The following is a 230686-nucleotide window of genomic DNA, read 5'->3' as shown; positions in this document are numbered from 1 at the left end:
CTGGGCGGTGATGACTGGGACCAGAGGCTTGTCGACTGGATGGTCTCTGAGTTTAAGCGCAGCGAAGGCATAGATTTGAGCAAGGACAAGATGGCCCTGCAAAGGCTGCGGGAGGCTGCCGAAAAGGCAAAGATAGAGCTGTCGTCGATGTCTGAGACAACCATATCATTGCCCTTCATAACGGCCGACCAAAATGGACCCAAGCACCTGGAACTTGAGATAACCAGGGCAAAGTTCGAGGAGATGACGGCCGATTTGCTCGAAAGGGTGGTAGGGCCCGTGCAAAAGGCTCTGTCCGATTCGGGATTGACTCCGGCCCAGATCGACAAGATATTGTTGGTGGGCGGAGCCACGCGCATGCCCATGGTGCAGCGCAAGGTCAAGGAACTCCTTGGCAAAGAGCCTACCAAGGGAATAAACCCCGATGAGTGCGTGGCAATAGGCGCTGCGATTCAGGCGGCCATTTTGGCAGGCGAACATAAGGATATCGTCTTGGTCGACGTCACTCCCCTTTCCCTGGGAGTTGAGACCCTGGGCGGGGTGTTTACGAAGATCATAGAGAGGAACACGGCAATTCCCGTCTCCAAGAGCCAGATCTTCACTACGGCTGCCGATAATCAAACGCGCGTGGAGATACATGTTCTTCAGGGCGAAAGGCCTATGGCAGCCGATAACGTCTCCCTAGGGAGGTTTTTCCTCGACGGCATACCTCCGGCACCGCGCGGCGTGCCTCAGATCGAAGTTACGTTTAACATCGATGTCAACGGAATATTAAACGTCACCGCAAAAGATTTAGCTACAGGCAAGGCGCAGCACATAACGATTCAGTCGTCCAGGCTGTCGGAAGCGGAGATAGAGCGCATGCGCAGGGAAGCCGAGGCGAACGAGGAGGCCGACAGGAGAAGAAGGGAGTTGGCCGACGCGAGAAACGAGGCCGATAGCGCAGTATATAACGCCGAAAAGCTGCTTCGCGATCTTGGCGATAAGGTGACCCAGGAAGAAAGGACGAAGGTGCAGTCGAAGATAGATGCGGTAAAGGCAGCCTTGGGCAAGGAAGACGTCTTGGCCATAAAGTCCGCCTGCGAGGATCTGACCAAGGACCTAAATGAGTTGGCTGTAAGGCTTTATTCCCAGGCAACCCAGGGGCAAGCAGGCGCAGGCGTGGCCGGACAGAGCACGTCCCAGGATGGTTCAGGCGGTCCTACGGTGGATGCCCAATATAAAGATCAGGGACAGGCATAGAGGTGACATGAATGTCTGGTCCCGCTAATGTGAGGAAGGACTACTACGAAATACTCGGTGTAGGGCGGGACGCCTCTCAAGAAGAAATAAAGAAGGCCTACAGGAGGCTGGTGCGCCAATATCACCCCGACGCCAATCCTGGCAACAAAGAGGCGGAGGAGAAGTTCAAGCTGATAAACGAGGCCTATGAAGTATTGAGCGATCCCCAAAAAAAGGCTCAATACGACCAGTTTGGCTTCGTTGGCGATATGCCTCCTCAAGGCGGCGAAGGGGCATGGGATTTCGGCAATTTCGGAGACCTCTTTGGAGATTTGTTTGGCGATTTCTTCGGCGGCTTTGGCTCCAGGAGGTCGGCCAATATGCCCCAAAGGGGAATGGATTTGGAGATGCCCTTGACCGTTACCTTGAGGGAGGCCGCCTACGGTGCCACGAAGGTGGTGTACATCCCAAAATGGGAGAAATGTGCCACCTGCGGCGGCAGCGGTGCGGCACCGGGCAGTTCTCCCGAACGTTGTCCCGTTTGCGGCGGCAAGGGGCAGGTCGAAAGCAGATCGAGGAGTCCCTTTGGGGAATTCGTGACGGTGCGTACGTGTCAACGTTGCGGGGGGTCGGGTTATGTAATCAATAACCCTTGCAAGGATTGCGGCGGGCGCGGAAGGACCAGGGTAAGACATAAAGTTGAGGTAAAGGTGCCTCCGGGCGTGGACAGCGGTACTCGTCTCAGGATAAGGGGTGAGGGTGACGAGGGTCAAAACGGAGGGCCTCCAGGCGACTTATATCTGGTCATAGAGGTGGAAGAAGATCCCGTGTTTAAGAGGCGTGGCGACGACCTTCACGTTACCGTCGATGTGCCCTTCCCGGTTGCCGCTTTGGGCGGCAAGGTAACTGTGCCCACTTTAGATGGGCAAGAAGAGGTGGAAATAAGTCCCGGTACCCAATCGGGCACGGTAAAAAGGCTGAAGGGTTTAGGGATGCCACGACAAAGAGGAAGCGGACGCGGAGACCTTGTTGCTCACATAAATGTGGCTGTTCCCCGTAATCTGACGGATAAACAGAAGGCCTTGATAGAGGCGTTGGCCCTTGAGATGAACGTGCCTGTCAAGTCTTCAGGCTTGCTTGAAAAAATAAGAGGATTATTTGCTTGAAGGGCCGTCTCACAATCGAATATATTTAATCAAGGGGGGCAAAAGCTCCCCTTGATTGTTCTTATCTAGCTGAACAATGAACGGAGAGGATCTGCGTGAAGGATGAAAGTTATTGGTGGTATATTATTTTGCAAGCCAGGGCTGACCTTGAGGAGGTCTTTTACTATCTAGCCCAGGCTTCAGGCAGCATAGGATCTGAGATATCGATTGACCAAGATGACATTAGGGCAAAGTTGTATTATCGTTCTGACAAAGGCATTGATGAGTGGGTGGAAAGGGTCTTGCCTTTGATCGAGGGGTTTAAGGGTATCAGCGTTTGCGGTACGGGAAAAGAGGAATGGCAACCTTGGCTTAAATGGCATAAGGAGGCCTTCCCTCCTCTGGAGGTAGGGAAGCGCCTGGTGGTCTTGGCTCCCTGGCATAAAGACGAGGTGCCTTCTGGAAGGATTCCCATATATATAGAGCCCGGCAGTGCCTTCGGCACGGGTTATCATGCCAGCACGCAGATCGCGTTGGAGCTCCTTGAAAGGCATTTGAAGCCCGAAAGCAGGGTGTTAGACGTGGGCACCGGCTCCGGAATACTTGCGATAGCTGCATTGAAGCTTGGGGCCTCAAGTGTTGTGGCCAGGGATTTAGACCCAGCGGTAGCAGAAGAGGTAAGAAAAAATGTGATGTTAAATGACATAACGTCGGGACTCAAACTTGAGATCGCCGACGGCACAAAAGGATTCGACGATACAGTGGACTTGGTCATTGCAAATATATTGTATGAGCCTTTGGTGTCAATGCTCGATTCGTTTAAAAGGGTATTAGACGAGGATGGTTTGATAATACTGTCCGGCTTGTTGTTTAAGGAACGCGAACCCTTTGTCAGCGAAATGGGAAGATCCGGTTTTTATGTAGTGGAAGAACTGGTAAAGGAGGATTGGTGGGGTGTCGTTGCCTCGTGCAAGGCTAGATGACGCTCAAAGGCTTTCGGGCGGTATTTGGATCTTGAGCAAGGATGAATCGCATCACCTGGTCCATGTCAGGCGATGCCGCATTGGGGATGAATTTGAGGGTTTGCTTGAGGGTTGCAAGCTGATGCTTGTCATCAAGGGCTATGAGGATGGCAGGGTCATAGCAGAGGAGACGAAGAGCCTTCCTCCAAGCGAGATGAAGATGCGCACCGTCCTTTTGACGGCCTTGGTCAAATCCGGCACCTTTGAGGACATCTTGAACCATGCCACTGAGCTTGGCGTTACTGAAATCGTTCCAATCCTGGCGGAACGTTGCGTGGTCAGGGTTGATGACCGCCTTCCCGCCAAGATGGCGAGGTGGAAGAGGATAATCGAGGAGGCGACCAAGGTCAGCGGCATAGATAGGCCCCCGCTGCTTCATAGACCCTCGAGGCCTATGGATTTAAGGGAAGATATGTTGCCCTCCTTGCGCTTGATTGGTGCCCTAACCGACGACGCCAGGCCCTTGGGGGGCATGAGGATAGATGCAGAAGGAGGGGTTGCCTTCGCCGTAGGGCCCGAGGGCGATTGGACGAAGGAGGAAATCTCCCTGTTTTTGAGGCTGAACTTCATCCCCGTATCGCTTGGGCCAAATATTCTTAGAGCCAACACTGCTGCCGTAGCAGGTTTGTCTTACATAATCTTGAGCGCTGAAGGTGGTTTGTCTTGAAATCGCTAGATGGCTTAAAGGTCAAGGTCAAAAGCCTTGGATGCAGGACCAATATATATGAAACCGAGGCCATCGCCGATTCATTCAGGAAGAAGGGTGCCGTCATAGTCGACGATGGGGATTTTGATGTAGGCATATTGGTAAGCTGTGCAGTCACGGGGACCGCAGAAAAGAAGTGTAGACAGGCACTACGGCATATGAAGAAGGAGTCCCCCAAATCTATGGCAATCCTCTGCGGCTGTTATGTACAGGCCAAGCCAGATGCAGAGTTGTTGTCCTTGGGTGCTGACATTTGCGTCGGCAATCGCCTTAAGGCTGATTTGCCTCGACTCGTGGAGGGCGTGATCAAGGGCGAATTGAAAAGCCCGCTGGTGATGAAGCTTGACGTGTTGCGCCATGAAAAGTGGGACCCTTTGGAGCTGTCTAAAGTGAATTTTCACACCAGATCCTTTGTCAAAATACAGGATGGATGTGATCTTTTTTGTTCCTATTGCATCGTACCTTATTTAAGGGGACGTCCTGTCAGCAGGGATTTGCGGGACGTAATAGCCGAGGTCGAAGGATTGGTCGATCAAGGCTGCCAAGAAGTGGTTTTAACGGGGGTGCACCTGGGGCTTTACGGCAAGGGACATGACTTTGACCTGGCTGATCTGGTGGATGCGCTTTCTAAAGTTAAGGGCTTAAGGAGATTGCGATTTGGCTCCATAGAGCCCTTGGCCTTAAACGACAAGTTGCTTGTTGCCTTGGCCGAGAGCGAGATCTTTTGCCCCCATCTTCATGTGCCGCTTCAAAGCGGCGATGCAAGGATACTGAAGTTGATGAATAGAGGATATAGCCCTGTGGAATTTGCGAGCATTATCTCCAACGTGCGACGTTACCTTGGAGATGATGTCCATGTAAGCACCGATATAATAGTCGGTTTTCCGGGAGAAGACGAGGCAGCCTTCGCTAGTACGTTGAACTTTATACGCGACCTGGGCATAGGAAGGCTTCACGTCTTTCCCTTTTCCCCAAGGAAAGGCACAAGGGCTTACGATATGCCCGGAAGGCTCCAAAAATGCGAGATCGCAAATAGAGTGAATAGGGCTTTGGAGGAAGGTGGCAAGCTTTTGCAGCGGTACGCCAGCATTTGGATGAACAGAAAGGTCGATGTTTTGATTGAACGCTGCAAGGGATCAAAGTTGCTGGGCCTCTCAAGGCATTATCTGGAGACCGAGATAGATTGGGACGCAAAAGGAAAGTTGCCTGAAAGAAACTATAAAGGGCTAGAGTGCAAAGTTTGTGTCGCCGAGGCAAGGCATGGTATCCTATATGGTGCATTATCTGACATAAAAGACTTGTAATCCGAAAGGGGAGTTTAACGTGGATAAAGACGTTTTAGCAAGAGACGTGGCAAATGTCACGAAGATCCCTTGGAATGGCCGAAATGTCGAAAGGGTGCTGTCATCCTTGCTTATCACGGGCGATTTTTGGAACGTGGTCTCTCTAAGTTGCGAGCCCTTGCCTGCCGTGGCGGCCCTCTTGAAGCTTATGGCCGAGGAGGGAATGGTCGCCTTCAGCGAGTATGGCATAAAGCTTACTCAAAGGGGGCGCGATTTCATAGAAAAAGAAGGGGTATCGCCATGGCATCTGCATACCTGTCCACGATGTGAAGGCAGGACCGTTGTCATCGATGATGAGCTTAAAGATGCATTCGATAGGTTTTTGAAGATACAGATAGATAGGCCTGAAGCGATCAGGGATTACGATCAGGGCTACGTAACCCCGGAGACGACCTTTGCCCGCGTTGCGTTGGCGGACAGCAGGGGCGATTTGAGGGGTAAAAGTATCATTGTGTTGGGCGACGACGATCTTGTCGGCATAGCCTTAGGCCTGACGGGGCTAGCAAGACGAGTTGTGGTATTAGAACTGGACGAGCGATTGATAAATTTTGAGCGAGAAATATCGTCAAAGTACGGCCTTTCGATAGATGTGATGGCACACGACTTAAGAAAACCCTTGCCACAGGAGATGCTTGGCAATTTTGATGTCTTCTTTTGCGATCCTCCTGAGACCGTAGAGGCCTTCGATGCATTTGTCGGCAGAGGGATAATAGCCTTAAAGGGCGAGGGCGGCTCTGGCTATTTCGGGATCACTCATGCCGAAAGTTCCTTTCACAAATGGCGTGCCCTCGAGATGAAATTGCTTCAAAGGGGATTGGTGATCACCGATATCATCCATGACTTTAACGTATATATGAATTGGGAATACGTCCAGGAGATGCTTGCGTGGGACCTGGCGCCCGTTAAGCAGGCTCCTATTCAGAATTGGTACAAATCGGCCATGGTGAGAGTCGAAATGGTCGAAAGGCTTGAGATGCCCAACGAGGACTTGACGGATCGTGATATATATAATGACGCAGAAAGCTCAACCATCTAGGCATAAGGATAGATTTTTGCCCAAAAGGAGCTGAACTCCTGTGGGGAATGCTTTTGTGGGGATCGATCTTGGGACCCGATACTCAATCCTTGCCTGCGTCGATGATGATGGGCCAAAGGTCATCAAAAACCGATGGGGAAGGGAAAGGACGCCCTCCTTTGTGGCTTGCGATCGAGGAAGCCTTTGGGCGGGAGAGGATGCTTTGTCCATTGCCTGTGCTTTCCCGCAAAAATCCTGTTGTGATCTTAAGCGTCGTCTTGGCTCATCAGAGAAAATTTATTTGAAAGACATGTCCTTTAAGCCCGAGGAACTGCTTCGGGTGCTTTTGCTCTACCTTAGAGAGGATTGCGAGGCATATTTAAGGGAACTAGTCAAGGGATGTTGTGTTGCCGTGCCGTCCTCCTTCGATTTTAGACAGAGGGAGACCATAAAGACTGCTGCACAGATGGCAGGCTTTGAAGCCGTCAAGTTGGTAAATGAACCCACAGCGGTAGTCCTTTCCGCAAATGTCGAGGGAAGTATTTTAGTCTTTGACTTTGGGGCAGGTGCCATAGACATTTCGGCCGTGGAAAAAGAGGGAGATATATGCCATGTGCTCGAAAACGCTGGCATGGATCAATTTGGCGGGATGGACTTGGACCGCGAGGTAGCTTTTTATCTCTGGAGGCTGGTCAAGGCAGAAGGCGATCCAAAGGCGGACCCCAGGTGGCCCTTGCTTTTAATGGAGGCCGAGAATATTCGTGAGGCCTTGTCCTTTGCCGATTCGGTGGATTGGTGGCCCAGGGCAAGCGGGCTTGGTTTCGGGGAAAATGTATCGTTGACAATTCATCGAGATGAGATAGAGGAGATAATTTCTCCGCTCGTCAAGCCTGCCATCGATCTGGCCAAGGAGATTTGGGATAGGTACAATTGCCAAAAGCTTCTTTTGGCTGGAGGTTGCACGCGCATGCCCTTGATACGTCGATCCTTGGGAGATGCCGTGGCCGAGCCGCCAAAGGTTCGAGCCTGTACCGATGAAGCTGTAGCCGTCGGGGCTGCACTTCTGGGAGGAAAGAAGGGCAAACTCCTAGTCGATACGTTGTCATGCGATCTGGCAATGGAGACCGCTGACGGAGGCCTGTCCGTAATCGCTCCCAGGGGAACGCCGCTTCCCCTGAGGATGAAGAAGCGTTTCATGGTAGTGGGCACTGGAAGGATCGAAAGCGAGGTCTTGCAGATTAAGGATGGCCCAGATGGCCCGTCAAGGGAGACCTTATGTCCCGTGTTCATTGAGGGTGCCAAATCCGGCGATGTGGTTGTCGTTGCCCTTTCCGTAGATGCCGGAGGTCTTTTAACGGTCGAGATATCTGGCGATGAAGGCGAGTTGTTCGTAAGCCGCACCCTAAACGTCCTGGATCGCTCATCCGAAGGGCAAATTTTCAATGAGCGCAGCCGCAAGCTTGAAGAGCTTGAAAGGAAATTTGCTCGTTATTCATACCTCTTCGATGCGGATTTGGAATGCAGGGTAACCCAGCTCTTTGAGTACGTGAAATGTCTGCAGTGGTCCGATGATGAGCTTTGGAAAGATGCCTTCTCGGTCTTGGAGCTTGCGTCCGACAGGATCGCCAGGGCGGTGAAATATCGATGAAATCGCTGGAGGCCAGCTACGAAATTTTGGGCCTTCAACCTGGCGCAGGCTTTGAAGACGTCAAGAAGGCATTTCGAAGGAAAGCGCTTCTTTATCATCCCGACGTCGCAGGAGAGGGATGTTCTCTTCAATTTCAACAGATCAATGAAGCCTATGCGGTGCTTAAGCGCGCCTTAATTGACAGGTTTGTAGTTAATGCCCCTTCCTTAGATTCTGCTAGGGCTGCTGCGCAGGCAAGGGAACTTTTTATAAAAAGGGAGATCGAAAACATATTGCAGGAAGCGCAAAGGCAGTTGTCGGAGCTCATAAAGACCATGGGCAATGACGTTGAGGTAGGGCTATCCGATGTCTTATTACGCCTTCAAAGCAGACATCCCGTGGTGAGGTTCGTTGCTGCCTGCCATCTGGGGAAAATGAAGTGGGATGTAAGCTTTATGGATGAGTTGATGGGTAACATCTCAAAGATAGCCCTAGACGATGTGGTGCTGGAACCGCTGCTTGAATTTTTGGGAAAAGCTCCCGCTCACTTTCAAAGTAAGGTCATGGCCCAAATTGCAAAGGGCGCAAAGGACCTTGAAGAAGAAGCCTGCATTAAGCTGCTTTATTGGGGCAAAAGGCTTAGGTGGGAGACAAAAACTTTGTTGCCCTTTTTAACTCACGACTCTAACCGCGTAGTGGCTATCGCCCTGTCCATGTTGCCCTCCGCTGATGACGTCCCTCTAATGGTCCTCATGTCGTTGATCGAAAGAAATGACGAAGAGATACTGGTGCCCCTGTTGAAGAAAATGCGCACCAACAGAAATTTATGTTATTTGCGGGGAAGGATAAGGGAGCTGGCTAGAAGTCATCCTTCTTTAGGGGTTCGAGCTTGGGCAAAGTGGCTTGTAGGCGACGCAAATGTAGGGTAAAATGGGCTAAAAGCTTTTGGAGGAATAGCTGTTGGAGAGGGATTGTGTGTTTTGTAAGATCATAAACGGCGAAATAAAGGGCGATGTCGTATATGAGAACGAAGACATCATTGCAATTAGGGATATAGCGCCGCAGGCGCCGCATCACTATTTGATAATTCCTAAAGTGCATACTCCGACCTCTCAAGATGTGAAAGATCCTTCCCTTTGGGGAAACCTCATGAGCGCCGTTAATGTGGTTGCCGAGCGAATGGGGTTGGCAGACTTAGGTTACAGGGTAGTCATAAATTGCGGGAGCCAGGCGTGTCAGAGCATATTTCACCTTCATATTCACTTGCTTTCTGGACGCAGATTTGGATGGCCCCCCGGTTAAAGTTGCCATGAGAAGCGAAAGGGGGGAGAGAGATGACAACGGTTTACAGAAGGGAAAATGAGTCCATTGACGATACCTTGCGCCGCTTTAAAAGAGAGGTTAAGAAGGTTGGTGTGCTGCGGGATGCCAGAAAACATGAACATTACGAAAAGCCGAGCGAGATAAGAAAGAAGAAGAAGATGAGCCCCAAAAGGCATCGAGGATAGCTCTAAGTCCCCATAAAGTTTAAGTCGGTACTTGAACAACAGGGCTTAAGGGAAAGACGGCAAAGCGTCTTTCCCTTATTTTTTGCCTAAATATCATGGTCTCATGCCGTATCAATATGCCCGCATGCCCATTGAGCCCCAGGGACCAAAAATAGGGGCATATTTAAGCTGAAAGACCTCTATGTCCTCTTGGATGGCGGTTACACTATATATAGTAATGGTCACGACTATATACCACATAGGTAGGGTGAAAAGATGCGTTGCCCTAAGTGTAATTATGAGGACAGTAGGGTAATAGAGACCAGGGCAGTGGAGGATGGCAGCGTCATCCGAAGGAGAAGGGAATGCCCGAAGTGCGGACGGCGATTCACCACCTACGAACGAATGGAGAGGAACAAAGTCCTTTTGGTGGTCAAGAAAGATGGTCGAAGGGAAGCCTTTGACCGGCAAAAGGTCCTTAAGGGCATGATACGTGCCTGCGAAAAGCTTCCCGTATCCCTGGAGGCCCTGGAAAACGCAGTTTCTTCGATAGAGGAGGAGCTTTATTCGTTGGGCGTTGGCGAGGTATCCAGTGCCTCAATTGGCGAGATGGTGGCAAATCGCTTGAAGGACATTCATCATGTGGCTTACGTCAGGTTTGCATCTGTATATCGTGAGTTTACTGACCTAAAAAATTTTATCGATGAGATATCCAAGCTTTTGGAGAAAAAAGAAGGAGGTAAGGACCAGCGATGACTTCGCTTACTAAATCAGGTTCTTCTTATGAAACGGGGATAGGCGGACAACGATTTTTGTTCGATCGGCCGGAATCTACTGACTTGGCTTTAATGGTTGAGGCTCACTCCAAGGATGAATGTAGCCCTTGGGATGCGGGCAGGATTAGAGATGCCCTGATCAGGGAGGCGGGCGTAAATCCGGAAGTTGCCTTTTCTATAGCTGCCGAAATTGAGGAAGAGGTAATTCGCTGCGGCAAAGATAGGATTACCACTTCGATAATAAGGGAGATGGCAAACGCCAAGCTCTTTCAAAGAGGGCTTGACGTTTATCTGGTAGACCATTCCAAGGTGGGAATTCCTGTTTACGACCTTGAAATAATGATGTTTTCGCCCAATAGAGAAAACAGCAATACTTCCTACAACCCCGAGTCCATAAATTTGACCATAGCCGAAAGGATCATAAAGGATTACGCCTTGAGCAAGCTCTTTTCTCCTGATGTAGCGCGTGCTCACCTGGAAGGCGACATTCATCTTCATGACCTTGGAATGGTCATAAGGCCTTATTGCAGCGGACAAAGCCCTGCTTATGTCGCCAAATTTGGGTTGAACTTGCCTTCCATAACCAGCGTCTCCTCCCCGGCCAAGCATCCGGATGTTTTGCTAGCCCATATGCTTAAGATGACGTCGGTGTTACAGAACAACTTTGCAGGTGCCATAGGCTGGGATGCCGTGAACATGTTTTTTGCGCCCTATCTTGAGGGCTTAAGCGACGGGGAGATGCGCCAATTGGCCCAAATGCTGATATTTGAGTTCAATCAATTGGCAGGTGGAAGGGGAGGGCAAGTCGCTTTCACTGACATAAACCTCTACTTTGAGATTCCTAAGCATTTCCGAGACGTACCGGCCATAGGGCCCGGAGGCAAGTTTACGGGCAAGACTTACGGCGATTATGCAGCCATATCCAAGCGCTTTTTACGCGCCCTCTTTGAGGTTTACCTCGAGGGGGACAGCAGGTCGCAGCCCTTCTTTTTCCCCAAACCGCTGCTTCATATAACCGATGCCTTTTTCGAGGAAGAGGGGTGGGAGGAGATGCTTGAGCTGGCCTGCCTCGTGGCATCGAAGAAGGGCAACACCTATTTTGTCTTCGACAGGGGCGGCGTTACGAAGTTGAGCGAATGCTGTCGTCTTTCCTTCGAGCTCACGGAAGAAGACTTGCAGGAGGCCAAAACCCCCTGGAAGATGAGATATTCTGCCCTGCAGAACGTTACCATAAATTTGCCCCGAGTTGCCTACAGATCCCAAGGCGACCTGCAAACCTTCTTTGGATTGCTCGAGGAGCTCATGGAGCTGGCATTCAAGGCCCATGTCCAAAAAAGAAGCTTTATTCAGAGCTTACTCGACCTGAAGGAGAAAGGTCCACTGTCCGTGCTGACCGTCGCTTATGACGGCGAAAACTATCTCAGGATGGAAAAGACAAGCCATCTCATAGGGCTTTTGGGCTTAAACGAAACTGTGCGGGTACTGAAAGGAAAAGAACTTCATGAAGGAGCCGAAGCGGAGGAGCTGGGGCTTGCCATTGTTAAATTCATGGAACTTAAGTGTCAGGAATTGACCGAACGGGCAGGATTTAAGGTGGTGCTTGAGCAGACTCCCGCCGAAAGTACGGCTCACAGGTTTGCCAGGTTGGACTTAAACAAATTTCCCATGGCGGCGGATGTGGTCAAGGGCAACGTGAAAAGAAACGAGGTCTTTTATACCAACAGCACCCATATACCCTACGAAGCGGAAGTCGATCCCATAGACAGGGTGATTAAGGAGGGGCTTTATCATCCCTCCATAAAGGCCGGTGCCATTACCCATATATGGATGGGCGAACACGAACCGGATGCCGGGGCATTGGCCTCCTTCGTGCGAAAGGTGTTCCTGCATTCCCAAAACGCTCAAGTCGCATTTAGCCCTGAATTTACCATATGCAACGACTGCGGCAGGGTTGAAAGGGGATTGAGGCCTTCTTGCGGCAAATGCCATTCTTCTAACGTCGATGGCGTGACTAGGATAACGGGGTATTTTACCAAAATCTCCTCCTGGAATGCCGGCAAAAGGGCCGAGCTTGAAAGCAGAAAGAGATGGTCGCTTTGAGTTTAAGGGCTGGAGACATAGGAAGTTACATACCCTCGTCGTTCATAGATTGGGAAGGGCATGTATCGGCAGTGCTGTTCTTAACGGGATGTAACTTCAGCTGTCCCTTTTGCCATAACGGATACCTGGTCAAGGGAAGCCCGGCTGCTTTAAATGAGGATCTTGTCATAGAGCATATAATTTCGAGAGCGGTATTTTTGGACGGCGTCGTGATAAGTGGCGGTGAGCCGACGCTTAACCCGAACAAGTTAAAGGGGCTTTTGTTGCGTTTCAAGGAGATGGGATTACCGGTAAAGCTTGACACCAACGGGAGCAATCCCCTTGCATTGGAGGAGCTTTTGTCCGAGGGCTTGCTGAATGCCGTAGCAATGGATATAAAGGCTCCTTGGGATAAGTACGATATGCTTTGTGGCTGCGATGTAGATGTGTCCTTGATTAAGCGATCCCTTAATATGCTGTTAAATTGTCGTCTGGAGGTGGAATTTCGTACCACATTTGTTCCTGCGCTCCTGGATTACGACGATCTCCATGTCATTCGAGGATATCTCGGGGAAGGTGCCCGTTGGGCGATCCAACGCTTTAATCCGGAGAAAGCCATGGACGAGAATTTAAGGAGGACCAATGGACCTGAGAGTGAAATTTTGCGCGAAAAGTTTCCAGGTGTTATCATAAGATAAAGCATAACGATCTCAGGGAGGGATTTCAGGGATGTCGTCCAAGATGAAGTTCGTCGATGAAGAACTTAAACGCCTAAAGGATGAAGGTCTGTATGTGAACATAAGGGTCATAGAGAGTCCTCAGGGTCCGTGGGTACAGATCGAGGGAAGGCGTGTTTTAAACTTGTGCTCGAACAATTACTTAGGCCTTTGTAGCGATCCTCGTCTGTGCGCGAAGGCGAAGGAGTATATCGATAAATACGGCGTTGGCCCGGGCGCCGTCCGTACAATAGCCGGCACCATGTCGATACACATAGAGCTTGAGAAAAAATTAGCCGCTTTTAAGGGTGCCGAAGCTGCAATAGTGGTTCAGTCGGGATTTTGCGCTAACCTTTCGGCCATTCCGCCGCTGGTTGGAAAGGATGACCTCATATTCAGCGATGAGCTGAATCATGCTTCCATAATCGACGGCTGCAGGCTGAGCCGTGCCGAGATAGTGAGATATGCCCATTGCGACGTTAAAGATCTCGAGGCCAAGCTCAAGGAATATGCCGGAAGGAACTGTAGAAAGCTGATAGTCACTGACGGCGTCTTTTCCATGGATGGAGACATAGCTCCGTTGCCCGAGATAGTGGATCTGGCCGATAAATACGGTGCCATGGTCATGGTGGATGACGCTCACGGTGAAGGCGTGCTCGGGCGCGGCGGCAGAGGCATAGTGGACCACTTCGGCTTGGGCGATAGGGTTGACGTGGAGGTCGGGACTCTTTCTAAGGCCTTTGGCGTCGTTGGAGGGTTTGTCGCCGGAAGCGCCTCCCTTGTCGAATACCTGCGGCAAAAGGCACGTCCCAACCTCTTTAGCAGCGCTCTCACGGTACCCGACGTAGCGGCCAACATTGCTGCAGTCGATATACTTGAGGAAAGTGATGACCTGGTTAAGAAGCTATGGGAAAACGGCAATTATCTAAAGCAATGCTTAAAAGAAAGAGGCTTCGACATCGGGAGATCCCAGACGCCCATAACGCCCATCATGGTTGGCGATGCCAACAAGGCAAAGGAGTTCAGCTTGAAGCTTTTCGATGAGGGCATATTCATACAGTCCATTGCCTACCCGACGGTTCCCTTAGGCAAGGCGAGGCTGCGTGCCATGGTCTCAGCGGCGCACAGTAGAAAAGATTTGGACTTCGCCGTGGATAAATTTACCAAAGTTGGCAAAGTCCTTGGAATAATTTAAGAATATCACGGCATAAAGCGCTGATAAAAGGGGTCCTCTAGTGAGGATCCCTTTTATTTTTAGTGGTCCGCTTTCCTTGTAGATTGTGTTTGTATATAATAGTGACAAGTGGAAATGTTTCATGTATTACACTTCAAGATTGAGGGAGGGGTTTGGATGAAAGGGTTGATGCGTCTTATTATCATTGGGTTGGTTTTGGCGGTCTGCGGAACCATGGCCTATGCTGCTGAAGATGTGATCAAGATCGGGGTTTATGAGCCGCTTACCGGTCAGAATGCCTTCGGCGGACAGCTGACAGTCGAGGGCATTCAACTGGCCCATGAGCAGGCACCCACTGTGCTGGGCAAAAAGGTAGAATTGGTCATCGTGGACAACAAATCCGATAAGGTGGAGGCCGCAAACGCCGTCAAACGCCTCATTGAAAGGGATAAAGTTGTCGCTATCATCGGAAGCTATGGTTCATCCCTGTGCATGGCCGGGGGCGAGGTTGCCGAGCAATATGGCATTCCCTGCATCACTGATTCTGCGACTAACCCGTTGGTAACACAGGGCAAGAAGTACTATTTCCGCATGTGCTTCATCGATCCCTTCCAAGGAGCTGCCGCAGCCAGATATGCCTATAATACCTTGGGGGTCAGAAAGGCTGCCATATTGAAGGACGTAGCTCAGGACTACTGTGTCGGACTTGCTGCCTTCTTCAAGAAGGCCTTTTTGGATTTGGGCGGAGAGGTAGTAGCAGACCTCAACTATCAATCCGGTGACCAGGACTTCACCGCTCAGCTGACCGAAATTATAAGCAAGGGTCCGCAACTTCTTTACATACCTTCCTACTTTGCCGAAGGGGCCATAATCATGAAGCAAGCCAGGGAATTGGGCGGCAAGTTTCATATTATGGGCGGAGATGCCATGGACAACCCCGACATGATCAAGATAGGCGGAGAGGCGGTAGAAGGCTTCATCTACACGACTTTCCCCTACGCTCCAGAGATGCCCGACATGAACCCCATAGCCAAGGAATTTACCAAGGCCTTCAGGGAAAAATTTAAAAAGGAACCCAACGCAAATGCTGCCTTGGGGTATGACTGCTATATGTTGATCGTCGACTGCATAAAGAGGGCAGGGAAAGCTGACCCTGAAGCCATAAGGGAACAACTGGAAAAGACGAAGGATTGGGTGGGCGTCACCGGTTCCACCACGATTGACGAAAATCACAACGCAATTAAGGCCGTAGGAATCAAGATGGTGAAAAATGGCCAGCAGGTATACGTTGCTACAGTTCCGCCCGAAACCGGCAAGTGAGGTCTTTAAAGGGAGGAGCTAAAAATTAAAAAAGGGGGAGCCGTGCCTCCCCCTGCTTTTTAAGGTTTCCTGCGAAAGGGAGGAAAGATATGTCCTATCAAATGTTCATCCAGCACTTCCTAAATGCCCTCACCCTTGGGAGCTTGTATGCCTTGATCGCCATAGGTTATTCAATGGTCTACGGCATTTTAAGGCTTATAAACTTTGCACACGGCGAGATCTTCATGTTGGGGGCATACTTCGTGTTCTGGGGAACCACTCTTTTGCATCTGCCATGGCTTATAGCGGTCCCGGCAGCCATTGTCGTTACGGCCTTTTGCGGGGTCTTGGTGGACAGATGCGCTTACAGGCCTCTGAGGGACGCCCCTAGGATCTCGGCGCTCATAAGTGCTATCGGAGTCTCCTTCTTCTTGCAAAACTTCGCAATTGTAGTCTTTTCTGCCATACCCAGGCCCGTCTATCGGCCGGAATGGCTCGTAACGCCAATATTGATACGGGGAGTACATTTTTTACCCCTCACCCTGGTAGTTCCCTTCATATCCTTTGCTTTAATGTTGGTGGTGCTTTTCGTCGTCTACAAGACTAAGCCCGGCCTTGCCATGCGCGCCATATCCAAGGACATAGAGACCAGCCGTTTGATGGGCGTCTCCGTGGACCAGGTGATAGCCATCACCTTCATGATCGGATCGGCCTTGGCCGCAGCTTCTGGCATCATGTGGTCGCTTCGGTACCCTCAGGTACATCCGATGATGGGTATGATCCCGGGATTTAAGGCCTTTATTGCAGCAGTGGTAGGCGGCATTGGCTCAATACAAGGTGCAGTTATCGGAGGAATGTTGCTTGGTTTCGTGGAGATAATGATAGTGGCCTTTTTCCCTAATTTGTCGGGATTTAAGGATGCCTTTGCCTTTATCCTTTTGATATTCCTGTTGTTATTGAGGCCGACAGGCATAATGGGTGAACGATTGGAGGAGAAGGTGTGATGTCTTCATCGCGCAATGTCCCGTTGAACCTATTGGCCGTAGCCGTGTTGGGGTTGTTTTTATGGTGGGCTGAAAACAGCCTTACCGGCTATCAGGTTCAGATAATAAATTTAATTGCCATAAATACCATATTGGCCCTGGGGCTTAATCTTATCTACGGTTTTGGAGGTATGTTTTCCTTGGGTCATGCAGGATTTATGGCTATAGGAGCTTACACTTGTGCGCTTTTGATACTGCCACCCCTCCAAAAGCAGATGATATTCATATTGCAACCTCTCAGGTGGCCATTTTCCGTGATGCACGCGCCCTTTTTGGTGGCAGTCCTTTTGGGCGGGTTGGTGGCCGCGATCTTCAGTATCTTGGTGGGCATTCCGATTTTAAGGCTTGGCGGAGACTACCTTGGCATAGCTACGTTGGGGTTCGCCGAAATAGTAAGGGTAGTAGCAAACAACATACCAAGCGTGACCAATGGAGCACTTGGCTTAAAGGGCATTCCGCCCTATGCAAATATCTGGTGGAATTACGGTTTCTTAATTATAATATTGTATTCTATGATCAAGTTGATCAATAGCAATTACGGTAACGTCCTTAAAGCAATAAGGGATGACGAAATAGCGGCTAAGGCCATGGGTATCGATGTATTCAAGTATAAAATTCAAGCCTTTGCCATGGGCTCTTTTCTGGCGGGCCTTGGCGGAGCGCTGCAGGCGAGCTTCATAACGACCATAGACCCCAAGATGTACATGTTTACCTTAACCTTCAATGTCCTCATGATGGTGGTAGCTGGAGGGCTTGGGTCCATAACGGGCACGTGCATAGCAAGTGCTTTGATCACCGTATTGCTGGAATGGCTCAGGATAGTTGAAAATCCGCTGGATTTGGGCCCCATTCACATACCGGGAATACCCGGCATGAGGATGGTCATATTTTCCCTTGCCCTGATCTTCATAATATTGTTTAGGCGCGAAGGCATAATGGGCATGCGGGAGATCACCTGGGACGGCATCATTGGCTTTCTTGGGAGGGCAAAAAGGCATGCAGAATGACTCGATATTAAAATTAGAGGGCCTTACGATGACCTTTGGCGGTTTAACTGCCGTGAAAGACCTTTCCATAAACGTGCCCAAAGGTTCCATAGTTGGTTTAATAGGGCCGAACGGAGCCGGCAAAACGACCGTGTTTAATGTGATAACAGGGTTTTACGAGCCAACGGCAGGCAGGGTCCTTTTCAAGGGAATGGACATATCGGGCAAAAGCCCCCACGAAATATGTTCTTTGGGCATAGCCCGTACCTTTCAAAATATCAGGCTTTTCGGCAACGAGACGGTGCTTCAAAACGTGATGGTAGCCTGTAACGTCAGGGTGCCCGTTAGATGGTGGGAACCGCCGCTATCGCTCCCGTTAACCCGCAGCAAAGAAAGGACCATAAGGAGCAAGGCTATGGATCTGTTAAAAAAGGTCGGGCTAGAACACCTTGCCGACGAAATTGCCACATCTTTACCTTACGGCCAGCAGAGGCGCCTGGAGATAGCGCGTGCCCTGGCGACCGATCCAGAGCTGCTTTTGCTGGATGAGCCCGCTGCCGGGATGAATCCAAAGGAGACTCACGCCCTGATGGATTTTATAAGGGCCATAAGGGATTTGTTCGGCTTAACCATAATGCTCATAGAGCACGATATGCGCGTGGTCATGGGAATATGTGAGCACATTTGGGTATTGGATTATGGCCTGTTAATAGCTGAAGGCCCTCCTTCCTTCATTCAGTCGAACAAAAGGGTCATTGAAGCTTACCTTGGAGAGGAGTATGCTCGTTATGTTGACAATTAAGGATCTCCACGTTTATTACGGAGGCATTCACGCCATAAAGGGCATATCCATCGAGGTGCCGGATGGGGCCATAGTTACGCTGATCGGGGCAAATGGGGCGGGAAAGAGCAGCACTTTAAGGGCAATAGCCGGCCTTATAAAACAAAAAAGCGGGACCATCATCTTTAACGGCGAAGACATATCAAGGCTGTCTCCGGAGAAGATAGTGGAAAGGGGAATCGTTTTGGTTCCGGAGGGCAGAAGGATCTTCCCCAACCTGACCGTAATGGAAAACCTAATGTTAGGGGCATATTTAAGGAGCGACGATGAGGGGATAAAGAAAGACCTAGAATGGGTCTTCAATCTTTTTCCCCGACTTAAGGAGAGGGTATGGCAAAGGGGCGGGACCCTGTCTGGTGGAGAACAGCAGATGCTTGCCCTGGGGAGGGCATTGATGGGCAGCCCCCATCTGGTAATGATGGATGAGCCATCATTGGGACTTGCGCCGATCCTCGTCAAAGAAGTATTTGATATAATAAAAGAAATAAATGCTCAGGGGAAGACGATCTTGCTCGTCGAACAGAATGCTTTCGCTGCTTTGAACATTGCTCACTATGCTTACGTCCTGGAGGTAGGCGAGGTAGTGCTGGAAGGACCGGGCGGCGAGCTGATACGAAATCCCCAGGTAAGGGAGGCATATTTAGGTGTCTGAGGAGCCTGCTACCACTAAGATGGGCAGCATGAATCTGCCGAATGCGTTAAGCCTTTCAAGGGTGTTTCTGGTCCCTTTGATGTTGGTGTTCTTGAGCCTGGAGGTAAAATATGGCGACGTCTTGGCGGGAATAGTATTCATCGTAGCTGCCTTTACGGATATGGCCGACGGATATATCGCCAGAAAGCATGGGATGGTCACCAACCTTGGCAAGTTCATCGATCCTTTGGCCGACAAAATTTTAGTCATGGCAGCGTTGGTAGCCTTAGTAGAACTTCAGAGGTTGCCTGCATGGATAGTCGTTGTAATCGTATCAAGGGAATTCATCGTTACGGGCCTGCGGATGGTTGCAGCGGCCGAAGGCGTGGTCATTGCCGCATCCAAGGGAGGCAAGGCCAAGACCGTAAGCCAGATAATCGCCATCTTCATGATGCTTTTTGGCATTCCGGGCGGAATGGCCATGATGTGGATCGCCATGATCTTGACGATCTGGTCGGGGATGGATTACCTCATAAAGGGCAAAGAATTCTTGCTTAAGTAATAGAGCTTGAAGGGAGATTTTCTTGTTGAGTAAAGAAGTTGCGGGTGTTTTGGACTCCATGCGTGATGACATGGTGCAGTTGCTCTGTAATTTGATATCGATACCTGCCATTTCGCCAGATAGCGGAGGTAGGGGCGAGGCCGAGAAGGCGGCTTTTTTAAGCCAACAGATCAGAGCGCTCGGCCTCGGGTTTCCGGAACGCTTCGATGCCAGCGATCCAAGGGCTGAGGGGGGACTTAGGCCCAACATAGCGGTTCGTATGCCTGGCAGATCGGCTGAGCGCCTTTGGATAGTAACACATATGGACGTGGTGCCCGAGGGAGACAGATCTCTATGGGAAACTGACCCCTTTGTACCGGTTGTCAGGGATGGCAAAGTGTACGGTCGCGGGTCCAACGATAATGGACAGGAAATTGTTGCCTCTATATTTGCTGCCTATGCCATTAAAAGGCTAAACTTGACGCCTGCAAGGGAAATATGCCTTTGCTTTGTGGCAGACGAAGAGATGGGGAGCCGTTACGGCATCCAGTACCTTTTGAAGAATGGCCTCTTTGCGCCGCAGGACCTGGTTGTAGTTCCCGATGGCGGTACCGAAAAGGGAGACTTCATAGAGGTAGCGGAAAAATCGATACTTTGGTTTAACGTGAAGGTCTTTGGAAGGCAGGTCCATGCCAGTAAGCCTCACGAGGGATTAAACGCCTGTAGGGTAGCAAATGAGCTTTCTGTCGATCTGGACAGGGCTTTACACAAGGCCTTTCCGGATCAGGACAAACTTTTTGAGCCTTCCATTTCCACATTCGAGCCCACAAAGAGAGAGGCTAACGTTGCTAACGTCAATACAGTGCCCGGCAAGGAGGTCTTTGCCTTCGATTGTCGCATCCTTCCCGGAGTCCCCTTAGACGACGTGCTAAGGGTGATAGGTGAGACGTGCAGGCGTAAAGCCGAAGAAAGCGCTGCCCTGATAGAACTTGATATCCTGCAGAGAAACGATGCTGCACCCCCTACGAGCGCGGATGCTCCGGTGGTAAAATTATTGAACAAAGCCGTATCTGATGTGTTAAGCGTAAATCCCCTAATTGGGGGGATTGGAGGAGGTACATGTGCGGCCTTCTTCAGATCCCAAGGGATTCCGGCTGCCGTGTGGGCTCAGGAGGCAGACGTGGCGCACATGCCTAATGAATATGCCGTGATAGAGCACATCGTGAACGAAGCAAAGGTGTTTGCGTATATGATGCTTTCTGACCTGTGAGCTTTAGGTTCAAGCATAACAAACACTAAAGATAATATCAAATAGGGGATTTTGTTCCTTAGGTCAAAAGGCGGATCCCCTTATTTGTGTTTTTCGGATATCCTATGTCTTGAGGTGAAGGGTATGTTTGACGGTTTAAAGAAGATGCTGGGACTTGATGCGAACGACAGGGCGCTCAAGAGATATTCCCAAATAGTAAATGAAGTCAATGATTTGGAAGAAAGCATCGCCATTTTGAGCGATGAAGACCTGGTTCGAGAGATCAATTATATACGTAAAAACGTGTCAGAAAACGGTCAGCCCTTAGATGAAGTGATGTGCAGGGTGTTTGCCATAGTTAGGGAAGCAGCGCGTCGAAGCTTAGGCATGCGGCACTTCGACGTGCAAATCATGGGGGCTATAGCTTTGCACGAGGGAAAGATCGCCGAAATGAAGACCGGCGAGGGAAAGACCTTGGTGGCCACGATGCCCGTAGTTTTGAACGCACTGGAAGGCAAGGGCGTTCATGTCGTAACTGTGAACGATTATTTGGCCAAACGTGATGCAGAGTGGATGGGAAAGGTCTACCGCTTTTTGGGATTGTCCGTTGGGGTCATTAATCCCTTCATGAGCGCGGAAGAAAGACGAAAGGCCTATGAAGCTGACGTTACCTACGGCACCAACAGCGAGTTCGGATTTGATTATTTAAGGGATAATATGGCCATATCGCCACAGCAGTTGGTACAGAGGGGGCATCACTACGCCATAGTGGACGAGGTCGATTCCATCCTGATAGATGAAGCCAGAACGCCTCTTATAATATCGGGCCCCTCTGAGGATTCAATTGAGCCCTACAAAATTGCCGACAAAATTGCAAGGTCTTTGACTTTGAACGAGGACTTCGAGCTGGACGAGAAGGAAAAAAACGTAGCTCTTACTGAGGCCGGGATAAGGCATTGCGAGAAAATCCTGGGGATTGACGATATCTACGCCGAGGTAGAGACCTCCGAACTGCTTCACAAGATAGTTCAAGCTCTAAAGGCGCGATATCTCTTTAAAAAAGACGTGCATTATGTGGTAAAGGACGGAGAAGTAATAATAGTTGACGAGTTCACGGGAAGGCTGATGTACGGTCGACGTTACTCAGATGGCCTGCATCAGGCGATAGAGGCCAAGGAAGGAGTGCGCATAGGCAGGGAAAACCAGACGCTGGCCACTATCACTCTGCAAAATTACTTTAGAATGTACCATAAATTAGCAGGCATGACGGGTACCGCCGCCACCGAAGCTGAGGAGTTCAAGGAGATATACGGCCTGGAAGTTGTCGTCATCCCTACCCATAAACCCATGATTCGCCAGGATATGCCCGATGTAATTTACAAGACAAAGCGCGAAAAGTTTGCTGCAGTCGCTGATGAAATCAAGGAATGTTACGAAAGAAGGCAGCCTGTCTTGGTGGGCACGACGTCTATAGAGAATTCGGAAAAATTGAGCAAGCTGCTAGCGGCTCGTCGCATACCCCATCAGGTCTTGAACGCGAAATATCACGAAAAAGAGGCCAAGATCATCGCCCAGGCCGGACGCATAGGTGCCGTTACCGTTGCTACCAATATGGCAGGAAGGGGTACCGACATATTGCTGGGGGGCAATCCTGAGTTCCTTGCCTTGGAGGAAGCCCAAAAGAGAGGGATAGACGTCGAAAGCGACAAGGAAGCCTACGGCAATTTGCTTGAGGAATTTAAGAAGTTATGTGAAGAAGAACACGAAAAGGTCGTCGCATTGGGTGGCCTTCACGTGATAGGCACGGAAAGGCACGAATCCAGGAGGATAGATAACCAACTTCGTGGGCGCAGCGGCCGCCAGGGTGACCCGGGATCTTCCAGGTTTTACCTTTCCCTGGAAGACGACCTGCTTCGCCTCTTTGGGTCAGACAAAATACAGGGGATAATGGAAAAGCTGGGCATGAAGGAAGGGGAGGCCATAGACCATCCTCTCTTGAGCAGGGCTATCGAATCGGCTCAAAAGAAGGTGGAACAATATCATTTCGATATAAGAAAGCAGTTATTGCAATATGACAGCGTGATGAATCAACAGAGGATGGCCATATATGATGAAAGAAAGCGAATCCTTTTGTCCGATGATCTCATTGAACACACGTGGCAGATCATAACCGATGCCCTTGACGGAGTGTTGGAGGAGCATTTCCCCGATGAGGGTGAAGCTGACCCCAATGGCGCTATCATAAAAATTAAAACCTTGTTCAGCGGCAGGATTGCAGAGTGTTTATCTGGCGTGGATGACAGGGCTTTACTGCCTGAGGCGCGCGACAAGATGATAGCGCTGTTAAAGGAAGAGTTTGATGCCAAGGTCGAGGAACTTGGACTTGAGCTTGCAAACAACATTTTCAAGATGATATTGTTGCGCGTGCTTGATGCCCACTGGAAAGAACATCTCCTTGCCATGGATGAGCTTCGCAGGGGCATAGGTCTTAGGGCGCTGGGGCAAAAGGACCCCTTGCTCGAGTACCAGTTCGAGTCATATAACCTCTTCCAGCAGATGCTCGGTAGCATCCGAGAGGGGGTTGCAAGGTTGGCCTTAAAGGTTTCCGTGGCACATGAGGAAAAAAGGCCCATGCCTGTAACATTGAGCAGGGATTTGGTTATGGCAGGCGCTGCGAGGGCATCTCATTCGAACGACAGGGCAAACATCGATACGGCAAAGAAAGTTCAAAAAGTTGGACGCAACGACCCTTGTCCCTGCGGGAGCGGAAAGAAGTACAAATACTGCTGTGGAAGGAATGCGTAAATCATGCGGGTCATCCCTAGACATAAGAGGATATCGTCCAGGGCAATTTTTCTTTTTCTGCTGATGTTAAGCGCATCAATTTTTACCGCGGTCTCAGCTGAGGCCGAGGATGATTCTTTGGCGCTGATAAGACAATATGTGCAACAGGTACCCCCCCTCACGGCATACGGAAGGGATGTGGGGGCGATGGTATGGCACAGAAGCCAAGAGTATAAAATGCTTGCAGACGGTACATTGATAGAGACCGCGAGGTGGTTAATCTACTCGGAATCGCCCCTTTGCGATCAGTTAGGCAGCTGGAAAATTCCTTACGCAGGGAACGAGAAGCTTGAGATCACGGAAGCCGCGATTTACGATCCCGTGGAGTTCAAGTTAATTGCCACCCTTTCTCCTAGGAGAGTGAATAGCCAGGGCATATCTTGGTATGAGATCGATATTCCTCCTTTGGATGTACCCCATGTTCTTTCGCTCTGTTATAGGAAGGAATGTCCCGATAAATGGAACGTTGACGACGTCGTTCCAATAGATCTTGATCTGCCCCAGTGGAGGGTAGTCGTAACTGTAAGCGTGCCGCACAATTCCTCCCTTTCATGGGCTTTTGGGGGGAATGCCAAGGCTGAGCCAAAGCTGACAGGGGGCGTCGAGGACACCTATCTATGGGAGTTCATCAACCGTCCTGCATTAGATGGGTTTGACTTAATGAATGATGAGGCCAACTGCATTGCCTTCAGCATGCGAAGCGGCTGGATCAACGTCATCAAGCCGTTGGAGGATTGGGCTGCTAGCCTACGCTCCGTAGTTCCGGAGGCGGTAAACAGGGCCTTAAATAGAGGAGATAGGTCAAAAAGCGGCAGAGAAATACTGGAGTGGGCCAAGGGCAAAAATCTGCTCATCGATGGTCCCGAACTTTATAACTTAAGGCGAAACGCCGAGTCTATGCCCAAAGAGGGGCCCTGGACTGCATGGGAGAGGAACGTATTGCTCGCCAACTGGCTTTCTGCGGCCGGATGGGATGTGCGCATCAACTGGTTGCCGATGTTCATTCCGAAGGAAAACGTCCCTGGGACGCCGAATCTGATATCAAGGCCGGTGCTTGAAGTTAAGATGCCCGGAAGCAGTTCGTACAAGTTTTTGGATTTAGGCAGCTCCTTAACGGAGGGCAATTTGATCCCCGATTCCCTATGGGGCAGGACGTTATGTTACTATGACGGTACGGATATAAAGTTCAAACAGCTGAGCATCGGCAACGTGGCAGATCATAGGTTAAGATCCAAATGGAATTTGCAGTTGCATGATTCGGGCAAGGTCGATGGAACCCTGGAGCTGACATTTACCGGTGCCTGGCCCCATGTAATATTTGGCAAAGATGGCGAATTTTCCAAGGTGTCGTCCATTGTCCATTTATATCCGTCGCAATTAAGCGTCGAATGGGAGGACGTTAAAGTTTCCGTTAAATCAAATGAAATTACCATGACGTATCCGGTTAGCGGTTTGCTTGGTATTGCTGATAGCGATCGAATGCTCCTTAGGACGCCATCCATCACCTTTGATGGCTTAAGCGTATTGAACAACTTGGATGTGGGATCGAAGTTGCGCTTTCCCTTCCTGATCGAAGAGGTTTCGACCATACGATTGCCTCAAGGCCACCAAGTTCTTTCGATGCCGTTGCTGTCATCTAAACTGAATGGCAAAATCAAGTGGGAACAGTCTGTTGACGAAAAAAGTCGTGGTAGAATTGTGGAAGCTAAATGGAGATTTTTAGTAGACGAAACTTCCATGGATGAGGAAGCCTTCTCTTCATTGCGCGCTGGCCTTAAGGCGTTACAACAATGGAACAATATGGCTATTCCCATTCGCAAAAGATGACGGAGGGTGGATCGATGACTGACGTTGAGTCCTTTATAAGAAATCTTATATCTCAAGCAATACGCTCGACAGCTGAGGACGAGGGCCTTGCCGTTCCTGAGGGGATGGAAGTGATAATAGAAAGACCCCGTCGGGAGAATCAGGGCGATTATGCCACAAATGTGGCTATGCTCCTTTCCCGTCATTGGGGCATAAAGCCCAGGGATGTGGCCGCCAAGATAGTCTCGCATATAGACAAAGGCGATTATGTCGATAAAGTTGAGATAGCCGGCCCGGGTTTTATAAACTTTTTCCTTTCAGATGCATGGATGGCGAACCTCATAAAGGAGATACTTCGCAAGGGCAACGACTATGGCAAGGCCGATGTGGGGAAGGGCAAGAAGGCCCAGGTCGAATTCGTCAGCGCCAACCCTACGGGGCCATTGCACATAGGCCACGGTAGAGGCGCTGTCGTGGGAGATGTAACGGCAAGCGTCTTGTCCTTTGCCGGGTGGTATGTGGAAAGGGAATATTACATCAACGATGCCGGCCTTCAAATGAAGATGCTTGGCAAATCTGTCCAATCTAGATATTTCGAGATCCTTGGCAGGCCTGAAGAAGCGCCTTTTCCGGAGGATGGCTATAAAGGTGACTACATTTACGAGATAGCCCAAGAGATCATAGACAGGGAAGGAGATAAGTTCCTGCATGTCCCGCTGGATGAGTCCTTGGGATACTTCAAGGACTTTGCCGTCAAGGTAATACTGGATGGAATAAAGAGGGATTTGGAAGATTTTCGCGTTAGATTTGACGTTTGGTTTTCGGAAAAATCCCTGTATGAGCGGGGCCTCATCGAAGAGATGGTGAATTTTCTTAAAGAAAGAGGGCTTGCCTATGAAAAGGATGGGGCCATATGGTATAGGTCGACGCAATTTGGCGATGAAAAGGACAGGGTATTGATCAGGTCCACGGGAGAGCCTACATATTTTGCCTCAGATGTGGCCTATCATAAGGACAAGTTTGATAGAGGCTTCGACCTTGTCATAGACGTTTGGGGTGCCGACCATCACGGATATGTCCCTCGCATGAAGGCTGCCGTTCAGGCCCTTGGCAAATCTCCCGATGCACTGCAGATCCTTTTGATCCAGTTTGTGAGCCTGATTAAGGATGGGAAAATGGTTCCCATGTCCACCAGGTCAGGCCAGTTTGTGACCCTGCGGGAAATCATGGACGAGGTTGGCGTAGATGCAATGCGCTACTTTTTCTTGATGCGAAAGTGCGACTCTCACCTAGACTTCGACATAGACCTGGCAAAGAGCGCATCTACCGATAACCCCGTTTATTACGTTCAATATGCCAGCGCAAGGATACACAGCATATTTAAGGAGGCAGCTTCAAGGGGCATTGATATGGCTGACCCGGAAAAGGTCGACTTCTCCGTGCTTGTCACCGAGGAAGAGAAGGCGCTTGTCAAATGTCTTGCCCGCTTCCCCGAAGAAATACTAAAGGCTGCCAATGAACTGGCCCCGCACATAATCGTCTACTATGTTTACGATTTGGCCAAGGCGTTTCATTCCTTCTATAATGCCCATAGGGTTTTGGGAGAAGAAAGACCTTTGACGGATGCCAGGTTGCTTTTGGTGCGTGCGGTCCAGATCGTATTGCTTAACGTCTTGCAGCTCCTGAAGATCAATGCCCCAGAAGCGATGTAGATGTTTAGGCTTAGGTGGATTGCGGTAACGCTTTTTTCGTTGATGATTTTTTTGATACTGCTTAACGGCTATACCCGTGAGCTTAAAAAGCTCAATGAGCTGTCCCGTTGTATTGACGAGCGGGTTCAGACTTTGGTCCGCTTGAGGTTGGACATATATGATAAGAACGAAAAGATTGCCTACTATAGCACGCCCGAGGGTATAGCCAGGCTGGCACGTCAGGAATTCAACCTTGTCCTTCCGGGTGAGAGGATATACATTTTAAAATATTTCGAACCAGAGGAAGACGGAAAGGACAATCCGCTCAATTGAGCCTAAGATTAACCGAATATATATTGTTAAATTTGGCATTTCCGCTTATAATGCTTTATCGCTGGTATCCCTATCCCCTTTTTGGTAAGGGGATCTTTAAAGGCCAAAGGGAGGAGGTGTTAATGATATGCGACCTTACGAATTGATGGTGCTAATCCATCCCGATACGGAGGAAGTCAAAGCTCAAGTCGATGAGATATCGGAAGTGATCAAGGGCTTAGGGGGGGAATTTTTAAAGGCGGACATATGGGGCAAGAGGAGATTGGCTTACCCCGTAAACAAGCAGATCGAAGGCTATTATGCCTTGCTCGACTTTAACCTTGAGCCCTCCAAGATAAGTGAGATCGATCGACTGTTGAAGCTGCGCGATCGGGTTTTGAGGCATCTGATAGTGCGCCTCGATGAGGAATAGGAGAAGATGATAAATGGCACGCGGTTATAACAGGATAATTTTGATGGGCAACCTCGCTCGTGATCCTGAGATTAGATATACTGCCTCCAAACAGGCTGTGGCAAGGCTCACGGTGGCTGTTGGCCGCAGCTGGAAGGATCACGAGGGCAACCAGCAGGATCATACGGATTTTATCCCTGTGGTGGTATGGGGCAACCAGGCCGAAAATTGCGAGAAATATCTGCGTAAGGGCCGTCCCGTGCTGGTTGAGGGACGTCTTCAGGTCAGAAATTACCAAACCCAGAGCGGAGAGAAGCGCTGGGTGACCGAGGTGGTAGCCCAAAGCGTAGTGTTCTTGGGCAGCGGTTCCCGCGAATCACAGGATTTGGATTACGGTGGATTTAAGGAACCTGCTTCTAGCATAGGGAGCCTGAGGGATGAGTTTCCGGAAGAATTTCCGACCGATATATCCGATGTAAATGACGAAGGAGAAGAGGCCGACATCCCATTTTAGCGTTTCCAAAAAGGAGGTTAAATGCATATGGCGGAATTTAAGCGTCGTAAACGTCGCCCAAAGGTGTGTACCTTTTGTGCGAATAAAGTAGAGCATGTTGATTACAAAAACGTCGAGCAGCTTAAGAAGTTTTTGACCGAAAGGGGAAAGATACTGCCTCATAGGGTGACGGGAAATTGTGCCAAACACCAAAGGCAGCTTGCCAGGGCCATCAAGCGGGCTAGGTTTATGGCCCTGCTTCCTTTCACGGTAGAATAGCATAGTTTCTTAAACGATCATATTGGCGAGATCTTAGGGGAGAAGGCTTTCTCCCCCTTTTTTTACCAGGAGGTATTCAGATGAGAGACACCAAAGCATTGGTAGAATCGTCCCTATTGGTTGCCCTATCTGTCGTCTTATTCCTGGCAAGCCATTTTTTGCCAGTCGTTGGGGTTTTGTTATCGCTTTTTTGCCCTGTGCCATTGGTGATCTTGGGCCTTAAAGTCCCGCTTAAGAACGCTTTTATGGGCACTTTCGTGGCATTTGTCCTTGTCACGCTTTTCATGGGCGTGCTAGGCGGGGTATTGTTTGTCTTCGGGTTTGCCTTGATGGGTGTAATGTTGGGCTTTTTCGGACATCGATTCGATAAGGTCTCGGAGATATTGTTTTACGGTTTCTTAGTTTCCTTGTTCAGCAAGTTGATCTTAATGGCATTGGTAAAGCTCATTACTGGCGTTAACCCCTTTGCGATTGACCCTAAAGCCATAATGGAAGCATTCAATGAAGCAGAAGCCCTGTTTTCCGGCAGCAGTAAGGCTTTCTTTGAAACGATGCGAATGCAGGTTGAGGCCATGAGCAAGGTGATGGTTTACATCCTTCCGGCCATCCTGATAGCAGCTTCGTTTTTAGATTGCGTGATAAGTTATTTGATAAGTCAAAAGGTAGCCGGGAGGTTTAAGATTACCTCATTGCCGAAGGTGCCGCCCTTCGGTGAATGGCGTTTCCCCAAGAGCACCCTCTTTGCCTTTTTCATCGCCTTCGTTCTTTCCTTTTTCGACCACAGCGGTAATAATATTGGTGTGCTATATATGCTTGCCTTGAACTTGAAGGTCATTTCGATAATGATCTTTATGGTTCAGGGAATGGCAACGGTTTGGTACATATTATCAAAGATGTCTAAGCAGAAGATAAAACCATGGGTTGGAGTTGTTGTTGTTGCGGCTGTGATGTTTATCCCGGTTTTGTCGGTAGCGGTGATAATGTTAGGTTTCGCGGATATACTAATAGATCTGCGTGCAAAAATTGGGAGGTGAGCTGATTGCAGGTTATCTTAAAGCAGGATGTCGAAAAGTTAGGAAAAAGGGGAGATATCGTTAAAGTCTCGGACGGCTACGCAAGGAATTACCTGATACCCAGGGGTTTGGCGGAAGAGGCTACGCCGGACAAGATCAAGGCACTGGAGGAGATCAAAAGGACAGAAGAGAAACGAGCGAAGAAGATGGAGCTGGAAGCTCGCGAAAAGGCCAAACTGCTGCAGGGTAAGCAAGTGGTAGTGCATGTCAGTGCCGGGGAGAAGGGAAAGCTCTTTGGAAGTGTGACCAACGCACATGTTAGCGAAGCTATATCAAAACAGCTGGGCGTTGAGATAGATAAAAAGCTGATAAAACTTGAAGAGCCCATTAAGGAATTAGGGGTTTATCCCTTAAAGATAAAGCTGCACCCAAGTGTTGAGGTGGGAATGACCTTAAAAGTGGAGGCATGAAGGTATTGGAGCAGGGAATTGACAGGATAATGCCGCATAATCTAGATGCCGAGAGGGCAGTCTTGGGGTCCTGTTTGCTTGACAAGGACGCTGCCATTTACGTGATCGAGACATTGCGGAAAGACGATTTTTATGATGCCATACATCAGTTGGCGTATGATATCATCTCTGAGATGGTTCAAAAAGACAAAGCGGTCGATCCTCTTACCTTTATTGAGGAGGCAAAAAAACGAGGCCTTTTCGATAAGCTGGGGGGACAGTCCTTTGTAGCTTCGTTGATAGATGCGGTCCCAACCACTGCTAATGTGGAGTATCATGCGCGAATAGTTAGGGACAAGTCTGTACATAGGAAGATGATTCAGGTCGGGACCTACATCACGAAGTTGGGGTATGCCGAAGAAGCGGAAATAGAAGAGGTGCTTGACGAAGCCGAAAGGGCAGTCTTTGATGTTGCAACTCGCGGGAATTTAGTGGTTTTTAAGGCATTGGGAGAAGTATTGAAATCTTCCTTTAAAGAATTGGAAGATAGGTTTTTTGGGGGCAGCGTCGTAACCGGCCTTCCTACGGGCTATATAGATCTCGATCGCATCACTGGCGGCTTGCAGGGCGGATCCCTGATTATTTTGGCGGCTCGCCCTTCAATGGGAAAGACGGCACTGGCTTTGAACATAGCTCAATATGTCGCAATAAAGCAAGAAACACCCGTGCTGATATTTAGCCTTGAAATGAGCGCAGAGCAGCTGTCGCATAGGCTTTTGGCTTCGGAGGCCAAGGTTAACATCCACGATATGCGAACAGGCGCTTTGCCAAGGGGGACATGGGATATCCTGGCAAATGCCGCCGGCATGCTGTCTGAAGCTCCCATCTATATCGACGACAGCTCCTTTTTGTCCACGCTGGACCTTCGTGCTAGGGCCAGGAGGTTTAAGGCACAACACCCAAAGCTGGGTTTGATAATAGTCGACTACCTCCAATTGATGAACTTGTCTAGAAGGGTAGAGAACAAGCAGCAGGAAGTGGCCGAGATATCGAGGGCTCTAAAGGGAGTGGCAAGGGAATTGAACGTGCCCGTTATCGCCCTTTCGCAGCTGTCTCGTGCCGTAGAGCAGAGACAGGACAAAAAACCTCAACTTGCAGACTTGAGGGACAGCGGCGCCATTGAGCAAGACGCAGATTTGGTTATCTTTCTTTACAGAAAGGGTTATTACGAACCCGATAAGGAAGACGGCCAAGACGTGGCCGACCTAATAATAGCAAAGCACAGAAACGGTCCCACAGGTACCGTTCAGTTGCTCTTTGTCAAGGAATATACGCGATTTGAGAATTTTGCCTCCTGGACCTTATCTAAATAGCCTGGAGGTTGAACTTTATCATGGATGTAGATTTTCGCATAGGAACATGTTCCTGGGCTGACAAGTCCCTTTTAGCAAGCAACTGGTATCCTCAAGGATGTCGCGGCGGTAGGGACAGATTGCGATACTACTCCACCTTTTTTGACACTGTTGAGGCGGACAGCTTATTTTATGCCCTGCCGAGCCCATCGGTAATTTATTCCTGGGTAGCATCCACGCCTCCTAACTTTCTGTTCAATGCTAAGGCGTTCGCTCTTTTTACCAATCACGCCGTTTCGGCAGAAAGTCTGCCGTCATGGTGCAAGAGTAATTTAAGCGGAATGACGTCTCAAGGGGCAAGGAGACGTGTCACGTTGAAAGACCTGGACAGGAAGTCACGAGGACGGCTGTTTGAGGAATACAAATTTTTGATCTCCATATTGAAGTCGACCCAAAGGCTTGGCTACGTCCTGTTTCAATTTTCTCCGAGCACAAGGTTCGACGAAAGGTGGCTGACCTACATGAAAAGGTTGCGCCAGCTGCTCCCGTCCTATCCAATTGCGATAGAGGTGAGGCATATCTCTTGGTTCGATGACGACGCAAAAGGCAAATTTCTAGGGTTGCTTGAGGACGAAAATATGGCCTATGTGGCCGTCGATGAACCTCGCCTCCGTTGGACCGTGCCAATGAATTGGCATTTGACTGCATCATGGGGGACCGTGGTCAGGTTTCATGGCAGAAATGCCGAGGGCTGGAGGAAGGGGTCTTCGATTCATGAGAAGTACAGGTATAAGTATAACGTGGATGAACTGAATTGGTGGAAAGATCGCGCGTTGAGCATGCAATTGCCGAAAAAGGTATTCATGATGTTCAATAACTGCTACAAAGATTATGCCGTTCAAAATGCGATGATGATGAAAAAACTGCTTGGATTAAATAAGGATGACGTCCCCTTGCAGATGAGCTTGATTGATGGCCTTAAAAAGCCCGAAGAGGGCAAAGGGGAGGAGAAGGGGGAATTTAATTGATTTTGAAGCGCGAGTTTAGCTTTGATGCTGCTCACTATTTGCCGGATTATCACGGCAAATGCGAGAGATTACATGGGCATACATACAGGGCTGCTATCTTTGTAGAGGGCGTTCCCGATGAAGAAGGCATGGTGATGGATTTCGTGGAATTAAAGGAGCTAATCCGAGATAAGCTTTTATCTAAGCTGGATCACTCCTGCCTTAACGACATAATAAAACGTCCTTCGGCGGAATATATAGCCCTCTGGATATGGAATGAGATGATGTCGGTTATAGACGATGGCAGGCGTTCTTTGAAATACGTTCAGGTGTGGGAAAGTCCGGATAGCTCGATCCTCATAGACAGAGGTGATTTTGAGAAGTTTTCCGATCGTTTGGAGGTTGCACGGGGATGAGGGTGTTGTTTTCCAACAGGAATTTCGAGCGATTGAGGGAGATAATAGAGCCGCTGTTTATGGGCCACGAGATCAAATATGCAAATATATCGGAAGACGTTTCGTTGCTTGAGTGGGCTGATGTATTGGTTAGGGGAACAGAACCCTTCACTGCCGAGATGCTAAGTTTTGCTCCCAATTTGAAGATGGTCTGTCAATGGGGAGTGGGCGTGGAGGGCATAGATATAGAAGCTTGTTCAGCAAAGGGCGTTTTTGTCTGCAACGTCCCCTCTAGCAATACGGGAAATGCCGAGGGAGTCGCCGAGGTGGCCATTTTGCACATGCTGCTTTTAGCTAAAGGTTACAATAAGTCGCAGGAGAATCTAAAAAAGGGCAAGGTGTTCTCTCCTAGGGGTTTAACTTTATGGCGAAAGCGCGTCTGCATAGTTGGGTTGGGCAATGTCGGAGTTACGCTTGCAAGCAGGCTAAAGCCCTTTGGCGTAACGTTGGTTGGGGTCAACAGGTCGTGGAAGGACAAGTTTGATGCGCTAAAGTTAGACCAATTTTTTACATTGGACGATGTAAACGCCGCCGTTAAGGGATGCAGGTTCGTAGTGCTCACTTTGGCTCTTACTCCTCAAACCGAGGGATTGATCGGACACGAGTTCTTCAAAAACATGGACAAAGATGCCTTTTTGGTGAACGTGGCCCGGGCTAACATAGTACAAAGGGAGGCCTTGGAAAGCGCTTTGAGGGAAGGCCATATTGCCGGATGTGGGCTGGATGTCCTCTGGAAAGAGCCTCCCGATCCCGATGACCCCATTCTTAACATGCCAAATGTTTACATTACCCCTCACATTGGCGGCACTAACGACGAAGCGTTGAGGGGAATACCTGCCTTCATAGCGGACAACGTGAACAGGATCTCAGAGGGCAAATTGCCCCTGTCTTGTATTAATGTAACTTCAATCGGGAAGGCTGAATGACTTTTAGCCTAGGCGGAGGTGTGTCTTAGATATGGAAATTGATGCGATTTTATTCGACTTTGACATGACATTGGTCGATACGAGCCATGCAATAGCTTATGCCATGAACCGGTTTGCCGAGATGATGGGGTTGCGGAAGGTCAGCTACGAAGAAGTGCTGGCCACGATAGGCATTCCCATGGACAAATCTCTTTCCCTGCTATGGAAGGATGCAAAGCCGGAGTGGCTGGAAATATATTCGCAAAAATGCAGACCTCTGGAATATGAACGAATGAAGCTCTTTCCGGGGGTATCCGAGACGTTGAAGGCCTTGAGGGATAGGGGGCTTAAATTGGGTATAACCTCAAACAGGAGAAGCGCAAAAAAGGCCGTAACCCATCTGGGGTTGGATGGGTATTTCGACGTTATCCTGGGCCTTGAGGACGTAAACACCCCTAAGCCCGATCCGAAGATCATTTTAAAGGCGATTAGAATTTTGGGGGTCGACAAAGATCGGGTCGTTTACGTTGGAGATACCGTCATCGATATGCAGACGGCAAAAAATGCCGAAGTGTGCGGCATAGGAGTTACCACGGGGCTTTACGACGAAAAAAGCTTGATCGAAGCCGGAGCTTCTCTGGTGTTGCCAGGGGTAAGCAGGATTCTTGACTTATGCATCCCGGGAAAGGTGATGGAGAAATGCCTGAAAAAGTGAAGCCCTCCTTTTCTGAAAACGCGACAAGGGTGTTAGAGCGCAGATATTTGTTGAAAGACGAAAAGGGAAGCCCCACAGAGACGCCGGAGGAGATGCTGTGGCGCGTTGCTCGAGCTGTTGCCAAGGCGGAAGAGCGCTTTGATGACGAGCAATCGCCTGAATATTGGGCGGAGAGGTTTTATGAAGTCATGGCGCAGCTCGACTTTTTGCCCAACTCTCCCACGCTGATGAATGCAGGCACACCTGCAGGGCAGCTTTCGGCGTGCTTTGTACTGCCCATTGGCGACAGCATGGAGGAGATATTCGATGCCCTCAAATATACTGCCCTGGTACATAAATCCGGTGGCGGTACGGGATTTAACTTTTCCACGCTTCGTCCATACGGCGATATAGTGAGGAGCACCAAGGGCGTGGCTTCCGGTCCGGTATCCTTTATGGAGCTTTTTGATCACACGACTGATGTGGTTAAACAGGGCGGCATGAGGCGCGGGGCCAACATGGGAATACTTAATGCCGACCATCCCGATGTAATCAGGTTTATCAAGGCAAAGATAGAAGAAGGAAAGCTGAAGAACTTCAACATCTCCATCGGTGCAACTCATAAATTCATGCATGCCGTTTTAAACGATGAAGATTGGCAACTGCTGAACCCGCGGACTGGGGAGGTTGTCGAGAGCATTAAGGCAAGATATTTGTTCGATTTGATTTGCGAGATGGCCTGGAGGACAGGCGACCCCGGAATGGTGTTCTTAGATAGGATAGATGAGCTAAATCCTACCCCTAACCTGGGGCATATCACTGCCACAAATCCCTGCGGCGAACAGCCGCTTTTACCTTTTGAGTCCTGCAACCTGGGAAGCATTAATTTATCTAACATGGTTTCGCCCAAAAGAGAAATCGATTGGGATAAGTTGGAAGAGACGGTTCGTGTAGCCGTGCGTTTCCTTGATGATGTAATCGAAGTAAATCACTTTCCCATAAAAGAAATTGCAGAGATGACCAAGGCCACAAGAAAGATAGGCTTGGGCGTGATGGGATGGGCCGACGTGTTATTTAAGGTCCGCATACCATACGACAGCGAGGAGGCGTTGCAACTTGCTCGCAAAGTAATGTCCTTTATAAATAAGATAGGATATGAGGAAAGTTCTAATCTCGCAAGGATTAGGGGGCCATTCCCCGCATGGAAGGGAAGCAAATGGGAAGAAAGCGGAGTTTTGATGAGAAATGCCACAGTTACGACAATCGCACCGACGGGGACGATTTCTCTCGTCGCCGATGCCTCTAGCGGTATAGAGCCAGCCTTTGCCCTGGCCTACAGGCGAAAGGCCTTTGAAGGAACTGCCAATCTGGATTATGTAAACGAAATTTTGCTCGATGCCTTGAAAGAAGAGGGGTTGTATACAGAAGCGTTGATCGAGGAAATCTTGGGCAAGGGATCCCTCAAGGACATAAATCTTCCCGAAGGCCTTAAAAAGGTCTTCGTTACGGCACATGAAATAGCACCCGAATGGCACGTGAAGATGCAGGCGGCTTTTCAGGAGTTCACCGATAATGCCGTCAGCAAGACCATCAATTTGCCCCATGAAGCGTCTGTGGAGGACGTAAAAAAGGCCTTTTTGTCCGCCTATGAGCTTGGGTGCAAGGGTATAACTGTATTCAGAGACCGATGCAAGGAAGATCAGGTGCTCTATGTGGGTACCAAGCCACAAAGGGACGTTATCGGACAGGGATATGTCAAGCCGAAAAAGCGTCCCCCCTTGCTTTCGGGCAGGACGGTTAAAATCGGAACAAGCTACGGAAACCTTTATCTCACATTGAACTTCATAGACGGACAACCCTTTGAGGTCTTTGCCACTTTAGGGAAGTCCGGCAAGGATACGCAAGCACACACGGAAGCCCTGGGGCGATTGATATCTTTAGCTTTGCGAAGCGGTATTCCAGTAGATGAAATAATAAAACAACTCAAGGGTATAGGGGGTAGCACGCCTTTCCTCGAGGGAAATGCCTTGATCTTAAGTTTGCCCGATGCGATAGCAAAGGGATTGGAAATGGCTTTAGGCAAGGCGATAGAAATAAAAGATGGAGGAGATATGTGTCCAGTTTGCGGAGCCCCCTTGGTTCACGTCGAGGGATGCGAGCGGTGCACGAGTTGCGATTACAGCAAATGCGATTAGACATGCGTTAAAATAATGAAGGAAAGGAAAAATCTGGCCCAAATTGCATACGGAATATGGTGCTTGGTCTTAGTGTCTTTGGCCGTATTTGTCTTTTTGGCCTGGCAGAACCATCATTACTATACGCATCCTGATGTCGTTACGGCAAAGCCGGCTCTGCACATAGATGAGTTTCCCCTTGAAGGTTGGCTTCTATGGGACGAAGATGTTATAAAGGCGCCTGTCAGTGGGACCTTGAAGTTCATCAATGGCGGTAAGGTGGCCAGAGTGGCCAAAGGCGAGGCTATCGCTGTCATAGAGGGCACAGGCAGAAGGGCGATCTTGGCTTCAAGGGCCGGATACTTAGTTCCGGCCCTTGATGGAGAGGAAGGCAGATGGAACTTCGCGCGAGTTTGGCTGGATTACGACAACTTGCCCAAGGAGGTCAAGGCAAAACCCATACCTCAGGGAAGTTACGTCCAGGCGGGCATGCCCATAGGAAAGATCGTTCCCCTACCGCAGGTGTTACGTTGCGTCTTTTACGTTTACTTGACTCCAAGGGTGAGGGAATATTTGAATAAAAACGTTTTATGGATTAGGCTTGACGAGCTGGATATGCCCCTTAGGGTAGAAGTGTTGACTAAGGAGGCCGTAGGACTTAAGGTCAGAGTTAATGTGGCATTGGCGCCTTATTTTCCGGCTCATGTGACTATCAATCGCAAATTAAGCTTTAAGCTGTACGAGAGAAAGGTCCATGGGGTGTTGGTTCCGGAAAAAAGCGTTATTTTTAAAGGAGGAAAACAGGGCCTTTATGTAGTATCTAAAGGCCTAGCGGCTTTTAGGGAAATAAAGGGAATGCCCGTCGAGGGCAATATGTTCTTCGTCGAGGAGGGGTTGCTCCCGGGTGAAATTGTCATATCCGATGGCGACAGGGCCAGAGAGGGGAGGGTCTTCCTTTGGTAGTTTCAGATATACATAAAAACATCGAAATGGTTAAGGAGCGGATAGCCAAAGTAGCTGCTAGCGTGGGCAGAGACCCTGATCGAATAAAGCTGATCGCAGTCTCGAAGGGCCAACCGGTAGAGGCAATGGTTCAAGCAGCAAAGACCGGTTATATTGACGGAATTGGCGAAAACAGGGTACAGGAAGCAAAGGCAAAGAAAGAGCATTGGCCTTCTGAGTTGAATATCCCTTGGCATATGATAGGTCATCTCCAGAGAAATAAGGCAAAGCAGGCGATACAAATTTTTGACGTCATTCAAAGCGTAGACAACCTGGAGTTGGCGACGGTCTTAGAGGAAAGATTAACTGTATTCGATGATATCATGCCGGTTCTCATCGAGGTAAATATCTCAGGTGAGGCCTCAAAGTACGGCATCCCCCCTGATAGGGTGCATAGTTTAACGGAACATATTTTAAATCTTTGCCCTCATCTGAAGTTGCTTGGACTGATGGGAATAGGCCCCTTGACGGACGAAGAAGAGCGCATAGGATCCTCGTTTGCCATGCTGCGCCGCATAAAGGAGACGCTTGAAAGGGATTTTGAAATAGATATTCCAGAATTGTCCATGGGCATGAGCGATGACTTTGAGATTGCCATAAAAGAAGGAAGCACCATGGTGCGCATAGGGCGTGCCATATTTGGTCCCAGGATAAATTAGCAAGACCTTACGGAGGAGATGGGGATGCTAGAAAGACTCCTGGCACTGCTTGGCATTTCAAGGCAAAGGGATGAATGGTTGAGTGATGATGACTTAAAACCTTACGGCGAAGAAGGTCAGACATCCAAGTCGTCTCCCCAGCGAGCCGCTGTGGTGTTTTGTAGGGGCGTAATATGCGTGGAACGAAGGGAAGATTTAGCAGAAGCCCTGCATAACGGCCAAATAATAATAGTAGACTTAAGAAACGTCGACAAGGGAGAGGGACAGAGCGCCCTTGATTTCATATGCGGCGTAGCTTATGCAATGAGGGGAGTGGTCATGAGAGTAGCGCCAGCCGTATTTTTAGCCACGCCGGACAGAAATTTGGTAGAGTTATGGGAAGAGGAAAAAGGAGTGGCCCACAATCATGAATGAAGTAATATCAGCCCTTGACGTCATAAATAAAAATTTCAAGAGGTCTTTGCGCGGTTATGATCCTGTCGAGGTTGACGACTTCCTGGATTTAGTTGCAGAGAGCCTACACTATTATGCCGAAAAGTCGGGCGAGCAGGAACGCAAGATTAATCAGCTTGAAAAACAGCTCGAGGATTATAGAAATTTAAGGGATTCCCTTCAGGAAGCGTTGCTTATGGCGCAACAGAGCGCCGACGAAAAGGTAGAGGCTGCAAAAAGGGAGGCAGAGGCCATAGTGGCTGAAGCGAGGGCCAAGGCCGAAAGGATCTTAGAGGAAGCCTCTCAAAGTCTAAGGGAATATAAAATCGAGATCGAAAGGCTAAAAAAGCTGAAGGTTTCCTTTATTGCCGAATTCAAGTCAACCTTAAATAAGTACGCTCAAATGATCGAGGCCGAAATCCAGGATGAAGAAAGTTTATCCACCTGAAGAAAACGTTCTTGACAGAAGCATAAGATTTTTAAAGGGAGTAGGACCGAAAAGGGCTGCTCTTCTGATAAAACTTGGCGTCAAAACCATAGAGGACTTGCTTTTTTTATTTCCCCGTCGCTATGAAGACAGAAGGCATATAACCCCCATGAGTTCGATCGAACCAGATACCTTTGCGACCCTCCTGGTTCGAGTCGTCGGTGTGGAAAAAAGGACCACCAGAAAGCGCAATTTGGAGTTGACCATAGCCACCATAACGGATGGCAGTCAAATAGCGCAGGCCCTTTGGTTCAACAGGAAAAGGTTGGAAAACATCCTCCTGCCTGGAACTGTGGTGGCCCTGTATGGCAAGGCAAGAAAGAGCTTCGGCTTGTTACAGGTGATAAATCCTGAATTCGAAATCGTGGAAGCCGAAGGTTCTCCGGAGGAGGTGGGCAAGATAGTGCCAGTTTATCCCCTTACCGAGGGTTTAAACCAGAGGTGGCTTAGACTGTTGGTAAGGCAGGCACTTATGGAATATTTGCCCTACGTCGAGGAATTTATGCCGCCCGAAATATTGGCAAGAAACGGCTTGCCATCGCTAAAGGATGCCTTGCTTGGTTACCATTATCCCGATGACGAAAGGTGCTGGAAGCTGTGTCGTAAAAGGCTTGCCTTCGATGAGTTGTTCTTGTTGCAGCTTGGGTTGGCCGTAAAGAAAACACAGCTGAAAAATGAGGCCAAAGCGCCAAGGCTCTCCTGGCATGGGCCTCTTCAAAGGGACTTTATCGAAAGATGTTTGAACTTCGAGCTTACCGGTGCCCAAAGGAAAGTGTTGCAAGAGATAGCAGATGACGTGACTAAAGACGTGCCCATGAACCGACTACTTCAGGGAGACGTCGGATCAGGCAAGACGGTAATTGCCGTAGCGGCCATGCTTGCCTCCGCAGATGCAGGGTTTCAATCAGCGTTGATGGTACCTACAGAGGTCTTAGCCAAACAACATTACAGCAAGATAAGTGCTTGGCTTGATGAGCTTAACCTTAAGGCGACCTTGCTAACCAGCAGCTTAACGCCTCAAGAAAGACAAAAAGCATATGATAATATCAAAATGGGAAAATCCAACATAGTTATAGGTACTCACGCTCTTATTCAGGAGGGCGTCGAATTTCAAAGGTTAGGCTTGGTTGTCATAGATGAACAACATCGCTTTGGTGTGCTACAACGGCTAACTTTGGCAGATAAAGGAAAATGCCCCCATGTCCTCGTGATGACAGCCACACCCATACCCAGAACTTTGGCATTGACCGTTTACGGTGACCTCTCGGTATCGGTGATTGACGAGCTTCCTCCCGGCAGAAGCCCCATAAAAACTCAGTGGATAAGGAAGAGCAGATTACATGATCTTTACCAGTTCATTAAAGATAGGCTTTCCTTGGGTGAACAGGCATACTGGGTATGCCCTTTGATAGACGAAAGTGAGTCCTTGGATGCTACCTCTGTTCTGGAGCGTTATGAATCCTTGTGCGAGGAATTTTCCGGCTTCAAGGTGGGCTTGCTGCACGGTCGCCTTGACGTTGCGGGTAAATATGAGGCCTACGAGGCATTTGTGCGCCATGAAATGGACTTGCTAGTGGCAACAAGCGTGATAGAAGTTGGAGTTGACGTTCCAAGCGCATCCATAATTGTAATTGAAGATGCTTATAGGTTTGGCCTCTCGCAGTTACATCAGCTTCGAGGCAGGGTTGGTCGCGGAAGCATTAAGGGGTTTTGCTTTTTATTGGGAGAAGCTCCCACCCCTGAAGCCAAAAGAAGGTTTAAAGTGCTCTGTTCCACGAACGATGGCTTCGTCATAGCTGAAGAAGATCTAAAGCTAAGAGGGCCGGGTGCTTTCTGTGGCGTCAGACAGCACGGCATTACCGATTTTAAGGTCGCAGATTTAGTAAAAGACGTCGAATTGCTGCAAAAGGCACGCGTGGAGGCTCAAAAGTTAGTTTCCGCAGATCCCATGCTGTCCAAAAATCCACTACTGAAAAGAAAACTTCTCATAACTTTAGGTGAAGCCTTGTCCCTCGCCCTTACAGCGTAGTGTAATATTTGTTATTTAAATCTCATATGCTTTACCTTTAGGTCCTATTGGGCCTTTAACCCCAATTTACTTTATATCTTATATGCGATAAAATGATATGCACAATAAAAGGAGGTGACTGCAATTGGCTGAGAGGGAGCAATTGGCTTCTAGACTGGGTTTTATACTGGTATCCGCAGGCTGTGCAATTGGACTAGGAAATGTTTGGCGTTTTCCATACATCACGGGTCGTTATGGCGGGGCTGCTTTTGTCATAGTTTATCTGATATTTTTGGCCATCATGGGCCTGCCGATCATGGTGTGCGAGTTTGCCATGGGACGTGCGAGCAGGAGGAATTTGGCAGGTGCAATGCTAGTTTTGGAACCCCCTGGCACCAAGTGGCATATTTATGGCTACTTAGGGATTATAGGGAATATGGTCTTGATGATGTTTTATACAACGGTGACAGGTTGGGGTTTGGCCTACACCTATCATACGGCAGTGGGCCATCTTGCAAGGCTATCCCCGGAAGAGGTTGGAAACTTCTTTGGCTCGTTTATATCAAACACTCCCGAATTGACAATGTGGATGGCCCTGGTCGTCATCATTGGCTTTTTGGTTTGCTCAATAGGGCTACAGACAGGTGTCGAACGAATAACCAAGATACTCATGTCGGGACTTTTTTTATTGCTGATAGTGCTAATGGTACGGTCGGTGACTTTGCCTGGAGCCGAAAAGGGCTTGGCCTTTTACCTCAAGCCCGATTTTTCCAAGTTGAGCTGGGAGGCAGTATATGCCGCCATGAGCCAGGCATTCTTTACGTTGAGTTTGGGCATAGGCAGCATGTTGATATTTGGCAGCTACCTCAGCAAGGAAAGGACCCTTGCTGGAGAATCCGTTTACGTAATTATCCTCGATACTTTGGTGGCCTTGATGTCCGGCATGGTGATCTTTCCGGCCTGTTTTGCCTTTGGGGTAGATGCTGGTGCAGGCCCGGGATTGATATTTGTTACGCTTCCCAACGTTTTTAATTCGATGACAGGAGGAAGGATATGGGGGACGCTATTTTTCGTCTTTATATTCTTTGCTGCTCTGACTACCGTAATCGCCGTCTTCGAGCATCTGGTAGCCTTTGCCATGGACGAGTGGAAGTGGAGCAGGAAGAAGGCCTCCTACATTGGCATCATTATCATGTTCATCGCTTCCCTGCCTTGCGTCTTGGGGTTTGGCCCATGGAGCGGATTTCATCCCTTTGGAAACGGAACGGTAGTCCTCGATCTTGAAGACTTCATAGTCAGCTTTAATTTGCTTCCCATTGGTTCCTTGGTATTCGTGCTATTTTGCACCTCAAAGTACGGATGGGGATGGGACAACTTCATAAGGGAGGCCAATACCGGCATAGGACCTAAGTTTCCCGAGGGACTAAGGGGTTACATGACCTACGTTTTGCCGCTCATAATCGCTGTAGTGTTGATTATGGGTTATATCCAGTTCTTTGGCTAAAGTGGATGAGGAGGTGAGAGAGGCCAATATGCCTAGGCAGCTTCGAAGGGGTGAATTTTTAGGGATTAAATCAAATACCTGAGAAGAAGGAGGAGATGAGTATGCCGGAAGCTGGAAGAGAGAAGTTTTTAAAACGGCGTCATATGATCTTTGCAGCCATAGGGTCGGCCATTGGGCTAGGGAACGTTTGGCGATTTCCCTATATGTGTTATCAGTATGGAGGGGCAGCATTCCTTGCGGCGTATATAATAGGCCTTTTTGCTATTGGGATCCCATGGCTGCTTACTGAGTTCGCTATGGGACATTATTTTCAAAAGGGAGCCCCTGGAGTCTTTAAAAGTATAGGCAGGAAGTGGGAATGGGTAGGATGGTTTCCCACCATATCGGCCTTTTTGATCGACACTTATTACTGCGTCATCATGGCTTGGACTTTAATTTACATGTTCAGCTCGATGACCCTTGCCTGGGGGGCAGGAGAAGCCGGCGCACATCAGGCGGGAGATTACTTCTTCAAGACCGTTTTAGGGTTATCGGAGAGCCCAGCTCACCTGGGAGGGCTGCAATGGCCCATCGTCGGAGCCTTGGCCTTCACTTGGATTGTGATATATCTTGTTATATATCGCGGTGCCGAGATAATTGGGAAGGTATCCGAGGTGGTAATGTCTTTGGCGTGGGTTTTAATAGCGGCTATATTGGTAAGGAGCTTGACGTTGCCCGGGGCGGTGGATGGGCTTAACTACTACCTTGATGTCGACTGGTCGGTCCTAAAGGGCGGTGGCGTGTGGTTTGCCGCCTTCAGCCAGATAGCCTTTTCGCTTTCCGTTGGCATGGCCGGGATGTATGCTTACGGTCGATTCATCGCAAAAAAAGGCGACATTACTAACAATACGATCATAACGGCCCTATGCGATAGTAGCTTTGCATTTTTGGCAGGGTTTGCGGTGTTTAGCACCGTTGGTTATATCATGCAGGCTCTTGGCGTATCCCTTAAGGATGTCACCATTTCAGGCGTTGGTCTAGCCTTTGTGACCTATCCCGTTGGCATTTCTTTGATGCCTACATTGAATCGATTGACTGGCGTACTATTTTTCTTGATGTTCTGGCTGATCGGTTTGAGCTCCGCCTACTTTTTGGCTTATGCCGGATACATGGTCCCGCTCATGGATAAGTTTGGGTGGGATCGCAAGAAAGTTACGTTTTGGGGATGCTTGGTGGGATTCATCATTGGACTTCTTTACTGCACACAGGCAGGACTTTACTGGCTTGACATTGTGGATAGGACCGTTGCATTCTATACTTTGCTTTTGGGGGGAGCCATCGCCTCTTTGGTCGTAGGATGGGTCTTCGGTGCCGACAAACTTCGCGAACATGTGAATGCAACTTCCGATATCAAGGTTGGCCCCTGGATGGACTTTTTAATTAAGATTGTAGTGCCCGTTGGCCTTATCTTTGTGGCAGTGTACGGCGGCTTCATGCAGGACCTCAAGGAACCTTATGGCGGGTACGGTTCTTGGTCTAACTTTATATGGATATTGATGATCGTCGTATTGATTGCCAGCTTCGTGTTGCAGGGAATGAAATGGAAAGATGAAGGACTTAATAAGTATAAGTAAAGCAAAAAGGAGGGAGGCACGATGACGACTGCCTCGATCGTAACGACGATATTCATGGCCGTTGTCCTGATAGGAGGATTAGCTTTTTGCTTCAGTCGAGTTGGTAAAGGTGGCGGAGAGTGGGAGGATTAGCCACGTAAGTTCTGCAGCCTTTGTAAAGTTAAGCCAAAGTAGCCCTAATGCGTCGGGAAGTGTTTCCCGACGCATTTTTATGGATACAGGATTCGTTTCCCGGCCTTGTGATATTATGAAATGTTTTGTAAAATAATGCCCAGAGCGCTACTTCAAGATAAATATTTGAGGATCAATTTTAAAGTGTTATTGGTATAATTTCGTACCTTGACAATCGAATGAGGGGTGATACTTATATGGGATTTGTTGTGCTTATATCGAGCGCGTTGACCGCGGCTGCAGGCGTTGCCGTAGGTTATTACGTTCGAAAATTTCACGATGAAAAAAAGATTTTAAGCACGAAAAAGATTGCCGAACAGATACTTGAAGAGGCAAAAAGAGAGGCAGAAACGAAAAAGCGGGAGATGCTTGCTGAGGCTAGAGAAGAGGCTCTAAAGATCCGTCACGAACTGGAAAGAGAGATCAAGGAGCGCCGCAATGAGCTTCAGCGGGCCGAAAGAAGGATCGAGCAGAGAGAGGAAAGCCTTGACAGGAAGCTCGAAAACCTGGCAAGGAAAGAAGAGGAGTTGAAGGCTAAGCTTGCCGAGGCCGAAAGGACAAGACAAGCAGCAGAAGCGCTGTTACAGGAGCGAATTGCAAAGCTGGAGGAAGTTGCCGGGCTTTCGAGGGAGGAAGCCAAGCAAGTTTTGCTCAGGGAAGTCGAAGAGGAAGCTTCCTCTGCAATCGGGTTGAGGTTGAAAGAATTGGAGGAGAGTTTCAAGCGAGAAGCCGACAAACGAGCTAGGGAAATCGTGACGATGGCAATTCAGCGATGCGCCGTCGATCATACTTCCGAGGTTACGGTCAGCGTCGTCACTTTACCTTCCGATGATATGAAGGGAAGGATAATAGGACGAGAGGGGAGAAACATCAGGGCCTTTGAAAGCCTGACGGGAGTGGACTTGATCGTGGACGATACGCCTGAAGCCGTGACCTTAAGCTGTTTTGATCCCGTAAGGCGAGAAATAGCTCGCATATCCCTTGAAAGGTTGATACTTGACGGAAGGATCCATCCGGCGCGCATAGAGGAAATAGTAGAAAAGGTTAGCAGGGAAGTCGAAGAACATATGCTTGAGGCGGCCGAAAATGCCTTGCTTGAGGTCAATGTCGAAGGGGTACACCCGGAGATAGTAAAGACCCTAGGGAGGCTTGCCTATAGATCAAGCTACGGCCAAAATGCATTGGCGCACAGCTTGGAGGTTGCTCACCTTGCCGGTGTAATGGCAGCCGAGCTCGGGCTTGACGAGGTGCTGGCAAAAAGAGCCGGGTTGTTGCATGATATAGGCAAAGCCATAGATTGCCAAGTCGAGGGTTCGCACGCCTTGATTGGTGCGGACTTGGCGAAACGTTATGGCGAGCCGCAGGTTATCGTCAATGCCATTGCAGCCCATCACGAAGAAGAAGAACCCAAGAGCCCTTACGCCGTTTTAGTGTTGGCTGCCGATGCGATCAGCGCTTCCAGACCGGGAGCCAGGCGCGAAAGCATTGAAGCATATATAAGGAGGCTCGAAAAGCTCGAAAATTTGGCGTCATCCTTTGAAGGGGTGGAGAAGGCATACGCCATTCAGGCCGGAAGGGAAGTGCGTGTCATGATATCTCCTGAGGCTGGAGATAACGGGAGCATATATAAGATCGCATACGATATTGCTCGAAAGATAGAAGAGGACCTTAAATACCCTGGCCAGATAAAGGTCACGGTTATAAGGGAACTTCGGGCAATCGAGTTTGCCAAGTAGGAGAATGCGGCGATGAGGGTGCTTTTCATAGGGGATATCGTTGGCAGGCCGGGCAGAAAGGCGCTTCAAAGGTTATTGCCAAGGATAAAATCCCTATATGGTCCGTTTGACTTCGTAATCGTAAACGTTGAGAATGCGGCCGGCGGTTTCGGGATAACTCAAAAGATATTTGACGAGTTGTCGTCGATGGGGATCGATTGCATGACTTCGGGTAACCATATATGGGATAAGAAGGAAGGTCTATCCCTGCTTGATTCGGAGCCGGTACTGTTGCGGCCGGCAAACTATCCGCCCGGTTGTCCGGGTCGTGGCAGCATGACGTTAAAAGGTCCTTCTGGTGAGCTGTTAGTGTTAAACCTGCTCGGCCGAACCTTTATGTACGACGTGGATTGTCCTTTCAGGAAGGCTGATGAAATATTGCAAGGGGTACAGCTTCCGGTTTTAGTGGACATTCATGCCGAGGCTACATCTGAAAAGAGGGCGCTTGCCTTGTACCTTGACGGACGAGTCTCGGCAGTTGTTGGTACGCATACTCACGTAGCGACGGCCGATGAAGAGATACTTCCAATGGGGACTGCCTTTATAACGGACGTCGGCATGACCGGCGGGCACGCCGGGGTTATAGGGATGCATAAGGAGACGGTAATAAACCGCTTCTTGACTTCAATGCCGGCCCGATTCGAGGCATGCAACGAGGACCTAAGGCTTAATGGGGTTTGTTTGGACATAGACGCTTCGTCCGGAAGGGCCTTGAGCATTTCCAGAATCAGCGAGAGGTTAGAAGAAGAAGCGTATGATCGACGATAGCCATGCAATAATATTAAGCGGGGCCGAAGCAAAGGTCCCGCTTTTTAGTGTAAGCAAAAGGGGGATTAAAGATGTGTCTTGCTGTTCCTCATAGGATAGAAGAAATCTTGGATTCAAAGAGGGCCATAGCTGCTGCCGGGCCTTTGAGGGTAGAGGTGAGAACGGATTTGATCGACGATTTAAACGTGGGCGACATTGTCTTAGTGCATGCCGGTTTCGCCATAGAAAAGTGCGAGGAAGAGGACGGGCAGGAATTAGAAGAACTATGGGAAGAAGTGTTGAGACTTGCGGGCAAGAGAGATGCTTAAAGATAAGATAAAACTACTTTGCGATGCTTTAAATAACCTTGCCGACGAGCCCTTGACGTTCATGGAGGTTTGCGGCACTCATACTGTCGCGATCTACAGGAGCGGATTGAGATCCCTGCTTCCAAAGAACGTGTCGCTCGTGTCGGGACCAGGCTGTCCCGTATGCGTTACGGATCAGGGCGAAGTGGATGCAGCCATACAGTTAGCCAATAAAGGGGATTTGATCTTTGCTACGTACGGCGATATGCTGCGTGTGCCCGGGACAAAGGGATCTTTGCAGGATTTGAGGGCTCGTGGTGCTGACGTTAGGGTTGTTAAGTCCTGTGACGAGGCCTTAAATTTGGCCTTAAAAAACCCGACCAAAGAAGTGGCCTTCCTAGGGGTTGGGTTTGAGACTACTGCTCCTTCAACGGCAGCCGTCATCTTGGAGGCGGCAGAAAGGGAGATTGAAAATTTTTCAGTCCTTTGTTTCCATAAATTGGTTCCGCCGGCGCTGCGGCTTCTTGCGGGTTCAAAGGAGCTCAAGGTCGACGGTTTTATCCTTCCAGGGCACGTCAGCGTGGTATTGGGGGTAGCTCCCTACATGTTTTTACCGAGGGATTTCAAGGTCGCCTGTGCCATTGCCGGCTTTGAAGCCCTTGACATAATGGAAGGGATAGTAGAGCTGGCAAGACAGGTCCGCTACAAGGATTTTAAGGTCAGCCTGCTTTATGCCAGGGCGGTCAAGCCTGAAGGAAATCCTTTGGCCCAAAAGCTCGTAAGACGAGTCTTTGATGAGGCCGATGCAAGATGGAGAGGGCTGGGCGAGATAAAAAAATCCGGGCTGCGCTTGAAAGCGGAATTTTCTCGGTTCGATGCAGCTGCTAAGTTTGATCTCAGGATCGAGGAAGTTCCTTTGCCTTCAGGATGCAAATGTGGTGATGTGTTGATGGGAAAGATAACACCCCAGCAGTGCCCCCTCTTTGCCAAGCGTTGCAACCCCGATGATCCGGTTGGTCCCTGTATGGTATCGAGCGAAGGCAGCTGTGCTGCCTGTTATAAATATTCCCATAAGGTGATGTGATCATGTTCGTGGAGCTTAAACACGGCAGTGGCGGTAGGCCGACCCAGCAACTTATCGGCGAAATATTGAGCATATATGGAGATAACAGTATAAAGGATTTAGAGGATTGCGCATTGATTGAAGGCGGCCTTGGAGTGACCATCGACGGTTTTACCGTGAGCCCCAGGTTTTTCCCCGGAGGTGATATAGGCAAGCTGGCCGTGTGCGGCAGCACCAATGACCTGGCAGTGAGAGGTGTCAAGCCCATGTATTTGGCCATGAGCATTCTGATAGAGGAGGGTTTGCCCAAGGAGGAGTTGATTAAGGTCGTAAAAAGCGCTTATGGGGTCAGCAAAGAGCTTGATGTTAAGCTCGTTGCCGGTGACACTAAAGTTTTGCCGAGGGGACAGGCAGATGGCATGTATATAACCTGCTGTGCCTTGGGAAAGGCCGTGACAGGGAGGCCTTGGGGGATAAATAATTTGTCCTCGGGTGACATCTTGGTAATAACCGGCCCCATAGGCAAGCATGGCGCCTTGATATCGGCGCTTCATTACGGATTAGACGTAGACCAATTGGCAAGCGATTGTGCTCCTCTATGGCCCTTGATGCAACCCCTTACTGAAGTAGCGGGGGTTAAATGTGCCAGGGATTGCACGCGAGGCGGATTGGGGACGGTCCTATGCGAATGGGCTGAAGGAGCTGGCATTGGGATAGAGATCGAAGAAGATCTGATACCCTTAGATCCGGAAGTGGCATCAGTTGCCGATGTGCTTGGTTTCGACGTGCTGCATTTAGCCTGCGAGGGCACGGCCGTTATCGCCGTGGCACCGGACTGTGCAGAATATGTCCTTTCTTCTTTGAGAGTTTTGGCTCCCAATTGTACAGCTATAGGCAAGGTCACGGAAGACCATCCGGGCATCGTTGGCCTTAAGACGGAGATAGGCGGCATTAGGGTGGTGGATATGTTGGCCGGGGAAATGGTTCCGAGGATATGTTAGGATAAGAAGTATACTTTTTATCCGGTCGTCCTTGACCTTTAAAATAGTTAGTATAAAATATTATGTGAAAATGTTTATAATTCGGATGAGCGCCGCAAGAGATATCTCATGCAAAGCGTGAGAAGCCGAAGGTGCAAGGGCAGTGGCCCCAATCTCTCAGGCAAAAGGATTGCGACGTGACGAAGCCCTGGAAAAGGTCCAAAATTTGGATCTACCAAAAGGGCAAGCCGAAAACGGCGAATCCCTGCGGGTAAAGAGGACAGGGGCCAAATGAACCAAAAGGGGGGTTTGGCTGATGTCCTTTTTTTATGAGATCATATCAAATAACCCACGCATTAAGAGCTTTTCAAATTGCACCTATATAGAGGGGCCGGTTTTGGATGTCCTAATAGCTCTACGCGATAAGGTGCACCGGGGATATAGGATTTTATCTCATCCTTTAACAGGAAATTTACCTGCATCGAGACGGCTTTTTTTGTCCGTTGTGGTTTTTAAGCCTTCCCTCCAGCAGGAAGATCATTTTGTCGATCTCGATTCCATCAAATTAGTAGAAAGTGCTTTAGATATCTATAGAAACAGCAAGCCTTCCTTTCCACTGCAAAGTACAAAGGCAATGGAGGATATGCAATATCTCGATGAAGAGCTGATAATGCCCGTGCTTCGTCAATGCGGGATAACATCACAAGAGGGGGTGCATTGAATTGATCGAAGTCAATAAGGACAACTTTGAGGCGGAAGTTCTACAAAGCGACTTACCTGTAGTGGTAGACATGTGGGGACCAAAGTGTGGTCCATGCCTTGCATTGATGCCCCAAGTGGAAGAACTTGCCTCGAAGTACGAAGGCAAGGTCAAATTCTGTAAGCTTAACGTGGCTGAGAACCGCCGCCTGGTCATCAGCTTGAAGGTGATGGGAGTTCCTACATTCTTGTTCTACAAAGGAGGAGAGTTAAAGGACAGGATAACGGGCAGCGAGGTCACTATTGATGCTATAAGAGAAAGGGTCGAAAAGTTACTGCAGTCCTAAAAAGGAGGTGTATGCAGTGAGGCTTGAATTGCATAAGATCAAGGTAAAAGACGTTAAATGGGGAGATGCTACGAAGGTCGAAGATGGCATCCTCTATGTCAATCGCGAGGAGATAATCGACTTGCTCTCATCGGACGATCGTTTGGAATCCGTCGAGGTGGATTTGGCCCGTCCAGGCGAGAGGGTGCGCATCGTTCCCGTCAAGGATGTCATTGAACCGAGATGCAAGATAGAGGGCGAAGGCGATGTCTTTCCCGGTTTTATAGGTGACGTCGAGGGCGCAGTGGGGCAAGGAAAGACCCTGGCATTAGCAGGGGCTGCCGTTGTGACTTGCGGAAAGATAGTCGGCTTTCAAGAGGGCATAATAGATATGTCGGGGCCTGGGGCAGAGTATACCCCCTTCTCGAAGACGAACAACGTGGTCTTGGTCTTTACGCCTAAGGCCGGCATTGAGAGGCATGATTACGAAGCTGCCTGCCGCGTCGCGGGGCTAAAGGTTGCGCACTTCCTGGCAGTAAAGGCTAAGGGGGCACATCCTGACGAGGTGCAAACTTACGAACTTGAGGAAATTACGAAAAGGCCAGACCACTTAAACAAGCTTCCAAGGGTTGCCTACATCTACATGCTCCAATCTCAAGGGTTGCTTCACGATACTTATGTTTACGGAGTCGATGCGAAAAAGATTCTGCCTACTCTAATTCATCCTAATGAAGTCTTCGATGGGGCCATAGTTTCCGGAAACTGCGTGTCTGCATGCGATAAAAACAGCACCTACGCTCACCAAAACAACCCTGTCATAGAGGCATTGTACAAGCGTCACGGCAAGGACATAAACTTCATCGGCTGCATCATAACTAATGAAAACGTCACCCTTCAGGATAAGAAACGAAGCTCCTCCTATGCCGTAAAATTGGCCAAGATGCTTGGCGTCGAGGGAGTAATCATAACGGAAGAAGGCTTTGGAAATCCCGATACCGACTTGATAATGAACTGTAGAAAGGCCGAGCGCGCCGGCATAAAGACGGTGCTCATAACGGACGAGTATGCAGGCCGAGACGGAGCAAGCCAGTCGCTTGCCGATGCAGCCCCCGAAGCCGATGCCGTCGTAAGCGTGGGCAATGCCAACCCCACCGTCAAGCTACCGCCCATGGAAAAGGTCATAGGTTTTAGCGAATTTGTTGACGTCATAGCCGGAGGATTTTCTGGTGCATTAAAACAGGATGGCTCCATTGAAGTGGAATTACAAGCCATAACCGGAGCTACCAGCGAGCTAGGTTTCACCTGTCTATCGGCAGAAACCAGGTAAAATAAAATATAGGAGGTGTTGACCCATGGCAAAGGGAAAGCTGGCAGGTAAAAAGCTGATTCTCCTTGGCGAGCGGGATGGTATTCCTGGTCCCGTCATGGAGGCCTGTTTGAAGGATAGCGGCGCTGAAATCGTATTTTCCGTGACCGAATGTTTCGTCTGAACGGCCGCAGGAGCCATGGACCTGCAGAACCAGCAGCGCATCAAGGACGCCGTTGATAAGTATGGAGCAGAGAACGTAGTAGTGATACTCGGTAGCTCTGACCCTGAGGGTGCAGAAATTTATGCAGAGACGGTAACTAACGGCGATCCGACTTATGCAGGTCCTTTGGCAGGAGTCCCGTTGGGACTCGCAGTTTACCACGTTTTTGAGCCTGATATACGAGAAGAAGTAGATCCTGCTGTTTGGGAAGAACAGATGGGAATGATGGAGATGGTCTTGGATCCGGAAGCCCTGTCTCAAGCGGTTGCGAAGATGCGCGAGCAATACAGCAAATATTCGCTCTAATATGGTCATGAGATGGGGGGATGATTGAATGGCGTACAAGGTAGTTCATTACATAAACCAATTTTTTGCCGGCATAGGCGGCGAGGAAAGGGCAGACTATCCCCCGGAGGTTCGCGAAGGGATTGTGGGGCCCGGTCAGGCCCTGCAGGCTGCCTTGGGCGGAGAGGCCACCATCGTCGCTACGGTAATTTGTGGGGACGGCTATTTCGCCGAGCATATGGATGAAGCCATAGAAAAAATTATAGATTTCATAAAGGGATATCGGCCCGATGCCTTTGTTGCCGGACCCGCTTTCAACGCTGGTCGTTACGGTATGGCATGCGGTGCCATATGCGATGCGGTGAGCAAGAGGTTGAACATTCCTGTCGTCACTGCCATGTACCCGGAAAATCCGGCAGTCGAAATCTACAGGAAGGGCTTATATATAGTCGAGACGGCCGATAGCGCGAGAGGCATGCGCGATGCCATACCCAGGATGGCAAAGTTGCTTCTCAAGCAATTGAAGGGTGAGCCCATAGGCCGACCCAAGGAAGATGGCTATATCGAACGGGGCATCCGTTTCAACATCTTCCGCGATAAGCTTGGGGCAGAAAGAGCTGTCGACATGCTAGTGAAAAAGCTTAAAGGTGAGGAATTCGTCACCGAGTATCCCATGCCGTCCTTTGACCGCGTTCCGCCGGCTCCGGCCATAAAGGACATGAAGAAGGCTAAGATCGCTTTGGTCACCTCTGGCGGAATAGTACCCAAGGGTAACCCCGACAGGATAGAGGCTTCGAGCGCTACTAAGTTTGGAGAGTACAGCCTAGAGGGGCTGGATGATCTCACTCCTCAGACGCACGAGACGGCCCACGGCGGTTATGATCCGACCTACGCAAATGAGGACCCCGACAGGGTATTGCCCCTTGATGTCGCCAGGCAGCTTGAGCGCGAAGGTGCCTTTGGATCTTTGCACGATAAATACTACGCAACGGTTGGCAATGGCACTCCTGTGGCATACGCCAAGAAGTTTGGCGAGGAGATCGCCAAGAGATTGAAGGCGGCCAACGTCGATGGAGTGATACTCACCTCCACCTGAGGAACCTGTACTCGTTGCGGTGCAACGATCGTAAAAGAGCTGGAAAGGGCAGGCCTGCCCACCGTTCATGTGTGCACAATAGTTCCCATATCGCAGACCGTCGGAGCAAATAGGATAGTTCCCGCTATTGCCATACCTCACCCCCTGGGAGATCCAACGAAATCCCTGGAAGAGGAAAGGGCGATAAGGCGTCGTTTGCTCATGAAGGCTTTGTCTGCCTTGCAGACTGACATAAGCGAGCAGACGGTCTTTACCGATTGATGGGTTGGACGTTGCAGTAACAAAAGGGCCAAAGAGTCTATCCTTTGGCCCTTTATTTGACTTAGAACGTTATTTCCTGATGAGGAGCGTGCATGATAACATGCAAAAGGTTGCTATAAGACAGTATGCTTATTGCCTGAATCACGTACCTGAGTTGTCCTATTACTATGGTAATACACCTTTCTGGGAAAGAAACAACAAAGGAGAGTCCGAGTATCTCTCCTCTTTGTCGAAGTTCATGCGCACCTACGATGACGCAATACGTTATGCTCCAAACCAGGCCTTCATTGGAGGTATTTCTTTAAAGGATCTGGAGGCTCATGAAACTCCATGGTACGAAAAGCCCTTAAAAGAGGCTTCGCGTTTCGGTAGGTTTGGGGAGATAATGCCTGAAGACGAATTTTTGGGCCTCATGGACATATGTGACGTCTTTGACATCATTTGGCTTGAAAGTTCTTTTTCCGGTAGGGCTCGAGAAAAACTTCAAGCTCATCCCTTGATGAACCAAAATATCTTGCAGAGACTTGAAAAAGGACATACCGCGGATGAAATCGAGCAGGAAATAAAAGATGGAAGCGCTTTGCCCATCTACTTTGATGGTCGCATTATAGGTTGTTGCAGGAAGGCGCACGAGTTCGATGAATGTTTGTCCTCATACGTATTGCTTGAAAATATCGCCTGCAAGGCAGGCGGTGTTTTGGCCTTGCTGCATTTGCTGAACAACGCAAAGATGAAGCCCGAAGAGGTCGATTTCATCATCGAATGTTCCGAGGAAGCGGCAGGAGATATGAACCAGCGGGGAGGAGGCAATTTCGCGAAATCAATTGGCGAGATAGTAGGTTGCGTCAATGCCAGCGGATGCGACGTAAGGGGTTTCTGTGCAGGCCCCGTATACGCCTTGATAAATGCCGCTGCACAAGTGGCTTCCGGCATAAGGAAAAACGTCGTCGTGTTGGCCGGCGGCGCAGTGCCAAAGCTTTACATGAATTCAAGGGACCATGTAAAAAAGGGCATGCCTGCCCTTGAAGATACATTGGGCAATTTCGCGATACTTCTTGCGCCGGAAGACGGCGTCTCCCCTGTCATGAGATTGGATGCCATAGGCAAGCACTCCGTAGGAGCCGGAGCGTCTCCGCAGGCCATAACCGAGGCCTTGGTCTACGAGCCCTTGAAAAGAGTGGGGCTAAATTTTCTTGACATAGACAAATATGCTGCAGAGCTCCAAAATCCCGAAATTACATTGCCTGCCGGTGCAGGAAATGTGCCTGAGGCTAATTTTAAGATGATAGCGGCCTTGGCCGTCATGAAAAAAGAGCTTGACAAGACAGGCATGAACGATTTTATAAGGCAGCGTGGAATGCCCGGATTTGCCCCTACTCAAGGACATATCCCTTCGGGAGTGCCCTTTATTGGACATGCATGTGAGGATATAAAGGAAGGCAAGATGAAGCGGGCAATGATCATAGGAAAGGGAAGCCTCTTTTTGGCTCGCCTGACCAATTTGTCCGATGGAGCTTCTTTCATCATTGAATTCCCCTCGTCCGTGGCCCAAAAAGAGGAAGGGCTAATCAGCAAGGACGAGATAAGGGATACCATTTTGGAGGTGCTAGCCGATCTTGCCGATACCCTAAAGGGCGCTGGCGCAAAGTGAAGTCAAGAGGTGAAATGAAGTGGATAAAATGGCGATGAAAAGATTAATCGGTGAAGCACTGGATGAGATAGTCATGTCCGCAAGAGGAAGGGGCGAACTTGTGCCCATTGGCCTAATGAGCAGCGGAAGCGAGCTGGGGCCTGAGGAGCTTGCATTGGCTGGAAAACTTGCGCAGGATGAATATCGTTTCATCAAGGTCGTGATGATAGGACCCCGCGTCAAAGGATTTGACGACCTGGAATGGATAGAGACCGATGATTGCGAAGCTGACATACAGAAGGCCATGGAAGATGCCTTGAAAAGTGGTCGAATAAAGGGTGCCGTCGCCCTTCATTATCCATTCCCCCTGGGGGTGGCAACGGTCGGCATGATACACACGCCGGCCAAGGGTAAACCCCTCATAATTTCGACCTCCACCGGTACGTCGTCGACAAACAGGGTTGAAGCCATGATATTAAACGCCATTTACGGCATAGCCGTTGCCAAGGCTAAGGGTATAAAAGATCCCACAGTCGGCATCTTAAACGTCGACGGCGCACAGCTCGTTTACAGGTCTCTTAAAAAACTTGCCGAGCAGGGTTATGGCATCACCTTTGGAAGCAGCGTCAGGCAGGACGGCGGTCCCATACTTAGAGGAAACGACCTGATCTATGGTGCCGTCGACGTGTGCGTTACGGATACCCTGACCGGCAACGTCCTGGTCAAGGTCTTTGGCGCCTACAATACGGGCGGAAATTACGAGTCCCTTGGTTGGGGGTACGGGCCTTCCGTGGGCGAGGACTGGCCTTACGTCATCTCCATAATATCTCGTGCCTCTGGAGCTTGCGTCATTGCAAATGCGATTCGTTTTACGGCTGAGGTCGTCACTGCGGGCTTGCCCTCCCTTGTAAAAAGGGAATTGAATATGGCAAAAATGGCCGGCCTCGAAGGGGTATTGGGTGAGTTGCACGACAGGCAGGAAGAAAAGCGATCGCCAGTTGAACAGCCAAAGCCGGAACCTACGGACGAGGAAATCCACGGCATCGATGTTTTGACCATAGAGGATGCCGTCAAGCTGCTTTGGGCTCACGGCATCTATGCCGAATCCGCCATGGGTTGTACGGGTCCTGTTATTAAAGTTCCCTCTCGCCTTTCAACCCAAGCCATAGAAGTCCTGAAAAAAGAGGGCTATCTGTAAGTTTATACGCTAAATATAAACTGTGCTTTATACACAAAAGGAGCGACCTTTTAAAGTTGCTCCTTTTGTTGTTTTTAAACCTATAGTATAATATTTGCAACTTGATGAATTTTGTGATGTTAGAAACTTATCTCAATTGTGATTATATTTCGATGGCATATCAGCGAAGTTATTTTACATTTCAATTAGAGATCGGGAGTAAGAGCAGGGTGTTTTATTTTAAGGGAGGTGATATTTTCCACAAAAACGGGCAAGAGGCGCTATGTCTTCATGTCTTGGTTAGAGCGATAGCAAAGGAGGGGAAAATATGGAGGCAATTTTGAAGCTTAACAGTTTCATCAATAGCATCGTATGGGGCCCATGGATGTGTGCCTTTCTTGTTGGCACGGGAGTCTATTTGACGTTTTTATTAGGATTTCCTCAAATAAGATACTTCGCTCTTTCGTTTAAATATGCCTTATCCAAAAGTGCTCGTAAGGGCCAGGGAGCAGAGGGTACCATTTCGCCCTTTGCAGCGCTGGCCACCGCTCTTGCTTCCACCGTTGGCTCCGGAAATATTGCAGGTGTTGCCACCGCCATTCACCTTGGCGGACCCGGAGCCATGTTTTGGATGTGGGTATCAGCTGTCTTTGGCATGGCCACCAAGATGGTGGAGGTCACGCTTGCCACGCGGTTTAGGGAAAAAGACGAACTTGGAAACTGGCGTGGCGGCACCATGTACGTCTTAAAGGCAGCAACCGGTCAAAAATGGTTGGCCTGGCTTTTTGCCCTCTTTGCCGGGTTGGCCTCCTTCGGCATAGGCAATATGGCCCAGGCCAACTCCGCGGCTGGCGCTGTAAATCTTGGCTTTAATGTACCTCCATTGTATACAGCTATAGCCCTTGCCGTGGTAACGGGGCTTGTGATAATAGGCGGATTAAAGAGCATAGCCAATGTGACTACAATATTGATACCGTTAATGTGTCTTTTCTATATCATCGGTGGTGTTGTTTTGTTTGCAACTCACATTGCACAGATGCCAGCGGCCTTTAAGGCCGTATTTTATTATGCCTTCCATGATCCTATGGCCCTCCCGGGTGCAATAGCGGGGTGGTCGGTAAGGCAGGCATTGATCAAAGGTGTTGCAAGGGGCATCTTCTCCAACGAAGCCGGGCTAGGTTCAGCTCCAATGGTGCATTGCACTGCTATAACTGATCATCCGGTAAGGCAGGGGACGATGGGCATCTTCGAGGTTTTTTTGGACACGATAGTGATTTGCACAATAACGGGGATGAGCATAATTGCTACCGGAACGCTTACGGGATACCCGGAGCTTTCAGGTGCGCAGCTGACGTTAACTGCATTTAAAACTTTATGGGGAGAAACTGGCATAATATTTTTAGCAATTTCTTTGGCACTTTTTGCCTATTCCACCGTCCTCGGATGGTATTGGTACGGCGAGACTGGCATGACTTACGTGTTTGGCCTTAAGGTTATCCCGGTGTATAAGTTCCTTTGGATCGTCTGTATAATTTTAGGCGGTTGGGGCGGAAGCCAGTTCCTTCACAATATTTGGGATCTGGCCGATACGTTAAACGGCCTGATGGCCATACCCAACCTCATAGCTTTGTGGTGGGTGTCTGGCGAAGTGCGTCGCTTGGTCAGGGACTTCGATGCCAAGAGGTCGCGTGGAGAACTGGTGTAAGTTGTAAGATCAGAAGAAAGGGAGGCATACGCCTCCCTTTCTTCGTTGATATTGGGGGTGTTTTGATTGAATTTGAGGCCGACGAGATACGAGGTGAACCTCACAAATTTGCAACATAACTTCAATTGCGTGAGAAGTTTTGTAGGCCCCAATGTCCAAGTGATGTCGGTCGTCAAGGCAAACGGATACGGGATGGGGATAGTTCGAATCGCGAGGGCACTGGCGGAAGCGGGATGTCAACGATTTGCCGTTGCAACCCCCGATGAGGCCATTGCCTTGAGGGAAGCGGGGATCAGTGAACCGTTGCTCGTCCTTGGGCCTTCCCCTTGCGAGGCTGCCGAATGCTATGTAAGACACGACATAGCGGCAGCCCTAACCGACATGGCCTTTGCCCATGCAGCTAGTCAGGCGGCTCAAAGACAAGCCAAGGTGGCGCGCCTTCATTTGAAGATCGACTCCGGCATGGGAAGGATTGGCTTTTTGCCCGAGGAGTTGCCAGGGGTGCTACCCGAACTTAAAGGCTTGCCGGGACTTGACGTGGAAGGAGCTTTTACCCACTTTGCTACGGCTGATGAAATAAATCTGGAGTACACCCATTGGCAATTTAAGAGATATATGAAGGCTTTGGACATACTGGATGAGTTCGGGGTCAAGGTTAGGTTGCGACATGTCTGCAATAGCCCCGCGACGCTTAACGTTCCAAAGTATCACTTGGATGCCGTGAGACCTGGATTGATACTCTACGGTATGTGGCCGTCCGAACATTGCAATAAGCCCTTCGATCTCAAGCCCGTCTTTCAGGTCAAGACGGAGGTGGCTGCATTGAGGACGCTTCCCCTTGGAAGCGGCGTGGGTTACGGGCTGCGCTACATGACGAGGGGCGAAGAGAGGATAGCCATACTTCCCATAGGGTACCATGACGGTTATCCCAGGACTCTTTCCATGAGGGCCTCCGTCTTGATAAAGGGCGTGCGTGCCCCCATCGTTGGAAACATATGCATGGATCAAACTATGGTAAACGTCACCCACATCCCGAACGTTAAAGTGGGTGACGAAGTCGTGCTCATAGGTGCCCAGGGTAAGGAGCGCATAACGCCTGAGGAGATAGCCGGCTTGCTTGGCACGATTAATTACGAGGTGCCCAATTTATTTACTCCCCGAGTCCCACGTGTATATTTGCAAGAAAATATAGTATAATGACAATTAAAGTGCTAGTTTTAATTATCTCAATTAGTTTTTAAACCATCTCAATCAAAGGGGGCTTTTTAGATGAGGATAGGATGTCCGAAAGAGGTAAAGGACAACGAGTTCAGGGTGGGGCTCATCCCTGCAGCCGTTAAGGCCTACGTTGATGCCGGTCATGAGGTAGTGGTGGAGAAAGGCGCTGGCGTTGGCTCCAACATTACTGATGAGGAATACAAAGCAGCAGGAGCCAAGATCCTCGACTCTGCCAAAGAGGTTTGGGCAACATCCGACATGATCGTAAAGGTAAAAGAACCCCTTCCCCAAGAGTACGACCTGATGCGCGAAAATCAAATCATCTATACTTATTTTCATTTCGCAGCAGATGAGGAGCTCACCAAAGCGTGTCTTGAAAAGAAGATAATAGCAATAGCCTACGAGACCGTTCAGGAAGCTGACGGTTCGCTTCCCTTGCTGAAGCCCATGAGCACCATCGCCGGGCGAATGGCCTGCCTTATGGGGGCTTACTACTTGGGCAAACCCCATGGCGGCATGGGACTGCTTCCCACGGGCGTTCCGGGAGTGGCTCCCGCCAATATATTGGTAATCGGGGGCGGCAGTGTCGGAAGCAACGCAGCCAGGGTTGGAGCAGGATTGGGCGCCAGGGTAACCATACTCGACGTCAACCCCAATGCTCTAGAGCGTCTGGCTCAAACAATGCCTTCCAATGTCTTTCCCGTGTTCAGCGACAGCCATACCCTGGAAGCCGGCTTGCGGGAAGCCGATATAGTCGTTGGAGCCGTGTTAATACCCGGAGCTAAGGCGCCAAAGCTCGTTAAAAGAGAGCATCTTAAGATGATGAAGCCTGGTTCTGTAATTGTAGATGTGGCAATAGACCAGGGCGGCTGCACTGAAACATCCAAGCCTACGACCCATTCTGACCCCGTATATATAGTCGACGGCGTGGTCCATTATTGCGTGGCCAATATGCCCGGAGCTTATGCGAGGACTGCCACATATGCCTTGAACAACAGCACCATACTATATGGCCTACAGCTGGTAAAGAAGGGCGTAGAGCGCGCAGTGAAGGAAAATCCTGCTTTGCTGAAGGGCTTGAACATGTACAAGGGGATAATCACGTTTAAACCGGTCGCCGAGGCCTTTGGCATGATGGATCACTATAAACCGGCAGAAGAGGTCATTAGGTAGGCAGCAAACCCATGCTACGTTAGAATAAAGCCATATAAATAGCGGAAGCTTGCAAGCTTCCGCTATTTATATTTCAAAAGGAGCTATGCTCGCTAAAGAAGTCTCGATCTGCCTAGCTGTATCTTCGTTTTTTTCCTAAATTTTGAGGTTCGGCCAGGATCAAATCCGAACTGCGTATTTTTCGGCGTGGTTTTATCTTTTTATCTCTTGAAATTGAATGCATGTCTTTCTTGCCTTTGGCCCACGAGGAGTCCTTTCTCTTCAGGGGCTCTCGCTTTAGCTCTCGCTTTAATTCCTCCTCCAGGTCGTAGCCGCCCGCGCTATCTGCGTTCGTTCTTTTAAGCAACTTTGCGACCAATGTTGCTGGGTCGCTTTTTTCGAGCAGTTCCCCTGCCCATGTCAGCACATCTTCGTCAACCACATCGGTGCCAAGGAGGTCCTTTTCGTATTCGATCTTCCTTTTTTTGTTAATGTCATTGCGGTTTGGCACGATAAGCCATTTGGCCTTTATTTTAGTTTTGCCAATCATTTGTTTAATGTGCCGCGTTTCTTGGGGAGTAAGGACCAAGACATCCTTGCCATGAGCACCCGCCCTTCCGGTGCGCCCGCTGCGGTGTATGAAGGTCTCGAGATCGTCTGGCAGGCCGTACTGAACGACGTAATCAACCCCCGGCACGTCAAGGCCCCTTGCTGCCACGTTCGTCGCTACCAGGAGGGATGTTTGTCCGGATTTAAATGCCCCCAGGGAAGCGCTTCTTTCTCTCTGCGTCATGTCCCCATTTAGGCATAATGCCTTAAAGCCCTTTGCAGAAAGCTTTTTTGCAATTTCCATTGTCTCCGCCTTCGTGCGACAGAAGATGAGGCCCTTGGTCGGACTTTCCCACAAAAGCACATTGACCAGCCCCTCAAAGGCAAACCTTTGGGGGACCGTGTAGATTTCATGCTCTATATCGGAATGCTGGTTTTCGTCTTCGACGAGGTCAATGCAAAGTGGCTCATTGAGGTATTTCTTGGAAATTGTCATTACCTCTTCGGGCATGGTGGCGGAGAAAAGCCACGTCCTCTTTTTCTTGGGAAGCGCTTGAAGAATGGCTTCGAGTTCCTCTTTAAAGCCCATGTCCAGCATGCGATCCCCTTCGTCAAGTATGATGCTGTGTATGCCTTCTGGTTTAAGCGTGCCTTGGCGCAAGTGATCCAACGTCCTGCCGGGAGTGCCGATGACTATCGATGCGCCCTTTCTTAGCTCTCGAATTTGCTTGGCCATGTCCATTCCGCCCACCAGGCTGGCCGTGGAGATGTCCTGATTTTGCCCCAACCAACATGCTTCCGCATTAGTTTGTAGGGCTAATTCCCTGGTGGGAGAAAGTATCAGTACCTTAGGGCTACCGCTATCGAGGTTTCCTTCGTTGTAGATGGGAAGCAGAAAGGCAAGCGTCTTTCCGGAACCCGTCTTTGCCCTTACTATCACGTCTCTCTTGAAGCTGTCGAGGTTCAGCATCTCCCTTTGAACGGGAGTCGGTGAAGCAAATCCCTTAGCCTCGATGGCATCAAGCAATCTCTCGCTCAATCCGTACTTTTTAAATCCGTTAACATTGATGCTCATTAAACTTTACAATACCTACCTTCCGCGTTGTCTAAGGATGCTTTTTATTTCAGCAAACTCATCAATTATCCAGGAAAAAAATGTAATGTCAAGTTTTTGGTCGCAATTTCTGTGTCTAGGCTTATAAAGAGGTTGCGTCGCTCATCGGTTGCTGGTATAAGGTATGCGTCTGAGCCTGTAAATGTGCTTGAGATATTATTAAGTTGTTCTTTCAACATAAGTTGTGCGAAGAGATAAAACTTTCTCATATCTGGAGGTAATGACATGAATGATTCAATAGACAGCAGCTTGCTTCTTTCGCTTAGCCATTTTCCGAAGGATAATCTGGATGAAAGGGAAATTGCCGCCTTTCGCAGCGCTGCCCAAAGATGCCGCGGTTGGATACTTACCATGACCACGGCGGCAAACAGCGGACATCCGGCCGGCTCTATGTCAAGCATAGAGATGTATTTGATGAGTTACGCTGTAAGCGATGTCCGAAGGGATAATGTAGAAAGCATAGAGAGAGACTTCATAGTGATCAGCCACGGACATACGGCACCGGCGGCGTATTCGACCTTGGCCTATTTGGGTTTTTTTGATCCATCCATGCTTTTGGGCAATTTTAGAAGGACGGGGAGCCCCTTCCAGGGACATGTGGAACGATCGGTTTGGGGCATTGACTGGGCAAGTGGAAATCTTGGACAAGGCCTTGCTGCTGGAGTAGGTTACGCTTTGGCTCAAAGAAAACGCCAGAGCGACGGGCATGTCTTTGTGCTCATGGGAGACGGCGAACAGACAAAAGGCCAAGTGGCCGAGGCTCGCAGGATTGCGTTCAAAGAAGCGCTGAATAACATTACGGCTTTGATCGACTTCAACCGCATTCAGATAAGCGGCAAAGTACATGAAGTCATGCCTGCAAACTACAAGAAGCTTTGGGAAGCTGATGGCTGGCAGGTGTATGAATGCGATGGGCACGATCCTGCCGATATGTATTCCGTCATGAAGAAAGCGTATGAAGACGAGAAACCAAGCGTCGTATTTTGTAATACCGTAATGGGAAAGGGTGTCTCCTTCATGGAAAACATCCCTGACTATCACGGTAAAGCCCTCTCAAAGGAAGAGTACCTTAAGGCCATGGCAGAACTTGGAGAAGATCCCTCCCTTTTGGAAGAAGCCTTAGCGGCAAGGAAAGGACCGTTGCCAAAGGGTAGAACCGTTAATCCTCGAACACCAAAGATATATACGGGCTTGCCCTTCTCTTACCCTCCTGATGCCAAGGTGGACAATAGAACCGCCTTCGGCAAGGCATTGGCCGATATCGGAAGGCTGAATCGCGAAAGAAGCTCCACCCCTATTTTAGTCTTCGATTGCGATTTGGCTTCGTCGGTGAAGGTGGACGAGTTTGCTAAGGAATGTCCCGAATGGTTCGTGGAGGCAGGCATTCAAGAACACGCCACTGCCACCGTTGCCGGCGCTGCTTCCTGCGGTGGAGCGATGAGCGTCTGGGCCGATTTTGGCGTATTTGGACTAACAGAAGTATATAACCAGCAGCGTTTAAACGACATAAATAGGACCAACTTAAAACTTTTCCTTACTCATGTGGGCTTGGATGTGGGGGAAGACGGGATGACTCACCAATGCATAGATTACGTGGGGTTGCTTCGCAACCTTTTCGGTTGGAAGCTGATCGTCCCGGCCGATCCCAATCAGACCGACAGGGTAACGAGGTGGGCATTGCAGCAGGAGGGAAACATATGTGTGGCCATGGGAAGGAGTCGCCTTCCCGTCTTAACCAGAAAGGATGGTCTGACCCCATTTTACGCCGATGATTACGCCTTCAATTATGGAAAAATTGACATAGTCAGGCATGGTCATGACATGTCGATATTTGCTATGGGGCATATGGTCCATCGAGCCTTGAAGGTCGGGGAAATACTTGCAAAAAGGGGCATTTCCTTGTGCGTCTACAGCGTTTCTTGCCCATTGGCCCTGGAAGAAGACGTTTTGGTCGAAGCCGCCAAAAGGGGCCCCATCTTTACCTACGAGGATCACAACGTCAATAGCGGGTTAGGCCGCGAGATTACCTCAAAGCTTCAGGCCTTGAACTTAAGCGCAAAGGTGAGGTCCTTCGGAGTTTCGCGTTACGGAGATTCCGGCTCCTCCGACGAGGTCTTTGAGGCCATGGGATTGGCCCCCGAAGAAGTGGCCGAAGCTGTCTGCTGCTCGTTGCGGAAGTGACGTCCATGCTTGAAGCGGGAACGCTGGTAACGCTTTGTTCTGCCTCCAAAAAGGACAGATTTTTGGTTACCCTGGAGGATGGCGGCAAACTTGAGACGCGCCTCGGAATTATTTTACATGACCAGATCATGAGCGCAGGTTATGGCGGAAAAGTCTTGTCGCACAACGGAAGCGCCTTTTATGTGACAAAACCGACCCTGGAGGAATATCTGCGAAAGATCAAGCGAAGAACTCAGATAGTCTTCCCAAAGGAGGCCGGCTATATATTGCTTCAACTTGACATAAGGCCCGGTGCCAGGGTGTTAGAATGCGGCACCGGTTCGGGCGGCATGACCACGGTGTTTGCCAGCTTTGTGGGAGATGAGGGTCGTGTTTATTCATACGACGTTCGTGAGGAATTTATAGAACTGGCCAGGCGAAATTGCCGTAAGTGGAGGGTGGAACAGAGGGTAAGCTTCAAAGTCAGGCACATATCGGAGGGATTCGATGAAAGGGAAGTCGATGCCGTGTTCCTTGACCTTCCGGACCCCTGGAATTACCTGCCTCAAGTCAGAGACGCCCTCGCCTTGGGCAGGCGGATGGGGGCTTTGCTTCCAACGTTCAACCAGATCGAGAGATTCCTTCGCTCCCTGGAGGAAAATGCCTTTGTAGACGTTGAAGTAGTCGAGATATTGCACAGGGCTTTGAAGTCTGACCCCGATAGGTTAAGGCCCGAGGACAGGATGATAGGCCACACGGGTTATCTTATATTTGCCACGCCCATCCTATATTCGAACCGTGGAGATGGGGCGATATGAGGGTTTTGTTGCATATTTGCTGTGCACCAGATGGGACGGTGCCCCTTGAAAGCCTAAAGCTTGAGGGTAACGTTGTAACTTGCTTCTTTTATGGCATCAATATTCACCCGAAGGAGGAATACGACAAGCGGCTTGAGGCCGCTAAGAAGCTGGCGGCCAACTTTGGCGTTTCGCTTCTGACCCTGCCTTACGGCCCGGGGCAGTGGCTAAATGCGACAAAGGCTTTGGCCGACGAGCCGGAGGGTGGAAGCAGATGCGTGCTATGTTACCGTCTGCAGATGGAGGCAGCGGTAAGGTATGCCGTTGCGTTAAATTACGATGCCTGCGCTACCAGCCTTACCATCAGCCCCCATAAAGACCCAGATTTGATCAATGCCATAGGGCTAGGCCTGGCAAACAGGGCTTGCCTCGCCTGGATTGGAAGGGTTTGGAGAAAAGGCGGAGGATTTGCAAGATCCGTGGCCAAGAGCAAGGAGCTTGGGCTTTACAGACAGCGATATTGTGGCTGCGTTTACAGCATCAGGAGGTGAAGGCAATATTGGCCAAAGGAGATTTTATAACCGTGGGCAAGGTCCCCCCGACCTTGCTGCAACCCCTTTTAAAGGAACTGCGAGGATTTGACAGGAAAGAGGTGCTCATAGGACCTAAGATAGGAGAGGACGCGGCCGTAATAGGATGGCCTGCGGGTGCTTTTTTGCTGGCCACTTCCGATCCCATCGTTGGAGCCCTTAAAGGAGCGGGGAGCTTGTTGGTAAACGTAAACGCCAACGATATAGCTGCCAAGGGGGGAGATCCGGCATATATGCTGGTGGTATTGATCTTGCCTGCGACCATGACGTTAAACGATGCTGCTTCGTTGATGGAAGAAGTTGACGAAGAAGCGAAAAAGCTGGGCATTGCAGTCGTCGGTGGACATACGGAGTTTTCCGATCGCTATACCCATCCCATCATGGTAGGTACCATGTTGGGGATAAGCCATAAGGTCCTGCGGGCAAGTTCCATCAGGCCGGGAGACGCAATAATTTTGACAAAGCATGTGGGCATAGAGGGGATGACCATACTTGCAAACGACAGAAGGGAAATGCTTGATCCCTTTTTGTCGAACGATGAGATAGAGGAAGTAAAGGGGTGGAGCTCCTCTTTGTCCGTCGTTCCTGAGGCAAGGCTTTTGAGGGATTTGGCTTTGTTCATGCATGATCCCACGGAAGGCGGAGTGATAGGCGGGATTTCAGAGATAGTTGCCCTTACCGACCTAAAGGTTAAGCTGGACCTCGATGCCTTCCCTCTGCATCCGATTACCCAAAGGGTCTCCAAAAAGCTGGGCTTCGATCCCTTGCACCTCATATCTTCAGGAGCGCTTTTGGCCGTAGTTTCGAAAGACGATGTCGAGGAAGCCATAAACAGGCTCAGGGAACATGGCATTTCCTGTGCCCTTGTCGGAACTTTTGACGTTGTCGGCATGGGGACGGATGAGCTGTCTGCGCAAGAAGAATTGTGGCGATTGCTCAGCCTGTAGCCGATAGCCTGATGATAGCGATGGATCTTTGTTTTAGCGATGGCATAAGGTTTATGCATAGATTATAATAATTACAAGCTTTAACCTATACCTAAGGGGGGAAAGTCATGAAGTATATTTGCACAGTTTGCGGTTATGTTTATGATCCGGCACAAGGCGATCCCGATTCCGGCATTGCTCCCGGGACGCCTTTCGAGGAATTGCCTGACGATTGGGTATGCCCGGTATGCGGAGTTGGAAAGGACATGTTTGAGCCGGCAGAATAAAGGGCCTTGCCTATGAAGCATAAATGAGCGCCATCCACTTGACATCTTCGGTTAACGGTATTATAAAGACCATTAATTAAGAAAACTTTGCGATGAAGGGGAAGAGTAGCTCGTCTTAGGCGATCTTCAGAGAGGAAATTATGCGGTGCGAGATTTCCGTTCGCGGATGAGCGAAGACCACCCCTGAGCAGCTATCGAAGCCGTCCTTTTTCGGATAAGATAGCGGGGATTCGCCCCTTATAGCGAAAAGAGTTCCGAAGCTGAAATCTTCGGAAATGGAGTGGAACCGCGGGAGCCCTCCTCTCGCCTCCAATGGAGGCTTGAGGAGGGTTTTTAATAACTATATGGAGGGATGGAAATTTAATGGTTCGCTTACTGGAAAGGTATGTTAAATATTTTCCCGTCACGTCAGGCACGCCGATCATATCGATAGGCGAGGGCAACACTCCCTTAGTTCGACTTGACAATCTTGGCGTAAAGCTTGGGATCGAGCTTTACGGTAAATGCGAAGGCCTTAACCCCACAGGCTCCTTTAAGGATAGAGGCATGGTACTTGCTGTGGCCAAGGCTTTGGAGGCAGGATCTAAGGGCATCATATGCGCTTCGACGGGAAACACTTCCGCTTCGGCAGCGGCTTATGCCGCCAAGGCAAAACTCAAATGTCATGTCGTCTTGCCTGCCGGCAAAGTGGCCAAGGGCAAGCTTGCACAGGCTTTGATGTACGGGGCAAATGTATTGGCCGTTCGCGGAAACTTCGATGTTGCACTTGATATGACGCGCAGGCTGGCCAGCGATCTGGGTTTAAATATCGTAAACTCGGTAAATCCTTACAGGCTTTGGGGACAGAGAAGCGGTGCCTGGGAGGTTTCAGACGAGATAGGATCTCCGGATTGGTGCGTATTGCCCGTGGGAAACGCAGGAAATATAACGGCCTACTGGGCAGGCTTCGTCCAATACAAAAAAGCGGGCCTGATTGACGCGATCCCCAAAATGATAGGAGTGCAAGCTCAAGGTGCTGCCCCCCTGGTAACGGGAAAGCCCTTCCAAAACCCGGAGACGGTTGCCACGGCGATACGCATCGGCAATCCCGTGAACGCAAAAAAGGCCATGGCTGCCGTTAAAAGCAGCAATGGAATGTTTTTGGCGGTCTCCGACGAAGAGATACTTCAGGCACAAAGGGATCTGGCAAGCAGTGAGGGCATATTCGCCGAGCCGGCTTCCTGTGCCACGCTTGCCGGCCTTTATAAGCTGAAGAGAAACGGCGACTTGCCAAAGGGCATAAGGGTCGTCATGGTCCTTACGGGTAATGGATTAAAGGACCCTATGATAGTCGATTATATGGTCTCACCGCCAAAAGAGGTGGAGGCGGACTTCGATGATTTGAAGGAGGCGATAATGTCATGTTGACAGCTATTGTGCCGGCATCAAGCGCCAATATAGGGTCCGGCTTTGATTCCTTTGGCGTTGCGCTGTCTTTATATAATCGTTATCAAGTCGTAGGCCTCTTGCCCCCGGACACCTATGAAGTGGAAGTCGTAGGCGAAGGGGGAAGGAGCTTGGCAAAGCCCGAAGACAACCTGTTAATAAGATCCTTCAGGGCTACACTGGCTAAATTTGACATCCCTCCCGTTGGGTTAAAGCTTAAATCCTACAACGCCATTCCCCTGTCGAGGGGGTTGGGCAGCTCGGCTTCCGCGATAGTTGGGGGAGTCATGTTGGCAAATGCCGTAGGAGTGCTTTCCCTTCAAAGGGAAAAGTTGCTTTCCCTAATGGTGGAGCTGGAGGGACACCCGGATAACGTGGTTCCGTGCTGTATCGGAGGCTTCGTCATAAGCGCTTGGGATGGCAAAGAGGTCAAATACGTTAAACTGCCGGCCTTTGAGGAGAAGATAAAAGTCGTCGTGGCCGTGCCGGATGTGACCGTGGACACGAAAATGGCAAGAGAAGTGCTCCCCAAAAGCGTCTCGCTTCAGGATGCCGTATTTAACTTGAGCCGAGCTGCTCTGCTGGCAGCTTCTTGGGTCACGGGCAAGCTTGAAAACCTGCCGTGGGCCATGGAGGACAAGCTTCATCAACCATATAGGGCCAAGCTCTTTCCGGGTGGAGAGGAAATCCTGGATCGCGTTAAATCCGTGCCGGGGTGCCTTGGGGCTGCGATCAGCGGATCCGGCCCAAGCGTCCTTGCTTTCGTGAAGGGCAATCCCACCCGCACGGCAAAGGAGATGTGTTCGGTCTTCACCGAAAGAGGCATAAGGTCCCGCTTCTTCGTCCTAGATGTGGATCAGGAGGGGGCGAGGATAAAGGGCGTCAAGCCGGCAGCTGCGGAGGAGGGCAGTCGATGTCGTATAATCGTGTAGTGTTGAAGTTCGGCGGAAGTTCAGTGGCTACCGTAGAAAGGATACGCAACGTTGCCGGGCGTATAAAGGGAGATTACGTGGATAAAGGTTACGAGGTGGCTGTCGTGGTGTCGGCCATGGGAAAGACGACGGATAATCTGATAGAGCTTGCGCGTAAGACTTCGAGCGTATCTGACGGAAGGGAGATAGACCAACTCTTGGTAACCGGGGAACAGCAAAGTGCCGCCTTACTGGCCTTGGCCCTGAAGGATTTAGGCTTGAAGGCCAAATCCTTCAACGGTTCCCAGGCGGGGTTTATCGCTTATGGTCATCATACGGAAGGCAGGATAACCGACGTAAATCCCAAAAGGGTCGAGGAATGGCTTAGCGAGGGTGGAGTTGCCGTCGTCACGGGCTTTCAGGGGATCAACGAACTTGGAGACTTCATGACCTTGGGCAGGGGCGGTTCGGATCTTTCGGCCGTTGCCTTGGCCGTTGCCCTCGATGGCGAATTCTGTCATATTTACACCGATGTGGACGGAATTTATACGGCTGACCCCAAAGTAGCCTCAGGCGCCATTAAGTTGTCGTCCGTATCCTATGAAGAGTGCATTGAAATGGCTGCTCTGGGAGCAAAGGTCCTTCAGGCAAGAAGCGTGGAGTTTGCTTCGTTGTATAAGATGCCCATTTACGTAAGCTCGAGTATAGTGGACGGGGAGGGAACTTGGGTGAGAGAAGAAGGCATAAAAGAGGGTTTAGTGATAAAGGCTGTTGTACATGATAAAAATGTTGCTAAAATAGCTGTGCTGGGGGTCCCCGACATGCCCGGTATTGCCGCCGGGTTGTTTAGCAGGTTGGCAGAGCGCGGCATAGGCGTCGAGATGATAATACAGAGTGTCATGCGTGGAGATGTCAACGATATAGCCTTCCTTGTCAAGGAGACCCTGCTTGGAGATGCGATAGAGGTTTGTAGCGAATATGCAAGGGAAATCGATGCTCAAGGCGTCACCTATGATTCGGAGGTCGGAAGGGTTTCCATAATAGGAGTCGGTTTGTCCGTCCATCCGGATATTCCGGCACAGATGTTTTCTGTCCTGTCGCGGGAGGGTATCAATATCGACATGATTTCTTCTACATCAAACTCGATCACATGTGTAATATCTTCTACATCGGTAGACAAGGCTGTATCTTCTTTGCATAAACATTTTATGGAAGGAGAAGTGTGAAATGAAGGTGGCTGTTCTAGGGGCAACAGGTCTTGTGGGGCAAGAGATGATAAAGGTATTGGAGGAAAGAAATTTCCCCGTAACCGAGCTTATCCCTCTGGCTTCTGGAAAATCGGCCGGAAAGCTCATCGATTTTCGCGGTGCTCAGATAGAAGTCAGGGAGGTCTCAAGGGAGGCATTTCAGGGCGTAGACATCGCTTTATTTTCGGCAGGGGCAGATATATCCGAGAAATGGGCACCTATAGCGGCCTCCTGCGGGGCGGTTGTAATAGATAACAGCTCTGCCTGGAGGATGAACCCGAAGGTTCCCCTCGTGATTCCTGAGGTGAACCCTTCTGATGCCATGCACCATAGAGGCATAATAGCCAATCCGAATTGCGCAACGATTCAGGCCGTAGTTGCTTTGGCACCGCTGCACAGGAGGTTTTGCCTTGAGTATTTCTCTGCCGTCACCTTTCAATCAGTATCGGGGACCGGCAAGGAGGCCTTGACCGAGCTTGATGACAGCATACGTTCAAACTTGGAAGGCAAGCCATTTAAGCCGGAGGTCTATCCACTGCCGATAGGGTTCAACGTTTTGCCCCACATTGGACCTATGGACGAATCGGGCGTCTCTGAAGAGGAGTGGAAGATGCTTCACGAATCCAGAAAGATCCTGCATCATCATAGGTTGCAGGTAAGCTGTACGACGGTTAGGGTTCCCGTGAGGCGCGGGCATTCGGAGGCCATAGTCGCTCAATTTGGGGAACATATAACCCTTGAAGAGGCATGCGCCATACTCTCGGAGGCCCCCGGCGTAGAGGTAATGACCGGCAACAATTACATAACTCCGCTGCAGGCGGCAGGAAGCGACCTGGTTTACGTGGGCAGGATCAGGTATGACATGGGGATGCCGCGTGCCTTGTCCATGTGGGTCGTGTCCGATAACCTAAGAAAAGGTGCGGCGCTCAACGCGGTTCAAATAGCCGAACTGGTATCATCCAAAGCCGATGTGTAGTAGGATGAAGGACATGAAGGCCCTATACGGATTCTTGGCCTTTGTGATATTGATTGCATTTTTTCTATCTCCCCCATGCGTGGGAGCCGAAAAAAACGCCACGACTGAGGTCACGCTGCGCTCCGATGAATTATACTACGATCCCAATTCCGGCAAGGTCACGGCCAAGGGAAGCGTCGAAGTTACCAGGGAAGATCTCGTGGTCAAGTCGCCCTTTGCCGAAGGGTTCATAGATGGCAGGGAGTTTCGTTTTTGGAATGGGGTGGACGCCTCCTGGCCATCGAGGGAGGCCAATCTTACGTGCCTGGAATTGAAGATGACAAAGGATGAAATGGGAACGTTGCTTAGGGCCTCGGGCAAGAGCCATATGATCCGCGGCAAGGATGAGGAGATACGCTGCAACGATTTGGAGTGGCTGGACGGCAAGACGATCTATTACAGCGCCATGGGAAACGTAAACGCGCGGATGAAGCAGATGGATATAGTAGCCGAAAGGGTCACAAGGCGAGGCGATGATTTCGATGCCACTCAAGTGCAGCAGTTTAGGGACAAGGAGCGCGGAGTGACCATGAGCGCCCAAGAGGTGAAGGGTAAAATTAAAGACGAGCTTATAGATGAAATGTGGGCAAGGGGAAATGTGGTCATCGTACATGAGCCCAAGGATGGAGAAAGGACGAACATCACGGGGGATCAGGCCCATTACATTCGAGACAAGGGTGTCCTTGAAGTATCCGGCAATGCCAAGGCAGTTCAGGAGGGCAAGACCATAGAGGCAGAAAGCTTAGTTTACTATGTGGAAGACAGACATATAGAAGCCCTCGGAAGGCCTAAGGTCGTCGTCGAGGTCAAGGAGGAATAGCGCTCGGTATGGCTGATTTATTGTCCGTTATGAAATTGGAGAAATCCTTCAAGCAGAGGAAGGTCGTATCAGACGTCTCCTTTCACGTCAAGAGAGGAGAGATCGTGGGCTTGTTGGGCCCTAACGGTGCAGGCAAGACCACAACTTTTTACATGATAGTTGGACTCCTTTACCCCGATGCTGGGGAGGTGTATCTGGACGACGTGGAGATCACGTCCTTTCCCATGTATTACAGGGCCAGGCTGGGGCTTGGTTATTTGCCTCAGGAAGCCTCGGTATTTAGGTCCCTGACGGTAGAGGAGAACCTGCGGCTTGTCTTGGAGGAGCGCGATCTGAAGGACGAGCAAGTGGATGAAAAGGTAGCCCTACTAATGACCGAATTTGGACTGCAGAAGATCTCGGATGTCAAGGGCTATTCGCTTAGCGGAGGAGAAAGAAGGCGAGTAGAAATAGCCCGCACCTTGGCCATAGAGCCGGATTTTCTGATGCTCGATGAGCCATTTAGCGGGATAGATCCAATAGCAGTTTATGATATACAACAGCTGATATTGAGCTTACGGAATAGAGGGTATGGCATACTGCTTACCGATCATAACGTCAGAGAGACATTGGCCATCACCGATAGGACGTGCCTCATTCATGAGGGCCAAATTCTGATAGAAGGACCCCCTGACGAGGTTGCAGAAAGCGAAATTGCAAGAAAATACTATCTTGGAGAGAGGTTCAGCTGGTAAGCGGGGGTATCTCGCATAATCGTCCGGAAAGTATCATCTTTATGAGCTCTCGTGCTGCCCTGCGGACCGACGGAGACAGCTTTGTGGAAAAGCCTGTCATAGCAGGCTGGATGCCTATTATAATTAACTCGCATTCCTTTGCGCTGTGATTTAATAGCCTTAAGAAGGATAGCCCATGGGTCGAAATGAAGCTTTGAGGCTCAATCGGAGAGATTCTTCTCATGCTTCCGGGCGGTAGGGACATCTGTGCCGCATCAACGATCACGAGTTTTCGGATATCCTTCATGGTGGATTTGGAAATGAAATTTTCAGGGACGCTTTCACATATCCTAACTTTAATGTTGGAGGGCGAAAGCCTTCTTAGCATCTTGGCGACGAATATCCCTACGCCGTCATCACCCATGATGTCGTTACCGATTCCCCAAACGTGGATATCTGCATCCATTTGCATCACCTTTGATCGAGGAGGATTTAAATTTGGCCAAGGCAATTGACACCATTATACGACATTCGATGATGATGACCATAGGCACTCTTACGAGCAGGATATTGGGGCTTATACGCGAGACCATAATCGCAGCCTTTTTCGGCGCAACCCGACAACTGGATGCCTTCCTGGTGGCGTATACTTTGGCCAACCTGGCCAGGCAGTTGCTCGCAGAGGGAGCCTTGTCGGCCACCTTTGTGCCCATATTTTCCAGGGCCTTGAGCCGGCATGGGAAGGACAGGGCCAAAGAACTGGGGAGACAGGCGACTACTGTTTTGATCGTCGCCGGTTCGTGTGTAGTTTTGCTTGGGATGATATTCTCTCCTCAGCTGGTTTCCCTCATTGCCCCCGGTTTTTCGGGGGATGAAGCCAGATTGGCGACGCTTTTTACCAGAAGGCTGTTTCCCTTTCTTTTGATAATCTCTCTTTCTGCCCTGGTCATGGGCGTCCTCAACAGCTTGGGCTCATTTTTTGTGCCCGCCATAGCGCCGGCTGTAAGCAACGTCGTCTTCATCTGCGTTGCCCTGTTTTTTTGCGAAAGGTACGGCATTTCAATCCTACCTATAGCCGTATTGGCCGGAGGCATATCGCAGTTTTGCGTCCAATGGATATGGAGCGCCCTCAAGGGATTTGCGCTTTACCCGACGAAGATTGACCGTTCCGACGAGGACCTAAGGACCATGATGCGCCTTTTCTTGCCCTACGTGGTTGGACTTTCTTTCAACCAGCTGCATCCGGTGATAAGCAGGGTTGCGGGATCATTTTTGGAGGCAGGGTCAATCTCGGTGCTGAATTACGCCGATAGATTGCTTCAACTTCCTTTGGGATTGTTCGTCATAGCCATATCTCAGGCCGTCTTGCCGACCCTTTCTAGGGCATCGTCAAATAGCGAGGAATTCATCGAAATCTTTAGGGATTCACTCAGGTTCACGTTCTTCTTGATCCTGCCAATAGAGATCATGGCTGTCATATTTTCCCCAGAGGCGGTAAACTGCGTGTTCTACAGGGGGGCTTTCGGTGATTGGGCTTGGAAGGCCACCAGCTGGTGTTTTGCCATTTACAGCCTTGGACTTCTGGGCATGGCCTTGACCAACGTCACCTTGAGGGCCATATATGCCTATGGGTTGCCCAAGGGAGCGATGTTCGTCACCTCTTCTGCGGTGTTGGTGAACTTTTTGATCAGCATCTCTAGCATGAAGTGGTTGTCCTATCGAGGATTGGCCCTAGGGGTAGCTTGCGGCTTCACGAGCGGGGCCTTTTTGGGCATAGGATATTTATCAAAGGCCACCGGTAAACTGGGGATATTCGATCTCAAGTGGTGCGCCAAATTGGCGCTTTCTGCCTGTGCATTAATATTGGTATCCCTGACGTATAAATTACTGTTGCCCTATCCCTCATTGGGAAGTACGATTATAAAAGCGCTTTGGTTGGTTGGAGCGGGTATTCTGGGAGCGATAGTTTATGCCGTAGCGACCTTGTCGTGCAGATTGCAGGAGTGGAAGTGGATAGCTAGGTCCATCAAAGGAGCAGATTAATATGTCAGAAGACAGAGAGGCAAAAGCAACTGTATATAAATGTTTGCTGGGCAATGGCAGTGCCAGGGCCATGGCCATCGAAGCGACAGGATTGGTCAGGTTGCTCAGGCAGATGCACGGTCTGTCCTTTTTGGCTACAGCGGCACTTGGAAGGCTCATTATGGCATCGATGATGATGGCAGCAGACCAAAAGATCGAGAGGGCCCGTGTGACGTTAATAATTGATGCAGGTGGACCACTTGGCAGGGTTGTGGCCGATGCCGAGGGCCTGGGTAAGGTAAGAGGCTACGTGGAAAACCCCCAGGTAGAGCTGCCCTTGTCTGAGGCGAGCAAATGGGATGTCAGTGCCGGCGTGGGCAGAAACGGCTATTTGACCGTCATCAAGGATTTGGGCCTAAGGGAGCCGGTAATTTCGAAGATTCCCTTGGTATCGGGCGAGATTGCCGAGGATATAGCGTATTATTACTCTAAATCAGAGCAAATTCCCACGGCTGTAGCTCTTGGAGTCCTTCAAAAGCCGTCCTTGGGAGTTATATCCGCTGGGGGCATAATGGTACAGCTTTTGCCCGGCGCTGAAGAGTCCTTTGTCGAAAGATTGGAGGAGCTTTTAAGGAAATATAGCTCCATAAGCAGTTTGGCGGAACGTGCTTCATCTCCCAAGGAGATGCTTGAGACGATCTTTGAGGGCGTCGATAAGAAATGGCTGGGAAGCGTCTCATTTGAGTTCGGTTGCAGGTGCTCGAGGGAGCTTGCCAAGGCCTTGTTGCTTTCGATGCAGGAATCAAGCGAAGAGGAGGTCTTGGAGGTGAGGTGTCACTTCTGCAACAAGGTCTACACTTTTACTGCCCAGGAAATTAAGGGGCTTAAGGGCGGTGAGGAAGATTGAAAAGACGCTTCTTAAATATTGCCCTTAGCGTGTCGCTGATCGTCTCCGTGGCAGCATTTTTCTTTCTTGCGGATAAAGCTTTCGGAGACGAGTTGGAAGATTTGATCAAGGAACGTACTACCACTATGTACCTTGAGGGCCAGAAGCTTGGAGATTTGATATTGGGGGCCAGGGCTAGGTTGGACTTTCTTTTCGTAGATGATTCATTGCTTCGGGCGGCAAGGACGTCCGGCATGACGCCCGACTGGCTAAAATGGCATCTGGGCCATTTTGGAGATCCTCAAATTCGCGGCAAAGACTTATTCGTATTGCGATATGAGGCATATAAGCCCTGGGATTTCGACCCATTTAAGATCGTAGTGAACGGGAAAAACTTGACCGAAGAGGATATATTGACCAAGTTGATTCGAATTTCAACGGGTTCTTTGTCTCCCAATACGGTAGATAGCCTGGCCTTTGCGGTTCCTAAGGCGAAGGATGGGGTATATAATATAACTTACGAAAGCGATCGGATAGAGATCGACGTCAAGAAGATAAAAAGGGAAAATTAACTGGAAGGTGATCCTGATGCATAAATATCGCTGTGCTATGTGTAATAAAATATTTGAAAGCAGCAGTTTTGCTCAAAGATGTCCAATTTGCGGTGGAAAGGTATTGATTCACCTGGAGGGGGATATGCCCAAGAAGAGGTCATCTGCCTGCGCTGGTGGCAGTTGCTCTACTTGCCATGGCTGCGGCAGGTGAAGAAGTTGTTGACATTAGGCATAGAGACCAGCTGTGACGATACGTCGGTTGCGTTGCTCGAGGGCAGTAGAAATTTGCTTCGCTTCCTGGTGGCAAGCCAACTTAAAGACCACGAGGCTTATGGCGGCGTTGTTCCAGAGCTTGCATCGCGCAAACATTTAGAGAATCTCATTCCGTTGCTCTCTCAGCTTTTGGATGAATGCCACATAAAAAACCCCTCAAGGGAGATCAATCTCATTGCTGTCACGGATGGCCCGGGCCTCATGGGATCGCTGTTGATAGGGACGACTGCCGCCAAGGCGCTGGCCCAAGCTTGGGAAGTGCCGTTAATGACCGTTAACCACCTAGAGGGACATATATTTGCCAACTATCTGGCGCATGAGGACTTGCTTCCGCCCTTCATTACGCTGATCATATCGGGTGGTCATACGGAATTGATCTTGGTAAAATCCTTCGGCGATTACAGTCTACTTGGTGCTACGAGGGACGATGCGGTAGGAGAAGCCTTTGATAAAGTCGCGCGCCTGCTGGGCTTGGGCTATCCTGGCGGACCCTTGATAGACGAAATGGCCAAAAGGGGAGATCCCTTTGCCGTGGCCTTGCCCATTCCCATGGCCGATAGCCCCGACATAGAATTTAGCTTCAGCGGTCTAAAGACCGCCGTTCTGTGGGCATTAAAAAGAAACCCCCATGTTAGGGTCGAGGATCTGTGCGCCTCCTTTCAGCATTCTGCCATCGAGGCATTGCTGCGCAAGGTGGATCTTGCGGTTAAGATCACAGGCATAGATAAAGTTGCCATTTCCGGCGGGGTAGCGGCCAATTCACAGCTTCGCGAGAAAGTGAAGGCCAAGCCCTGGCGTGCCTATATCCCTCCAAAAGAGCTGTGCACCGATAATGCCGCCATGATTGCTGCTGCCGGCTGTAACGCTTACAGGAGGGGCGAAAGGTCATCCTTGTCTTTCATGCCGGACCCTGCGAAAACCTTAGCTTAAAAAACCCAGAAAATCAAAGAAAAATTAAGATTTTCCTGCCTATTTGGTAATAATCACTAATAACTTGTGGTATTTCCACTTGTAATATTCGAGGTGAGGACTTTAACATATGTATCGCGCTGTTAGCACTTACCAATATTGAGTGCTAATAATTAAGGTCAAGACGATTCAGTTCATAACTGGTAGGGAGGGATGTTAAATGCAGCTCAAGCCACTCGGAGATCGGGTAGTCATTAAGGTCTTAAATCAAGAAGAAAAGACAAAGGGCGGAATAGTATTACCGGATACCGCTAAAGAAAAGCCCCAGGAAGGAGAGGTAGTTGCCGTAGGAAGCGGTAGGGTGCTCGAAAATGGCCAAAGGCTTCCTCTTGAAGTAAAGGTCGGCGAAAAGGTAATTTTCAGCAAATATGCAGGAACGGAAGTAAAGGTCGACGATGAGGAGTACCTCATCTTAAGCGAGCGCGACATTTTAGCTGTAGTTGCAAAGTAACCGGGCTAACTGACTGTTTGTTAACGTAATAAAGGAGGGATTTGAGATGCCGAAGATGTTGAAGTTTGATGAAGAAGCTCGCAGGGCATTGGAGCGAGGCATAAATAAAGTTGCCGATACTGTGGGAGTGACCTTAGGCCCCAAGGGACGTAACGTAGTATTGGAGAAGAAGTTTGGTTCTCCGACGATCACCAACGATGGCGTTACGATAGCCAAGGAAATAGAACTGGAAGAACCCTTTGAGAACATGGGTGCCCAGCTCTTGAAGGAAGTTGCCTCTAAGACCAACGATGTGGCAGGCGACGGTACGACCACTGCTACAGTACTTGCCAGGGCAATGATACGCCACGGCATGAAGAACGTAGCTGCCGGAGCCAACGGCATGCTGATGCGCAGAGGTATCGAGAAGGCAGTCGATGTAGTGGTTGATGAGCTGAAGAAGATGGCCATAGCCGTCAAGGATAGGGCCAAGATTGCTCAAGTGGCATCCATATCTGCAAACGACAGGGGCATTGGTGAGCTTATCGCCGAGGCCATGTCCAAGGTTGGGGAAGACGGCGTCATCACCGTTGAGGACAGCCAGTCCGTCGGTACCACTTTGGAGATGGTCGAGGGGCTCCAGTTCGACAAGGGATATATAAGCCCCTACATGATCACCGATCCCGAGCGGATGGAAGCCACCCTGGAAGACGCTTACATCCTGATCAACGATGGCAAGATCAGCAATGTAAAGGATCTCCTCCCCATTTTGGAGAAGGTCGTTCAGACCGGCAAACCTCTTTTAATCATCGCCGAGGATGTGGAGGGCGAAGCTCTGGCTACGCTGGTCGTCAACAAGCTCCGTGGCATCCTTCAGGTGTGTGCCGTTAAGGCTCCCGGCTTTGGCGACAGAAGGAAGGCCATGCTGCAGGATATCGCCATAGTGACTGGTGGCCAGGTAGTAAGCGAAGAGCTAGGGATCAAGCTTGAGAACGTGGATCTCTCCATGCTTGGCCGCGCTAAAAAGGTGCGCGTGACGAAAGAGGAAACCACGATAGTGGAAGGAGCCGGAGACCCTGAGGCCATTAGGAAACGTGCCGCTCAGATCAAAGCGGAGCTCGAAGAAGCCACGTCCGAGTACGATAAGGAAAAGCTTCAGGAAAGGCTTGCGAAGCTTGTCGGTGGCGTAGCTGTCATTCAGGTAGGAGCAGCCACCGAGACCGAACAGAAAGAGTTAAAGCATCGCATCGAAGACGCCTTGAGCGCAACCAGGGCTGCCGTTGAAGAGGGGATAGTTGCCGGTGGCGGTGTGGCCTTGTTAAATTGCATGCCGGCTTTGGAGTCCTTCATCAACACCCTTGAGGGTGACGAGAAGATCGGAGCCCAGGTTGTGTTGAATGCGTTGCCTGAGCCCATGCACTTGATAGCCGAGAACGCTGGCTTCCAAGGTGACGTCGTCATCGAAAAGGTGCGCAACCTGCCCAAAGGCCATGGCTTGAATGCTGCAACAGGCGACTATGTCGATATGATCGAGGAGGGCATAATAGATCCCTTGAAGGTCACCCGTAGCGCCCTTCAGAACGCCGGCTCCATTGCGGCCATGGTGCTCACCACAGAAGCCTTGGTGGCCGACAAACCTGAGAAGAAGGAAGCTCCCAAGATGCCCGAGATGCCGGACTACGACTAATTTAGCTTGATAAATTTAGCAGTTAAGACAGTGCTGAGTCTAAAAGAGCTATGGCGTTCACGCCATAGCTCTTTTAGACTATAATTACGGGTAAAACGTGACATAAAAGAAGGAGTAAGTCAATGGAGATAGAAAATAGCCTTCGGCATCTCTTGGAATCGTTGAGAAAGGGCGAGATCGATGTGGACTCGGCCATGGAAAGGATGTCAATGCTGCCTTACGAAGACTTAGGCGACGTGAAGCTCGATTGGCATCGGTCCTTAAGGCGTGGAATTGGCGAGATAATTTATACCCCAGGCAAGTCTGATGACCAACTTGTAAAGATAGCGCGAAGCATAGCCGAGCATCGTTCAAACGCCATATTTAGTCGCGTGTCGAAAGAGAAATATGAGTTGTTAAAAACCGTTTTGCCCGATCTTGAATATCGTGAGGATGCAAGACTGGGGTTGTGTTGTTTTGAGCCTCCCAAGGAGCGGGGCAATGTGGCTGTCATTGCAGCAGGCAGCTCCGATAAACCGGTTGCAGAGGAAGCCGCAGGTGTAGCCGAGTTCGCCGGATGCCACGTCGAAAGGTTTTACGACGTGGGGGTGGCCGGCATTCACCGATTGTTTAACTTGCTACCGAAGATCAGAAAAGCGGATGCTATAGTGGTCGCAGCGGGGATGGAAGGAGCTCTTCCAAGCGTGGTTGCCGGATTGGTTTCATCCATCGTGATAGCCGTACCCACTTCGGTGGGTTATGGCGCAAGCTTTGGTGGCCTTGCTGCGCTGCTTTCCATGCTAAACGCCTGCAGCGGAGGGGTGGTAGTGGTGAATATCGATAACGGAGTCGGAGCAGGCCTTGCGGCGTCTTTAGTGGCTACGAAATGAAAAACTCCCGAGGACCGAAAAAGGCCGGCAGCAGAAGGTCGCCTAAAAGCCGCTTCGTCGTTGGAACTCTTGAGGTCAATCCTGCAGGTTTCGGTTTCATATTGCCTAAAAGAGCGGGTTTGCCCGATGTTTATGTGGCTGAAGAGGATATGGGCGATGCCATCCATGGTGACGTGGTTAAGGCAATTGTCTACAAGAATAGACAAAAGAACAAACTGTATGGCAAGGTTAAAAAAGTACTGTCGAGAAATACGAGTGAGATAACAGGACTGGTCAAGCGAGGGAATGGAGTCCCAGCATTGGTGCCCCTTAATAGACGTTATAACTTTACTCTGTTGTTACCCGATGATGCGGACCTTGATGATGGCACCGTCGTCGTTGCTTCAATAAAGAAATATCCCCGTTTTCCATTTCCTGGCGAGGGCAAGGCGATAAAGGTATTGGGCAACGAGAACGACCCGGCGGTCAGAATACTGGCCTTGATGGAGGAATACAAAATTTCTTGCGATTTTCCAGAAGAAGTCCTCGTTGAGGCGGAAAAGGTTAAGGAAATGCCACCTTTTTATGCGTCCCTTGACGAAAGGGAAGACCTAAGAGACGAAATCGCTGTCACCATCGATCCTTCCGATGCCAAAGACTTCGATGATGCACTTTCCGTCAAGAAAATCGACGACGGGTGGATCGTGATGGTGCATATCGCCGATGTAGCTGAATACGTTAGACCCGGTGGGTCAATTGACATCGAAGCAAGGGACAGGAGCTTTTCGGTTTACCTTGTGGATAGAGCGGTTCCCATGTTGCCACATCAACTTTCCTCGGACCTGTGCAGCCTGGTGGAGGGCAAGGATAGGTTGTGTCTCACGGTAAAAATGACGCTAGATCGCAGGGGAGACTTACTTAAATATGAAATTACACCTAGCGTTATACGTGTCCGAAAGCGGTTGACCTATGATGAAGTCCAGGAGGCATTGGACGATAAAAAGACCCTTGGAAAAGAGCTTGACAATACCATCGCCCTGCTTGCCGCCGTTGCCAGGGTATTATACGAGAAGCGAAAGAGGGCAGGGATGATAGAGTTCGATTTCCCCGAGGCAAAGGTCGAACTTGACGATGAAGGAAGGCCAAAAGATGTGAAGGTCATCGAACGCGTCTTTGCCTACAGGATCGTCGAACACTTGATGATACTTGCCAACAGCGTGATTGCAGAATATTTATTTAAAAGCGATGCATTGGCCATATATAGGGTCCATGAAAAGCCTGCCAGGGAAAAGCTTATGGAGCTGAAGGGCATGCTTTCCTCTCTGGGGATAGAGCTAAAAAGGATAGGCCAATCGAATAAAGCTATAAACCGGTTGCTGAAACAGGTCGAGGGGCTTCCCTGCAAAAGGTTGGTTCAGGGTCTAGTTTTGCGCTCCCTGCCTAGGGCCAGGTACGACGTAAGATGTCTAGGGCATTTTGGGCTGGCGTTGCGGTATTACCTGCACTTTACATCGCCGATAAGGAGGTATCCGGATTTGACCGTCCATAGGATGGTGCACGCTTTGATAGCCAAAGACTCTGAGATGCTGGGCCAGTTTGACTTACAAGAGTTATCTGCTGTCGCGACATATGCAAGCGCTATGGAAGAGAGGGTAGATGAAGTCGAGATGACCTCCATCAAGATTAAGATAGTGGAATATATGGCAAACAAAATCGGCGAAGTTTTCGAAGGAGTAATTTCCTGGGTTACGCCAAGGGGGCTATTTGTCGAACTTGCCAACACAGTCGAAGGGTTTGTGCCGCTGGAAGATCTGGATACTTATGGCAAATTTTACTATGATGAGGACAGCTTAAGCCTTAAAGGCAGCGGGGCAAAAGCCTTGCGCTTGGGTGATGTGGTGAAAGTGAAGCTTATGCGTGTAGATAAAAGCTCCAATCAGATATACTTTCATCTGCTTCTTTACGGAGAGTGATGAAAATGACGGAATCCGCGGACAAGTCCCCACAGGGAGGATATCTGCCCTTTCTGTTTGTCTTTACATTGCTTGCATTGCTCTGCATTTCCATAATAACGCCTGTAGTTCGCCCCGTCATGTGGGCGATCATATTTTCCTTTTTCTCCTATCCCCTAAACGAGTTTTTATGCGAAAAATTGTTCAAGGGAAAGCATAGAAACTGGTCATCCCTCATAACCACCGCATGCGTTGTGTTATTGCTCTGCGTTCCCATGGGATTTATCGGCATATCCCTTGCAAGGGAAGGCTTGAGGTTCATCGCCAGCCTTTCCGATAACCTTGATTCCATACAGCAGGCCTTGACCCATGCGTGGTCAAACCTGGTTGGCAAATTGCCCGACTATGCAATTCAGTACTTGGGCATTAAAGGTGATGCCCAATTCTTGCAAGATATGATCCGCCGTGCAGTTAACTACGTTGCTTCTTCGCTTGGAGATTTCTCCAGGAGCCTGCTTGGCAATGTCTTTAGGATGATTTATCAACTGTTCGTCATCTCCGTCGCTACCTTTTACCTGCTGCGCGATGGCCATGTGGTCATAGAATATCTTGACGATATTCTGCCCTTGCCCAAGGAGGAAAGGGTAGCTCTATTCGATGGAGCCACGCGTATGATGAAGGCCGTGGTGATAGGCACCACGGTAACGGCAGGCATTCAGGCGTGCCTGGGCGTAGCCGGTTGGATGTTCGTAGGCCTTCCGGCGCCCATGTTGGCGGGGGCGTTTCTTTTCATATGTGCCATGATTCCCTTTGTGGGAACGCCTTTCGTCTTGATCCCAGGGGCCTTTTATTTGTTTCTTATGGGAAACATGAAGGAAAGCTTAATATTGCTCTCCTGGGCGATTTTGGTGGTTAGCACCATCGATAACCTCATACGTCCCATGTTCATATCGGAGGGCAGCAGGGTGCATTTTCTTCTCGTTTTTCTGGGCGTCGTGGGCGGGATAAACGTGTGGGGTTTCTTGGGAATCTTCCTGGGTCCGATGGTTTTATCGCTGTTCATATTCTTCTTGGATTGTTACAGGAGGATTTGGAGAGCTAAGAGGGAGTATTGACGGAAAATTTGAGCTTGGCATGGAGGGGTGTTTGTATGGCTTACATACTTTCCGTCTGCGGCTATAAGGATAGCGGCAAGACTTCATTGTGTAAAAGATTGGCCGAGATGTTGCATGAAGAATTTGGGCTTGACGTTGGTTATATCAAACACTGCCATGATAGCGTGCTATCTGCCGATGATACGGACAGCGGGGCCATCGCGAGATTGGGAATTGACGCCCTGCTTTGGGGAACCGATGGAATAAGGCTTGAAACCATGGATAATGGCTTCAGTTTGCAGGATATAGAAAAGAAGTTCTTCCCGACTAAAGATTTAGTCATCGTTGAGGGCGCTAAATCTCTGCCGCTTCCTAAGATCTGGGTCGGACAAAGGCCTCCATCTCATGATATAAAGGGCATTTATGCCATTTACGAAGGTCCCGATGATCTTTTCCCAAAGTTGCCTCATTTCCGAGCCGGGGAAGAAAGACCTCTGGCTGAATGGATTTTGCAGAGGATGGGGAAGATCGGCGAGCGCGTGCTTGTTTATATGGGAGATAAAAAAGTCGGCCTGAACGAATTTGTCATGGATTTTATAGCGGGAACAGTTAGGGGAATGCTTGGTTCTCTAAAGGGTATCGAGGATAGAGGCGAAGAGATAGCAGTAATTATCAAAAAACAGAAAAAACCCGAATAAGCTGAGATTTTTGTCGCATTTGAAGACGGCATTGTCCGGTGCCCTTTTGCGGTTGACTTTTTGAGCTTGCAAATATGCGTTAACCTGCCTATAATTAGGAGCGCTTTGATCGGGTTAGCAGTTGTGCCCGCCTTTCATGAAGGCGGGCTTGAAATTATCAAGAGTGGGGGGATCGTTTGATGAATGGATACGCATTATGGGCTTCAGCTGGCGCCGGTTTGGTAGCTTTGCTGTACGCTTTAATTGTTGCCGGTCGCATCAACAACTACAAGGTTGAGCACGATAGGATTAATTATCTGTCAAGCATCATCCAAAGGGGAGCCATGGCTTTCCTTTACAGGGAATATAAGGCCCTTGTAGTGTTTGTCATAGTAGTCTCCTGTTTGCTTGCGTGGAAACTGGGGGTTCCCCTCGCCGTATCATTTGTACTGGGGGCTTTTTGCAGTGCCATTTCCGGTTTTTTGGGAATGAAGGTGGCAACTCGGGCGAACGGGAAGACGGCCTTTGCGGCAACTAAGGGGATGAACGATGCGTTGAGGATAGCCTTCTCGGGCGGTTCCGTCATGGGAATGACTGTCGTCGGGGTGGGCATCTTGGGCATAATCGTCACATATTTGTTGTACAAGGATCCTAATATCATAACGGCCTTCGGCTTCGGAGCCAGCTCGATAGCGCTCTTTGCCCGCGTGGGGGGCGGCATATATACAAAGGCAGCAGACGTGGGTGCTGATCTGGTCGGAAAGGTGGAAGCCGGCATACCCGAAGATGACCCGCGAAATCCGGCCGTTATCGCCGATAACGTGGGAGACAACGTAGGAGATATAGCGGGTATGGGTGCAGACCTCTTCGAATCTTACGTGAACTCCATAATTGCCGCCATGGCAGTGGGGGTTACCGTGTTTGGAACCCAGGGATTGGTCTACCCCTTGCTATTGTCAGCTTTGGGGATCGTTGCTTCCTTGATAGGCACCTTTTTCGTGAGGATCAAGGAGAAGGGAGACCCTCAAATTGCCTTGAGGAGAGGCACCTTCGTCACCGGCATCTTGATCATCGTTTTTTCCTTTGTGCTTACCAAATACATGTTTGGCAACCTAGCTCTATTTTGGTCCGTCTTGGCAGGAACTGTTTGCGGTGTAGCTATAGGTTATATTACGGAGATATACACATCGTCGCTGTATAGCTCGGTCAAGGAAATTGCCCATGCCTCGGTGACGGGATATGCAACAAACATCCTCACGGGGATAGCCGTGGGCATGAAATCAATCTTATGGCCGGTTCTGCTCGTATGCGCCTCCATATTGGTCGCCGTTTATTCGGGCGGTTTGTATGGCATAGCCTGCGCGGCAGTAGGAATGCTGGCGATAACGGGAATGACCTTGAGCGTAGATGCTTACGGGCCAATAGCCGATAACGCCGGAGGAATATCCGAGATGAGCCATCTGCCTCCTGATGTGAGAAAGATCACCGATAGGCTCGATGCCGTAGGAAATACCACGGCAGCCGTCGGTAAGGGCCTTGCCATAGGATCAGCTGCGCTTACCGCCATTGCGCTTTTTTCTGCCTACGCACATGCTGTTGGACTAAATGCGATCGACCTCATGGATCCACACGTTTTAGTAGGGCTCTTCATTGGCGGAATGCTGCCCTTCATATTTTGCTCAAGGGCGATTCAGGCCGTTGGCAGGGCAGCCCAGAGCATGATAGAGGAAGTGCGCCGTCAGTTTAGGGAATTGCCCGGCATAATGGAGGGGACTCAAGAGCCTGATTACGAACGCTGCGTAGATATCTCTACCAAGGCTGCCCTCAGGGAGATGATAGTGCCTGGCATGATGGCCGTCTTTTCTCCCGTGATAGTGGGATTGCTGCTTGGCTCTTCCGCCCTTGGCGGCCTGCTTGCGGGGTCAATTGTTACGGGAGTCATGTTGGCCATATTTATGGCCAACTCTGGAGGCGCTTGGGATAACGCGAAGAAGTATATAGAGGAAGGCAACTTGGGTGGCAAGGGAACGCCTCCCCATGCAGCGGCTGTCGTCGGCGATACGGTAGGAGATCCCTTTAAGGATACGGCCGGCCCCAGTTTAAATATATTGATAAAGTTGATGTCGGTCATAGCATTGGTGATGGCTCCATTATTGATGTAGTGAAGCGTAGTTAATGCGGATCTTTTTCGTCAGGTAATTTGGGGAGGGTCGATTTTATCCCTCCCCTTTTGGTTTTTGGAGGGATTACCTTGGACAAGGTGCAGATAGATGAAATAAAAAGAAGCATCAATATATTGGATGTGATAGGAGATTACGTCGAACTGCACAGGGCAGGCAAGGGGTATAAGGCGCTATGTCCTTTTCACGTCGAAAAGACGCCGTCTTTTTACGTCATGCCGGACCGACAGTTCTATCATTGCTTTGGCTGTGGCAAGGGTGGAGACGTTATATCCTTTGTCATGGACATGGAGGGGCTTAAGTTTACCGAGGCCGTCGAGTTGCTCGCCAAAAGAGCCGGGATAGTGATTAAAAGCGCTCCCGAAAGGGGCGGCCATAAAAGCTTGACCGACGTCATGGAAAAAGCCCTTTCGATATATCGCGATTGTCTTGAGGGGGCTTCGGGAGAGATTGCCAGGCGATATTTGATTAAAAGGGATTTGCCCAAGGAATGGTGGTCCCATTTCGAGATCGGATGGGCTCCCCCTGCATGGGATTATCTATGGCGTGCACTTTCAAAGGCGGGCATACCTGCTAAGGCTGTCATCGAATGCGGGTTGGTCGTTGAGGGGTCGCGCGGGCTTTATGACAGGTTCAGGGGTAGGGTAATATTTCCCGTGAGAGACGTAACCGGGCGCCTCGTAGGCTTCGGTGGGCGCTCTTTGTCCGGCGAAGGGGCAAAGTATATAAACACTCCCGAAGGCCCGCTTTTTCATAAGGGTTCTTGTCTTTATTTGCTGAATTTGGCCAAAGACGCCATCCGCGAAAGGGGGCGTGCAATTCTGGTAGAGGGCTATATGGATGCCATAAGGTTGCATATGGCTGGCTTTCGGGAGGCTGTTGCATCCCTTGGAACTGCTTTGACTGAGGAGCAGGGAAAGCTTTTAAAGCGCTTTACTAACAGTTGTTATGTATGCTACGACGCCGACAGTGCAGGCCGCGAGGCCTCGATAAGGGGGATGTATATACTGCAGGCCTTGGGATTGCAGGTGAACATAGTCTCACTGCCGCCCGACAGGGACCCCGACGAATTTTTACAGGAGAAAGGCGGCAAGGCCTTTGAGGAACTTTTGAAGAAAAGCCTTCCTCTGCCTTTATATCATATTAAAATAAGAGAGGACTTATTGAACGATCTCAACCTCAGAAAAAAAGTGGTCGAAGAGCTGATTGAAGGTTTATCGAGGATAGATCTTCCCGATCTTGCGCCATTCATCCCTCAGATTGCCGCTAAGCTTGGAATGCCCAGGCACGCTCTCGAGGATGAGCTGTTAAGCGCTAGGGCCAATGTCGCAAAGACAAGGGGTGAAAAAAAAGGGAAACGTGGTAATCCGAGCGTATATATAAATGCAGAGGAGCAAAAAAAGCGCATGATCGATGCTGAGGAAGCTGCATTGTTCTCGTTGCTGTGGAACGATTTAACGAAAAGATACAACTTAAATCCTGAAGATGTATTTCCTCTAATTAGCGACGATCGCTTGAAGACCTTGATAGCAGCGCTCTTAAACGGCGAACAGCCCGAAGAGTTGGAGGAACGATGGTTGAAGTCGGGCGACAGGTTTCCGCTCGAAGCGCTGGCATTGGGCAATGCCTTTTGCCAGCAATTTGACGATAGAACAGAGATTTGGGATGTCATTGTCAATGCGTTGAAGGTAAAGGCCATGAAGTCGAGGTATAATGCTCTTTATTCCAAGATGTTGAGGGGGGAGGCAACTCGCGATGAGATCGAGGAGGTTCAAAAGATTGCTTCCGTCTTGAAGGGGGGAAAGATGGGTATATGAGTTCAGAAAAGAAAAAAAAGAGCAAAAATAGTAAGAAAAGTACCGATATAAAGACAAATGCCGAAAAGGTATTGCGAAATGAGCAAGAAGAAAAGATCATAGACCAAGATATCCATGATCTTGAAGAGACGGAGCCTCAAGAGATGGCGGAGTTGATAGAGAACATTCGCGACCTGCTGCAGGAAGGGAGACAAAAGGGCTTCATAACCTACGATGACCTTGAAAAATATTTGCCCCAAGAGGCTTTAAGTGAGGCTGAGATAATGGATAACGTGTATTCTAACCTCTTGGAACTTGGTATCGATGTGCGCGATGAGGATAAGATTCAGGAACTCCAACAGGGGGAACTGTTGCCTCAGGCGAGCCTTGAGGACCTGGCCGAATTGGAAAGCGTTTCCATTGCCGATCCCGTCAGGATGTATTTGAGGGAGATAGGAAAGATCCCCCTGCTTACCCCTGAGGAGGAGATAGAGCTTGCCAAAAGGGTCGAAGAGGGGGACGAGGAGGCAAAGAAGAAGCTGATCGAGGCAAATTTGCGCTTAGTCGTGAGCATTGCCAAGAAGTATATCGGAAGGGGGCTTTCCTTTTTGGATTTGATCCAAGAGGGCAATTTGGGCCTTATACGCGCCGTCGAGAAGTTCGATTATCGTAAAGGCTTTAAATTCAGCACCTATGCTACCTGGTGGATAAGGCAGGCGATAACCAGGGCAATAGCTGATCAGGCGCGCACCATAAGGATCCCGGTGCACATGGTCGAGACGATAAACAAGCTTATCAGGGTTTCAAGGCAGTTGGTCCAACAATTGGGAAGGGAGCCTACTACTGAGGAAATTGCCCAAGCTCTGGGCTTGCCGCCGGAAAAGGTAGAAGATATACAGAGGATTGCGCAAGAACCGGTTTCCCTTGAGACGCCGATCGGAGAGGAGGAGGACAGTCAGCTTGGAGATTTTCTGGAGGATAAGGAATCGCCGAATCCGGAAGAGGCAACGGCCGGTCAGTTGTTGCGCGAACAGCTGGAGGAGATGCTCGACGAGCTGACCGAAAGGGAAAGGGAAGTCCTGCGCTTACGGTTTGGCCTTGAGGACGGACATGCCCATACGCTTGAAGAGGTAGGCAAGCGCTTTAACGTTACCAGGGAAAGGATAAGACAGATCGAGGCCAAGGCGTTGCGTAAGTTGCGCCATCCGAGCAGGAGCAAACGATTGCGAGATTACCTCGAGTGAGGTTTGCCTTAAAATGCTTGTTCAGATCGTAAGAAAACGATATTCTTAATAAAGAGGAACTTTCTATACTTTAATATCAATGAGGGGGTGAAGCGAGTGTTTGAAAGCGTTGCGAAGACTTTACTTAGAGAGTGCGAAACCAAGACCAGGCTAATGTCTTTTTATATCGACTGCGACAGGAGCAAGAGATCGGCAAAGGAAATCCTGATCGATCTCAAGAACCTTCAAAAGAAGGCCATTGAAGAAGGAGCTAATTTTTATGCTGATACGCGATATAGCGAGCGAATTTCATCGATCTTCAACGACCTAGGCGAAAAGCTAGTCCACGGGGGTTTGGGTGAAGCCAAGGGGATCGCATGTTTCGCCGATCTTGAAGGCGATTACTATCGTTTTATAGAACTTCCCGTTTCAGTGGAGAATCTGGTTAAGTTTTCGGACCATCCCTTTTTGGCGCCCCTGATAGAGGCCTTATATCCCCACAGGCTTACCCTGGTTGCCGTGGTCGAGGCGAGGCGGGCAACCTTCTATCGTGTATTTGCAAGTGCCATCGATAAGCTTCTGACCCTTGAAGAGGACGTCCCTCCCAAGGTCAAATCTGCCGGATGGTATGGTTTAGAGGAGACGCGCATTAAAAGGCATGTGGAGGATCACGTAAAAAGGCACCTGAAGAACGTCGCCGCCACTTTGAGGGCACTTTACGATGACGACGACTACTCATTGGTATTGATAGGGGGAAATGCGAATTACGCTTTAGTCGTAGCCGATCTTGTCGGCGAAATTCTGGCCGATACCCCCGTCGAGGTTTGCTCAAAGTTAGGTATAACCGACCAAGTTCGAATAATTCTTGAGGCCGTGACCGATCACGCCATCAAGTCCTTTGTTGAAAGCAGCTCTAAACTTGTACAAAGCATAATAACGGAATATGAAAAGGGCGGCATGGCAATTGCCGGGCTTAGGGGTGTCATTCGGGCATCGAACTTGTACGCCATCCACCAGCTTGTAATAGATGAATATCGAATGATCGGCGGAAAGCGATGCGGGTCTTGCGGGGCACTGGGAGTAGATGAGGATGCATGTCCTTTGTGTCATGGTGCCATGGAAGTAGTCGATGACCTGATCGACCTTTTGGTCTGTGGGACATTGCGCAACGATGGGGATGTGATCGTCATAGGTGGACAATCTCCATTGAGGGAATATGATGGAATAGGAGCCTCCCTACGTTTTGCCATATAAACTAAAAAGCCGGACCGGATCGATCTTTTATCTGGTCCGGCTTTGCTATAGAGTTAAAAACGCTTGTATAGATCAAGATGTTCATTATAATAGTTATATTTGTGTGATTGGGGTATCTTGATGAGGATCGATAAGTTCTTAAAGATCTCGCGGATGGTAAAAAGACGAACTGTAGCTCAGGAAATGATCATGGCCGGATTGGTCAAGCTAAACGGAAGAGCGGCAAAGCCCTCGTCTTCCGTGAGGGAAGGCGATGTTATCGAGGTTGCCTTTCCCAGAAGGATCTTGAAGGTCCAAGTCCTATGCGATGACGATCTCTTATTAAAAAGGGGTAAGGAAGCCTATAGGGTCCTGGGGGATCATTTGGTGGACAAGGAAGATAATTCGATGTAGCCTTGCAAAGGGGTGATTTGAATGAGTCACATAGTTGGGATCAATGCCCGCGAAATCTTGGATTCCAGGGGCAATCCTACAGTAGAGGCAGAGGTATGGTTGGACGACGGTGTGATGGCAAGGGCCGCTGTGCCATCTGGCGCTTCAACGGGCAAACATGAGGCGATCGAGCTGAGGGACAAAGACAAGCGCTATGGCGGGAAAGGGGTATTAAGGGCAGTAGAAAATGTAAACGAAAAGATTGCTCCTGAAATAATCGGCTTGGACCCGATCGAGCAAAAGCTCATCGACAAGATAATGATCGATCTTGATGGAACGCCAAACAAGAGTAACTTAGGAGCAAATGCAATGCTGGCAGTTTCCCTTGCAGTTGCCAGGGCTGCTGCTTTGGAGCGGGATCTTCCCCTCTGGAGGTATATTGGAGGCTTGGGGCCGTTTTCATTGCCTACCCCGCTCATGAACGTGATCAATGGGGGAGCTCATGCCGACAACAGTTTAGACGTCCAGGAATTCATGATAGTACCTCACGGTGCCGATAGCTTTGAGGAAGCACTCAGGATGGGTGTGGAAGTGTACCAGTCTTTAAAGAAGTTACTGAAAAATAAGGGCAAAAATACCTCCGTCGGAGACGAAGGTGGCTTTGCTCCTAACCTGTCTGGTGCGGAAGAGGCGTTGGATGTCCTTGTGGAGGCAATTACTGCGGCCGGATATAAACCTGGTGAGGAGGTAAGCCTTGCCCTGGACGTGGCCGCTTCGGAACTATACGAGGATGGACTTTACTGCTTCAAAGGCGAAGGCAAAAAATACTCCAAGGAACAACTTGTTGAGTATTACATGAAACTTTGCCGATCCTACCCGTTCATCATTTCCATAGAGGACGGGATGGCCGAGGACGATTTTGAAGGATGGAAGATGCTTACTCAAGCTCTGGGAGACGAAGTCCAACTTGTAGGAGACGATCTCTTCGTTACCAACCCTCAGAGGCTCATGCAGGGGATATCCCAAGGGATTGGGAATGCCATTCTGGTCAAATTGAACCAAATCGGCACATTGACGGAGACCCTTGATGTAGTAGATATGGCATTGAGGCATTCCTACTCAGCTATAATATCGCATAGATCCGGTGAGACGGACGATCCCTTCATTAGCGATTTAGCTGTTGCCACTGGCGTGGGACAGATCAAGGCCGGGGCGCCAGCCAGGATAGATAGGGTTGCCAAATACAATCAGCTTTTGAGGATTTCCGAGGAACTGGATGATCTTGCTATTTACAGCGGCCTTAAGACCTTTAACAGAAGGGAGAAAAAGAGATGAGGATAGCTGAACCTACAGTCGAAAGACTGGTCCAGTACATTCGCTTTCTGGAGCGGTGTCGCGAATCGGGCAAAAGAGTCGTATCTTCGCAGGAGATTGGAGATGCGCTGGGGATAAAGGCGAGCCAGGTTAGAAAGGATCTTTCTTACTTCGGCGAGATCGGCAAAAGGGGAGTTGGCTATAACGTAGAAAAGCTTTATCAACACCTTAACTCCATATTTGCCCCCCCAAAGACATGGAAAATAGCCATGATTGGCGTGGGCAATTTAGGAGAAGCCTTGCTGGGCTATAAGGCATTTGAGAGCGAGAAATTTCGCATCGTTGCCCTGTTTGACATCGATCCTAATAAGATTGGGCGAAAAATACACGGCATTCACTGTTATGATGTGGAGGAAATGTCTAAGGTCTTGAACGAGGAAGGCGTAGAGGTCCTCATAATAACGACCCCGGCATCTGCAGCTCAAGATGTGGTGGATAGAGCTACATCAAGTGCACCGATTAAGGGGATATTAAATTTTGCCCCCACTGCCTTGGTCGTCCCGGAGCATGTTATACTCTACAATGTGGATATATTTATAGAGCTTGAGAAACTGCTTTTTTACATAAAGCTCAAAGAAAGGGGCGGCAATATTTAAAAATAGTATAATTTTTCTAAAGCAGTATTACGAGTGGTAAGTAAATAATTAAATCGTTTTGGGAGGGATTATTTTGAGCGGACAAGCTGGATTATTGGGTATGATGTGGCCATTACTGCTTTTTATAGTGATATTTTATTTTTTGTTGATAAGACCCCAGAAAAAGCGTCAAAAGCAACATCAGGATATGTTGAATTCCATAAAGCGTGGAGATATGGTCGTAACAGCTGGGGGAATATATGGTACTGTCAAGGATATTAAGGATGACAGCTTCATCTTAGAGATCAGCGATGGGGTTAAAATTAGAATACTTAAGAGTGCCATCTCGTATACGGTTAAAAAGAGCGGTTCCGAGGTTACTGAGGCTGCTGCAGGAGAGAGATGATCACAACTAACTAGTCGCTGCTCCTAAATTAGGAGGTAGAAGTCAATTGCCTAAACATGAGCGCTGGAAAGTCATATTGATTTTAGTGATACTTTTTGCTTCTCTATGGGCTATCTATCCCCCAAGTCAAAAGATAAAACTTGGGTTGGATCTCAAAGGCGGGGTGCACATACTATTGCAGGCTAAAGGTACGCCGGACAATCCCATCACCAGCGATAGCATTGAGCGTCTCATAGCGGTGTTACGAAATAGGATAGATCAATACGGAGTGGCCGAACCTGTCATACAGCGGGAAGGCAACGATAGAGTGGTCGTGCAACTGCCCGGCTTGGATGATCCGGATGCAGCCATAGAACTTATCGGAAAGACGGCCATGTTGGAATTTCGTCCCGTCTTGGCGGCCACTCCGGCCGTCCCAAGAAAGCCCGAAAGGCAAAACTACAGCAGTCAGGCAGAGTACGACGCAGCTGTCGAAAGGTGGGAAGAATACCGACGTCAGGCATCATTGGCTGAGCAGGAGCTGCAAAAGCGTCTCAAGGAAGACCCGTCTTTGATAGTGGCTAGAAGCGAGGAAGGGCAAGCCTACTTGCTCGGGCCCGCATCGGTGACTGGACAGCATTTGGTCGATGCCAGGGTTGCCTTTGATAACTTGGGAAGGCCTGTTGTAACGCTTAAGTTCAACAGTCAGGGCGCTCGTCTCTTCGATGAGGTTACGACAAACAATATTGGTCGACAGGTTGCCATAGTGCTGGATGGAGTGGTGATCTCCGCCCCGGTCGTACAAGAACGCATAAGCGCTGGAGAAGCCCAGATCAGCGGACGTTTTACCACCGATGAAGCTCAAAGGCTTGCCATAATGTTAAGAGCCGGAGCTCTTCCCGTTACCGTAGAGGTTCTGGAGGTTCGCGCGATAGGGCCCACGTTGGGCAGCGACTCGATCAGATCTGGAATAAAGGCGGGTTTGATTGGGGCTGCAATGGTGTTTTTGTTTATGGTCATCTACTATTCAAGCATGGGATTGGTGGCAGATGTGGCCCTGGCTATGACCATCATCTTATTGCTAGCCGGCCTTGCGAGCTTTAAGGCAACGCTAACGATGCCGGGGATTGCCGGCATTGTCCTTACTATAGGCATGGCCGTAGACGGAAACATATTGATATATGAGCGCATAAAGGAAGAACTTCGGAGTGGAAAGACCGCTATAGCGGCAATCGACGCCGGCTTTGCGAAGGCTTTTGTCACGATTGTCGACTCTAATCTGACTACTTTGTTCGCAGCCGTATTTCTGTTCTACTATGGTACCGGCCCCGTGAGGGGATTTGCCGTTACCCTTAGCATAGGTATAGTGGCGAGCGTCTTTTGTGCCGTCTTTGTGACCAAAGTGTTGTTGCGCATCTTTATGCTGAGGCGAAAAAGGCCTGTGCTTTCCAACGCTAAGGAGAGATCGTGATGTCCATTAAACTTAAGACGTATATAAATTTCATGAAGTATCGGAGGTTGGCCTTATTGGGCAGCGCACTGTTGGTTTTGTTGAGTTTGGTGCTGCTGATAACGAGGGGTTTGAATTTTGGCATAGATTTCACAGGAGGCATGTTGTTGCAGCTGGAATTCGACAGTCCCGTATCCGTTGCCGAGGTAAGAGGCTCGCTGGATAAGATAGGCTTTGGGGGCTCCGTGATACAGGCATATAGCGAGAAAGGCGTCTTGATTCGCCTTAAGACCGACCAGGAAAGTGACCAAAAGAAGATAGTCACCTCGCTCCGCGAGTCCCTGGGTAAAAATGTCAAGGTCTTGCGTACTGAGGTGGTTGGACCCGTCGCCGGAAGCCAATTGCGAAGGAGCGCCATCCTGGCCACGTCTTTGGCATTGTTGGCTATGCTTGCGTACATCACCTTTCGTTTCCAATTCAGATTCGCCGTTGGGGGAGTTGTTGCCCTTGTTCACGATGTGATTATCACCCTGGGGATATTTAGCATTACATACCACGAGGTATCCATGCCCTTCATTGCGGGAATGTTGACGCTCGTCGGATATTCCATCAACGATACGATAGTGGTATTCGATAGGGTGAGGGAGAACTTCAAGAATCTTAAACAGTGGGGAGTGGTTGACCTATTCAATAACTCCATAAACCAGGTTTTGTCTCGTACGATCAACACATCTTTGACCACGCTGTTTCCCGTGATAACGCTTTTTTTGTGGGGCGGTGAGGTTATATCCGATTTTTCCATGGCGCTCTTGATTGGGATCATCGTAGGCACTTACAGTTCGATATATATAGCCGGAGCAATGGTCGTAGAATGGTACTTGCGATCGCCCCATGAGGCTGGTAAACTACAAAAGCGCTAAATTACTTTGGCTTGTATCTTTTGAGGAAGTTAAGCTAAAATAACGAAGTGAAGGGGGGTCGTCTTGAACATGGATTCTTTGATACAGTTGATATTAGGAGGGTTCGGCGTAAGCGACGACCTTGTCTCTTTATGTAGGTCTTACATGAGCTCGCTTGTACAGCAAGGAGCCATGGAGCAATGGGCCATGGATAAATTGATAGGCCAGTTAGAGGAAGAACTTGCCAGGAGACGGGAAGCCTTGGTAAGGGGATTTAAAAATGAAGTTGAAAAATTTTTGTCCTTTCTTCCTTTTGTAACGATAGAGCAGTTTAAGGCACTGGAGGCAAGGGTGAAAGCTTTAGAGGAGGAGATAGCAAACTCTAAGGATTAGTTTTGCGTCAGATCGAAGGAGGCGTTTTTTGATGGTGATGAGTTTAACGGACCGACTGAAGGGGATGATTTCCGTAGCCCTGCTTAACCAAGTCGTCAAGCTGGTCGAAGAGGGCGACGATAAAAAGCTTGCATTGCTCTTCGATACCATATCTCGCTTAGCGCCGGCTAAATATCAGCGCGAGACCTTCAAAGAACTTGCGGATATGGCCAGGGTAAATCATCCCTTTGTGGGGGTCTTTAGAAGGGTTTTTCAGGAGCTTCATCCCAACTGTCGCAAGAAATTGATAGTAAACCTAATCGTCAATTTCATGGTGCTTTCCCGTGGCATTAGAGACAGAAAGTCCAAGGAGCTTGGCGTACGCATCCCTAATTTTATGGTAATAAGCCCTACCATGAGATGCAACTTGAGGTGTAAGGGGTGTTATGCCGGGTCATACGATACTTCAAGCGACCTTACCGCTGAAGAGATAGACGACATCATCACTCAGGCCAAGGAGTTGGGTATGTACTTTTTTACCATATCCGGAGGCGAGCCCTTCACCAGAAAGGATTTATTTGAGATTTGGGCCAAACATGATGATTGTTACTTCCAGGTTTATACCAACGGTACTCTCATCACCGATGAGGTGGCAGATAAATTGGTCGAACTGGGCAACGTGGCGCCCATGATTTCCATAGAGGGGACACCGGAGGAAACGGACTACAGGCGGGGCCCGGGGATGTACAATAAAATAATAGAGACCTATCGGAGGTTGAGGCGAAAGGGCGTGTTATACGGTTTTAGTGCTACGTACACGCGCTCTAGCGCTCCCTACATATCGAGCGATGAGTTCATAGAGCGCATGCTGGAGGAAGGGTGTAAGGTGGGGTGGTTCTTCCAGTACATACCTACAGGCCTGAATCCCGACCTTTCCTATATGGCAACGCCTGAGCAGAGGGCTTACCTAAAAAAGAAAGTGGATGAATGGAGATCGAAGTACCCCATATTTTTGGGAGATTTTTGGAACGATGGTCCTTATGTCGATGGGTGCATAGCCGCAGGATTCAGATATTTGCACATCATTTCCAACGGAGATGTGGAGCCGTGCGTATTTTGTCATTTTGCCGTAGACAACATCAGGGAAAAGACGCTTGTCGAAATATTAAAAAGCCCCTTCTTCGAGGCAATACGATCACGGCAACCTTACGAGGACGATAATTTGCTTCGCCCTTGCCTGATAATCGATCACCCGGCGGTCCTAAGGGAAATGGTTACCAAGTACGGAGCACACCCAACCCATCCTGGTGCGGATAAGCTCTTGAACGAGCTTGCGGCAGGCCTGGACGAGTACGCTAGAAGGATGAAGGAGATATATGATCCGATTTGGGAGGAAAGCGAGCGCAAAAAATATCTAAAGAACCTTGAGAAGGAAGAAAATCCTCAGATACGCGGGAGGCAGGAGGAAAGCCTCGCATCTTGCAACCAAAGGGCTGGGAAGGGCGAAAAGTAGTTAAATATGTTTGCTTAAAGGTGGGACTCCGATGAAAAGTTATGTTGTGGCGCTGGCGCTTGGCATGTTGTTGGCGGCCTTCTATGCGGTGCAGAACAGCGGTACAGTTATAGTGAAATTCCTGATGTGGCAATGGTCGCTCCATCAGGGCATATGGGAAGTATTGGTGTTTGGAGCTGGAGCGATCATGATGTGGATCGTCTCTTTCGCATCCTATTTGGAGTTCAAGAACAAGCACAAAAATGATATCAGGGAGTTAAAAAAGCGTATTGCTGACTTGGAAGAGGAGAAACGCTCCTTGCTTGAGGCTTTACAGCATAGGAATACCACAGCGGTAAAGGGTGAACCTATGGGCTCAGAGTTCATCGAAAACGAAGGGGTAGAAGTTGAGAAGTGATTTCTTTACAGCATCATTCGAATTTGCGCATTTGGAGTTTGGACGATCTCCACTACACGTTGGCACAGGCGTTGCAATGCCATGAGTTGACGGCACTGGCGTTATGTATGAGGCATGGAAACCACCTTGACATAGAAAAGGCTCGGGCATGGTTGCGCCCGAGCCTTGGTTCATTGTTATCCCAATTACGGTTGTGCGACAGCGGCTCCGATGTCTTATCTCAATTACAATCCCTCCCAAGGGGGAGCAAGGTGGCATTGTATGGCGATTATGACGTGGACGGAGTTGCTTCGGCCTTGCTTGCCAGCGAATTTGCCAGCGCAATGGGCTGGCATGCTCGATATTATTTGCCCCATAGGTTAAAGGACGGATACGGCTTAAATGCTGATGTGATTAAAGCTATAGCACGCATGGGGTTCGATCTCCTCATCGTCACCGATTGCGGCACCAAAAATGATGTAGAGATAAAGCAAGCCTTAGACATGGGCTTGAAGGTTGTCGTCTTCGATCATCATTATGCCGACAATGTCGGACACGGCGGGTGTATAATAAACCCCCATCTCGGCGGAGATGAGGAGGCTAAATCGCTATCGGCCACGGCTGTCCTTTGGTGCTGGTTATGGCAAAGCGGGCTCATATCCAGGGATTGGCTTGCCGACAGGTTGGAGATCGTTGTCTTATCGGTGATTGGAGACTCTATGCCTCTGGGGGTATTGAATAGGGCATTGGTCAAGGAGGGGCTTAAGAAGCTGGAGAGGTCTAAGAGGCCTGGTTTGCGATATCTTTTCGACAAGTTGTCGATAACATGCCCCATAGACGAGAACCAACTTGCGATGAAGCTAAATCCTTGCCTTAACTCAGCGGGAAGGATTTCGCTTGCGGAGATTGCGTTGCAGGCCCTGGAAGCTTCTACTTATAGTAGGGTTGCTGCCCAGAAGCTCGTTGCCCTGAATTACCAGAGAAAGAAACTGAGTGCCGCCCTCTATGACCAGGCTACTTTACGTTTGCGAACTGGACGTTGCAGATTCGTCTTGGATTCCGTTCATTGGCCTCTTGGCCTTTTGAGCAGTGTGGCAAGCCGTTTATGCTATGAGTATAATAGACCGATAGTTTTGGCTGCCCCCCAGGGCAAGGACATAAGGGCTTCTTTAAGGGTCCCTGACGGCCTTAATGCCGTTAGGATCCTGGAAACTGTCTCGCCCTACCTCAAAAGCTGGGGCGGCCATAAAGGTGCGGCCGGCTTTAGCGTAGATGTGGATAGATGGTCGGGGGTTAAGGACAAGCTGGAGGAAAGCTTGACGGAGATATGTACGACGGATATGAAAGATCAACTCGAAAACGCCATATTGTTGGAACCGGGAAGTTGGGATATAAATCTATGGAATGATTTTCGAGAGTTGGCGCCTTTTGGCGAGGACAACGAGATGCCCTATTTCTTTGTAAGCCATAGGGATGGAGACGTCATAAAGCCCCTGAGGGGTGAGGGCAATTACCGAATTCTGACGCCCAGGGGAGAATTATTAATCTTTGGATTTAATGAAATGTCTAAATATAAAGATAAAATTAAGGGTTGGCTATATCGACCCTTCATGGATTCCTTTAACGGCAAATTGAAAATTTCCGTAAAGGTTGAAAAGGTGGTTATCTAGTTTATTAAGGGAGTAATGTGACAATGGAAGGTAGCGAAAGTTCTATTACATCTGGCTACCAATGGAAAGAACCTTCATTTACATCCTCCAAGGGAATGGACAAGGCCTTGAGGATTCTTCGCGACAGCTTTATGGGTCGCATTCCAGAAGATAGCAGGACTACCGTCGTGAGTTTGGCTTGGCAGGAACTTTGGAGCAAGGCTGCAAAGTACCTAAATAAGGACGAGCTCAAGCTCTTGGGGGAGGCTTTTGTGTATGCAGCGAACAAACATAGGGATCAGAAAAGGGTCACTGGGGAACCATACGTGGTGCACTTGCTTTCCGTGGCCGGCATCCTTGCAGACATCGATATCGACATAGAGACGCTTGTTGCGGCCTTGCTGCACGACGTGCTGGAGGATACCGATACTTCCTTTGAGGAAATAAAGGAAAAATTTGGCACAAACGTGGCCATCCTCGTCGATGGCGTTACAAAACTTGGAAATATCGATTTTAAGACCGTCGAGGACTACCAGGCTGAAAATTTGCGAAAGATGTTTCTGGTCATGGCCAAGGACATAAGGGTCGTGTTGATAAAGTTGGCCGATCGGCTTCATAATATGCGCACGATCCAGGTTTTAAGGAGGGACAAGCAGCTTCGCATTGCAAAGGAGACGCTTGAGATATATGCTCCTTTGGCGCACAGGCTGGGCATCTATCACCTTAAGCGTGAGCTTGAGGATTTGGCCTTTAAGGTCCTGGAACCGGACATGTACTACGAGATAAGACGCAGAGTTAGGAAAAAACTTCCCGAAAGGGAAGCCATAATAAAGGAAGCAATAGATGTTTTATCCAAAAAGCTGGACGAAGCGGGCATAAAGGCGTTCATAACGGGCAGGGCAAAGCATTTCTACAGCATTTACGAAAAGATGAAGCGAAAGAACCTGACTATAGAACAGATGTACGATCTATTGGCTCTCAGGGTGATTACCAATACAGTTGTGGACTGTTATCAGGCTTTAGGGATAGTGCATACCATATGGAAGCCAATTCCAGGCCAGTTCGACGATTACATCGCAAACCCCAAGAGCAACATGTACCAGTCACTGCATATGACCGTAGTCGGCCCGAGCGGTGAGCCCCTCGAGGTGCAGATTAGGACGTGGGACATGCACTGGGTGGCAGAGTACGGCATAGCAGCTCACTGGAGATACAAGGAAGGGCAAACCAAACCTGATGATCTTGACGCTAAGCTGACTTGGGTGAGACAGGTCCTGGAAACTCAGTTGGAGACGTCGGAACCGTCGGAATTTTTGGAAAACCTTAAAGCAGACGTGTTGTCCACTGAGGTCTTCGTGTTCACCCCGAAGGGCGATGTAATATCCCTGCCAAAGGGAGCAACGCCTCTGGATTTTGCTTACTCCATCCACACGGAGATCGGCAACAAATGCGTGGGAGCCATGGTGAACGGCCGCATTGTGCCGTTAAGTTACGAGCTACAAAATGGCGACATAGTAAGGATACTTACGTCCCCTCAAGGGCATCCTTCGCGAGACTGGCTCAGCATAGTGAGCACGGGACGAGCCAGATCGAAGATCAAGGCCTACTTCAGGGCGATGGAGCAAACGGAAAAGAAGGAGCGCTTGGAGAAGGGGCGCGATATACTGTTAGCCGAACTGGCAAAACATGAGGAATATGATGATGTCGATGTGGAGTCCTTGTCTCCATCATTGAACAAAGTGGCAAGGGATTTCGGGTTGTCCAACAAAGACGACTTGTTCGTTGCGATAGGCGAGGGGACCATTTCACCCTCCGTTGCCGTTACAAAGCTCATCGAGGCGGAGCGCACAAAGTCAAAGGGGGCCGCTAAGCCTGTCGTCCAGGTTAAGAAGGAGACCGATTCCGAGATAATGGTCGAGGGAAGCGGCGGAGTCATGGTCTCATTGGCGCATTGCTGCTGCCCCGTTCCGGGGGATCAGATCGTGGGCTACGTTACAACGACAAGGGGGATCACGGTTCATAGGGCTGATTGCCCCAATTTGCTTAGGGCGTCTCAGGATCGGAAGGTAGCCGTATCGTGGGGGCTTAAGACGAAGGCCTATTATGTTACAAGGCTGAGACTGGAAGCAATCGACCGGGCTGGCCTGTTTGCCGATGTGACTCAAGCCATCAATGCTGCCGAGGGCAATATACTTTCCATAAGCGCTCATGTAGTGGATAAGAATAGGGCTCGGATGAACATGGAGATACAGGTTAAAGACGTGGAGCAGCTTTACAAAATTATGGCGCGCATCAATTCTGTCGAAGGAGTGCTAATGGTCCTGAGGGGGTAGAGAAATGAGAGTTGTACTGCAGAAAGTGCTCTGGGCTAAGGTTGAGGTTGATGGCGAGGTGGTCGGCGAGATAGGCCCCGGACTTTGCCTTTTGGTTGGAGTATCGCGTGATGACACCCTTGAGGATGTAAAATATATGGCGAACAAAATACCCAACTTGAGAGTCTTTCCCGATGATGAGGAAAAGTTAAACCTCTCCCTGCTCGATGTGAAGGGCTCAATCTTGGCTGTATCTCAGTTCACGCTTTTTGGTGATTGCAGCAAAGGCAGAAGGCCTTCTTTTTTGGGTGCTGCTTCGCCAGAGCTGGCCCTTGAACTTTTCAAAAAATTTCTGGATGAATTGAAGAAAACGGGATTGAAGGTGCAGACGGGGCGATTTCAAACCCACATGAAGCTGAGCTTATGCAACGATGGGCCTGTTACTTTGATACTAGATAGTAAAGAGGTGCTGAATAAATGAAGATCCATAGATTTCCCTTAGGTTCGCTGTTTGCAAACGGATATTTGGTATATGATGAATCGCACAAGGCCTTTTTCGTGGATCCGGGAGGAGACCCCGACGATGTAATAGCTGCCATCGAAGGAAACTCCTTGCAGCTTGAATGGATCCTTCTGACCCACGGGCACGCTGATCATGTGGGAGGGGTGAACGCTTTAGCTGAACGCTTCAATTGTTCCGTGGCCATACATAAAGACGATGCCGGAATGCTGATTGACCCCTCAAAAAACCTTTCTATATTTACGGGAGATGTCGTCAAGGTGGACCATGAGGTCAAGTTGCTCTCAGACGGAGACGAGATAAAGGTTGGCGACCTTTTGGTGCGCGTCATACACACGCCTGGACATACACCTGGGTCAGTTTGCTTCCTCGTGATCCATGGCAAAGAAATGGCCCTTTTTTCGGGAGATACCTTATTCGCTTTAAGCGTGGGCAGGACCGATTTGCCGGGTGGAGATTTTGATGCCTTGGAGGCTTCGCTAAAGAAGCTTGAGGGCTTGCCCGACGATTTAAGGGTCCTGCCTGGGCACGGACCTGAGACGATCTTGGGAAGGGAGCGTCAAAATAATCCATTTTGGCCAAGGAAAGAACGGTGAATTTCAGTTTAACTGGATTTTTGCGGGAGGTCTTATGTAAAATTATCTGAGCCAATAAATTTGTTGCCGTTAATTGGAGGGGGTTTGTTCGTTTGTTTAGGTTTTTATCGGGATTATTTGCTCAAGATATAGGCATAGATCTTGGGACTGCCAATGTGGTCGTATACCTTAAGGGCAAGGGCATCGTGGTAGATGAGCCCTCGGTGGTGGCCTACCGAAAGTCATCGAACGCTAGAGATGAGATAATAGCCATCGGAAGGCGAGCCAAGGAAATGATAGGCAAGACGCCTCAAAGCATAGTTACCTTAAGGCCATTGAAGCATGGTGTGATCGCCGACTTCGATGTGACTGAAGCGATGCTTCAGCATTACATAAGAAAGATAAATGGCGATAGACGCATCCTTGCACGTCCGAGGGTCGTAGTAAGCGTTCCGGCATGTGTGACGGAGGTGGAAAGGAAAGCGGTGATAGATGCCTGCCTGGGTGGGGGAGCCAGAGAAGCCTACATCATAGAAGAGCCCCTGGCTGCAGCCCTTGGTGCGGGCCTTCCCATACATGAACCCAAGGGGACCATGATCATAAACATCGGAGGCGGCACAACCGAGGTAGCTGTTTTGTCTTTGGGGGGAATAGTGGAAAGCTCATCCTTGCGAGTGGCAGGTGACGATATAGACGAGGCCATCATTGAGCTGTTGCGACAGAACTTCAAGATGTGCATTGGCGAGGCCATGGCCGAAGAGATAAAGATATCTGTGGGATCAGTATGCGCTTTGGATGAAGAGCTGTCCATAGAGGTCAAGGGGCGTGATTTAAGCAACGGGTTGCCCAAGACCTTGACCATTACGTCCTCCGATGTAAGGGTTGCTCTGGAGCCCCTTATTAAGAGAATGGAAGAGACGGTGCGCGATACATTGGAGCGCACCTCCCCTGAGCTTGTCCGAGATATTGTCGAGCGAGGGATAATATTGACAGGAGGGGGAGCGTTGTTAAAGGGCTTGCCCAAGAGGTTGTCTGCATCTTTGAATATCCCAGTCATGTGTGCCGAGCAACCGCTTTACGTCGTCGCGATGGGCATCGGGAAGGTATTGGATGAGCTTGAGAAGATGAAGCGGGCCTTGATATCCATTTAGATTGCGATGGTTAATTTCTTAAAAAGAGGTATCACTTTCCGATGAGAGGCAGGAAGTTTTCCGAGTTTTGGCAACTGGGGATCGCTCTTATTGCGTTTTCCGTGTTGTTGATGGCCACAATCGGATACAATTCCGAATTCGATTTAAAGGCAAGGGACGGCTTTTATCGAGCGGTGAGGTATTTGGAACTTCCTGCAGTTGTATTGAAGGACGTAGCGGGAGGCGTGCTTCTGTTAAGCGAGGAGAAGAGATCGCTTCTTGAGACTATAGACTCCCTTCAAAGGGAAAATATAGCCCTAAGGGTGCAGTTAAATAACTTGCAGTCGCTTAAGGAATTAAACGATCCCGGGACGCCTATCGCGTTTAAGGCAGGGGTGAACACCTTAAAGGCAAGGATCATCTATCGTCATCCGGGCTGGTGGTGGAGGTATATTTCCGTGGACAGAGGGGGCGCCGACGGCGTAAAGCGCGGGATGCCCGTTTTAAGCGGCAAATATGTAGTTGGAAGGGTCTTTCTGGCCGAGGACAGGACATCCATAGTAGAGTTAATAACCTCTCCCGATTTGAGGATGCCCGTGGTGGTGGAGGAAACCAGGGATATAGGTGTCCTTTCCGGAAATGGCAAGGGGAAAATGGTCCTGTCTTATATGCCCAAGGATGTACCGCTGCAACAGGGCATGAAGGTGGTTTCCGCCTTTGCCATGGATAACTTTCTCCCCGGATTGCTCGTCGGAACCGTAGAAGGGATCCAGGAGGAATCTAATGAAGATGATTTCAGGTCTTACGATATAAAACCCAGTGCCGACCTTTCTCAGCTAAGAAGCGTTACCATTCTGGAGGTAATGTAGGTGTATCCCTTATGGCTGATAGCAGCCGCATGGTGGATGGTTCAAGATATACTGCAGGTGTTTGCCACTCCCGTAGCCGTTGTCCCCGATATCTATATCTTGATGTTGGGGATGTCCTTGATCGAGGAAAGGCGGAGCAATATATCCCTGTTGATCGCAGCCTTCGTTGGCGGGCTTCTGTGGGATATGCGATGGGGATCTCCCTTGGGTTTCACGGCCCTGTCGTACGTAGGCTCTTTGGTCGCGATTAAGGCTTTATGGAGGATCATATCCAAGGCTGCACGGACGCCCGCCATGGCGATTGTGCTTGTCTTTGGAACACATCTTTGTTCTTCTGCCATTGGATTAACGCTTTATGAAGATTCGACGTCCCTGCTAAGCGTTCCCTTCATGGTAAAACAGATAGGGGCATTGTTGCTGTGCTTCCTAATGCGTGCCTACCTGTTGCGCGGGGTGACTGATTGATTGAAGCGCATTGATCTTCCCATAGTTATTGATAGGCGTTTACTGCGATGGATGTATTTTCTCTTCGGGATATTTGCTTTGCTTGGCGTCGCTTTGTTCATATTTCAGGTATTGCATGGCGATAACTATATTAGGCTAGCCACGGATAACAGATTGAGGATCATCAGGCGTGCCGCGCAGAGGGGGACCATTTATGATGCCAACGGGATTCCTTTGGCCGTAAGCATAAGGACCTTTTCAATCCAAGGCTATCCCCTTGCCATGCAAAGCGACGAGACTATCGCAAGGGTTTCTTTTTTCTTAAGGAAACACGGCATCATGAGATCGCCCGAAGAACTGAATGAGATATTGAAAGGAGGATACACCGTTCCATACCGGTCGGTGACTTTGGTCAACAATTTGACGTTGGCTCAAATGTCTTCCATCGTTGCCGACCCCGATTTTCCCCAGGAATTGGTGCCAGTTTCACAGTGGCGTCGCGTCTATCCTGCCGGAAGCGTTGCCGCGCACGTGGTGGGATATACGGGAAGCATCAATAAAGATGAATTGAAAAAATATGGTGGCGAAGGCTATCAGGGCGGAGACGAGATCGGCAAAGCCGGGGTTGAGATAAAATTTGAGGAAATACTGCGGGGACAGCCTGGGGGCGAGGCAATAGAGGTTGATGCCAGAGGCAGGCTGGTGCGGAAACTGGACCGCAAAAAGCCTGTACCGGGCGAAGATATAGAACTTACGATCGACCTGATGGCCCAGCAAAAGGCTGCATCTTTGCTGGAGGGAAAGCGCGGTGCTATCGTGGTGATGGATGTAAGCAATGGCGATGTAGTGGCGCTTTACTCTTCGCCATCTTACGATCCGAACCCCTTGAGTTGGGGCCTGAGGGATTTCGAGTGGAAGGCCTTGACCGAAGACTCGACTTATCCCATGATGAACAGGGCTATAGGTGGGTTGTATGCGCCGGCCTCCACCTTCAAGATCGTTGCGGCGGTTGCCGGGTTATCCGAAGGAGTAATATCGCCCAATACGACCTTTTTTTGTCCCGGATATCTGGAGGTGGGCAACAGGACGTTTCGCTGCGTAAGGCGGCATGGTACCGAAAACATTGTGGGTGCCTTGAGGGATTCCTGCAATGTGTTTTTCTTCCAAGTGGGGTTAAAGCTGGGAATCGACACGTTGTCCAAGTGGGCATACCGGCTTGGATTCGGCAGGATTACGGGGATTTCCCTCCCCGGAGAATCTGCCGGGAACCTGGCAGGGCGCAAGTGGAAAAAGGCTGTCTGGGGAGAATCGTGGTATCTTGGCGATACTGCCAATTACGTCATAGGCCAAGGATTTGTGCAGGCTACTCCTATGCAGATAGCAAGAGCTTACGCTGCAGTGGCAAACGGTGGTTTCCTTCCGAGGCCAAGGCTTTCCAAGGGCGAGCCCATTTTGGGTGAGCGCATCCCAGTGAACGAAAAAGTCTTGAGCGTGGTAAGGCAGGGCTTGGAACAGGTCGTTAAGTCAGGTACGGGACGAGCAGCGGGAGCATACGGCGTCAAAGTGGCAGGAAAGACAGGTACAGCTCAAACATCAAGGTACAAAAATGATGCTTTATTCGTCGGCTATGCCCCGGCCGACTCTCCTAAATACGTAGCCGTGGTGCTGCTTGAAGAAGGAGAGTCGGGGGGTAAAAGGGTTGCCCCCTTGGCGGGGGAGATGTTGGCCTTTTTGCTTAAGGAAAAAGGGGAGTGAAGGCATGGAATCGCACATCATCTTAAAGGGGACCAAAGAGGGCGTTCGCTGTGTTATTCCCGAAGATAAGGATATAATGGAGCTCGAAAGGATGTGCGATGAAGTTTTAAAAGACATCGGTCACATATTGCGCGACGGTACCTTGATTGTAGATCTACAGGGCAGAGAAAGCAAGGAAGAAGAAATATCGTTTATACTTAAAAAGCTGGTATGGCCTTCAGGGGCGACCAAGACTATATGGAGATCGTATGATACATACACCAGAAAGGTCTTAAGGGCCGCAGGTTTTAACATAGAGGAGCAACGTTCAGGCGCAAGCCTGCAAAACAGCAGGGGTTTGTTTATATGCAAATCCATCAGGTCCGGACAAAAGGTAGAACATGATAGCGATATCTTTATCGTTGGCAACGTCAATGACGGTTCGGAGGTCTTGGCATCTGGTAATATTTGGATATGGGGCAAGCTCCAGGGAGTTGCACACGCCGGTTGTCAGGGAGACGAGGAGGCCCACATATTGGCAAGGGTCTTCGAGTCAAATCAGATTAGAATAGGCAAGCTATACTCAAGCATCGAGAGGAACAATTCCTATTGGGGCAAGTCCGTATTGATCTACGCCGAGGAAAATATGCTCGTATTTAAGGAGATTTGATAGCATCTTTAGGGAGGCGGGGGAGTTGGCAGCTAGGACTATAGTAATAACTTCAGGTAAGGGGGGAGTTGGCAAGACCACCACAACTGCAAACCTTGCCGTTGAGCTAGCGAAGATAGGCATGAAGGTCGTCGCCATTGATGCCGATATTGGCTTGAGAAACTTGGACGTCGTGATGGGGCTCGAGAACAGGGTAGTGTACACCTTGGTCGATGTCATTGAAGGGACATGCAAATTAAATCAGGCGTTGGTCCGCGACAAAAGGGTGGAAAACCTATACCTGCTTCCTGCAGCGCAAACCAGGACCAAGGATGCCGTGACGTCCGATCAGATGCGCGACCTTTGTTCCATGCTTTACGATGAATTCGATTTCGTCCTCATTGATAGCCCGGCCGGCATAGAAAGCGGGTTTAGGAACGCCGCAGTCCCGGCACAGGAGGCTCTTGTCGTTACCACGCCTGACGTATCCTCCGTGAGGGACGCAGATCGTATAATAGGGCTTTTGGAATCCATGGAAAAACAGAGCATTTCATTGGTGATCAACAGGCTGTCGCCCAAGATGGTTAAGAGGGGCGATATGCTGGACATTTCAGATGTGATCGACATCCTGTCAGTGAACCTCATTGGCATCGTTCCAGAGGATGAGGCCGTGATAACTTCCACCAACAAGGGTGAACCTCTGGCATTGGAGGCGGCCAGTCCTGCCGCCAAGGCCTTTAACAACCTGGCCAGACGCATCCTTGGAGAGAAGGTTCCGTTTAACGAGCTCGATTATTTGAACAACAAGGGCTTCTTCGGGCGCATTAAAAGGATGTTAGGCATATAAATTACATTTGGGGGCATGAGGCATGGCTTTTTTCTGGGATAAATGGTTTGGAAAAGGCAAGACGAAAGACGCGGCAAAGGAACGGCTTCAGCTTGTCTTGATTCACGACAGGACCGACCTTGCCCCTGAGCTTTTGGATCAACTCAGGGTCGAGTTGATAAGGGTCATATGCAACTACCTCGAGGTAGACGACGAACACATCGAGTTAGGGCTTGAAAGGGAAGACAGGACTGTCGCCTTGGTGGCAAACATACCGGTAAAAAACGTAAAGAGACAATATCAGACGAGAAAGTAAAATGCCACGATGATAAAGCGTAATTCATGGGTTGAAGCCTTAAGTGCGATCGATATGCCTCTTTTGGCGATCGTCATAACGTTGTACGTCCTTGGCGTCATGACCATATATAGCGCTACCTTCGGTCAGGGAACAGCTTACGTCGAAAGACAGCTGATCAACGGTTTAGTGGCAGCTGTAGTCATGCTCGTGTTTTTGTATCTGGGCATAAAGAGGATGTTCGACTGGTCCTACGTCTTATACGGCGGGCTAGTGCTCGCCCTTGTCGTGTTATTGCTCTTAGGGAATGCCACGCGCGGTTCGCACAGGTGGATTTACATAAGCGGATTTGCCTTTCAACCCTCCGAAATTGGCAAACTGGTGTTGTGCTTGACTTTGGCCAGGTTTTTGGCCCTAGAGGAGACTAACGGTCTAAGAAAACTGCTCAAAGTCATGTGCCTTGCCGGTGTAAGTGGAGTGCTAGTGTTGTTGGAGCCCGACCTCGGAACGTCCATAGTGTATGGCGTTATTACCATATCCTGCCTCTGGTTGAGCGGCTTGCCTAAAAGGTACTTTGTGGCCATGTTCGCTTTAGGCCTGGCGGCGCTTCCTGTGATGTGGATGTTCCTGAAGGATTATCAAAGGCTTAGGATTTTAACTTTTTTAAATCCCAACCTGGATCCTCTAGGTGCAGGATACAACGTTATACAGTCCCGCATAGCGGTGGGCTCCGGAGGCATACTCGGAAAGGGATTTTTGCAGGGAACCCAGAGCAAGCTGCAATTTCTGCCGGAGCCGCATACGGATTTCATATTCGGGGTTTTTGCGGAAGAGTTTGGCTTTCTCGGCAGTTTGGCGGTGCTTTCCTTGTTTGCTCTTCTCATATGGAGGATCGTCGTCATAGCATTGAGGAGCAAGGATGTCAGGGTTAAAGTGTTTGCGGGGGGGATTTCAGGCTGGCTGGCCTTTCATGTGTTTGAGAGCGTGGGCATGAGCATGGGGTTGATGCCTGTAACCGGTCTTGCTCTGCCATTTATGAGCTACGGAGGAAGTTCTCTCATAGCGATTTGTGGCGCCTTAGGCCTCCTTTTGAGCGCCTGCTTGGATATTCCCGCCAGATACGAATAACTAGATAAACTAATAATGACGAATTTTTGCGAGGGGATCATATGAAAGATCTTTCTTTTGATTTGCGTTGGGACAGACAATGGGACTACCTTGCACGCGTAAGGCGACCTTCTCGATACATAGACGAAGAATGGGGGACCCTTAAGCCGAAAGGAGATCAAGAGGATTTGGTGAAGATATGTCTTGCCTACCCCGATGTATATGAGGTAGGCATGAGTTACGTGGGCTACCAGATCCTGTATTACTTGATCAAATCCCTTGATGTGGCAGACGTAGACAGGGTTTACGCGCCCTGGCCCGATATGGAAAATTTGCTTGTCCAAGACAACGAGCCATTGAGGTCCCTGGAGGCGAAACGCCCCTTAAAGGATTTCGATCTGATAGGCTTTACGCTCCAATACGAACTTAATGCAACGAACATACTGACAATGCTTAATCTATCGTTCATACCGATGAGGTCGGAGGATCGCGGGGAAGATGACCCCATAATCATAGCGGGAGGACCGGGTAGCCTTGCTCCGGCCCCTTACGTTCCCTTCGTTGACGTCTTTTGCATGGGTGACGGAGAGGAATTGATAGCGGAGATGCTGTCATTGCTCTTCGATGCTCGCTTTTTAAAAAGATTCGAAAAGCTTCAGTTGCTTTCTAGGATTGAGGGATGTTATGTTCCGGCAGTTACGGGATTGCGGTCAAGCGTCAAGAGGAGGGTTGTCTCCCTGCAGGATGCGTTTGTAACGACCTCTTATTTGGTGCCGTCCGATAAGATAGTCCACGATCGTGCATCAGTGGAGGTGTTTAGGGGTTGCTCCAGGGGTTGCAGGTTCTGTCAGGCCGGGATGATCTATCGGCCCGTGCGCCACAGGGATCCCAAGAAGGTGGGTCAATTAGCGGAAGGGATCATAACTGGGAGCGGATATGAAGAGCTGGGATTGGTGTCCCTTTCTACCTGTGATTATCCCTGGTTGGAAGAGCTCCTGGACGATTTAGGCCCCTTTTTAACCGAAAACAGGGTGACTTTGAGCCTTCCAAGCCTAAGGATGGATCCCAAGGCCATCGACATAGCCCTGAAGCTTGAAGGCATGAGAAAAAAGGGATTGACCTTTGCGCCTGAAGCTGGGACCCAACGCTTGAGGAACGTGATAAACAAGGGCGTTACGGAGGAGGATATTGAAAACACCTTAAAGGCTGTCTTTGAGGCTGGCTGGAATAAGGTTAAGCTTTACTTCATGATGGGGCTCCCCACGGAATGCGACGAGGACCTTCGTGGCATAGTGGATGTGATACGCCTGGCTTACTCCATAGGCAGAAGTTACAATAAAAGGTCCTCCGTATCGGCTTCGATTGCAGGGTTTATTCCCAAGGCCCATACGCCCTTTCAGTGGGAGGCTCAAGATTCCATTGAAAGCCTTAAAAGCAAAGGGCTTTGGCTTAAAAGCCAGTTCAGGGAAAGGAACATATCTGTCAGCTTTCATGAACCGACCCAAAGCTTCATTGAAGCCGTGATAGCAAGGGGCGATGAAAGAGTTGGCAACGTCATAGAGAAAGCCTGGCAATATGGTGCGCGATTTGACGGATGGGGTGAGACTTTTGACATATCCCTATGGCAGAAGGCCTTCGAGGATTGTAACCTGGATCCCTGCGAGATAGCGTCAAAATCCCTTTCTTATGACGACGTCCTTCCCTGGGATCACGTAGACGTCGGCGTCACAAAGGCCTTTCTGTGGTCTGAGCGCGTCAAAGCCTTAAAGGGCGAACTGACTGGGGATTGCCGCCTGAACGGCTGCAACGGTTGCGGCTTACAGGGCGTGTGTTTCGATGCGAGGTCTGGCCATGATAGTTAGAATCCTTTACGAGAAGCTGGGTCCTGTGTGTTTTGTACCCCACGTGGAAATGCCCACGCTGTTTTCAAGGTCCATGAGAAGGGCTGGCATAAGACAAACCTTTACGGAGGGCATGTCCCCTCATCCGAAGATAAGCTTAGGGCCGCCCTTGCCGGTGGGGGTGTTTTCCCTGTGCGAGCTGGCCGACCTTTGGCTTGATGAGGAAGATCCTTCTTGCATGGATCGGCTAAACGATTATCTTCCCGAGGGTCTTAGGGTAAAAAGGGCATGTAGAGCGGATGGCAGATCCTTGAGCAAATCCTGCGATGGGGCCCAGTATCTGTTGTGCTTTAAGGTCAATGAAATGTCGAAGGCTGCGGTTGGTATCCTTAGTTCTCGCGTTGAAAAGGTTGGTCCGTCGTCTGTGGGAAAATGCCTTGACGTAATCATGCTTAAACCTTACGAGGCAAGTCCTGCCATGTTTGTCAAGCTTCTTTCGAGTGAAGGAGTGATCTCCTCCTGGGGGGACATAAGGATCGTAAGGACAAAGCTTGGAAGATGGGACGGCCATGAGGTAATCTCGCTTTTGTGACTTCGTTGGGGGGTAGTGCTTTTGAACGGCGATGATAAAAGTATCATAGCGAACGTCATCGATCCAGAGGAAGCTCGTGTGGCCATCATGGAAGGAGGGCATCTGGTCGAGCTTTTTGCCGAAAGGATGTGGGATAGGCAAAGGGCGGGAGAGATATATAAGGCCAGGGTTGATAACATCCTTCCGGGCATGAATGCGGCCTTCGTTAACCTTGGTGAAGGACGCAATGCCTTTCTGTACTTGGACGACGCCAAAAACGTCGAGGTAAAGCCCAACGGCGAAGTAATCGTCCAAGTCGTAAAGGTCGCAAGAAAGGGCAAGGGCCCTAGGGTTACGGCTAAAATTTCCTTGCCGGGAAGATACGTCGTCCTGATTCCTGGATCTCGCGAAGTGGGCGTTTCCCGGCGTATCTACGATGCCGATGAGAAGGAGCGTTTGAAGGACTTGGCAAGGCAACTTGCCCCTTCTGATTTTGGAGTGATAGTTCGAACGGCAGCGAGCGGAGTGGACGAGGAGGCGCTAAAGGAAGAGATAGAGGAACTCGTTGAACTATGGACGGAAATAACGAACCTGGCGACAAAAATGCCTACGCCTTCTCTTTTATATCGCGATGCCGGGCTGCTTGGCAGAGTCCTGCGCGATGAACTCGACGGAAACGTATCTCAGATAGTGGTAGATGACCCTAAAGAATATGAACAGATATCAGACTACGTGTCAAGGTATGCCCATGATCAAGGTCGCCCTACAGTCGAACTCTACACCAGAAATGTCCCAATATTTGAATATTACGGCATAGAAAAGGAAATAAGCGCTGCCCTGGAAAGGAAGCTCTGGCTTCCCTCGGGCGGATTTTTGGTCATAGATCAGACGGAAGCCATGACAGTCATAGATGTCAATACGGGAAAATATGTGGGGACCAGCGATTTGAGGCACACCATAATTGACACGAACGTGGAGGCGGCAAGGGAGATCGCTAAGCAGCTGAGGCTTAGAGCCATAGGTGGCATAGTTATCGTTGATTTTATCGATATGGATTATGCCGAGGATAAACAAAGGCTGCTCGACTACCTGGGTGATCTTTTTAAGGGGGACAGGAATAAGGCGAAGGTCTATGGAGTCACCAAACTGGGCTTGGTGGAGATCACCCGCAAGCGTTCCAGGCCGGACCTAAAATCTTACATGACGAGACCGTGCCCCTTTTGTGCCACCACAGGGTGGGTGTTGAAGGAAGATGTCGTCGCTATGGATATAAAACGCTTCATGCGCAAGGTGATAATGTCCAGCAAGATGGAAGCCTTAATATTGGAGGCTCACCCGGCTATAGCACGCTATATAGGAGAAAACTTTTTATCCCAATGGGTCCAGGAATTCAAACGTGCCATTTTTATGGTTGAATCGAAGGACTTAAGTTGGGAAAAATATCGGCTCGAGTTTCAAGGAACGCTGGATCAGGCGCTCTATAAGGTGAATTTGCTTGAAGGGGAAGGGGATCTCGTTGTACATAGAGCGGATCGCCCTTAAGGGATTTAAGAGCTTCGGAGATCATGTTGAGATAGTTTTGTCAGACAAATATACGGTGATTGCCGGCCCTAACGGAAGCGGGAAGAGCAACATCTTGGATGCCGTTAGATGGGCATTGGGGGAGCAGTCTGCCCTTCGTCTGAGGATATCCAAACAGGGTGACCTGCTTTTTCAAGGAAGTCCCTCCAGACAGGCTGCAAGGGAAGCCTGGGTTTCGCTTACATTAAGACAGGATGATAAACTGCGGACATTCAAGCGCATACTTGACGAGAGCGGTTCGTCCTTCATCGTCGACGGCAAGAGGGTAAGGCTTTATGAAATGGAGGAAGAAAAGCACGCGTTAGGGCTGGATGGCGTCGATTTTGCCTTTATAGGACAGGGAGAGGTCCTGGAGGCGATAAAGCAAAGGCCAATAGATAGAAGGGGCAACCTGGAAGTCCTATTTGGCATAGCATCCTACCGAAAAAAGAGAGAGGAGGCCCTACTTAAGCTTGCAAATGTCGCAGAGGAAGCACGCCGGCTTAAGACCTTGATCGACGAGCTAAAGCAAAGACAAAGTGACATTCGCCCCATCGTGCTCAAGGCCCTGAAGAAAAGGGAGCTTCAGGAATCCCTTGACGAAATATCCCTTAAGATCAAAGGCCTTGAGTACGCCAAGCTCCTGCATGACATCGAGAAGCTTTTGAAGCGCAAGGAGGACCTTTTAGGCGGACGCCTGCGTGCCGTAACCTGGTTTTCGCTTTGGGAAAAGGCCTCAGGCCTTTTGAGCGATAGGGCGAAATCTATCCTCGTTGAGGAGGCTGAGCGCAGGCAAAGATACGCCAGGATTTCTTTGGACCTCGAAAATTTAAAAAAGAAGTTGACCTCCCTGACGCTTGAGCGCAGGAACGCAAGGGCCTTAAAATTGCGGTCTCAAGAGGAACTGGACGTCCTTCGTAGCTCTCTGCGTAGCCTAAAGTCCGAGGAAGAAAGGTTGGACTCGGAAGTCTTGGAGCTAAAAAAAGACTTAATTTCTAAAAAAGCTCATTACGATGACCTTGAATCGCAAAAACGAGAACAGATTGCACTCGTAGAGGAGCTTGCCGGAAGGAAAAGGGAACTGCTTGAGAAAAAGGCCCTTCATGAATCGACCATCATTGAACTGGAACGCAAGATCCGTCTTTCAGGGAAGAGTTATGCCGGCCTGATCGCGCGAAGGATTGAAGCAAGGGACAGTCTATCGCAGGACAGTAAGGCTTTAAAAGAACTCGAAAGCCGCCTGTCGCTGGAGGAAAAGGCCTTCGAGGAGCTGTCGTCTAAGCACACCAAGGCCTTGGCGCGTGCCCAAAAACTGGCTGCAGAAATACAGACGAGGAAAAAGGACGAGTCGAAGCTCGTCTTGGAGGTGGAGCGCATAAAGGATACATTGGCCTCAGGAGCCTATCCTAGGCCGGTAGAGTTTCTGTTGGCTGCCAAGAAGCTCGGAAGATTAGATGTCGATTTCAAGGTGATGGTGGATGCCCTAACCTGTCCGAGGGAGTACACAACTGCACTGCAGTCCTTCTTGGGAAGCAGGCAGTTTTGGATATTGGTAAACGACGAAGAGGATGCCCATGTATGCATAGATTACATCAAAAGGGCCAACGTGGGTAGGGCCACTTTTTTACCCCTTAATAAAGCTAATCCCCAAAGGAGACCAAGCGTCATAAGCGACGATATCAACGTCATCGGCTGGATTATCGACCTCATTTCTTACGACGTTGCTTGGGAAAGGGGAGTCATGCACTTGCTAGGAAACCTCCTGCTGGTAAGCGGCTACGAGGACGCAGTGAAGATGACTAGGATGCTAAGGTCATGTCCGGTCGTGACCTTGGAGGGTGAGGTCTTTTTGCCCAGCGGGACGATATCGGGGGGGCGTGTTCCCAGTCAGTCCAGAAACGTATTGGAGCTAAAAGGTGCATTAGCGGAAAAGTCCGAAAGGATAAGAGCTATTCAAATTGAGATCGATAATTTAAGCTTTGAACTGGCCAAGGAGGAAGAAAATGAGATATCGCTGAAGCGGGAAGTCCAGCTCAAACTTGAACTTATCAACAAGCTTAAGGCACAACGTGAAAGGACTTTGAAATTCATTCAAAGCAAACAAACCGAGTTGGCAAATGTAGAAGAGGAGATATCAAGGCTAAAAGATGAAATTCGCAAATGCCTATTTGGACTAAATGATAATAAGTCCAAGCTCCAGTCGGTAATGTCGAAAATTGCGGACATGAAGGAGTTGGACTTCAACGATCAATTGCAGGGCGAGTTGAGGAGCTTGGAAAGCCAGATGAAAGTTATAGAGGAGAGGCTAAAGGGTCGCCTGGACGTCTTGAAGAAGGTTCAAGACGATCTTCGCTCCGCCGAGGACGGCATCGTTTCAAGGGAAAGGGAAACAGAGAAGATAGAAAGCATGATATTTGATTGTAACGCTAAAATAAGAGAAATGGCATCGGCATATCGTGACCTTTGGCGCGAACATAAGGAGCTTTCGCAGGTCCTAGAAGATCTTCAAGGCGATAAAAGGGGGTTGGAATCGTGGCTTCATAAGGCATCCATAAAGCTTGAGAGGGCAAAGGGGCGGCTAAAGAGCATCGAGACCGAAATATTTTCCCTGGACGATAAGCTCAATGAGCTTTACGGCCGAAAATCCAAGTTTGAAGAAGAAGGGCTAAAAGACGTCTGCGAACCATTTGTCGATGACGGCGAGATCGAAAGGCTTAAAATAAGGCAAAGAAGGCTTCATCAGGAACTTGTGCAGTTCTACGACGTAGACAGCGGTGTTCTCTCAGAAGATGCCTCTTTGGCATCGCGCATTAACTACCTTTCAGAGCAGTACGAAGACGTTAAAGAGGCCAAGGAAAAACTTGAGATGATGATAAAGGATACGGACAAGCAGGCTGGCATATTATTTCAAGAGGCTCTGAAGGCCATAAACGTGCGCTTCAATACCATTTTCGTAAAGCTCTTTGGCGGAGGCGAGGCGCACCTTTTCATGAGCGACGAATTGGACCTCTGGAACTCCGGCGTCGAAATATCGGCCAGGCCCCCGGGAAAGCGCCCCCAAAGCCTAACTCAGCTTTCAGGAGGAGAGAGGTCCCTTACGGCAATCGCTTACCTCTTTTCGACCATGGAAGAAGCCTCCGTCCCTCTGGCCATACTTGACGAGGTTGACGCCTCTTTGGACGAAGCTAACTTGAAGCGCTTTGCCGATCTAGTGGAGGAATATTCGCGTAACATTCAGATCGTCGCCATCACGCACAGGCGGCCCACGATGGAAAGGGCGGATATAATGTACGGTGTGACCTTGGAAGAACCGGGTTTGTCCAAGGTGATAAGCATAAAACTTTCTGAGTGGGAATGATGTCCTTTATGGAGACAACCTTTGACGACATTCTTTACGGAAAACTCAAGATGCGCCAACCTTTGTGCGGTCCTCGTATTTCCGTGGACACCGTACTGCTTGCATGGTTTGTAAGGTTAAGGCAGGGCGATCGCGTCATGGAGCTTGGCACTGCAAGCGGAGGAATATCTCTTATCTTGGCCAAAAGATGGCCAGCGGTCTCCTTCATAACGGGCATCGACATACAGGAAGAGCTGGTAAAGATGGCCAGAGAAAATGCTGAGATAAACGGCTTGGCCGATCGGGTGACCTTCGAGGTGTGTGACATAAGAAATATAACTTCCCTTTATCCGCCGCAATCCTTTGATGTGGTAGTGGTAAACCCACCGTACAACGAGATTGGAGAAAGCAGGGTAAGCCCAAAGCGAGGCGTTGCCATTTCAAGACAAGAGGTTGTCTGTACGCTTGAAGATGTAGTTAGGGCTTCATATCATCTGCTTAAGGACAGGGCAAGGCTTTATATGGTCCTGAAGGCCGGTCGCGTGTCCGAGCTTTGCTGGCTGCTCGAGAAAACTCGAATGCCGCTTAAAAAGCTTAAGGTCGTTTACCCGAAGCCCAAGGTTGAGGCATCGATAATTTTGGTGGAAGCAAGGCGAAATGCCGGCAGGGGTGTTAAGGTTGAACCGCCGTTGTATATATGCGACGAATCGGGCAATTACACCCCTGAGCTCATGTCCGCCTACGAGATAGGTGGTAAGTGATGCCCCTTTCGGTGGTGCCCACTCCAATAGGCAATCTCAAGGACATCACTCTTAGGGCCTTGGAGGTCTTAAAAAGCGCCGATTTGCTTTTGTGCGAGGATACAAGGCGTGCCCTTAAGCTCCTTAACTACTACGATATCAAGGTCAGGATGGTGTCTTACCACGAGCATAACGAAAGGGCTCGCGTCAAGGAAGTTCTTGATATGTTGGCCCTTGGGCTTAACGTCGCCCTGGTTTCCGATGCCGGCATGCCATGCATATCCGATCCGGGCTCCATACTGGTGCGTGAGGCTATAAAGGCCGGTTTTGAGGTAGACGTACTCCCTGGACCGTCTGCCATTCTTCCGGCGCTGGTGATGTCGGGCTTGCCGACGGAGCGATTTTGTTTTTTGGGCTTTTTGCCCGACGATGGCAAATCCCGAAGGGAATTTTTGACTTCAACCGGCACCTTCCCTTTCACGTGTGTGTTTTACGTGGCGCCCCATAAAGCCTTGCGCGATCTGCGCGACATATTGGACATATGGGGCGACAGACAGGCAGCTCTTATAAGGGAGATATCTAAGTTGCATCAGGAATGCAGGAGAGGCTCTATTTCGGAACTTTTGGAAAACGTCCCGGGAGTAAGAGGAGAGCTGGTGCTCGTGGTAGAAGGAAGCACCACACCGCCAAGGGAGGACGAATCGTGGAAGGCCCAGGCAACTTGCCTTCGAGGGCAGGGCATGTCCGTAAAAGATGTTGCAAAAATGCTGTCCGAAAGCTATGGTATAGAGAAAAATCGCATCAGAAAGTTTTTGCTAGATCTAGAACGAATGGAGGAAGGAAAAGATGAGTCGTGAGAGCTGCTTTTACATCACCACTCCAATTTATTACGTTAATGATGTCCCACATATTGGGCATGCCTACACCACCGTAGCTGCCGATGTGATGGCCAGATACAAGAGGATGTGTGGATTAGACGTTCTTTTTTCCACCGGCACCGACGAACACGGCCAGAAGGTTCAGCAAGCGGCCCAAAGGGAGGGCATAACGCCACAACAGCTTGCCGACAGGACCGTGCAAAACTTCAAAAACCTTTGGGATAAGCTCGATATACTCTATGACGATTTCATAAGGACCACCGAGCCCAGGCATGTGGAGGTCGTGCAGTACATATTCAAGAAGCTCATGGACCAGGGCGACATATATAAAGGAACCTATGAAGGTTGGTATTGTGTCCCCTGCGAGACTTACGTGCCCGAAAGCCAGATGGGGGAGGACAAAACCTGTCCCGACTGCAAGAGGCCCCTTGAGAGGATGACGGAGGAGAGCTATTTCTTTCGCATGTCAAAGTATGCTCAACCCTTGCTCGAGTTCTACGAAGGCAATCCAAAGGCCATACTTCCCGAATCCCGCTACAACGAAATATTGAGCTTCATAAAAATGGGCCTTAAGGACCAGTCGGTGTCCAGGACCACGCTGAAATGGGGGATTCCCGTGCCCGGCGACGACGCCCATGTCATCTACGTGTGGTTCGACGCGCTAATAAACTACCTGACCGTGTGCGGCTATCCCAAGGATGAAACCAGGTGGAAAAAGTATTGGCCCGTGGTGCATCACCTGGTAGGCAAGGACATACTTCGTTTTCACAGCGTAGTGTGGCCGGCAATGCTTCTTGCCCTTGGCGTTAACCCGCCAAAGCAAGTCTTTGCCCACGGATGGTGGACCGTCGAGGGAGAAAAGATGTCGAAGTCCAGGGGAAATGTAGTCGATCCCTTTGAGATCGTGGACCTCTATGGGGCAGACTCCTTTAGATATTTTTTGCTCAGGGAAGTTCCCTTTGGCCTTGACGGAGATTTTTCCGAGAAGGCATTGGTGCAGAGGATCAATTCCGACCTGGCAAACGACTTGGGAAATTTATTGTCCAGGACGCTTCAGATGGTCGTCAAATATTTTGACGGGGTCGTGCCAAAGCCACAGTCCGAGCCCCTCGAAGAGGACTTGGGCATCGGGCAGGCGGCGGCAAGGGAAGTGTTTAGTCGAATTGATGGGCTGATGTCGCGCTTTGCCTACGACGAGGCTCTCAAGGAGATATGGGGCTACGTGAGCAAGGCCAATAAATATATAGATGTAACCATGCCCTGGAAGTTGGGAGAGGAAGGCGATAAAAGCCGCCTAAGCAACGTGTTGTACAATTTGTGCGAGTCCCTGAAGAACATCGCCCTTTTCATCGCTCCCTTCATGCCTCGGAAGGCCGAGGAAATATGGGAACAGCTGGGCTTGAAATCAGCCCTCGATCTCGGCAGCTTCAAGTCCCTGGATACATCCTTTCCGGCCGGAACGGCGGTAAGCAGAAAGGGCTCTCTTTTCCCGCGGATCGACCTTAAAAAGTGGGCCGTCGAAAAGGAGGAAAGGGAGGCCAAAAAGAGCCTGCAACCCGATCCAGGCGACCACGAGGAAGAAGTTTCCATCGATGACTTTAAAAAGATAGAGCTTAGGGTGGCAAAGGTCGTATCCGTAGATGCCATTCCTGGAGCCGATAAGCTCTACAAGCTGACGCTCGACCTCGGGTACGAGCGGAGGGTTATAGTATCGGGGATAAAGGAGTATTATAGCCCCCAGGATTTGATTGGCAAAAAGATCATCGTAATATGCAACCTAAAGCCAGCCAAGCTGCGCGGCGTCGTGAGCAACGGCATGCTTCTTGCGGCAGAATCTCCGGACGGATCCAAGCTTGCGCTCCTTACGGTCGATAACGATGATATACCCTTGGGCAGCCGCGTCCATTGACGCGTCCCGTGAGGAGACGAACAGGATCGTGCCTTTGGTAGACACTCACTGTCATGTCTTTATGCCCGAATTAAAATCGCGCCTAAACGATGTGCTTGCAAGGGCTACAGGTGAGGGGTTAAGGCGGATGCTGCTGGTTGGCTTCAATGAAGTCTCCAGCTTCGAGGCGCTGTCCCTGGCAAGCAAGATAGAGGCGATAAAATGCTACGCAGCTGTGGGCGTTCATCCCCACGATGCAAAAGAGGTAAAAGGCGAAATTTCTGAGGAGCTGCTCTCTTTGGGAGAAAACGAACGCGTTGTCGCCATAGGAGAGACGGGGCTGGATTACTACAGAAACCTTTCCCCCAAAGAGGTTCAGCGTGAAGTATTTTTAAAGCATATAAGGTGGGCAAAGAAGGCAGGAAAGCCCCTGGTATGCCACATAAGAGATGCTTACGATGATGCCTTGGCCATATTAAAGTCCGAAGGCCCCGGCAAGGCGGGCGGGATCCTGCATTGCTTTCAAGGAGACGAAAGACAGGCCAGGGAGGCCATAGAGATGGGGTTTTATATTTCCTTTGCCTGCAATATTACCTACAGGAAGAACGATGCCTTGAGGGAGGTTGCGGCAAATATACCGCTTGAAAGCATCTTGTGTGAGACCGACTCTCCCTACCTTTCGCCAGAACATGCCAGGGGAAAGACCAACGAGCCGGCCAACGTCATCTATGTATATGAGACCATAGCGTCGTTGCGCGGCATGCCCTTGGACGAATTTGCAGATGCGGTATGGAAAAATTCCATAAAACTTTTAGGATGGTAGGTCTGGATATGAAAGATTTCTTTAACTATGAAGTTATAGCCGAATGCCCTCACACCAGGGCGAGGGTTGCCAGGATGTCAACTCCCCATGGCATCATAGAGACTCCCTGCTTTATGCCGGTGGGAACGCAGGCCACAGTTAAGGCCATGGCGCCCTTTGAGCTCGAGATGTTGGGGGCTCGTATAATTTTGTCCAATGCGTACCATTTGTATTTGCGCCCCGGAGTCGACATTATAGAGAAGGCCGGAGGCCTCCATGGTTTTATGGGGTGGGACAGGGCTATACTTACCGACAGCGGAGGCTTTCAGGTCTTCTCTCTGGCGTCGCTTAGAAACGTAAGCGACGACGGAGTGGAATTTCAATCCTACCTGGACGGAAGCAGGCATTTTCTGACTCCCGCCTCGGTCATGGCCGTTGAGGAATCATTGGGAAGCGACATAGCCATGTGTTTTGACGAATGCACTTCCTATCCTATAAGCGAAGAGGATGCCAGGAGGGCTACCCTTAGGACCATAAGGTGGGCCATGTTATGCAAGCAGTCCCATTCAAGGCCCGATCAGGCGCTATTTGGCATAATTCAAGGGTCCGTATTCCCGGAATTGCGCAGGCTTTGCGGCGAAGCATTGGTGGACATGGACTTTCCGGGTTACGGCATAGGCGGTTTAGCCGTGGGGGAACCCAAAAGGATGATGTATGATGTACTGGAGCTGATGGACCAACTGCTTCCAAGGAGTAAGCCTCGCTACCTCATGGGCGTCGGGCATCCCCTTGATATGGTTGAAGCCATTGCGCTGGGTGTTGACATGTTCGATTGCGTGTTGCCGACCAGAAACGCCAGAAACGGGTCGGTTCTGACCTCAAGGGGAATGTTGAACGTCCGAAGGCAAGAGCTTAAAGACGACCTTTCGCCGCTGGATCCGAAGTGCAATTGCTACGTCTGCAAGAACTTCAGCCGAGCCTACATTCGTCACCTCCATAAGGCCGGCGAGATCTTAGCCTCAAGGTTGTGTACGTGGCATAACCTTCATTTCATGTTGGAGCTTGCCCGCGAGGCAAGAAGGACGATAATGGACGGCAGTTTCCCTCAGCTGTTGGAATACTGCCGAAAGGTCTTTGGAGATGAAACAGATTGAAGAAGGCGGTCGTATATAAGCTGGACAGATGGAATCCCGACGAGAAAATCATAAACTTAGCCGCAAAGGAGCTTAGGAAAGGCCATTTAGTGGCCTTTCCCACAGAGACGGTTTACGGCTTGGGGGCCAATGCCCTGGATGAGGAGGCCGTCAGAAGGATATTCCTTGCAAAGGGAAGGCCTCAGGACAATCCCCTAATAGTGCATGTAGCTGCCATTGAAACGGCTCGGGAGATCGCATACTGTGATGAAAGGGCCCTAAGGTTGATGGATGCCTTTTGGCCCGGTCCCCTTACCCTTGTAATGAGAGCAAAGGACGTCGTGCCGAAGGTCACGCGCGGCGGGCTTGACACCGTAGCCGTACGGATGCCTTCGCATCCCGTTGCCTTGGCCCTGATCGAGGCCTCAGGCGTTCCCATAGCAGCTCCAAGCGCAAATACGAGCGGTAGGCCAAGCCCCACTGACGCTGATACCGTTTACGAGGACCTTGGCGATAGGATAGAGGTCATACTCGATTGCGGTCCGACCGATGTGGGCGTGGAATCGACGGTGATAGACATCACGGAGGAAAAGGCGGTGCTCCTTAGGCCGGGGGGATTGCCCATAGAGGCCCTGACCGATTTTGGCGAGACCGTGTTGCTTCCGGAGAACCTAAGCCGAGAAAGGGAGATAAATTTAAAGAAACGATCCCCGGGCACGCGCTATAGGCATTATGCACCCAGGTGTAAGGTTTTGTTGTGGAAGGCGGAAGAGGATTGGCCTAAAATTAGGGGCGAAAGGGTCGGCTACATGGGCATCAGAAGGCCGCCGGTAGATTTGGGCGATGATGCAATCTTCTTTGATTCGCTGGAAAATTATGCCCGTGGCTTGTTTATGGGCTTGAGATACCTCGAAAAGAGGGGGGTAGAAGCGATAATAGCCGATTATCCGGAAAAAAGAGGAGTGGGCCTGGCCATAAGGGATCGTCTTTACAGGGCCTCTCTTGCTGAATTTGACGAGAAGCCATAAAGTATTGTAGAATTAATTGCCGTTTGACATACAGGCAAGGGCAGGTGGCGGAAAGGTAGACGCGCTGGCCTCAGGAGCCAGTGGGCTTAGCGCCTGTGGGGGTTCAAATCCCCCCCTGCCCACCATTTTTCGAATTCATATCCCGTCAGAAGAAATACATCCATAACACCCCAACTTATGGAGAAGGTTGTCCTGTGATATTGACAGAGTCATCAGCATTTGCTATTATGATCGCTCGCATTATGAACGCTTGTTCCCTTTTAACCCATCAAAAACATAGATAGGGAGGTCGTTGCTCCCATGCCGGAATTTGTGAAAGTGGGGAGAAAACGCGAAAGGTTGAATTTTGGTCCCTCGAAGGAATTAATTGCCCTACCATATTTAGTCGAGCTTCAACATGAGTCATACAAATGGTTCTTACAACCCGAAGAGCATCCTGACTACAGAAAGTCACAAGGACTTCAGGAGCTGCTCGAGGAGATCTTTCCTATAGAAAGCTACGACGGATCCTTCGTGATAGAGTTCGTACGATATTACATCGATCCTCCGACCTTGACGGAAGAGGAGGCCAGGCAGAAGGACTTGACCTGGTCAATGCCTCTTCGTGCCACCGTGCGACTCGTGAACAGAAACACGGGCGAAATAAAAGAGGAGGAGATATTCCTTGGAGACTTCCCTGTCATGACTGACAGGGGGAGCTTTATAATCAACGGAACGGAAAGGGTAGTCGTAAACCAGTTGGCCCGTTCCGCTGGCGTGTATTTCAGCATCGAGTCGGGTGCTCCCGGACAGGAGGTCTACAAGGCCAAGATCATCCCCGACAGGGGTGCCTGGCTTGAGTTCGACCTAACCTCCGGTGACGTCTTATCGGTTAACATCGACAACAGACGAAAAGTGCCGGCCACCGTGCTGCTTAAGGCCTTCGGACTCAAGGATAACACGGAGCTTATCAAGGCCTTTGGCGGAGTCGAAGAGGAGGTAGACATAGTTGAAGGGGACGTCAGAGGACGTCTGCTGGCCGAAGATATCATAGACAGCGCAGGCCACGTGATCATTCCCAAAAACGATCGCCTGACCAAGGAGCACGTCGAAACGTTATGGGACAGGGGCTTAACGAAGGTTAGGCTCTGGAACGTGGATCCCATCTTTCCCGCCACCCTCGAACGCGACGGGAGCAACTCCCCCGAGGAGGCAATGCTTGAGATCTTCAAGCGTATGCGTCCCAATGAACCCTTGAGGGTGGAGAACGCAAAGGACTACGTCTATTCCATATTCTTTGATACCAGGCGCTACAACCTTGGCCGCGTTGGCAGATACAAGCTGAACAGAAGGCTGGGCCTCAACATATCCGAAGAGGTTAGGTTGCTGACCCTTGAGGATCTGATAGCCATAGTTAAGGGAATACTCAACCTCCGCGACGGAACGGAGCGCGAGGATGACATAGACCACTTGGCCAACAGGCGCGTTCGTTCCGTGGGTGAGTTGCTGCAGAACCAGATTCGCATAGGTTTGCTTCGAATGGAGCGTATAGCCAAGGACAGGATGACGACGATACCGGATTTGTCGACCGCCACTGCACATGACCTGATAAACATTCGACCCATATCGGCAGCCATTAGGGAGTTCTTCGGTTCCAGCCAGTTGTCTCAGTTCATGGACCAGACCAACCCCTTGGCGGACGTCACCCACAGAAGAAGGCTGTCGGCAATGGGGCCCGGGGGTTTGACGAGAGAGAGGGCAGGCTTTGAGGCGCGTGACGTGCATCCCTCTCACTATGGAAGGATTTGTCCTATAGAGACGCCGGAAGGTCCGAACATCGGACTGGTGACGTCTTTGGCCAATTATGCCAAGGTAAACGAATACGGCTTTTTGATGTCGCCTAAGAGGGTCGTCAGGGACCGCTACGTGACCGACGAGGTGGTGTATTTGTCGGCCGACGAGGAGGACGAGGCATACGTGGCCAGGGCCAACATACCCGTTGACGAAGAGGGTCGCATCAACCAGGAAGAGGTGCACGTAAGGCACCGCGGTTCTATAGTCATAGTGCCCCCCGAACAGGTCAATTACGCCGATGTTACGCCAAAGCAGATTGTATCGGTTTCGGCAGCCCTTATACCTTTTTTGGAGCACGATGACGCCAACAGGGCACTCATGGGATCCAATATGCAGAGGCAGGCTGTTCCCTTGATGCAAAGCGAGGCTCCCCTGGTAGGCACGGGGATTGAGGAAAAGGTGGCCAGGGATTCCGGAGCCTGCATACTGGCCAAGAGGGCAGGCACTGTCACGTACGTGGATGCTAACCGGATAGAAGTTACGACGGATGACGGTCAGGTCGACAAATATTCCTTGATCAAGTTCAGAAGGTCCAACCAGGGCACCGTGATACATCAGCGCCCCATAGTCAAGAAAGGCGAAACGGTGAAGGCCGGAGATTTTCTGGCTGACGGTCAGGCGGTCGACCAGGGCGAGCTTGCCCTGGGAAGAAATGTCTTGGTGGCCTTCATGGGATGGGAGGGCTACAACTTTGAAGACGCCATCCTTTTGAGCGAGAGATTGGTAAAAGAGGACGTCTATACGTCCATCCACATAGAGGAATATGAGATAGATGCCCGAGATACCAAGCTGGGCCCGGAGGAAATAACGAGGGATATACCTAACGTCGGCGAGGATCAGCTGAAAAACCTCGACGAAAGGGGCATAGTCCGCATAGGAGCCGAGGTAAGGGCTGGAGATATATTGGTTGGGAAGGTCACCCCTAAGGGAGAGACCGATCAAACTCCTGAGGAAAAGCTGCTTAGGGCCATATTTGGAGAAAAGGCCAGGGAGGTCAGGGATACTTCGCTCAGGGTGCCCCACGGAGAAGGTGGCAAGGTTGTTGCCGTCAAGAGGCTTTCCAGGGACGAATACGGCGATGAGCTTCCCCCTGGGGTTAACGAAGTCGTGAAGGTCTTCCTTGCCCAGCTCAGGAAGATAACGGTAGGCGACAAGATGGCGGGACGTCACGGGAATAAGGGAGTGGTCTCCCGAATATTGCCGGTGGAGGACATGCCCTATCTCCCCGACGGCACGCCCGTCGATGTGGTGTTAAACCCCCTGGGAGTGCCGAGCCGAATGAACCTGGGACAGGTCTTGGAGACGGTCCTTGGCTTTGTGGCCTACCATAACGGATGGAGGGTGGCCACTCCTGTATTTGAAGGAGCCTCCGTAGACGAGATCTTCAAATATATGGAAGAGATACGCCACCGCAAATTTCCCAGTCTGACGAGGGACGGAAGCATCGTTCTTTACGACGGTAGAACCGGAGAGCCCTTCGAGAGCAAGGTGACCGTGGGGCACATGTATATGCTCAAGCTGATCCACTTGGTGGACGACAAGATCCATGCCCGTTCCGTAGGGCCCTACAGCTTGATAACCCAGCAGCCCTTGGGAGGAAAATCCCAGTTCGGCGGCCAGCGCTTCGGCGAGATGGAAGTCTGGGCCTTGGAAGGGTATGGAGCAGCTCATACGTTGCAGGAGATGCTCACCATTAAGTCTGACGATGTCCAAGGAAGGCTTAAGACCTTCGAGAGCATAGTCAAGGGTCAGAACATAGGTAACCCAGGCGTGCCGGAAAGCTTCCGCGTGCTGATCAAGGAGCTCCAGGGGTTAGCTCTAGACGTCCAGGTCCTGTATGACGACCAAAGCATCGGAGACGTAGAGGAAGAGGAACGCCACAAGAAGAGGCTTGACAAGCAGGTGCCCGAGGCCCAGGAGAGAAAAGAAGCAGTGGTTGGTTTGGAGGCAAGGATCTTCGGAGATCCTGATGATGATGAGGAAGATGAAATAGACCCTGAGGGGGATGATGCGTAAATGGACAAACGCGAGATCGTGGGCGTTCGTATCCGACTTGCAAGTCCGGAGAGGATAAGGGAATTGTCGAGCGGCGAAGTGAAGCGGCCCGAGACGATAAACTACAGGACCCTTAGGCCAGAGAAGGACGGTCTTTTTTGTGAGCGCATATTCGGTCCCGTGAGGAGCTACGAATGCGCCTGCGGAAAATACAAGCGCAATGGCCCTAAATTTAAGGGCATAGTGTGCGATCGTTGCGGCGTGGAAGTGACCGACAGCAAGGTGAGGCGCGAGAGGATGGGGCATATCGAGCTTGCCTGCCCTGTGGTGCATATATGGTATCTGCGCGGAATTCCCAGCAGGCTCAGCCTGTTTTTGGGAACGACCTCCAAGGACCTGGAAAGGGTCGTCTACTTTGCTCCCCTTAGGCGGAGGGAGTTGCTGTACAAGGTCGTGATGGAAGGCAAGAGGCCCGACTTAGTCAAAAAAGGAGACTTGATCCCGGCATGCGAGGAGCGCATCCACAGGCATTACGATCCCAAGTTCAAAGCCGAAGAGGCCTATCGCATTACCAGCGTCGACGACCTGCCCCTAAAGGAAGGGGACATCCTTTCCGCTCAACAGGTCTCCCGCTATCGTACGGAGTACGGAGACGACCTCTTCAAGGTGGAGCCGGCCTACACGATAACGGAGATCGAGGAGGGCGCTCAGTTTAAGGCCGGGGATATAGTGAGCCAAGGTGACATAGATAGGCTCAAGAAACAGGGCATAAAGGTAGAGTTTGAGAGGACTGCCATCAAAAATCAGGAAGCCTTCATGGTGATAGCTGCCGTTCGTCTTCCCTTCGCAAAGGACGACATTTTGTCCGCCTCGGAGCTGCAGCTTTACATGAAAAACTATCCCGGCAGGTTCAACTCTCAGCAGGAGACAATTGCCATCGAGGATCCGTCGTACATAGTCATAGAGGGCAGCAATTCTCCCTTTGAACAGTGTGACATTATAGTGGAAAGGGAACATAAGCTGTGCCGTGCCTACGACAAGGATTTTATGGCAGGAATCGGGGCCGAAAGCCTTCTTGAACTGCTCAGGCGCATAGACATAGATGAGCTTGCCATATTGCTTCGCGAGGAGATAGCCAACTCTACCGGCCAGAAGAAGCGAAAGCTCATAAAGCGGCTGCAGGTCGTGGAGGACTTCAGAAAGGGAGACAGCAAGCCCGAGTGGATGATCTTGACCGTTTTGCCGGTCATTCCACCTGATCTTCGACCCATGGTCCAGCTTGACGGCGGAAGGTTTGCCACATCCGACTTGAACGATCTTTACAGGCGTGTCATCAATAGGAACAATCGTCTGAAGAAGCTGCAGGAGCTGAATGCTCCTGACATGATAATAAGAAACGAAAAAAGAATGCTCCAGGAGGCGGTTGACGCCCTCATTGATAACGGCAGGGTGGGCAAGGCCGTATTGGGCGCCGGGAACCGCCCTCTTAAGAGCTTGACCGACCTGCTAAGGGGAAAGAAAGGGCGTTTCCGCCAAAACCTTCTCGGCAAGCGCGTGGACTATTCGGGAAGGTCCGTCATAGTCATAGGACCGGAGTTAAAGCTTTATCAGTGCGGTTTGCCCAAGGAAATGGCACTGGAATTATTTCGCCCCTTCGTCATGCATAAGTTGATCGAAAAGGGCATAGCCTCAAACGTGAAGGGGGCAAAGCGCATAATAGAGCGCAGAAGGGATGAGGTTTGGGAGGCCCTGGAAGAGATCATAAAGGACCACCCGGTCATGCTCAACAGGGCGCCAACCCTTCACCGCCTGGGCATCCAGGCCTTCGAACCGCTCCTAATGGAGGGTAAGGCCATCAGGCTGCACCCCCTTGTCTGCACCGCCTTTAACGCCGACTTCGACGGAGACCAGATGGCCGTGCACGTTCCCTTATCGCTGGAATCACAGGCGGAATCCAGGGTCCTGATGCTAGCCGGACACAACTTGTTGTCGCCCGCGCACGGACGTCCCATTGTGACGCCGACCCAGGATGTCGTGCTCGGCATATATTACCTGACTGCCATGGCCGATGGACGCAAGGGGGAGGGCATGCTCTTCAGGGACATAGAGGACGCGCTGATAGCCCTTGACCACGGGGTCGTTCACCCCAATGCGAGAGTGAAGATGCGCTGGAACGGGGAGTTTATAGAAACTTCTCCCGGCAGAGCTTTGTTCAACAGCGTCTTGCATCCATCTCTCAGATATATAAACAGGCAGATTGCCAAAAAGGATTTAGGTGCTTTGCTCGATTTGGCTTTTGACAAGATTGAACATGAAGATCTGGTAAAGATGCTGGATGACATCAAGCTATTGGGATATAAGTGGTTCACTAAGAGCGGCATCTCCCTAAATATAGACTCCGTTGTCATTCCTCCCGAGAAGGAGGAGATAGTGAAGGAGGTCCTCGATAAGGAGAGCGAGCTCAACGTTCAGTATGGCATGGGCATCCTGACCGAGGACGAATACCTGAGACAGACGGAGTTGCTTTGGACTGAGGCGGCCTCGAAGATCGCCGACTGTATATTGCAGCATATGGATGAGTTTAACCCCTTGAGGATGATGGTCGACTCGGGAGCTCGCGGTAGCAAGAGCCAGGTCTCGCAGATGGCCGGCATCCGGGGAGTCATGGCCGATCCTTCGGGTAAAGTCATAGATTACCCGATTATTTCCAACTTCAGGGAAGGCCTGAACATGTTGGAATACTTCATTTCGACTCACGGAGCAAGGAAGGGGCTCGCCGATACGGCCTTGAGGACTGCCAAGTCCGGATATTTAACGAGGCGTCTCGTCGATGTATCGCAAGACTTGATCGTCATCGATGAAGATTGCGGGACGGATAAGGGGGTATTCATGACTCCGCTGCTTCAAGACGGCAAGGTCGTCATTTCCCTAAGCGAAAGGATATACGGAAGAACTGCCCTTGAGGATGTGCGTCACCCCGGAGATGGGACAATTATGGTAAAGGCCGGAGATATCATCGATCAGGAGAAAGCCGATGCCATAGAAGCTGCAGGCGTAGAAGGTGTATGGGTGAGAAGCCCGATGACTTGCGGGCTACGTAACGGCGTATGCCAAAAGTGCTACGGTTTGGATCTTTCCTCAAGAAAGCCCGTGTCAATTGGCGAGGCAGTGGGCATAGTGGCAGCCCAGTCGATCGGAGAGCCGGGAACGCAGCTTACTATGAGGACGTTCCATACCGGCGGCGTCAGGATTACAGGAGAGGATATCACTCAGGGTCTGCCTCGTGTCGAGCAGCTTTTCGAGATCAGGAAGCCCAAAAAGACAGCCCTTCTTTCCGAGATCGACGGCACGGTCGTCGAGATTCGGGAGATGGAAGGCAAGAGGAAGATCGTCATCCAGTCCAGTGAAAACGCCGACGAGAAGGTGACGTTCAACGTGCCTTCCGCCCAACTGCTTCTTGTTGAAGAGGGAGATGAGGTGACGAAGGGTCAGGTCTTGACGGAGGGTTACATCGATCCTCAGCAACTGCTGGATGTTAAGGGCATAGAGGCCGTTCAAAGGTACCTTGTCGATGGCATTCAAGAGGTCTACAAGTCTCAAGGCGTTTCCATAAACAACAAGCACATCGAGGTAATCTTGCGCAAGGTTGCCCCTGTTAATAAGGTGCGCATAGCCGACGAAGGAGATACCTCTTACGTGGTCGGCGAAATAGTATGGCTGGACGAGCTGGAAAGGGAAATAGAGGAAATTAGGAGCCATAATAGGCGATGCATGGACGATTCTGTCGCCTTGCTGAAGGGCAAGGTCCTCAAAGACGTGATCGGCAAGGGTTCGTTGGAGCACGCAGCGCAATATAAGGGAGAAATCTTGGACGAACAGGCAATAAAGATCCTTCTTCAGCCGGGCACGGTGCTTTCCGAGCTCGTCGTCGAAGACCAGGGAGAGCAGGTTCGCGTAATAGTGGGAGAGTCGCTGTTCAGGAGGGAACTCGATGGGTTGGAGCTGGTTGAACCCTATGAGGGCGGCAACGGCGTACGCATAGAGGCAGGCGTGCCCCTGAGCATTAAGCAGCTTGCACTGGTTACCCAGGATTTGCGCAGGCCGCTGCAGGTAATGGATACGGAGAAACTCCTTACCCTTTGCGATGTCACCTATCTGGCCGAAGACGTAGTTTGCGATGGAATGGTCATAGCCCCCAAGGACGGTCTTTTGACAAAGGACATAGCTTTGAAGTTAAAGGAGAAATCGGTAAAGGAGATTAAGGTATGGAAGGCTCCGGAGACCGTCGATTTGCCTGACGCCATCCAGGAATACCTCATCAGCAAAATATGGGGTCGGCCTTTAAGTAGGGCAATAGATTCGAACGGCAACGAGCTTGAAGATATCCCCCCCATCGTTGATGGAGGTATTGTTAGGGGTATAATCGAAGGCAAGATAACCGCCATCGAGGCCGACGGGGAGATCTATTCCAGGCAAAGGATATTGCACAGCGTTATGACCGATAAAATTTACGGCAAGGTCTTGCTGGAACCCGTAAGGGATCGCCTTGGTGACGTCATTATCCCTGCGGGAACCGAGATAAATCAGCAAGTCCTCGAGCGGCTTATAGAGCTTGAACCGACGAAGATAGTGGTAAGACCGATACTCGCTCTCTCTCAAGTCGAGAAGTTGATCCAAAGGGTGACCTTTGTGCGAAAGCTTCGCCAGGAACCCATATGGAAGCCGGTATTGCTCGGCATCACCAAGGCGGCTTTGGCGACGGACAGTTTTATGTCTGCAGCATCCTTCCAGCAGACAGCCCAGGCCCTTGCCTCTGCTGCCGTCAGAGGCGAAATAGACTACCTCAGAGGCCTGAAGGAAAACGTAATAATAGGTCATCTGATCCCGGCTGGCACTGGAGCAACTCCCAATAGGAACTTTGATGTCGTGGAGGTTGAAGAAGAGGTCGCTCATTTGCCGGTTTCCGCTGAACGTGCCAGGTAAATTGCGATATAATCATTTTATGGGGCTTGCCTAGGGCAGGCCCCATAGGAGTCTACTTGACATAAAGCGCCGGCGTTGATATCATTCCTCGGTGCTCATGTCGCAAGAGGGTGGTTTGTCATGCCTTTACAGGAGCTTATAGAAGGCGATCGCGTCGTGGGAGCCAAGAGTGTCCTTCGCAGGATGTTGAGGTCGGAAATCGAAAAAGTATTCATTGCCCGCGATGCCGATGCCGAGGTCAGTGAGCCGGTCTTGAGGGAAGCGGAGATTAGAAAGATACCGGTGGAATGGGTCGACAGTTCCAAGGTCCTGGGTAGGGCATGTGTTATAGAGAGACCTGCAGCAGTTGCGGGCTTGTTGAAATGTAGGCAGGCAAAGGAAGCCTAGATAATTGAAGGGGGGACTTTTGTGGCTACCATAAATCAGTTGATACGCCAAGGGCGTGAAGAGAAGAAAAAACGTTCCGGAGCTCCTGCGTTGCAGGGGAATCCTCAAAAGAGAGGGGTTTGTACCAGGGTATATACCGTTACCCCGAAGAAGCCTAACTCCGCCTTGAGGAAGGTCGCCCGCGTTAGGTTGACGAACGGAATAGAGGTTACGGCCTATATTCCGGGCATAGGGCACAACCTCCAGGAACACTCGGTAGTGTTGGTTCGAGGCGGACGTGTCAAGGACTTGCCCGGTGTCCGTTATCATATCATACGCGGAGCACTCGATTGCGGCGGGGTAGAAAATCGCCGCCAGGGCAGATCCAAGTACGGCGTGAGGAAGCCTAAGTCCTAATAGAGACGGGTAAGCGAGGAGGTCGACATAATGCCGCGAAAGGGGCATGTGACTAAAAGGAAGGTCAGTCCGGATCCGATGTTCAGGAGTGAGGCAATAACCAAGTTCATCCACTCCGTAATGTATGATGGCAAGAAGAGCGTTGCCGAGCGGATTGTCTATGGAGCTTTACAGCAAGCTGCCAAGAGGCTTAACGTAAATCCCGATGAGGTATTCGATAAGGCCTTGGAAAACGTTAAGCCATTGATCGAGGTCAGGCCCAGACGCGTAGGCGGAGCCACTTACCAAGTTCCCGTGGAGGTTGCTCCGGATCGCGCGCAGGCCTTGGCAATTCGATGGATCATAAATAGCGCCAGATCCCGTAAGGGTATCCCCATGACCGAGCGTTTGGCCAGGGAGTTCGTGGATGCCTACAAAGGAGAAGGTGCAGCAGTAAAGAAAAGAGAAGATACGCATAAGATGGCCGAGGCCAACAGGGCATTCGCTCACTATCGTTGGTAAGGTTATATTGCATAGGTGGTGATTTGTAAGGCATGAGCGATGGCGGGATAGATATCCGAAGCATTCGTAACATAGGCATAGCTGCCCATATAGATGCAGGTAAGACTACGACTTCGGAGCGAATATTGTTTTATACGGGAAAGATTCACAAAATAGGTGAAGTTCATGAAGGCGCTGCTACCATGGACTTCATGGAGCAGGAGCGGGAACGCGGCATAACCATATCGTCGGCGGCCACAACGTGTTATTGGAAAAATCATATGATCAACCTAATTGATACACCCGGGCACGTGGATTTTACGATGGAGGTTGAACGCTCGCTCAGGGTGTTGGATGGGGCCGTTGCGGTGTTCTGTGCCGTTGGCGGTGTTGAACCTCAATCCGAGACGGTGTGGCGTCAACTTGACAAGTATAAGGTACCGAGGATCGCCTTTGTGAACAAGATGGACAGGGTCGGGGCCAACTTCTTCGACGTTATGTCGCAGATAGAGGAACGCTTGGGTGCAACTCCTGTGCCAATCCAGCTTCCCATGGGTTGCGAGGAGGCCTTTGCAGGTATAATAGATCTCGTCGAGATGAGGGCCATAGAGTATACCGATGAGCTGGGCACTCGAATGGAGCTGGAAGAAATTCCGCAAGCTTACGTCGATGAAGCGCAAAAATGGCGCGAGCGCCTCGTAGAGTCCCTGGCCGAGGTGGATGACGAAATCATGGAAGCTTACCTTGACGGCAAGGAAGTCTCTCGCGAGAAGATCAAAGAGGCTTTGCGTTTCGGGACCATAAACTTAAAGCTGGTTCCGCTTCTTTGCGGATCTGCCCTTAAAAATAAGGGCATTCAGCTGTTGCTGGATGCGGTCATCGATTATTTGCCGTCTCCGCTCGACATTCCTCCCATCAAGGGCGTTAATCCCTTAACGGGCGAGGAGGTCGTGCGCCATACGGATCCAGAGGGACCGCTTACGGCTCTGGCCTTTAAGGTCCTGGTCGATCCTTACGTTGGACGGGTCGTCTACACCAGGATATACTGCGGTACGTTGCATACGGGCATGTCAGTGCTCAATGCCACGACCGGGCGCAAGGAACGCGTCGGCAGAATCTTGAGGATCCATGCCAACAAGCGTGAAGATATCGATTCTGCCTTTGCCGGCACCATAATTGCCATCCCGGGGCTTAAGGGTACCAGGACGGGAGATACGCTGTGCGATGAAAAGGAGCCAATAGTGCTAGAGGGAATGAACATCCCCGAACCCGTAATCTCCTTGGCCATAGAGCCGGCGAGCAAGGCCGATCAGGTCAAGTTGTCCAAGGGGTTGGCTGCCCTTTCGGAGGAAGACCCGACGTTTAGGGTGGCAATAGATCATGAGACCGGTCAGACCATTATTTCCGGCATGGGCGAGCTGCACCTCGAGATCATAGTCGACAGACTAAGAAGGGAATTCGGCGTCGATGTCAGGGTAGGTAAGCCACAGGTGGCTTATCGCGAGGCCATAAAGAAGCCCGCCAAGGGAGAGGGTAAGTTCATACGCCAGTCCGGCGGCCGTGGCCAGTACGGGCATGTCGTGCTGGAGGTAGAGCCGCTTCCAGGGCACTCCGGTTACGAGTTCGAGGACAAGATCGTCGGCGGCGTCATACCCAAGGAGTTCATACCGGCTGTCCAAAAGGGAGTGGAGGAAGCCCTTACCAGCGGTATCGTTGGGGGATTCCCCGTGATTGGAGTCAAGGTCTCCCTGGTTGACGGAAGCTTTCATGAAGTGGACAGCTCCGAGATGGCCTTCAAGATAGCTGCCTCCATGGCATTTAAGGAGGCCATGAGAAAGGCCAATCCCGTTTTGATGGAGCCGATAATGGAGGTTGAGGTCGTAACCCCCGAGGAATACCTGGGCGATGTGATGGGAGACCTATCCTCGAGAAGGGGCAGAATTGAGGGCATGACCACAAGGTCGGGAGCCAAGGTCGTAAAGGCTTATGTTCCGTTGGCCGAGATGTTCGGATACGCAAGCGCGCTTAGGAATAAGACTTCCGGTAGGGCGACGTTTACGATGAAGTTCAGCCACTACGAGGAAGTGCCGGCCGAAGTGGCCGAAAAACTCTTGGCGTCAGCATCTTAGGTGCTCGCCGTTGAGAAATGAAATTTGAGCTAATTTAATTTTTAAGGGAGGCTGACAAGCATGGCAAAGTCTAAGTTTGAAAGGGTAAAACCGCATCTAAACATAGGAACCATAGGACATATCGACCACGGCAAGACCACCTTGACCGCAGCCATAACGAGGGTACTGTCCACGGCAGGGTTTGCCGACTTCACCCCCTTCGACCAGATAGACAAGGCCCCTGAGGAGAGGGAAAGAGGCATAACCATTAGCATATCCCACGTGGAGTATCAGACCGAACACAGGCATTACGCCCACATCGACTGCCCCGGACACGCCGACTACATAAAGAACATGATCACCGGAGCAGCCCAGATGGATGGAGCCATACTCGTCGTATCTGCCGCAGACGGCCCCATGCCCCAGACGAGGGAACACGTCCTTCTGGCAAGGCAGGTAAACGTCCCCGTAATAGTGGTCTTCATGAACAAGGTGGACATGGTTGACGACGAGGAATTGCTCGACCTGGTCGAGATGGAGGTAAGGGAGCTGCTTTCAAGCTACGGATTTCCCGGAGACGAAGTGCCCGTGATAAGGGGCTCTGCATTGAAGGCCCTCGAGTGCGGTTGCGGCAAGAGGGATTGCCCCTGGTGCGGAAAGATATGGGAGCTCATGGACGCCTGCGACAGCTACATACCTCTTCCCGAGCGACCGGTGGATCAGCCCTTCCTGATGCCCATAGAGGACGTATTCTCCATAACGGGCCGCGGCACCGTCGTGACCGGCAGGGTTGAGCGCGGAAGGATAACCCCCGGCGAGGAAGTAGAGATCGTGGGGATGAGGGAGGACAAGATAAAGACCGTGGCCACTTCGCTCGAGATGTTCAGGAAGGTCTTGGACGAGGCCATAGCCGGAGACAACATAGGGATACTTTTGAGGGGCGTCGACAAGGAGGACGTTGAAAGAGGACAGGTCGTCGCAAAGCCCGGCACCATAACCCCTCACAAGCACTTCAAGGCGGAGATATACGTCTTGAAGAAGGAGGAAGGCGGAAGGCACACCCCCTTCTTCAACGGATATAAGCCGCAGTTCTACTTCAGGACCACCGACGTCACCGGCGAGATAACCCTTCCCGAGGGAGTCGAGATGGTCATGCCCGGCGACAACGCCAACATAGAGGTAAAGCTGATAGTCCCCGTAGCCCTGGAGAAGGGCTTGAGGTTTGCCATAAGGGAAGGCGGTCGTACGGTAGGTGCCGGCGTAGTGACCGATATACTGGATAAGTAATCCCCTAAAAGATGAAAGGGGAGGTGTGAAGATGGCTCAAAACATAAGGATTAAATTAAAGGCCTTTGATCATAGGGTTTTAGACGCATCAGCGTTACAGATCGCGGACACGGCTAAAAGGACAGGGGCAAAGGTATCCGGTCCTATACCTTTGCCTACGGTGATCAACAAGTACACGGTGCTAAAGTCACCACATAAAGATAAGGATGCGAGGGAACAGTTTGAAGTGCGCACTCATAAGCGCCTGATAGATATAATAGATCCCACGCAGAAGACCATGGAAGCGCTGATGCAGCTGAACCTCCCTTCAGGAGTGGATATACAGATACAACTCTAAGGGAGCTCTGAGCTGAAAGGAGAGAAGTCTGGATGAGTTTAGGGATATTAGGCTTGAAAGTGGGAATGACCCAAATATATGACGATCAGGGCATAGCGATACCGGTGACCGTAGTAGAAGCAGGTCCCTGTACTGTCGTTGCCTTGAGAAGGCCGGAAATTGAAAAATATACGGCCTTGGTATTGGGTTTCGGGAAGGTTAAGCCAAGCAGGTTGAACAAGCCCTTGCAGGGAGTATTTAAAAGTGCCGGCGTGGAGCCGAAGCGTTGGTTGCGTGAATTTCGCGTGGACGACGTGGCAGGCTTTGAAGTTGGGCAGACCATTGACGTCTCCATCTTTGAAGTAGGCGAGGTCGTTGACGTCACCGGTACCAGTAAGGGTAAGGGTTATGCGGGCGTCATGAAGCGACACGGTTTCGGCGGAGGTCCTGCAAGCCACGGTGCTTCCCTGTTTCACAGGAGATCGGGGTCATCGGGAGCAAACAGCTTCCCCAGCCATGTCTTCAAGGGCAAGACGATGCCCGGTCGTATGGGAAATGAAAGGGTAACCGTCAAAAACCTTTCTATCGTGGCCATAGACAAAGAGAACAATCTCTTATTGATCAAAGGTGCCATTCCGGGGCCGCGCAACGGCCTTGTCGTGGTGCGCAAGAAGGAGGGCTAGTCATGCCTACTGTCGACGTAATTGGGATCGATGGACAAAAGGTGGGCGAAGTTGCCCTTGCCGATGAGGTCTTTGCATCCAGGATACATGTGCCTGCCATGCATCAGGTCGTAGTGGCTTACCTGGCGGCACAAAGACAGGGGACACATTCCACGAAGACGAGAGGAGAAGTCCGCGGTGGCGGGAGGAAGCCCTGGAGGCAAAAGCACACCGGACGGGCAAGGCAGGGAAGTATACGCTCTCCTCTGTGGATCAAAGGAGGAGTTGCGCATGGTCCAAAGCCGCGCTCTTACGATCAGAAGGTCAACAAAAAAGTAAGACGCCTGGCCATGAGAAGCGCCTTGAGCCTGAAGCTAAAGGAAAATAAATTGCTCTTGGTCGAGGGCATCGAATCGCTGTCCTACAAGACGAAGGATATGTGTGCCTTTTTGGCAAATGTCAATGCTCAGGATAAACCGTTGATGGTGATCCACGAGTCCATGCCATCCGTCTACATGGCTTCTCAGAATATACCGGGCATGAAGGTCTTGCACGTGGATGGCATCAACGTGTATGAGATCCTAAACCATGAGCATCTGATCTTGACAAAAGATGCGGCTCAAAGGCTGGAGGAGGTGTACTCGGCATGAATTTAACTGCCTACGATATCATTTTACGGCCCATCATAACGGAGAAGAGCAACAGGCATATGGCCTACAACAAGTACACCTTTGAGGTGCATCCCGATGCCAATAAGGTGGAGATCAAGAAGGCTATAGAAGAGATATTTTCGGTCAAGGTCGACAAGGTACATACCGTAAACATGAAGCCAAAACCTAAGCGCCTTGGTCGATTTTTAGGACGCTCGAAAGGGTGGAAAAAAGCTATCGTCACATTGGCTCCCGGCGAGCGCATCGAGTTTTTTGAGGGCGTAAGGACGTAAAGGAGGAAGTTCAATGGGAATCAAAAAATATAAACCCACTACTCCCGGGAGACGTCAAATGGCCGTTTCGGATTTTTCCGATATCACGAGAGACGAAGCCGAAAAAAGCTTAGTAGTCTCGTTGAAGAAGAATTCGGCCGGGAGGAATAACTTCGGAAGGATTACGGCAAACCATCGTGGGGGCGGACACAAGAGGTTATACCGGGTCGTAGACTTCAAGCGGGATAAATTCGGCGTTCCCGGCAAGGTAGCTGCCATAGAGTACGATCCTAACAGGTCCTCAAGGATAGCGCTCATACATTATCTGGACGGCGAGAAGCGCTATATTCTGGCCCCTGTAGGATTGAACGTAGGCGATACGGTCATGGCCGGCGAGGGTGCTGACATAAAACCGGGCAATGCCTTAAAGCTTCGAGATATACCGGTTGGCACATTTGTCCACAACGTCGAGCTCCAGCCCGGTCGCGGTGGCGTCATGGCCCGTTCTGCAGGCGCTCAAGTTCAGATCATGGCCAAAGAGGGAAAATATGTACTGCTCAGGATGCCCAGCGGTGAGATAAGGTACGTCTTGCAGGATTGCATGGCTACCGTCGGCCAGGTGGGCAACGTGGAACACGAAAATGAAGTTCATGGAAAGGCCGGTAGGAAGAGGTGGCTTGGCAGAAAGCCTCGCACCAGGCCTATAGCGATGAACCCTGTCGACCATCCGCTCGGTGGCGGCGAAGGCAGGACCAAGTCCAACAAGCATCCGGTTTCTGCCACGGGAGTTCCGGCCAAGGGGTATAAGACCCGCAGGCCCAAGAAGGCATCGAGCAAGTATATCGTTCGTCGCAGAAACGCTTCATAAGGGAGGTAGTTAATTCATGCCCCGTTCAGTAAAAAAGGGTCCCTACGTGGACTCAAAGTTGCTAAAGAGGATCGAGGAGATGAACGCGACAGGAACGAAGCGCGTGATCAAAACTTGGTCTAGGAGATCTACGATCGTTCCCGGCATGATCGGGCATACGATTGCAGTCCACAACGGACGCACTCATATACCGATCTACATAAGCGAGAACATGGTGGGCCATAAACTTGGCGAATTTGCTCCGACGCGCAAATTTGGAGGACACGCAGGACAAGAGCGTGCCACCAAGGTAAGGTAGGGGTGAACGAGGATGGAAGTAAGAGCTGTGTCTAAACAGGTTAGAATTTCACCCTTTAAGGCGCGACAGGTACTGTCCTTAATAAGGGGCAAAAAGGCGGGCGAAGCACTCTTGATCTTGCGCTACTGTCCCAAAAAGGCGGCGCGCTATATCGAAAAGACGCTGAATAGCGCTATCGCCAACGCTGACCATAATTTTGGCTTGAGCGTTGACGAGCTGTACGTGGTCAAGGCGGTCGCGGATGAAGGCCCTACCTTAAAGAGGTTTAAGCCAGTATCAATGGGAAGGGCTCACCCCTTCAACCATCGAACCTGTCATATTACCATAGTTGTTGCGGAAGGCAAGGAGGTATAGAGATGGGACAGAAAGTTCATCCCGTTGGTTATCGTCTGGGTGTTGTCCGCGACTGGGAGTCGCGATGGTATGCCGATAAAAAGAACTTTGCAAGGCAGCTTCACGAGGACATAAAGTTGCGCAAGTGGATCAAGGAGAGATGGGGTCACGCCGGCATCTCTTCCGTCGAGATAGAGAGGATAGGAAACGTGATCCGCTTTACGATTTGGACGGCCAGGCCCGGTGTCGTAATAGGCAAGGGCGGAAGCGAAATTCAGGAGGTTCGCGATGAGCTTCAAAAGATGACCGGATCAAGGGTCATGATAAACGTGCAGGAGATCAAAAACCCCGACAGAAACGCCCAAATAGTCGCCGAGGGCATTGCCTCTGCGTTGGAGCGAAGGGTCTCCTTCAGGCGAGCCATGAAGCAGGGCATATTTCGTGCCATGAAGGCCGGCGCTTTGGGCATAAAGACTCAGTGTTCCGGTCGTTTGGGAGGTGCCGAGATAGCCAGGCGGGAGTGGTACCTGGAGGGCAGGCTGCCGCTGTCGACTTTGAGGGCGGACATAGATTATGGATTTGCCGAGGCCAAGACCATGTATGGCGTAATCGGCGTTAAGGTGTGGATTTACAACGGAGATGTATTGCCCTCGCTCACACAGAAACCTCAAGACGAGGTAACGGGCGAGAGGAGGTGAATCGATCATGTTAATGCCAAAGAGAGTGAAATATAGAAAACCCTTTCGCAGGCCTTTGCGAGGAAGAACTAAGGGTGGCGCAACGGTGGCATTTGGAGACTACGGATTGCAGGCCCTTGAAAACGTCTGGTTGACCGCACGACAGATCGAGGCTGCTCGTGTAGCCATTACCCGAAAGATGAAGAAGGGCGGTAAGCTTTGGATAAGGATCTTTCCCGATGTCGCCTACACGAAAAAGCCGTTAGAGACGAGGATGGGAAAGGGCAAGGGCGCCCCGGAGTTTTGGGTAGCTCCAGTCAAGAGAGGGCGAGTGCTGTTTGAAGTGGCGGGCGTCCCGAGGGAAGTCATGGAGGAAGCCTTCCGTTCTGCAGCACATAAATTGCCCATAAAGGTCCGAGTGATCGAAAGGGAAGAATTGGGTGGTGAAGCATAATGAAACCTAAAGAGTTGCGCGACCTGACCATTGATGAATTGAAGGAAAAGCATAAAGAATACAAGAAAGAACTGTACAATCTTCGCTTTCAACACGCCATTGGTCAGCTCTCCAATACTGCCAGGATCACCGAAGTGAAGCGGACGATTGCCAGGATACTTACCATTATGCGCGAGAAAGAAACCGGGCGAGACCGCTCCTCGGTGCTGAGTTAAAGGAGGGAGTTCGATGGAGGAGCGTAAAGCTCAAAGGAAGGTAAGAAGGGGTATTGTCGTCAGCAATAAGATGGACAAGACCGTCGTGGTCAGGGTGGACCGGATGGCAAAGCACGCCCTTTACGACAAGCCCGTCTTGAAGAGCAAGAAGTTCATGGCTCATGACGAGGAAAACGCTTGTTCCATAGGCGATAAAGTGCTGATAGAGGAGACGAGACCGCTTTCCAAGAGAAAGAGATGGAAGGTCGTTAAAATCTTGGAGCGTGCTCCTCTTATGGAATACACTGAGTCGATCGAGGAGGAATAGAGGCCATGATACAGTTACATACGATGTTGAACGTGGCCGATAATTCGGGTGCGAAGAAGATCAGATGCATTCAGGTAATGGGAGGAAGCTATAGGCGATATGGCACGATTGGCGACGTAATCGTCGCATCCGTCAAGGAGGCCATACCCAACAGCAATATAAAGAAGGGCGACGTCGTTCGTGCCGTTATCGTGCGCGTGCGGAAGGAACTGAGGCGACGCGACGGGTCTTATGTTCGCTTTGACGATAATGCAGCTGTGATAATTGACAATCAGGGAAACCCTCGAGGGACGCGCATATTTGGCCCTGTTGCCAGGGAATTGCGCGACAGGGGCTACACGCGCATAGTGTCGTTGGCCCCCGAGGTCGTCTAGGGAGGCGGATGACGTATGACTAAGATGCGAATTAAAAAGGGAGATCTCGTCCGCGTAATCTCCGGTAAGGATAAAGGCAAGGAAGGGAAGGTTTTGCGTCGCATTCCTTCAGAGGGGATGCTATTGGTCGAGGGCGTGAACGTCGTAGCCAAACATACGCGCCCCTCACAGAAGAACCCCCAGGGCGGGATCATGCGACAGGAAGCTCCCATTCATGCTGATAAGGTGATGCTGGTTTGCCCTGCCTGTGGCAAGGCGACGCGAGTGTCTCGTGCCTTTTTGGAGGATGGGCGTAAGGTTCGCCTCTGCAAGAAATGTGGCGAGATAGTTGACAAGCTTTAGGTTGAGGAGGAACAGGCAAATGGTTCCGCGATTGCTTGAAAAATACAGAAACGAAGTTGTTCCGCGCATGATTAAGGAGTTCAATTATAAAAATGTCATGCAGGTGCCGAGGATCGAGAAGGTCGTCGTGAATATAGGTGTTAGCGAAGCAAAACAGGACATAAAGTATCTTGATGCGGCCATGAACGAGCTTGCCACGATCACGGGACAAAGACCCGTGCTTAAGAGGGCAAGGAAATCGGTCGCAGGGTTTAAGGTCAGAAAGGGCATGCCGGTTGCCTGTTGCGTGACGCTCAGGGGCCCGAAGATGTGGGAGTTCCTTGATAGGCTCATATCCCTTGCGCTGCCGAGGATAAAGGACTTTCAGGGCATATCGCGTAAAGGCCTTGACGGACGCGGGAATTACAACTTGGGCTTAAGGGAGCAGTTGATCTTCCCCGAAATAGACTACGACAGCGTTGCCCGTATCCGAGGCATGAACGTTAGCATCACGACGACGGCCAAAACGGACGAGGAAGCTTATGGTCTGCTTAAAGAGCTGGGCATGCCCTTTAGGCAGTGATGAGGAGGTTGCGATCAGATGTCGAGGAAAGCTCTTGAGATAAAAGCCCAAAGGGAGCCTAAATTCAAAGTGAGAAAGTACAATAGATGTCCGCTTTGCGGACGACCCAGGGCTTTTATGCGGAAATTTAACATGTGTAGGTGCTGTTTTAGGGATTTGGCGCGACAGGGTAAAATACCTGGAGTCGTCAAATCGAGTTGGTAGCCCTATGAAACAAAGGAGGATCGGCGATGTATGTTACAGATCCGATTGCTGATATGTTAACGCGCATACGCAATGCAAACATGGCCTATCACGAGATAGTCGATATACCCATGAGCAACATGAAGCATCGCATAGCGCGAGTGTTGAAGGACGAGGGTTACATCAAGAATTTTAAAGTGATAAGCGACCCCGGGAAACCTTATCAGATATTGCGGATATATTTGAACTACGGGCCAAATAGGGAACGCGTAATTCAGGGTTTGCGTCGAGTGAGCAAGCCAGGAAGGCGCATATACGTTAACAGCAGAGATCTGCCCAAGGTCATGGGCGGTCTTGGAATCGCGATAATATCTACTTCGAGCGGACTGATGACCGATGTCGAGGCAAGGAAAAAGGGCCTCGGCGGAGAAGTCCTTTGCTACGTGTGGTAAGGGGGAGAGGAAGTTGTCTAGGATTGGACGGAAACCAATACCAATCCCCAAAGGGGTAAGCGTTACCTTGAGCGGAAGGACCGTCAAGGTAAAGGGTCCCAAGGGGGAGTTGAGCTTTGAATTGCTCCCGAACATAGACGTAGAGCTGACTGACGAGCATATAAAGGTAACTCGAAGAGAGGACGACAAAAAGACAAGAGCCTTTCACGGGCTCACCAGGGCAATGCTTAACAACCTCGTGACCGGCGTGACCGCTGGTTTCGAGAAGGATCTCGAGATCGTGGGAGTCGGATACAGGGCACAGATGCAGGGGCAAAAGCTGGTGTTGAACCTGGGCTACTCTAACCCTGTCGAATACGTGCCGCCGAAGGGCATAACCGTTACGACTGACGGACCTACGAAGATCAAGGTCTCGGGAATAGACAAACAGACCGTAGGTCAAGTGGCCGCCATAATAAGGTCCTTTAGGGCGCCTGAGCCTTATAAGGGCAAGGGAATCAGATATGTCGGCGAAGTGGTTAAGCGCAAGACCGGCAAGGCTAGCGCTAAATAGTGGAGGTGGACAACTTTGATCAAACATAAATCGCGTAATGAGATGCGCCTTCTTCGACACGAAAGGATCAGAAAGAGGATATACGGCACTTCCGATAAGCCGCGGCTTTGTGTCTTCAGGAGCCTCAAGCATATATACGCGCAGGTCATCGATGACGAGCGGGGACATACGCTGGTTTCCGCATCCACCTTGGACAAAGAGCTCAAGCCCCTTCAGCTGAGCACCGGCTCCGTCGCAGCGGCCAAAGCGGTCGGTGAGCTTGTGGCTAAAAGAGCGCTTGAGCTGGGCATCAAGGAAGTCGTCTTCGATCGCGGCGGCCACGCCTATCACGGTAAGGTCAAGGCGCTTGCCGATGCTGCTCGCGAAGCCGGATTGAAGCTGTAAGGGGGGAATCTTTGCATGGTCAGGATAACGATACCGAAGGGCGTAGAGTTAACCGAGAGGGTTATAGCTATAAACAGGGTCAGCAAGGTGGTAAAGGGCGGAAAAAGGTTTAAGTTCAGCGTCCTCGTAGTGGTAGGCGATGGCGAGCGCTATATAGGCGTGGGATTGGGCAAGGCAAGGGAAATACCCGAAGCTGTACGCAAGGGCATCGAAAAGGCCAAAAAAAACCTTGTAGAGGTCAAAAAGGTCGGAAATACCATTCCTCATCCCGTAATAGCGAGTTTCGGGGCGGCAGAGGTATTGCTTAGGCCGGCTGCTCCCGGAACGGGAGTTATAGCGGGAGCGGTTGTGCGAGCCATCATGGAGCTTGGCGGAGTAAAAGACGTCTTGACCAAGGTCATAGGCAGGACGTCAAATCCCATCAACGTTGCCTATGCCACTCTCGAGGCGGTCAAAGCTCTGCGCAGTCCGGATGAGGTCATGAAATTACGGGGCAAAAGCGAACAAGCTTAACGGAGGGATGATATCATGTCCAGGATTCGCATTACATGGAAGAAAAGCACCATAAGCCATCCGGAAAGACAGCGTAGGTGCATTAGAGCTTTGGGGCTCAAGAAGTTGAACCATAGCGTGATACACGACGATACGCCTCAAATTCGAGGGATGATACGTGCCGTTGCACATCTGGTAGAATGGGACATCGTCGACTAGTCGGGAGGGAATTAAAATGCGCATACACGATTTGCGCGCCCCTATGGGCGCCAAAAAGGATCCCAAGAGAATAGGTCGAGGCAAGGGAAGTGGTCACGGAGGCACTGCTACACGTGGACATAAAGGACAAAAATCCAGGACCGGTGCCAGCATCCCTGCCAGTTTTGAGGGAGGGCAGATGCCCCTTGTCAGAAGGATACCCAAGAGGGGATTTAATAATGCCCGCTTTGCCAAGGCGTATCAATACATAAACGTATCTGCCCTGGAGGGAAGGTTTGAGCCCGGCAGCACAGTTGGACCGGAGCAGATGCGTGAAGCAGGCCTCATTGGGGATGCCTTTACGCCCGTCAAGGTGCTGGGCAATGGCGAGATGACAATCCCGCTCACCGTTAAGGCGCACATGTTCAGCGCAAGCGCAAAGAGCAAGATCGAATCGGCCGGCGGCAGGGCAGAGGTGATTTAGGTGTTTAGCGCCTTGCGTGACGTGTTTCGCCTGCCGGATCTGAAAAGCAGGATCTTGTTTGTGCTGGGGATCTTGCTGGTATTCCGTCTGGGAGCACATATCCCTACGCCTGGAGTGGATGCAAAGGCTATGGCTAGCCTCTTTGAGCAGGGGGGCGTTTTAAACCTGTTTGACCTCTTTGCAGGCGGTGCGCTACGTAGATTCAGCATATTCGCTCTTGGCGTAACCCCCTACATAAACGCAAGCATCGTCATGCAGCTTTTAGCCGTTGTCATACCGGCCGTCGAGAAGATGCAGAAGGAAGGCGAAGAGGGAAGGCGCAAGATCGTTCAGTACACCAGGATATCGACGATACTCTTTTCTGCCATACAGGCTGTGGGGATGGTCCTTTGGCTGAGGAGCATGAACGTCATATATGTGGGTGGCATTTCAGTATTTGTAGCCATCGTCACCCTCGTGGCGGGATCCATTGCAGTGATGTGGCTGGGGGAGATGATCTCCGACCACGGCATCGGAAACGGCATATCGCTTTTGATCTTCGCGGGAATCGTTGCGCGCATCCCCGAGTCGATCACGCGAACGTTTAAGCTTTTGAGGACGGGCGAGCTGAATCTCATTACGCTGCTGTTGGCCCTCATCATCATGGTGATCGTCATAGCAGGATGCATCCTGCTTCAGGAAGGACAAAGGCGCCTGCCTGTCCAATACGCCAAGAGGGTCGTGGGGACCAAGGTGTACGGCGGACAGACCACGTTTATCCCTTTAAGGGTCAATAGCGCCGGGGTTATTCCGATAATATTTGCCTCATCGGTCCTTTTGTTTCCCAGCACTATTGCGAGGTTCTTCTCGGGGGGATTTGCACAGGCAATATCCAAGTTGCTTTCTCCCAGCAGTCCTCTTTACATGGTTCTTTACGTGCTGCTGATCATATTTTTCACATATTTTTATACTGCCGTGGTGTTTAACCCCGCCGATGTGGCAAATAACCTTAAAAAATACGGGGGCTTCATCCCCGGCATAAGGCCTGGGCGTCCAACGGCGGACTACATCGAAAAGGTCCTGTCCAGGGTTACCTTGGGGGGAGCAGTTTTCCTTGCAGCCATCGCCATATTGCCCTCGCTATTGACGCAAATGCTCGGCATAACGACCTTTTATTTTGGCGGTACCGCCGTACTGATCGTCGTAGGCGTTGCGCTTGAGACCGTTCAGCAGATAGAAGCCCAGCTTTTAATGCGCCATTACGAAGGGTTGGTAAGGCGAAAGGGCAAAGCTGGCGGAATACTTCGACTGTAATTAAGGGGGAAGAAAATTGCGTATGATATTTCTCGGACCGCCTGGCGCCGGAAAGGGAACGCAGGCCGTCAAGCTGGCAGCCAAGTACGGGATAGCTCACATATCGACAGGCGACATGTTGCGCGAGCACGTAAAAAGCGAGACAGACCTGGGCAAACAGGCTAAATCGTACATGGACTCCGGTCGCCTGGTGCCCGATGAGCTCATCATAGAGATGGTTAAAAAAAGGCTTAGGGAAGACGATGCCAAAAGGGGCTTTATATTGGACGGTTTCCCGAGGACAGTGAAACAGGCGGAGGCTTTAGACGAGCTTTTGGAGTCCGAGGGGATAAAGCTGGATGCAGTGGTGTTCTTGGATGTGGACGAGGAGACGCTGGTACGGCGCCTCTCGGGGAGACGAATATGTCTTAATTGCAATGCCATCTACAATGTGTATAACGCAGACTACCCCGAGGACGGGCACTGCAGAAATTGCGGCGCCAAGCTGATACAGCGCGACGACGATAGGCCGGAGGTCGTAAGACAGCGTCTCGATGTGTACCGAAAGGATACGGCCCCCTTGCTGGCCTACTATAAAGGCAGGGGAAACCTGGTTACCGTCGATGCGTCGTCGGATAGCGGCGAAGTATTGCGCGCCATTGAAGAGCTGTGCGGAGGTAAAAATGATCCGAATTAAAAAAGATTGGGAAATCGAGAAGATGAAGCGGGCGGGATCCATAGTGGCCGATGTGCTGAAGCTCATGAACGACCTTATAAAGCCCGGAGTCGATACAAAGACGTTGGATGACAGGGCAGAGGAGATTATAACCAAAAGCGGGGCCATTCCCGCTTTTAAGGGTTACTCTTTCCTCGGTGCGCCTTACCCTTTTCCGGGAAGCATCTGCGTCTCCATAAACGACGAGATAGTTCACGGCATTCCGGATCCGAAGAGGATATTGGCCGAAGGGGACATCGTGAGCATAGATGTCGGTGCCTGCTTTGATGGGTATTTCGGCGATGCGGCCTGCACCTACCCCGTTGGAAAGGTGAGCCTAGAAAGAGCCAGGTTGCTTGAGGTGACCAAAGAGTCGTTGTATCTTGCCATAAACACCGCCAAAGATGGCAACACCTTGGGCGATGTGGGATATGCCGTAGAGCATTACGTGACCTTGCACGGTTACGGGCTGGTTAGGGACTACGCTGGACACGGCATAGGAAAGCACCTTCACGAGGCCCCTCAGGTTCCCAATTTTGGGAGGCAGGGGGACGGCATAACCTTAAAGAGGGGCTTTACCATCGCCATCGAGCCGATGGTAATAGCTGGTAAAAATGAGAAGGTAGTGGTAGCCGACAACGGCTGGACTGTCGTGACGGCTGACCATTCCGATGCAGCCCACTTTGAGCATACCGTGTTGATCGCGGAAGAGGGCGGAGCGATACTCACGCCTTGGGAGTGACGGCCTTGGATCTTGATGATTTCGATATAGGAAGAGTCGTCATGTCCAAGAGGGGAAAGGATAAAGGGGCGTTCTACGTGGTCGTCGGGAAGGATGAATCGAGCAACAGGGTTTATGTTGCCGATGGAAAAAGCAGAAAGATCGCACGACCCAAGAAGAAGAATCCGAGGCATTTACAGCTTACGAACTGGTCTTTTCCGGAACTGCGCGAACGCCTTGAAGGCGATCGCAAGATCGACGATGAGTGGATACGCCAACGATTGTCTTCAATTTAAGAGGGGGTAGGTCAGCGCGCATGGCGAGGGAAGATGTCATTGAATTGCGGGGCACAGTTCTGGAGCCGTTACCTAATGCTATGTTTAAGGTACAACTTGAAAACGGGCACATTTTATTGGCTCATGTCTCGGGCAAGATGCGCATGCACTTCATTCGTATCCTGCCCGGCGATAAAGTCCTGGTTCAAGTCTCTCCTTACGACTTGACAAGAGGACGAATTGTATATAGATATAAATAGCTTTAAAGGGGGAAGCAAACAATGAAGGTCAGGCCTTCCGTTAAACCTATTTGCGAACATTGCCAGGTCATTAGGCGTCATGGAAAAGTTTGGATTATATGCAAGAGGGATCCGAAACATAAACAAAGACAGGGTGCAAGGAGGTAGTCGGGCATGGCTCGAATAGCGGGTATCGATCTGCCCAGGGATAAGAGAATCGAGATAGCGTTGACCTACATTTACGGTATAGGGCTTCCTTCGGCGAGGAAGATATTGGCTGCCACCGGAGTTAACCCGGATACAAGAGTCAAGGACCTTACCGAGGATGAGATCAACAAGTTGCAGAAGGAAATTGAGAACAATTACAAGGTCGAAGGTGACCTTAGGCGAGAGGTGAGCGCCAACATCAAGCGCTTGATAGACATAGGCTGCTATCGAGGGTTGAGACATAAATTGGGCCTTCCCGTCAGGGGGCAGCGCACCAAGACGAACGCTCGTACCAGAAAGGGACCGAAAAAGACCATAGCCGGCAAGAAGAAGGCCACGATGAAGAAGTAGTGCAGGTTATATTCTTTTTAAGGAGGGAAATTTATAGTGGCTAAAAGCACTAAAAGGCGCACAAGAAGAAAGGAAAAAAAGAACATAAATTATGCGGTTGCCCACATCCACTCTACTTTTAACAACACGATAATAAGCATAACCGATAAGCAGGGAGCCGTCATCGGTTGGGCATCGGGCGGAACGGTAGGTTTTAAGGGAACCCGTAAATCCACTCCCTACGCCGCACAGATGGCAGCTCAAGTAGCTGCCAAGCAGGCGCAAGACCATGGAGTGGTCGAGGTGGATGTAGTCGTCAAGGGCCCCGGGCCCGGAAGGGAGTCTGCCATAAGGAGCCTTCAGGCAGCGGGTTTGCAGATAAACATGATCAAGGATGCTACGCCCATTCCGCACAACGGGTGCCGTCCTCCGAAGCGGCGACGCGTGTAGTTGAGAGATTGAAGATTTAGAAGGAGGGAAAAGACTCGACATGAGCAGATATACAGGCCCTTCCTGCAGATTGTGTCGCAGGGCAGGAGCAAAGTTGTTCTTAAAGGGAGACAGATGTTATTCGGAAAAGTGTGCCATGGCTCGTAGGAATACCGTTCCTGGACAGCACACCCAAAGACGCGGCAAATTCAGCGAATACGGGCTAAGGTTGCACGAGAAGCAGAAGCTTAGAAGGATTTACGGCATGACCGAAAGGCAGTTCGAGAGGTTTTTTGAGAAGGCATCCAGGATGCCGGGACAAAAGGGACATAACTTCCTGCAGCTGCTCGAGCGGCGCTTAGATAACGTCGTTTACCGTTTGGGCTTTGCATCAAGCAGAGCTCAGGCCAGACAGCTTGTCGCTCACGGCCACATAACGGTAAACGGCAGAAAGCTTGACATACCCAGTGCCCTGGTAAGAGTGGGTGACGTCGTAGCCGTCGCGCCCGGAAGCAAGGACATTCCCGTAATCAGGGAAAACATGGAAGTTGCCTCGGCCAGGAGCATCCCGGAATGGCTTGAATTGCAGCCGGAACGGATGGAGGGCAGAGTAATATCCCTTCCGTCTCGGGAGCAGATTGACGTTCCTGTTAACGAGCAGCTAATCGTCGAGTTCTACGCTCGATAATTGTCTAAGGAGAGGATCAGTTTGGAACGTGTTGTGCCGGATATCAATGTAGAAGAATGCACTTCGGGCTATGGACGTATAAGGATAGAGCCCTTGGACAGGGGTTACGGTGTAACCTTGGGGAACGCCATAAGACGTGTATTGCTGTCGTCCATTCCTGGAGCTGCCGTTTCCGCCATAAGAATAGATGGCGTGCTGCACGAATTCAGCACCGTGCCCGGCGTAATGGAGGATGTCCTGGAAATAATACTGAACATCAAAAAACTTGCGGTGGTATCGCATAGCGACGAAGTTAGAGTCCTCAGGCTGGAAGCTCAAGGACCGAAAGAAGTGACCGCAGCCGATATAGCTCCCGATAGCGAAATAGAATTCCCCAATCCGGATGCCTATATATGCACCCTGGAGGAGGGTCATAAGCTCGGCATGGACCTTTACGTGGAACGAGGTGTCGGCTATCTGACCATGGATAGGCCCAGGCCAAGTTACTTGCCCGTGGACGTCTTATTGATAGATGCCATATTTTCGCCCGTATTGCGAGTGAACTACAGTATAGGTGCCGCTAGGGTTGGCCAGCGGACGGATTATGAAAGCTTGCTCCTTGAACTGTGGACAAATGAGACGGTAACGCCTATAAAGGCCTTTCTCGAGGCGATCAAGATATTGAACCAATATTTCAGTCATATTGCTTCGCTTCTGCTCAAAGAGCCGAAAGTGCCTCAAGAAGTCGAGGCGCTGCAGGCACCGGTCGAAGTCAAGGTTGAGGAGGATCCTCTCTTGGCCCGTCCCATCCGCGACCTGGAGCTGTCGATCAGGAGCGAAAACTGTCTGCTTCGGGCGGGAATACGCACGATTGGCGATTTGATCCAGTACTCGCGGGACGATCTCCTTAAGATCCGCAATTTGGGGAAGATTTCGTTGAAGGAGATAGAGGAAAAACTTCAGGCCTTTGGCCTCTCTCTGAGTTCGTCAAAAATTTCAGCGAAGAAGGAGAAGGGGCAAGAGGACGACGAAGAATACGATTTAGACGAGAACGACGACAAGGAGGAATAGACCATGAGGCATCAGGTACGCTCTAGGACGCTCGGGCGATATAGCGCTCACAGGAATGCGATGCTCATGAACATGGCTGCCAGCCTTATAATCCATGAAAGCATAGAGACCACCCTGATAAGGGCGAAGGAGCTCAGAAGCTACGTGGAAAAGCTCGTCACACGAGCCAAGGGCGGAAGCCTTCATGACAGGAGGATAGTGATCTCCAGGTTGAGAAACAAGGAGGCCACATTAAAGCTATTCAACGAACTGGCACCCCGTTACGCCAATCGTCCAGGAGGCTATACCAGGATAGTGAAACTCGGATATCGCAAGGGAGACGCTGCCCCCAAGGCCATCGTTGAGTTTGTCAAGTAACCCGATATGGCGGAAGACAGAATCTTTTCTTTGCGGGATATAGCTTTTTGCTATCCCGGCAACGACGAACCTGCCATCTCGGGGATAACTATGGATATAAACGTGGGATGGTGGGTTACAATTGTCGGCGATAACGGATCTGGCAAGTCTACCCTGGCGAAGATCTTGAACGCCCTGCTTATACCGACGCGGGGCGTTTGTTACGTATTGGGCAGGGATACCCGAGACCCGGCTGTACAGTGGGACATCAGAAAAGACGTATGTATGGTATTTCAAAACCCCGAGAACCAAATTGTGGCCTCCGTCGTGGAGGAGGAGGTGGCCTTCGGCCCGGAGAACCTCGGCTTGCCAAGTGAGGACATCACCATGCGCGTCAGGTGGGCCTTGGGGGTAACCGGCCTTTCGGAATTTGCAAAAAAGCCTACCTACGCCCTATCGGGAGGGCAAAAGCAGCGGCTGGCCCTTGCCGGGGCCCTTGCAATGCGGCCCAAATGCATCGTGCTGGATGAGGCGACGAGCATGCTTGACCCCGAGGGCAGAAGGGAGCTTACGGGTGTGCTCAAACGCCTGCACGAGGAGGGCATGACGGTGGTCTCTATTACCCACAGGACCGAAGAGCTTCTGCTTTCCGACCATGTCGCAGTGCTCAGCAGGGGCAAGTTGGCCTTTTACGGTGATCTGAACGAGGTGTTGAGCGGATCGACGCTTTCAAAGCTGGGCATAAGGGAGCCCTCATCGTTCAGGTTGTGGCGTGAGCTCAAAGGCAGGGGCCTGATCGACGATCGTGTATTGCCGAGGGCAGAGGATATGGCTGAAAACCTGGTGGAGAAGATATGTCTTTAGAGGTTTGCAGCGTCAGTTTTATATATCACAAAGATACTCCCCTGGAGACTAAGTCCTTAAGCGACGTTTCCTTCAGGGTGGAGCCCGGAGAATGGGTTGCCGTGGTGGGCCATACGGGGAGCGGAAAGACGACCCTGGCTCAGATGTTGAACGGCTTGATCTTTCCAAGCAGCGGAGAGGTCATAGTGGACGGCTTGAAGCTTTACCCGAAAGCTCCTCATCTGAAATCGGTGCGGCGCAAGGTGGGTCTGGTCTTTCAATACCCCGAACATCAGCTTTTCGCCGAGACCGTCTTGGAGGAGCTTATGTATGCCCCGCGAAATTTCGCCATTCCCGAGGACGAAGCCATGGAAAAGATAAAGCGCGTTTTGAAGGCCTTTGAGCTGGACGAAGGGATCCTCTCGAAGAACCCCTTTGAGCTGTCAGGGGGGCAGAAGAGGAAGGTGGCATTGGCGTCCATAGTGGTGACGGAACCTCACTACCTGGTATTGGACGAACCGACGGCAGGATTGGACTGGAAGGGGCAGGAAGCATTGCTTTCTATGCTAAGGACATTTAGGGACAATGGCACGGGCGTGATTCAAATCACCCATGATATCGAGATGGTATTAGATCATTGCGACAGGTTACTGGTGTTGGAGGAGGGCAGGAGGAGGTCGTGGGGGCCTCCCGCTCATGTCGTGGAGGAGCTGGCCGATCATCCGGCCAAGGGGCTGGTCCTTCCCGACGTGTTGGAGATGGCACTGCGCCTTCGCAGGGCAGGGCTCAATGTCTCACTCACCTGGAGTGAGGAAAGGTTGATCAGGGATATTGAAAAAGAGGTATCTTCATGCCTTTCTTAGATCATCTTACGCTGGGACAATACGTCCCGCTCAATTCCTTCGTGCATTCCCTGGATCCAAGGTGCAAGATCCTCGGCACTATGGCTCTTATAACGTCCGTATTCCTGGCAAACGCCTCCCCCTGGCCTTACCTGGTTTGGAGCGCCTTGGTCGTTTTTTTGTGCATCTTAAGCGGGCTTTCTTTGAAGAACGTGTTGGCTTCCACGAGGCCGGCGCTCCTGTTGGTCCTCTTTACCGTTATCGTGAACATGTTTTTTGCCGAAGGGGAAGAATTGATCAGGATTTCTTTCATATCGATTACCCGGGAAGGTCTTTTGACCGGCATCAAGATGGGCCTCCGGCTCTACTTTTTGATCTTATTTGCCAACATGACCATGATGACCACAAGCCCTTTGGAGCTGTCGGACGGCATAGAATCGCTGCTTTCTCCCTTCAGGCGATTTGGCGTGCCTGCTCACGAATTTGCCATGATGATGACTATTGCCTTGCGCTTCATACCCACCTTGCTTGAGGAGACGGACAGGATAATGAAGGCCCAGCTGGCGCGCGGGGCAGATCTGGACAGCGGCGGAATCGCAAAGAGGCTTAAGGCCTTCATACCCGTATTGGTGCCGCTTTTTGTCATAGTATTTCAAAGGGCCGACGAGCTGGCCGTGGCCATGGAGGCAAGGTGTTACCGCGGCGGCATCGGGCGAAGCAGGATGAAACCCCTGCATTGGGCTTCAAGGGACTCATTTTCCCTGGTCGTGGTATCGATGATTTGTATTGGCGGCGTGGTGTTAGACCGGTGGATATCTTGACGAGATACGCCGCGCTGATATCCTATGACGGTTCTGCTTTTCACGGCTTTCAGAGGCAAAGGGGTTTACCGACCGTGCAGGAGGCCTTGGAAGATGCTTTGAGCCTCTTGAACAAGGGGATGGTCAGGGTGACCGGAGCCGGCAGGACTGACCGCGGCGTTCATGCCCTTGGTCAGGTCGTTTCTTTCGACATGTTTTGGCCCCATGGCCCGGATGCTTTAAGGAAAGCCCTGGAGGCTAATTTGCCGTCCTCCATAGGGGTCTTTGAAGTGGTTCCCGTGGATGAGGGCTTCGATGCAAGAAAAAGCGCCCTTTGGCGAAAGTACGCCTATTTCATATGGAAGGGTGATTGCAGGCTTCCCCACCTGGACGAACACCTTTGGCGAAACGGAAAGCCCTGGGACATGCAGAAGGCAAGGGCCTTTTTGTCGATGATAAAGGGCCATCACGATTTCAGCGCCTTCTGTAGAAAGGCCGATCTCCCGGACAATGCGTGGCGTACTATAATTGATGCCAAACTGGAAAATATCGGTCACATGATAAAGGTGACTATAATAGGTAGGTCATTTTTGACGAACATGGTGAGGATCATCATCGGTACAATGGATGAGGTTGCTGCGGGGCGAAGGAGTTTGCCTGAAGTGGAGCTTCTTTTGAAAAGCGGCTCCCGCGAGGAGGCCGGGCCGACTGTGCCGGCCAATGCCCTGTTTTTGTGGGAAGTAAAATACGACCCCTCGCCATGGACGAAAGGAGGTTACCCTTTGTGTTGGGATTGGATATAGGCATAGATTTGGGCACTGCAACGATATTGATTTACATCAAGGGAAAGGGAGTAGTGATGACGGAACCGTCAGTGGTGGCCATAGACCAGAACACGAATAAAATTCTGGCCGTCGGTTCCGAGGCCAAGAGGATGTTGGGGCGCACGCCCGGCAACGTCATTGCCGTGCGTCCGCTTCAAAGCGGGGTCATAGCAAACTACACGATGACGGAAGCCATGATACGCCATTTCCTCAAAAAGATCATGTCGGGCGTCAATCGGCTGTTGCGGCATCGCGTGATGATCGGCGTGCCGTCGGGTGCCACCGACGTGGAAAGAAGGGCTGTCCTCGAAGCAGCCCTGGAAGTGGGTGCAAAGGAGGCCTACCTCATAGAGGAACCAATGGCAGCTGCCATAGGTGCCGGACTTCCGGTGGAAGAACCGCGGGGCAACATGGTAGTGGACGTAGGCGGAGGCACCTCCGACATAGCCGTCATATCCTTGGGTGGCCTTGTGGTTGCAGAATCCCTGCGTCTTGGAGGCGACGCCATGGACGAGGCGATAATAAGGTATGTCCGCAAGAAGTACAACCTCGAGATAGGTTCCCAGACCGCCGAGCTTTTGAAGATATCCATAGGAAATTGCCGCAAGGTCTCAGGAGACGAGCTGAAGTCCATGGTCGTGAAGGGCCGAGACATCATCTTGGGCCTGCCAAGGCAGGTAGAGTTGACGACGAACGACGTACAGGAAGCGATTTCGGAGATAGTCTCGTCGATAATCAGGAGCATAAGGCGCGTTTTGGAGCTAACGCCGGCGGAACTTTCTGCCGATATTATTGACAGAGGGATAGTTTTGACCGGAGGAGGAGCGTTGCTCCAGGGACTTCCAGAGCTAATCTTTGAACAGACGGGGATAAACACTTACGTGGCCGAATCGCCCTTGGAGTGCGTAGCCTTAGGCACCGGCAAGGCGCTTGAGGAGCTTAGCGCCTTGAAGGAAGCGGGAGCAGTCTATTCCTCCATTAAGAGAGTTTCGAGCCGCTAGAATCTCAAAAAAAGAAAGGTGGACTTCCCGGATGTATCGCGGCATATACGGCGCCTCATCGGCAATGCTGGTTCAGGAAAAGACTATCGACGTGGTGTCCAACAACTTGGCCAACGTCGATACCGTGGGCTTTAGAAGGCGCATCTCGGTCGAAAAGACCTTTCCCGAGGTGTTGATACAGCGCAGGGAATCCTTGGCTCCCTTTGAGGGGGCGTCGTATCAGCCCATCGGCCTTTCGGGCCTAAACGTGGTGCTTTCGCAGACTGCTATGGATACTTCCGAGGGTGCGATCGAGGTGACTGGCAACCCCCTGGACGTCGCCATTTCAGGAGACGGTTTTTTCGTCGTAGGCGACAGGGCCGGCAACGTCTTTTACACCAGGGCCGGCAACTTTGCCCTTGATTCGCGCGGCAACCTGGTCACCCAGGAAGGGCTTAACGTTTTGGGCAGAAACGGAGCTCCGATCAGTGTGGCCAACGTTTCCTTCGTGGAGATCGACGAAGGAGGGTCCGTGATAGCCGACGGCAATGTGGTGGGCCGGGTTGGGGTTGTTACCTTTCAAAATCCCACGTACTTGAGGAATGTGGGGAAGAGCTTGCTCCAGGCAAGCGCCGAATCCGGAGGAGCCCAACCTGTGGGGGCAGCCAGGCTTGTGCCAAGGGCGCTTGAGAGATCAAACGTCAACGTGGTATACGAGATGGTACGTCTTATAGAAGGCCAAAGGGCATACGAGGCGGCCGCACGCAGTTTGAGCATTCAGGATGAACAGACGGGATCCTTGATAACGACCTTCGGCAGGTCGTGATTCTCGATTTTTAGCAAGAGGTGATAGGAATGATACGCGCCTTATGGTCAGGAGCTACGGGGATGATCGCCCAGCAATCAAACCTTGACGTCATCTCCAATAACCTTGCAAACGTCAACACCACGGGATACAAGAAGATGAGGGCGGAGTTTGAGGACCTCATGTATCAGGTGGCGAGGGAACCGGGAGCACCCGTAGAGCCCGATTCAATGATACCTACGGGCATCCAGGTGGGTTTGGGCACCAGGCTCGTTGGTACCGGTCGCATAATGAGCCCGGGCAACCTGCAGGTCACGGACAATCCCTTGGACATATCCATAGAGGGGGACGGATTCTTTCAGGTGACCCTGCCTGACGGCACCATCGCCTACACTCGAGACGGCAGTTGGCATCTGGATGGAGACGGACAGATAGTCACTTCCGACGGCTACCTCCTGGAGCCACAGATCACAATCCCCGAGGATACCGTGGAGCTCACCATAAGCCCGACTGGCGAGGTCTACGTCAGACAGCCGGGCGATGTGGAGCCAAACCAAATCGGCCAGATCGAGCTGGCCCGTTTTGTCAACCCCCAGGGGTTAAGGGCCATGGGCAAAAACCTCTTCCTGGAGACTCCGGCTAGCGGATTTCCCATACTGGGACAGCCGGGCGAAGAGGGCTTGGGCACTCTTCGCCAGAGCACCCTTGAGATGTCAAACGTCCAGGTCGTCGAAGAGATGGTGGCCATGATAGTCACCCAACGAGCCTACGAAGCCAATTCCAAGACGATACAGACGGCCGACGAGCTGCTTCAAATTGCAAATAACCTGAGGCGATAATTCATGCCGCGGCGCAAAGCGGTTTTTGATGTTTTATTTTGCATCCTCTTTGCGTCCGCCCTGGGCTTCATCGTTGCTAGAGCGGCCCTTGCAGCGCCTGACGTGATGGTGAAAATCGACCAAGTCGTGGTATTGCCCTCTTCCTCTGCCGTAAAGCTTGGTGCCATATCGAACATATCAGGAGATCCCAGGCATTGCATGGCTGTGGCAAATGTACCAATTGTGCCGTCAAATTCCAACGTTACAAAGGGCCTCATCCTGCAGTCCATTAAATCCTGCGGGTTGAAGGACTTCACCATCTCCGTGATCTTTCCGGGCGACATGAAGGTCGCAGCTGAAGACCCCTACCTAAACGCTATTCGCAGCCAGATAGCCTGGCCGTGGAAGCTTGAGGCCAAATCATGCGATAAAATAGACGGAGAAATACTTGACGTCTCCAGGGTCAAAGTCGGGATCAAGAACGTATCCGTCAAGGTGCGCACCAAGGACGGGTCCGTGCGCTACAAACGTTTCCAGCTTCGATGGATCGCGCCCATGTTTACGGCGGCACGCCAGCTTGAATTCGGCAAGATATTGGAGCCGGACGACGTAAGCTTTATGACTTCTCCCTGTCGCGACGAGAGGATCCCCGGTTCTGCTGATGACTTATACGGCCGAAGGCTTAAAAGGCCCCTTGAGGCGGGTGAACCCATATGTGGATGCGACGTCGAGCCCGTCTTTTTGGTAAAGAGGGGAGAAAAAGTGCGCTTCTATTCCAGGGCAGGGACGGTGACCATCGAGACGATCGCCAAGGCCCTAGATTCAGGAGCCCTAAACGACGTGATAAGGGTCGTCAACCCGGACAGCCGCAAGGTGATCACGGGTCAGGTCGTAGGCGAAGGGGTAGTCATGGCTAAGGAGGAAAACTCATGAAAAGACATATTGTAATTGTAGTTGTATTCCTTATTTTGCTTTTGGCATGCCTTGGCGGGCAGGCAAGGGCTCAGTCCCTCTGGCAGGACGGCTCAAACCTGTATGCCGATCCCAAGCCTTCCGGAGTGGGGGACATCGTCACGGTGATAGTCGAAGAAAGCATTGGCGCCAGCGACAAGGCCAAGACCGACCTCACGAAGGACATAGAACATGAGGTAGACGATGGTACGGGCATATTTGATTTCATCCGCAAATTTGGCGTCGAGGCCAATACCGACATGTCCGGAGACAGCAGCTCCACAAGGACGTATTCCCTAAAGACCAGGGTCAGCTGTATAGTTACCGAGGTGCAGGACAACGGCAACCTGGTGATAGAAGGCTATAGGGACCTTAAGACTCACGACGAAAACCTGAAGCTCACGCTCAGGGGCGTCATAAGGCCTCGGGATGTATCCTACGACAACACCATATCCAGCACCAAGGTGGCAAACCCCGAGCTTCTTGTCGAAGGCAAGGGCTCCCTGTCCAGGGTGCAAAAACCAGGGCTTATAACCCAGATACTTCAGGCACTGTTTTAAAAAGAGGTGTGTAGTCATGTTTAAGCGATTTGCCGCAATTTCCGTGTTGTCTTTTGCGCTTGCCGCGTCTTTTTGTCTTCCTGCATTAGCTGCGGAACAGGCCCTTTCTCCCGTTGTTCGAGTTAAAGACATAGCAGCCGTTGAAGGCGTCAGGGCTAACCAATTGACGGGCATGGGCCTCGTCGTCGGCTTGCCCGGCACGGGAGACAGGACGGGAATAGCAATGCGCATGATCAGAAACATGGCCGAACAGTACGGCCTTGCGCTCGATACCAAGGACATCCGCTCGCGTAACGTTGCCGCCGTTTCCGTGGTCTGCAATCTTCCTGCCTTTGCAAGGTCAGGGCAAAGCGTCGATGTATTGGTCAGCGCGCTTGGTGATGCCAGAAGCCTGGAGGGGGGCGTACTGCTTCAGACGCCACTTAAGGCCGCAAACGGCCAGGTTTACGCTGCGGCGCAGGGCCCTGTCACTACAGGTGGTTTTTCTGCCGGTGGAGCGGCTGCGCAGGTATCAAAGAACATCACCACAACCGGCAGGATTCCCGGCGGAGCCATAATCGAAAAAGACGTCTCCATGGAATTTGCCGACGGTTCCAAACTGACTCTGCTCCTTCGTCAGCCCGACTTCACGACGGCCCAAAGGCTTGCCTCTTCCATAAACGCCAAGTTCGGCCAGGTAGCCATGCCTGTGGATGCGGGTAGGGTCGAGGTCGCCTTTCCTCCTGCCTACTCCCAAAGTCCCGCGAGTTTCGTGGCATCCCTGGAGCAGCTTCAGCTTAGGCCGGACATGACGGCAAGGGTTGTTATAAACGAGCGGACGGGCACCGTAGTCATGGGCGGGAACGTGAAGATAAGCGCCGTCGCCGTGTCTCACGGCAATTTGACCGTTGCCGTCGCCGAAGCGCCGAAGGTCGTTCAACCGGAGCCCTTTGCAGGAGGACAGACGGCAGTGGTACCGCGCACCCAGGTCGCGGTGGAGGAACAAAAGGGACAGGTGGTGTCGATGCCGGCAAGCTCATCGGTCGAAGATCTTGTCAACGCCTTGAATTCCATAGGTGCCACGCCGCGGGATATAATAACCATTCTTCAGGCGATCAACGATGCCGGTGCCCTTCACGGCGAACTGGTGGTGATGTAGAATGTCGACTGTAGATCACCTTTCCTTCGATAAAGGCATTTACGCAGGAAAGGCGGATGAGGCCCTGCGTGACAGAGAAAAGCTGCAAAAAGCCTGTCAGTCCTTTGAGGCTTTGCTGTTGGCACAGGTATGGAAGCATCAGCTGGCGGCGGCCAAGGCCTTGGGCCCCGGCGCAGAGGAGCCCTTCCATCAAATGGAAGACGTCGCCCTTGAAATGGCGAGCGATCAACTGTCTCGCCTTGGCGGCGTGGGCCTGTGGAAGTTTCTGTATGAGGAGATCGTGAAACAAGGTGATCAAACAAGAAAATAAACGATGGTGGAAAGACGGTTTATATTTTTCATGCAAGGGTTGTGCCGCCTGCTGTGGCGGACAGCCCGGCTTTGTGTGGTTAAATAGGGTCGAGGCCAAAAGGATCGCCCTCCTCCTGGGGTTGGACGTCGATGTGTTTTTGCGAGGCTATACCCGCAACGTATTTGGCCGCATAAGCCTAAAGGAGAAGGAAAATGGGGATTGCGTGCTCTTGGAGGCCGGAAGGTGCAGGGTCTACGAGGCAAGGCCTCTTCAATGCAGGCTGTATCCCTTTTGGCCTTCATTACTTGCAAGCCCTCGCAGCTGGAAACTTGAGTCAAGCAGGTGTCCCGGCATAGGAGAGGGCAAATTTTGGCCTCCCGAGATCATAGAAAGCCTGTTGGCCCAGGCTTCCCCCTTGGGCCTTTGATTAAGTTACCCATGCCTAATTTGCTTGTATATATTCCTCCTTGGCGTTAGAATGTAAATATAAACTTGTGCTATTTGTGAGTTAATGATCATTACAATAACGGGAGGCGTTAGGTATGGCTAATGTCAGATGGGCGGTTACCCCAGAAGAGGTTTTTCCGGTGTTGGAGAGGTGGATCCTTCGCGACGGCTTTAACATAGTCATCGATATGGAAAAATCTCAGGGAAGTTGGATTGTAGATGCGCGAACCGGAGAAAAGTGGCTGGATTTTTACACCTTCTTTGCCTCGGCTCCTTTCGGCATGAACCATCCTAAACTTACGACAGATGAGTTCAAGGAAAAGATCTTCAGGGCTGCCATAAACAAGGTGGCAAATTCCGACATCTACACCGTTGAGATGGCCGAGTTCGTGAAGACCTTCTCCGAGGTAGCGGTGCCAAAGGGCTTCAACCACCTATTTTTCATAGATTACGGCACCCTGGCCATAGAAAACGCCTTAAAGGTGGCCATGGACTGGAAGGTAAGGAAGTTGTTGGCCCAGGGCAAGATCACCAAAGGTGCGGCCATGGACGGCAAGAAGGGGACCAAGGTAATACACTTCAGGGATGCCTTCCACGGAAGGAGCGGCTACACCCTTTCCCTGACCAATACCGCCGATCCCAACAAGCATCAGTACTTCGCCAAATACGATTGGCCCAGGGTGCTCAATCCCAAGATAACCTGGCCGCTTGAGCAGCACATAGAGGCCGTAAGGTGGGAGGAGGAGGTCTCGGAAAGCCAGATATTAAAGCACCTCTGGGATGACCCCGACGCCTACTGCGCAATAATCATAGAGACCATCCAGGGCGAGGGCGGAGACAACCACTTCAGGACCGAGTTCTTCAAGAAGCTTCGAAAGATTTGCGACGAATATGACCTCATGCTCATCTTCGACGAGGTCCAGTGCGGCATGGGGATCACGGGAAAGATGTGGGCCTTCGAGCATCACGGGGTCACCCCCGACATAGTTGCCTTCGGCAAGAAGGCCCAGGTCTGCGGCATCATGGTCGGCCCCAAGGTCGACGAGGTCCCGGAAAACTGCTTTACCGTATCTAGCCGCATCAATTCCACCTGGGGCGGCAACATATGCGATATGGTAAGGTCCACCCGTTACCTCGAGATCTACCGCGACGATAACGTCCTGCACTATGTGGCAACTGTTGCAGGGCCTCAGCTTTTTAACGGGCTTCAGGCCATTGGCGCCGAGTTTCCCAACCTCGTATCCAACGTGCGCGGCAAGGGCCTTATGTGCGCCTTCGACTTCCCCTGCGCCGACATAAGGGCAAAGTTCTTAAAGAAGATGCAGGAAAAACACGTCCTGATCCTCCCCTGCGGGACCCGTTCGGTGAGGTTCCGTCCGGCTTTAAACATTGCCCCCGAGGAGATAGATCGCGGACTTTCCCTGGCGAGGGAAGCATTGGCCGAGATAAGCAAGGAAATTTAAATCCCTTTTGAAACTTACTTTGAAGGCAAAAAGGCGGGTTACGACCCGCCTTTTTTAAGTTTTCCTGTGGCAAATTTTGAGCTTAAGTGATATGTTCTAATGGGGGGTGGGCCCTTGCAATACGGACTGAGCGAGCTCAACTGGGAGCTGGTCGTCTCCTTGGTCGTCATAAGCGCCCTAGTTGCCTACATAGGCGATATCTTGGGCATGAAGCTAGGCAAGCGGAGGATCAGCCTCTTTGGTATGAGGCCAAAATACACATCTCGTTTCATCACCGTGGTGACGGGTATATTGATAACCCTGGTCACGCTGTTCGTCATGGCCATGGCGTCCGACACGGTGAGAGTGGCCCTCTTTAACATGAAATACATCCAGCGCGAGATATCCACCTTAACCGACGAGTTGAGCAAAAGCAGGGGCGAGCTTGAGTCCCTTCAGACGGATCTGTTTAAGAGCCAATCGGAGCTTTTGGCCAAGGAAAGCCAGCTTCGCGAGGTGGAGTCGAGTTTGGCCGAAAATTTGGCAAAGTTAAAGAAGGTCGAAGCAGAAGTGGCGAGGCTTGCCAAGAGGGCACAAACCCTGGAGCGTGACCGCGAAAGGCTGAGCAAGGAGCTTGAGGCCATGAGAAAGGAAAGGGATAGCCTGGAAGCCCAAATTGCCGACCTCAAGGCTCAAGCCGATGAATTGAGGGCAAATTTGGAAAAGATGAAGGAAGGAAAAATTTTAGTCCTGGCTGGCGAGCTTTTGATGCAGATGCCGGTGGATCCTTCCGGGCTGACGGAAGAGGAAGTTAAAGGCATCCTCGATAAGCTCAAGGCCAACGCCAAATTGGCCCTCTCGGTGCGAACGGGCCTTCGTCCCGAAAGGATAGAGATCTTCATAAGTCCCGAAGAACTGGATAGAGCCTTGCGGAAAATAAAGGAAACTAAAACGCGTAAGGTCATCAGGTTGGAGGTTGCCTCCAATGCAGTGATCGGCGAGAGGATAGACTGCAAGATAGAGGTGCACGACAGCGTCCTGGTCTACAGGAAGGGCGAGGTGCTGGCAAGTGAGTTCGTCGCCAAGTCCTTAAACGAGGCCGAGGCCGAGCAGGCACTTTACAACCTGCTCAGGCAGGTCAATCTCAAGGCTCAAAGGGACGGCGTGATACCGGACCCCATAACCGGCACGGTCGGCAACATCGAGGCCACGGAATTTTTTGACGTTGTAGACGGCCTTAGCGAGGCAAAACCTCCTTTCACCATAAGCGTCATTGCTGACTCCGATATCTACACAGAAGGGCCGGTTCGCGTTAAAATAGAAATTGACTGACGGAAACAGTAATGGGGAGGCGCTTGATCCATGCTCATAGTGGAATGTCAGGTGTGCGGAGAAATAAAGGTCTTAGCCGGAGATCCGGACTACGACGGCATGGCCAGGGCTACGTGGATTTGCTCCAAGTGCGGTACGGGACAACTCGTTCAGTTGCCTGTCAGCCATGACGCCAGAGGCCTGGATCTGAGGAAGATACTGCGAGGCATGTCGGTTCACTCTTCTTCGGGCGAGTACGTCTCCATAGTCAACCGCGGCTAAGACATGGATTTAAGCGAATACACCTTTTACGACAACAAGCTTGCGATCGCCCCGCACGAAGTGAAGGCGCTTTACAGGTTCATATGGTGGGGTAAAAGTCGCACGGACGAGGGCATAGTTCGCATGCTTGACAACAGTAGCATGTGTTTTTCCGTGCGCTATAAGGGACAGTTGGTCGGCTTCTGTCGCATCATAACCGACTTCGTCTATAGAGCGTCGCTATGGGACATCATCATCCATCCGGACCATCAGGGGCAGGGCTTGGGGACGGCCCTGATGAACTACGCGCTCGGACATCCGGCCATCAAGGACATACCGCTCATAATAACTTACACCAGCGATCTTTATCCATTTTTGGAGAAATGGGGCTTCGAGCAGTTGCCCGGAGCAGTGTTGCTCTTGCGAAGCCCGATCGAATATTCTTGAAAAATTGGACTTGACAGAAAGGTCAATTGCGGGTTATAAGAACATGCGCCTTTGTCTTATGCCCATAGGGGCCCTGATGCTTTATCCAGCTTTGGCATCGGGGTCCAATATTTTGATATCCGGAGGTGGAATAGATGCCAAAAGAGCGAATGTTGCTTACGTCGGAGTCGGTGACCGAGGGACATCCCGATAAACTGGCCGATCAGATATCCGACGGGATCTTGGATGCCATTCTTGCCCGGGATCCCATGGGAAGGGTGGCCTGCGAGACCCTGGTTACGACGGGCCTTGTCATGGTCGCCGGCGAGATAACGACCAGCTGCTACGTCGACATCCCAAGGCTGGTCAGAGGCATAGTAAAAGACATCGGTTATACGCGGGCCAAATACGGATTTGACGGCGACACCTGTGCCGTCATAACTGCCATAGACGAACAGTCTCCCGATATTGCCCAGGGCGTCAACAGGGCCCTGGAAGTGAGGGAGTCCAACATGACCGATGACGAGATAGACAGGATAGGTGCCGGCGATCAGGGCATGATGATAGGTTATGCCTGCGACGAGACGGATGAGCTGCTTCCCTTGCCCATATCCTTGGCCCATAAGCTTGCCAGGCGCCTTGCCTACGTCAGACGAGAGAAGATACTTCCCTACCTTCGTCCGGACGGCAAGACCCAGGTGACGATAGAATACGACGACGACAAGCCCGTGAGGGTGGATACGATCATAGTTTCCGCCCAACATCACCCTTCCGTGGAACAGGACCAGATAAAGGCCGACATAATAGAGCACGTCATAAATCCCGTAGTGCCTCCGGAGCTCATGCAGGACTCCCCGAAGGTCTTGGTCAACCCCACGGGGAGGTTCGTCTTGGGAGGACCCCTGGCAGACACGGGCCTTACTGGTCGCAAGATAATTGTAGATACCTACGGCGGCGTTGTGCCCCACGGCGGTGGGTGTTTCTCCGGCAAGGACCCGACCAAGGTGGACCGCTCCGGTGCATACATGGCAAGGTACGCGGCTAAAAACGTGGTGGCCGCAGGCCTTGCGCGCAAATGTCAGATACAGGTGGCTTACGCAATAGGCGTGGCAAGGCCCGTTTCCATTTCAGTTGAGACCTACGGCACCGGCGTGATCCCGGACGACAGGATAACCGAGCTGATAAGAGAGCATTTTGACTTCAGGCCTGCCGCCATCATTAGGGACCTCGACCTTAGAAGGCCGCAGTATTTGCCCCTGGCAGCCTACGGCCACATGGGAAGGATCGACTTAAATCCCCTTCCCGCATGGGAAAGGACCGACAAGGCCGAGGAATTAAAAAAGGCCGCTGTGTAGCTTCTGATTTTTCGGTCATGGCGGGGATAGCGTCTCTGTTTTGGCACGTCCTTTTTCCCGTAGCCTGTCCGGTTTGCGGAAGGGCGGGCTCAACGGGTTGTCTCGGTTGCATAAAGGGAGTGCTATCCCCAAGCGGCCCTGTGTGTATCGAATGCCTGAACTGTTATCCCTGCGACAGGCACACATTGGCCTTTCCCCATTATTTCGGCGCCACTCACAAAGGCCCCGCAAGGCAATTGATTCACCTCCTAAAGTATGGACACCACGGTGCACTGGGCATATCCATGGGAAGAGCCTTGGCTGCCTGCTTAAGTTTTCCTTTGCCGGATGCCCTTGTGCCGATACCGCTTCACAACGAAAGCCCCAGGTTTTTCAACCAATCCGAGAAGATCGCTCAGGGTTTGTCCCTTGAGCTTGGCGTGCCCGTCATGAATTGCCTTTCCTGGAACGTGAGGATCCATCCGCGGGCGCTGACCAAGTCGTACGCTAGAAGCAAGCTTCCCGAAGGTGCCTTTAAGCTTGACGAACGTAGGTTAAAAGCAGGCATTAGGACCGTAATGATCTGTGACGACGTGTGCACCACCGGAGCCACCATACTTGGGGCAGCCGAGACCTTGGCCAAAGGAGGGCTGCAGGTCTTGGGGTCCGCGAGCTTCACTTTGGCCAAGGGCAAAAAGTAAAGCTCCTTTATTTTTTTGCCGATAAACTTAATGAGAGGTGATGGCCATGGTTGAACCCGTCGAACCGATAAAGAGGGCACACGAAGCGGAGCCTGTAAAGAAGGTTCGTTTGAATTTTAAAGATTCAAGGCTGAGCGAAGGCGACCAATTCCAGGTAAGCTACATTGCCAAAGTTCTGCAAAAGGCAGTTGAGGAGGCAAAAAAGATCCCGGAAGTGAGGACCGACAAGGTGGAGCTAATAAAGCAGAAGATAGCCGACGGTAGCTACAAGCCCGACCTTGACGCCTTGGCCCGAATACTGCAAAAAGCAGGCCTAAAGGGATGACTCTGCCTTGATCGTCGAAGGCGATTTGACATTTAGAGAGTCGGCCCGAAAGTTGGCCGACGTTATTGAGGCGATGGCGCTCAAGCTTGAAGGTACGGCCGGCCTGCTTAAGAATGAGCGCCTTCTTTTGGCCGGCAAGGACTACGCCTCATTGCAGTCCCTGCTGAAGGAGCTTGAAAGGAGCGTGTCGGATTTTTTGGGCCTTGAGGCCGAACGCGACCGCCTGGCAGGGCAGCTGGCTTGCGTCCTTGGCTGCGATCCGAAGATGTCCGAGATAGCTTCAAACCTGGAAGAAGAAGCCTCAAAGCCCTTGGTCGATGCCGCAGACAGGCTGCAGCGTTCCATAAAGGGCTTGAAATCGGAGTTTGAGATCACCTCCCGACTGCTTGATGAATCGAAAAAGTTGGGTGATCTGGTGTTGTCTCAGCTGCGAGGCCTGACGGGCAGCGGCTTTAGCGTGAGGGGATAGGGGAGAAGAGCGATGATCAATTCCTTCTTTGGCTTGGAGATGGGCCGAAGGGCATTAGACTATTTCAGAAGGGGAATGGAGACGGCCGGACACAATATATCCAACGCCGACGTCGACGGCTACTCCAGGCAAAGGGTCGAGGCTGGAAGCTCAGCTCCTTTTGCTGATCCTGCACTTAACCGCCCCGCCACGCCGGGCCAAATCGGCACGGGCGTGCAGATAGAGGCGATAAGGAGGTTGCGGGATGCCTTCCTTGACGCTCAGTACCGCGAGGAGATGTCTACCTTGGGGTATTGGGAAACGATGGAGGAGGCCGTAAACAACATAGAGCTCTTCGTAAACGAGCCTGCCGGTGAGGGGCTTAAGACGGCATTGGATAATTTCTGGTCCTCCCTTGAAGAGTTGTCCAAACGGCCCGACAATGCTGCCGCCCGAGAGGGCGTGATTCAAAACGCCAAGAACCTCACCGTATTTTTGGGGCAGCTGTCCAAGAACTACGAACAGTACAGGACGTCTCTAAACCAGGACTTAGGATCGCTCGTTACGGAGGCCAACTCCCTGATTGACCAGATAGCTGCCCTGAACGAAAAGATCGCACAGGTCAAGGGCGTGGGCGGCAACCCCAACGACCTGCTTGACAGGCGCGACCTGCTCACCGAGAAGCTGAGCGAGCTTGTGGACATATCCGTGTCCACTCCCGTTCAGGAAGAAGATGGAGACTACAAGATAGACCTCCACGGCAAGGTCCTTGTGCAGGGCACAAACACGAGGCACCTGGTGCTCGTTCCAGTGCCCGGAAACGACGGCTTTTACGACGTCCAGGTGGAGGACAATTTGTTTAGCGTCGTTGACAACAGCGACGTCATTTTGGCCAGGATTGAACAGGAAGCATCAAAATCAGTGCATTCGGTCATCGTAAGCAGACTTGCAAGCGAGACCGCCTGGAAGGTAGGTTTTCCGGGCAGCCTGTCAAACGCAGTCAGTCCCGACCAGGCGCTGAACCTTCACGGCGCCTTTTCCCTTCAGGTAAGTTCAGGCGGGGTAGTTAAGACCTCCGCCCAATTTTCTGGCGGCGTGTTGCCGCCTCCGGCAGCAGGCGACCCGCAGCAGTACAGCTTTCGCCTGGCTTCCGGCGGATTTGAAAGCGTCATTTCCGTAGTTTGGAATGCCAGTGCCTCTCGGTGGGATATAAGCGATATTTCCGGGAACACTCTGCAGGCTGCCGCTCCTTCCCTTTCCCTGCAGGATTTATCCGACTTTATAAACGCAAACTATTCTTCGTATTTGAACGCGTCAGTCACATCCGATAACCGCCTTACCATAGCCTCGTCGGAGGGGCATTTGATCTCCCTTGTCGATATCAAGGGCAACCTGACAGATACCATGGGCATTGCCGACCAAGCAGAGACCGTATCCATAGACGTCACCGAAGAAGACACGTTGAACACCATAGCAAATAAGATAAACGGTTCCTACATGAGCGAAGGAGGACCGTCTAAGCCCGAAGATTGGCTTAGGGCTTCCGTCGAACAAGCCTCTGACGGCACTTATTATCTGACCCTTGAAAGCCAGGTCATAGGCGAAGCCCAAAGGATTAACGTTTTAGGCGACGAAAACGGCGGGCTTTACGTGGCAAAAAGCCTTGGCCTTTTAAGGGATAACGGGACCACCAACTTCATGACGACGGCGGAAGATGCCCTGATCTCCTTCGACGGTGCAAGCTACATCTCATCGGTCAACGATTTTTCAAGCGGTAGGCTCATTACGCCCTCCGACGGCTACGCCGCCGATAAGATGAGCGAGATATCGAAGGGCATATTTCTAAAGCTAAGAGGAACGGGAAAGGCCTCCATAACCGTCGACCATCACGTGCAGGGCGGCAAGATCTATGCAACCATGGAGGCTCGCGATGATGTGATCCTGTCTCACCTTGCCTCCTTTGACGAGCTGGCTTACAGGCTGGCCCTGGAGATGAACGCCCTTCACTATTCGGGCCACGGCATGGGCGAAAACGCTGACGTGACGGGGACGGCCTTCTTTAGCCCCATGGCCAAACGCGACGGAGCAGCCGCCGGACTTGAGGTTAACCCCCTGGTCGAAGAGGACTCAAGCTTAATCGCCGCTGCAGGAGACGACGGTACGGGCAAGACGTTAGGCAGCGGCGATGGCACCAAGGCGCTTGCGCTCGCACAGCTCAAGCAAAACAAGGTCATGTCGGGAGGAAGCCAGAGCTTTGAGGAATTTTACCTGAGCTTCATGGCACGCTTGGGAGCGCAGGGACAGAGGACGACGACCATGGCAGAAAACCAGAGATCACTGACCGATCAGATCAACGCGCAGAGACAGTCCGTCATGGGCGTCAACATCGACGAGGAGATGATGGACATAATCAAGTTTCAGCAGGCCTTTGGCGCCATGGCGCGTTATATTACGACCATTGACGAGATGCTTGATACCATCATAAATCGCATGGGCACCGTCGGAAGGTGACCTTTGGAGGGATAAAGATGAGCCGTGTCACCAACTCCATGATGAACCAGGTCTTTTTGGCCGATATGCACAACAATTTGACCCGCATGCTGCAGATGCAGCGGCAGATGTCCACGGGAAAGCTGCATCAACACCCTTCAGACGACCCCTTGGCTGTGGGAAGGGAATTATCTCTTTCTACCACCATATTTGAAAACGAGCAGTACCAAAAAAACCTTGACGACGGCATCATGTGGTTATCCAACACCGATGCAGCTTTAAATCAAATTACCGACGTAATGCAGCGCATCAGGGAGCTGACCGTCTATGCCGGAAACGGCACGTTCAGCGAGACAGAGTACGCGGCCGTCGCAGAGGAGATATCTCAGCTTCAGGAGGAGCTGATGAACACCGCTGACTTTTCCGTGGAGGGCAGATATCTTTTTTCGGGACTAAACGCCTCACAGAAGCCCTTCGTGCGGGATTCCAGCGGAAAAATAGTGTACGCGGGAAACGAGCTGCACGTAGAATACGAGATGGAGCGGGGCGTAAAAAGCCAGGTCTCCTTTCACGGCCGCGAGGTGTTTCCCGTTGGCTACCGACAATATACGTTGGAAAGCTACGAAGTTCCCCTGTCCTTTTCCTGGACGGGCAGAAGCGAGGTACTCCAGGTCCGAGTGGGCGACAGGACTGCCAAGGTTACGATCCCCGAAAAATGGTCCGACGATGACGAAGACGGCTTACAGGACGTGTCCGATATGAACGGCTTTCGAGACCCGGGAGAGCTTACGGGCTACAGCTTAGACGAACTGGCAAGCCTCATAAACGAAAGCCTTGCCATGGGAGACGTGGGAAAGCTTGTGTCCGTGTCCGTCGAAAAGGACACGAACCGCGGAGTCCAAAGGCTCGTAATAAAAAGCCATACGGGTGAACCCCTGTCGGTCACTTCATGGCCTGCCACGGACTTCGAGCCTCTTCCAAGCGACGAAAAGGTCAGCAAGCCTTTAGACCACAGCCACATAGGATTGGCCTCCTATTTGGGCATTGAGACCTCGCTGAAAAGCGTCGAATTTCCGACGGGTCAGGCCATAGACCCCACAAACAGCCCAATTTACTGGAGGCTTGAAAGCGGCGATGACTTTGCAGAGGTGCGCATAGACGGCGGGCCTGTGCTTTCCCTTCAGGACCTGGCGGACAGGCTCAACAGCGCTGCGGGAGATTGGTTGCAGGTTGTCGTTCAAGGCGACGGGGAAGAATCGTCTGGTGACGATTACGAAGCTCCAACACAAAAATTAGTCTTTCGCACCCTGAACGGCCAGGCACTTAATATATACGATCTAAATCCGACAGCAAGCGCTTCAGCGGCCGAATTCGGTTTGCAAACGGCATTGGTCATGGATGACGCAAATGCCGTATTTCCCCTGGACGGGCTTGATCTCAACATGCCCGCCTTAATCAACGTCGAAGTTGGAGGGCAAAGCTATAGCGTAAAGCTTTACCGCGACCGGATAGGCACCCTTTCGGGAGGCACATGGAACGTGGATGCCCTAAAGGTCGCCGAGGCCGTACAGTCTCAAGTCGGTGAGGATTTGATCGGCTACCGAAAGCTTGAGGACGGCCGTGTGGCCCTTTATTCAAAGACGGGGCAGGCGCTAAAGGTCACCGACCTTCCCTTCGGCGATCCGCAGTTTTCCGATTACACGTCAGGCATCGCCGCAAACTTGAGGGTTCATTCAGGCATTACCGGAGACGAAATTAACGGGACGACCGCGCCAAGCGACGGCGTTATCCGCATCCGTTCGGGCGGCAGCACGGTTGACGTTTCCGTCTCGGCTGGAGAGACTGCCGAGGAGATCGCAAAAAAGATAAAGGGATTGTCAGGTTCCTGGCTTGATGTAAACCTATACGACGAAAATTTAAGCGACCCGTCAGGAAGCCAAAGGATTTCACTGGCGGCCAAGGACGGCTCACCTCTGGCCGTTTATGATGTTCAAGGGGATGTCGCAAACAGCTTTCTGCAAATAGACACTGCCTTACGCAGCGCCACCGATGTATCAGGTTGGACAGGAAGCGGGCCTTTAAGCATCACCGTAAACGGCTATACCCATACCATAGACACCAACGGCATGAATGTAAATGATTTGGTAAATACCGTAAACGCCAGGTTTCAGGGCGGCGACGTAAGGGCCGAGGTCGCAGAAAACGACACCGGAGACTTGCGGCTGGTGTTGTGGTCTCCAAAGGGATACGTCATTCAGGCTCAAGGTGACGTCCCTGGGTTACCCGCAAGTTCACCCATAAGGGGCGGCGTTGGGCCTTATAATCAGGCTGTCGCCTCTAGGACCTCGGCCGATATAGGCTATACCGATTTCTTTGGCCTGCTTGATGACCTTATTCAAGCGGTAAAACAAGGGGATGCGGAAGGCATATCCAAGTCCATACTGCCCAAGATCGACGAGGCCATGGACGGCGTATTTCGAATCAGGACCCAGGCGGGTGCCCTGATGAAGAGGTACGAGACGTCAAGCTCGAGGCTAAAGCAGATGAACTTGAACTACAACGAGCTTTACAGCAAGGTGTCGGATACCGACCTTGCCGAGGCGGCGACCAAGTTTGCCATGGCGCAATCCGTATACCAGGCAAGCCTGGCCACCATAGCAAGGATAATCCAGCCCACGCTGGTGGACTTTTTGCAGTGACAGATAGAGGTGTAAGAACATGTCCGTAGCTACTAAGGAAATGGAATTGACCTGGAAGGCTAATTTAAAAGCCCTGGAAATTACCCAACCTTACCTGATAGAGCTTCTTGAACGGGCGGCGGCAAGCTTGGGTTTTGCCTCTTGGACGGTGAGCTACAAGGGCCCTTACGTCGAGCTTCGAGATGGCGAAGGTAAGCTGTGCTTCATCGAAAATGCAGGGTTACGTTACAACTGCGTCAACGAAAACCCAGAAGGCAAAAGCGCCATAGTGCTTGGGCTGGGCCTGGGCAACCAATTTTTAAACACCTTCGCCGAAAGGGGAGAAAATCTCAGGATAATCTGCTGCGAGCTGGAGATCGCCTCTCTTTACTGGGCATTTCATCTGCACGATTTTTCCTACCTCATCTCCAGGGGAAAGCTGTTTTTCGTCGTTGGAAAGGACAGGGCCGAAAGGGACACCCAGTGGCGCAAGATATCTCCCTGGGTAAGGCTCATGGGCAAAATAGAGCCTTCCATATACGTACACAAGCAGTATTCGGGAAGCGACATCTCAAGGATGAAACAGTTCTTGAACGAATACAGGGGGATGCTCCTTTCTGCCGTCTCCACAAGCACCATCCCGCTGTCGAGAAATTTGGTGGAGACGGTCCAGACGGCCCTCAACGCCTACATATACAAGGACAGATGCGTCGTAACGCTGCAGGAAATGCAGGAACACTGGAGGGGAAAGCCCGCCGTAGTCGTCTCGGCGGGGCCTTCGCTTGACAGGCAGATCGAGCTTTTAGGGGAAGCCCAGCATCACTGCGTGATCGTCGCAAACGACGTCATCGCATATTATTTGATGGAAAAGGGCATCATGCCCCACGTCATAGCTGCCCTCGATTACTCGCACGTGGTTTACGACAAGCTCCATAGGGCGATAAAGGCCCTTTCCGCCCATGAACGCAGGCCCGTCTTGGCCTTCGCAAGCAAGGTATATCCTAAGCTCGTTTACGAATGGCCTGGCCCCCTTTTCCCCAATCAGTCCGACGCCGTCGGCCCCAGAACTTGCGAGATACTTGGCTTTAATAACTTGGAAGTCGGCTCCTCCGTCGCCCATTTCTGCTACCATTTGGCTCAGGCCATCTGTCCCAAGGAGGTGATATTTGTCGGCCAGGACCTCGCCTACGGCGAGGGGGGCAGGACGCATTCCAGCGGATTTGCCGAGGGGTCGGCTCCGACGGACCTTGAGATCGAGGTCACTTCCTGGGACGGCCTTGGATCCGTCAAGACCAACAGGCACTGGTACGGCTTTCTTAAGATATTCGAGCATGCCATTGCCTCTTCTCCCGTTCCCGTTTACAACTGCACCGAGGGCGGCGCAAGGATTAGCGGCGCCATACACGTGCCCTTTGCAGAAAGGCTCAAGCTGCACGCAAGCGACCCCGCACCCTCCTTTTTAAAGGGAGCAAATATGGAAGGCGTAGGCCTTACCCTTGATAATCAGCGCCGCATGCTGAAGGAGATAAACGGCGTCCTTAAAGAGACGGAAGACATAAGAAAGGAGCTTGTAAGGGTAAGGAGGCTCAAGGCCTCTCCGAGGTCGCTTAAATCAGTGGAAAAGCCCTACGGGGCCGCCTTGGAAGCCTGGAGGGACATATTTTACAACTGCGAGTACCTGCGTGGCGTCATCACCTCCCTAAGGTTCAGCAGCAGCGGCGATCTGCTGGGAGATAATTTGTCGATAAGCACCGTTCACGAGGCCAGGGAGATCGCAGAGCTTCTCTTGGAGGACGTCGAGTTTACGCGGGCCTACCTTAAGGAAGTGAGGAGGATCTGGGGCATGTTTTCGCCCCTTTTGAAGGACAAAGACGTCGTCGATCGAGATTTAAGCGAAGAGGAGCCAGCTCCCATGCATGAGCTTTGGCTTGCCGTGGCCTCATCTGGAGACAAGCCTTGGTGGAGCAGCTTTCTGGACGAAAAATTTACTCCCGACGCCCTCCTTGAATTGGTCGTGAAGGCCTACGGCGCCTACATGGAAGCCCCCCTAAACCAGATGATAGAGGCCTTAAAGGAGCAAATACCTCCGTGGCTCTACGGACTTTGCAGAGGGTGGTACGACCTCCTGTACCGCGCCAACTTCGGCAAATACCTGACATTTTTAAGCTCCTACCACAGGGCGGAGCAGTTTTTTAAGTCTTCAGGGATGTCCGAAAGCCGGCTTGCCCTTTTTGCCTCCCTTCTTGCGCCCCAGCTTAGGGCGCTGGCGCCCTTCGTTCAAATAAGCGGCTCCGTTCAGGTCGAGGATTCGACCCTTCTTGCCGACCTCATCAAGGCCGAGGCCCTTTACTGGGAGGGAAGGCGCAGGGAGTACTTGTCCGAGATATCAAAGCTGCTCGACAGGTTTAAGGCAGAAAGCCCCCTGGCGCTGGCGGTGCTTAGAACGGGCGGAGGTTCGTGGGTCGCATCCATTGCCACGCGCACATTGAGGGAGTGCATGAATGCCGATATGCCTGTGGAAAAATTTCAGGAAAAATTTTTTGATGCCTTCGGGATAAGTATAAAGTTTGAGCCCGCAAATGCCGATTAATAAATGAAGGCCTAAAAGGGAGGTGGTTGCTTTAGGGTTTAGTCGTCGGTTCGAGTAAAGCGGTTGTTTTCTTAACAGAAGGCTTTCTGTCAGGACGGACAGAAAAACATGACTCACGGAGGAGGAATGTTACATGAGAGTGTATCACAATATTCCCGCGTTATTTACCTATAATGCATTGAACAGCACCAACGAATCTCTGCAGAAGTCCATCAACAAGCTGTCGACGGGGCTTAGGATCAACACGGCCGCCGACGACGCGGCAGGCCTCGCCATAAGCGAGAAGATGAGGGCCCAGGTGAGAGGCCTGGACATGGCCGTAAGAAACGCCCAGGACGGCATATCCATGATCCAGACCGCAGAGGGTGCCCTAAACGAGACCCATTCCATATTGCAGAGGATGCGGGAGCTTGCCGTGCAGGCAGCGAACGATACCCTGACGGCAAACGACCGCCAGGTCATCCAGTCGGAAATCGACCAGCTAAAGGAAGAAGTGGACCGCATAGCCTCCACTACGCAGTTCAACAAGAAAAAACTGCTCGATGGTTCCGCTTCGGTGCTCTGGTCCTCGGACAAGTTAGAGACCAAGGCCTTCGTGCGCGGCAGCCTGCGGCAGATCGACCAGTTCGGCCAGAAGGCCGCCGCAGAGGGCAACTTCAAGATCACCATCGAGGCCACCCCCGGCCAGGGCCAGATCCAGAAAAGCGACATATTCAAGGTGAAACACGATATTTCCACGACCATGATAACCGACGTAGATGTTAATGTAGGCGCGAGTGGCTCTTTAAAGGCAGGGGAATACACGGTCACGTTAACCACTAGTAATGGCAATATCGTTGCTAAGCTTAATTGGGGTACGAATAGCTCCACAAACGGAACAATAGATCTAGTCAATAACACCGCTACGTTCGAAATTGAGACCAGCAATTCCATCACGGTCAACCTCGACCCCGACGTGCTGGCGAGCATCAGCGAAGGGGACGAAGCGACTCAGACGTTCACTTACACTCCTAGCCTTGTTGTAGGTATTGGTGGTTCTGCCAGTATTTTGGCTACAAATAACCCAATCACCATCACCGGCGTCGTACCGGAAGGGGAGTATACGCTGACGTTTAAGGCCAGCACTGCTGGTTCTACTAATGTGTCTTCTGCTGTTCTTAAGTGGAACGGAATATCAGTGACAGTACCAGTAACCAATGGGAGTACCAGCGCTGAATTTAACATTGATACTGCCGGAAAGATTAAGGTCCAATTTAAAACGGGTGTTAACTTAGATCCGACTAATAGTATAACCTTCAACGTCACGGCTCCAAACATAACTATCAGCTCCGAGCCGGCGGTTACGGCCGGCATTGGAGACGTGGCTCCCCAGTGGGCCAGTTTGCACGACATAGACCGCTTCTGGGACGCCAACGGCAAGTTCCTGCTCGAAGATCCCCAGACCATCACCATGATCCAGGGAGACGGCAATAAGGCCACGGTGACGCTTTATGCCACCGACACCATTGGCGATGTCGTCGAGAAGCTCAATGCCGCCATCAGAGACCAATTGGGCCAGGGACAGTACGTCTCGGGCGAAGGCGCCAATAACTTTGTTACTTACGTGAACGAAGAAAACGACCTTCCCGAAGGATTTGACCCGGAGACGGTCACGGGAACAATAGTCATAAGGAGCGTCGTGGCGGGCAAAAACGGCGAGATCTCCTTCACCGGCGACGAAGACGTCCTCAAGGCCTTGAGCTTGAGTCAAATCCAGGCCTCGAAGGAAAACGTCTTTACCGTGAACGTGGAGGATGCTCACAACGGAGAAACCATAGCACAAAACGTAAACGTGACCGGCAACATATTGATCGGCATAGTGCATCCCAACGTTGATGTTGAGTTTGATACCATGGCAGATGTGGCTGTTGCTTGGGACAGCAGCGCTAAACTGTTTAAACTTTCTAACAATACTGAATCAACCTATCAGACTTATCTGCACCTGGCAGATAACTCCACGGTCTTCCAGATCGGCGCTAACCAAGGCGAAGATATGGGTATCGACATTGGCAACATGTCGGTGCGTTCGCTTGGCATTAATAAAGTGTTGGTCACCGACCGCGACTCTGCGGCCCGCTCCATAACGATCATCGACGGAGCCATCGACAAGGTCTCCAACCAACGGGCAAAGCTCGGTGCTTACCAGAACAGGTTGGAGCACACCATAAACAACCTGACCACTGCGTCCCAGAACCTGACCGCTGCCGAAAGCCGCATCCGCGACCTCGACATGGCTCAGGAGATGATGAACTTCACAAAACTGCAGATCTTGATGCAGGCCGGCAACGCGATGCTTGCCCAGGCAAACACCCTGCCTCAGGCCGTGTTGCAGTTGCTGCGGTAGTAGTTTAGCGTCAATGAGTGACGCTGCATAAGTCGTTGGTTCCAAATTTCGCAAGGGAGGATGTCTCCTCCCTTGCGAAGCGATTAAACGGAGCTACCGTTTTAAGCGCGGGTTTCCGCTTTGAGGAGGGGGCTTCTATGAGCGTCGACGGCATCGGCAGGTCAGGTTTCTTATCTCAGGGAAACAGCATGCCAAAGGCAGCTGATACTGACCTTGGGAGCATTGTTTACAAAGAAGGCATCAATTCGGAAAAGTTGCAAGTGAAAGCAAATAATGTGACAAATTTGCGGGAATACTCCAAAGAGGACATCAAATCCGCCATCCGCAAGGCCGAGCAAATGGCGATGATCTTTGACCGAAGCCTTAAATTCAAGTACGTAGAAGAAGCCAACATCTACCAGGTCCACGTCATCGACCACGCCAACAACGACAAGGTCATTCGAAAAATCCCCCCCGACGAACTGGTACATTTCATCGCTGCCGTCAACGAAATGCTCGGCGCTCTGTTCGACACCGAAGTCTAAAATTCCGGGGTCAGGTCTTTAATCTTGAATTTTAGTTAGTCAAGTCAATTAAGGTATTAACCTGATCGCAAATAATATATTGATGCTGTTGTAAGTCATCCAGTTGGTGTTTATATCCATGGATAAGTTACAAAATCGTCATGTAACCTTAGATCTGCACGTGGTTCTGATGTTATCCTTTTCTGTATATGATAAACCATGTCATTTACTGCCAACCCACCCAAAGGAGGGTTCCTCTTACTTTGATGCTGGCAGTAACTTGGAAAGTTGGTGTATTTAGTTTATATTTGTCCTCAAATTCTTATAGTGTTATGAACACGAAAGAGTGGCACCGTTGCTTATGAAAAATTGCAACGGTGCCGATAATTTATATAGAATTTACATGCGCAAGTCGTAACCCAGGAGGATAGCTGTGATGTACATAGATGGCAAAGTTATTTTACTTACCGGCGGGACGGGATCGTTTGGAAAAAAATTTACCCGCACGCTCCTTGAAACCCACAACCCCAAGGCTGTAAGGATCTTTTCTAGAGGAGAATATTTGCAGTACCAGATGCGCCAGGAGTTCGACGATGACCTTAGGCTAAGGTTTTTCATAGGAGACGTCAGAGACAGGGAGCGCGTATACCGTGCAATGAACGGCGTAGATATAGTCGTCCACGCCGCCGCCTTAAAGCAGGTTCCGACCTGCGAGTATAACCCCATCGAAGCCGTAAGGACCAATATCGACGGGTCGGCAAACGTCATAGATGCCGCAATAGATAACGGCGTTGAAAGGGTCATGGCCATAAGTACGGACAAGGCCGTGCAGCCCGTCAATCTCTACGGAGCCACTAAGCTTGTCGCGGAAAAGCTGTTCGTTCAGGCCAATGCCTACACGGGGAGCAGAAGGACTAAATTCAGCGTCGTTCGCTACGGGAACGTCGTGGGAAGCAGGGGCAGTGTGGTGCCTTTGTTTTTAACCCAGCGGGAAAAGGGCAGGATAACGCTTACCGACGAACGGATGACCAGGTTTTGGATCACCCTGGAGCAGGGGGTGCGTTTCGTCATCGACTGCATCGGCAGGATGCAGGGCGGCGAGATTTTTGTGCCCAAAATTCCAAGCATGCGCCTTGTTGACCTTGCTGACGTCTTGGCTCCGGGGATATGCAAGGAGACCATAGGCATACGTCCAGGCGAAAAACTTCATGAATGCCTGATTACGGCAGAAGAGGCAAGACACGCCAGGGAATATGACGGCTTTTACGTCATCGAACCGGAGCATTCCTTTTGGAAGAAAGATGACTGCGACGGCGGTAAACCTTTGCCGGACGGTTTTTGCTATACCAGCGACAGCAACGGTTGGTGGCTTACGGGAGAAGAACTTAAAAACATGGTCGAAAGCCTAGACGATTACGCAAAGCAAGGAAAGGTGAATTGAGCTTGGACGATAAAAATACTTTAGCTGTAGAGGGAGGTAGTCCCGTAAGAAATACTCTCCTGCCTTACGGCCATCAGTGCATAGACGAGGACGATATAAAAGCGGTCGTCGACGTGCTGCGCTCGGATTGGCTGACCACAGGGCCCAAAGTGGTGGAGTTTGAAAAGCGCTTTGCCGAAATGGTCGGGGCTAAATATGCCGTCGCCGTAAACAGCGGCACGGCAGCGCTTCATGCTGCAGCCTTTGCAGCAGGCATAGGTCCGGGAGACGAGGTCATAACGACGCCTATGACATTTGCTGCAAGCGCAAACTGCGTGCTTTACTGTGGGGGACGTCCCGTCTTTGCCGATGTTGAGGCCGACACGCTGCTTTTGGATCCTTCCTCGGTGGAGTCGAAGGTCTCGCCCAAGACGAAGGCCATAATAGCAGTAGATTACGCGGGTCAACCCTGCGATTACGACGCCTTAAAAAAACTTTCCGATGAACACGGTCTTATCCTTATAGCCGATGCCTGCCATGCGCTGGGTGCTACATACAAAAACCGTAAGGTTGGAACGCTTGCCGATATGACCGTCTTTAGCTTTCATCCCGTAAAGCACATAACTACAGGCGAAGGCGGGATGGTTGTAACAGATAATCCTGATTTTGCCGTAAAATTGCGCGCCTTTAGAAACCACGGCATAACTGCGGACCACAGGCAGCGCGAGGCCGACGGCTCATGGTTTTACGAGATGGCCGAACTGGGCTACAACTACAGGTTGCCCGACATAAACTGCGCCTTGGGATTAAGCCAATTAAAGAAACTCGATAAATTCGTGGCAAGAAGAAGGCAGATAGCTGCCCTTTACGACTCGGCCTTTGCCGATATGCCTGCACTTTTTCCATTAGCCCAGCGGGACGACAGAAAGTCTTCGTATCATCTTTACGTAGTTAGGTTTAATTTAAGCAAGCTTAACGCGAGTCGCCTGCAGGTCTTTGTCGCCCTGCGAGCCGAAAACGTCGGCGTTAACGTGCACTATATTCCCGTTTATTGGCATCCTTATTACAATAAGTTAGGTTACGGAAAAGGTTTGTGCCCTGTGGCGGAGAAAGCTTACGAAGAAATCGTTACGCTTCCCTTGTTTCCTGCGATGAGTGACAGGGACGCCGAGGATGTCATTAGGGCAGTTAAAAAAGTGCTTAGCGCGTACGCTGAATAAATTAAGCATTTTGGGGTGAATGGACATGACTCGCATAGTAGCTATAATTCAAGCCCACATGGGAAGCACGCGCCTACCGGGCAAGGTGTTAAAGGATTTGGCAGGAAAACCCATGCTTGTCAGAGTTGTAAACCGCGTGCGAAGGGCTAAGTTGCTGGACGAGGTCGTCGTGGCAACCACGACAAAGCCCGGAGACAACGTCCTGGTAGATTTGTGCAAAAGCGAAGGCTGGCCCTGGTTTCGCGGAAGTGAAGAGGATGTGTTGGACCGCTATTACAGGGCGGCAAAACAGTTTTCTGCCGATGTGGTCGTTCGCATCACATCGGACTGTCCTTTGATAGAGCCTGAAGTTACTGATTTGGTGATTAAAGAATTCATCGAGACAAAACCGGATTATGCCCATACCCGTAATTATCCTCGCGGACTTGATACAGAGGTCTTTAGCTTTGACGTTTTAGAGCGAATATGGCATGAGGACAAAAATCCCGCCTGGCGCGAGCATGTTACGCCTTACATTTACCGCCATCCAGAAAAATTTAGCATAAAGGCCGTTTGCAACGACGAAGATCTGTCTTTCATGCGCTGGACGGTGGACACCCAGGAAGACCTGGAATTCGTCCGCCGCATTTACGACCACTTTGGGCACGATTTGTTCTCGTGGCGCGAGGTGCTGGATTTGCTGAAAGAACACCCCGAATGGCTTGAGATCAATAAACACATCGTACAAAAGACACTGCCATGAGTTTAGATAATGGTGTTTTGTTGGTACGCGTCGACTCCGGCATAAATATGGGCAGCGGCCATGTAATGCGCTGTCTTGCCCTGGCTCAGGCTTGGCAGGATGACGCTGGGGATGTGGTATTTGTCTTGGCAACGAAATCACCAAACGCAGAGGCAAGACTCACCGCCGAGGGGTTTGAGGTCCTTCATATAAACACGAAGCCCGGCAGTGCGGAGGATGCACGTTTGACGACGAAGCTGGCGCATAAATATGGGGCCTCATGGGTCGTTGTTGACGGATATCATTTTGACGGAGATTATCAAAAGATCATAAAAGAAGCAGGCTTAAATCTTTTGTTCATCGACGACTACGGACATACAGATTATTACCCGGCCGACATAGTTTTAAACCAAAACATACATGCCGACGAAGATCTTTACCGAAACAGGGCTTCCTATACAAAACTTCTGCTTGGAACCCGCTACGTGCTTTTAAGGCGTGAGTTTTTAAGGTGGCAAGGTTACAGGCGGGAAATGCCGGACATTGCCCGCAAGATGCTTGTCACGATGGGGGGAAGCGACCCGCAAAACGTCACGCTGAAGGTGCTTCAGGCGTTAAAGAATATCGACATAGACGGCTTTGAAGCCGTTTGCGTAGTCGGCGGCAGCAATCCTCATTATGGTGCCTTAAAAGATTTTGTCGAGACCGCAAATTTGCCTGTTCGCATCGAAAGAGACGTTAAAGATATGTCCCAACTGATGGCCTGGGCTGATGTGGCTATAACGGCAGGAGGCACAACCTGTTGGGAGCTGGCGTTTATGGGGGTACCGTTCGTTATTGTAGTTCTTGCAGAAAATCAACGATCGGCAGCTGAATATCTTGACAATCTCGGTTATGCCGTGAACTTGGGATGGTATTGTGACATATCGCTGTCAGGTTTAAGTGAAGTAATCATGGATTTATTACTAGATAAAAAACGTAGGATTGATATGTCTTGGCTTGGGCAGGTATCAATCGATGGTAGCGGTGCCAAAAGAATAGTAAATCTTTTAACCAAAAGTATGGTGAATTATGAATGTTAAGTGAGGACAACACTCGATGAACGTCCTAATCACCAGCGTCTCTCGTAAGGTATCGCTCGTAAAAGCCTTTAGCCGGGCTTTAAGCGAAGAAGGCGGAGGAAAGGTAATAGCAATTGACGCAAGCCCAAAGTCCGCAGCGCTTTATTTTGCGGATAAGGCATACATTGTCCCGGCAGGTTTGGGCGAAAATTTTCGTGATATAGTGCAGAATATTTGTGTTAAGAACGAGATAAAACTTCTCATACCTACGAGGGATGAAGAGCTGCCCTTTTTTGCCAGGGAGCGAGAAAGGCTGAAAGATATCGGTGTGTGTGTGATGGTTTCAGACCCAACTGTGATTAAAATATGCCAGGATAAACGTCGGTTTATTGAATTTTGCCTAAAACACGGCTTTTCAGTGCCTAAAACTTATAGAGAAACGGATATAGTTTTTGATTTTCCCCTTTTCGTCAAGGACAGGTTTGGCAAAGGAAGTAAGAGCGCGTTTCGCGTGAATTCAAAACCTGAACTGGATTACTTTTTAAACCGCCTAAAGGATCCAATCGTTCAGGAATATGTTGAGGCGCCGGAATATACTGTTGACCTGTTTGCGGATTTCGCGGGTAATATATTGAGCGTAGTTCCCCGTCAGCGACTGTCGATATTTGGCGGTGAGTCGTTCATAGGCAGAACGTGCAAAAATTGGGATATAATTAACGAATCGATGCGCTTAGCCAAAGCCTTAAATTTGATCGGCCATAACACTATTCAATGTTTCTTGCATAACGGACAGGTAAAGTTCATAGAAGTCAATCCCCGCTACGGAGGAGCGGCAAACCTTGGCTTCGCTGCCGGTGCGTTTACGCCTCGAATGCTTGTGCGCCTTGTTTTAGGCAGAGAAGTCAAACCTTGTGTCGGAGATTTTAAGGATAATCTGTATATGCTTCGCTACACTGATGATATCTTTGTTGATGAAGATAAAATGAAACAAATTGCGCATTTTATCGAATAGATGAAATGTGAAAGGAGCCGGGGTAAATGGGTGCAACTTTTGCAATTAATAATCGTGATATAGGGCCTGGTTATCCTACCTACATAATTGCCGAGATGTCGGCCAACCACAGTCAGTCTTTCGAGCAGGCCGCAAAAACCGTACGCGCTGCCAAAGAGGCAGGAGCTGACGCTATAAAGCTTCAAACCTATACGCCTGATACCATGACCGTTAAATCAGATTCCTCTTTGTTTTGTCATAAATCCGGCAGCCTTTGGGAGGGCAAATCCCTTTACGACCTTTATTCCGAAGCCTATATGCCCTGGGAATGGCAGCCCAAGCTAAAGGAGATAGCAAACGATATGGGACTTGACCTGTTTTCTACCGCCTTCGACCCGAAGGCCGTGGATTTTTTGGAGGAAATGAACGTCCCCGTCCATAAGGTGGCTTCCTTTGAGATCGTCGATATCCCCTTGATCGAAAAAATGGCCAAAACGGGAAAGCCTTTGATAATTTCTACCGGCATGGCCACTTTGGCTGAAATAGATGAAGCTGTAACTGCGGCCAAAGGGGCAGGAGCGACGCAAATTGCTCTGCTTAAGTGCAACAGCGCATATCCGGCGCCCCCTGGGGAGATGAATTTGCGCACGATACCTCACATGGCCGAGGGCTTTGGCGTACCCGTAGGGCTGTCCGACCATACCCTGGGCATAGAAGTGCCCGTTGCTGCCGTTGCCGTCGGAGCCTGCATAATAGAAAAGCATTTCACATTGTCTCGCGATATCCCAAGCCCTGACAGGGCATTTTCCATAGAACCTCACGAGCTTAAGGCTTTGGTCGATGCCGTAAGGACGGCCGAGAAGGCCTTGGGCAGGGTCTACTACGGCGTTAGCGAAAAGGAAACGCAAAGCAGGGTCTTTAGGCGATCCTTGTTTGTGGTAAAGGACATGAAGGCCGGCGAAACCTTTACCGAAGAAAACGTACGTTCCATCCGCCCCGGCTATGGTCTCCCTCCCAAATTTTTAAAGGAAGTTTTAGGCCGAAAATCCGCACGGGACATAAAATGCGGAACGCCGCTTTCGTGGGATTGCATATCGTGATTAACCTTACCTTTGGTTATAATTTAATTATACGAAAGCGGTTGCTTCCCGAAAATGTTATAAGCAAGAGGTGCCCCTAATGAACAGCTTAAAACAAATCTTATCGGATATCCTGAAAGTTGACCTGGAAAATTACCCTGATGAAAAAATTTCTGCTGCTTTCATAGAAAGCTGGGATTCCTTTGCCTTGTTAAACATGGTTATTGTGATTGAAGAAGAATATGGCATCAAGATAGATCCGAGCGAAATCATGGAGATGAACAACGGCTATTTATCCATGGTTAACGTACTTAAAAGACACGGAGTTGCGATATGAAAGTACATCATGTAGGCATCGTAGTTAAGGATATCGAGAAGGCCTGTTTACTGTATCGGGGCCTCGGATACGTGCAAGTAGGCTCTATCATCGAAGATAACGTTCAGCATAACAGGTTGCTTTTCCTTAAGAACGGAGAACTGCTTGTAGAGCTAATCGAACCCATTAATAGCTCATCTCCCGTTTATAATCCAAGGAATCTAGGATACCATCATATATGTTATGAAGCAGAGGATTTGGATAATGCTATCTTTTCCTTTGAGGATGCAGGGTTGGGCAAGATCTTTACTGACAAAATTACGGCCCCTGCTTTTAACGGCAGGAAGGTCGTCTTTGCTATGCTTAAAAACGGCACGATAATAGAGCTTCTGGCAGGTGATGCAGGTGTCAGCAGTTGATGCAATAAAGAAAGATATCGCTAAGGCTGAAAAGTTGAGAGATTTTTTAAACATCAACAGCAAAATAGACGAGCTCGCAGACGAGACGTCAGACATAAAAAGGATAAACATATTTACCCTAAGGTCATTTACCATAGAAAACCTGATACCCGTGCTCAGGGCAAAGTGCTTTGCCAGCGACATTTTGGCTCAAATAACGCTTGGCGGCTTCAATCAATACCTTCAGTATGTCTTAAACGATACAAGTGAGCTTTACGCTTCCAGGCCGGACATAGTGATAATTGCCTTAAGGCTTGAGGACATGGCGCCGAAGCTTTTTGAAAGCTCCATCCTTGAAAGGGATGTGCTGAGCTTTATTGAGTCTGAGGTACTTAATACTATTGAATCAATTGTTAAATCCATAAAGCAAAAAACGGCTTCTAACATCATCATAAACAACTTTGCCATGCCTGAATTTCCGGGTGCTGGGATATACGACTACCAGACCAAATCAAGCCTCCTTAACTTTGTAAGAGACATCAACCTTAAACTCCTTGAGTTGAAGGAAATTTACTCCGGGGTATATATAAACGACGTAGATTACATGGTAACCAAAAAGGGCCTGGACAACTTACTTGATCGAAGGATGTGGTATGTGGCAAAAAATCCATATAACAGCAACTACTACCTGGGTTTGGCTGAAGAATATGCAAAGATAATAAGGGCGATCTACGGAATGGCAAAAAAATGCATCGTCCTCGACCTTGACAACACCCTGTGGGGCGGTATCGTGGGCGAGGACGGATTTAACGGCATAAAGCTTGGAGAAAGCTACCCCGGCAAATGTTACAAGGACTTCCAAAGGGAGCTTTTAAAGCTAACCCAGAGGGGCGTAATTCTTGCCGTAAACAGCAAGAACAACTACGACGATGCCATGGAGGTCATAAACGGTCACCCCGACATGGTCTTAAGGGAAGAAAACTTTGCCTGCATCAAGATAAACTGGAACGATAAGGCAACAAACATCCTGGAGATCTCGCGCGAGCTTAACATAGGTCTCGACAGCATGGTCTTCATAGACGACAATCCCGTAGAGTGCGAGCTCGTCAAAGAAAGGCTTCCAATGGTAATGACATATTTAATGCCCGACGATCCAACCCTGTTTGTCGATTTCGCAAGAGGCATCGACTGCTTTGAAAAGCTGGACATAACGGAAGAAGACTTGAACAGGACCAACATGTACAGAGCCCAGATCAAGAGGGCAAGCCTTCAAAGCCAATTTGAAAGCCTGGAAGATTTTTACAGAAACCTTGACATGGTAATTACCGTAAAGGGAGCGAGCGACTTTTACATCCCCAGGATATCCCAGCTTACGCAAAAGACCAACCAGTTCAACCTTACGACCAGAAGATACACGGAAGAGGACGTAAGGTCCATGGCAAAAGACGGCAGACATCGCATATATGCCTTTGACGTAAAGGACAAGTTTGGCGATTACGGCATAGTAGGCCTTGTAATAATAGAGGAATTAAATGACAGGGAATGGTTTATCGATACCTTCCTGCTCAGCTGTAGGGTGATGAACAGGAAGGTGGAAGATGCCATGATGTCATTCGTTTGCGAACAGGCGTTAAAAAGCGGAATAGAAACCGTTTGGGGTGAGTACATCCCCACCAAAAAGAACATGCCTGCGAAGGACTTTTACAGAAATTTGGGTTTCACCGAGATAGACGGCAGGTATTGTCTTAACGTTAAAGAGGCCGGGATATCTTGTCCCGACTATTTTAAGATAAATATAGAGATATAAGCAGGGTTCCTTCAAAATTTAGGATTTTTATGAACGGGAGATTATATTATATTGATGGATTGTGACGAAAGAGGAAAAGATTATTTATATATTTGTGATGATAGTGAAAAAATATACTACGCTGATATTGCCGATGCCTTGTGCAGTGCCAATATCGAAAAAGGCGATATCATCTTTGTTCATTCCGATGTCTCTGTATTTGGTAAGCTGGGAAATATAAGGGATAGGGACAAATTCCTGGGCATGATATTGAATGCATTTAAAGAAGCGGTTGGCTCAGAAGGAACGATAATCATGCCTACCTTCACCTACAGCTTTACCAAGGGCGAAACTTATTGTCCTGAAACCTCACCTTCTACAGTAGGGGTACTTACGGAGTTTTTTAGGAAGCAAAGCGGTGTCACAAGGACCATACATCCGATATTTTCGGCAGCAGTGTGGGGCAAAGAGAAAGCCTACTTTACGGAAGGGTTAAGCAAGGACTCTTTCGATGATGACTCCATCTTTGGGAAGTTGCGAAAGAAAAAGGGTAAGCTGGTCTTTTTTGGGGTAGATTTTCATGTCATGACTTTTTTACATCACATTGAGCAAAAACATGTGGTTCCCTACAGGTATATGAAATCGTTCACCGGAAGGATAAAAGTCGGAGACAAAGAGTACGAAGATACTTACACGTATTACGTTAGGTATTTGGATAAAAACGTAGTAACCGATGCATCCCGGTTTGAAAGGTATGCATTGGAGTGCGGTGCATTAAAGGAAGTAAAGTTGGGATACAGCGCCGTAAAGGTAGCAAGATCAAATGATATATTCGATGTAGGTTATGAATTGTTGGATAAGGATATCTTCTTTTTCTTGAAAGATAAGGTAATGATATGATGCATAATCTAATTGGCAAACAGATGTATGAATTCTTAAGCGACTTGTTTCCGATATGCAGGTCTATCACTGGCGGCGGGGTTAGGCAGACGCTAAGGGCGATACAAAAACATATACCGATCGAAATCCGTGAAGTTCCGACCGGAACTCAAGCGTTTGATTGGACAGTTCCTAGGGAATGGAATATCAAAGATGCTTATGTTATGGACGAAAGCGGAAATAAGGTGGTCGACTTTAGGAAAAATAATCTGCACGTTCTCGGGTATTCGATTCCGGTAAATAAGGTCGTTTCTTACGCCGAACTCCAGGAGCACCTATATTCTCTGCCCGAGCAACCCGATGCAATTCCATACGTCACTTCTTACTACCAGGAAAGATGGGGATTTTGCATAGCTCACAGCGATCGAGTCAAGCTAAAAAGATACAATTACAAAGTTTTTATTGACAGTGAGTTAAAGGATGGATATCTGACATATGGCGAACTGGTAGTTCCGGGAAAATCCCAGAAGGAGGTTTTTCTTTCGACATACATATGTCATCCCTCGATGGCTAATGATAACCTGTCAGGTCCGACAGTTGCGACATTCCTCGCCAAATGGATCATGAGCACAGATAGGCGGTACACCTACCGTATCGTGTATGTACCGGAAACCATAGGATCCATAGTATATTTGAGCAAAAATCTCGAACGCATGAAGAAAAACGTAATAGCTGGCTTTAACCTTACGTGTATGGGGGATAACAGGCAATATTCCTATTTAGCAACCAGGATGGGCAATCTCTATGTTGATAGGGTTGCCTTAAATGTGCTTAGACATAAACATCCAAATTTCGTTAAGTATTCGTTTTTGGACAGAGGAAGCGATGAGAGACAATATGATGCCCCTGGGGTTGATTTACCCGTATGTTCGGTTATGCGAAGCAAGTATGGGACGTATCCTGAATATCATACTTCTTTGGATAACTTAAGCCTTGTCAGCCCTGAAGGTTTGTATGGAGCATATGATGTAATAAAAGAATGCATTTTTCTCATAGAAAATGATCATATTTACAAGATAAAATGCTTATGCGAACCACAACTGGGAAGGCGTGGCTTGTACCCGACACTAAGTGCTAAAAATTCTGCTTCGACAGTCAGGAATATGATGAACTTCATAGCCTATGCCGACGGCAAGAACGATTTGATCGATATAAGCGATAAAATTGGCGTTCCAGTCTGGGAACTATATGCAATAATAGACCAACTGAAGTCGGCAGATTTATTGGATGTGTTGGATATTACAGAATGAATATTAGAGCATTGGAGCCACAATTTTAGTTTTGAATTTTTGCTTTTTCAGGCCAACATCGCCGACAACCCGCTCCAAACAGAGTATCTATGCTAATATTCCAACTCATCCAAATGGCGATTATATTATAAAGTATACTCTGGGGTCGGATCTTTAATCTTGAATTATATTTCAACAAGTTAGACCGAACATGTTTTTGTTGTGTTTTGTTCCCTAGCTACAAAAGCACTAGAAAAGTTTCTTGATTACTCGGATGCCGGTGGTAATTTGGAAAGTTGACGCGTTAAGTTTACATTTGTTATCGCATTCTTAAAATTTTATAAATTCAAAGGCACGGCACCTTTACTTATAAAAAAATTCAATGGTGCCGATAATGTATACGAAATTTGTATCTGCATGTCGCCAGGCAGGGGATAGGCGTAATGTATGTAAACTGTAAGGTCATCTTGGTAACCGGCAGGACCGGTTCCTTCGGGAGGTGTAAAACTAAAATAATAAATCAAGAGGGTGTATTTTTGGAATTTATCATGGCTTGTATATAAATTAATCATGTAAGTAATACAACCTGACATTATAAATAATAAAAGCGCAAAATCTTATGCTTTAATAGCATTTACTAGAAAAGATATATAGCTGTGTGGTTGCATAGTCTGTGATGTCAGTAATATAACTTAGTATTTTAGGAGGTTAGCTTAAAGCGAGATCATGGAAAGCATAAGGAAGCTTGAAGAGGAATTTTTAGATGTGGAAGAAAAGCTTAACAGCGCTAAAGAGATCATTGTTTTTGGAGCAGGCGGCAGCGGTAAGAAAGTCAAAGCATATTTGGAAAGGGAGATGAAACTTAGAGTTCATTGTTTTGTCGATAACGATCCGGAAAAGTGGGATAAAAGCATAGATGACGTACCTATCATTTCTCCTTCGAGATTATTGTCTCTTTATAGTACATTTGCCAATCCGCTGATATGCATTGCCAGCTATTGGGCAAAAGATATAGCTTGTCAACTCCTAGATATGGGTATTAAAGATTACATTAATAATGTAACTTGTTATTTTGACCGAAAAATGCTTACAAGCCATTTAGATGAGCTTAAAACAGTTTATAATCTTCTTGATGACGATTTGTCTAAAAAAACATTTCTTTCCGTTATCGAATATCGTAAATCACTAGATCCTATCTGTTTAATAGTTTCCGAGTACGATCAGTATTGCCACCCCTCAATAGATTTTGCGGGGTGTAAGGTTTTATTTGATGTTGGGGCATGGACTGGGGATACAGCAATTAAATTTGCAAAACTTATAGATCAAAATGGTAAAGTTGTGGCCTTTGAACCGACACCACATAGCATGGCTGATTTATGTAAAAATATTCACGATGAAGGCCTTGAAAATAATGTTATTCCGGTAGCTGCAGGAGTAAGCGACAGAAACGGATATGCATGGATTCAGTTATCCCAGCTCAGCAGTTCTAACTGCATTTCATCAACGGGTTCCCTGTTGGTCAATATCACAACCATAGACGATTTCTGTAACGAAGTCAAAATGGTGCCCAATCTGATAAAGATGGACATAGAAGGCGGTGAGATGGCGGCATTGCGTGGGGCAAAGAATACCATTGTTAAATATGGCCCCGGACTTCAAGTGTGCATTTACCATCGCTGTGAGGATTTATGGGAAATTCCGCTGTTTCTCAAAGAACTTCGGCCTGATTATAAGCTTTATTTAGGGCATCATAGCAAAAACCTTTGTGAGACAGTTATATATGCAGTTAGCAGTTAAGTTTATATTTATTAATTTTTTTCAGTCTATTAATTCGTAGTTGTATAATATGGTGATATTCCCGACTTTATCAGTCAACCCCACTTTTTAGCTGCTCTGCCTCCTAAAAACCCCATAACTAAGGGATTCTTAGGAGGCAGAAGCCTTTTTTGAGAAAAATGTATGGACAACTTTATTCTTTCAGTATTCTACTTGTAATAAAGGTCGTAAAATCCAAGGGAAACTAGTACATACGCATTGTGGAGTCTTATCGCGAAGGCGGGAGGGTAAGATACCGTACCATAGCCTGCCTTTTAATGGTCATCCAGCATCTGCTTGAACCCAAAAGCAAGCTTGCCACCTACGAGGGCCAGAGTCGTTACCTGAAGCTACCGCACATCGGCTACAACCACCTATACAGGGCCTTGGACGTAGTGGCGGAAGACAAGGAGACGCTGGAACAGGCCATCTTTAAGCGAGGAAGAAGCCTTTTCAACATGCAGGTGAACGTGGTGTTTTACGACGTGACGACCTTCTACTTTGAGAGCACATCTGCAGATTCCCCGAAGGACTTCGGCTTTAGTAAGGATGGGAAGTTCAAGGAAGTTCAGGTTGTATTGGGCCTCATTACGGATTGCGATGGAAGGCCGGTAGGTTATGAGCTCTTTCCCGGTAACACCTTCGACGGAAAGACGTTGCTTAAAGCCAATTAGGAATAAGGGTTACGACTACGTCGTGGCAGCCAAGCTCAAAAGCATGGATGGCTCGGGTTAGGAAATCTGCCCTGGATGAAGAAGGTTACGCCCTCTTAAACGAAGGAAGAGAAGACGAGCTTCGCTACAAGGTATTGCCCCATGTAAACGTCGTAAAAGATGAAGTTGGTCAAAGCCATCGGCTGGAGGAACGCCTCATCATTACCTTCTCAAGAAAGCGGGCAGAAAAGGACAAAGCCGACAGGATGTGTTTGCTGCAGAAGGTAGAAGAGCTGCTGGAAAGCCCTTGCCGAATGGATTCGAGCAACAAGAGGGGGCAACAAGTACATCAAAAAGCTCGAGTTGAAGTTAAAGGACGTGGGGGGCCCGCCTCTCCTAAGCAGATCAGGGGGGCATTGAGCTCCACGAACTTCACGAAGGTGAGCTTAAAGGGAGAAAACTTCCTCGTAAAGGTCAAAAGGACTCTCTTAAGCCAAAAGATACCGTAGGCAATGAGAATAAAAAGCCTAAAAAACGTCATCCCACTGAAGGACATTAAGCTCATAAGCCAAAGATAACCTCATATAAAGTTCCCGCTAGACGTGTAGGAACAATTCTGCACGTTTTTATTTTAACTATCCCATAACGATGTGGATCTTGAAGGGTTAGGTGATAAAGTCAGGACCTTTTTCTATGGATATTCATGAATGTCCACTTCCCTTGCCCTCAGCTCATGTAACATAATTACAGACCCACTCTTTAGCATTTATTCCCCTCCAATCTATTGCTCTTCAGGGGGATCATCTACTAGGGGTGGGTAATTTTCAATCCGTTGATGCTAGGTCAATTATACGTCGGCGGTAGCATGAGATAGCAAATGTAATCTTATGAGTTTTAATTGTGTGTTCATTCAACTATTTCAAAATTACCATCGTGCCAGTAGTATTCGTTATCAAGGTATTTAATCTTTGTTTGTTCATAAGTCGCTAATGTCGATTTAATTAGTGGCACATATTTTACAACTTTTTTGATGTTATTTTTTAGGTCTTGAAAATCTTTAGGGTTGTTACAAATGTATGTTAATTCTAAATCAATAAGAGGATGTCTAAGGGAAAGCCTTATCGATTCATTAGGTTTATCTGATGGAGAGATAATACTATCAAATTCTATTTGAACGCTTTTGGTTTCTTGGTCAATAGCAATGCGGTCATCATGTAAAGACTCACATGTTAACTCATATTCTTTTTCTCCTGTATTTAAAGACACAACGAAAGGTCCCTCTTCTAAAAACCAGTCTACAGGAATCTGAACTAAATATAAGGGTCTGTCATTGAATGGATTCCTGGATTTAATAGCTGAAACTTGTATGGCTTTAATTTGATCCTTAAATTTATTAAGATAATAAATATCGCGACTTTTGCCAATCATGTATAGTTTATCTGCATTTGAAACTCTGTTATCTGCAAGTATTTTCTCTAGTAGGTTTTTGTAAGAGGTATCGGTACTGGTGTAAGTGTCGCTTAAAAGCCTTGCGTTGAGAGAGACTTCATGCCCATTATCAATGTTACGCTGGAATAAGTCTCTTGCTTTATCAATTTCGCCCAGCTCAAGGTATTTAATGCCTGCAAATAGATAGTTTTGCCAATCCTCATTTGTAGAGTTTTTGAGTATTATTTCTAAATCTTCTTTATTTATATAGCTATTCTTTGGACGAAGCATAATGCGTTCCATCGCTACGGCAGCATAAGTTGGGTTATGTCTAAAAAGATTTTTATATGTTCTATCATACTCATATAATATATTAATAAGATCATTAGGTGAATTGATTGCATTAGATAATTTAGCAGCTAAACCATATTGATACCAGAACTCAGGAAATTCTTGAAAGGCTGGATTATCTTGCAATAGTCTTTTCATTGTACGGTATCTCAAATCGGGTGTCTTTATCTTTACAGCCTCAATAAATTCTTGTGCTTGTTTTTCGGTAAGGCGATATTTATCATTAATATCATAATTCTTGAGTATTTCCCACGAAATTTCTAATAATGAAGATCGCATATTGTTTAGATATTTGATTCGATAATCTTCAAGTTCAGCGTTAGCGTCATTCATTACATCTTTATAGTCTTCTGTACAATTTTGATAATTAATGTAAATTGATCCAGCTGACACAATAGTGTTTGCTATTGCAGATGTAAGGTTTGCAGGGTTGATATTTACACTTATTATGTTATTTTTAATGCTATCAAATAATGCTCTCTCAATAAGTTTTTTGTACCGATTTGTTATTCGCTCTTTTTGTCTGGTTGTTATAATTTCTTCTGTTAATACGTCCATTAAATCTGTGAGAAGAGTAATTATTTTTTTATCATTAATAACATCAAAATTGAGATTATTAATAATATTATCATACTCATTTGTTAATATGATTCTATCATTATATGATACTATTTTTGATATAGAATATACCACATAATTAATCGATTGTAAAACTTCATATTGATCGTAAGATTTATACAACGCGCTTATTGAAAAAACCTTTCTACAATCACCGAATGTTAAACACACTAAAATAAATAAGGTCAAATAAACTTTTGTTTTCCTATTCATAATATCACTCCTTTAATTAACATATGATAAAACGATAATATCATGATCAGGTATTTCATCCCCGTAATCGTTAGATTTTATAGCCGATTCTACTTCATAAACATTCCATATTTTATTCTTTAACTTGTCATCCAGGTTGTATAATCCAAGAAATCTAGATTATGCTTATTTTTATCATATGAAAAACCATTTCTTAATTTGTAAACCTGGATTCCTAGTTTTCTAATTTGCTTATCTCCTTCTTGATCATCTCTATTAAAATCCCCTAAGAAAATTAAATTTCTGCGGGGATGAAATATATTCTTTGTTTTGTATGGTTTACAAATGTATTTCAACGCTTTAACCTGCGCATGCCATTTCGTTATATTATAGTCATTACCAGCTGTCTCATTCATATACCTGCTTAATGTTTTACTTTTAAGATGAACATTTATAAAAGTTATTTGAGTGCCTAGCTTTTGACTGAAAAACGTTATCTCTAAAGGAGGCCTGTCAAAAAGCTTTGGTTTTTTTATTATACCATTATATTCATACTCAAATATCTCATCACTAAACCATTGCTTTGTTGTATCTGGTTTTTTCTGAAAATAATTCTTGTTCCAAATAAAGGCAAGTTGCTGTTTGCCGCCTGCATCGCTAAACTCCATCCTCCACCAAGCCGGGAAGCAACTAATAAGACATTCAAGTGATCTTATGTCTCTAATTTCTTGTAAGGCGAAAAGTTGGGCTTTAGATTCCTTCATAATACTGGCAAGTTTATATATCTCGTCAATAGTATAAGCCTCTTCATTCAAGTGCGAATCATTTTTTAAGCAGAAATTTTGAATGTTAAATGTCGCAACTGGAAAAGCGAAAGATTCATTAAAATTCGGAAGTAAAAATAATAGTATACAATAACATAGTAAGGTTATTTTGTGGATAATGTAATTTAATATCATAGTATTCTTATGCATTCTCTTACTGTTTAATGAATGTACTGCACTCATGCCTCTATACTCCCTTTAGAGGTTTCTAATATTTTTGTAGACAGTATCTTGGAATCTTTCATTATTATGATGTTTATAATATAATTCTATTATAAAAATAATATGAAATTATATTTGTTTGCTTTTCGAAGGAGTAGTGATCTTAAATTTTGAACTTTAATCTGGCAGGCCAACACTACTGGCACTCTATTCCAAACAATACCTTAACGCCAGTGTTGTGGTTTATGCAGATGGTAATCATGTTGCAAGAATATCTCTTAATACATAGTAACACTTGTCCATACATAGAATATTCGTCCTATAGCTTAAAGCCTGCCGGGTATTTTAAAGGCCTGCCAACAGTTTTAAGGTTATGCTTTTTCATGTACAATAAACTACGTCAATTACTTTCAACGCAAAGGAGGCCTTGCTTGTGCCAAAAGACGACCTTACGCCCAAAGACCCCCACGACAGGCTCTTTAAAAGGGTAATGTCAGATGAAGCAAACGTAAGACAGTTCATAAAGGAATTTCTACCCAAAGACATTTCAAGCCAGATAGACCTAAAGGAAATAAAGCTCATTCCAACAGAAAAGATCAAGGGCTACAACAAGTACTACATGGACATAGCCGTGGAATGCAAAATAGCAGATACTAAAGGACAGCTTTATTTTGTATTCGAGCATAAGTCATACCCTGACCCCGGAGTCTTACTTCAGATACTGAGCTATATGACCGTAACGTGGGACGAGCAGAAAAAGAAAAATAAACCACTTACACCTATAATCCCCGTAGTCATCTATCACGGCTCTTCAAGCTGGAACGTAACGACTCATTTTCAAGGGCAATTTCGAAATATAGGTGAATCCATAAAACCTTACATCCCTGAGTTCAACTACGTATTAGTAGACTTGACTCAAATTCCCAACGACGAGATAGAACAAAAGGCAAAAGACACGCCCTTTTTGATGGCAAGCCTGCTTTTAATGAAGCTTGTAGCCTTACATGACATAGAGGAAATCACGAGGATAGCTGTTATAATAAGCTTGTCCGAAGAGGAAAGGATAATACTGATCCTATATTTATTCTACACTCTAGACGTAGACCAAGACACCATGCAACGGATAGTAAAAGAACTTGGAGGTGAAGAGCTTATGCCGTCTCTGGCAGAGAAGCTGATAAAACAAGGTAAACAAGAAGGCGAAATCAAAGGCAAACAAGATTTGCTTATAAAACAACTGCGCCGCAAATTTGGCCTGTCATCTTCTGATGAAAAGATGATCCGCTCCGTTACCGACGAATCCAAGCTTGACGCCGCAGCCGAAGCCGTGCTTGACGCCAAATCCAAGGACGAAGTGCTTAAACTACTGGGATAAATTTCGGGGGTTCACATCTTGAACATTTGGCTTTACCTCCTATGAGAATGGAATAAGTCAGTATAAAAAATTTTAAAATTCCCGTTGACAAAAGCCTGGTCCATTCCCTATAATGGGCACTGTCCTGGGGCTGTGGCGCAGAGGGAGCGCGCTTCCTTGGCATGGAAGAGGTCAGGGGTTCGAATCCCCTCAGCTCCACCAATGAAAATAAAGCCTCCTTTTGCATATGTACTGCAAAAGGAGGCTTTTGTTTATTCTTATGCGAAAAGGCTTTTTATATCCGCCCCTTTGTATTAAACTTAAAACCGATCCGTGAAATTGAAATATGCATAAACAAAAGGGGGTGTTTTGCATGAATCCGAAGGGACATCACTATATCGTCGAAGCCTCCGGCTGTGCAGAAATCATTGGGGAAGTCGACAAGATGCAGGAAATCCTCGTCGAGGCGGCACGTCGTGCGAACGCCCAGGTCTGGGCCGTTTCCTTCCACCGCTTTCCTCCGAACGGGGTAAGCGGCGTGGTAGTCATAAGCGAATCGCACCTTTCGGTTCATACCTGGCCTGAGCTTGAATACATGGCGCTTGACATATACACCTGTGGCAGCGAGACGCGCCCGGAGGTCGCCGTTGATTACGTTCTCGAAAGAGTGCAGGCAAAACACACCCATGTGACCGAGATCACCCGCGGGCTCGACGACGGAGACCGCGAGTTCTACCACTCCCTGATCACGTGGGAAGAGCAGCTTAGGACCAACGGAGGACAGGAATCCGACAAAGGCAAGTGAGCGGTAGGATAAAATCGAACCCTCGAGGAGGTTTTGCCCATGCATATGACGATATGGGGCAACGGCCTTGGCACATGGGCTGTAGCCATATTTGCCGGTGTAATTTCCTTCTTCCTCTTCTGTTACGCCGTAAAGCTAGCCGACAGGTACCTTTCCATATTGCTTGAGCGTAAGCCCGGCACTGCTGCAGGCCTTATCCTGGACCTTGTCAGGCAAATAAACGTTTACTTCATCTTCCTTCTTGCCCTGCTCATTGGTTCATCTTTTCTTAACCTGCCGGCAAGGCTTTCGAAGATCATATCGGTGCTTGTCATACTTTTCCTTCTTTTTCAAATAGGCCTGTGGGGAGATAAGGTAATAAGCTACTGGCTTAATATCAAGATAAAAAAGAAGGTCACGGAAGACCCCTCCACGGCCACCATGCTTTCGGCCTTTGGCTTCATGGGAAAGCTGCTGTTTTGGGGCATAATCGTGCTGATCGGCCTGGAAAACATGGGCATAGACGTCACGGCCCTCGTAGCAGGGCTTGGCATAGGCGGCATTGCCGTGGCCTTAGCGGCACAGAACATATTAAGCGACCTCTTTGCCTCGTGGTCCATAGTGCTGGATAAGCCCTTCCTCGTCGGCGACTTCATAGTCATCGACGACCTTTCCGGAAACGTCGAACACATTGGCTTAAAGACCACCAGGATAAGGAGCTTGACGGGAGAGCAGGTCGTAATCTCAAACTCCGACCTCCTCAAATGCCGTATAAGAAACTACAAGCGCATGTACGAAAGAAGGGTCGTCTTCACATTCGGCGTGACATACGAGACACCCATAGAAAAGCTCAAGGAGATCCCAAACATCATCAAAGACGTCATCACCTCCATGGAAAACACTCGTTTTGACAGGGCCCATTTTGTAAGCTACGGCAGCTTTGCGCTCAACTTCGAGGTCGTCTATTACGTCCTGTCTGCAGACTACAACCTCTACATGGACATCCAACAAAAGATAAACCTCATGCTCCTGGAGGAGTTTAAAAAAATTGGTGTTGCCTTTGCCTATCCCGTGCAGACGATCTACGTGGCGGGAAAAGAGCCCGTAAGCGTATCCGTCGAAGGGCTTGAAAGGCTCCAACCGAAGCGGGGGTGAGAACATGGACATGGACGAGATCATCCGATCCATCGTCGAGGTCATAAAAGAAAAGTTCAGTCCGCTTAAAATCATACTTTACGGCTCCTATGCCAGGGGCACCCAGACGTGGGACAGCGACGTGGATTTTCTGGTCGTAGTTTCAAAGGAAGTCGACAAAAGGAAGACGGCGGTGGCGATGCGCGCGGCGTTAAGCGATTTCCTTTGCGGCAAGGACGTCGTCATCGCAACGCCTGAGGAATTGGCGGTGAAGGGCAGCATTCCCGGAACCCTTCTTTATTCCATGCTGAAGGAGGGCAAGGTCTTGTATGAGGACATGACGCCTTACGTGGAGGAAGCCCGCACTTGGCTTAACTGCGCCGTCGATGACGTGAAAGCCGCCGAAAAGTTGCTCGAATCCGGCTTTAACCGCCACGCTTGCTGGTTGTCCGCAATGGGGGCCGAAAGGGCCCTGAAAGCCCTTTTGATCTCAAAAGGCGTGCCCTTCCCTCGAAGCCACGACTTAAACGCACTTTACAAGCTTATTGCGGAACGCTGTCATTTCGAGGGGTTATCGCTGGATCATGCTGAGCTTGCAAAATTTTCCGAGTGGGCCGTCGAGGCGGGACATCCGGGCGATTGGCCTGCCATAACCGACCTTGAGGCCAAAGAGGATGTAATGTCGGCTAAGAAAATCGTCGAGGCCGTTTCAAAGGTGTTTGCCTTTTGCTAATGGAGAGGAGGAGCGGTTTAATGTCTCGGTATAACTTCGATGAAGTGACGGACAGGAGAAACACTTACAGCGAAAAGTGGGACGGTTTGATGGAGACCTTCGGGTCAGATGACGTGCTTCCCATGTGGGTGGCCGACATGGACTTCAGGTCGCCTCATGAAGTGGTGGAGGCCTTTACGGAAAGGTCGAAGCATGGCATCTTCGGGTATCCCTTCAGGAGCGAAAGCTATTACGAGGCCATAATGGAGTGGGTGCGCGTCAGGCACGGCTGGGAGATAAAGCGGGAATGGATAGTTGACGTGCCAAGCGTCATGCCCGGTTTGGCCGCGGCGCTTTTGGCATTTACTTCGCCCGGCGACGGCGTGGTGCTTCAGCCGCCCGTGTACCCTCCTTTTTTTGAGGTTACCGGGTCGCTTGACAGACATGTCGTCTGCAACTTTTTAAAGTTTGAGGACGGCTGGCACATGGACTTTGAGGGACTTAAAGGCCTTCTTCCTTCGGCTAAGGCCTTCATGCTTTGCAGCCCCCACAACCCTATCGGCCGCGTATGGAGCAAAGAGGAGTTGCTGACCCTTTCTTCGATGTGCGCCAAAGCTGGCGTGCCCGTGTTTTCCGACGAAATTCACTGCGATTTCGTCTACCGAGGATATAAGCACATTCCCATAGCCTCGATTAACCATGAGGCTGCCATGAACACGGTGACCTTCATGTCTGCAAGCAAGACCTTTAACATAGCTGGCTTCAAAAACGCCTATGCGATCGTGCCAAACCCGGCGATGAGGGAGAAACTGTCCAAGGTCCTGCAGGGGCTGCATTTTGGTTCCGGCGACCTTTTTGGTATACTTGGACTCGAGATTGCCTACCGTCACGGCAGGGATTGGCTTGATGATCTTTTGCTTTACCTGGAGGAAAATCGCGACTTAGCGGTTTCTGCTTTGCGCGCAGCCGGCGTCGGCGTGACAAGCCCCCAGGGGACTTATCTGCTTTGGCTGGACTTTAGAAGCCTGGGCTTGTCTCAGGAAAAGCTGATGGAATTTTTGGTAAAGCGGGCCAGGCTTGGCTTAAACGACGGCTTGACCTTTGGGCCGAACGGCGCCGGTTTTGCCAGGATGAACATAGGTTGTCCCAGGAGGACGCTTGAGGAGGGCCTTCATAGGCTGACGAAGGCCTTATCTTAGCGGCTAAGGGACGATCAAGGTGGGGAGGATGAGATGTTAGATCTTCTTATAACGAACGGTTCGGTCGTAGACCCTGAAAGCGGTCAAATCATGGACGTAAACCTGGGGGCCATCGACGGAAACATTGTCTATATCGGCAAGGAGACGCCAAAAGACGCAGAGATTACGATAGACGCAAAGGGCCTTTTTGTCGCTCCGGGCTTCATCGACACTCACGTGCACGATGAGGACCCTTCGGAAAACGAAGTGGAAAAGGCATTGCTCCTCCAGGGAGTGACGACGGCCATTGCCGGCAACTGCGGACTTGGGCCTATAATATCCGATGAGATCGTTTCAAGGCCGCGTTATCTGAGGGTCGGGTTTTTCACGGGCCATCAGGTCTTGAGGGAAAGGGTTGGCTTGACCGACAACTACATGCCTGCAAGTCCGTCTTCGATAAAGGAGATGGTCGAGCTTTTGAGGCAGGAATTGTCGAAAGGAAGCTTCGGCCTTTCCCTCGGGCTTGAGTACGTGCCCGGGGCAAGCTACGAGGAGATTTACGAGCTTGCCAGGACAGTTGCCCAGTTCGACAAAAGGTGGGTGTCCATGCACATCAGGTACGACGGCGACAAGTCCCTGGATGCCGTCAGGGAGGCAATTGCGCTTTCTAGGGATTGCGGCGTCAGGGTGCAGATATCCCATCTGGCCAGCATGGCGTCCTTTGGCTGTCTGAATGAGGCATTAAAGTTAATTGAGGAAGCAAAGGCCTGTGCCGACGTGACATTCGATTCCTATCCCTACAAGGCCTTCTGTACCCACATCGGATCGGCGGTCTTTGATCCCGGTTTTGAGAAACGTTGGAAGAAGGGCTTTTCTGCCCTGCAGGTGGCATCGGGCAAACATAAGGGCAAAAGGCTCACTCAAGAGCTTTACGTCAAGCTTAGAAAGGAAGAGCCGAACACATTGATCATTGCTCACGTCATGAACGAGGAAGAGGTAAAGGCCGCCTTAAGACATCCCGACTGCATGATAGCGTCCGATGCCATTTTGGAAAAAGGCCAGGGCCATCCTCGCGTCTGCGGCACCTTCCCGAGGGCATTTGCCATTCTCATAAAGGAAGGGCTGTCGTGGCCCGAGGTCATACGCAAGGCCACCTACTTGCCGGCAAAGTCGTCATGGCTGGATGACAGGGGCTGCATAAAGGCAGGCTGCAAGGCAGACCTCGTGATATTCAATCCCAAAAAGCTCAAGGATTGCGCCACCTTCAAGGATCCGATGCTTTCCCCAAAGGGGATAGATTACGTGATCATAGGAGGCAAGATTGCAGTCCAAAGGGGCACGGTACTTCAACCTTGCGGTGAGGTCATGTTTCGCAGGTGATCAATCTCCGTCTATGAGTATCCAGGGGCTTTCCTCAGAACCCTTATGGGCGGGGTCGTATATCCAGAGCTTGCCGGAGGAGGAATCGAACTTCATCATGGAGTTGTCGCCCCTTATGATGAGCTTGTACCTGCCGGGATGGGCAAAAAGAGAGCTTCCCAGGTTTACCGAGAAACCTACTGCTATGCCCAACACGAAGCTTGCCATTACGACGAGAACGATTATGCCGACAGGCAGGTAACTTTTGGCCATTCCTTAGCTTCCTCTGCAAATAAAAATGGTAGCCCCAAGGGGATTCGAACCCCTGTTGCCGGGCTGAGAACCCGGAGTCCTAGACCGCTAGACGATGGGGCCAAAAATACTGGCTGGGGGAGGTGGACTCGAACCACCACTACATGATCCAGAGTCATGCGTCCTGCCAATTAGACGATCCCCCAAGGTTGCATTATTTGTGGCGAAAGCTATGTTACCATGACTTTTGTCTTAGCGCAAGGCCCGAGGCAAAAATCTTTAAGACGGATCTTTCTTTGCGTGTTACAATTTATTCGCCGTTAATTCAACAGCGAATATTACGTCCGATCAGGCGATAGAATAAAAATTAACAGGAGGTGTTTTGTATTGAAGTTGGAGAGCTTGTCCTACAAGGAATTGCTTAAAAAAAGGCCCCTGAACGTCCAGGCCATATACGGAGACGAACCCGTGGGCCTGGTCAGCGGCAGGGACATAATCGAGGCGGCAAGGAAGAAGGGCGCCGTAATTTTGGCGGCAAATGCAAGAAATCCCTTGACGATAAAGGGCGTGTTTAGGGCCGCAAGGAAGCTCAACGCAGCCGTCCTGATAGAGCTTGCGAAGTCCGAAGCGACTTATTGCGGCTGTACCTATGACAACGTCCCGGATTACGCGGTAAAATACTCAAGTGAACTGGGCCACGGCATAGTCTTCGGATTGCATGTGGATCATTACGCCATAAAGTCCATGTCTGACGTATATAAGGCCATAGCCCATCTCCGTCAGATCGTGGAGCGCGGCTGGACCTCGGTTGCAGTCGATGCCTCCCACAACCCGGACTGGGAAAACCTCATGTATACACGCGACGTGGCACAGCACATCCCTGCCTACCTGGGCCTTGAGGTCGAGGTGGGAGAGATAAAGGGGCCCGGCGAGCTTACCACGGTGGAGGAGGCCCTCTTTTTCGTGGGTGGGCTCAATTCCTGGTGCATCTTCCCGGACCTTCTTGCCATATCCAACGGGAGCATGCACGGCACCTACGACAAGACCGTGGGGCAGATTGAGGGCATAGACCTAAACAGGACGAAGGAGATAGCCGATGCAGTTTCCCGCTACGGAGTTTCCATAGCCCAGCACGGCATCTCGGGCACTCCTTTGGACAAGGTCGCCATGTTCGCCAGGTACGGCATAAACAAGGGCAACGTGGCTACGCTGTGGCAAAACATAATATTTGGCCTGGAGATGGAGCCCGATACCGGAAATGCGGTCATTAAGGACGGCTCTTACGTAAAAGACCCCGGCAGGGGCATCCCCGTGGAGCTGTGGAACAAGATCGTGGCCTGGGCCGACGAGCAAGGCTACAGCAGAAAGTCCGGCGATTACAAGAAGGCAAACAAGCCCTTCCACGACCAGATAATGGCCTTGCCGGAGGATGTACAGGAGCGCATCATCGCCGAGACTGAGGAATGGGCCGTCAAGTACATAAAGGCCTTTGGCAGCGAGGGCACGGCAGAGCTGGTCTTGGAGGTGGTCTCTTCCAGGAGGGATTACAATTCCACTCCCGAGCGAAGGATCTTTCACTCAAGAAGCGAGTTCGCTCCCGAAAAGGCTCCCGACGCAGGCAGGGCAAAGAAGGCGGAAGGCAAGGATTTCTCGGATTAGGAAAGCCTTGAGCGGTGAAAAAGTTTTAAAGACCATTTTTTAAGATTTGGCTTGGAGGGAGACCTATGTCGCCCTCCATTTTGACGTGGAGGTGAAGTATTGTTGCAAAAAAGCACAGGCAAGCGCAGGCGACGTCCGCGAGGCGGTAAAGGAAGCGCTTCTTTGAAGTTCATTCCCCTGGGCGGCGTGGGGGAAATAGGCAAGAACATGAACGTACTCGAGTACGGAGACGACATACTGGTGATAGATTGCGGGTTGATGTTCCCCGACGAGGAGATGCTGGGGGTGGACTTCGTTATACCCGATCCTGCATACCTCATGGCAAACAGGGACAGGATAAAGGGCATCCTCATCACGCATGGTCACGACGACCATATTGGTGCCCTGCCCTTTATACTTCCCAGGCTTGATTGTCCCATATATGCGACCAGGCTTACGCTTGGCCTTATAAGGAGCAAGCTCGAGGAGGTAGCGCCGAAATACGAGCTCAAGGCCCACGAGATCGCGGCCGGAGATGTCCTCGAAATAGGGTGTTTCAAGGTTCAGCCTTTTTCGGTATGCCATTCCATACCGGATGGGGTAGGATATGCCATATACACGCCCGTCGGCGTAGTGGTTCACACGGGTGACTTCAAGCTGGATCCCACCCCGATCGACGGAAGGGCCACGGATTACGCCCTGCTGGCATCCCTCGGCACCAAGGGGGTGCTATTGATGATGTCCGATTCGACGAACGTCGAGCGCGACGGGTTTACCCCCTCGGAGCGGATGGTGGGAAAGACCATGGAGCAGACCTTTAGGCTCTACAGGAACAGGCGCATCGTGGTGTCCTCCTTTGCGAGTAACCTGCACAGGATCCAGCAGGTCATAGAGACGGCCGTGAGGTTTAACCGCAAGGTGGCCTTGATAGGAAGGAGCATGGTGGCAAACGTGGCCCGTGCCAGGGAGCTTGGCTACATGAATGTGGACGAAGATGTCTTCATCCAGCCGTCCGAGATAGAGGGCTTCCCGCACAGCAGGCTGGTGGTCATAACGACGGGAAGCCAGGGCGAGCCCTTTTCGGGGCTTGTTCTCATGAGCCGCGGAGATCATAAACACATAAAGCTAGGGCCAAAGGACCTGGTCGTAATAAGTGCCCTTCCCATACCGGGAAACGAACGGCTGGTGCACAGGACCATAAATGACCTCTTTAGGCAGGGCTGCGAGGTCATATATGAGGCCGAGCAGAACATCCACGTATCCGGCCATGCCTCCCGCGAGGAGTTGAAGATGATGTTAAGTTTAGTAAAGCCGACTTACTTTGTGCCGCTTCACGGCGAGTACAGGCACTTGGTCAGGCACAAGCAGTTGGCAGAAGAGCTGGGGTTGCCCTCAAAAAACGTCTTCGTCATGGAAAAGGGCGACGTGCTGAGCATGACCAAAAGACAGGCCAAGCTGCTTGAAAAGGTTCCCTCGGGAGCTTACATAGTGGACGGTCGCGCTTACAGCGACCTGAACGGACAATTGCTTAGCGAAAGAAGGGATTTGGCCGAGGACGGGTTGGTGTGCATATCGGCCGTATATGATCCGGCAGGCAACCTGCTTGCGCCCGTTTCCATAGAAAGCCGCGGATTTCTTCATCGCGCTGACGCCGACGAGCTCTACAGGTCCATAGAGGACGCCGTGGAGAAGGCCATAAAGGCTGCAAAGGCCGAAGGAAAGGACGAAGACGTCTCCTCGCGCATCAGAAGCGCGGTAAAGGGAGTCTTAAAGAGGTTTTCCATGTCTGCGCCCGTGATATTGGTCCTGACGAACGAGGTCCAAAGCGGCAACGGTTTTGCCTGTAAGTTTTCCCGAAGGGAGCAGATAAAATGACGCTCGTTCAATCCTTGGTCTTGGGCGCGCTTCAGGGATTTACGGAGTTTTTGCCCGTGAGCAGTTCGGGCCACCTCGCCCTGGCGCAGCGCCTCTTTGGCTTAAGCGATCCGCCGATTGCCTTCGATGTGTTCCTGCACTTTGCGACCATGCTTGCGACGCTTCTGTACTTCATGGGCGATATCCTAAGCCTTCTAAAGGAATGGTTATTGGGTTTTGCCGGCAGAGATCAGAGGAAAAGCGAGGGTTGGAGGTACGGATGGGCCGTCATTGCGGGGACCTTGGTGACGGCCTTGCTGGGCTTGCCTTTGGAAGGCGCAGCGACAAGGGCCTTTGCCGTTCCCTGGGCCGTGGCCTGCGGGCTGGTCGTGACGGCCTCGCTTTTGGGTTTTGCTTCGCGCATCCCGGTAAGCGACAAGCAGGTTTCCCTCGGCACCGGAATTCTGGTGGGCCTGGCTCAGGGGATCGCGGTGATGCCGGGGATATCAAGGTCGGGCAGCACGATCGTGGCGGCCTTGATGGCAGGCGTCAGGAGGGAGGAGGCCTTTCGCTTTTCCTTTTTGCTTTCCTTGCCCGCCATAATGGGAGCCACCCTTCTTGAGGGAATGAAAGCCCTTCGGGAGGGAGTCTTTTTGCCGGACGGCTGGGCTTACGGATGCGCATTGGCCTTCCTCTGTGGCCTTGTGTCGCTTCATTTTATGAGGAAGGTCGTCGTCTTCGGGAAGTGGAAATACTTTTCCCTGTACTGCCTTGTCGTAGCTGCCATAGGGTTTATCATTGGGTTGTTGTAGTTGATCTTTGAAGCGAAAGGGTGAACCTGCAGACATGAATAACGCCGCAAGAATAATCTTGGCCTCGAACAGTCCCAGGCGGCGGTCTTTGCTTGCCGACCTTTTGGGATGGGAGGTGTTGTTCGTAACGTCCGGCGTAGAAGAAGACGTCAACGGTTTCAGGATCCCTGAGGATGCGGTAAGACATCTTTCTGCCCAAAAGGCGATGTCCGTGGCATCTTCTTACGACGACCTTTTTGTCATAGGGGCCGACACGATCGTCTACATCAATGGTCATATCCTGGGGAAGCCCTCATCCGTGGAGGAAGCCTTCGAGATGCTCCTTGAACTTAACGGCAGAACTCACGAGGTTTACACAGGCATTGCCGTCGTAAAAGGAGAAATTTTGAGGGTAGATCACGAGGTCACGCGCGTTACGTTTAGAAACATGAGTCCCAAAGCCCTTTTGGCCTACGCCGAGACCAAGGAAGGCTTGGATAAGGCAGGTGCTTACGGCGTGCAGGGCAAGGGGGCCTTGCTCGTCGAAAGGGTCGAAGGGTGCTTTTATAACGTGGTCGGCCTTCCTCTGGCGAAGCTTTCTGCGATGCTTCAAGACCTGGGCTGGCCGCTTGAGGACCAATGGAGGTGTGTCCGTTGAACGCTTTTCTCAAAAAAATATCACTGCTTCTCCTGATCCTGGCAATCGCTGCAGGAGCGGTTGGGCTTATCCCCAGATTTAAGGAGGAGATGGCCAAAAAAGACGTAGCCCTCCTGGTGGAATACTCAGACATTGACGTCATGGCACGCCAGGCAGGCCTAAGCTTTGATGAGATGCTGAAACGCCTTCTTAAGGACGGGATCACTGCAGTTTCGTTTAAGGACCTCACCGGCACGGACCTGCGCGACGGCGACACGCCCCTTCTTTGGGGGACGTTAAGGGACCTGCTTCCCGAAGGAGACTTCGACGGCCTTTCCGGGAATGCCGCTCTCCTTGTGCCTAAGGAATACGATGACTGGTTCTTCAAGAAGTACCTGGAGGCCCGCTTTCCCGGATGTGTGACCCGTGCCGTACCCGAGGGCAGCATATACGTATTGCCCAGAGAGCCCAAGGAGCTCTTGGAGGTTGGGATCATCCCCGACCCCATGGCCTTCAAGCATCTTGCCCGCTTAAACGTCCCCTTGGTTTACAGGCCTTCGCCTACCTTCGGATTGTCCTCGGATGACGTGGCAAAAAGCCTGGACTTACTGTTTGCGTCGCTTTGGAGGCTTCGCGGCGTCTTGCCGCAGGGTGCCGTGATGTTCGGCTATCCCGACATGGCACCTTTGATCGACGTGATGCACAAATATGGCGCCCTTTTGCTCCAGCCGGAGTTCGTCCGCTTCATAGGCGGAAACGAGGCATATAGGGCTTCATTTCCCGACGTCCTTTCGCTGCACAGCGTGACGACCCCTGAGATCATATCGAGAAACCTGTCCCGTTCCTCTTTGGTCGAACGCTTTGCCAGGGCGGCTAGGGAACGGTCGGTTCGTGTCTTATTGCTTCGACCTTACGACATATCCTCAGGTCCGTGGATAGATGCCTTCGAGCAGGACCTGGCCTCCTTGAAAGCCTTGCTTCAAAGGGACGGGTTCGCATTTAGGTTTGGGGACCCATACCCTAACTTTGGCCACACACCTTGGGCTTTCCTGTCCTTTTTGGCGGCGGGCTTGTGCGTGATTACGTTTTTGTTGTCTATGGGAGAAAGAGAAATTTTTAGGTCGCGCAACTTCGTGCTGCTTTGCGTTGTTGCGGTGGTCATCTTGGTCCTTGGCGCTAACCGCATCGCCCTTTTTGCCAAGTTAGCGGGGGCGCTTCTTGCTGCCTTTGGCGCGTCTGCGGCGGCTTTGGCCGCGCTTGAGGCCAAAAAGCCCCTAAGCGGGCTGTGCGTGGCCTTCGGGATGGTCATCGCCGTGGGCTTTGCGTTGTCATCCTTTTTTGGAATGCCCCTTTACATGCTGCGCCTTGCGACCTTTTCGGGCGTCAAGGCCACGTTGTTGCTGCCACCTTTGTTCGTCTTGCTTCATGACGCCTCAAAGCGTCGATATCCCGAGGGCGTCTGTGACGTATTGAAGCGTCCACCCCTTTGGGGAGAGCTTTTTGCCCTCTTCGTGATATTGCTTGCGGCGGCGATACTGCTTGTACGAAGCGATAACGTTTCCCTGGTCCCGCGGTGGGAGGTTGCCATGCGAGATATGTTTGAGCGCTACCTTGTGGCAAGGCCGCGAAACAAGGAGATATTCGTTGGATATCCGGCGCTGTGGCTTGCCTTCGTCATGGGTGCAATGAAGTCGAAGGTAAACTTCACCAGGCTTGGCTCGCAGCTTCACCTCTTGCTTCGCATGGCCTCATCTTTGGCCTTTGCGTCGGCCGTAAACAGCTTCTGCCATTTTCATACGAGGATATACTTCATATGTTGGAGGGTTTTTAACGGCCTGTGGGTGGGCTCGCTTTTCGGTCTGCTTTTGGTGCTTGTCTTCATTTTGGCCTTGAAGTTCAAGGTCATAAGGAGGTTGCTCTTCGTTGGCGAGGAAGTATGACCTTGCCATATGCGGATATTACGGCTTTGGCAATTTAGGCGACGAGCTTATTTGTCGTGCCCTGGTCGAAATGGCCGTGGGCTTGGGGCTTGAAAGAAGCCGCATCTGCGTTCTTTCTTGCGACCCTCACCTTACGGGATCAAGCCTCGGGGTTGACTCCGTGGACAGGTGGAATTTTTTTGAGGTTTTTAAGGCATTAAGGCAAAGCAGGAGCCTGCTTTTGGGCGGTGGGGGGTTGTTTCAGGATTCGACGAGTTTGAGGTCCTGTTTATATTATTGGGGAGTTACCCTGTTGGGTCGCCTGCTTGGCGCTACGCCTTGGGCCTTCGGTCAATCGGTGGGGCCTTTAAGGTCAAAGACGTCCAGATTTCTTGCCCGGCACGCCTTAAAGGCCTGCCGCGTTAGGTTTGTGAGGGACGAAGCCTCAAGGGATCTCTTGTCATCGATGGGACTTGACAGCCAAATCTTGCCGGACCCTGTATTTTACTTTGCTTCCTGTATGCCCAAAAACTTTAGATCAGGCAGCGTCTTGGCCTTAAACGTCAGGCCCCTTTCCGGCGGCGAGAATACGGCAGGTTTGCTGTTTCAAGCGGTCAAGGCCTTCTGCGATGCACGGGGGTATCGCACGAGGGCGATATGCCTGTGCGAGGAAGACCTGCTAGAATTAAGGCGACTGGGCGAACGTTTAGACGAGGCGATCGTGGTCAAAGACCTGAAGGATATAGCTTCTGCATTTGAAGACGTCAGGTATGCCGTGGGAATGCGTCTTCATTTTTGCCTGCTGGCGCTACTTTTCCGCGTCCCGGTCGTTGCCGTTCCCTACGACCCTAAGGTCAGGTCCTTTGCCTTAAGTTGGGACATTCCGCTTTGGGAGAAGGGCGCAGACCTGGGAAACCTAATCTCAAAGGCCAAGGTCGCCCAGGACGATGAAATAAATTCGGCAAGAGAAAATTTGACGGAAGGTTTTGCGTTTGCAATAAGGAAAATATTGGGAGATGAATGCGTTGGAGCGCGATCTTGAATTGCAGTTGCGTCGCATAGCGGTGGAGGTCAGAAAAGACGTGCTCAGGATGATATCGATCGCCGATTCGGGCCATTTGGGGTCGTCTTTTTCCTGCGTCGATATACTTGTATACCTTTACTTTCATCTTATGAAAGTAAACCCCGCGGAGCCGGATTGGATGGAAAGGGACAGGTTCGTCTTGAGCAAAGGTCACGCCTGTCCCAGCCTTTATGCGGTCCTGGCGCGAAAGGGCTACCTTGAAAGGGAGGAGCTTTGGAACTACAGGAAGCTCGGATCCCTGCTTCAGGGACATCCCCTATACATAAACACCCTGGGCATCGATGCCCCGTCGGGCTCTCTTGGTATGGGCGCCGGCATATCCTGTGGCATGGCCATGGCGCTAAAAAGCCTTTCCTTGGACAGCAAGGTGTTTTGCCTCATGGGAGATGGGGAGCTTCAGGAGGGTTCCTGCTGGGAGGCCTTCATGACCGCCTCGCACTGGAAGCTTGACAACCTCTTCTTTGTGATAGACCGCAACGGCCAGCAGATGGAAGGACACACCGAGGCCATAAAGGCCCTGGAGCCGTTAAAAAGAAAGCTTGAGTCCTTTGGACTGGTGTGTTTTGAGACGGATGGGCATGACTTCAGCTTGATAGATGAGGCCTTTGCGCAGGCTTCTTTAGCCAAAGGCCTTCCCAAGGCGATAATAGCCCACACCAAATGGGGCAGAGGGATAACCTTGGCGGAAAATGGCGGAATACCCGTCAAGGCGAGCTTGTCCCGAAACGAAGTCACCATGCTGCTCGACGAATTGAACAGGGAATCCATGGCCTTAAGCGAGGAAGGAAGATGACGATGGAAACGAGAAGCACCAGGGAAGCCTTGGGCGACGCGCTGGTAGAGCTTGGAGGTCTCGACGGGGACGTCGTAGTTATAGATGCCGACGCCGCTTCTTCCACCCATGTCAAGGCCTTTGCCGACGGGTTTCCGGACAGGTACTACAACGTCGGGATAGCCGAGCAAAACATGATAGAGGTGGCAAGCGGCATGGCCTTAGTTGGCAAGAAACCCTATGCCACGGCCTTTTCTTCCTTTTTGGCCGGAAGGGCCTACGATCAGATAAGATGTTGCGTTGCCATGCCCAATTTAAACATAAAGCTCATAGCCACTCATGCCGGGATAACGGTGGGAGAAGACGGCGCCACGCACCAGATGCTGGAGGACGTTGCCCTGATGCGCGTCTTGCCAAACATGAGCGTGATGGTCCCTGCCGACTACTGGTCCGCTAGAAACATGATCATATCGTCTCTGAAAAGCGATAAGCCGCTTTATGTTAGGCTCGGAAGGGCCGAAGTTCCGATGTTTTACTCGCCGCGAGACGAGTTTGCCATTGGCGGCGGCAGGATAGTGAGGGAGGGCAAGGACGTCACGATCGTGGCTTGTGGTATCATGTTGTTTGAGGCGTTGAAGGCCGCAGACATATTGGCACGCCAGGAGATAGAGGCAGAGGTCATAGATTGTTACAGCATAAAGCCCTTGCCCGAGGACCTGATCCAATCCTCCGTAAGACGAACGGGCTGCTGCGTAGTGGCCGAGGAACACAATAGGATAGGCGGATTGTGCGGCGCGGTGGCCGAGAGCTTGTGCGTTAATTATCCGGTACCCGTCAGGTTTGTGGCCATAGATGATCGGTTCGGCGAAAGCGGGACGCCTGCCGAGCTGCAGGAGTATTATTCCATTAAATTTCGCGAGATCGTTGGAGCTGTAGCCCAAGTCTGGGCCACTAGAAGGCGGTGAAAAGATGGAGATAAGGATGGCCGGGGTATCCAAGATCTTCGACCCCGATATAGTTGCCCTGGAGGACGTGTACCTCAACGTCAAGAAGGGCGAATTCGTCTACTTCGTCGGGCACACGGGCTCGGGAAAGACGACATTGCTTAGGCTGATAAACAGGGAATTGATCCCCACGTCGGGCCAGATAATGGTGGGGAAGTACAACTTAAGGAAGTTGAGGCTGGGGCAGCTCCCCTACTATCGAAGGCAGATAGGCGTAGTCTTCCAGGACTTCAAGCTCCTTCCGCACTTGAACGCGGCAGAAAATGTGGCCTTCGTCCTGGAGGCGATAGGGGTTCCCAAAAGGCAGGTCGAAGAGCGGGTCAAGGCCGTGTTAAGCAGGCTTGACCTCTGGAGGAGGAGGTTTTTGTATCCCGAACAGATGTCGGGAGGGGAGCAGCAGAGGCTTGCCATAGCGAGGGCCGTGGTGAACATGCCTTCCCTTTTGATCGCCGATGAGCCTACGGGCAACCTGGACATGGAGACGGCAGAATCCATAATGGAGATACTTTTTTCCATAAACGCCACGGGTACCACCGTGCTCATGGCCACGCACAACCAATACATAGTCGATGCCTTCAGGGCAAGGGTGGTCGAACTTGACAGGGGGCGCATCGCAAGGGACGAGCCGAAGGGTGAGGTGGAACTTTATGGCGACCTTTAGGTATATATTGAGGGATACGGCAAGGCTTCTCACGCGCCACTTCGCTGTGGTCTTTCTGACGCTGCTTACCATAATTGCCGTCTTTCTGGCGGTGGGGATGAGCATACTGCTGTCGGTGAACGTAACCTCGCTGGCCTCTCAGATCGAAAGCGACCTCACCATCGAGGCCTACCTCAAGGCTAAGGCGGACGTAGAGGCGGTTATGGGAAAGCTTGCGGAAATGCCCCAGATTAAAAACGCCCGTTACGTCTCCCCGGAGGAAGCCCTAAAAAGGCTTGACGAAAAGTTGGGCCAAGGCGATCAGATAATATCGCTTCTTGGGGACAATCCGCTTCCTCCAAGCGTTATAATAACAGTTGATAGGGCAGAAAATTTGAATGACGTAGCCCGCGAGGTCGAGGCCTTTCCGGAGGTCGAAGACGTGATATACGCTGGCGAGGTGGCCGAACGGCTTGCGTCGTTGGCTTACTTTTTGAATAGGTTTGCCCTGGCCGTCTTCGTTATCGCCCTGGTGACCAGCCTGGTGGTGATGATGAACACCATAAGGATAGCCCTTTATTCGAGAAGAGAGGAAATAGGCGTCATGCTGCTCGTCGGCGCAACGCCAACCTATGTGTCCCTTCCCTTCCTCTTGCAGGGCGTGATATTGGGGGGAAGCGGAGCCCTTGTGGCGCTCCTTTTCCTGATCAAGGCTTACAGGTGGCTTTTGGAAGTCTTGTCCAAGGCCCTTCCCTTCTTCAACATGCTCGATTCGCCGCAGATCACGCTTTGGCTTTTCTGTTTGCTTGTGGGGGGCGGGGTGGCCTTGGGGTGGCTGTGCAGCTGGACGGCTGTATATCAGCATATCCGAAGGGCGTTAAAACCAAGGTAGAGCGAAAGGCGAGGTGAAGGTCGTGAAAGCAGGGGGAAAAAGTAAAATTTGGGCCGCCCTTTTTGCGGTATTTGTCTGCATTGGGCTTCTTATGCCCAATTCTTATTGCCTTGCCGACGACCTGGAAACTCAGATACAAAGGGAACAGCAAAAGTTGGAATACATACAAAAAAAGATCTCCCAACACAGAAACCAGGCCGCTTCCTACGGTAAACAGGAACAGAACTTGTTGACCAAGCTTGAAGAGGTAAACCAAAGGGAAGAGCTTGCCAAGCAAAAGATCAAGGTGCTTGAGCTGAAGGAAAAAAAGCTCAACGCCAAGATAGCAGAACTTACGCAGAAGATAAAGCGCGAGGAAGCAGTCCTTGCCAAGGCCAAGGATGCCTTGCGCAGCCGCGTCATTTCACTTTACAAGTACGGGTCGCTCAGTCAGTATAAACTGCTCTTTGCTGCAGAAAACGTGCAGGAAGCCTTGAGCATGAGTTACCTGCTTGGCAGGGTGGCCAGGGCCGACAGCGAGCTTATATTGGAGGTAAAGGAAAAAAAGGCCTCCCTTGAGTCCTCCAAACGACAGCTTCAGGGCCAAAGACAGGAGCTAGTGTCCAACAAAAAGGCCCTGGAGGCCCAGCGGAGCGAACTTCTTCGAACGCAAAGCGAGCAAAAGCGCCTCCTTGCAGAGATAAGGCGTCAAAAAAAGCTGCACGAACAGGCAGCTGCCGAGCTTGCGGCATCGCAGAGGGAGCTGCAGAATAAGATAAAATCGCTTCTTGCTGAAAAAAGAAGAAGGGCTGCTGCCTCAAAGGGACGAACGGCGACGTTGACGGCGCCCAAGGGGAAGTTGTTGTGGCCTGTCACTGGTCCCATAAACAGCACCTTTGGGACGAGGGTGCATCCCGTCTTTAAGACGAAGACAGTCCATACGGGGTTGGATATAGAGGCTGCTCACGGCACACCCGTTAAGGCGGCGGCGCGCGGGGAGGTCCTTTTTACCGGTTGGCTTAAGGGGTACGGACAGGTTATAATACTTGATCACGGCGGGAACATGACGACGGTTTACGCCCACCTTTCCGGGATAGACGTAAGGGAAGGTCAAGTGGTAGAGCAGGGGTCCACAATAGGCAGGGTCGGAAATACGGGCGTGGCTACGGGCCCGCACTTGCACTTTGAGGTCCGCATTAACGCTAATGCCGTCGATCCGCTCAAATATCTGGCAAGGTGATAATTTTTTAAAGGCAGGGATATAGGTGAAAAAGCTTACAGACAAGAATAAGCGTTTCATTTTCGGTTTAATTGCCATAATTGCGCTTATCGGCGGCTGGTTTATGGCTGATGGGACCGGCAGCGAGATACAGCTTAAGGACATATTGCCCTTCGAAACTCAATACGTCTGGATGATGAAGCAGGCAAGGACGATACTTGAGACCTATCATGTAAACGGCGATAAGGACAAGAAAAGTGACGAGGAACTTTTCTACGGAGCCATGAAGGGCATGGTGGCTGCCTGGGGAGATCCCTACAGCAGATTTGTAGACCCTAATGAGCTAAAGCAGGAAGAGATAGACATAGAAGGAGAATATGGAGGGTTGGGCCTTTACATAGGAAGCAGGGACGGAAAAATCCTGGTGGTTAGCCCCATCGAGGGAACTCCTGCCGATAAGGCGGGCTTGCAGCCCATGGACGAGATAGTCAAGGTGGACGACGACGTCGTGCTGGGATGGAACATAAATGACGTCGTTGAAAAGTTGCGCGGAAAGCCCGGCACTAGCGTGACCGTCTGGGTGAGGCGCGAAGGACACGACGAGCTGCTCCGCTTTGACATGACGAGAGAGCTGATAAAGATCGATTCGGTCAATCAAAAGCGGCTGACGAACGACGTCGCTTACATAAGGATCACGCATTTCACCCAGAAGACGGCCGAGGAGATGCAAAGGGCCTTAAATACGGCCCTTGAGACCAAGGCCAAGGGTTTGGTTTTGGACTTAAGAAACAACCCCGGCGGGTTGCTTGACGCCTCAGTCGCCGTGGCCGACTACTTTCTTGACGGCGGCGAAGTGGTAAGCATCAAAGGCAGGGTGGAGAAGGCAAACGAAGTCTACGAGGCCAAGCCTGGGGTGCTTTTTGCCGGCCCAGTGAGCGTCCTCATAAACGAAGGAAGTGCCAGCGCCTCCGAGATAGTGGCCGGTGCTCTCAAGGACAGAAACAGGGCCGTCTTGGTGGGCGAAAAGAGCTTCGGCAAGGGCTCCGTGCAGACGCTCTTTAAACTTCCCGACGGTTCGGGACTTTTTGTCACGATCGCCAAATACTACACGCCCTCCGGCGTTACCATCGACGGCGTGGGCATAAAGCCCGACATAGAGGTGAAGGGCAAGTACACGGGAGATTTAAAGGACGACGCCCAACTGCAGCGTGCCCTAAAAGAGGTCGAAGGCCTGCTGGCCAAGGCATCAGACAAATAACCCGGGTACTATGAAGACATCGGATAGGTTCAAATGGGCTGTAATTGCGTTCATATTGGGATTGGGGCTGGCTTTGATATTTTGTGCCCTAAGAAGGGATGCCTTGCTAGAGCGCTCGCTTCAATCTACAGCCGTAAGCTCAAGCACGTCTGCTTCTGACCCGTCAAATCAGTCTGGGGAACGTTCTAGCGGGACGAAGACGGCAGACAAACTGCAAGACGAGCCAACCTCAAATGGCAATGAAGATACCCTTCTCGATGGGCCTTTCATCGCCATCGTGGTGGACGATCTGGGGTTTTCCTACGCCAGGGCCGAGGAGCTTTCAAGGATAAATCTGCCTCTGACGTGGGCCATAATACCCTTTCAGAGCGCAAGCGAAAGGACGGCAAGGCTTGCGACCCAAAAGGGGATCCCCTTTTTGGTCCATATACCCATGCAGGCCTTCAGCGATAAGGACGGAAAGGGTTATATGGTCGCAACCTCCATGAGAGACGAGGAGATCAAGGAAAACGTGCGTAAGGCCTTTCGGTCGCTTCCCGGAGCCATAGGCGCAAACAATCACCGCGGTTCGGCTGCCACCTCCGATATGAGGGTAATGCGCGCCGCCATGGAAGGTCTCAAGGAAGAAGCCCAAAGGGGAAATTTTAAGGTATTTGTCGACAGCAGGACGGCCTCTTCGTCGGTGGCTGCAGCTGAGGCAAAGAGGGCAGGCTTGCTGGCCTTGGAAAACGGCGCCTTTGTCGACCATCTTGAGGACGTTAAGTTTATGCGATCGCAGCTTGAGCGAGCCGCAAGACAGGCGCAAAAGAACGGCTATGCCGTTGTCATATGTCATGCACGCCCCAAGACATTGGTCTTTTTGAAGGAGTTAAGTCAAAATCCCGTAGTTGGTGTAAAATTTGTGACCGTGGAGGAGTTAGTGCGCCATTTGAGAGGGGAGCGTAATCATGAGGGGCACAGCTGAAGTCATCGTAGGAATGCAGTGGGGAGACGAGGGTAAAGGCAGGGTCGTGGACGCCGTAATGCCAAAGTGCGATGTGGTAGTGCGCTATCAGGGGGGTGCCAATGCCGGACACACGGTCATAGTGGAGGGCAAAAAATACGTCTTTCATATCCTGCCCTCGGGCATGCTTTACTCCGGCAAGGTCTGCGTCGTGGGCAACGGCGTTGTGGTTGACCCCGACAGGTTATTTGAGGAGCTGGGCGAGCTCTCATCGCAGGGCATGGACAGGGCCAGGTTGGTAGTGAGCGGTTCGGCTCACGTCGTAATGCCCTACCATAAGGTCTTGGACCAGCTGGAAGAAAGCGTGAGATCCAAGGAAAAACGAATAGGAACGACGGGTCAGGGCATAGGTCCCTGCTACGTCGATAAGTTCAACAGGACGGGCATAAGGGTGTACGACCTGATGCATCCCGATATGCTTCGCGATAAGCTGGATTACATCCTGGGCTTGAAAAACCAGATAATAACCAGGATATACAAGGAAACGCCAATGTCCTTCGATGCGGTTTACGAAAAGGCCATGTCCTGGAGCGAAAGGCTGTCCGTCTATATCGGTGACGGTTCAGCCATTATCGCAAAGGCCTTAAACGAGGGCAAATGCGTCCTCTTTGAGGGCGCTCAAGGTACATTGCTTGACATAGACCACGGCACCTACCCCTACGTTACAAGCTCCAATCCGACCTGCGGCGGGGTGTTCACGGGCACGGGCGTGGGGCCAAAAAGCATTGACAAGATCATAGGCGTGGCCAAGGCATACTGTACCAGGGTCGGCGAGGGCCCTTTCCCTTCCGAGGACCTGGGCGAAATGGGCAAATACCTGAGGGAAAAGGGCCGTGAGTACGGCGCTACGACGGGACGCCCCAGGAGGTGCGGCTGGCTTGATTTGGTCGCCTTGAAATATGCTGCGAGGATCAACGGTGCTACCCACCTTGCGCTAACCAAGCTTGATGTGTTGTCGGGACTTGAGGAGATAAAGGTGTGCGTGGCCTACGAGTACGAGGGTAAAAAGCTCGAGGATTATCCGGCAGACACCTGGATGCTATCCCAGGTCAAGCCCCTTTACAGGACGTTTAAGGGGTTTAGCGAGGATACCAGTGGGGCAAAGGCCATGGAGGACCTTCCTCAGGCCGCACGCGATTACGTTAAGTTCATAGAGGATCAGACGGGGCTTCCCGTCATGATGTTGGGCGTAGGTCCCGACAGAAAGGAAACCATCTATAGGGAAGTCTAGGTGAGCTTTTCGTCGATATGTCTAAATCGCAAGTCGAGGGCAAAAATTTAAAGGCAGTCTTCATAATAAGCGACGGCATCCGCGGACACGTCAATCAAAGCCGCGGCGTCGCTCATTTTTTATCCGAGCTTACAGGTTGCCGTGTATATGAGCTTGAAATTAACGAAGCAACGACAAATTTACCTGAGGCCTCCTTAGGCCACAAAAGTTTATCGGCCGGACTCAAGGGCTTTTACCTGCTTAAGGTTCTTGGGCGAAGGCTTGCGGCAAAAGACGAAGGTTTCATCCGCCGATGGCTTGCCCGCGCAGGGGCACTTAGCCTGCTTGATAGGGCAAAAAATCTGCTTGACGCCTCGGGAGTAAAGCAAGAAAACGCCCTTTTCCTGTCAGCGGGAAGCAGTGCGTCGCTTTACTGTTTTGCCCTTGCTCGACTGCTTAAATGCAGGTGTGCAACCATAATGACCCCCTCCGGCCTGGGAGTGAGTCCCTTTGATTTTGCCATCGTGCCAAAGCACGACTGTCCCAAGCCGGCCTGCAACGTATATGTCACCTTAGGTGCACCAAACATGGTAACCCCCCAAAAAATACGCAGCGAAGCCGATGCCTTAAGCAGGCTTTATCCTCCCCTGTCTCATAAAAGGATAGGCCTTCTTTTGGGCGGAAGCGACGGAAATTACGAGCTGACCTCCCGGTGGGTCGGACAAAACCTTGAGCCCCTGTTTGAGCATGCATCCGATGAGGGCATGGACCTCTACGTTACGACATCGAGGCGCACTCCACGAGATGTGGAAGACATGCTAAGGAAGATGCGCGACAAATACCCATGCATCAGATATTTGTGCATCGCCTCATGCGACCCTTACAACCCCGTCTATGGCATCTTCGGGCTTGCCACGCACCTGCTGGCCACGGAGGATTCCGTATCCATGATATCCGAGGCCGCCACGGCAGGTTTCTGCGTGGGGGTTTTGCCCGTTGAGCGGAAAAAAAGCCTAAAGAGGGCCGTGGAAGGTCTTTGCAGCTTTTTGATCTCGACCAAGGTCTTGTCGCCCAAACGGCTTTTCGGGGTGCCAAAGTTCGTCTTGGCCATCGACGAGCTTTGCAGCTTGGGCCTTGCCCGATGGATTAAAAGCGCAAGCGAATTGCGGGCTTTCTTAAACGGCAACAGCCCGGCCAAACACGGCCTGCAGTTTTGCGAGGCCAAAAACGCTGCCCGATGGATTGTCTCGGCCTTTGAGGAAGGGGAGACGGCAAGGTGAAAGGGGAGTCGCTTAAGGTAATTCAGATGCTTCCGGAGTTTCACGAAGGCGGCGTGGAGCGCCACGTCCTTTGGCTTTCCGGTGCGCTGGCAAAGCAGGGTCACGAGGTAATGGTCGTAAGCAAGGGTGGAAAGCTTGAAAGGTTTCTTGACGAAACAGTAAAGGTCTGGCACCTTCCCGTTCACGCCAAAAATCCCTTTACCGCCCTTTGGTGTGCTTTGCTTGTTGCCCGAAGAGCAAAAAGGGAAGGCTGGCAGATAATTCACGCCCACTCGCGCGTTCCCTTTTGGATCGCCTGGTGGGCAAGCTCTTTAAGCGGCGTTTCCTGGGTTGCGACTTTACACGCTACCTTCAGGCACTCCCGCGCCCTGGTTCCATTAAAAAAGGCCTGTGCCTGCATAGCGGTAAGCCAAACCGTTAAAGACCACCTTGTGCCATTTCTGTCGGACAAAGCTTTTGTGATATATAACGGGCTTTTGCCGACTGACGTCAGGTGGCAGGGCAGCCTAAGGGACGACCCCTTTAAGTTTCTTTTCGTCGGACGCCTGAGTCCCAAAAAGGGGTTGCAGGTCGCCTTAAAGGCGTTAGCTGACGTGGAGGGCAGATGGCTTTTAGACGTGGTGGGAGACGGCCCCATGCGGGCAGAGCTTGAGGATCTCGTCGAAAAACTTGGGCTTTCCCATAAGGTGAAGTTTTGGGGCTTCAGGGAGGACGCCGACGAGTGGATCGCCCGCTGTTCCTGCCTTCTGTTTCCTTCCTTCGAGGAGGGGATGAGCATGACGCTGATTCGGGCGATAGATATGGGGGTTCCCATCCTTGCCTCGGACATTCCCTCCGTCAGGGAGCTGTGCCTTAACCCAGAGGCTCTGCTTGAGCCAAAAGACAAAGGGTCATGGAAAAAGGGTATTGAAGATATCCTTCGCGAAAGAAAGGCCTTGCAGCTTTTCGACCGAGATAAAATAGGTACCATCGACGATATGGCAAGAGATGTCGCTAGTGTATACCAATTATGCATCAAGGAAACCGGAAAGGGGAAGCGACGGAATGCTGACCGCAGTTAAAAGCTGGCCTACGTCCGTATCGGGCAAGGATTTTGAGGTTGTCCTTTACAGGGTAAGGCCCGATGATTATCCCAAGGAGCTTTACGAACCGTGGTATGAAGACCCCCTGTACAAGCACCTTGACGTAAAAAGCATTTTAGTCTACGTCGGAGGCGCAGGCATGGGGGATGTCGTCATGATAAATCCCTTATTCAACGCCTTGAAAAAGGCATGGCCTGAAAGCCATATCACCTGGATAGGAGGCTTTTCCAACCCCGTTAAGTGTTTGTTAAAGGATAACGGGCTCATAGACGACGTGCTTTATACTGTAGTAAGAAAACACAGGCCTTCCGCCTTTCCCGAGTACGCCAGGTGGTGGCGCGATGGCAGGCGAATGGGCGAGGCGGATTTATTCATAGACACCCAACGTCAGTTCGTTCCGTCCTTGCTTTTTTCTTTGTGCTTCAAATATAAACATCGCATAGGCTACTCTAGCAAATGCTTCTTCAGCGACTGGAAGTTCAAGGAGCCCGACAGGCACAAGGTGCACGATACCTTTCAAACTTTGATCCTGGCAAGGAGGCTTGGCATCGAACCGCCCGATCCGCTGCACCGCATCCTCATACCCGAAAACTTCGAGCAGATTGCCGGTGATCTGTGGGAAAGGTACGGCTTTGGCGAGGCCGTTGCCATGTTTCCCTACAGCGCCAGGCCCGTAAAGGATTGGAACAGCCAATATTTCCTTTCCCTGGGTCGCATGCTGCTTAAAGAGGGTTTCAAAGTGCTTTTGTTCGGCGGTCCCGGGGATTTCGATAAATTAAGGAACCTGGCCGATCTCATGGGCAAGGGAGCTTATGTCCCATATCTTCTCACGGATCTTTCGATAGACCGTGAAATGTATCTTTCCATGGCTTTGCTTAAAAAGGCTGCTTTGACCGTATCGGTGGATTCGGGCGGGGCACATTTGTCCGCCGCCTTGGGCACGAAGACATTGGTGATCAGCTTGCTGTCGCGCGTCGATAAGTTCATGCCTGTGGGGAGACAGGTTTGGAGCATTTATCCCAAAATAGATTGCTCGCCCTGTCCCGACAGAAACATGAAGGCCTGCGGGCAAGAGCGTTGGTGCGTAAAGGGGATTACGCCCCGGATTTTATACGAGGCCGCAACCTTGTTGCTTTCAGGCGAGGAGGCAGAGCAATGAAAAAGATCCTTCAGGCCATTGACGCGGGAGGCTGGGGTGGCGCCGAAAAGGTAGTTGTGATGATATCAAACGAGCTTGCCGGCATGGGTCACGACGTGGAAGTCTGGGTCAGAAGGGGCTCCCTCTTGGTGGAGCATTTGTCTTCCGAGGTCAAAGTCAGGGTCATGCCCTTTATCAACGACTACGAGCCCTTTACGCCCCTTCTTTTTGCAAGGGCTCTTAAGACCTTTGACGTAGTCCACGTGCACCTGGGCCGTGCAGCGCTTTTAAGCGGCTATGCGGCGAAGTTTCTGCCCGAAGAGCTTAGAAGAAAGCTTTTTTGCCATATGCATCTCTACCACAAGCCCAAGCATTACAAAGGCCAAGGGCAGATAATTTGCGTCTCGAAGGCCGTGGAAGATTACGTTAAAAAGGCCATGCCCTGGGTGAAGCGGACCTGGGTGGTCTATAACGGCATAGACATGAGCGGTGCCCCTTTGGCCGAGCCTCTAATCCCCAAAAAACGGGACGTCTTTAGGATAGGGCTTCTTGCCTCCTTTAAGGCCGAGAAGGGCCATAGAGACCTCATAAAGGCCTTTGGCGGGCTTAGTAGGCGTTTGCCCGTCGAGCTTCTGCTTGGAGGAGAAGGCCCCCTACTTTTTGAGGCAAAAAAATTGGCTTCGGATTTGGGCGTGGAAGATAAAGTAAATTTCCTTGGAGCCGTTCCTCCCGAAAAGGCCTTTTCCTTCTGGAAGTCCTTGGACGTCGCGTGCGTTCCGTCTTACGCAGAGGGTTTCCCCCTGACTTTGATTGAAGCCATGTCCTGCGGTCTGCCGGTAGTGGGCTACGCCGAGCCGGGCATCGTAGAGGCAATGGGAAACGAAGGGCTCCTCCTTCCCGTGGGAGATGTTGGAGCTTTGGCTGCTGCGCTTGAGAGGATAATCGCAGACGAAAGCCTGAGGAGGCAGCTTTCGTCTTTGAGCCTCAAAAGAAGCGGGCTTTTTTCGGCAAAAAGCATGGCAGAAAACCTGCTGAAGGTGTATGAGTCGGCCCTTTATGTTTGATCCTGGATGCGTCTGGCCCTTGTTTTTTTCTCGTATCTTTTGCGCGTTAAATTTACAAAGGCATCCGGGAGATACATCGCCAGGAATAGCTTAAAGTACAGATCGGTCCTCTTCATAAAAAGCATCAGGTTACAGCCGTCCGCCAGCTTGCTTCGCAGGCTTTGAGCAAAGGCCATTGCCCTAAACCGCTCTTTGCCGTAGACCAGCACGACCTTTTGCAGATATGCTACGTAAGCGCTTGGGATGACGAGGGATGTTAATGTCCTGTATGCCTTTGTGTCGGTCTTTCCTATTTTTTCCATGAAGGCCTTGCATCTTAGGTAGGCCGTCAGCTCGTGGAGGTTTGCCTCTATTTTGAGCTTTTGAAAGGAATGGCTTGTCGAGCCGGGATGTTGGCGCCAGAAGGCCAGGCTTTCTTTCACGCAGGCGACGCTTTCGGCTGTGGCCAGGGCCTTTATGAGGAACTCGTTGTCTTCCGCACATATGCAGTTTGGGGTATAGCGTATGCCGTTTGCAAGAAGAAAGTCTCTCCTGTACAGGACGGCTCCTCCCCATATCGATACCTTGCCGACCAGGTAGTCATATAACACATCTATCCCCTTTGCAGGGTTGGCTTTCGGGTAGCTGTGTTTATCGTCGTATCTGCCTATCGGCTTTCCCTCTTCGTCTATGAAGTCGTGCCCGCAAAAGGCCATTTCTGAGTCGTGCCTTTCCATCTCTTCGATTAACTTTAAAAAGCAGGAGGGATCGAACAGGTCATCATGGTCGCAGAAGGCGACATATTTCCCATCTGCCTCAGAAAAGCCCCTGTTTCTTGCCACGCTCACCCCCGCCTTTGCCTGGGATATCACTTTAACTGCGTGCCTGCTTTTCTCGGCAAAGGATCTCATGATGTTCAATGTGTCGTCCGTCGAGCCGTCGTCGACGAGTATCAGCTCTATGGGCTCATAGTTCTGATTTTCCAGGGAGTCAAGCGTCCCTGGAAGGTATTTGGTTCCGTTATAAACAGGAATTATCAGGGAAAGCAAACCCGACATGGCGCGACCTCCATATTTAATTTATAATTCACCATGCGGTATGATAGCATATATTTATTGGAAAAAGGAGCATGCTCTTTGGCCGGATACAATCCCCCTTTAGGTACGAAGGACGAAAGGATACTTTTTATACGCTACAGCGCCCTGGGCGACGTGGTAAGGGCTATTCCGCTAGCGGCGACCATAAAGGAAGCTTTGCCCGAGGCAAGGCTAACGTGGCTTTTGGTACACCCCTACGAGGAGCTTATCGAAGGTCAGCCCTACGTCGACGACGTCTTGGTGTGGGACAGAAAACAGGGGTTTAAGGGCTTTGTCCGCCTCATCTTAAATATCCGAAGAGGCGGCTTTACGCATATGGTTTCCATGCAGGGCACGGACAGGTCGGCCGTCATGGCCTTGTTTTCGGGGATAAAAAACCGTGCTGGGAGGCACGACTGGGCCTCTTTCGTTTACAATATGCCCAGCGAAGATATGGCCCAAATCCTGGGCCGTCCCGTGAAGGTAGAAAAAGACCGCGTTTATTATCAGGTTTCAAGCAAGCTTTGCCGTTTTGCCGATGAGCTTTTAAGCGCCACGCCAAGGCCCCATGTCGCCTGCGTTATAGGGGCAAGCAAGCCCGTAAAAAGGTGGCCTGTTTGCTCTTGGGCCGAGCTTGCCTCCATGGTCGCTTCATCGGGCGGAAGCGCCGTTTTACTCGGCCACGGCGGGCAGGAATGCGATATGGCCAAAGAGATAACCTCATTGCTGCCCAAGGAATTTCAGGAAAAAGCGGTTGACCTGACAGGAAAGCTTAAGCTTGACGAGATGGCTGCCGTGATAAAGGCCTGCGACGTCGTCATAGGGGGAGATACGGGGCCGATGCATTTGGCTTTGGTCTTGCATAAGCCTGCCGTGGCCCTTTTCGGCCCGACGCTACCGAATCAGGTGGGCTTAGAGGGGATAAACGTAAAGCTCATCTCGGACTGCAAATGCGCAGGGTGCAAGAACTGGGACTGTGGCAGAGATTGTCTTTCCTCGATAAAGCCAAAGGATGCCTTTGAAGCGTTGGTAAAGCTGAAGTTACATGAATTTATCAGATAAAACCAAGGAGAATGGTAAAATGCGCGTGCTTCATTACGTCGACGAAAACAGGCTGTCCTGGGCGCAGGCCTGGATACAGCTGCTTGAGGCCTTAAGGCAAAGGGATATCGAAAACTTCATCCTGTGTCGCCCGGGCGGTACCTTGCAGGACATGCTTGCCGTGTGGGGCTTTACCGCCTATACCTGCAGGCCCTTTCTTTCATGGGCGCCGCCCCTTTGTGCCTGCGTAAAAGACGCAATTAAAAGGATAAAGCCCGACGTCATCCATACCCGCCTCTCGCAGGCCGCGCTGATAGGCGGATACTGGGGGAAAAAGCTTGACATACCTGTGCTTTGCACCGTAGACAAATACCCCAAGGCCAAATACTACAGGTACGCCACGCACCTGGCTGCCTGCTCAAGCGACGTGGCAAGCCACATGATCTCCCAAGGCTTTGACGAAAGTAAAGTGACGGTGGTCTCAAACCCCATAGACGTCTCCCGCTACGAAAGGCCAAAAGGTTACGTGCCAAAGATGCGAAAAAAATCCGGCACCCCTGAAGAAACTTTCGTCATCTTGGCTGCCGGCAGGTTCGTCGACTGGAAGGGCTTTGACGTGTTGATCAAAGCCTGCGCCGATCTTGCCAAGTTTTTCGATTTCCGCCTCTGGCTTGCAGGCGACGGACCTGAGCGCAAAAACCTTGAAGACCTGGCTTTAAGGCTTGCCGTAAAGGGCATTATGACCTTTTGGGGATTTATCGAAGACGTAAGGCCCCTCATGTGGGAAGCAGACCTTTTCGTGCTTCCTTCCAAGAGTCCTGAGCCTTTCGGCATCGTGGCCCTGGAGGCCATGGCCAGCGGCCTGCCCCTTGTTGCCACGAAGGCAGGAGGGGTGCTTGACTTCGCCGACGAAGCCTGCGGCTGGCTCGTCAAGCCAAACGACCCAAACGATTTGGCCGCCGCCATAAAGGATGCCCTGAGCTTTGAGGAAGCAAGAAAGGCAAAGGGTTGCGCTGCCGTAAAAAGAGCTTTAAGGTTTGACGTCGGCAAAATCGCAGAGCAATATGCGGCCCTGTATCGCAAATTAGGACTTTAGGCCTATTGTCTTAGTTTGCGGCAGTGGCTACGATATATGGCGTAACAGGGCTGCAAGTTAAAAGCCTGTGTCAATGGGGAGCTGTTTGAGATGGTCGGTCTTCGACCGCGCATATCCCCGAAGCACCTTGACAATGTTACCTTGGTGTAGCTTCTAACACCTGCGTCGATCCCCGAAGGCACTGAAAGGAGGTGCGACGACCCCCGGCCAAAAAGGGAGAGCGGGTGAGGAAGGCGGAAATGGCATGAGACGGACGTTTGCCTTTCGAGGGGACAGGAAGAAGGAAACGAGGAAACTTCTTTAAGCGTACCCCCGAAGGCGGAGAAGTCTCGGCAGTCTTTCCGCAAAATATAAATTTAACCAAGGGGGTTGAATGAACATGAAGAAGTTACTAGCGTTAGTAGCCGTTTTTGCCCTAGTGGCATTTGCGGCTCCGGCATTTGCCGCCAATCCCTTCGTCGATGTGCCGATGAACCACTGGGCATATGACGCCATTTCTCAGTTGGCCGCGAAGGGCATAATTCAGGGTTATCCTGATGGCACCTATAGGGGCAACCATCCGATGACCAGGTACGAGATGTCCATGCTCGTTGCCAGGGCACTGGCCACCGTCGACATGGAGAAGGCCAGCAAGGAAGACGTCGAGATGTTGAAGAAACTCGTCGTTGAGTTCAAGGACGAACTCGAGGCCTTGGGCGTAAGGGTAGATGCCTTGGATGAGCGCGTAGCTGTGCTCGAGGAGAACCTCGGCGGATGGAAATTCTGGGGAGAGCTACGTTTCGATGCCCGCTGGGCCGATGAGGGCGACGGAGCATACGCCAACAGCGACAGTCAGAGCGGTTACAAGCACAACGGCGAAACAGAATTCGATCTGAACAGGTACCGTCTCTGGATGAGCAAGCAGATTGACGATAAAACCACTGTAACCATGCGTATTGGTGGCTCCGATGTCAGCTGGCAGCGTTACTATGCCACGATTCAGTTGCCTTGGGACTCCTACCTCATGGTAGGCCAGTGGAACTACGACTGGGAGGACGAGGCAGGCTTATACATCGATGAAGATGCCTGGTTCACCGATCAGACGTTGAAAGGGTTTTACTGGAGGAAGAACCTTGAGAAGGGTGACATAACCATATTTGCTGCTCACAATGAAGATGATGAGAAAGTTGATGATTACACCGAGCTTGGTGATATGTACAACTACGGTGCCCGTTTCAACTTCCAGCCCAGCGACAAGTTCCGCATCGCCATCAGTGGCTTGTATTACGACTACGACAACGATGGAACTGCTGTGATGACCTATAGCAGCGCTCAGAATCCGAGGTGGCTGTATGATCCAGTAGCAGATAACGTTTTCCCCTCGAAGTCAGTAACAGAGACTAAGACTCAGAAAGTTGCTTCAGGCAGTCCTTTAGCTGTGCTAAATACGGCTAGTGGGTATATAGTAGGTTCTGATGGCAATATGGTACCTATAGATAATAGTAGTAATAAATTACTTGCCGATTTGAAGGCAAAGTTGAGTGATGGTACTGAGGTTGTAGTTCCTGTAGATACGGAAATCAACGTACCATCAATACCAGGTACTAGTATAACTGTTAGCAGTGATACTGAAGTTAATTATACTACTACTACTCCTGCTTTTGAGTCTAAATATCAGGATTACGGCGTTTACTGGGCAGACTTCGGCATCACCTTTGCACCGGGTTTCCAGTTTAAGGGTGCTTACTACATGGAAGATCTAGATCTCCCTGCGGGAGCTAAGAATTCCGACGATTCGCCCAACGCCTACAAGGCCATCATCGACGTATCTCAGGACACCTTGAAGTTCACGAGCTTGTGGGTTGAGTACGCTAAGTTCGATCCTAACTTTCACACCGCACTTTCTCCGTGGGATGCCTTTGGCGCCGAGCTTACTCCAAACTTGACCATGCCTGCCGTATCTAACGTGTGGGAGACGGAAGCTTTGTTCGTGAAGTTGGAGCAGAAGTGGAGCGACAAATGGGCGACGTACCAACGCTACGGTCAGTTTGACCATAGCCTTGAAGGCTATGCCAAAAAGGGCAGGTTGGCGAACGCCGGCAGCTTTGATATCACCAACTGGACCTTTGGCGTTCAGTACTGGTACACGCCGACAGTATTGTTTGAATTGGCCTACGACGACGTGGACTACGACGAGGGATGGACAGAGGTAGATGCGGATCTTAAGGACGACAGCTTAGTCCGCCTGCGTACCTGGATATTCTTCTAAGCTTAATCTTGCAGCAAAAGACCGGGCAGATTGCCCGGTCTTTTTTTTTATATTCTTCTAAGCTATAATCTTTCACGTCATGTATCGACGTAAAGACAATTTGCGGGTCACGGAGGTTTTAGTATGAAAAATAGAGCAGGATTTTTAGCGAGCGTTACTGTTGTTTTGGTTGGGTTGCTTTTTTGTGGCATCCCCTCTTTTTCCGCTGATTTTGACTCCATCCTTCAAAAATGGAGCAGGACCTATATGACCAAGGGCGACATGGGAGATGAGCTCGCCATAGTTGCTACCTACTATTCGGCTGAGTACATCGAGGCCTTGGTCCAGCGTGAGGCGGAAAAAAACCTCTGGACCGAAAGCGAGCTTGAAAACTACAAGCTTGAGCTGCTTAAGGCCCTGCAGCTTGAGGAGTACATTCCAATAATGCTTTCCTTCAACATGAAAGGTGCACCCTTGAGGATGGCACCCTTCGACAACAAGGTGACGCTTTGGGTGGGCGGTAAAAAGCTTTCCCCCGCCGACTACGACAAGAGATTTAACTTTAAGCTCTCGGGCAAGCGAGAGGGGCTCGTTTACTTTCCTCGCTACGACGAAAATGGCAAATCGTACTTGCAAGGCGTATCGACCTTGAGGCTTACCATTGACGGCAACATAGGCCCCATAACCATGGGAAAGCAGATAGATTTCTTCTGGGATGTCTCCCAGGACGACCCCTCCAAGCTTTATCAGGGTCGTGTGGCTGCCCAGCTTGAGCTTGAGCGCCTTATAAAAAGGTTAAACCAGCTCAAGGACCAAAAAAGCCAGCTTGAGGAGCAGCTGGCGGGCATAGAAAAGGAAATCGAGACGGTCGAAGCCCGCATCGAGGAGCTGCAGAAAGAATGACGGAAATGAAGCGCATAGGGGTCTTAACAAGCGGCGGCGACGCCCCTGGCATGAACGCCGCCATAAGGGCGGTAACGAGGTGCGCTATTTACAAGGGGCTTGAGGTCATAGGCATCAGGAGGGGCTTTGAAGGATTGCTTGAAGGTGACGTAATTCCATTGACTAGCCGCTCCGTCGGGGGCATCATCCACAGGGGCGGCACCGTCCTTCGCACCGCCCGAAGCGAGCGCTTCAAGAAACCCGAGGGGCAGGTGGAGGCCTTAGACCGCTTGAGGGAGCTGGACCTTGATGGACTGATCTTAATAGGCGGCGAAGGCACGTTTAAGGGCGCCTGGGCGCTTCATCAAAGGGGGATCCCGGTCGTCGGTATTCCCTGTACCATAGACAACGATATAGAGGGAACGGACATGACGATAGGCTTCGATACGGCCGTTAATACCGCATTGGATGCGGTAAGAAAATTACGCGATACGGCCTCAAGCCACGACAGGCTTTTCATAATTGAGGTCATGGGACGACGCTGCGGCTTTTTGGCCGCCCAGGTAGCACTTGCTTCAGGGGCCGAATATGTGCTCCTTCCCGAGATGCCCTTTGACCTGGATCACCTGTGTAAGAAGCTTCATTACGCCAGGCGTCAGGGGAAGACCCATTCTTTGATCATAGTGGCCGAAGGCGTCATGGGCGCCCAGGACCTGGCCGCAAAGTTAA

225 protein-coding genes, 4 tRNA genes, 1 pseudogene, 1 riboswitch and 1 other annotated feature (2 of these 232 cut by a window edge) are annotated in these 230686 nt (G+C 50.4%); of the genes and pseudogenes, 222 read left to right on the top strand and 8 right to left on the bottom strand.

Annotation, left to right across the window (positions count from 1 at the left end; genetic code table 11):
- The 58 genes from dnaK to ald form a co-directional block, all read left to right on the top strand.
- Positions 1-1242, top strand: partial view of a molecular chaperone DnaK gene (gene dnaK / locus BUQ78_RS03790; protein ID WP_014806240.1) — the 3' portion only. 591 nt of this gene lie to the left of the window's left edge; only the last 1242 of its 1833 coding nucleotides appear in the window; its start codon lies off the left edge, out of view; it ends in the stop codon at positions 1240-1242.
- 11 nt (positions 1243-1253) lie between these two features.
- Positions 1254-2387, top strand: coding sequence for a molecular chaperone DnaJ (gene dnaJ, locus BUQ78_RS03785; protein WP_014806241.1), 1134 nt, complete (start codon positions 1254-1256; stop codon positions 2385-2387).
- Between the two features lie 95 nt (positions 2388-2482).
- Positions 2483-3349, top strand: coding sequence for a 50S ribosomal protein L11 methyltransferase (locus tag BUQ78_RS03780; RefSeq protein ID WP_074199316.1), 867 nt, complete (start codon positions 2483-2485; stop codon positions 3347-3349).
- Complete coding sequence (locus tag BUQ78_RS03775) at positions 3321-4055, top strand: RsmE family RNA methyltransferase (protein WP_074199315.1); 735 nt, start codon at positions 3321-3323, stop codon at positions 4053-4055. The genes BUQ78_RS03780 and BUQ78_RS03775 overlap by 29 nt, the downstream gene beginning before the upstream one ends.
- A complete protein-coding gene (gene mtaB / locus BUQ78_RS03770; RefSeq protein WP_074199314.1) occupies positions 4052-5398 on the top strand; it encodes a tRNA (N(6)-L-threonylcarbamoyladenosine(37)-C(2))-methylthiotransferase MtaB in 1347 nt (448 codons plus the stop codon). The genes BUQ78_RS03775 and mtaB overlap by 4 nt, the downstream gene beginning before the upstream one ends.
- Positions 5399-5417: 19 nt before the next feature.
- Positions 5418-6473, top strand: coding sequence for a bis-aminopropyl spermidine synthase family protein (locus tag BUQ78_RS03765; RefSeq protein WP_074199313.1), 1056 nt, complete (start codon positions 5418-5420; stop codon positions 6471-6473).
- 40 nt (positions 6474-6513) lie between these two features.
- Positions 6514-8100, top strand: coding sequence for an Hsp70 family protein (locus BUQ78_RS03760; protein WP_074199312.1), 1587 nt, complete (start codon positions 6514-6516; stop codon positions 8098-8100).
- The gene (locus BUQ78_RS03755; RefSeq protein WP_074199311.1) at positions 8097-9008 is read left to right on the top strand and encodes a J domain-containing protein; all 912 of its coding nucleotides are present in this window, start codon (positions 8097-8099) and stop codon (positions 9006-9008) included. Before BUQ78_RS03760 ends, BUQ78_RS03755 begins: the two co-directional genes overlap by 4 nt.
- 31 nt (positions 9009-9039) lie before the next feature.
- Positions 9040-9381, top strand: a complete 342-nt coding sequence (locus BUQ78_RS03750) for a histidine triad nucleotide-binding protein (RefSeq protein WP_074199310.1) — start codon at positions 9040-9042, stop codon at positions 9379-9381.
- Positions 9382-9413: 32 nt separating this feature from the next.
- Positions 9414-9587: a 30S ribosomal protein S21 gene (gene rpsU / locus BUQ78_RS03745; protein WP_014806249.1), complete on the top strand. Its 174-nt coding sequence runs from the start codon at positions 9414-9416 to the stop codon at positions 9585-9587.
- 255 nt (positions 9588-9842) lie between these two features.
- Positions 9843-10322 (top strand): transcriptional regulator NrdR, encoded by a 480-nt coding sequence (nrdR, locus tag BUQ78_RS03740; RefSeq protein ID WP_074199309.1) that lies wholly within the window; start codon positions 9843-9845, stop codon positions 10320-10322.
- Complete coding sequence (gene nrdD, locus BUQ78_RS03735; protein WP_074199308.1) at positions 10319-12442, top strand: anaerobic ribonucleoside-triphosphate reductase; 2124 nt, start codon at positions 10319-10321, stop codon at positions 12440-12442. Before nrdR ends, nrdD begins: the two co-directional genes overlap by 4 nt.
- Positions 12430-13119 carry an anaerobic ribonucleoside-triphosphate reductase activating protein gene (locus BUQ78_RS03730; protein WP_074199307.1) on the top strand — a complete coding sequence of 230 codons (690 nt, stop codon included), beginning with the start codon at positions 12430-12432 and terminating at the stop codon, positions 13117-13119. Before nrdD ends, BUQ78_RS03730 begins: the two co-directional genes overlap by 13 nt.
- 31 nt (positions 13120-13150) lie before the next feature.
- On the top strand, positions 13151-14332 hold the full coding sequence (locus BUQ78_RS03725; RefSeq protein ID WP_074199306.1) for a glycine C-acetyltransferase: 1182 nt from the start codon (positions 13151-13153) through the stop codon (positions 14330-14332).
- A 156-nt stretch (positions 14333-14488) separates the two neighbouring features.
- Positions 14489-15631, top strand: coding sequence for an ABC transporter substrate-binding protein (locus BUQ78_RS03720; RefSeq protein ID WP_074199305.1), 1143 nt, complete (start codon positions 14489-14491; stop codon positions 15629-15631).
- A gap of 89 nt (positions 15632-15720) precedes the next feature.
- The gene (locus BUQ78_RS03715) at positions 15721-16614 is read left to right on the top strand and encodes a branched-chain amino acid ABC transporter permease (RefSeq protein WP_074199304.1); all 894 of its coding nucleotides are present in this window, start codon (positions 15721-15723) and stop codon (positions 16612-16614) included.
- On the top strand, positions 16614-17660 hold the full coding sequence (locus BUQ78_RS03710) for a branched-chain amino acid ABC transporter permease (RefSeq protein WP_014806256.1): 1047 nt from the start codon (positions 16614-16616) through the stop codon (positions 17658-17660). The genes BUQ78_RS03715 and BUQ78_RS03710 overlap by 1 nt, the downstream gene beginning before the upstream one ends.
- Positions 17650-18441, top strand: coding sequence for an ABC transporter ATP-binding protein (locus tag BUQ78_RS03705; protein ID WP_074199303.1), 792 nt, complete (start codon positions 17650-17652; stop codon positions 18439-18441). Before BUQ78_RS03710 ends, BUQ78_RS03705 begins: the two co-directional genes overlap by 11 nt.
- Positions 18428-19132 (top strand): ABC transporter ATP-binding protein, encoded by a 705-nt coding sequence (locus BUQ78_RS03700; RefSeq protein WP_014806258.1) that lies wholly within the window; start codon positions 18428-18430, stop codon positions 19130-19132. Before BUQ78_RS03705 ends, BUQ78_RS03700 begins: the two co-directional genes overlap by 14 nt.
- Positions 19133-19151: 19 nt before the next feature.
- A complete protein-coding gene (gene pgsA, locus BUQ78_RS03695) occupies positions 19152-19673 on the top strand; it encodes a CDP-diacylglycerol--glycerol-3-phosphate 3-phosphatidyltransferase (protein WP_041459873.1) in 522 nt (173 codons plus the stop codon).
- A gap of 25 nt (positions 19674-19698) precedes the next feature.
- The gene (locus BUQ78_RS03690; protein ID WP_074199302.1) at positions 19699-20922 is read left to right on the top strand and encodes a M20 family metallo-hydrolase; all 1224 of its coding nucleotides are present in this window, start codon (positions 19699-19701) and stop codon (positions 20920-20922) included.
- Positions 20923-21045: 123 nt separating this feature from the next.
- Positions 21046-23706, top strand: coding sequence for a preprotein translocase subunit SecA (secA, locus tag BUQ78_RS03685; protein ID WP_074199301.1), 2661 nt, complete (start codon positions 21046-21048; stop codon positions 23704-23706).
- 3 nt (positions 23707-23709) lie between these two features.
- The gene (locus BUQ78_RS03680) at positions 23710-25572 is read left to right on the top strand and encodes a hypothetical protein (protein ID WP_074199300.1); all 1863 of its coding nucleotides are present in this window, start codon (positions 23710-23712) and stop codon (positions 25570-25572) included.
- Positions 25573-25586: 14 nt separating this feature from the next.
- Positions 25587-27263 carry an arginine--tRNA ligase gene (argS, locus tag BUQ78_RS03675; RefSeq protein WP_074199299.1) on the top strand — a complete coding sequence of 559 codons (1677 nt, stop codon included), beginning with the start codon at positions 25587-25589 and terminating at the stop codon, positions 27261-27263.
- Positions 27264-27575 carry a septum formation initiator family protein gene (locus BUQ78_RS03670; protein ID WP_014806264.1) on the top strand — a complete coding sequence of 104 codons (312 nt, stop codon included), beginning with the start codon at positions 27264-27266 and terminating at the stop codon, positions 27573-27575.
- A gap of 127 nt (positions 27576-27702) precedes the next feature.
- Positions 27703-27987, top strand: coding sequence for a 30S ribosomal protein S6 (rpsF, locus tag BUQ78_RS03665; RefSeq protein ID WP_074199298.1), 285 nt, complete (start codon positions 27703-27705; stop codon positions 27985-27987).
- 13 nt (positions 27988-28000) lie between these two features.
- On the top strand, positions 28001-28480 hold the full coding sequence (locus BUQ78_RS03660) for a single-stranded DNA-binding protein (RefSeq protein WP_014806267.1): 480 nt from the start codon (positions 28001-28003) through the stop codon (positions 28478-28480).
- Between the two features lie 27 nt (positions 28481-28507).
- Positions 28508-28738 carry a 30S ribosomal protein S18 gene (gene rpsR, locus BUQ78_RS03655; protein WP_014806268.1) on the top strand — a complete coding sequence of 77 codons (231 nt, stop codon included), beginning with the start codon at positions 28508-28510 and terminating at the stop codon, positions 28736-28738.
- Positions 28739-28818: 80 nt separating this feature from the next.
- A complete protein-coding gene (locus tag BUQ78_RS03650; protein WP_074199297.1) occupies positions 28819-29772 on the top strand; it encodes a YybS family protein in 954 nt (317 codons plus the stop codon).
- Between the two features lie 5 nt (positions 29773-29777).
- Complete coding sequence (gene rplI, locus BUQ78_RS03645; protein WP_074199296.1) at positions 29778-30221, top strand: 50S ribosomal protein L9; 444 nt, start codon at positions 29778-29780, stop codon at positions 30219-30221.
- On the top strand, positions 30218-31573 hold the full coding sequence (dnaB, locus tag BUQ78_RS03640; protein WP_245529576.1) for a replicative DNA helicase: 1356 nt from the start codon (positions 30218-30220) through the stop codon (positions 31571-31573). Before rplI ends, dnaB begins: the two co-directional genes overlap by 4 nt.
- Before the next feature lie 20 nt (positions 31574-31593).
- Entirely contained in the window at positions 31594-32580 is a 987-nt protein-coding gene (locus BUQ78_RS03635) for a DUF72 domain-containing protein (RefSeq protein ID WP_014806272.1), read from the top strand.
- The gene (gene queD / locus BUQ78_RS03630; RefSeq protein WP_014806273.1) at positions 32577-32975 is read left to right on the top strand and encodes a 6-carboxytetrahydropterin synthase QueD; all 399 of its coding nucleotides are present in this window, start codon (positions 32577-32579) and stop codon (positions 32973-32975) included. The genes BUQ78_RS03635 and queD overlap by 4 nt, the downstream gene beginning before the upstream one ends.
- Complete coding sequence (locus tag BUQ78_RS03625; RefSeq protein ID WP_014806274.1) at positions 32972-33940, top strand: 2-hydroxyacid dehydrogenase; 969 nt, start codon at positions 32972-32974, stop codon at positions 33938-33940. The genes queD and BUQ78_RS03625 overlap by 4 nt, the downstream gene beginning before the upstream one ends.
- 31 nt (positions 33941-33971) lie before the next feature.
- The gene (locus tag BUQ78_RS03620; RefSeq protein ID WP_014806275.1) at positions 33972-34634 is read left to right on the top strand and encodes an HAD family hydrolase; all 663 of its coding nucleotides are present in this window, start codon (positions 33972-33974) and stop codon (positions 34632-34634) included.
- Entirely contained in the window at positions 34619-36808 is a 2190-nt protein-coding gene (locus BUQ78_RS03615) for a vitamin B12-dependent ribonucleotide reductase (RefSeq protein ID WP_041459732.1), read from the top strand. Before BUQ78_RS03620 ends, BUQ78_RS03615 begins: the two co-directional genes overlap by 16 nt.
- A 15-nt stretch (positions 36809-36823) precedes the next feature.
- A complete protein-coding gene (locus tag BUQ78_RS03610; RefSeq protein WP_074199295.1) occupies positions 36824-37750 on the top strand; it encodes an efflux RND transporter periplasmic adaptor subunit in 927 nt (308 codons plus the stop codon).
- Positions 37744-38448 (top strand): YggS family pyridoxal phosphate-dependent enzyme, encoded by a 705-nt coding sequence (locus BUQ78_RS03605; RefSeq protein WP_014806278.1) that lies wholly within the window; start codon positions 37744-37746, stop codon positions 38446-38448. The genes BUQ78_RS03610 and BUQ78_RS03605 overlap by 7 nt, the downstream gene beginning before the upstream one ends.
- Positions 38449-38472: 24 nt before the next feature.
- A complete protein-coding gene (locus BUQ78_RS03600) occupies positions 38473-38862 on the top strand; it encodes a cell division protein SepF (protein WP_014806279.1) in 390 nt (129 codons plus the stop codon).
- On the top strand, positions 38855-39328 hold the full coding sequence (locus tag BUQ78_RS03595) for a DivIVA domain-containing protein (RefSeq protein ID WP_014806280.1): 474 nt from the start codon (positions 38855-38857) through the stop codon (positions 39326-39328). The genes BUQ78_RS03600 and BUQ78_RS03595 overlap by 8 nt, the downstream gene beginning before the upstream one ends.
- On the top strand, positions 39306-41396 hold the full coding sequence (recG, locus tag BUQ78_RS03590; protein WP_074199294.1) for an ATP-dependent DNA helicase RecG: 2091 nt from the start codon (positions 39306-39308) through the stop codon (positions 41394-41396). Before BUQ78_RS03595 ends, recG begins: the two co-directional genes overlap by 23 nt.
- Before the next feature lie 124 nt (positions 41397-41520).
- Positions 41521-42879 (top strand): sodium-dependent transporter, encoded by a 1359-nt coding sequence (locus BUQ78_RS03585; RefSeq protein WP_014806282.1) that lies wholly within the window; start codon positions 41521-41523, stop codon positions 42877-42879.
- A 101-nt stretch (positions 42880-42980) separates the two neighbouring features.
- Positions 42981-44492, top strand: a complete 1512-nt coding sequence (locus tag BUQ78_RS03580; RefSeq protein WP_014806283.1) for a sodium-dependent transporter — start codon at positions 42981-42983, stop codon at positions 44490-44492.
- A 368-nt stretch (positions 44493-44860) separates the two neighbouring features.
- The gene (rny, locus tag BUQ78_RS03575; RefSeq protein ID WP_014806285.1) at positions 44861-46399 is read left to right on the top strand and encodes a ribonuclease Y; all 1539 of its coding nucleotides are present in this window, start codon (positions 44861-44863) and stop codon (positions 46397-46399) included.
- A 12-nt stretch (positions 46400-46411) separates the two neighbouring features.
- Positions 46412-47206, top strand: a complete 795-nt coding sequence (locus tag BUQ78_RS03570) for a TIGR00282 family metallophosphoesterase (protein ID WP_014806286.1) — start codon at positions 46412-46414, stop codon at positions 47204-47206.
- A gap of 71 nt (positions 47207-47277) precedes the next feature.
- Positions 47278-47514, top strand: coding sequence for a HypC/HybG/HupF family hydrogenase formation chaperone (locus tag BUQ78_RS03565; RefSeq protein WP_014806287.1), 237 nt, complete (start codon positions 47278-47280; stop codon positions 47512-47514).
- On the top strand, positions 47507-48577 hold the full coding sequence (gene hypD / locus BUQ78_RS03560; RefSeq protein ID WP_074199293.1) for a hydrogenase formation protein HypD: 1071 nt from the start codon (positions 47507-47509) through the stop codon (positions 48575-48577). The genes BUQ78_RS03565 and hypD overlap by 8 nt, the downstream gene beginning before the upstream one ends.
- 2 nt (positions 48578-48579) lie before the next feature.
- Positions 48580-49557: a hydrogenase expression/formation protein HypE gene (gene hypE / locus BUQ78_RS03555; protein WP_014806289.1), complete on the top strand. Its 978-nt coding sequence runs from the start codon at positions 48580-48582 to the stop codon at positions 49555-49557.
- 85 nt (positions 49558-49642) lie between these two features.
- Positions 49643-49739, top strand: a riboswitch (glycine riboswitch).
- Positions 49740-49852: 113 nt separating this feature from the next.
- Entirely contained in the window at positions 49853-50257 is a 405-nt protein-coding gene (locus BUQ78_RS03550) for a GrdX family protein (RefSeq protein WP_074199292.1), read from the top strand.
- Position 50258: 1 nt separating this feature from the next.
- Positions 50259-50582 carry a thioredoxin family protein gene (locus BUQ78_RS03545; protein WP_014806291.1) on the top strand — a complete coding sequence of 108 codons (324 nt, stop codon included), beginning with the start codon at positions 50259-50261 and terminating at the stop codon, positions 50580-50582.
- 16 nt (positions 50583-50598) lie between these two features.
- Positions 50599-51888: a glycine/sarcosine/betaine reductase component B subunit gene (locus BUQ78_RS03540; protein WP_074199291.1), complete on the top strand. Its 1290-nt coding sequence runs from the start codon at positions 50599-50601 to the stop codon at positions 51886-51888.
- 25 nt (positions 51889-51913) lie between these two features.
- Positions 51914-52396 carry a glycine/sarcosine/betaine reductase complex selenoprotein A gene (gene grdA, locus BUQ78_RS03530; protein ID WP_084532191.1) on the top strand — a complete coding sequence of 161 codons (483 nt, stop codon included), beginning with the start codon at positions 51914-51916 and terminating at the stop codon, positions 52394-52396.
- 28 nt (positions 52397-52424) lie between these two features.
- Entirely contained in the window at positions 52425-53732 is a 1308-nt protein-coding gene (grdB, locus tag BUQ78_RS03525; protein ID WP_084532189.1) for a glycine reductase complex selenoprotein B, read from the top strand.
- 100 nt (positions 53733-53832) lie between these two features.
- Entirely contained in the window at positions 53833-55383 is a 1551-nt protein-coding gene (gene grdC / locus BUQ78_RS03520; protein ID WP_014806296.1) for a glycine/sarcosine/betaine reductase complex component C subunit beta, read from the top strand.
- 28 nt (positions 55384-55411) lie between these two features.
- Positions 55412-56560: a glycine/sarcosine/betaine reductase complex component C subunit alpha gene (gene grdD / locus BUQ78_RS03515; protein ID WP_074200155.1), complete on the top strand. Its 1149-nt coding sequence runs from the start codon at positions 55412-55414 to the stop codon at positions 56558-56560.
- Positions 56561-56867: 307 nt separating this feature from the next.
- Positions 56868-58244: an alanine/glycine:cation symporter family protein gene (locus BUQ78_RS03510; RefSeq protein ID WP_074199289.1), complete on the top strand. Its 1377-nt coding sequence runs from the start codon at positions 56868-56870 to the stop codon at positions 58242-58244.
- 66 nt (positions 58245-58310) lie between these two features.
- Positions 58311-59441: an alanine racemase gene (gene alr / locus BUQ78_RS03505; RefSeq protein ID WP_074199288.1), complete on the top strand. Its 1131-nt coding sequence runs from the start codon at positions 58311-58313 to the stop codon at positions 59439-59441.
- A gap of 72 nt (positions 59442-59513) precedes the next feature.
- A complete protein-coding gene (gene ald, locus BUQ78_RS03500) occupies positions 59514-60635 on the top strand; it encodes an alanine dehydrogenase (protein WP_014806300.1) in 1122 nt (373 codons plus the stop codon).
- A 112-nt stretch (positions 60636-60747) separates the two neighbouring features.
- On the opposite strand, the gene BUQ78_RS03495 is transcribed toward ald, so the two are convergent.
- Complete coding sequence (locus BUQ78_RS03495) at positions 60748-62238, bottom strand: DEAD/DEAH box helicase (RefSeq protein ID WP_074199287.1); 1491 nt, start codon at positions 62236-62238, stop codon at positions 60748-60750.
- Positions 62239-62502: 264 nt separating this feature from the next.
- Between BUQ78_RS03495 and BUQ78_RS03490 the strand changes: the two genes are divergently transcribed.
- The 11 genes from BUQ78_RS03490 to lptB all read left to right on the top strand — a co-directional run bounded on the left by BUQ78_RS03490 (position 62503) and on the right by lptB (position 73189).
- Positions 62503-64458, top strand: coding sequence for a transketolase (locus BUQ78_RS03490; protein WP_074199286.1), 1956 nt, complete (start codon positions 62503-62505; stop codon positions 64456-64458).
- A 5-nt stretch (positions 64459-64463) separates the two neighbouring features.
- The gene (locus BUQ78_RS03485) at positions 64464-65255 is read left to right on the top strand and encodes a tRNA (adenine-N1)-methyltransferase (protein WP_074199285.1); all 792 of its coding nucleotides are present in this window, start codon (positions 64464-64466) and stop codon (positions 65253-65255) included.
- Complete coding sequence (locus tag BUQ78_RS03480; RefSeq protein ID WP_074199284.1) at positions 65252-65785, top strand: epoxyqueuosine reductase QueH; 534 nt, start codon at positions 65252-65254, stop codon at positions 65783-65785. Before BUQ78_RS03485 ends, BUQ78_RS03480 begins: the two co-directional genes overlap by 4 nt.
- 8 nt (positions 65786-65793) lie before the next feature.
- Positions 65794-66771, top strand: coding sequence for an AIR synthase-related protein (locus BUQ78_RS03475; protein WP_074199283.1), 978 nt, complete (start codon positions 65794-65796; stop codon positions 66769-66771).
- A gap of 107 nt (positions 66772-66878) precedes the next feature.
- On the top strand, positions 66879-67037 hold the full coding sequence (gene rd / locus BUQ78_RS03470) for a rubredoxin (RefSeq protein ID WP_014806306.1): 159 nt from the start codon (positions 66879-66881) through the stop codon (positions 67035-67037).
- A gap of 83 nt (positions 67038-67120) precedes the next feature.
- Positions 67121-67351 (top strand) — a binding site (T-box leader).
- A gap of 49 nt (positions 67352-67400) precedes the next feature.
- Entirely contained in the window at positions 67401-68444 is a 1044-nt protein-coding gene (thrC, locus tag BUQ78_RS03465; protein WP_074199282.1) for a threonine synthase, read from the top strand.
- Positions 68438-69394 carry a homoserine kinase gene (gene thrB / locus BUQ78_RS03460; protein WP_074199281.1) on the top strand — a complete coding sequence of 319 codons (957 nt, stop codon included), beginning with the start codon at positions 68438-68440 and terminating at the stop codon, positions 69392-69394. The genes thrC and thrB overlap by 7 nt, the downstream gene beginning before the upstream one ends.
- Positions 69376-70599 carry an aspartate kinase gene (locus BUQ78_RS03455; RefSeq protein WP_074199280.1) on the top strand — a complete coding sequence of 408 codons (1224 nt, stop codon included), beginning with the start codon at positions 69376-69378 and terminating at the stop codon, positions 70597-70599. Before thrB ends, BUQ78_RS03455 begins: the two co-directional genes overlap by 19 nt.
- A gap of 1 nt (position 70600) precedes the next feature.
- Positions 70601-71596 (top strand): aspartate-semialdehyde dehydrogenase, encoded by a 996-nt coding sequence (locus BUQ78_RS03450; RefSeq protein ID WP_074199279.1) that lies wholly within the window; start codon positions 70601-70603, stop codon positions 71594-71596.
- 13 nt (positions 71597-71609) lie between these two features.
- A complete protein-coding gene (locus tag BUQ78_RS03445; RefSeq protein ID WP_074199278.1) occupies positions 71610-72455 on the top strand; it encodes an LptA/OstA family protein in 846 nt (281 codons plus the stop codon).
- A gap of 8 nt (positions 72456-72463) precedes the next feature.
- Positions 72464-73189 carry an LPS export ABC transporter ATP-binding protein gene (lptB, locus tag BUQ78_RS03440; protein WP_074199277.1) on the top strand — a complete coding sequence of 242 codons (726 nt, stop codon included), beginning with the start codon at positions 72464-72466 and terminating at the stop codon, positions 73187-73189.
- On the opposite strand, the gene BUQ78_RS03435 is transcribed toward lptB, so the two are convergent.
- Positions 73179-73634 carry a hydrogenase maturation protease gene (locus BUQ78_RS03435; RefSeq protein ID WP_074199276.1) on the bottom strand — a complete coding sequence of 152 codons (456 nt, stop codon included), beginning with the start codon at positions 73632-73634 and terminating at the stop codon, positions 73179-73181. The genes lptB and BUQ78_RS03435 overlap by 11 nt on opposite strands.
- A 32-nt stretch (positions 73635-73666) precedes the next feature.
- On the opposite strand from BUQ78_RS03435, the gene murJ reads away from it, so the two are divergent.
- From murJ to BUQ78_RS10195, 123 genes and pseudogenes are all read left to right on the top strand, one after another.
- On the top strand, positions 73667-75211 hold the full coding sequence (murJ, locus tag BUQ78_RS03430; RefSeq protein WP_074199275.1) for a murein biosynthesis integral membrane protein MurJ: 1545 nt from the start codon (positions 73667-73669) through the stop codon (positions 75209-75211).
- Between the two features lies 1 nt (position 75212).
- Positions 75213-76097: an Hsp33 family molecular chaperone HslO gene (gene hslO / locus BUQ78_RS03425; RefSeq protein WP_074199274.1), complete on the top strand. Its 885-nt coding sequence runs from the start codon at positions 75213-75215 to the stop codon at positions 76095-76097.
- A complete protein-coding gene (locus BUQ78_RS03420) occupies positions 76094-76648 on the top strand; it encodes a hypothetical protein (protein WP_014806316.1) in 555 nt (184 codons plus the stop codon). Before hslO ends, BUQ78_RS03420 begins: the two co-directional genes overlap by 4 nt.
- 78 nt (positions 76649-76726) lie before the next feature.
- Positions 76727-77833 carry a tRNA (adenosine(37)-N6)-threonylcarbamoyltransferase complex transferase subunit TsaD gene (tsaD, locus tag BUQ78_RS03415; protein WP_084532185.1) on the top strand — a complete coding sequence of 369 codons (1107 nt, stop codon included), beginning with the start codon at positions 76727-76729 and terminating at the stop codon, positions 77831-77833.
- Between the two features lie 199 nt (positions 77834-78032).
- Positions 78033-78323, top strand: coding sequence for a co-chaperone GroES (groES, locus tag BUQ78_RS03410; RefSeq protein ID WP_014806318.1), 291 nt, complete (start codon positions 78033-78035; stop codon positions 78321-78323).
- Positions 78324-78369: 46 nt separating this feature from the next.
- Entirely contained in the window at positions 78370-79989 is a 1620-nt protein-coding gene (gene groL, locus BUQ78_RS03405; RefSeq protein ID WP_074199273.1) for a chaperonin GroEL, read from the top strand.
- A 122-nt stretch (positions 79990-80111) separates the two neighbouring features.
- A complete protein-coding gene (gene larB / locus BUQ78_RS03400) occupies positions 80112-80858 on the top strand; it encodes a nickel pincer cofactor biosynthesis protein LarB (RefSeq protein WP_074199272.1) in 747 nt (248 codons plus the stop codon).
- Positions 80855-82810, top strand: a complete 1956-nt coding sequence (gene rnr / locus BUQ78_RS03395) for a ribonuclease R (RefSeq protein WP_074199271.1) — start codon at positions 80855-80857, stop codon at positions 82808-82810. Before larB ends, rnr begins: the two co-directional genes overlap by 4 nt.
- Positions 82811-82815: 5 nt before the next feature.
- Positions 82816-83904, top strand: a complete 1089-nt coding sequence (locus tag BUQ78_RS03390) for an AI-2E family transporter (RefSeq protein WP_074199270.1) — start codon at positions 82816-82818, stop codon at positions 83902-83904.
- A 35-nt stretch (positions 83905-83939) separates the two neighbouring features.
- Entirely contained in the window at positions 83940-84581 is a 642-nt protein-coding gene (locus BUQ78_RS03385; RefSeq protein WP_074199269.1) for a molybdopterin-guanine dinucleotide biosynthesis protein B, read from the top strand.
- 179 nt (positions 84582-84760) lie between these two features.
- Positions 84761-86722, top strand: a complete 1962-nt coding sequence (locus tag BUQ78_RS03380; protein ID WP_014806324.1) for a sodium-translocating pyrophosphatase — start codon at positions 84761-84763, stop codon at positions 86720-86722.
- A gap of 98 nt (positions 86723-86820) precedes the next feature.
- A complete protein-coding gene (gene dnaG / locus BUQ78_RS03375) occupies positions 86821-88557 on the top strand; it encodes a DNA primase (RefSeq protein ID WP_318259643.1) in 1737 nt (578 codons plus the stop codon).
- Positions 88554-89780, top strand: coding sequence for an RNA polymerase sigma factor RpoD (rpoD, locus tag BUQ78_RS03370; protein ID WP_074199267.1), 1227 nt, complete (start codon positions 88554-88556; stop codon positions 89778-89780). Before dnaG ends, rpoD begins: the two co-directional genes overlap by 4 nt.
- A gap of 96 nt (positions 89781-89876) precedes the next feature.
- Positions 89877-91013: a baeRF10 domain-containing protein gene (locus BUQ78_RS03365; protein ID WP_074199266.1), complete on the top strand. Its 1137-nt coding sequence runs from the start codon at positions 89877-89879 to the stop codon at positions 91011-91013.
- 120 nt (positions 91014-91133) lie between these two features.
- On the top strand, positions 91134-91406 hold the full coding sequence (locus BUQ78_RS03360; protein ID WP_014806328.1) for an RNA-binding S4 domain-containing protein: 273 nt from the start codon (positions 91134-91136) through the stop codon (positions 91404-91406).
- A gap of 21 nt (positions 91407-91427) precedes the next feature.
- Positions 91428-92720, top strand: coding sequence for a phosphopyruvate hydratase (gene eno, locus BUQ78_RS03355; RefSeq protein WP_074199265.1), 1293 nt, complete (start codon positions 91428-91430; stop codon positions 92718-92720).
- A complete protein-coding gene (locus tag BUQ78_RS03350) occupies positions 92717-93355 on the top strand; it encodes a redox-sensing transcriptional repressor Rex (RefSeq protein WP_014806330.1) in 639 nt (212 codons plus the stop codon). Before eno ends, BUQ78_RS03350 begins: the two co-directional genes overlap by 4 nt.
- Positions 93356-93428: 73 nt before the next feature.
- Positions 93429-93740: a preprotein translocase subunit YajC gene (gene yajC / locus BUQ78_RS03345; protein ID WP_014806331.1), complete on the top strand. Its 312-nt coding sequence runs from the start codon at positions 93429-93431 to the stop codon at positions 93738-93740.
- Positions 93741-93786: 46 nt separating this feature from the next.
- Positions 93787-95190 carry a protein translocase subunit SecD gene (secD, locus tag BUQ78_RS03340; protein ID WP_014806332.1) on the top strand — a complete coding sequence of 468 codons (1404 nt, stop codon included), beginning with the start codon at positions 93787-93789 and terminating at the stop codon, positions 95188-95190.
- Positions 95190-96089 (top strand): protein translocase subunit SecF, encoded by a 900-nt coding sequence (gene secF, locus BUQ78_RS03335; protein WP_074199264.1) that lies wholly within the window; start codon positions 95190-95192, stop codon positions 96087-96089. The genes secD and secF overlap by 1 nt, the downstream gene beginning before the upstream one ends.
- Positions 96090-96158: 69 nt before the next feature.
- Positions 96159-96461 carry a hypothetical protein gene (locus BUQ78_RS03330; protein ID WP_074199263.1) on the top strand — a complete coding sequence of 101 codons (303 nt, stop codon included), beginning with the start codon at positions 96159-96161 and terminating at the stop codon, positions 96459-96461.
- A gap of 31 nt (positions 96462-96492) precedes the next feature.
- Positions 96493-97953, top strand: a complete 1461-nt coding sequence (locus tag BUQ78_RS03325; RefSeq protein ID WP_084532183.1) for a radical SAM/SPASM domain-containing protein — start codon at positions 96493-96495, stop codon at positions 97951-97953.
- A 31-nt stretch (positions 97954-97984) separates the two neighbouring features.
- Positions 97985-98350, top strand: a complete 366-nt coding sequence (locus BUQ78_RS03320; protein WP_014806336.1) for a LapA family protein — start codon at positions 97985-97987, stop codon at positions 98348-98350.
- Complete coding sequence (locus tag BUQ78_RS03315) at positions 98347-99999, top strand: DHH family phosphoesterase (RefSeq protein ID WP_074199262.1); 1653 nt, start codon at positions 98347-98349, stop codon at positions 99997-99999. Before BUQ78_RS03320 ends, BUQ78_RS03315 begins: the two co-directional genes overlap by 4 nt.
- A gap of 23 nt (positions 100000-100022) precedes the next feature.
- A complete protein-coding gene (locus BUQ78_RS03310; protein ID WP_074199261.1) occupies positions 100023-102311 on the top strand; it encodes a RelA/SpoT family protein in 2289 nt (762 codons plus the stop codon).
- Positions 102312-102315: 4 nt separating this feature from the next.
- A complete protein-coding gene (gene dtd, locus BUQ78_RS03305; protein ID WP_014806338.1) occupies positions 102316-102771 on the top strand; it encodes a D-aminoacyl-tRNA deacylase in 456 nt (151 codons plus the stop codon).
- Complete coding sequence (locus BUQ78_RS03300) at positions 102768-103406, top strand: MBL fold metallo-hydrolase (protein WP_074199260.1); 639 nt, start codon at positions 102768-102770, stop codon at positions 103404-103406. The genes dtd and BUQ78_RS03300 overlap by 4 nt, the downstream gene beginning before the upstream one ends.
- 92 nt (positions 103407-103498) lie before the next feature.
- A complete protein-coding gene (gene mreB, locus BUQ78_RS03295; RefSeq protein ID WP_014806340.1) occupies positions 103499-104536 on the top strand; it encodes a rod shape-determining protein in 1038 nt (345 codons plus the stop codon).
- A gap of 41 nt (positions 104537-104577) precedes the next feature.
- Positions 104578-105384, top strand: a complete 807-nt coding sequence (gene mreC / locus BUQ78_RS03290; RefSeq protein WP_074199259.1) for a rod shape-determining protein MreC — start codon at positions 104578-104580, stop codon at positions 105382-105384.
- Positions 105385-105849 (top strand): rod shape-determining protein MreD, encoded by a 465-nt coding sequence (gene mreD, locus BUQ78_RS03285; RefSeq protein WP_074199258.1) that lies wholly within the window; start codon positions 105385-105387, stop codon positions 105847-105849.
- Positions 105850-107583, top strand: a complete 1734-nt coding sequence (gene mrdA, locus BUQ78_RS03280; protein ID WP_074199257.1) for a penicillin-binding protein 2 — start codon at positions 105850-105852, stop codon at positions 107581-107583. It begins immediately after the preceding gene.
- Positions 107584-107587: 4 nt separating this feature from the next.
- Entirely contained in the window at positions 107588-108232 is a 645-nt protein-coding gene (gene minC / locus BUQ78_RS03275) for a septum site-determining protein MinC (protein WP_014806344.1), read from the top strand.
- A gap of 25 nt (positions 108233-108257) precedes the next feature.
- A complete protein-coding gene (gene minD / locus BUQ78_RS03270) occupies positions 108258-109058 on the top strand; it encodes a septum site-determining protein MinD (protein ID WP_014806345.1) in 801 nt (266 codons plus the stop codon).
- A gap of 22 nt (positions 109059-109080) precedes the next feature.
- Positions 109081-109353 carry a cell division topological specificity factor MinE gene (gene minE, locus BUQ78_RS03265; protein WP_014806346.1) on the top strand — a complete coding sequence of 91 codons (273 nt, stop codon included), beginning with the start codon at positions 109081-109083 and terminating at the stop codon, positions 109351-109353.
- 9 nt (positions 109354-109362) lie between these two features.
- On the top strand, positions 109363-110460 hold the full coding sequence (rodA, locus tag BUQ78_RS03260) for a rod shape-determining protein RodA (protein ID WP_074199256.1): 1098 nt from the start codon (positions 109363-109365) through the stop codon (positions 110458-110460).
- Between the two features lie 41 nt (positions 110461-110501).
- Entirely contained in the window at positions 110502-112301 is a 1800-nt protein-coding gene (locus BUQ78_RS03255) for a TIGR03960 family B12-binding radical SAM protein (RefSeq protein WP_074199255.1), read from the top strand.
- A complete protein-coding gene (locus tag BUQ78_RS03250; protein WP_074199254.1) occupies positions 112291-112872 on the top strand; it encodes a TIGR03936 family radical SAM-associated protein in 582 nt (193 codons plus the stop codon). Before BUQ78_RS03255 ends, BUQ78_RS03250 begins: the two co-directional genes overlap by 11 nt.
- A 21-nt stretch (positions 112873-112893) precedes the next feature.
- Positions 112894-114393, top strand: coding sequence for an Rne/Rng family ribonuclease (locus BUQ78_RS03245; protein ID WP_074199253.1), 1500 nt, complete (start codon positions 112894-112896; stop codon positions 114391-114393).
- Positions 114368-117769 carry a chromosome segregation protein SMC gene (gene smc / locus BUQ78_RS03240; RefSeq protein WP_074199252.1) on the top strand — a complete coding sequence of 1134 codons (3402 nt, stop codon included), beginning with the start codon at positions 114368-114370 and terminating at the stop codon, positions 117767-117769. Before BUQ78_RS03245 ends, smc begins: the two co-directional genes overlap by 26 nt.
- A gap of 8 nt (positions 117770-117777) precedes the next feature.
- The gene (locus BUQ78_RS03235; RefSeq protein WP_074200152.1) at positions 117778-118509 is read left to right on the top strand and encodes a tRNA1(Val) (adenine(37)-N6)-methyltransferase; all 732 of its coding nucleotides are present in this window, start codon (positions 117778-117780) and stop codon (positions 118507-118509) included.
- Entirely contained in the window at positions 118509-119345 is an 837-nt protein-coding gene (gene rsmI, locus BUQ78_RS03230; RefSeq protein WP_074199251.1) for a 16S rRNA (cytidine(1402)-2'-O)-methyltransferase, read from the top strand. Before BUQ78_RS03235 ends, rsmI begins: the two co-directional genes overlap by 1 nt.
- Positions 119335-121275, top strand: a complete 1941-nt coding sequence (gene metG, locus BUQ78_RS03225) for a methionine--tRNA ligase (protein ID WP_074199250.1) — start codon at positions 119335-119337, stop codon at positions 121273-121275. The genes rsmI and metG overlap by 11 nt, the downstream gene beginning before the upstream one ends.
- Positions 121276-121303: 28 nt before the next feature.
- Complete coding sequence (locus BUQ78_RS03220) at positions 121304-122077, top strand: TatD family hydrolase (RefSeq protein ID WP_074199249.1); 774 nt, start codon at positions 121304-121306, stop codon at positions 122075-122077.
- 8 nt (positions 122078-122085) lie between these two features.
- On the top strand, positions 122086-123210 hold the full coding sequence (tgt, locus tag BUQ78_RS03215) for a tRNA guanosine(34) transglycosylase Tgt (RefSeq protein WP_074199248.1): 1125 nt from the start codon (positions 122086-122088) through the stop codon (positions 123208-123210).
- On the top strand, positions 123207-124217 hold the full coding sequence (locus tag BUQ78_RS03210; protein WP_074199247.1) for an L-threonylcarbamoyladenylate synthase: 1011 nt from the start codon (positions 123207-123209) through the stop codon (positions 124215-124217). The genes tgt and BUQ78_RS03210 overlap by 4 nt, the downstream gene beginning before the upstream one ends.
- Positions 124218-124255: 38 nt before the next feature.
- Positions 124256-124342: transfer RNA gene (locus BUQ78_RS03205), tRNA-Leu, on the top strand.
- A 175-nt stretch (positions 124343-124517) separates the two neighbouring features.
- Positions 124518-128066 (top strand): DNA-directed RNA polymerase subunit beta, encoded by a 3549-nt coding sequence (gene rpoB, locus BUQ78_RS03200; RefSeq protein WP_074199246.1) that lies wholly within the window; start codon positions 124518-124520, stop codon positions 128064-128066.
- Positions 128067-133028, top strand: coding sequence for a DNA-directed RNA polymerase subunit beta' (gene rpoC / locus BUQ78_RS03195; protein ID WP_074199245.1), 4962 nt, complete (start codon positions 128067-128069; stop codon positions 133026-133028).
- 120 nt (positions 133029-133148) lie between these two features.
- Positions 133149-133415: a ribosomal L7Ae/L30e/S12e/Gadd45 family protein gene (locus BUQ78_RS03190; RefSeq protein WP_074199244.1), complete on the top strand. Its 267-nt coding sequence runs from the start codon at positions 133149-133151 to the stop codon at positions 133413-133415.
- A gap of 21 nt (positions 133416-133436) precedes the next feature.
- Entirely contained in the window at positions 133437-133811 is a 375-nt protein-coding gene (gene rpsL, locus BUQ78_RS03185; RefSeq protein WP_014806361.1) for a 30S ribosomal protein S12, read from the top strand.
- A 30-nt stretch (positions 133812-133841) separates the two neighbouring features.
- Positions 133842-134312 (top strand): 30S ribosomal protein S7, encoded by a 471-nt coding sequence (rpsG, locus tag BUQ78_RS03180; RefSeq protein ID WP_014806362.1) that lies wholly within the window; start codon positions 133842-133844, stop codon positions 134310-134312.
- Positions 134313-134344: 32 nt separating this feature from the next.
- Complete coding sequence (fusA, locus tag BUQ78_RS03175) at positions 134345-136420, top strand: elongation factor G (protein WP_074199243.1); 2076 nt, start codon at positions 134345-134347, stop codon at positions 136418-136420.
- 60 nt (positions 136421-136480) lie between these two features.
- Entirely contained in the window at positions 136481-137686 is a 1206-nt protein-coding gene (gene tuf, locus BUQ78_RS03170) for an elongation factor Tu (protein WP_014806106.1), read from the top strand.
- A gap of 31 nt (positions 137687-137717) precedes the next feature.
- The gene (rpsJ, locus tag BUQ78_RS03165) at positions 137718-138023 is read left to right on the top strand and encodes a 30S ribosomal protein S10 (RefSeq protein ID WP_014806364.1); all 306 of its coding nucleotides are present in this window, start codon (positions 137718-137720) and stop codon (positions 138021-138023) included.
- 32 nt (positions 138024-138055) lie between these two features.
- Positions 138056-138685: a 50S ribosomal protein L3 gene (gene rplC, locus BUQ78_RS03160; protein WP_014806365.1), complete on the top strand. Its 630-nt coding sequence runs from the start codon at positions 138056-138058 to the stop codon at positions 138683-138685.
- A 2-nt stretch (positions 138686-138687) separates the two neighbouring features.
- A complete protein-coding gene (rplD, locus tag BUQ78_RS03155) occupies positions 138688-139314 on the top strand; it encodes a 50S ribosomal protein L4 (protein WP_074199242.1) in 627 nt (208 codons plus the stop codon).
- Entirely contained in the window at positions 139311-139607 is a 297-nt protein-coding gene (rplW, locus tag BUQ78_RS03150; protein ID WP_014806367.1) for a 50S ribosomal protein L23, read from the top strand. The genes rplD and rplW overlap by 4 nt, the downstream gene beginning before the upstream one ends.
- 13 nt (positions 139608-139620) lie before the next feature.
- Complete coding sequence (gene rplB / locus BUQ78_RS03145) at positions 139621-140454, top strand: 50S ribosomal protein L2 (RefSeq protein WP_074199241.1); 834 nt, start codon at positions 139621-139623, stop codon at positions 140452-140454.
- Positions 140455-140470: 16 nt separating this feature from the next.
- Positions 140471-140752: a 30S ribosomal protein S19 gene (gene rpsS / locus BUQ78_RS03140; protein WP_014806369.1), complete on the top strand. Its 282-nt coding sequence runs from the start codon at positions 140471-140473 to the stop codon at positions 140750-140752.
- 12 nt (positions 140753-140764) lie between these two features.
- Complete coding sequence (rplV, locus tag BUQ78_RS03135) at positions 140765-141106, top strand: 50S ribosomal protein L22 (protein WP_014806370.1); 342 nt, start codon at positions 140765-140767, stop codon at positions 141104-141106.
- 2 nt (positions 141107-141108) lie between these two features.
- Positions 141109-141783 carry a 30S ribosomal protein S3 gene (gene rpsC, locus BUQ78_RS03130; RefSeq protein WP_014806371.1) on the top strand — a complete coding sequence of 225 codons (675 nt, stop codon included), beginning with the start codon at positions 141109-141111 and terminating at the stop codon, positions 141781-141783.
- A 7-nt stretch (positions 141784-141790) separates the two neighbouring features.
- Positions 141791-142216, top strand: coding sequence for a 50S ribosomal protein L16 (gene rplP, locus BUQ78_RS03125; protein ID WP_014806372.1), 426 nt, complete (start codon positions 141791-141793; stop codon positions 142214-142216).
- A complete protein-coding gene (gene rpmC / locus BUQ78_RS03120; protein ID WP_014806373.1) occupies positions 142216-142431 on the top strand; it encodes a 50S ribosomal protein L29 in 216 nt (71 codons plus the stop codon). Before rplP ends, rpmC begins: the two co-directional genes overlap by 1 nt.
- A gap of 13 nt (positions 142432-142444) precedes the next feature.
- Positions 142445-142738 (top strand): 30S ribosomal protein S17, encoded by a 294-nt coding sequence (gene rpsQ / locus BUQ78_RS03115; protein ID WP_014806374.1) that lies wholly within the window; start codon positions 142445-142447, stop codon positions 142736-142738.
- A gap of 5 nt (positions 142739-142743) precedes the next feature.
- Complete coding sequence (rplN, locus tag BUQ78_RS03110; RefSeq protein ID WP_014806375.1) at positions 142744-143112, top strand: 50S ribosomal protein L14; 369 nt, start codon at positions 142744-142746, stop codon at positions 143110-143112.
- 15 nt (positions 143113-143127) lie between these two features.
- The gene (gene rplX, locus BUQ78_RS03105) at positions 143128-143454 is read left to right on the top strand and encodes a 50S ribosomal protein L24 (RefSeq protein WP_014806376.1); all 327 of its coding nucleotides are present in this window, start codon (positions 143128-143130) and stop codon (positions 143452-143454) included.
- A 19-nt stretch (positions 143455-143473) separates the two neighbouring features.
- Positions 143474-144016 carry a 50S ribosomal protein L5 gene (rplE, locus tag BUQ78_RS03100; RefSeq protein WP_014806377.1) on the top strand — a complete coding sequence of 181 codons (543 nt, stop codon included), beginning with the start codon at positions 143474-143476 and terminating at the stop codon, positions 144014-144016.
- Between the two features lie 18 nt (positions 144017-144034).
- Positions 144035-144220: a type Z 30S ribosomal protein S14 gene (locus BUQ78_RS03095; protein ID WP_014806378.1), complete on the top strand. Its 186-nt coding sequence runs from the start codon at positions 144035-144037 to the stop codon at positions 144218-144220.
- Positions 144221-144246: 26 nt separating this feature from the next.
- Positions 144247-144651 carry a 30S ribosomal protein S8 gene (gene rpsH, locus BUQ78_RS03090; RefSeq protein WP_014806379.1) on the top strand — a complete coding sequence of 135 codons (405 nt, stop codon included), beginning with the start codon at positions 144247-144249 and terminating at the stop codon, positions 144649-144651.
- Positions 144652-144664: 13 nt separating this feature from the next.
- Entirely contained in the window at positions 144665-145204 is a 540-nt protein-coding gene (rplF, locus tag BUQ78_RS03085; RefSeq protein ID WP_074199240.1) for a 50S ribosomal protein L6, read from the top strand.
- Between the two features lie 15 nt (positions 145205-145219).
- Entirely contained in the window at positions 145220-145588 is a 369-nt protein-coding gene (gene rplR / locus BUQ78_RS03080) for a 50S ribosomal protein L18 (protein WP_014806381.1), read from the top strand.
- A gap of 15 nt (positions 145589-145603) precedes the next feature.
- Positions 145604-146101, top strand: coding sequence for a 30S ribosomal protein S5 (gene rpsE / locus BUQ78_RS03075; protein ID WP_014806382.1), 498 nt, complete (start codon positions 145604-145606; stop codon positions 146099-146101).
- 15 nt (positions 146102-146116) lie between these two features.
- The gene (gene rpmD, locus BUQ78_RS03070; protein WP_014806383.1) at positions 146117-146299 is read left to right on the top strand and encodes a 50S ribosomal protein L30; all 183 of its coding nucleotides are present in this window, start codon (positions 146117-146119) and stop codon (positions 146297-146299) included.
- Between the two features lie 16 nt (positions 146300-146315).
- Positions 146316-146762: a 50S ribosomal protein L15 gene (gene rplO, locus BUQ78_RS03065; protein WP_014806384.1), complete on the top strand. Its 447-nt coding sequence runs from the start codon at positions 146316-146318 to the stop codon at positions 146760-146762.
- Positions 146763-148055, top strand: coding sequence for a preprotein translocase subunit SecY (gene secY / locus BUQ78_RS03060; protein ID WP_014806385.1), 1293 nt, complete (start codon positions 146763-146765; stop codon positions 148053-148055).
- Positions 148056-148071: 16 nt separating this feature from the next.
- Positions 148072-148731: an adenylate kinase gene (locus BUQ78_RS03055; protein WP_014806386.1), complete on the top strand. Its 660-nt coding sequence runs from the start codon at positions 148072-148074 to the stop codon at positions 148729-148731.
- Positions 148718-149491, top strand: coding sequence for a type I methionyl aminopeptidase (gene map, locus BUQ78_RS03050; RefSeq protein WP_074199239.1), 774 nt, complete (start codon positions 148718-148720; stop codon positions 149489-149491). Before BUQ78_RS03055 ends, map begins: the two co-directional genes overlap by 14 nt.
- The gene (locus BUQ78_RS03045) at positions 149488-149766 is read left to right on the top strand and encodes a KOW domain-containing RNA-binding protein (RefSeq protein ID WP_143228400.1); all 279 of its coding nucleotides are present in this window, start codon (positions 149488-149490) and stop codon (positions 149764-149766) included. Before map ends, BUQ78_RS03045 begins: the two co-directional genes overlap by 4 nt.
- Positions 149767-149786: 20 nt before the next feature.
- Positions 149787-150005 carry a translation initiation factor IF-1 gene (infA, locus tag BUQ78_RS03040; protein ID WP_009201463.1) on the top strand — a complete coding sequence of 73 codons (219 nt, stop codon included), beginning with the start codon at positions 149787-149789 and terminating at the stop codon, positions 150003-150005.
- 21 nt (positions 150006-150026) lie between these two features.
- Entirely contained in the window at positions 150027-150152 is a 126-nt protein-coding gene (gene rpmJ, locus BUQ78_RS03035) for a 50S ribosomal protein L36 (protein ID WP_009201462.1), read from the top strand.
- Positions 150153-150158: 6 nt separating this feature from the next.
- Positions 150159-150542 (top strand): 30S ribosomal protein S13, encoded by a 384-nt coding sequence (gene rpsM, locus BUQ78_RS03030; RefSeq protein ID WP_014806389.1) that lies wholly within the window; start codon positions 150159-150161, stop codon positions 150540-150542.
- Between the two features lie 36 nt (positions 150543-150578).
- Positions 150579-150971, top strand: a complete 393-nt coding sequence (gene rpsK / locus BUQ78_RS03025) for a 30S ribosomal protein S11 (protein WP_014806390.1) — start codon at positions 150579-150581, stop codon at positions 150969-150971.
- A gap of 40 nt (positions 150972-151011) precedes the next feature.
- Positions 151012-151638, top strand: coding sequence for a 30S ribosomal protein S4 (rpsD, locus tag BUQ78_RS03020; RefSeq protein WP_014806391.1), 627 nt, complete (start codon positions 151012-151014; stop codon positions 151636-151638).
- Between the two features lie 21 nt (positions 151639-151659).
- On the top strand, positions 151660-152688 hold the full coding sequence (locus BUQ78_RS03015) for a DNA-directed RNA polymerase subunit alpha (RefSeq protein WP_014806392.1): 1029 nt from the start codon (positions 151660-151662) through the stop codon (positions 152686-152688).
- A gap of 3 nt (positions 152689-152691) precedes the next feature.
- On the top strand, positions 152692-153045 hold the full coding sequence (gene rplQ, locus BUQ78_RS03010) for a 50S ribosomal protein L17 (protein WP_014806393.1): 354 nt from the start codon (positions 152692-152694) through the stop codon (positions 153043-153045).
- A 6-nt stretch (positions 153046-153051) separates the two neighbouring features.
- Positions 153052-153888 carry an ATP-binding cassette domain-containing protein gene (locus tag BUQ78_RS03005; protein ID WP_074199238.1) on the top strand — a complete coding sequence of 279 codons (837 nt, stop codon included), beginning with the start codon at positions 153052-153054 and terminating at the stop codon, positions 153886-153888.
- Positions 153879-154730 carry an ATP-binding cassette domain-containing protein gene (locus tag BUQ78_RS03000; RefSeq protein ID WP_074199237.1) on the top strand — a complete coding sequence of 284 codons (852 nt, stop codon included), beginning with the start codon at positions 153879-153881 and terminating at the stop codon, positions 154728-154730. The genes BUQ78_RS03005 and BUQ78_RS03000 overlap by 10 nt, the downstream gene beginning before the upstream one ends.
- Complete coding sequence (locus BUQ78_RS02995) at positions 154718-155530, top strand: energy-coupling factor transporter transmembrane component T family protein (protein ID WP_014806396.1); 813 nt, start codon at positions 154718-154720, stop codon at positions 155528-155530. Before BUQ78_RS03000 ends, BUQ78_RS02995 begins: the two co-directional genes overlap by 13 nt.
- The gene (gene truA, locus BUQ78_RS02990) at positions 155518-156312 is read left to right on the top strand and encodes a tRNA pseudouridine(38-40) synthase TruA (RefSeq protein WP_318259471.1); all 795 of its coding nucleotides are present in this window, start codon (positions 155518-155520) and stop codon (positions 156310-156312) included. Before BUQ78_RS02995 ends, truA begins: the two co-directional genes overlap by 13 nt.
- Positions 156294-157334 (top strand): rod shape-determining protein, encoded by a 1041-nt coding sequence (gene mreB / locus BUQ78_RS02985; RefSeq protein WP_074199236.1) that lies wholly within the window; start codon positions 156294-156296, stop codon positions 157332-157334. Before truA ends, mreB (BUQ78_RS02985) begins: the two co-directional genes overlap by 19 nt.
- A 31-nt stretch (positions 157335-157365) precedes the next feature.
- Entirely contained in the window at positions 157366-158139 is a 774-nt protein-coding gene (gene flgF, locus BUQ78_RS02980) for a flagellar basal-body rod protein FlgF (RefSeq protein ID WP_074199235.1), read from the top strand.
- Positions 158140-158168: 29 nt separating this feature from the next.
- The gene (flgG, locus tag BUQ78_RS02975) at positions 158169-158957 is read left to right on the top strand and encodes a flagellar basal-body rod protein FlgG (RefSeq protein WP_074199234.1); all 789 of its coding nucleotides are present in this window, start codon (positions 158169-158171) and stop codon (positions 158955-158957) included.
- 3 nt (positions 158958-158960) lie between these two features.
- Positions 158961-159869 (top strand): flagellar basal body P-ring formation chaperone FlgA, encoded by a 909-nt coding sequence (flgA, locus tag BUQ78_RS02970; protein WP_014806401.1) that lies wholly within the window; start codon positions 158961-158963, stop codon positions 159867-159869.
- Positions 159866-160447: a flagellar basal body L-ring protein FlgH gene (locus BUQ78_RS02965; RefSeq protein ID WP_014806402.1), complete on the top strand. Its 582-nt coding sequence runs from the start codon at positions 159866-159868 to the stop codon at positions 160445-160447. Before flgA ends, BUQ78_RS02965 begins: the two co-directional genes overlap by 4 nt.
- A 16-nt stretch (positions 160448-160463) precedes the next feature.
- Complete coding sequence (locus BUQ78_RS02960; RefSeq protein WP_074199233.1) at positions 160464-161585, top strand: flagellar basal body P-ring protein FlgI; 1122 nt, start codon at positions 160464-160466, stop codon at positions 161583-161585.
- 1 nt (position 161586) lies between these two features.
- Positions 161587-161895, top strand: a complete 309-nt coding sequence (locus tag BUQ78_RS02955; RefSeq protein WP_074199232.1) for a hypothetical protein — start codon at positions 161587-161589, stop codon at positions 161893-161895.
- Complete coding sequence (locus tag BUQ78_RS02950; protein WP_074199231.1) at positions 161876-162304, top strand: YkgJ family cysteine cluster protein; 429 nt, start codon at positions 161876-161878, stop codon at positions 162302-162304. The genes BUQ78_RS02955 and BUQ78_RS02950 overlap by 20 nt, the downstream gene beginning before the upstream one ends.
- Positions 162305-162419: 115 nt before the next feature.
- Positions 162420-163787 (top strand): L-lysine 6-transaminase, encoded by a 1368-nt coding sequence (gene lat, locus BUQ78_RS02945; RefSeq protein ID WP_074199230.1) that lies wholly within the window; start codon positions 162420-162422, stop codon positions 163785-163787.
- 114 nt (positions 163788-163901) lie between these two features.
- On the top strand, positions 163902-165098 hold the full coding sequence (locus BUQ78_RS02940) for a DUF3084 domain-containing protein (RefSeq protein ID WP_014806407.1): 1197 nt from the start codon (positions 163902-163904) through the stop codon (positions 165096-165098).
- A 30-nt stretch (positions 165099-165128) separates the two neighbouring features.
- Positions 165129-165359: a hypothetical protein gene (locus BUQ78_RS02935; RefSeq protein ID WP_014806408.1), complete on the top strand. Its 231-nt coding sequence runs from the start codon at positions 165129-165131 to the stop codon at positions 165357-165359.
- A gap of 3 nt (positions 165360-165362) precedes the next feature.
- Positions 165363-165785 carry a GNAT family N-acetyltransferase gene (locus tag BUQ78_RS02930; protein WP_014806409.1) on the top strand — a complete coding sequence of 141 codons (423 nt, stop codon included), beginning with the start codon at positions 165363-165365 and terminating at the stop codon, positions 165783-165785.
- Positions 165786-165919: 134 nt separating this feature from the next.
- Positions 165920-167119, top strand: coding sequence for a methionine adenosyltransferase (gene metK, locus BUQ78_RS02925; protein ID WP_074199229.1), 1200 nt, complete (start codon positions 165920-165922; stop codon positions 167117-167119).
- A gap of 17 nt (positions 167120-167136) precedes the next feature.
- On the top strand, positions 167137-167799 hold the full coding sequence (locus tag BUQ78_RS02920; RefSeq protein WP_074199228.1) for a ComF family protein: 663 nt from the start codon (positions 167137-167139) through the stop codon (positions 167797-167799).
- Between the two features lie 46 nt (positions 167800-167845).
- Positions 167846-168124, top strand: a complete 279-nt coding sequence (gene flgM, locus BUQ78_RS02915; RefSeq protein WP_074199227.1) for a flagellar biosynthesis anti-sigma factor FlgM — start codon at positions 167846-167848, stop codon at positions 168122-168124.
- Positions 168125-168131: 7 nt separating this feature from the next.
- The gene (locus BUQ78_RS02910) at positions 168132-168593 is read left to right on the top strand and encodes a flagellar biosynthesis protein FlgN (protein WP_074199226.1); all 462 of its coding nucleotides are present in this window, start codon (positions 168132-168134) and stop codon (positions 168591-168593) included.
- Between the two features lie 12 nt (positions 168594-168605).
- On the top strand, positions 168606-171083 hold the full coding sequence (gene flgK / locus BUQ78_RS02905) for a flagellar hook-associated protein FlgK (protein ID WP_074199225.1): 2478 nt from the start codon (positions 168606-168608) through the stop codon (positions 171081-171083).
- Positions 171084-171100: 17 nt separating this feature from the next.
- The gene (gene flgL, locus BUQ78_RS02900; protein WP_074199224.1) at positions 171101-173761 is read left to right on the top strand and encodes a flagellar hook-associated protein FlgL; all 2661 of its coding nucleotides are present in this window, start codon (positions 171101-171103) and stop codon (positions 173759-173761) included.
- A 19-nt stretch (positions 173762-173780) separates the two neighbouring features.
- A complete protein-coding gene (locus tag BUQ78_RS02895; protein WP_074199223.1) occupies positions 173781-176330 on the top strand; it encodes a motility associated factor glycosyltransferase family protein in 2550 nt (849 codons plus the stop codon).
- A 133-nt stretch (positions 176331-176463) separates the two neighbouring features.
- Positions 176464-178713, top strand: coding sequence for a flagellin N-terminal helical domain-containing protein (locus tag BUQ78_RS02890; protein WP_074199222.1), 2250 nt, complete (start codon positions 176464-176466; stop codon positions 178711-178713).
- A 137-nt stretch (positions 178714-178850) separates the two neighbouring features.
- Positions 178851-179237: a flagellar protein FlaG gene (locus BUQ78_RS02885; protein WP_074199221.1), complete on the top strand. Its 387-nt coding sequence runs from the start codon at positions 178851-178853 to the stop codon at positions 179235-179237.
- A gap of 415 nt (positions 179238-179652) precedes the next feature.
- On the top strand, positions 179653-180657 hold the full coding sequence (pseB, locus tag BUQ78_RS02880) for a UDP-N-acetylglucosamine 4,6-dehydratase (inverting) (protein WP_074199220.1): 1005 nt from the start codon (positions 179653-179655) through the stop codon (positions 180655-180657).
- A 2-nt stretch (positions 180658-180659) separates the two neighbouring features.
- Positions 180660-181856, top strand: a complete 1197-nt coding sequence (gene pseC / locus BUQ78_RS02875) for a UDP-4-amino-4,6-dideoxy-N-acetyl-beta-L-altrosamine transaminase (protein ID WP_318259468.1) — start codon at positions 180660-180662, stop codon at positions 181854-181856.
- A 25-nt stretch (positions 181857-181881) separates the two neighbouring features.
- Positions 181882-182598: a glycosyltransferase family protein gene (locus BUQ78_RS02870; protein ID WP_318259467.1), complete on the top strand. Its 717-nt coding sequence runs from the start codon at positions 181882-181884 to the stop codon at positions 182596-182598.
- Positions 182595-183659, top strand: a complete 1065-nt coding sequence (pseG, locus tag BUQ78_RS02865) for a UDP-2,4-diacetamido-2,4,6-trideoxy-beta-L-altropyranose hydrolase (protein ID WP_074199217.1) — start codon at positions 182595-182597, stop codon at positions 183657-183659. The genes BUQ78_RS02870 and pseG overlap by 4 nt, the downstream gene beginning before the upstream one ends.
- Positions 183660-183675: 16 nt before the next feature.
- Entirely contained in the window at positions 183676-184650 is a 975-nt protein-coding gene (locus BUQ78_RS02860; RefSeq protein WP_074199216.1) for an ATP-grasp domain-containing protein, read from the top strand.
- A 26-nt stretch (positions 184651-184676) separates the two neighbouring features.
- Entirely contained in the window at positions 184677-185729 is a 1053-nt protein-coding gene (pseI, locus tag BUQ78_RS02855; protein WP_074199215.1) for a pseudaminic acid synthase, read from the top strand.
- A gap of 79 nt (positions 185730-185808) precedes the next feature.
- A complete protein-coding gene (locus BUQ78_RS02850; protein ID WP_074199214.1) occupies positions 185809-186045 on the top strand; it encodes an acyl carrier protein in 237 nt (78 codons plus the stop codon).
- Complete coding sequence (locus BUQ78_RS02845) at positions 186042-186443, top strand: VOC family protein (protein WP_074199213.1); 402 nt, start codon at positions 186042-186044, stop codon at positions 186441-186443. Before BUQ78_RS02850 ends, BUQ78_RS02845 begins: the two co-directional genes overlap by 4 nt.
- Positions 186430-188229, top strand: a complete 1800-nt coding sequence (locus tag BUQ78_RS02840; RefSeq protein WP_159432090.1) for an HAD-IIIC family phosphatase — start codon at positions 186430-186432, stop codon at positions 188227-188229. Before BUQ78_RS02845 ends, BUQ78_RS02840 begins: the two co-directional genes overlap by 14 nt.
- Positions 188230-188283: 54 nt before the next feature.
- Positions 188284-189108: an AAC(3) family N-acetyltransferase gene (locus BUQ78_RS02835; RefSeq protein WP_074200149.1), complete on the top strand. Its 825-nt coding sequence runs from the start codon at positions 188284-188286 to the stop codon at positions 189106-189108.
- A complete protein-coding gene (locus tag BUQ78_RS02830) occupies positions 189108-190397 on the top strand; it encodes a DUF4910 domain-containing protein (protein ID WP_200779689.1) in 1290 nt (429 codons plus the stop codon). The genes BUQ78_RS02835 and BUQ78_RS02830 overlap by 1 nt, the downstream gene beginning before the upstream one ends.
- A 744-nt stretch (positions 190398-191141) precedes the next feature.
- A complete protein-coding gene (locus BUQ78_RS02825) occupies positions 191142-192173 on the top strand; it encodes an FkbM family methyltransferase (RefSeq protein ID WP_159432089.1) in 1032 nt (343 codons plus the stop codon).
- 230 nt (positions 192174-192403) lie between these two features.
- A pseudogene (locus tag BUQ78_RS10195) lies at positions 192404-193353 on the top strand (IS1634 family transposase).
- A gap of 397 nt (positions 193354-193750) precedes the next feature.
- Here BUQ78_RS10195 and BUQ78_RS02810 read toward each other — a convergent pair.
- The gene (locus tag BUQ78_RS02810) at positions 193751-195454 is read right to left on the bottom strand and encodes a hypothetical protein (RefSeq protein ID WP_074199208.1); all 1704 of its coding nucleotides are present in this window, start codon (positions 195452-195454) and stop codon (positions 193751-193753) included.
- A gap of 119 nt (positions 195455-195573) precedes the next feature.
- Positions 195574-196440: an exonuclease/endonuclease/phosphatase family protein gene (locus BUQ78_RS02805; RefSeq protein ID WP_074199207.1), complete on the bottom strand. Its 867-nt coding sequence runs from the start codon at positions 196438-196440 to the stop codon at positions 195574-195576.
- Positions 196441-196852: 412 nt separating this feature from the next.
- Here BUQ78_RS02805 and BUQ78_RS02800 point away from each other — a divergent pair, with 412 nt between their 5' ends.
- The 7 genes from BUQ78_RS02800 (at position 196853) to BUQ78_RS02770 (ending at position 202961) form a co-directional block, all read left to right on the top strand.
- A complete protein-coding gene (locus BUQ78_RS02800; protein WP_074199206.1) occupies positions 196853-197794 on the top strand; it encodes an Rpn family recombination-promoting nuclease/putative transposase in 942 nt (313 codons plus the stop codon).
- 126 nt (positions 197795-197920) lie between these two features.
- Positions 197921-197995 (top strand) — tRNA-Ala (locus BUQ78_RS02795).
- Positions 197996-198119: 124 nt separating this feature from the next.
- On the top strand, positions 198120-198578 hold the full coding sequence (speD, locus tag BUQ78_RS02790; protein WP_318259466.1) for an adenosylmethionine decarboxylase: 459 nt from the start codon (positions 198120-198122) through the stop codon (positions 198576-198578).
- 39 nt (positions 198579-198617) lie between these two features.
- Entirely contained in the window at positions 198618-199712 is a 1095-nt protein-coding gene (locus BUQ78_RS02785; protein ID WP_074199204.1) for a mechanosensitive ion channel family protein, read from the top strand.
- 4 nt (positions 199713-199716) lie between these two features.
- The gene (locus BUQ78_RS02780) at positions 199717-200424 is read left to right on the top strand and encodes a HEPN domain-containing protein (protein WP_074199203.1); all 708 of its coding nucleotides are present in this window, start codon (positions 199717-199719) and stop codon (positions 200422-200424) included.
- A 20-nt stretch (positions 200425-200444) separates the two neighbouring features.
- Entirely contained in the window at positions 200445-201602 is a 1158-nt protein-coding gene (locus BUQ78_RS02775) for a MalY/PatB family protein (protein WP_074199202.1), read from the top strand.
- A gap of 33 nt (positions 201603-201635) precedes the next feature.
- Positions 201636-202961, top strand: coding sequence for an N-acyl-D-amino-acid deacylase family protein (locus BUQ78_RS02770; protein ID WP_074199201.1), 1326 nt, complete (start codon positions 201636-201638; stop codon positions 202959-202961).
- Here the strand turns inward: BUQ78_RS02770 and BUQ78_RS02765 are convergent, their stop codons facing one another.
- The 3 genes from BUQ78_RS02765 to BUQ78_RS02755 form a co-directional block, all read right to left on the bottom strand.
- Entirely contained in the window at positions 202962-203213 is a 252-nt protein-coding gene (locus BUQ78_RS02765) for a hypothetical protein (protein WP_074199200.1), read from the bottom strand.
- Between the two features lie 26 nt (positions 203214-203239).
- Positions 203240-203315 (bottom strand) — tRNA-Glu (locus BUQ78_RS02760).
- 8 nt (positions 203316-203323) lie between these two features.
- Positions 203324-203398, bottom strand: a tRNA-Gln gene (locus tag BUQ78_RS02755).
- 181 nt (positions 203399-203579) lie between these two features.
- On the opposite strand from BUQ78_RS02755, the gene BUQ78_RS02750 reads away from it, so the two are divergent.
- The 18 genes from BUQ78_RS02750 to BUQ78_RS02665 all read left to right on the top strand — a co-directional run bounded on the left by BUQ78_RS02750 (position 203580) and on the right by BUQ78_RS02665 (position 223656).
- The gene (locus tag BUQ78_RS02750) at positions 203580-204851 is read left to right on the top strand and encodes a class II fructose-bisphosphate aldolase (RefSeq protein WP_074199199.1); all 1272 of its coding nucleotides are present in this window, start codon (positions 203580-203582) and stop codon (positions 204849-204851) included.
- A 102-nt stretch (positions 204852-204953) separates the two neighbouring features.
- Positions 204954-206705 (top strand): ribonuclease J, encoded by a 1752-nt coding sequence (locus BUQ78_RS02745; RefSeq protein WP_074200148.1) that lies wholly within the window; start codon positions 204954-204956, stop codon positions 206703-206705.
- Positions 206702-207496: an undecaprenyl-diphosphate phosphatase gene (locus BUQ78_RS02740; RefSeq protein WP_074199198.1), complete on the top strand. Its 795-nt coding sequence runs from the start codon at positions 206702-206704 to the stop codon at positions 207494-207496. The genes BUQ78_RS02745 and BUQ78_RS02740 overlap by 4 nt, the downstream gene beginning before the upstream one ends.
- Positions 207497-207530: 34 nt before the next feature.
- The gene (locus BUQ78_RS02735) at positions 207531-208133 is read left to right on the top strand and encodes a Maf family protein (RefSeq protein WP_074199197.1); all 603 of its coding nucleotides are present in this window, start codon (positions 207531-207533) and stop codon (positions 208131-208133) included.
- A complete protein-coding gene (locus tag BUQ78_RS02730) occupies positions 208130-210052 on the top strand; it encodes a DUF5693 family protein (RefSeq protein ID WP_074199196.1) in 1923 nt (640 codons plus the stop codon). The genes BUQ78_RS02735 and BUQ78_RS02730 overlap by 4 nt, the downstream gene beginning before the upstream one ends.
- Entirely contained in the window at positions 210036-211073 is a 1038-nt protein-coding gene (csaB, locus tag BUQ78_RS02725) for a polysaccharide pyruvyl transferase CsaB (protein WP_074199195.1), read from the top strand. The genes BUQ78_RS02730 and csaB overlap by 17 nt, the downstream gene beginning before the upstream one ends.
- On the top strand, positions 211048-211908 hold the full coding sequence (locus BUQ78_RS02720; protein WP_074199194.1) for a transketolase: 861 nt from the start codon (positions 211048-211050) through the stop codon (positions 211906-211908). The genes csaB and BUQ78_RS02720 overlap by 26 nt, the downstream gene beginning before the upstream one ends.
- The gene (locus tag BUQ78_RS02715) at positions 211905-212852 is read left to right on the top strand and encodes a transketolase family protein (protein ID WP_014806444.1); all 948 of its coding nucleotides are present in this window, start codon (positions 211905-211907) and stop codon (positions 212850-212852) included. The genes BUQ78_RS02720 and BUQ78_RS02715 overlap by 4 nt, the downstream gene beginning before the upstream one ends.
- Before the next feature lie 4 nt (positions 212853-212856).
- A complete protein-coding gene (locus tag BUQ78_RS02710; RefSeq protein ID WP_014806445.1) occupies positions 212857-213552 on the top strand; it encodes a cell division ATP-binding protein FtsE in 696 nt (231 codons plus the stop codon).
- On the top strand, positions 213539-214423 hold the full coding sequence (locus tag BUQ78_RS02705) for a cell division protein FtsX (protein ID WP_074199193.1): 885 nt from the start codon (positions 213539-213541) through the stop codon (positions 214421-214423). The genes BUQ78_RS02710 and BUQ78_RS02705 overlap by 14 nt, the downstream gene beginning before the upstream one ends.
- 22 nt (positions 214424-214445) lie before the next feature.
- Positions 214446-215642 (top strand): murein hydrolase activator EnvC family protein, encoded by a 1197-nt coding sequence (locus BUQ78_RS02700; protein WP_074199192.1) that lies wholly within the window; start codon positions 214446-214448, stop codon positions 215640-215642.
- Positions 215643-215667: 25 nt separating this feature from the next.
- Complete coding sequence (locus tag BUQ78_RS02695) at positions 215668-216879, top strand: S41 family peptidase (protein ID WP_074199191.1); 1212 nt, start codon at positions 215668-215670, stop codon at positions 216877-216879.
- 10 nt (positions 216880-216889) lie between these two features.
- Complete coding sequence (locus BUQ78_RS02690) at positions 216890-217843, top strand: divergent polysaccharide deacetylase family protein (protein WP_074199190.1); 954 nt, start codon at positions 216890-216892, stop codon at positions 217841-217843.
- Positions 217827-219113 carry an adenylosuccinate synthase gene (locus tag BUQ78_RS02685; RefSeq protein WP_074199189.1) on the top strand — a complete coding sequence of 429 codons (1287 nt, stop codon included), beginning with the start codon at positions 217827-217829 and terminating at the stop codon, positions 219111-219113. Before BUQ78_RS02690 ends, BUQ78_RS02685 begins: the two co-directional genes overlap by 17 nt.
- A gap of 17 nt (positions 219114-219130) precedes the next feature.
- Positions 219131-220372: a mitochondrial fission ELM1 family protein gene (locus BUQ78_RS02680; protein ID WP_074199188.1), complete on the top strand. Its 1242-nt coding sequence runs from the start codon at positions 219131-219133 to the stop codon at positions 220370-220372.
- Complete coding sequence (locus tag BUQ78_RS02675; RefSeq protein ID WP_084532173.1) at positions 220369-221433, top strand: glycosyltransferase family 4 protein; 1065 nt, start codon at positions 220369-220371, stop codon at positions 221431-221433. The genes BUQ78_RS02680 and BUQ78_RS02675 overlap by 4 nt, the downstream gene beginning before the upstream one ends.
- A complete protein-coding gene (locus BUQ78_RS02670; protein ID WP_074199187.1) occupies positions 221417-222613 on the top strand; it encodes a glycosyltransferase family 9 protein in 1197 nt (398 codons plus the stop codon). Before BUQ78_RS02675 ends, BUQ78_RS02670 begins: the two co-directional genes overlap by 17 nt.
- On the top strand, positions 222610-223656 hold the full coding sequence (locus BUQ78_RS02665) for a glycosyltransferase (protein WP_074199186.1): 1047 nt from the start codon (positions 222610-222612) through the stop codon (positions 223654-223656). The genes BUQ78_RS02670 and BUQ78_RS02665 overlap by 4 nt, the downstream gene beginning before the upstream one ends.
- Here the strand turns inward: BUQ78_RS02665 and BUQ78_RS02660 are convergent.
- Positions 223647-224693, bottom strand: a complete 1047-nt coding sequence (locus BUQ78_RS02660) for a glycosyltransferase family 2 protein (RefSeq protein WP_074199185.1) — start codon at positions 224691-224693, stop codon at positions 223647-223649. The genes BUQ78_RS02665 and BUQ78_RS02660 overlap by 10 nt on opposite strands.
- Positions 224694-224771: 78 nt before the next feature.
- On the opposite strand from BUQ78_RS02660, the gene BUQ78_RS02655 reads away from it, so the two are divergent.
- The 5 genes from BUQ78_RS02655 to pfkA form a co-directional block, all read left to right on the top strand.
- Positions 224772-225773, top strand: a complete 1002-nt coding sequence (locus tag BUQ78_RS02655) for a glycosyltransferase family 9 protein (protein WP_074199184.1) — start codon at positions 224772-224774, stop codon at positions 225771-225773.
- Between the two features lie 19 nt (positions 225774-225792).
- Positions 225793-226848, top strand: a complete 1056-nt coding sequence (locus BUQ78_RS02650) for a glycosyltransferase family 4 protein (protein ID WP_318259464.1) — start codon at positions 225793-225795, stop codon at positions 226846-226848.
- A gap of 379 nt (positions 226849-227227) precedes the next feature.
- The gene (locus BUQ78_RS10190; RefSeq protein WP_318259463.1) at positions 227228-229096 is read left to right on the top strand and encodes an S-layer homology domain-containing protein; all 1869 of its coding nucleotides are present in this window, start codon (positions 227228-227230) and stop codon (positions 229094-229096) included.
- A 123-nt stretch (positions 229097-229219) separates the two neighbouring features.
- Complete coding sequence (locus BUQ78_RS02635; protein ID WP_074199182.1) at positions 229220-229978, top strand: coiled-coil domain-containing protein; 759 nt, start codon at positions 229220-229222, stop codon at positions 229976-229978.
- 5 nt (positions 229979-229983) lie between these two features.
- Positions 229984-230686, top strand: partial view of a 6-phosphofructokinase gene (gene pfkA / locus BUQ78_RS02630; protein ID WP_074200146.1) — the 5' portion only. Its footprint extends 257 nt past the window's final position; 703 of the gene's 960 nt are visible here — the first part of the coding sequence; its start codon is at positions 229984-229986; the stop codon falls past the right edge of the window.

Source organism: Acetomicrobium flavidum (assembly GCF_900129645.1).
Lineage (GTDB): Bacteria > Synergistota > Synergistia > Synergistales > Acetomicrobiaceae > Acetomicrobium > Acetomicrobium flavidum.
Note: the sequence above shows the minus strand (reverse complement) of the source record. Positions and strands in the feature narration are given on the sequence as shown.

What these genes read in the sequence shown, in the direction of transcription:
- BUQ78_RS03600 (WP_014806279.1), top strand. Translation starts at nt 38,473, where the DNA reads ATGCTAGAAAGACTCCTGGCACTGCTTGGCATTTCAAGGCAAAGGGAT.
- argS (WP_074199299.1), top strand. Translation starts at nt 25,587, where the DNA reads ATGACTGACGTTGAGTCCTTTATAAGAAATCTTATATCTCAAGCAATA.
- groES (WP_014806318.1), top strand. Translation starts at nt 78,033, where the DNA reads ATGCAGCTCAAGCCACTCGGAGATCGGGTAGTCATTAAGGTCTTAAAT.
- rplD (WP_074199242.1), top strand. Translation starts at nt 138,688, where the DNA reads ATGCCTACTGTCGACGTAATTGGGATCGATGGACAAAAGGTGGGCGAA.
- BUQ78_RS02850 (WP_074199214.1), top strand. Translation starts at nt 185,809, where the DNA reads ATGAACAGCTTAAAACAAATCTTATCGGATATCCTGAAAGTTGACCTG.
- BUQ78_RS03755 (WP_074199311.1), top strand. Translation starts at nt 8,097, where the DNA reads ATGAAATCGCTGGAGGCCAGCTACGAAATTTTGGGCCTTCAACCTGGC.
- BUQ78_RS02870 (WP_318259467.1), top strand. Translation starts at nt 181,882, where the DNA reads ATGACTCGCATAGTAGCTATAATTCAAGCCCACATGGGAAGCACGCGC.
- flgM (WP_074199227.1), top strand. Translation starts at nt 167,846, where the DNA reads ATGGTTGAACCCGTCGAACCGATAAAGAGGGCACACGAAGCGGAGCCT.
- BUQ78_RS03325 (WP_084532183.1), top strand. Translation starts at nt 96,493, where the DNA reads ATGGTGATGAGTTTAACGGACCGACTGAAGGGGATGATTTCCGTAGCC.
- metK (WP_074199229.1), top strand. Translation starts at nt 165,920, where the DNA reads ATGCCAAAAGAGCGAATGTTGCTTACGTCGGAGTCGGTGACCGAGGGA.
- speD (WP_318259466.1), top strand. Translation starts at nt 198,120, where the DNA reads ATGCATAAACAAAAGGGGGTGTTTTGCATGAATCCGAAGGGACATCAC.
- BUQ78_RS03450 (WP_074199279.1), top strand. Translation starts at nt 70,601, where the DNA reads ATGAAGGTGGCTGTTCTAGGGGCAACAGGTCTTGTGGGGCAAGAGATG.
- BUQ78_RS02720 (WP_074199194.1), top strand. Translation starts at nt 211,048, where the DNA reads ATGAATGCGTTGGAGCGCGATCTTGAATTGCAGTTGCGTCGCATAGCG.
- grdD (WP_074200155.1), top strand. Translation starts at nt 55,412, where the DNA reads ATGGCGATGAAAAGATTAATCGGTGAAGCACTGGATGAGATAGTCATG.
- rplX (WP_014806376.1), top strand. Translation starts at nt 143,128, where the DNA reads ATGACTAAGATGCGAATTAAAAAGGGAGATCTCGTCCGCGTAATCTCC.
- BUQ78_RS02740 (WP_074199198.1), top strand. Translation starts at nt 206,702, where the DNA reads ATGACGCTCGTTCAATCCTTGGTCTTGGGCGCGCTTCAGGGATTTACG.
- tgt (WP_074199248.1), top strand. Translation starts at nt 122,086, where the DNA reads ATGAAAGATTTCTTTAACTATGAAGTTATAGCCGAATGCCCTCACACC.
- rpsQ (WP_014806374.1), top strand. Translation starts at nt 142,445, where the DNA reads ATGGAGGAGCGTAAAGCTCAAAGGAAGGTAAGAAGGGGTATTGTCGTC.
- BUQ78_RS02765 (WP_074199200.1), bottom strand. Translation starts at nt 203,213, where the DNA reads ATGGCCAAAAGTTACCTGCCTGTCGGCATAATCGTTCTCGTCGTAATG.
- BUQ78_RS02785 (WP_074199204.1), top strand. Translation starts at nt 198,618, where the DNA reads ATGCATATGACGATATGGGGCAACGGCCTTGGCACATGGGCTGTAGCC.
- BUQ78_RS03455 (WP_074199280.1), top strand. Translation starts at nt 69,376, where the DNA reads ATGTCGTATAATCGTGTAGTGTTGAAGTTCGGCGGAAGTTCAGTGGCT.
- BUQ78_RS02935 (WP_014806408.1), top strand. Translation starts at nt 165,129, where the DNA reads ATGCTCATAGTGGAATGTCAGGTGTGCGGAGAAATAAAGGTCTTAGCC.
- rd (WP_014806306.1), top strand. Translation starts at nt 66,879, where the DNA reads ATGAAGTATATTTGCACAGTTTGCGGTTATGTTTATGATCCGGCACAA.
- rodA (WP_074199256.1), top strand. Translation starts at nt 109,363, where the DNA reads ATGATAAAGCGTAATTCATGGGTTGAAGCCTTAAGTGCGATCGATATG.
- BUQ78_RS02960 (WP_074199233.1), top strand. Translation starts at nt 160,464, where the DNA reads ATGTTTAAGCGATTTGCCGCAATTTCCGTGTTGTCTTTTGCGCTTGCC.
- BUQ78_RS02810 (WP_074199208.1), bottom strand. Translation starts at nt 195,454, where the DNA reads ATGAATAGGAAAACAAAAGTTTATTTGACCTTATTTATTTTAGTGTGT.
- BUQ78_RS02650 (WP_318259464.1), top strand. Translation starts at nt 225,793, where the DNA reads ATGCGCGTGCTTCATTACGTCGACGAAAACAGGCTGTCCTGGGCGCAG.
- BUQ78_RS02805 (WP_074199207.1), bottom strand. Translation starts at nt 196,440, where the DNA reads ATGAGTGCAGTACATTCATTAAACAGTAAGAGAATGCATAAGAATACT.
- pseG (WP_074199217.1), top strand. Translation starts at nt 182,595, where the DNA reads ATGAGTTTAGATAATGGTGTTTTGTTGGTACGCGTCGACTCCGGCATA.
- BUQ78_RS03380 (WP_014806324.1), top strand. Translation starts at nt 84,761, where the DNA reads ATGAATGGATACGCATTATGGGCTTCAGCTGGCGCCGGTTTGGTAGCT.
- rplP (WP_014806372.1), top strand. Translation starts at nt 141,791, where the DNA reads ATGTTAATGCCAAAGAGAGTGAAATATAGAAAACCCTTTCGCAGGCCT.
- BUQ78_RS03350 (WP_014806330.1), top strand. Translation starts at nt 92,717, where the DNA reads ATGAGGATAGCTGAACCTACAGTCGAAAGACTGGTCCAGTACATTCGC.
- lat (WP_074199230.1), top strand. Translation starts at nt 162,420, where the DNA reads ATGGCTAATGTCAGATGGGCGGTTACCCCAGAAGAGGTTTTTCCGGTG.
- rsmI (WP_074199251.1), top strand. Translation starts at nt 118,509, where the DNA reads ATGCCCCTTTCGGTGGTGCCCACTCCAATAGGCAATCTCAAGGACATC.
- BUQ78_RS02735 (WP_074199197.1), top strand. Translation starts at nt 207,531, where the DNA reads ATGAATAACGCCGCAAGAATAATCTTGGCCTCGAACAGTCCCAGGCGG.
- rpsH (WP_014806379.1), top strand. Translation starts at nt 144,247, where the DNA reads ATGTATGTTACAGATCCGATTGCTGATATGTTAACGCGCATACGCAAT.
- BUQ78_RS02995 (WP_014806396.1), top strand. Translation starts at nt 154,718, where the DNA reads ATGCCTTTCTTAGATCATCTTACGCTGGGACAATACGTCCCGCTCAAT.
- BUQ78_RS03620 (WP_014806275.1), top strand. Translation starts at nt 33,972, where the DNA reads ATGGAAATTGATGCGATTTTATTCGACTTTGACATGACATTGGTCGAT.
- rpsE (WP_014806382.1), top strand. Translation starts at nt 145,604, where the DNA reads ATGGTCAGGATAACGATACCGAAGGGCGTAGAGTTAACCGAGAGGGTT.
- BUQ78_RS03705 (WP_074199303.1), top strand. Translation starts at nt 17,650, where the DNA reads ATGCAGAATGACTCGATATTAAAATTAGAGGGCCTTACGATGACCTTT.
- BUQ78_RS03660 (WP_014806267.1), top strand. Translation starts at nt 28,001, where the DNA reads ATGGCACGCGGTTATAACAGGATAATTTTGATGGGCAACCTCGCTCGT.
- rpmD (WP_014806383.1), top strand. Translation starts at nt 146,117, where the DNA reads ATGTCCAGGATTCGCATTACATGGAAGAAAAGCACCATAAGCCATCCG.
- rpmC (WP_014806373.1), top strand. Translation starts at nt 142,216, where the DNA reads ATGAAACCTAAAGAGTTGCGCGACCTGACCATTGATGAATTGAAGGAA.
- rpoD (WP_074199267.1), top strand. Translation starts at nt 88,554, where the DNA reads ATGAGTTCAGAAAAGAAAAAAAAGAGCAAAAATAGTAAGAAAAGTACC.
- BUQ78_RS02660 (WP_074199185.1), bottom strand. Translation starts at nt 224,693, where the DNA reads ATGTCGGGTTTGCTTTCCCTGATAATTCCTGTTTATAACGGAACCAAA.
- rpsC (WP_014806371.1), top strand. Translation starts at nt 141,109, where the DNA reads ATGGGACAGAAAGTTCATCCCGTTGGTTATCGTCTGGGTGTTGTCCGC.
- rpsG (WP_014806362.1), top strand. Translation starts at nt 133,842, where the DNA reads ATGCCGCGAAAGGGGCATGTGACTAAAAGGAAGGTCAGTCCGGATCCG.
- rpsU (WP_014806249.1), top strand. Translation starts at nt 9,414, where the DNA reads ATGACAACGGTTTACAGAAGGGAAAATGAGTCCATTGACGATACCTTG.
- BUQ78_RS02775 (WP_074199202.1), top strand. Translation starts at nt 200,445, where the DNA reads ATGTCTCGGTATAACTTCGATGAAGTGACGGACAGGAGAAACACTTAC.
- BUQ78_RS03310 (WP_074199261.1), top strand. Translation starts at nt 100,023, where the DNA reads ATGGAAGGTAGCGAAAGTTCTATTACATCTGGCTACCAATGGAAAGAA.
- BUQ78_RS02930 (WP_014806409.1), top strand. Translation starts at nt 165,363, where the DNA reads ATGGATTTAAGCGAATACACCTTTTACGACAACAAGCTTGCGATCGCC.
- BUQ78_RS03005 (WP_074199238.1), top strand. Translation starts at nt 153,052, where the DNA reads ATGGCGGAAGACAGAATCTTTTCTTTGCGGGATATAGCTTTTTGCTAT.
- BUQ78_RS03670 (WP_014806264.1), top strand. Translation starts at nt 27,264, where the DNA reads ATGTTTAGGCTTAGGTGGATTGCGGTAACGCTTTTTTCGTTGATGATT.
- BUQ78_RS02895 (WP_074199223.1), top strand. Translation starts at nt 173,781, where the DNA reads ATGTCCGTAGCTACTAAGGAAATGGAATTGACCTGGAAGGCTAATTTA.
- BUQ78_RS02965 (WP_014806402.1), top strand. Translation starts at nt 159,866, where the DNA reads ATGAAAAGACATATTGTAATTGTAGTTGTATTCCTTATTTTGCTTTTG.
- pseB (WP_074199220.1), top strand. Translation starts at nt 179,653, where the DNA reads ATGTACATAGATGGCAAAGTTATTTTACTTACCGGCGGGACGGGATCG.
- minE (WP_014806346.1), top strand. Translation starts at nt 109,081, where the DNA reads ATGGCTTTTTTCTGGGATAAATGGTTTGGAAAAGGCAAGACGAAAGAC.
- BUQ78_RS03385 (WP_074199269.1), top strand. Translation starts at nt 83,940, where the DNA reads ATGGCTTACATACTTTCCGTCTGCGGCTATAAGGATAGCGGCAAGACT.
- rpsF (WP_074199298.1), top strand. Translation starts at nt 27,703, where the DNA reads ATGCGACCTTACGAATTGATGGTGCTAATCCATCCCGATACGGAGGAA.
- hslO (WP_074199274.1), top strand. Translation starts at nt 75,213, where the DNA reads ATGTCAGAAGACAGAGAGGCAAAAGCAACTGTATATAAATGTTTGCTG.
- BUQ78_RS03610 (WP_074199295.1), top strand. Translation starts at nt 36,824, where the DNA reads ATGAAGGAAAGGAAAAATCTGGCCCAAATTGCATACGGAATATGGTGC.
- BUQ78_RS03625 (WP_014806274.1), top strand. Translation starts at nt 32,972, where the DNA reads ATGAGGGTGTTGTTTTCCAACAGGAATTTCGAGCGATTGAGGGAGATA.
- rplN (WP_014806375.1), top strand. Translation starts at nt 142,744, where the DNA reads ATGATACAGTTACATACGATGTTGAACGTGGCCGATAATTCGGGTGCG.
- dnaB (WP_245529576.1), top strand. Translation starts at nt 30,218, where the DNA reads ATGAAGGTATTGGAGCAGGGAATTGACAGGATAATGCCGCATAATCTA.
- rpsD (WP_014806391.1), top strand. Translation starts at nt 151,012, where the DNA reads ATGAGCAGATATACAGGCCCTTCCTGCAGATTGTGTCGCAGGGCAGGA.
- fusA (WP_074199243.1), top strand. Translation starts at nt 134,345, where the DNA reads ATGAGCGATGGCGGGATAGATATCCGAAGCATTCGTAACATAGGCATA.
- rnr (WP_074199271.1), top strand. Translation starts at nt 80,855, where the DNA reads ATGAAAAACTCCCGAGGACCGAAAAAGGCCGGCAGCAGAAGGTCGCCT.
- lptB (WP_074199277.1), top strand. Translation starts at nt 72,464, where the DNA reads ATGGCTGATTTATTGTCCGTTATGAAATTGGAGAAATCCTTCAAGCAG.
- BUQ78_RS02665 (WP_074199186.1), top strand. Translation starts at nt 222,610, where the DNA reads ATGAAAAAGATCCTTCAGGCCATTGACGCGGGAGGCTGGGGTGGCGCC.
- BUQ78_RS02860 (WP_074199216.1), top strand. Translation starts at nt 183,676, where the DNA reads ATGAACGTCCTAATCACCAGCGTCTCTCGTAAGGTATCGCTCGTAAAA.
- hypD (WP_074199293.1), top strand. Translation starts at nt 47,507, where the DNA reads ATGCTTAAAGATAAGATAAAACTACTTTGCGATGCTTTAAATAACCTT.
- BUQ78_RS03680 (WP_074199300.1), top strand. Translation starts at nt 23,710, where the DNA reads ATGCGGGTCATCCCTAGACATAAGAGGATATCGTCCAGGGCAATTTTT.
- nrdR (WP_074199309.1), top strand. Translation starts at nt 9,843, where the DNA reads ATGCGTTGCCCTAAGTGTAATTATGAGGACAGTAGGGTAATAGAGACC.
- pseI (WP_074199215.1), top strand. Translation starts at nt 184,677, where the DNA reads ATGGGTGCAACTTTTGCAATTAATAATCGTGATATAGGGCCTGGTTAT.
- flgL (WP_074199224.1), top strand. Translation starts at nt 171,101, where the DNA reads ATGAGCCGTGTCACCAACTCCATGATGAACCAGGTCTTTTTGGCCGAT.
- secF (WP_074199264.1), top strand. Translation starts at nt 95,190, where the DNA reads ATGTCCATTAAACTTAAGACGTATATAAATTTCATGAAGTATCGGAGG.
- BUQ78_RS03595 (WP_014806280.1), top strand. Translation starts at nt 38,855, where the DNA reads ATGAATGAAGTAATATCAGCCCTTGACGTCATAAATAAAAATTTCAAG.
- BUQ78_RS03580 (WP_014806283.1), top strand. Translation starts at nt 42,981, where the DNA reads ATGCCGGAAGCTGGAAGAGAGAAGTTTTTAAAACGGCGTCATATGATC.
- BUQ78_RS02680 (WP_074199188.1), top strand. Translation starts at nt 219,131, where the DNA reads ATGTCTAAATCGCAAGTCGAGGGCAAAAATTTAAAGGCAGTCTTCATA.
- BUQ78_RS03390 (WP_074199270.1), top strand. Translation starts at nt 82,816, where the DNA reads ATGACGGAATCCGCGGACAAGTCCCCACAGGGAGGATATCTGCCCTTT.
- rpoC (WP_074199245.1), top strand. Translation starts at nt 128,067, where the DNA reads ATGGACAAACGCGAGATCGTGGGCGTTCGTATCCGACTTGCAAGTCCG.
- larB (WP_074199272.1), top strand. Translation starts at nt 80,112, where the DNA reads ATGGAGATAGAAAATAGCCTTCGGCATCTCTTGGAATCGTTGAGAAAG.
- BUQ78_RS02845 (WP_074199213.1), top strand. Translation starts at nt 186,042, where the DNA reads ATGAAAGTACATCATGTAGGCATCGTAGTTAAGGATATCGAGAAGGCC.
- rpmJ (WP_009201462.1), top strand. Translation starts at nt 150,027, where the DNA reads ATGAAGGTCAGGCCTTCCGTTAAACCTATTTGCGAACATTGCCAGGTC.
- BUQ78_RS03480 (WP_074199284.1), top strand. Translation starts at nt 65,252, where the DNA reads ATGAGGGTTTTGTTGCATATTTGCTGTGCACCAGATGGGACGGTGCCC.
- BUQ78_RS03000 (WP_074199237.1), top strand. Translation starts at nt 153,879, where the DNA reads ATGTCTTTAGAGGTTTGCAGCGTCAGTTTTATATATCACAAAGATACT.
- BUQ78_RS03570 (WP_014806286.1), top strand. Translation starts at nt 46,412, where the DNA reads ATGAGGGTGCTTTTCATAGGGGATATCGTTGGCAGGCCGGGCAGAAAG.
- BUQ78_RS03715 (WP_074199304.1), top strand. Translation starts at nt 15,721, where the DNA reads ATGTCCTATCAAATGTTCATCCAGCACTTCCTAAATGCCCTCACCCTT.
- BUQ78_RS03255 (WP_074199255.1), top strand. Translation starts at nt 110,502, where the DNA reads ATGAAAGATCTTTCTTTTGATTTGCGTTGGGACAGACAATGGGACTAC.
- thrB (WP_074199281.1), top strand. Translation starts at nt 68,438, where the DNA reads ATGTTGACAGCTATTGTGCCGGCATCAAGCGCCAATATAGGGTCCGGC.
- recG (WP_074199294.1), top strand. Translation starts at nt 39,306, where the DNA reads ATGAAGAAAGTTTATCCACCTGAAGAAAACGTTCTTGACAGAAGCATA.
- BUQ78_RS03360 (WP_014806328.1), top strand. Translation starts at nt 91,134, where the DNA reads ATGAGGATCGATAAGTTCTTAAAGATCTCGCGGATGGTAAAAAGACGA.
- BUQ78_RS03250 (WP_074199254.1), top strand. Translation starts at nt 112,291, where the DNA reads ATGATAGTTAGAATCCTTTACGAGAAGCTGGGTCCTGTGTGTTTTGTA.
- BUQ78_RS02715 (WP_014806444.1), top strand. Translation starts at nt 211,905, where the DNA reads ATGACGATGGAAACGAGAAGCACCAGGGAAGCCTTGGGCGACGCGCTG.
- BUQ78_RS03565 (WP_014806287.1), top strand. Translation starts at nt 47,278, where the DNA reads ATGTGTCTTGCTGTTCCTCATAGGATAGAAGAAATCTTGGATTCAAAG.
- thrC (WP_074199282.1), top strand. Translation starts at nt 67,401, where the DNA reads ATGGTTCGCTTACTGGAAAGGTATGTTAAATATTTTCCCGTCACGTCA.
- BUQ78_RS02670 (WP_074199187.1), top strand. Translation starts at nt 221,417, where the DNA reads ATGCTGACCGCAGTTAAAAGCTGGCCTACGTCCGTATCGGGCAAGGAT.
- ald (WP_014806300.1), top strand. Translation starts at nt 59,514, where the DNA reads ATGAGGATAGGATGTCCGAAAGAGGTAAAGGACAACGAGTTCAGGGTG.
- infA (WP_009201463.1), top strand. Translation starts at nt 149,787, where the DNA reads ATGGCGAGGGAAGATGTCATTGAATTGCGGGGCACAGTTCTGGAGCCG.
- BUQ78_RS02710 (WP_014806445.1), top strand. Translation starts at nt 212,857, where the DNA reads ATGGAGATAAGGATGGCCGGGGTATCCAAGATCTTCGACCCCGATATA.
- rplQ (WP_014806393.1), top strand. Translation starts at nt 152,692, where the DNA reads ATGAGGCATCAGGTACGCTCTAGGACGCTCGGGCGATATAGCGCTCAC.
- rplO (WP_014806384.1), top strand. Translation starts at nt 146,316, where the DNA reads ATGCGCATACACGATTTGCGCGCCCCTATGGGCGCCAAAAAGGATCCC.
- pgsA (WP_041459873.1), top strand. Translation starts at nt 19,152, where the DNA reads ATGGGCAGCATGAATCTGCCGAATGCGTTAAGCCTTTCAAGGGTGTTT.
- rny (WP_014806285.1), top strand. Translation starts at nt 44,861, where the DNA reads ATGGGATTTGTTGTGCTTATATCGAGCGCGTTGACCGCGGCTGCAGGC.
- BUQ78_RS03435 (WP_074199276.1), bottom strand. Translation starts at nt 73,634, where the DNA reads ATGGATGCAGATATCCACGTTTGGGGAATCGGTAACGACATCATGGGT.
- minC (WP_014806344.1), top strand. Translation starts at nt 107,588, where the DNA reads ATGGAATCGCACATCATCTTAAAGGGGACCAAAGAGGGCGTTCGCTGT.
- rplC (WP_014806365.1), top strand. Translation starts at nt 138,056, where the DNA reads ATGAGTTTAGGGATATTAGGCTTGAAAGTGGGAATGACCCAAATATAT.
- BUQ78_RS03490 (WP_074199286.1), top strand. Translation starts at nt 62,503, where the DNA reads ATGAATGATTCAATAGACAGCAGCTTGCTTCTTTCGCTTAGCCATTTT.
- rplB (WP_074199241.1), top strand. Translation starts at nt 139,621, where the DNA reads ATGGGAATCAAAAAATATAAACCCACTACTCCCGGGAGACGTCAAATG.
- nrdD (WP_074199308.1), top strand. Translation starts at nt 10,319, where the DNA reads ATGACTTCGCTTACTAAATCAGGTTCTTCTTATGAAACGGGGATAGGC.
- BUQ78_RS02705 (WP_074199193.1), top strand. Translation starts at nt 213,539, where the DNA reads ATGGCGACCTTTAGGTATATATTGAGGGATACGGCAAGGCTTCTCACG.
- BUQ78_RS02885 (WP_074199221.1), top strand. Translation starts at nt 178,851, where the DNA reads ATGAGCGTCGACGGCATCGGCAGGTCAGGTTTCTTATCTCAGGGAAAC.
- BUQ78_RS02830 (WP_200779689.1), top strand. Translation starts at nt 189,108, where the DNA reads ATGCATAATCTAATTGGCAAACAGATGTATGAATTCTTAAGCGACTTG.
- BUQ78_RS03095 (WP_014806378.1), top strand. Translation starts at nt 144,035, where the DNA reads ATGTCGAGGAAAGCTCTTGAGATAAAAGCCCAAAGGGAGCCTAAATTC.
- BUQ78_RS02920 (WP_074199228.1), top strand. Translation starts at nt 167,137, where the DNA reads ATGGCGGGGATAGCGTCTCTGTTTTGGCACGTCCTTTTTCCCGTAGCC.
- BUQ78_RS03495 (WP_074199287.1), bottom strand. Translation starts at nt 62,238, where the DNA reads ATGAGCATCAATGTTAACGGATTTAAAAAGTACGGATTGAGCGAGAGA.
- BUQ78_RS02955 (WP_074199232.1), top strand. Translation starts at nt 161,587, where the DNA reads ATGTCGACTGTAGATCACCTTTCCTTCGATAAAGGCATTTACGCAGGA.
- BUQ78_RS03330 (WP_074199263.1), top strand. Translation starts at nt 96,159, where the DNA reads ATGGATTCTTTGATACAGTTGATATTAGGAGGGTTCGGCGTAAGCGAC.
- BUQ78_RS03725 (WP_074199306.1), top strand. Translation starts at nt 13,151, where the DNA reads ATGTCGTCCAAGATGAAGTTCGTCGATGAAGAACTTAAACGCCTAAAG.
- BUQ78_RS03445 (WP_074199278.1), top strand. Translation starts at nt 71,610, where the DNA reads ATGAAGGCCCTATACGGATTCTTGGCCTTTGTGATATTGATTGCATTT.
- BUQ78_RS02835 (WP_074200149.1), top strand. Translation starts at nt 188,284, where the DNA reads ATGGATTGTGACGAAAGAGGAAAAGATTATTTATATATTTGTGATGAT.
- tsaD (WP_084532185.1), top strand. Translation starts at nt 76,727, where the DNA reads ATGTCCAATTTGCGGTGGAAAGGTATTGATTCACCTGGAGGGGGATAT.
- rpsS (WP_014806369.1), top strand. Translation starts at nt 140,471, where the DNA reads ATGCCCCGTTCAGTAAAAAAGGGTCCCTACGTGGACTCAAAGTTGCTA.
- dnaJ (WP_014806241.1), top strand. Translation starts at nt 1,254, where the DNA reads ATGTCTGGTCCCGCTAATGTGAGGAAGGACTACTACGAAATACTCGGT.
- BUQ78_RS03730 (WP_074199307.1), top strand. Translation starts at nt 12,430, where the DNA reads ATGGTCGCTTTGAGTTTAAGGGCTGGAGACATAGGAAGTTACATACCC.
- BUQ78_RS03320 (WP_014806336.1), top strand. Translation starts at nt 97,985, where the DNA reads ATGAAAAGTTATGTTGTGGCGCTGGCGCTTGGCATGTTGTTGGCGGCC.
- rpoB (WP_074199246.1), top strand. Translation starts at nt 124,518, where the DNA reads ATGCCGGAATTTGTGAAAGTGGGGAGAAAACGCGAAAGGTTGAATTTT.
- dtd (WP_014806338.1), top strand. Translation starts at nt 102,316, where the DNA reads ATGAGAGTTGTACTGCAGAAAGTGCTCTGGGCTAAGGTTGAGGTTGAT.
- flgA (WP_014806401.1), top strand. Translation starts at nt 158,961, where the DNA reads ATGCCGCGGCGCAAAGCGGTTTTTGATGTTTTATTTTGCATCCTCTTT.
- BUQ78_RS03710 (WP_014806256.1), top strand. Translation starts at nt 16,614, where the DNA reads ATGTCTTCATCGCGCAATGTCCCGTTGAACCTATTGGCCGTAGCCGTG.
- mreC (WP_074199259.1), top strand. Translation starts at nt 104,578, where the DNA reads ATGAGAGGCAGGAAGTTTTCCGAGTTTTGGCAACTGGGGATCGCTCTT.
- BUQ78_RS10190 (WP_318259463.1), top strand. Translation starts at nt 227,228, where the DNA reads ATGAAGAAGTTACTAGCGTTAGTAGCCGTTTTTGCCCTAGTGGCATTT.
- BUQ78_RS03485 (WP_074199285.1), top strand. Translation starts at nt 64,464, where the DNA reads ATGCTTGAAGCGGGAACGCTGGTAACGCTTTGTTCTGCCTCCAAAAAG.
- metG (WP_074199250.1), top strand. Translation starts at nt 119,335, where the DNA reads ATGAGTCGTGAGAGCTGCTTTTACATCACCACTCCAATTTATTACGTT.
- BUQ78_RS03635 (WP_014806272.1), top strand. Translation starts at nt 31,594, where the DNA reads ATGGATGTAGATTTTCGCATAGGAACATGTTCCTGGGCTGACAAGTCC.
- BUQ78_RS02685 (WP_074199189.1), top strand. Translation starts at nt 217,827, where the DNA reads ATGAGGGGCACAGCTGAAGTCATCGTAGGAATGCAGTGGGGAGACGAG.
- BUQ78_RS03700 (WP_014806258.1), top strand. Translation starts at nt 18,428, where the DNA reads ATGTTGACAATTAAGGATCTCCACGTTTATTACGGAGGCATTCACGCC.
- BUQ78_RS03190 (WP_074199244.1), top strand. Translation starts at nt 133,149, where the DNA reads ATGCCTTTACAGGAGCTTATAGAAGGCGATCGCGTCGTGGGAGCCAAG.
- rpsM (WP_014806389.1), top strand. Translation starts at nt 150,159, where the DNA reads ATGGCTCGAATAGCGGGTATCGATCTGCCCAGGGATAAGAGAATCGAG.
- eno (WP_074199265.1), top strand. Translation starts at nt 91,428, where the DNA reads ATGAGTCACATAGTTGGGATCAATGCCCGCGAAATCTTGGATTCCAGG.
- BUQ78_RS03510 (WP_074199289.1), top strand. Translation starts at nt 56,868, where the DNA reads ATGGAGGCAATTTTGAAGCTTAACAGTTTCATCAATAGCATCGTATGG.
- BUQ78_RS02890 (WP_074199222.1), top strand. Translation starts at nt 176,464, where the DNA reads ATGAGAGTGTATCACAATATTCCCGCGTTATTTACCTATAATGCATTG.
- map (WP_074199239.1), top strand. Translation starts at nt 148,718, where the DNA reads ATGATCCGAATTAAAAAAGATTGGGAAATCGAGAAGATGAAGCGGGCG.
- groL (WP_074199273.1), top strand. Translation starts at nt 78,370, where the DNA reads ATGCCGAAGATGTTGAAGTTTGATGAAGAAGCTCGCAGGGCATTGGAG.
- BUQ78_RS03650 (WP_074199297.1), top strand. Translation starts at nt 28,819, where the DNA reads ATGAGAGACACCAAAGCATTGGTAGAATCGTCCCTATTGGTTGCCCTA.
- BUQ78_RS02780 (WP_074199203.1), top strand. Translation starts at nt 199,717, where the DNA reads ATGGACATGGACGAGATCATCCGATCCATCGTCGAGGTCATAAAAGAA.
- rpsJ (WP_014806364.1), top strand. Translation starts at nt 137,718, where the DNA reads ATGGCTCAAAACATAAGGATTAAATTAAAGGCCTTTGATCATAGGGTT.
- BUQ78_RS03550 (WP_074199292.1), top strand. Translation starts at nt 49,853, where the DNA reads ATGTCCTTTTTTTATGAGATCATATCAAATAACCCACGCATTAAGAGC.
- rplV (WP_014806370.1), top strand. Translation starts at nt 140,765, where the DNA reads ATGGAAGTAAGAGCTGTGTCTAAACAGGTTAGAATTTCACCCTTTAAG.
- BUQ78_RS02635 (WP_074199182.1), top strand. Translation starts at nt 229,220, where the DNA reads ATGAAAAATAGAGCAGGATTTTTAGCGAGCGTTACTGTTGTTTTGGTT.
- flgF (WP_074199235.1), top strand. Translation starts at nt 157,366, where the DNA reads ATGTATCGCGGCATATACGGCGCCTCATCGGCAATGCTGGTTCAGGAA.
- BUQ78_RS02690 (WP_074199190.1), top strand. Translation starts at nt 216,890, where the DNA reads ATGAAGACATCGGATAGGTTCAAATGGGCTGTAATTGCGTTCATATTG.
- BUQ78_RS03720 (WP_074199305.1), top strand. Translation starts at nt 14,489, where the DNA reads ATGAAAGGGTTGATGCGTCTTATTATCATTGGGTTGGTTTTGGCGGTC.
- BUQ78_RS03235 (WP_074200152.1), top strand. Translation starts at nt 117,778, where the DNA reads ATGGAGACAACCTTTGACGACATTCTTTACGGAAAACTCAAGATGCGC.
- hypE (WP_014806289.1), top strand. Translation starts at nt 48,580, where the DNA reads ATGTTCGTGGAGCTTAAACACGGCAGTGGCGGTAGGCCGACCCAGCAA.
- rplE (WP_014806377.1), top strand. Translation starts at nt 143,474, where the DNA reads ATGGTTCCGCGATTGCTTGAAAAATACAGAAACGAAGTTGTTCCGCGC.
- secA (WP_074199301.1), top strand. Translation starts at nt 21,046, where the DNA reads ATGTTTGACGGTTTAAAGAAGATGCTGGGACTTGATGCGAACGACAGG.
- rpsR (WP_014806268.1), top strand. Translation starts at nt 28,508, where the DNA reads ATGGCGGAATTTAAGCGTCGTAAACGTCGCCCAAAGGTGTGTACCTTT.
- flgG (WP_074199234.1), top strand. Translation starts at nt 158,169, where the DNA reads ATGATACGCGCCTTATGGTCAGGAGCTACGGGGATGATCGCCCAGCAA.
- grdC (WP_014806296.1), top strand. Translation starts at nt 53,833, where the DNA reads ATGCAAAAGGTTGCTATAAGACAGTATGCTTATTGCCTGAATCACGTA.
- BUQ78_RS02770 (WP_074199201.1), top strand. Translation starts at nt 201,636, where the DNA reads ATGTTAGATCTTCTTATAACGAACGGTTCGGTCGTAGACCCTGAAAGC.
- rplW (WP_014806367.1), top strand. Translation starts at nt 139,311, where the DNA reads ATGAATTTAACTGCCTACGATATCATTTTACGGCCCATCATAACGGAG.
- BUQ78_RS03300 (WP_074199260.1), top strand. Translation starts at nt 102,768, where the DNA reads ATGAAGATCCATAGATTTCCCTTAGGTTCGCTGTTTGCAAACGGATAT.
- BUQ78_RS03615 (WP_041459732.1), top strand. Translation starts at nt 34,619, where the DNA reads ATGCCTGAAAAAGTGAAGCCCTCCTTTTCTGAAAACGCGACAAGGGTG.
- tuf (WP_014806106.1), top strand. Translation starts at nt 136,481, where the DNA reads ATGGCAAAGTCTAAGTTTGAAAGGGTAAAACCGCATCTAAACATAGGA.
- flgK (WP_074199225.1), top strand. Translation starts at nt 168,606, where the DNA reads ATGATCAATTCCTTCTTTGGCTTGGAGATGGGCCGAAGGGCATTAGAC.